Annotated in this window: 228 protein-coding genes, 5 tRNA genes, 1 other RNA gene and 2 pseudogenes (2 of these 236 cut by a window edge); 109 read left to right on the top strand and 127 right to left on the bottom strand. The window is 68.6% G+C overall.

What is annotated here, in order from left to right:
* The 3 genes from R2707_17065 to dnaA form a co-directional block, all read right to left on the bottom strand.
* Positions 1 to 877 carry the 5' portion of a DNA replication/repair protein RecF gene (locus tag R2707_17065; protein ID MEZ5246808.1) on the bottom strand. Its footprint begins 236 nt before the window's first position, so 877 of the gene's 1113 nt are visible here — the first part of the coding sequence; the start codon lies at positions 875 to 877; its stop codon lies beyond the left edge, outside the window.
* Between the two features lie 53 nt (positions 878 to 930).
* Positions 931 to 2034 carry a DNA polymerase III subunit beta gene (dnaN, locus tag R2707_17070; GenBank protein ID MEZ5246809.1) on the bottom strand — a complete coding sequence of 368 codons (1104 nt, stop codon included), beginning with the start codon at positions 2032 to 2034 and terminating at the stop codon, positions 931 to 933.
* A 289-nt stretch (positions 2035 to 2323) separates the two neighbouring features.
* Positions 2324 to 3685 (bottom strand): chromosomal replication initiator protein DnaA, encoded by a 1362-nt coding sequence (dnaA, locus tag R2707_17075; protein ID MEZ5246810.1) that lies wholly within the window; start codon positions 3683 to 3685, stop codon positions 2324 to 2326.
* A 429-nt stretch (positions 3686 to 4114) separates the two neighbouring features.
* Here dnaA and rpmH point away from each other — a divergent pair, with 429 nt between their 5' ends.
* The 7 genes from rpmH to R2707_17110 all read left to right on the top strand — a co-directional run bounded on the left by rpmH (position 4115) and on the right by R2707_17110 (position 9433).
* A complete protein-coding gene (rpmH, locus tag R2707_17080; GenBank protein MEZ5246811.1) occupies positions 4115 to 4249 on the top strand; it encodes a 50S ribosomal protein L34 in 135 nt (44 codons plus the stop codon).
* 343 nt (positions 4250 to 4592) lie between these two features.
* A complete protein-coding gene (gene yidD, locus R2707_17085; protein ID MEZ5246812.1) occupies positions 4593 to 4826 on the top strand; it encodes a membrane protein insertion efficiency factor YidD in 234 nt (77 codons plus the stop codon).
* On the top strand, positions 4827 to 5933 hold the full coding sequence (yidC, locus tag R2707_17090) for a membrane protein insertase YidC (protein ID MEZ5246813.1): 1107 nt from the start codon (positions 4827 to 4829) through the stop codon (positions 5931 to 5933). It abuts the gene before it with no gap.
* Between the two features lie 105 nt (positions 5934 to 6038).
* Complete coding sequence (gene jag, locus R2707_17095; protein ID MEZ5246814.1) at positions 6039 to 6932, top strand: RNA-binding cell elongation regulator Jag/EloR; 894 nt, start codon at positions 6039 to 6041, stop codon at positions 6930 to 6932.
* The gene (locus R2707_17100; protein ID MEZ5246815.1) at positions 6925 to 7548 is read left to right on the top strand and encodes an RsmG family class I SAM-dependent methyltransferase; all 624 of its coding nucleotides are present in this window, start codon (positions 6925 to 6927) and stop codon (positions 7546 to 7548) included. The genes jag and R2707_17100 overlap by 8 nt, the downstream gene beginning before the upstream one ends.
* Before the next feature lie 189 nt (positions 7549 to 7737).
* Positions 7738 to 8538 carry an AAA family ATPase gene (locus tag R2707_17105; protein ID MEZ5246816.1) on the top strand — a complete coding sequence of 267 codons (801 nt, stop codon included), beginning with the start codon at positions 7738 to 7740 and terminating at the stop codon, positions 8536 to 8538.
* Positions 8492 to 9433 carry a ParB/RepB/Spo0J family partition protein gene (locus R2707_17110; protein ID MEZ5246817.1) on the top strand — a complete coding sequence of 314 codons (942 nt, stop codon included), beginning with the start codon at positions 8492 to 8494 and terminating at the stop codon, positions 9431 to 9433. Before R2707_17105 ends, R2707_17110 begins: the two co-directional genes overlap by 47 nt.
* A 19-nt stretch (positions 9434 to 9452) precedes the next feature.
* Here R2707_17110 and R2707_17115 read toward each other — a convergent pair whose 3' ends face one another.
* The 10 genes from R2707_17115 to R2707_17160 all read right to left on the bottom strand — a co-directional run bounded on the left by R2707_17115 (position 9453) and on the right by R2707_17160 (position 19127).
* Positions 9453 to 10472 carry a peptidoglycan-binding protein gene (locus R2707_17115; GenBank protein ID MEZ5246818.1) on the bottom strand — a complete coding sequence of 340 codons (1020 nt, stop codon included), beginning with the start codon at positions 10470 to 10472 and terminating at the stop codon, positions 9453 to 9455.
* Between the two features lie 35 nt (positions 10473 to 10507).
* Positions 10508 to 10834: a thioredoxin gene (gene trxA, locus R2707_17120; protein MEZ5246819.1), complete on the bottom strand. Its 327-nt coding sequence runs from the start codon at positions 10832 to 10834 to the stop codon at positions 10508 to 10510.
* Between the two features lie 85 nt (positions 10835 to 10919).
* Positions 10920 to 11882, bottom strand: a complete 963-nt coding sequence (gene trxB / locus R2707_17125) for a thioredoxin-disulfide reductase (GenBank protein MEZ5246820.1) — start codon at positions 11880 to 11882, stop codon at positions 10920 to 10922.
* Between the two features lie 30 nt (positions 11883 to 11912).
* Positions 11913 to 12311: a hypothetical protein gene (locus R2707_17130; GenBank protein ID MEZ5246821.1), complete on the bottom strand. Its 399-nt coding sequence runs from the start codon at positions 12309 to 12311 to the stop codon at positions 11913 to 11915.
* 43 nt (positions 12312 to 12354) lie between these two features.
* A complete protein-coding gene (locus R2707_17135; GenBank protein ID MEZ5246822.1) occupies positions 12355 to 13383 on the bottom strand; it encodes a hypothetical protein in 1029 nt (342 codons plus the stop codon).
* Positions 13384 to 13385: 2 nt separating this feature from the next.
* Positions 13386 to 13958, bottom strand: coding sequence for a sigma-70 family RNA polymerase sigma factor (locus R2707_17140; GenBank protein ID MEZ5246823.1), 573 nt, complete (start codon positions 13956 to 13958; stop codon positions 13386 to 13388).
* A gap of 32 nt (positions 13959 to 13990) precedes the next feature.
* A complete protein-coding gene (locus tag R2707_17145) occupies positions 13991 to 15520 on the bottom strand; it encodes a serine/threonine-protein kinase (GenBank protein MEZ5246824.1) in 1530 nt (509 codons plus the stop codon).
* 54 nt (positions 15521 to 15574) lie between these two features.
* Positions 15575 to 16423 (bottom strand): DegV family protein, encoded by an 849-nt coding sequence (locus tag R2707_17150; GenBank protein ID MEZ5246825.1) that lies wholly within the window; start codon positions 16421 to 16423, stop codon positions 15575 to 15577.
* Positions 16420 to 18411 carry a DUF6049 family protein gene (locus R2707_17155; GenBank protein MEZ5246826.1) on the bottom strand — a complete coding sequence of 664 codons (1992 nt, stop codon included), beginning with the start codon at positions 18409 to 18411 and terminating at the stop codon, positions 16420 to 16422. The genes R2707_17150 and R2707_17155 overlap by 4 nt, the downstream gene beginning before the upstream one ends.
* Complete coding sequence (locus R2707_17160; GenBank protein ID MEZ5246827.1) at positions 18408 to 19127, bottom strand: GNAT family N-acetyltransferase; 720 nt, start codon at positions 19125 to 19127, stop codon at positions 18408 to 18410. The genes R2707_17155 and R2707_17160 overlap by 4 nt, the downstream gene beginning before the upstream one ends.
* A 28-nt stretch (positions 19128 to 19155) precedes the next feature.
* On the opposite strand from R2707_17160, the gene R2707_17165 reads away from it, so the two are divergent.
* Together R2707_17165 and R2707_17170 are read left to right on the top strand one after the other, a co-directional pair.
* Positions 19156 to 20160, top strand: a complete 1005-nt coding sequence (locus R2707_17165) for a histone deacetylase (GenBank protein ID MEZ5246828.1) — start codon at positions 19156 to 19158, stop codon at positions 20158 to 20160.
* Positions 20157 to 21449 (top strand): CCA tRNA nucleotidyltransferase, encoded by a 1293-nt coding sequence (locus tag R2707_17170; protein ID MEZ5246829.1) that lies wholly within the window; start codon positions 20157 to 20159, stop codon positions 21447 to 21449. Before R2707_17165 ends, R2707_17170 begins: the two co-directional genes overlap by 4 nt.
* A 4-nt stretch (positions 21450 to 21453) precedes the next feature.
* Here R2707_17170 and R2707_17175 read toward each other — a convergent pair whose 3' ends face one another.
* Positions 21454 to 22095 (bottom strand): class I SAM-dependent methyltransferase, encoded by a 642-nt coding sequence (locus tag R2707_17175; protein ID MEZ5246830.1) that lies wholly within the window; start codon positions 22093 to 22095, stop codon positions 21454 to 21456.
* An 88-nt stretch (positions 22096 to 22183) separates the two neighbouring features.
* Between R2707_17175 and R2707_17180 the strand changes: the two genes are divergently transcribed.
* Positions 22184 to 22579: a DUF5318 family protein gene (locus R2707_17180; protein MEZ5246831.1), complete on the top strand. Its 396-nt coding sequence runs from the start codon at positions 22184 to 22186 to the stop codon at positions 22577 to 22579.
* A gap of 97 nt (positions 22580 to 22676) precedes the next feature.
* Complete coding sequence (gene panB / locus R2707_17185; GenBank protein ID MEZ5246832.1) at positions 22677 to 23525, top strand: 3-methyl-2-oxobutanoate hydroxymethyltransferase; 849 nt, start codon at positions 22677 to 22679, stop codon at positions 23523 to 23525.
* A gap of 67 nt (positions 23526 to 23592) precedes the next feature.
* Here panB and R2707_17190 read toward each other — a convergent pair whose 3' ends face one another.
* Both R2707_17190 and R2707_17195 read right to left on the bottom strand, forming a co-directional pair.
* On the bottom strand, positions 23593 to 24387 hold the full coding sequence (locus tag R2707_17190; GenBank protein MEZ5246833.1) for a hypothetical protein: 795 nt from the start codon (positions 24385 to 24387) through the stop codon (positions 23593 to 23595).
* Positions 24388 to 24414: 27 nt separating this feature from the next.
* The gene (locus R2707_17195; GenBank protein ID MEZ5246834.1) at positions 24415 to 25593 is read right to left on the bottom strand and encodes an aminotransferase class V-fold PLP-dependent enzyme; all 1179 of its coding nucleotides are present in this window, start codon (positions 25591 to 25593) and stop codon (positions 24415 to 24417) included.
* 156 nt (positions 25594 to 25749) lie between these two features.
* Here R2707_17195 and rpsF point away from each other — a divergent pair, with 156 nt between their 5' ends.
* The 8 genes and pseudogenes from rpsF to R2707_17235 all read left to right on the top strand — a co-directional run bounded on the left by rpsF (position 25750) and on the right by R2707_17235 (position 31058).
* Positions 25750 to 26100: a 30S ribosomal protein S6 gene (gene rpsF, locus R2707_17200; protein MEZ5246835.1), complete on the top strand. Its 351-nt coding sequence runs from the start codon at positions 25750 to 25752 to the stop codon at positions 26098 to 26100.
* 17 nt (positions 26101 to 26117) lie between these two features.
* On the top strand, positions 26118 to 26573 hold the full coding sequence (gene ssb, locus R2707_17205; protein ID MEZ5246836.1) for a single-stranded DNA-binding protein: 456 nt from the start codon (positions 26118 to 26120) through the stop codon (positions 26571 to 26573).
* A gap of 84 nt (positions 26574 to 26657) precedes the next feature.
* Positions 26658 to 26879 (top strand): annotated as a pseudogene (gene rpsR / locus R2707_17210) (30S ribosomal protein S18).
* Between the two features lie 215 nt (positions 26880 to 27094).
* Positions 27095 to 27535 (top strand): 50S ribosomal protein L9, encoded by a 441-nt coding sequence (gene rplI / locus R2707_17215; protein MEZ5246837.1) that lies wholly within the window; start codon positions 27095 to 27097, stop codon positions 27533 to 27535.
* Positions 27536 to 27743: 208 nt separating this feature from the next.
* On the top strand, positions 27744 to 29093 hold the full coding sequence (gene dnaB, locus R2707_17220) for a replicative DNA helicase (protein MEZ5246838.1): 1350 nt from the start codon (positions 27744 to 27746) through the stop codon (positions 29091 to 29093).
* On the top strand, positions 29093 to 29884 hold the full coding sequence (locus tag R2707_17225; protein MEZ5246839.1) for a mechanosensitive ion channel family protein: 792 nt from the start codon (positions 29093 to 29095) through the stop codon (positions 29882 to 29884). The genes dnaB and R2707_17225 overlap by 1 nt, the downstream gene beginning before the upstream one ends.
* Positions 29885 to 29898: 14 nt before the next feature.
* Positions 29899 to 30609 carry a hypothetical protein gene (locus tag R2707_17230; GenBank protein MEZ5246840.1) on the top strand — a complete coding sequence of 237 codons (711 nt, stop codon included), beginning with the start codon at positions 29899 to 29901 and terminating at the stop codon, positions 30607 to 30609.
* Positions 30610 to 30848: 239 nt separating this feature from the next.
* On the top strand, positions 30849 to 31058 hold the full coding sequence (locus R2707_17235) for a hypothetical protein (protein ID MEZ5246841.1): 210 nt from the start codon (positions 30849 to 30851) through the stop codon (positions 31056 to 31058).
* A 241-nt stretch (positions 31059 to 31299) separates the two neighbouring features.
* On the opposite strand, the gene R2707_17240 is transcribed toward R2707_17235, so the two are convergent.
* On the bottom strand, positions 31300 to 32121 hold the full coding sequence (locus R2707_17240; GenBank protein MEZ5246842.1) for an enoyl-CoA hydratase-related protein: 822 nt from the start codon (positions 32119 to 32121) through the stop codon (positions 31300 to 31302).
* 69 nt (positions 32122 to 32190) lie between these two features.
* Between R2707_17240 and R2707_17245 the strand changes: the two genes are divergently transcribed.
* The gene (locus tag R2707_17245) at positions 32191 to 33951 is read left to right on the top strand and encodes a hypothetical protein (GenBank protein MEZ5246843.1); all 1761 of its coding nucleotides are present in this window, start codon (positions 32191 to 32193) and stop codon (positions 33949 to 33951) included.
* Here the strand turns inward: R2707_17245 and R2707_17250 are convergent.
* Complete coding sequence (locus R2707_17250) at positions 33942 to 34403, bottom strand: MaoC family dehydratase (protein ID MEZ5246844.1); 462 nt, start codon at positions 34401 to 34403, stop codon at positions 33942 to 33944. The two genes, R2707_17245 and R2707_17250, sit on opposite strands and share 10 nt — an antisense overlap.
* A 17-nt stretch (positions 34404 to 34420) precedes the next feature.
* Positions 34421 to 35428 (bottom strand): hydroxyacid dehydrogenase, encoded by a 1008-nt coding sequence (locus tag R2707_17255; protein MEZ5246845.1) that lies wholly within the window; start codon positions 35426 to 35428, stop codon positions 34421 to 34423.
* 56 nt (positions 35429 to 35484) lie between these two features.
* On the opposite strand from R2707_17255, the gene R2707_17260 reads away from it, so the two are divergent.
* Positions 35485 to 36150, top strand: a complete 666-nt coding sequence (locus R2707_17260) for an enoyl-CoA hydratase/isomerase family protein (GenBank protein MEZ5246846.1) — start codon at positions 35485 to 35487, stop codon at positions 36148 to 36150.
* 9 nt (positions 36151 to 36159) lie between these two features.
* Here the strand turns inward: R2707_17260 and R2707_17265 are convergent, their stop codons facing one another.
* Entirely contained in the window at positions 36160 to 37365 is a 1206-nt protein-coding gene (locus R2707_17265; GenBank protein ID MEZ5246847.1) for an acyl-CoA dehydrogenase family protein, read from the bottom strand.
* Between the two features lie 58 nt (positions 37366 to 37423).
* Here R2707_17265 and R2707_17270 point away from each other — a divergent pair, with 58 nt between their 5' ends.
* Together R2707_17270 and R2707_17275 are read left to right on the top strand one after the other, a co-directional pair.
* Positions 37424 to 38098, top strand: a complete 675-nt coding sequence (locus R2707_17270) for a DsbA family protein (protein ID MEZ5246848.1) — start codon at positions 37424 to 37426, stop codon at positions 38096 to 38098.
* Positions 38095 to 38898: a maleylpyruvate isomerase family mycothiol-dependent enzyme gene (locus R2707_17275; GenBank protein MEZ5246849.1), complete on the top strand. Its 804-nt coding sequence runs from the start codon at positions 38095 to 38097 to the stop codon at positions 38896 to 38898. The genes R2707_17270 and R2707_17275 overlap by 4 nt, the downstream gene beginning before the upstream one ends.
* Before the next feature lie 18 nt (positions 38899 to 38916).
* Here the strand turns inward: R2707_17275 and R2707_17280 are convergent, their stop codons facing one another.
* Positions 38917 to 41184 carry an arylsulfatase gene (locus R2707_17280; GenBank protein MEZ5246850.1) on the bottom strand — a complete coding sequence of 756 codons (2268 nt, stop codon included), beginning with the start codon at positions 41182 to 41184 and terminating at the stop codon, positions 38917 to 38919.
* A 20-nt stretch (positions 41185 to 41204) separates the two neighbouring features.
* Entirely contained in the window at positions 41205 to 42458 is a 1254-nt protein-coding gene (locus tag R2707_17285) for a DUF2254 domain-containing protein (GenBank protein MEZ5246851.1), read from the bottom strand.
* A gap of 23 nt (positions 42459 to 42481) precedes the next feature.
* Here R2707_17285 and R2707_17290 point away from each other — a divergent pair, with 23 nt between their 5' ends.
* Positions 42482 to 43558 (top strand): LLM class F420-dependent oxidoreductase, encoded by a 1077-nt coding sequence (locus tag R2707_17290; GenBank protein MEZ5246852.1) that lies wholly within the window; start codon positions 42482 to 42484, stop codon positions 43556 to 43558.
* 15 nt (positions 43559 to 43573) lie between these two features.
* Here R2707_17290 and R2707_17295 read toward each other — a convergent pair whose 3' ends face one another.
* The 7 genes from R2707_17295 to R2707_17325 all read right to left on the bottom strand — a co-directional run bounded on the left by R2707_17295 (position 43574) and on the right by R2707_17325 (position 50781).
* On the bottom strand, positions 43574 to 44071 hold the full coding sequence (locus R2707_17295) for an SRPBCC family protein (GenBank protein ID MEZ5246853.1): 498 nt from the start codon (positions 44069 to 44071) through the stop codon (positions 43574 to 43576).
* Positions 44072 to 44080: 9 nt separating this feature from the next.
* A complete protein-coding gene (locus R2707_17300) occupies positions 44081 to 44665 on the bottom strand; it encodes a Fe-Mn family superoxide dismutase (GenBank protein ID MEZ5246854.1) in 585 nt (194 codons plus the stop codon).
* 105 nt (positions 44666 to 44770) lie between these two features.
* A complete protein-coding gene (locus tag R2707_17305) occupies positions 44771 to 45640 on the bottom strand; it encodes a hypothetical protein (GenBank protein ID MEZ5246855.1) in 870 nt (289 codons plus the stop codon).
* A gap of 117 nt (positions 45641 to 45757) precedes the next feature.
* Positions 45758 to 47119 (bottom strand): glutamine synthetase family protein, encoded by a 1362-nt coding sequence (locus R2707_17310; protein MEZ5246856.1) that lies wholly within the window; start codon positions 47117 to 47119, stop codon positions 45758 to 45760.
* A complete protein-coding gene (locus R2707_17315; protein ID MEZ5246857.1) occupies positions 47109 to 48278 on the bottom strand; it encodes an iron-containing alcohol dehydrogenase in 1170 nt (389 codons plus the stop codon). Before R2707_17315 ends, R2707_17310 begins: the two co-directional genes overlap by 11 nt.
* Positions 48275 to 49129, bottom strand: coding sequence for a phytanoyl-CoA dioxygenase family protein (locus R2707_17320; GenBank protein MEZ5246858.1), 855 nt, complete (start codon positions 49127 to 49129; stop codon positions 48275 to 48277). The genes R2707_17315 and R2707_17320 overlap by 4 nt, the downstream gene beginning before the upstream one ends.
* 20 nt (positions 49130 to 49149) lie before the next feature.
* On the bottom strand, positions 49150 to 50781 hold the full coding sequence (locus R2707_17325; protein MEZ5246859.1) for an S-layer homology domain-containing protein: 1632 nt from the start codon (positions 50779 to 50781) through the stop codon (positions 49150 to 49152).
* A 72-nt stretch (positions 50782 to 50853) separates the two neighbouring features.
* On the opposite strand from R2707_17325, the gene R2707_17330 reads away from it, so the two are divergent.
* Together R2707_17330 and R2707_17335 are read left to right on the top strand one after the other, a co-directional pair.
* Positions 50854 to 51975: a Zn-dependent alcohol dehydrogenase gene (locus R2707_17330; GenBank protein ID MEZ5246860.1), complete on the top strand. Its 1122-nt coding sequence runs from the start codon at positions 50854 to 50856 to the stop codon at positions 51973 to 51975.
* Positions 51972 to 53183, top strand: coding sequence for a mandelate racemase/muconate lactonizing enzyme family protein (locus R2707_17335; protein MEZ5246861.1), 1212 nt, complete (start codon positions 51972 to 51974; stop codon positions 53181 to 53183). Before R2707_17330 ends, R2707_17335 begins: the two co-directional genes overlap by 4 nt.
* 132 nt (positions 53184 to 53315) lie before the next feature.
* Here the strand turns inward: R2707_17335 and yaaA are convergent, their stop codons facing one another.
* Positions 53316 to 54092, bottom strand: coding sequence for a peroxide stress protein YaaA (yaaA, locus tag R2707_17340; protein ID MEZ5246862.1), 777 nt, complete (start codon positions 54090 to 54092; stop codon positions 53316 to 53318).
* Between the two features lie 53 nt (positions 54093 to 54145).
* Entirely contained in the window at positions 54146 to 55360 is a 1215-nt protein-coding gene (locus tag R2707_17345; GenBank protein ID MEZ5246863.1) for a hypothetical protein, read from the bottom strand.
* Between the two features lie 87 nt (positions 55361 to 55447).
* On the opposite strand from R2707_17345, the gene R2707_17350 reads away from it, so the two are divergent.
* The 5 genes from R2707_17350 to R2707_17370 are packed head-to-tail and all read left to right on the top strand — an operon-like array spanning position 55448 to position 60210.
* A complete protein-coding gene (locus tag R2707_17350) occupies positions 55448 to 56878 on the top strand; it encodes a circularly permuted type 2 ATP-grasp protein (GenBank protein ID MEZ5246864.1) in 1431 nt (476 codons plus the stop codon).
* On the top strand, positions 56878 to 57819 hold the full coding sequence (locus tag R2707_17355; GenBank protein ID MEZ5246865.1) for an alpha-E domain-containing protein: 942 nt from the start codon (positions 56878 to 56880) through the stop codon (positions 57817 to 57819). Before R2707_17350 ends, R2707_17355 begins: the two co-directional genes overlap by 1 nt.
* Before the next feature lie 2 nt (positions 57820 to 57821).
* On the top strand, positions 57822 to 58637 hold the full coding sequence (locus R2707_17360; protein ID MEZ5246866.1) for a transglutaminase family protein: 816 nt from the start codon (positions 57822 to 57824) through the stop codon (positions 58635 to 58637).
* A gap of 14 nt (positions 58638 to 58651) precedes the next feature.
* Entirely contained in the window at positions 58652 to 59377 is a 726-nt protein-coding gene (locus R2707_17365) for a hypothetical protein (protein ID MEZ5246867.1), read from the top strand.
* A 5-nt stretch (positions 59378 to 59382) separates the two neighbouring features.
* Complete coding sequence (locus R2707_17370) at positions 59383 to 60210, top strand: transglutaminase family protein (GenBank protein ID MEZ5246868.1); 828 nt, start codon at positions 59383 to 59385, stop codon at positions 60208 to 60210.
* 21 nt (positions 60211 to 60231) lie between these two features.
* Here the strand turns inward: R2707_17370 and R2707_17375 are convergent, their stop codons facing one another.
* Positions 60232 to 60726: a DUF427 domain-containing protein gene (locus R2707_17375; GenBank protein ID MEZ5246869.1), complete on the bottom strand. Its 495-nt coding sequence runs from the start codon at positions 60724 to 60726 to the stop codon at positions 60232 to 60234.
* A gap of 88 nt (positions 60727 to 60814) precedes the next feature.
* On the opposite strand from R2707_17375, the gene R2707_17380 reads away from it, so the two are divergent.
* Both R2707_17380 and R2707_17385 read left to right on the top strand, forming a co-directional pair.
* On the top strand, positions 60815 to 61339 hold the full coding sequence (locus tag R2707_17380) for a hypothetical protein (protein ID MEZ5246870.1): 525 nt from the start codon (positions 60815 to 60817) through the stop codon (positions 61337 to 61339).
* A 17-nt stretch (positions 61340 to 61356) separates the two neighbouring features.
* Positions 61357 to 62103, top strand: a complete 747-nt coding sequence (locus R2707_17385) for an SDR family NAD(P)-dependent oxidoreductase (GenBank protein MEZ5246871.1) — start codon at positions 61357 to 61359, stop codon at positions 62101 to 62103.
* Between the two features lie 74 nt (positions 62104 to 62177).
* On the opposite strand, the gene R2707_17390 is transcribed toward R2707_17385, so the two are convergent.
* A complete protein-coding gene (locus tag R2707_17390) occupies positions 62178 to 63590 on the bottom strand; it encodes an FAD-binding oxidoreductase (protein MEZ5246872.1) in 1413 nt (470 codons plus the stop codon).
* A 33-nt stretch (positions 63591 to 63623) separates the two neighbouring features.
* On the opposite strand from R2707_17390, the gene ppc reads away from it, so the two are divergent.
* A complete protein-coding gene (gene ppc / locus R2707_17395; GenBank protein ID MEZ5246873.1) occupies positions 63624 to 66335 on the top strand; it encodes a phosphoenolpyruvate carboxylase in 2712 nt (903 codons plus the stop codon).
* A gap of 24 nt (positions 66336 to 66359) precedes the next feature.
* Here the strand turns inward: ppc and R2707_17400 are convergent, their stop codons facing one another.
* From R2707_17400 to R2707_17425, 6 genes are read right to left on the bottom strand one after another with little or no spacing between them, the layout of a single operon-like run.
* Positions 66360 to 67193, bottom strand: a complete 834-nt coding sequence (locus tag R2707_17400; GenBank protein ID MEZ5246874.1) for a TauD/TfdA family dioxygenase — start codon at positions 67191 to 67193, stop codon at positions 66360 to 66362.
* The gene (locus R2707_17405) at positions 67190 to 67711 is read right to left on the bottom strand and encodes a hypothetical protein (protein ID MEZ5246875.1); all 522 of its coding nucleotides are present in this window, start codon (positions 67709 to 67711) and stop codon (positions 67190 to 67192) included. Before R2707_17405 ends, R2707_17400 begins: the two co-directional genes overlap by 4 nt.
* 2 nt (positions 67712 to 67713) lie before the next feature.
* A complete protein-coding gene (locus R2707_17410; protein ID MEZ5246876.1) occupies positions 67714 to 68571 on the bottom strand; it encodes an amidohydrolase family protein in 858 nt (285 codons plus the stop codon).
* On the bottom strand, positions 68568 to 69947 hold the full coding sequence (locus R2707_17415; protein ID MEZ5246877.1) for a hypothetical protein: 1380 nt from the start codon (positions 69945 to 69947) through the stop codon (positions 68568 to 68570). The genes R2707_17410 and R2707_17415 overlap by 4 nt, the downstream gene beginning before the upstream one ends.
* Positions 69948 to 69950: 3 nt before the next feature.
* Complete coding sequence (locus R2707_17420) at positions 69951 to 71129, bottom strand: amidohydrolase family protein (protein MEZ5246878.1); 1179 nt, start codon at positions 71127 to 71129, stop codon at positions 69951 to 69953.
* Between the two features lie 8 nt (positions 71130 to 71137).
* Positions 71138 to 71530: a cupin domain-containing protein gene (locus tag R2707_17425; GenBank protein MEZ5246879.1), complete on the bottom strand. Its 393-nt coding sequence runs from the start codon at positions 71528 to 71530 to the stop codon at positions 71138 to 71140.
* A 67-nt stretch (positions 71531 to 71597) separates the two neighbouring features.
* Here R2707_17425 and R2707_17430 point away from each other — a divergent pair, with 67 nt between their 5' ends.
* Together R2707_17430 and R2707_17435 are read left to right on the top strand one after the other, a co-directional pair.
* Positions 71598 to 72080, top strand: a complete 483-nt coding sequence (locus R2707_17430; GenBank protein MEZ5246880.1) for a MarR family transcriptional regulator — start codon at positions 71598 to 71600, stop codon at positions 72078 to 72080.
* Positions 72081 to 72134: 54 nt separating this feature from the next.
* A complete protein-coding gene (locus tag R2707_17435; GenBank protein MEZ5246881.1) occupies positions 72135 to 73316 on the top strand; it encodes a hypothetical protein in 1182 nt (393 codons plus the stop codon).
* Here R2707_17435 and R2707_17440 read toward each other — a convergent pair.
* The 7 genes from R2707_17440 to sigK are packed head-to-tail and all read right to left on the bottom strand — an operon-like array spanning position 73281 to position 79462.
* Positions 73281 to 74798 (bottom strand): GGDEF domain-containing protein, encoded by a 1518-nt coding sequence (locus R2707_17440; GenBank protein ID MEZ5246882.1) that lies wholly within the window; start codon positions 74796 to 74798, stop codon positions 73281 to 73283. The genes R2707_17435 and R2707_17440 overlap by 36 nt on opposite strands.
* Before the next feature lie 53 nt (positions 74799 to 74851).
* Complete coding sequence (locus R2707_17445) at positions 74852 to 76051, bottom strand: RimK family alpha-L-glutamate ligase (GenBank protein ID MEZ5246883.1); 1200 nt, start codon at positions 76049 to 76051, stop codon at positions 74852 to 74854.
* A complete protein-coding gene (locus R2707_17450) occupies positions 76051 to 77028 on the bottom strand; it encodes a succinylglutamate desuccinylase/aspartoacylase family protein (protein ID MEZ5246884.1) in 978 nt (325 codons plus the stop codon). The genes R2707_17445 and R2707_17450 overlap by 1 nt, the downstream gene beginning before the upstream one ends.
* Positions 77025 to 77474, bottom strand: coding sequence for a RimK/LysX family protein (locus tag R2707_17455; GenBank protein MEZ5246885.1), 450 nt, complete (start codon positions 77472 to 77474; stop codon positions 77025 to 77027). Before R2707_17455 ends, R2707_17450 begins: the two co-directional genes overlap by 4 nt.
* A gap of 58 nt (positions 77475 to 77532) precedes the next feature.
* On the bottom strand, positions 77533 to 78105 hold the full coding sequence (locus tag R2707_17460) for a WHG domain-containing protein (protein ID MEZ5246886.1): 573 nt from the start codon (positions 78103 to 78105) through the stop codon (positions 77533 to 77535).
* A gap of 53 nt (positions 78106 to 78158) precedes the next feature.
* Complete coding sequence (locus R2707_17465) at positions 78159 to 78869, bottom strand: anti-sigma factor (protein MEZ5246887.1); 711 nt, start codon at positions 78867 to 78869, stop codon at positions 78159 to 78161.
* Positions 78866 to 79462 (bottom strand): ECF RNA polymerase sigma factor SigK, encoded by a 597-nt coding sequence (gene sigK / locus R2707_17470; protein ID MEZ5246888.1) that lies wholly within the window; start codon positions 79460 to 79462, stop codon positions 78866 to 78868. The genes R2707_17465 and sigK overlap by 4 nt, the downstream gene beginning before the upstream one ends.
* A gap of 112 nt (positions 79463 to 79574) precedes the next feature.
* Between sigK and R2707_17475 the strand changes: the two genes are divergently transcribed.
* Both R2707_17475 and R2707_17480 read left to right on the top strand, forming a co-directional pair.
* Entirely contained in the window at positions 79575 to 81140 is a 1566-nt protein-coding gene (locus R2707_17475) for a molybdopterin-dependent oxidoreductase (GenBank protein MEZ5246889.1), read from the top strand.
* Between the two features lie 107 nt (positions 81141 to 81247).
* Positions 81248 to 81868: a fasciclin domain-containing protein gene (locus R2707_17480; GenBank protein ID MEZ5246890.1), complete on the top strand. Its 621-nt coding sequence runs from the start codon at positions 81248 to 81250 to the stop codon at positions 81866 to 81868.
* A gap of 102 nt (positions 81869 to 81970) precedes the next feature.
* On the opposite strand, the gene R2707_17485 is transcribed toward R2707_17480, so the two are convergent.
* The gene (locus R2707_17485) at positions 81971 to 82405 is read right to left on the bottom strand and encodes a MarR family transcriptional regulator (protein MEZ5246891.1); all 435 of its coding nucleotides are present in this window, start codon (positions 82403 to 82405) and stop codon (positions 81971 to 81973) included.
* 113 nt (positions 82406 to 82518) lie between these two features.
* Between R2707_17485 and R2707_17490 the strand changes: the two genes are divergently transcribed.
* Entirely contained in the window at positions 82519 to 83562 is a 1044-nt protein-coding gene (locus R2707_17490) for a hypothetical protein (GenBank protein ID MEZ5246892.1), read from the top strand.
* A 57-nt stretch (positions 83563 to 83619) separates the two neighbouring features.
* On the top strand, positions 83620 to 84171 hold the full coding sequence (locus tag R2707_17495; protein MEZ5246893.1) for a DoxX family protein: 552 nt from the start codon (positions 83620 to 83622) through the stop codon (positions 84169 to 84171).
* On the opposite strand, the gene R2707_17500 is transcribed toward R2707_17495, so the two are convergent.
* The 3 genes from R2707_17500 to R2707_17510 are packed head-to-tail and all read right to left on the bottom strand — an operon-like array spanning position 84172 to position 86899.
* Positions 84172 to 85410 carry an NAD(P)-binding domain-containing protein gene (locus R2707_17500; protein MEZ5246894.1) on the bottom strand — a complete coding sequence of 413 codons (1239 nt, stop codon included), beginning with the start codon at positions 85408 to 85410 and terminating at the stop codon, positions 84172 to 84174.
* 42 nt (positions 85411 to 85452) lie between these two features.
* Positions 85453 to 86016, bottom strand: a complete 564-nt coding sequence (locus R2707_17505) for an OsmC family protein (GenBank protein MEZ5246895.1) — start codon at positions 86014 to 86016, stop codon at positions 85453 to 85455.
* A 58-nt stretch (positions 86017 to 86074) separates the two neighbouring features.
* Positions 86075 to 86899, bottom strand: coding sequence for a methyltransferase domain-containing protein (locus R2707_17510; GenBank protein ID MEZ5246896.1), 825 nt, complete (start codon positions 86897 to 86899; stop codon positions 86075 to 86077).
* A 117-nt stretch (positions 86900 to 87016) separates the two neighbouring features.
* Between R2707_17510 and R2707_17515 the strand changes: the two genes are divergently transcribed.
* Positions 87017 to 87781: a hypothetical protein gene (locus R2707_17515; GenBank protein ID MEZ5246897.1), complete on the top strand. Its 765-nt coding sequence runs from the start codon at positions 87017 to 87019 to the stop codon at positions 87779 to 87781.
* A gap of 248 nt (positions 87782 to 88029) precedes the next feature.
* Positions 88030 to 88182 carry a hypothetical protein gene (locus R2707_17520; protein ID MEZ5246898.1) on the top strand — a complete coding sequence of 51 codons (153 nt, stop codon included), beginning with the start codon at positions 88030 to 88032 and terminating at the stop codon, positions 88180 to 88182.
* Positions 88183 to 88322: 140 nt separating this feature from the next.
* Here R2707_17520 and R2707_17525 read toward each other — a convergent pair whose 3' ends face one another.
* Together R2707_17525 and R2707_17530 are read right to left on the bottom strand one after the other, a co-directional pair.
* Positions 88323 to 89045, bottom strand: a complete 723-nt coding sequence (locus R2707_17525; GenBank protein MEZ5246899.1) for a DUF2071 domain-containing protein — start codon at positions 89043 to 89045, stop codon at positions 88323 to 88325.
* 10 nt (positions 89046 to 89055) lie between these two features.
* Positions 89056 to 90270 (bottom strand): serpin family protein, encoded by a 1215-nt coding sequence (locus R2707_17530; GenBank protein ID MEZ5246900.1) that lies wholly within the window; start codon positions 90268 to 90270, stop codon positions 89056 to 89058.
* 233 nt (positions 90271 to 90503) lie between these two features.
* On the opposite strand from R2707_17530, the gene R2707_17535 reads away from it, so the two are divergent.
* Complete coding sequence (locus tag R2707_17535) at positions 90504 to 91508, top strand: DUF222 domain-containing protein (protein ID MEZ5246901.1); 1005 nt, start codon at positions 90504 to 90506, stop codon at positions 91506 to 91508.
* A gap of 6 nt (positions 91509 to 91514) precedes the next feature.
* Here the strand turns inward: R2707_17535 and R2707_17540 are convergent, their stop codons facing one another.
* Positions 91515 to 92462 (bottom strand): WYL domain-containing protein, encoded by a 948-nt coding sequence (locus R2707_17540; protein ID MEZ5246902.1) that lies wholly within the window; start codon positions 92460 to 92462, stop codon positions 91515 to 91517.
* 64 nt (positions 92463 to 92526) lie between these two features.
* Here R2707_17540 and R2707_17545 point away from each other — a divergent pair, with 64 nt between their 5' ends.
* Positions 92527 to 93168 carry a TIGR03086 family metal-binding protein gene (locus R2707_17545; protein MEZ5246903.1) on the top strand — a complete coding sequence of 214 codons (642 nt, stop codon included), beginning with the start codon at positions 92527 to 92529 and terminating at the stop codon, positions 93166 to 93168.
* Positions 93169 to 93185: 17 nt separating this feature from the next.
* Here the strand turns inward: R2707_17545 and R2707_17550 are convergent, their stop codons facing one another.
* Together R2707_17550 and R2707_17555 are read right to left on the bottom strand one after the other, a co-directional pair.
* A complete protein-coding gene (locus R2707_17550; GenBank protein ID MEZ5246904.1) occupies positions 93186 to 93758 on the bottom strand; it encodes a TetR/AcrR family transcriptional regulator in 573 nt (190 codons plus the stop codon).
* Entirely contained in the window at positions 93755 to 95539 is a 1785-nt protein-coding gene (locus tag R2707_17555) for an FAD-dependent monooxygenase (protein ID MEZ5246905.1), read from the bottom strand. The genes R2707_17550 and R2707_17555 overlap by 4 nt, the downstream gene beginning before the upstream one ends.
* Positions 95540 to 95629: 90 nt before the next feature.
* On the opposite strand from R2707_17555, the gene R2707_17560 reads away from it, so the two are divergent.
* Genes R2707_17560 through R2707_17585 form a run of 6 tightly spaced genes read left to right on the top strand, consistent with a single transcriptional unit; the run spans position 95630 to position 101787 of the window.
* A complete protein-coding gene (locus tag R2707_17560) occupies positions 95630 to 96253 on the top strand; it encodes a carboxymuconolactone decarboxylase family protein (protein MEZ5246906.1) in 624 nt (207 codons plus the stop codon).
* The gene (locus R2707_17565) at positions 96250 to 97107 is read left to right on the top strand and encodes a fumarylacetoacetate hydrolase family protein (protein MEZ5246907.1); all 858 of its coding nucleotides are present in this window, start codon (positions 96250 to 96252) and stop codon (positions 97105 to 97107) included. Before R2707_17560 ends, R2707_17565 begins: the two co-directional genes overlap by 4 nt.
* 25 nt (positions 97108 to 97132) lie before the next feature.
* On the top strand, positions 97133 to 97693 hold the full coding sequence (locus R2707_17570; GenBank protein MEZ5246908.1) for a VOC family protein: 561 nt from the start codon (positions 97133 to 97135) through the stop codon (positions 97691 to 97693).
* A 2-nt stretch (positions 97694 to 97695) separates the two neighbouring features.
* Complete coding sequence (locus tag R2707_17575) at positions 97696 to 98475, top strand: SDR family oxidoreductase (GenBank protein ID MEZ5246909.1); 780 nt, start codon at positions 97696 to 97698, stop codon at positions 98473 to 98475.
* Positions 98475 to 100190, top strand: a complete 1716-nt coding sequence (locus tag R2707_17580; protein MEZ5246910.1) for an FAD-dependent monooxygenase — start codon at positions 98475 to 98477, stop codon at positions 100188 to 100190. Before R2707_17575 ends, R2707_17580 begins: the two co-directional genes overlap by 1 nt.
* Positions 100159 to 101787 (top strand): sulfatase-like hydrolase/transferase, encoded by a 1629-nt coding sequence (locus tag R2707_17585; GenBank protein MEZ5246911.1) that lies wholly within the window; start codon positions 100159 to 100161, stop codon positions 101785 to 101787. Before R2707_17580 ends, R2707_17585 begins: the two co-directional genes overlap by 32 nt.
* Before the next feature lie 451 nt (positions 101788 to 102238).
* Here the strand turns inward: R2707_17585 and R2707_17590 are convergent, their stop codons facing one another.
* The 5 genes from R2707_17590 to R2707_17610 all read right to left on the bottom strand — a co-directional run bounded on the left by R2707_17590 (position 102239) and on the right by R2707_17610 (position 105484).
* Positions 102239 to 103360, bottom strand: a complete 1122-nt coding sequence (locus tag R2707_17590; protein ID MEZ5246912.1) for a hypothetical protein — start codon at positions 103358 to 103360, stop codon at positions 102239 to 102241.
* Positions 103361 to 103483: 123 nt separating this feature from the next.
* Positions 103484 to 103816 (bottom strand): hypothetical protein, encoded by a 333-nt coding sequence (locus tag R2707_17595; GenBank protein MEZ5246913.1) that lies wholly within the window; start codon positions 103814 to 103816, stop codon positions 103484 to 103486.
* Between the two features lie 121 nt (positions 103817 to 103937).
* A tRNA-Gly gene (locus R2707_17600) sits at positions 103938 to 104008 on the bottom strand.
* A 22-nt stretch (positions 104009 to 104030) separates the two neighbouring features.
* Entirely contained in the window at positions 104031 to 104510 is a 480-nt protein-coding gene (locus R2707_17605) for a hypothetical protein (GenBank protein MEZ5246914.1), read from the bottom strand.
* Positions 104486 to 105484 (bottom strand): PAS domain S-box protein, encoded by a 999-nt coding sequence (locus tag R2707_17610; protein ID MEZ5246915.1) that lies wholly within the window; start codon positions 105482 to 105484, stop codon positions 104486 to 104488. The genes R2707_17605 and R2707_17610 overlap by 25 nt, the downstream gene beginning before the upstream one ends.
* Before the next feature lie 147 nt (positions 105485 to 105631).
* Here R2707_17610 and R2707_17615 point away from each other — a divergent pair, with 147 nt between their 5' ends.
* Complete coding sequence (locus tag R2707_17615) at positions 105632 to 106069, top strand: hypothetical protein (protein MEZ5246916.1); 438 nt, start codon at positions 105632 to 105634, stop codon at positions 106067 to 106069.
* 10 nt (positions 106070 to 106079) lie between these two features.
* On the opposite strand, the gene R2707_17620 is transcribed toward R2707_17615, so the two are convergent.
* From R2707_17620 to R2707_17630, 3 genes are read right to left on the bottom strand one after another with little or no spacing between them, the layout of a single operon-like run.
* Positions 106080 to 106733 (bottom strand): response regulator transcription factor, encoded by a 654-nt coding sequence (locus tag R2707_17620; protein MEZ5246917.1) that lies wholly within the window; start codon positions 106731 to 106733, stop codon positions 106080 to 106082.
* Positions 106734 to 106737: 4 nt separating this feature from the next.
* Positions 106738 to 107640: a universal stress protein gene (locus R2707_17625; protein MEZ5246918.1), complete on the bottom strand. Its 903-nt coding sequence runs from the start codon at positions 107638 to 107640 to the stop codon at positions 106738 to 106740.
* On the bottom strand, positions 107637 to 108071 hold the full coding sequence (locus R2707_17630) for a pyridoxamine 5'-phosphate oxidase family protein (GenBank protein MEZ5246919.1): 435 nt from the start codon (positions 108069 to 108071) through the stop codon (positions 107637 to 107639). The genes R2707_17625 and R2707_17630 overlap by 4 nt, the downstream gene beginning before the upstream one ends.
* A 98-nt stretch (positions 108072 to 108169) precedes the next feature.
* Here R2707_17630 and R2707_17635 point away from each other — a divergent pair, with 98 nt between their 5' ends.
* The gene (locus R2707_17635) at positions 108170 to 108895 is read left to right on the top strand and encodes a thymidine kinase (GenBank protein ID MEZ5246920.1); all 726 of its coding nucleotides are present in this window, start codon (positions 108170 to 108172) and stop codon (positions 108893 to 108895) included.
* A complete protein-coding gene (dcd, locus tag R2707_17640; GenBank protein MEZ5246921.1) occupies positions 108892 to 109458 on the top strand; it encodes a dCTP deaminase in 567 nt (188 codons plus the stop codon). The genes R2707_17635 and dcd overlap by 4 nt, the downstream gene beginning before the upstream one ends.
* Positions 109459 to 109496: 38 nt before the next feature.
* On the opposite strand, the gene R2707_17645 is transcribed toward dcd, so the two are convergent.
* The 6 genes and pseudogenes from R2707_17645 to R2707_17670 form a co-directional block, all read right to left on the bottom strand.
* Positions 109497 to 109781 carry a cell division protein CrgA gene (locus R2707_17645; protein MEZ5246922.1) on the bottom strand — a complete coding sequence of 95 codons (285 nt, stop codon included), beginning with the start codon at positions 109779 to 109781 and terminating at the stop codon, positions 109497 to 109499.
* A gap of 109 nt (positions 109782 to 109890) precedes the next feature.
* Positions 109891 to 110142 (bottom strand): hypothetical protein, encoded by a 252-nt coding sequence (locus tag R2707_17650; GenBank protein ID MEZ5246923.1) that lies wholly within the window; start codon positions 110140 to 110142, stop codon positions 109891 to 109893.
* Between the two features lie 10 nt (positions 110143 to 110152).
* The gene (locus tag R2707_17655) at positions 110153 to 111292 is read right to left on the bottom strand and encodes a hypothetical protein (protein ID MEZ5246924.1); all 1140 of its coding nucleotides are present in this window, start codon (positions 111290 to 111292) and stop codon (positions 110153 to 110155) included.
* 16 nt (positions 111293 to 111308) lie between these two features.
* Positions 111309 to 111944: a hypothetical protein gene (locus R2707_17660; protein ID MEZ5246925.1), complete on the bottom strand. Its 636-nt coding sequence runs from the start codon at positions 111942 to 111944 to the stop codon at positions 111309 to 111311.
* Complete coding sequence (locus R2707_17665) at positions 111941 to 112639, bottom strand: MOSC N-terminal beta barrel domain-containing protein (protein ID MEZ5246926.1); 699 nt, start codon at positions 112637 to 112639, stop codon at positions 111941 to 111943. The genes R2707_17660 and R2707_17665 overlap by 4 nt, the downstream gene beginning before the upstream one ends.
* Positions 112640 to 112962: 323 nt before the next feature.
* Positions 112963 to 113340: pseudogene (locus R2707_17670) on the bottom strand (thrombospondin type 3 repeat-containing protein).
* Positions 113341 to 113991: 651 nt separating this feature from the next.
* Between R2707_17670 and R2707_17675 the strand changes: the two are divergent.
* Both R2707_17675 and R2707_17680 read left to right on the top strand, forming a co-directional pair.
* Entirely contained in the window at positions 113992 to 114792 is an 801-nt protein-coding gene (locus R2707_17675) for an adenylate/guanylate cyclase domain-containing protein (protein ID MEZ5246927.1), read from the top strand.
* A gap of 68 nt (positions 114793 to 114860) precedes the next feature.
* Entirely contained in the window at positions 114861 to 115199 is a 339-nt protein-coding gene (locus tag R2707_17680) for a YchJ family metal-binding protein (GenBank protein ID MEZ5246928.1), read from the top strand.
* Positions 115200 to 115207: 8 nt separating this feature from the next.
* Here R2707_17680 and R2707_17685 read toward each other — a convergent pair whose 3' ends face one another.
* Positions 115208 to 115609, bottom strand: a complete 402-nt coding sequence (locus R2707_17685; GenBank protein MEZ5246929.1) for a CBS domain-containing protein — start codon at positions 115607 to 115609, stop codon at positions 115208 to 115210.
* Positions 115610 to 115721: 112 nt separating this feature from the next.
* On the opposite strand from R2707_17685, the gene R2707_17690 reads away from it, so the two are divergent.
* From R2707_17690 to R2707_17700, 3 genes are read left to right on the top strand one after another with little or no spacing between them, the layout of a single operon-like run.
* Positions 115722 to 117419, top strand: a complete 1698-nt coding sequence (locus R2707_17690) for an NAD(P)/FAD-dependent oxidoreductase (GenBank protein ID MEZ5246930.1) — start codon at positions 115722 to 115724, stop codon at positions 117417 to 117419.
* 41 nt (positions 117420 to 117460) lie between these two features.
* Positions 117461 to 117943 (top strand): pyridoxamine 5'-phosphate oxidase family protein, encoded by a 483-nt coding sequence (locus tag R2707_17695; protein MEZ5246931.1) that lies wholly within the window; start codon positions 117461 to 117463, stop codon positions 117941 to 117943.
* Between the two features lie 52 nt (positions 117944 to 117995).
* Complete coding sequence (locus R2707_17700) at positions 117996 to 119405, top strand: MBL fold metallo-hydrolase (protein ID MEZ5246932.1); 1410 nt, start codon at positions 117996 to 117998, stop codon at positions 119403 to 119405.
* Positions 119406 to 119426: 21 nt separating this feature from the next.
* Here R2707_17700 and R2707_17705 read toward each other — a convergent pair whose 3' ends face one another.
* From R2707_17705 to R2707_17715, 3 genes are all read right to left on the bottom strand, one after another.
* Positions 119427 to 119708, bottom strand: coding sequence for a hypothetical protein (locus R2707_17705; GenBank protein ID MEZ5246933.1), 282 nt, complete (start codon positions 119706 to 119708; stop codon positions 119427 to 119429).
* Between the two features lie 49 nt (positions 119709 to 119757).
* The gene (locus tag R2707_17710; protein ID MEZ5246934.1) at positions 119758 to 120474 is read right to left on the bottom strand and encodes a hypothetical protein; all 717 of its coding nucleotides are present in this window, start codon (positions 120472 to 120474) and stop codon (positions 119758 to 119760) included.
* Positions 120475 to 120498: 24 nt separating this feature from the next.
* Positions 120499 to 120575 (bottom strand) — tRNA-Ala (locus tag R2707_17715).
* 170 nt (positions 120576 to 120745) lie between these two features.
* Between R2707_17715 and R2707_17720 the strand changes: the two genes are divergently transcribed.
* The 3 genes from R2707_17720 (at position 120746) to R2707_17730 (ending at position 123952) form a co-directional block, all read left to right on the top strand.
* Positions 120746 to 121168, top strand: coding sequence for a septum formation family protein (locus tag R2707_17720; protein ID MEZ5246935.1), 423 nt, complete (start codon positions 120746 to 120748; stop codon positions 121166 to 121168).
* Between the two features lie 135 nt (positions 121169 to 121303).
* Positions 121304 to 122512, top strand: coding sequence for a hypothetical protein (locus R2707_17725; protein MEZ5246936.1), 1209 nt, complete (start codon positions 121304 to 121306; stop codon positions 122510 to 122512).
* A gap of 96 nt (positions 122513 to 122608) precedes the next feature.
* Positions 122609 to 123952: an acyl-CoA dehydrogenase family protein gene (locus R2707_17730; GenBank protein ID MEZ5246937.1), complete on the top strand. Its 1344-nt coding sequence runs from the start codon at positions 122609 to 122611 to the stop codon at positions 123950 to 123952.
* On the opposite strand, the gene R2707_17735 is transcribed toward R2707_17730, so the two are convergent.
* The 10 genes from R2707_17735 to R2707_17780 all read right to left on the bottom strand — a co-directional run bounded on the left by R2707_17735 (position 123933) and on the right by R2707_17780 (position 134747).
* Positions 123933 to 124820 (bottom strand): phytanoyl-CoA dioxygenase family protein, encoded by an 888-nt coding sequence (locus R2707_17735; protein ID MEZ5246938.1) that lies wholly within the window; start codon positions 124818 to 124820, stop codon positions 123933 to 123935. The genes R2707_17730 and R2707_17735 overlap by 20 nt on opposite strands.
* An 18-nt stretch (positions 124821 to 124838) precedes the next feature.
* Entirely contained in the window at positions 124839 to 125876 is a 1038-nt protein-coding gene (locus R2707_17740) for a hypothetical protein (protein ID MEZ5246939.1), read from the bottom strand.
* A gap of 29 nt (positions 125877 to 125905) precedes the next feature.
* The gene (locus tag R2707_17745) at positions 125906 to 126535 is read right to left on the bottom strand and encodes an acyltransferase (protein MEZ5246940.1); all 630 of its coding nucleotides are present in this window, start codon (positions 126533 to 126535) and stop codon (positions 125906 to 125908) included.
* A 54-nt stretch (positions 126536 to 126589) separates the two neighbouring features.
* Entirely contained in the window at positions 126590 to 126787 is a 198-nt protein-coding gene (locus R2707_17750) for a ferredoxin (GenBank protein MEZ5246941.1), read from the bottom strand.
* A 4-nt stretch (positions 126788 to 126791) separates the two neighbouring features.
* Positions 126792 to 128009, bottom strand: a complete 1218-nt coding sequence (locus R2707_17755) for a cytochrome P450 (protein ID MEZ5246942.1) — start codon at positions 128007 to 128009, stop codon at positions 126792 to 126794.
* Between the two features lie 74 nt (positions 128010 to 128083).
* Positions 128084 to 128917, bottom strand: coding sequence for an SDR family NAD(P)-dependent oxidoreductase (locus R2707_17760; GenBank protein ID MEZ5246943.1), 834 nt, complete (start codon positions 128915 to 128917; stop codon positions 128084 to 128086).
* A gap of 26 nt (positions 128918 to 128943) precedes the next feature.
* Entirely contained in the window at positions 128944 to 129537 is a 594-nt protein-coding gene (locus R2707_17765) for a hypothetical protein (protein ID MEZ5246944.1), read from the bottom strand.
* On the bottom strand, positions 129534 to 130160 hold the full coding sequence (locus R2707_17770; GenBank protein MEZ5246945.1) for a hypothetical protein: 627 nt from the start codon (positions 130158 to 130160) through the stop codon (positions 129534 to 129536). Before R2707_17770 ends, R2707_17765 begins: the two co-directional genes overlap by 4 nt.
* Complete coding sequence (locus tag R2707_17775) at positions 130161 to 131741, bottom strand: peptide chain release factor 3 (GenBank protein ID MEZ5246946.1); 1581 nt, start codon at positions 131739 to 131741, stop codon at positions 130161 to 130163.
* Between the two features lie 9 nt (positions 131742 to 131750).
* Positions 131751 to 134747: a BTAD domain-containing putative transcriptional regulator gene (locus tag R2707_17780; protein MEZ5246947.1), complete on the bottom strand. Its 2997-nt coding sequence runs from the start codon at positions 134745 to 134747 to the stop codon at positions 131751 to 131753.
* Between the two features lie 88 nt (positions 134748 to 134835).
* On the opposite strand from R2707_17780, the gene R2707_17785 reads away from it, so the two are divergent.
* Entirely contained in the window at positions 134836 to 136431 is a 1596-nt protein-coding gene (locus tag R2707_17785; protein MEZ5246948.1) for a hypothetical protein, read from the top strand.
* A 21-nt stretch (positions 136432 to 136452) separates the two neighbouring features.
* On the opposite strand, the gene R2707_17790 is transcribed toward R2707_17785, so the two are convergent.
* From R2707_17790 to serB, 4 genes are all read right to left on the bottom strand, one after another.
* Positions 136453 to 137499, bottom strand: coding sequence for a polyprenyl synthetase family protein (locus tag R2707_17790; protein MEZ5246949.1), 1047 nt, complete (start codon positions 137497 to 137499; stop codon positions 136453 to 136455).
* The gene (gene xseB / locus R2707_17795; protein MEZ5246950.1) at positions 137496 to 137762 is read right to left on the bottom strand and encodes an exodeoxyribonuclease VII small subunit; all 267 of its coding nucleotides are present in this window, start codon (positions 137760 to 137762) and stop codon (positions 137496 to 137498) included. The genes R2707_17790 and xseB overlap by 4 nt, the downstream gene beginning before the upstream one ends.
* Positions 137759 to 139090 (bottom strand): exodeoxyribonuclease VII large subunit, encoded by a 1332-nt coding sequence (gene xseA / locus R2707_17800; GenBank protein ID MEZ5246951.1) that lies wholly within the window; start codon positions 139088 to 139090, stop codon positions 137759 to 137761. The genes xseB and xseA overlap by 4 nt, the downstream gene beginning before the upstream one ends.
* Positions 139091 to 139167: 77 nt before the next feature.
* Entirely contained in the window at positions 139168 to 140370 is a 1203-nt protein-coding gene (serB, locus tag R2707_17805; protein MEZ5246952.1) for a phosphoserine phosphatase SerB, read from the bottom strand.
* Positions 140371 to 140581: 211 nt separating this feature from the next.
* Between serB and R2707_17810 the strand changes: the two genes are divergently transcribed.
* Positions 140582 to 141748 carry a DUF222 domain-containing protein gene (locus tag R2707_17810; protein ID MEZ5246953.1) on the top strand — a complete coding sequence of 389 codons (1167 nt, stop codon included), beginning with the start codon at positions 140582 to 140584 and terminating at the stop codon, positions 141746 to 141748.
* Between the two features lie 31 nt (positions 141749 to 141779).
* Positions 141780 to 142511 (top strand): hypothetical protein, encoded by a 732-nt coding sequence (locus R2707_17815; GenBank protein ID MEZ5246954.1) that lies wholly within the window; start codon positions 141780 to 141782, stop codon positions 142509 to 142511.
* A 5-nt stretch (positions 142512 to 142516) separates the two neighbouring features.
* Here the strand turns inward: R2707_17815 and R2707_17820 are convergent, their stop codons facing one another.
* Entirely contained in the window at positions 142517 to 144382 is a 1866-nt protein-coding gene (locus tag R2707_17820) for an ABC transporter ATP-binding protein (protein ID MEZ5246955.1), read from the bottom strand.
* A gap of 58 nt (positions 144383 to 144440) precedes the next feature.
* Between R2707_17820 and R2707_17825 the strand changes: the two genes are divergently transcribed.
* From R2707_17825 to R2707_17840, 4 genes are read left to right on the top strand one after another with little or no spacing between them, the layout of a single operon-like run.
* Complete coding sequence (locus tag R2707_17825; GenBank protein MEZ5246956.1) at positions 144441 to 146786, top strand: CocE/NonD family hydrolase; 2346 nt, start codon at positions 144441 to 144443, stop codon at positions 146784 to 146786.
* Between the two features lie 51 nt (positions 146787 to 146837).
* Positions 146838 to 148253 (top strand): nicotinate phosphoribosyltransferase, encoded by a 1416-nt coding sequence (locus R2707_17830; protein ID MEZ5246957.1) that lies wholly within the window; start codon positions 146838 to 146840, stop codon positions 148251 to 148253.
* A complete protein-coding gene (locus R2707_17835) occupies positions 148250 to 148825 on the top strand; it encodes an isochorismatase family protein (GenBank protein ID MEZ5246958.1) in 576 nt (191 codons plus the stop codon). The genes R2707_17830 and R2707_17835 overlap by 4 nt, the downstream gene beginning before the upstream one ends.
* On the top strand, positions 148822 to 149385 hold the full coding sequence (locus tag R2707_17840; GenBank protein ID MEZ5246959.1) for a hypothetical protein: 564 nt from the start codon (positions 148822 to 148824) through the stop codon (positions 149383 to 149385). The genes R2707_17835 and R2707_17840 overlap by 4 nt, the downstream gene beginning before the upstream one ends.
* A 26-nt stretch (positions 149386 to 149411) precedes the next feature.
* Here R2707_17840 and R2707_17845 read toward each other — a convergent pair whose 3' ends face one another.
* Complete coding sequence (locus tag R2707_17845; GenBank protein ID MEZ5246960.1) at positions 149412 to 150068, bottom strand: hypothetical protein; 657 nt, start codon at positions 150066 to 150068, stop codon at positions 149412 to 149414.
* Between the two features lie 248 nt (positions 150069 to 150316).
* Here R2707_17845 and R2707_17850 point away from each other — a divergent pair, with 248 nt between their 5' ends.
* Entirely contained in the window at positions 150317 to 150754 is a 438-nt protein-coding gene (locus R2707_17850; GenBank protein MEZ5246961.1) for a MarR family winged helix-turn-helix transcriptional regulator, read from the top strand.
* 27 nt (positions 150755 to 150781) lie between these two features.
* Entirely contained in the window at positions 150782 to 152167 is a 1386-nt protein-coding gene (locus R2707_17855; protein MEZ5246962.1) for a pyridoxal-dependent decarboxylase, read from the top strand.
* On the opposite strand, the gene R2707_17860 is transcribed toward R2707_17855, so the two are convergent.
* Genes R2707_17860 through hisE form a run of 3 tightly spaced genes read right to left on the bottom strand, consistent with a single transcriptional unit; the run spans position 152168 to position 153787 of the window.
* The gene (locus tag R2707_17860) at positions 152168 to 152662 is read right to left on the bottom strand and encodes an SRPBCC family protein (GenBank protein ID MEZ5246963.1); all 495 of its coding nucleotides are present in this window, start codon (positions 152660 to 152662) and stop codon (positions 152168 to 152170) included.
* A gap of 4 nt (positions 152663 to 152666) precedes the next feature.
* Positions 152667 to 153512 carry an ATP phosphoribosyltransferase gene (gene hisG / locus R2707_17865; GenBank protein MEZ5246964.1) on the bottom strand — a complete coding sequence of 282 codons (846 nt, stop codon included), beginning with the start codon at positions 153510 to 153512 and terminating at the stop codon, positions 152667 to 152669.
* Complete coding sequence (hisE, locus tag R2707_17870) at positions 153509 to 153787, bottom strand: phosphoribosyl-ATP diphosphatase (protein MEZ5246965.1); 279 nt, start codon at positions 153785 to 153787, stop codon at positions 153509 to 153511. Before hisE ends, hisG begins: the two co-directional genes overlap by 4 nt.
* 132 nt (positions 153788 to 153919) lie before the next feature.
* On the opposite strand from hisE, the gene R2707_17875 reads away from it, so the two are divergent.
* Genes R2707_17875 through R2707_17885 form a run of 3 tightly spaced genes read left to right on the top strand, consistent with a single transcriptional unit; the run spans position 153920 to position 156477 of the window.
* Positions 153920 to 154681: a DUF5995 family protein gene (locus R2707_17875; protein ID MEZ5246966.1), complete on the top strand. Its 762-nt coding sequence runs from the start codon at positions 153920 to 153922 to the stop codon at positions 154679 to 154681.
* Positions 154678 to 155094 (top strand): DUF2809 domain-containing protein, encoded by a 417-nt coding sequence (locus R2707_17880; protein ID MEZ5246967.1) that lies wholly within the window; start codon positions 154678 to 154680, stop codon positions 155092 to 155094. The genes R2707_17875 and R2707_17880 overlap by 4 nt, the downstream gene beginning before the upstream one ends.
* Before the next feature lie 30 nt (positions 155095 to 155124).
* Positions 155125 to 156477, top strand: coding sequence for an ABC transporter substrate-binding protein (locus R2707_17885; protein ID MEZ5246968.1), 1353 nt, complete (start codon positions 155125 to 155127; stop codon positions 156475 to 156477).
* On the opposite strand, the gene R2707_17890 is transcribed toward R2707_17885, so the two are convergent.
* Complete coding sequence (locus R2707_17890; protein MEZ5246969.1) at positions 156474 to 157109, bottom strand: LysE family translocator; 636 nt, start codon at positions 157107 to 157109, stop codon at positions 156474 to 156476. The two genes, R2707_17885 and R2707_17890, sit on opposite strands and share 4 nt — an antisense overlap.
* Before the next feature lie 35 nt (positions 157110 to 157144).
* On the opposite strand from R2707_17890, the gene R2707_17895 reads away from it, so the two are divergent.
* Complete coding sequence (locus R2707_17895) at positions 157145 to 158020, top strand: acyl-CoA thioesterase II (protein ID MEZ5246970.1); 876 nt, start codon at positions 157145 to 157147, stop codon at positions 158018 to 158020.
* A gap of 17 nt (positions 158021 to 158037) precedes the next feature.
* Here the strand turns inward: R2707_17895 and R2707_17900 are convergent, their stop codons facing one another.
* The 5 genes from R2707_17900 to R2707_17920 all read right to left on the bottom strand — a co-directional run bounded on the left by R2707_17900 (position 158038) and on the right by R2707_17920 (position 163383).
* A complete protein-coding gene (locus tag R2707_17900) occupies positions 158038 to 158313 on the bottom strand; it encodes a hypothetical protein (GenBank protein MEZ5246971.1) in 276 nt (91 codons plus the stop codon).
* Between the two features lie 106 nt (positions 158314 to 158419).
* Complete coding sequence (locus R2707_17905; GenBank protein MEZ5246972.1) at positions 158420 to 159955, bottom strand: alkaline phosphatase D family protein; 1536 nt, start codon at positions 159953 to 159955, stop codon at positions 158420 to 158422.
* Between the two features lie 119 nt (positions 159956 to 160074).
* Positions 160075 to 162357, bottom strand: coding sequence for an arylsulfatase (locus R2707_17910; protein ID MEZ5246973.1), 2283 nt, complete (start codon positions 162355 to 162357; stop codon positions 160075 to 160077).
* Positions 162350 to 162871: a DinB family protein gene (locus R2707_17915; protein ID MEZ5246974.1), complete on the bottom strand. Its 522-nt coding sequence runs from the start codon at positions 162869 to 162871 to the stop codon at positions 162350 to 162352. The genes R2707_17910 and R2707_17915 overlap by 8 nt, the downstream gene beginning before the upstream one ends.
* A gap of 17 nt (positions 162872 to 162888) precedes the next feature.
* A complete protein-coding gene (locus R2707_17920) occupies positions 162889 to 163383 on the bottom strand; it encodes a hypothetical protein (protein MEZ5246975.1) in 495 nt (164 codons plus the stop codon).
* 381 nt (positions 163384 to 163764) lie between these two features.
* On the opposite strand from R2707_17920, the gene R2707_17925 reads away from it, so the two are divergent.
* Positions 163765 to 163887 carry a hypothetical protein gene (locus R2707_17925; protein ID MEZ5246976.1) on the top strand — a complete coding sequence of 41 codons (123 nt, stop codon included), beginning with the start codon at positions 163765 to 163767 and terminating at the stop codon, positions 163885 to 163887.
* 70 nt (positions 163888 to 163957) lie between these two features.
* Here R2707_17925 and R2707_17930 read toward each other — a convergent pair.
* The 3 genes from R2707_17930 to R2707_17940 form a co-directional block, all read right to left on the bottom strand.
* Positions 163958 to 164047, bottom strand: a tRNA-Ser gene (locus R2707_17930).
* 71 nt (positions 164048 to 164118) lie between these two features.
* Positions 164119 to 164592 (bottom strand): tRNA adenosine(34) deaminase TadA, encoded by a 474-nt coding sequence (gene tadA / locus R2707_17935; protein ID MEZ5246977.1) that lies wholly within the window; start codon positions 164590 to 164592, stop codon positions 164119 to 164121.
* Positions 164593 to 164615: 23 nt separating this feature from the next.
* Complete coding sequence (locus tag R2707_17940) at positions 164616 to 165044, bottom strand: hypothetical protein (GenBank protein ID MEZ5246978.1); 429 nt, start codon at positions 165042 to 165044, stop codon at positions 164616 to 164618.
* Positions 165045 to 165130: 86 nt separating this feature from the next.
* Here R2707_17940 and R2707_17945 point away from each other — a divergent pair, with 86 nt between their 5' ends.
* Genes R2707_17945 through R2707_17955 form a run of 3 tightly spaced genes read left to right on the top strand, consistent with a single transcriptional unit; the run spans position 165131 to position 167191 of the window.
* Positions 165131 to 165961: a helix-turn-helix transcriptional regulator gene (locus R2707_17945; GenBank protein MEZ5246979.1), complete on the top strand. Its 831-nt coding sequence runs from the start codon at positions 165131 to 165133 to the stop codon at positions 165959 to 165961.
* The gene (locus tag R2707_17950; GenBank protein MEZ5246980.1) at positions 165958 to 166353 is read left to right on the top strand and encodes a nuclear transport factor 2 family protein; all 396 of its coding nucleotides are present in this window, start codon (positions 165958 to 165960) and stop codon (positions 166351 to 166353) included. The genes R2707_17945 and R2707_17950 overlap by 4 nt, the downstream gene beginning before the upstream one ends.
* Positions 166354 to 166372: 19 nt before the next feature.
* A complete protein-coding gene (locus R2707_17955) occupies positions 166373 to 167191 on the top strand; it encodes a peroxiredoxin family protein (GenBank protein ID MEZ5246981.1) in 819 nt (272 codons plus the stop codon).
* A gap of 39 nt (positions 167192 to 167230) precedes the next feature.
* Here the strand turns inward: R2707_17955 and R2707_17960 are convergent, their stop codons facing one another.
* Genes R2707_17960 through lspA form a run of 3 tightly spaced genes read right to left on the bottom strand, consistent with a single transcriptional unit; the run spans position 167231 to position 169214 of the window.
* Positions 167231 to 167980 (bottom strand): molybdopterin-dependent oxidoreductase, encoded by a 750-nt coding sequence (locus R2707_17960; GenBank protein MEZ5246982.1) that lies wholly within the window; start codon positions 167978 to 167980, stop codon positions 167231 to 167233.
* Positions 167973 to 168686 (bottom strand): cytochrome b/b6 domain-containing protein, encoded by a 714-nt coding sequence (locus R2707_17965; protein ID MEZ5246983.1) that lies wholly within the window; start codon positions 168684 to 168686, stop codon positions 167973 to 167975. Before R2707_17965 ends, R2707_17960 begins: the two co-directional genes overlap by 8 nt.
* A gap of 12 nt (positions 168687 to 168698) precedes the next feature.
* Positions 168699 to 169214 carry a signal peptidase II gene (lspA, locus tag R2707_17970; protein MEZ5246984.1) on the bottom strand — a complete coding sequence of 172 codons (516 nt, stop codon included), beginning with the start codon at positions 169212 to 169214 and terminating at the stop codon, positions 168699 to 168701.
* Positions 169215 to 169274: 60 nt separating this feature from the next.
* Between lspA and R2707_17975 the strand changes: the two genes are divergently transcribed.
* A complete protein-coding gene (locus tag R2707_17975; GenBank protein ID MEZ5246985.1) occupies positions 169275 to 169844 on the top strand; it encodes an NADPH-dependent FMN reductase in 570 nt (189 codons plus the stop codon).
* Between the two features lie 61 nt (positions 169845 to 169905).
* Here R2707_17975 and R2707_17980 read toward each other — a convergent pair whose 3' ends face one another.
* Both R2707_17980 and R2707_17985 read right to left on the bottom strand, forming a co-directional pair.
* Positions 169906 to 172257: an S-layer homology domain-containing protein gene (locus R2707_17980; GenBank protein ID MEZ5246986.1), complete on the bottom strand. Its 2352-nt coding sequence runs from the start codon at positions 172255 to 172257 to the stop codon at positions 169906 to 169908.
* Positions 172258 to 172386: 129 nt separating this feature from the next.
* Positions 172387 to 172474: transfer RNA gene (locus tag R2707_17985), tRNA-Ser, on the bottom strand.
* A 75-nt stretch (positions 172475 to 172549) separates the two neighbouring features.
* Here R2707_17985 and ffs point away from each other — a divergent pair.
* The 4 genes from ffs to recR all read left to right on the top strand — a co-directional run bounded on the left by ffs (position 172550) and on the right by recR (position 175607).
* An RNA gene (gene ffs / locus R2707_17990) (signal recognition particle sRNA small type) lies at positions 172550 to 172648 on the top strand.
* A 72-nt stretch (positions 172649 to 172720) separates the two neighbouring features.
* A complete protein-coding gene (gene dnaX / locus R2707_17995) occupies positions 172721 to 174625 on the top strand; it encodes a DNA polymerase III subunit gamma/tau (GenBank protein MEZ5246987.1) in 1905 nt (634 codons plus the stop codon).
* Positions 174622 to 174987: a YbaB/EbfC family nucleoid-associated protein gene (locus R2707_18000; protein MEZ5246988.1), complete on the top strand. Its 366-nt coding sequence runs from the start codon at positions 174622 to 174624 to the stop codon at positions 174985 to 174987. Before dnaX ends, R2707_18000 begins: the two co-directional genes overlap by 4 nt.
* A complete protein-coding gene (gene recR / locus R2707_18005) occupies positions 174984 to 175607 on the top strand; it encodes a recombination mediator RecR (protein MEZ5246989.1) in 624 nt (207 codons plus the stop codon). Before R2707_18000 ends, recR begins: the two co-directional genes overlap by 4 nt.
* A 266-nt stretch (positions 175608 to 175873) precedes the next feature.
* Here recR and R2707_18010 read toward each other — a convergent pair whose 3' ends face one another.
* Positions 175874 to 176503 carry a hypothetical protein gene (locus R2707_18010; GenBank protein MEZ5246990.1) on the bottom strand — a complete coding sequence of 210 codons (630 nt, stop codon included), beginning with the start codon at positions 176501 to 176503 and terminating at the stop codon, positions 175874 to 175876.
* A gap of 67 nt (positions 176504 to 176570) precedes the next feature.
* Between R2707_18010 and mce the strand changes: the two genes are divergently transcribed.
* Entirely contained in the window at positions 176571 to 176972 is a 402-nt protein-coding gene (gene mce, locus R2707_18015) for a methylmalonyl-CoA epimerase (protein MEZ5246991.1), read from the top strand.
* An 84-nt stretch (positions 176973 to 177056) separates the two neighbouring features.
* Here mce and hrpB read toward each other — a convergent pair whose 3' ends face one another.
* A complete protein-coding gene (gene hrpB / locus R2707_18020) occupies positions 177057 to 179396 on the bottom strand; it encodes an ATP-dependent helicase HrpB (protein ID MEZ5246992.1) in 2340 nt (779 codons plus the stop codon).
* A gap of 49 nt (positions 179397 to 179445) precedes the next feature.
* Between hrpB and R2707_18025 the strand changes: the two genes are divergently transcribed.
* Both R2707_18025 and R2707_18030 read left to right on the top strand, forming a co-directional pair.
* A complete protein-coding gene (locus tag R2707_18025; GenBank protein MEZ5246993.1) occupies positions 179446 to 180321 on the top strand; it encodes a 5'-3' exonuclease H3TH domain-containing protein in 876 nt (291 codons plus the stop codon).
* A gap of 1 nt (position 180322) precedes the next feature.
* Entirely contained in the window at positions 180323 to 180946 is a 624-nt protein-coding gene (locus R2707_18030) for an HD domain-containing protein (protein ID MEZ5246994.1), read from the top strand.
* Positions 180947 to 180957: 11 nt separating this feature from the next.
* Here the strand turns inward: R2707_18030 and rraA are convergent, their stop codons facing one another.
* Positions 180958 to 181446: a ribonuclease E activity regulator RraA gene (gene rraA / locus R2707_18035; GenBank protein MEZ5246995.1), complete on the bottom strand. Its 489-nt coding sequence runs from the start codon at positions 181444 to 181446 to the stop codon at positions 180958 to 180960.
* A gap of 55 nt (positions 181447 to 181501) precedes the next feature.
* On the opposite strand from rraA, the gene R2707_18040 reads away from it, so the two are divergent.
* Positions 181502 to 183199 (top strand): hypothetical protein, encoded by a 1698-nt coding sequence (locus R2707_18040; protein ID MEZ5246996.1) that lies wholly within the window; start codon positions 181502 to 181504, stop codon positions 183197 to 183199.
* A 114-nt stretch (positions 183200 to 183313) separates the two neighbouring features.
* Here the strand turns inward: R2707_18040 and R2707_18045 are convergent, their stop codons facing one another.
* Positions 183314 to 184390, bottom strand: a complete 1077-nt coding sequence (locus R2707_18045) for an ATP-dependent DNA ligase (GenBank protein MEZ5246997.1) — start codon at positions 184388 to 184390, stop codon at positions 183314 to 183316.
* A 60-nt stretch (positions 184391 to 184450) separates the two neighbouring features.
* Between R2707_18045 and R2707_18050 the strand changes: the two genes are divergently transcribed.
* Positions 184451 to 185587, top strand: coding sequence for an alpha/beta fold hydrolase (locus tag R2707_18050; protein MEZ5246998.1), 1137 nt, complete (start codon positions 184451 to 184453; stop codon positions 185585 to 185587).
* A gap of 31 nt (positions 185588 to 185618) precedes the next feature.
* On the opposite strand, the gene R2707_18055 is transcribed toward R2707_18050, so the two are convergent.
* The 4 genes from R2707_18055 to R2707_18070 form a co-directional block, all read right to left on the bottom strand.
* Positions 185619 to 186269: a pyridoxamine 5'-phosphate oxidase family protein gene (locus R2707_18055; GenBank protein MEZ5246999.1), complete on the bottom strand. Its 651-nt coding sequence runs from the start codon at positions 186267 to 186269 to the stop codon at positions 185619 to 185621.
* A 119-nt stretch (positions 186270 to 186388) separates the two neighbouring features.
* Positions 186389 to 187714 carry a carotenoid oxygenase family protein gene (locus tag R2707_18060; protein ID MEZ5247000.1) on the bottom strand — a complete coding sequence of 442 codons (1326 nt, stop codon included), beginning with the start codon at positions 187712 to 187714 and terminating at the stop codon, positions 186389 to 186391.
* Positions 187715 to 187777: 63 nt separating this feature from the next.
* Positions 187778 to 189583 (bottom strand): hypothetical protein, encoded by a 1806-nt coding sequence (locus R2707_18065; protein ID MEZ5247001.1) that lies wholly within the window; start codon positions 189581 to 189583, stop codon positions 187778 to 187780.
* A gap of 5 nt (positions 189584 to 189588) precedes the next feature.
* Positions 189589 to 190179: a TIGR00730 family Rossman fold protein gene (locus tag R2707_18070; protein ID MEZ5247002.1), complete on the bottom strand. Its 591-nt coding sequence runs from the start codon at positions 190177 to 190179 to the stop codon at positions 189589 to 189591.
* Positions 190180 to 190256: 77 nt separating this feature from the next.
* Here R2707_18070 and R2707_18075 point away from each other — a divergent pair, with 77 nt between their 5' ends.
* The 3 genes from R2707_18075 to R2707_18085 are packed head-to-tail and all read left to right on the top strand — an operon-like array spanning position 190257 to position 192717.
* Entirely contained in the window at positions 190257 to 191813 is a 1557-nt protein-coding gene (locus tag R2707_18075; protein MEZ5247003.1) for an acyl-CoA carboxylase subunit beta, read from the top strand.
* Positions 191813 to 191980 carry a hypothetical protein gene (locus R2707_18080; GenBank protein ID MEZ5247004.1) on the top strand — a complete coding sequence of 56 codons (168 nt, stop codon included), beginning with the start codon at positions 191813 to 191815 and terminating at the stop codon, positions 191978 to 191980. Before R2707_18075 ends, R2707_18080 begins: the two co-directional genes overlap by 1 nt.
* Positions 191977 to 192717 carry a 2-phosphosulfolactate phosphatase gene (locus tag R2707_18085; protein ID MEZ5247005.1) on the top strand — a complete coding sequence of 247 codons (741 nt, stop codon included), beginning with the start codon at positions 191977 to 191979 and terminating at the stop codon, positions 192715 to 192717. Before R2707_18080 ends, R2707_18085 begins: the two co-directional genes overlap by 4 nt.
* A 4-nt stretch (positions 192718 to 192721) precedes the next feature.
* Here the strand turns inward: R2707_18085 and pheA are convergent, their stop codons facing one another.
* Complete coding sequence (gene pheA, locus R2707_18090; GenBank protein MEZ5247006.1) at positions 192722 to 193660, bottom strand: prephenate dehydratase; 939 nt, start codon at positions 193658 to 193660, stop codon at positions 192722 to 192724.
* Between the two features lie 100 nt (positions 193661 to 193760).
* Here pheA and R2707_18095 point away from each other — a divergent pair, with 100 nt between their 5' ends.
* Genes R2707_18095 through R2707_18105 form a run of 3 tightly spaced genes read left to right on the top strand, consistent with a single transcriptional unit; the run spans position 193761 to position 196242 of the window.
* Positions 193761 to 194750 carry a fatty acid desaturase gene (locus R2707_18095; GenBank protein MEZ5247007.1) on the top strand — a complete coding sequence of 330 codons (990 nt, stop codon included), beginning with the start codon at positions 193761 to 193763 and terminating at the stop codon, positions 194748 to 194750.
* Between the two features lie 5 nt (positions 194751 to 194755).
* Positions 194756 to 195532: a PaaX family transcriptional regulator C-terminal domain-containing protein gene (locus R2707_18100; protein MEZ5247008.1), complete on the top strand. Its 777-nt coding sequence runs from the start codon at positions 194756 to 194758 to the stop codon at positions 195530 to 195532.
* Complete coding sequence (locus R2707_18105) at positions 195529 to 196242, top strand: MBL fold metallo-hydrolase (protein ID MEZ5247009.1); 714 nt, start codon at positions 195529 to 195531, stop codon at positions 196240 to 196242. Before R2707_18100 ends, R2707_18105 begins: the two co-directional genes overlap by 4 nt.
* A gap of 3 nt (positions 196243 to 196245) precedes the next feature.
* Here R2707_18105 and R2707_18110 read toward each other — a convergent pair whose 3' ends face one another.
* Both R2707_18110 and R2707_18115 read right to left on the bottom strand, forming a co-directional pair.
* Entirely contained in the window at positions 196246 to 196995 is a 750-nt protein-coding gene (locus R2707_18110) for a hypothetical protein (GenBank protein MEZ5247010.1), read from the bottom strand.
* Positions 196996 to 197035: 40 nt separating this feature from the next.
* On the bottom strand, positions 197036 to 197665 hold the full coding sequence (locus tag R2707_18115) for a hypothetical protein (protein MEZ5247011.1): 630 nt from the start codon (positions 197663 to 197665) through the stop codon (positions 197036 to 197038).
* Between the two features lie 132 nt (positions 197666 to 197797).
* Between R2707_18115 and R2707_18120 the strand changes: the two genes are divergently transcribed.
* Genes R2707_18120 through R2707_18135 form a run of 4 tightly spaced genes read left to right on the top strand, consistent with a single transcriptional unit; the run spans position 197798 to position 204466 of the window.
* A complete protein-coding gene (locus R2707_18120; protein ID MEZ5247012.1) occupies positions 197798 to 198928 on the top strand; it encodes a hypothetical protein in 1131 nt (376 codons plus the stop codon).
* Positions 198929 to 198946: 18 nt separating this feature from the next.
* Complete coding sequence (locus R2707_18125; GenBank protein ID MEZ5247013.1) at positions 198947 to 201514, top strand: EAL domain-containing protein; 2568 nt, start codon at positions 198947 to 198949, stop codon at positions 201512 to 201514.
* A 37-nt stretch (positions 201515 to 201551) separates the two neighbouring features.
* A complete protein-coding gene (locus tag R2707_18130) occupies positions 201552 to 204146 on the top strand; it encodes an acyltransferase family protein (GenBank protein MEZ5247014.1) in 2595 nt (864 codons plus the stop codon).
* A complete protein-coding gene (locus R2707_18135) occupies positions 204101 to 204466 on the top strand; it encodes a DUF2304 domain-containing protein (protein MEZ5247015.1) in 366 nt (121 codons plus the stop codon). Before R2707_18130 ends, R2707_18135 begins: the two co-directional genes overlap by 46 nt.
* 42 nt (positions 204467 to 204508) lie before the next feature.
* Here the strand turns inward: R2707_18135 and R2707_18140 are convergent, their stop codons facing one another.
* From R2707_18140 to R2707_18155, 4 genes are read right to left on the bottom strand one after another with little or no spacing between them, the layout of a single operon-like run.
* Positions 204509 to 205240 (bottom strand): methyltransferase domain-containing protein, encoded by a 732-nt coding sequence (locus tag R2707_18140; GenBank protein MEZ5247016.1) that lies wholly within the window; start codon positions 205238 to 205240, stop codon positions 204509 to 204511.
* Positions 205237 to 206055 carry a polysaccharide deacetylase family protein gene (locus R2707_18145; GenBank protein MEZ5247017.1) on the bottom strand — a complete coding sequence of 273 codons (819 nt, stop codon included), beginning with the start codon at positions 206053 to 206055 and terminating at the stop codon, positions 205237 to 205239. Before R2707_18145 ends, R2707_18140 begins: the two co-directional genes overlap by 4 nt.
* Entirely contained in the window at positions 206052 to 207467 is a 1416-nt protein-coding gene (locus R2707_18150) for a glycosyltransferase family 39 protein (GenBank protein ID MEZ5247018.1), read from the bottom strand. The genes R2707_18145 and R2707_18150 overlap by 4 nt, the downstream gene beginning before the upstream one ends.
* Positions 207464 to 208774: a glycosyltransferase family 39 protein gene (locus R2707_18155; protein ID MEZ5247019.1), complete on the bottom strand. Its 1311-nt coding sequence runs from the start codon at positions 208772 to 208774 to the stop codon at positions 207464 to 207466. Before R2707_18155 ends, R2707_18150 begins: the two co-directional genes overlap by 4 nt.
* Positions 208775 to 208839: 65 nt before the next feature.
* Here R2707_18155 and R2707_18160 point away from each other — a divergent pair, with 65 nt between their 5' ends.
* The gene (locus tag R2707_18160; GenBank protein ID MEZ5247020.1) at positions 208840 to 210246 is read left to right on the top strand and encodes an MBL fold metallo-hydrolase; all 1407 of its coding nucleotides are present in this window, start codon (positions 208840 to 208842) and stop codon (positions 210244 to 210246) included.
* 7 nt (positions 210247 to 210253) lie between these two features.
* Here the strand turns inward: R2707_18160 and R2707_18165 are convergent, their stop codons facing one another.
* Complete coding sequence (locus R2707_18165) at positions 210254 to 211408, bottom strand: hypothetical protein (GenBank protein MEZ5247021.1); 1155 nt, start codon at positions 211406 to 211408, stop codon at positions 210254 to 210256.
* Between the two features lie 47 nt (positions 211409 to 211455).
* Between R2707_18165 and R2707_18170 the strand changes: the two genes are divergently transcribed.
* Positions 211456 to 212340 carry a 5'/3'-nucleotidase SurE gene (locus tag R2707_18170; GenBank protein MEZ5247022.1) on the top strand — a complete coding sequence of 295 codons (885 nt, stop codon included), beginning with the start codon at positions 211456 to 211458 and terminating at the stop codon, positions 212338 to 212340.
* Between the two features lie 49 nt (positions 212341 to 212389).
* On the opposite strand, the gene R2707_18175 is transcribed toward R2707_18170, so the two are convergent.
* Positions 212390 to 213403, bottom strand: coding sequence for a hypothetical protein (locus R2707_18175; GenBank protein MEZ5247023.1), 1014 nt, complete (start codon positions 213401 to 213403; stop codon positions 212390 to 212392).
* A gap of 43 nt (positions 213404 to 213446) precedes the next feature.
* Here R2707_18175 and R2707_18180 point away from each other — a divergent pair, with 43 nt between their 5' ends.
* On the top strand, positions 213447 to 214751 hold the full coding sequence (locus R2707_18180) for an alkyl sulfatase dimerization domain-containing protein (protein ID MEZ5247024.1): 1305 nt from the start codon (positions 213447 to 213449) through the stop codon (positions 214749 to 214751).
* Here the strand turns inward: R2707_18180 and R2707_18185 are convergent.
* Together R2707_18185 and R2707_18190 are read right to left on the bottom strand one after the other, a co-directional pair.
* On the bottom strand, positions 214737 to 215228 hold the full coding sequence (locus R2707_18185; GenBank protein MEZ5247025.1) for a hypothetical protein: 492 nt from the start codon (positions 215226 to 215228) through the stop codon (positions 214737 to 214739). The genes R2707_18180 and R2707_18185 overlap by 15 nt on opposite strands.
* A gap of 207 nt (positions 215229 to 215435) precedes the next feature.
* Positions 215436 to 215519 (bottom strand) — tRNA-Leu (locus R2707_18190).
* A 123-nt stretch (positions 215520 to 215642) separates the two neighbouring features.
* Between R2707_18190 and R2707_18195 the strand changes: the two genes are divergently transcribed.
* The 6 genes from R2707_18195 to pknB all read left to right on the top strand — a co-directional run bounded on the left by R2707_18195 (position 215643) and on the right by pknB (position 223068).
* On the top strand, positions 215643 to 216296 hold the full coding sequence (locus R2707_18195) for a DUF3662 and FHA domain-containing protein (protein ID MEZ5247026.1): 654 nt from the start codon (positions 215643 to 215645) through the stop codon (positions 216294 to 216296).
* Positions 216297 to 216357: 61 nt separating this feature from the next.
* Positions 216358 to 216867 (top strand): FHA domain-containing protein, encoded by a 510-nt coding sequence (locus R2707_18200; protein ID MEZ5247027.1) that lies wholly within the window; start codon positions 216358 to 216360, stop codon positions 216865 to 216867.
* Positions 216864 to 218057, top strand: a complete 1194-nt coding sequence (locus R2707_18205; GenBank protein ID MEZ5247028.1) for a Stp1/IreP family PP2C-type Ser/Thr phosphatase — start codon at positions 216864 to 216866, stop codon at positions 218055 to 218057. The genes R2707_18200 and R2707_18205 overlap by 4 nt, the downstream gene beginning before the upstream one ends.
* Positions 218054 to 219373, top strand: coding sequence for an FtsW/RodA/SpoVE family cell cycle protein (locus R2707_18210; GenBank protein ID MEZ5247029.1), 1320 nt, complete (start codon positions 218054 to 218056; stop codon positions 219371 to 219373). The genes R2707_18205 and R2707_18210 overlap by 4 nt, the downstream gene beginning before the upstream one ends.
* On the top strand, positions 219370 to 220917 hold the full coding sequence (locus R2707_18215) for a penicillin-binding protein 2 (GenBank protein ID MEZ5247030.1): 1548 nt from the start codon (positions 219370 to 219372) through the stop codon (positions 220915 to 220917). Before R2707_18210 ends, R2707_18215 begins: the two co-directional genes overlap by 4 nt.
* 78 nt (positions 220918 to 220995) lie before the next feature.
* The gene (gene pknB / locus R2707_18220) at positions 220996 to 223068 is read left to right on the top strand and encodes a Stk1 family PASTA domain-containing Ser/Thr kinase (protein MEZ5247031.1); all 2073 of its coding nucleotides are present in this window, start codon (positions 220996 to 220998) and stop codon (positions 223066 to 223068) included.
* A gap of 6 nt (positions 223069 to 223074) precedes the next feature.
* Here the strand turns inward: pknB and R2707_18225 are convergent, their stop codons facing one another.
* Together R2707_18225 and R2707_18230 are read right to left on the bottom strand one after the other, a co-directional pair.
* Positions 223075 to 223674: an aminodeoxychorismate/anthranilate synthase component II gene (locus R2707_18225; GenBank protein MEZ5247032.1), complete on the bottom strand. Its 600-nt coding sequence runs from the start codon at positions 223672 to 223674 to the stop codon at positions 223075 to 223077.
* Between the two features lie 117 nt (positions 223675 to 223791).
* Complete coding sequence (locus tag R2707_18230) at positions 223792 to 226059, bottom strand: heterodisulfide reductase-related iron-sulfur binding cluster (GenBank protein MEZ5247033.1); 2268 nt, start codon at positions 226057 to 226059, stop codon at positions 223792 to 223794.
* Between the two features lie 115 nt (positions 226060 to 226174).
* On the opposite strand from R2707_18230, the gene R2707_18235 reads away from it, so the two are divergent.
* Both R2707_18235 and R2707_18240 read left to right on the top strand, forming a co-directional pair.
* A complete protein-coding gene (locus R2707_18235) occupies positions 226175 to 226678 on the top strand; it encodes a winged helix-turn-helix domain-containing protein (GenBank protein MEZ5247034.1) in 504 nt (167 codons plus the stop codon).
* A gap of 269 nt (positions 226679 to 226947) precedes the next feature.
* Positions 226948 to 227491 carry the 5' portion of an ammonium transporter gene (locus R2707_18240; protein ID MEZ5247035.1) on the top strand. Its footprint extends 776 nt past the window's final position, so only the first 544 of its 1320 coding nucleotides appear in the window; it begins with the start codon at positions 226948 to 226950; its stop codon lies off the right edge, out of view.

Genomic DNA, 227491 nt, shown 5'->3' on the forward strand with positions numbered 1-227491 from the left:
CATCGGCGGCCAGTCGCAACGACAGTGCCAACGACCGCTGCTCGCCCTGTGAGGCATGGGTGCGCGCCGGTGACCGGCCGATGCGGAAGAGGATCTCGTCACGGTGGGGCCCGACGGTCGACACGCCCCGTCGCACGTCGAGGTCACGGGACGCGACCAACGCCTCCGCCAGATCGCCCTGCCAGCTCGGTTCGTAGATCGTCTCGACATCGGCGGCCCGACCGGCGACGGCGTCGTAGGCCGCGGCCAACCGCGGCCCCATCTCGGCCAGCAGCGCCTCACGAGCCTCTCGCAGCGCACCTCCGATCGTTGCCAACTTCGCATCCCACACGTCGAGGGTGAAGGCGGCATCACCGTCGAGGCGACCATGAGCCGACCGGAGGAGCGCATTGCGCTGCTTCAGGATCCGTTCCAGATCGGTGCGCAGTGCGTCATTTCGGGGATGGCGGCTGACCAGCGCATCGTCGATCCAACGCCGGCGCATCGCCGGCCCGGACTTCACGAGTTCGAGGTCATCCGGGGAGAACACCGTCACCTGGACCACACCGAGCAGATCCCTGGCCCGCGAGAGTCGCTGACGATTCACCTGGATCCGGTTGCGTCCGATACGGGGGATCTCGACCTCGACCAGCTGTTCCCTTCCGTCGGGCGACTCCACGGTCGCTCGCAGGACGGCGGCGTCGGCGCCATTGCGGATCAGCGCATCGTCGGGTACGCCGCGAAACGAGCCCATCCCCGCGATCCAGCTGATGGCCTCGAGCAGGTTGGTCTTGCCCTGTCCGTTCTCACCGACGATCGCGGTGAGGCCCTCCGACAGCGTGAGGGTTGCCGATTCGTAGGACCGGAAGTTCTGGAGTTCGAGCGTCCGGATCAACACAGAAGGTCAAGCTACTGGTCACGACGTGCGCCGACCTCGCGGTCGTCATCAGGTCAGCTGACGCGCACCGGCATGAGCAGGTAGAGGAAGTTCGGATCCTCGCTCGACTTCAACAGTGCCGGCTTCAGCTCGTCGACCGTCTCGAGGGTGATCTGGTCACCGGGAGCGACCTCGATCCCGTCGATCAGGTACTCCGGGTTGAACGCCACGGTCAGGTCATCACCGCGATAGCTGGCGTCCTCGACGGCCTCGTGGGCCTGACCGACGTCCTGGGTGACAGCGACGAGCTCGAGGCCGTCGGCCGACATCGCCATGCGGATCGGTGTGGATTCCTGCGCCAGCAAGCGAACCCGGCGAACAGCGTCGAGCAGTGTCAGCCGATCGACGGTGAGCTGGTTCGGATGGTTGGTCGGGATCAGACCCCGATAGTTCGGGAACTCGCCCTCGATCAAGCGGGTGGTGACCGACACGGCACCGACCTCGAAGCCGGCGTCGCGTTCGCCGAGGCGGAGTGTGATGCTCTCCGCGTCGCCGACGACGCGGGCGAGCTCCTTCAATGCGCGACTGGGAACGAGCACCTTCTGGCCCTCGCCCAGCACGGAAGTACCGGCGAGATCGCGCACCGACAGGCGATAGGAATCGGTCGACACGAGGCGGAGACCGTCTTCTTCTGCGGCCATGAGCACGCCGGTGAGGATGGGGCGTGCATCATCGGACGACGCAGCCTTCTCGACCTGCTCGATGGCGGCCTTGAACTCGGCCGCATCCAGGGTCACCGCATCGCCGTGGGGCTTCGACAGCTCCGGGAACTCATCGGCCGGGATGATGCGGATGGCGAACTCCGAGGGCGCGGCGACGATGCGAGCGTCGTCGTCCTCGACGGCGATGTCGACGCCGCCGGCACGCACGGAACGAACCACGTCCGATGCGAGCTTCGACGGGAGGACGGCCACACCGTCCTCGGACCCCGAGACCTCGATGGTCACCGAGATGGTCAGGTCGAGATCGCTGCCCGTGATGGTCAGCTGATCACCCGTGAGCTCGAGACGAACACCGGCGAGTACCGGGAGCGCGCCCCCGCGTGTGGTCACCGCTCGACCGGCATCGGCGAGGGCTTTGGCGAGAATGTCTCGCTCGCAACGGAACTTCAGGCCCATGGTGCGGTTACTTCTCCCTGTCGTACGGACTTCTCGTTAATAGCAGTCCATAGGGCTTGTGGATTGTGGATGGTGCCGAGTCTGCCGTGAAACGACGCGGATGTTGCGTCCCCACGGTGTCCCCGCGCGGTCACAGTGTGTGACGCGGGCCGGCCGGCTTGGTGGATGTCGTGGGACTTTGTGCATCGGCGTCCACCCCAGGTGCCCAGGTGGTCCCCAGGGATGTCCCCATCCTGTGTGCGGCCGGGCACGGTCATTTCGGCGAGCACGGTCATTTCGGCGAGCACGGTCACGTCGGATGGTTGAGTCGGTGCTGGAGTTCGGTCACCTTGTCGAAGATCTGCTGGCGCTCACCCATACGGGCTTCGATCTTGCGTACGGCGTGCATCACCGTCGTGTGATCGCGGTTGCCGAATGCCTTGCCGATGTCGGGGAAGGAGAGGTCGGTCATGTTGCGGGTGACGTACATGGCGACCTGGCGGGCGTCGACGAGCGGGCGACGACGCGAGCCACCAGTGATCTGGTCGATGTCGAAGCCGAACATCTCCGCGGTGAGATCGATGATCCGTTCGGCCGTGACCGGTGGCTTCTCGGCACTGGCGATCAGATCGCTGAGGACGAGGGCGGCGAGTTCGCGGTCGAGCGGCTGTTGGGTGAGGCTGGCGTAGGCGGTGACCTTGATGAGGGCGCCCTCGAGCTCACGAATCGAATCGGTGATGTTCTCGGCGATGAAGGCGAAGACGTCGTCGGGAATGTCGATGGTCTTGGACTCGGCCTTGCGGCGCAGGATGGCGAGGCGGGTCTCGAGATCGGGGCGTTGGATGTCGGTGATCAGGCCCCACTTGAAGCGGCTGCGCAGGCGATCCTCGAGGGTCGGGATGGCGTCGGGGGTGCGATCGGACGACAGCACGATCTGCTTGTTGTTCTGGTGCAGTTCGTTGAACGTGTGGAAGAACTCCTCCTGGAGCCCCTCCTTCCCCTCGATGAACTGGATGTCGTCGATCAGCAGGACGTCATTGTCTCGATAACGTCGCTTGAACTCCGGTTGGGTGTTGGTGCGAATCGCTTCGACGAACTCGTTGAGGAACGTCTCCGTGGAGACGTAGCGGACGCGATACGTCGGGTAGTGATCGGCGACATAGTGGGCGATGCCGCGCAGCAGATGGGTCTTGCCCAGCCCCGAATGCCCGTGGATGAAGAGCGGGTTGTAGCTCGCGGCGGGGGTCTCGGCGACCGAGAGCGCCGCCGCATGAGCGAAACGGTTCGATGGGCCGATGACGAAGTGTTCGAACGTGAACTTCTCGTCGCGCATGCCCTCGAGGCCGGCAACGACGGCGGGAACCGGCGGGGGATCGTCCGGGGAGCGCAGATCGGCGGCAGGGACGTCGAATGCCACCTCGTCCCAGTCGGTGTCGATCTCGACCCGGACCGACACGTCGGTGCTGGTCTCCTCGATCGCGTCCTGCACCAGGCCGAGGTAGCGCCCCTCGATCCGTTCCTTCTGCAGCCCGTTGGGGACGACGATGACGAGCTCGCCCTCGTCGAACGCCACCGCCTTCGCGCCACTGAAGGTGGTACGCCAGACGGCGTCGCTCACCTGTGCGCGAATGCTCTCTGCGCAGGTGGTCCAAAGACCATCGGCGTCGCCCATCTCTTCCACGTGCAATTGTGTCTCCACAGCCGCGTCCACAGGTGTGGACGACCCTCCGTACTCCGCTCCGGGCAAAGGCGGTGGTGCGTGGAAAAAACCCACTCACCACATCCGCACTCCGACCGGCGTGGGCGGGCAACATACCAAGGTTGTGGATACCCGCAAGCCGGAGACCGAGGTTGTCGTGAAAGGCCAGTTCAGAACCCGTTTTCCACAATCGAATTACATGGGTGGAACATCAAATGACACGAATGTCGTTCAGGGGAACCCCGTCGGGAACACCCACTCTGCCCTCTCTCAGGTTGAAGGCCCTGGTTGTTGACCTCCGCCGAGGGCCATACCGTGACGGGTTGACGTCATCGGTTCCCCACAATCGGAACCGTCATTCCCGCGGCGCCGACTCCTGCCCGCGGTACTCGGAGGATCACAATGAAGCGGCCGTATCAGCCCAACGTGCGCAAGCGGGCAAAGAAGCATGGTTTCCGCTCGCGCATGAGCACCCGCGGAGGACGCGCCGTTCTCCGGTCCCGTCGCTTGAGGGGTCGCGCCCGCCTGTCGGCATGATCGACCGGCTCGTCGGCCGGGACGACTTCGCACGGCTTCGTGCCGAAGGAGTCCGCCACGGTCGAGGGCCGATCCGACTGGTCTCGAGGATCGATCCCACTGCGCTGAACGCACGTATCGCGTTCGCAATCCCACGCTCAGTGGGAAATGCAGTGGTTCGGAACCGGATTCGTCGCCGCGTGAGAGCCGTGCTGCAGGATCTTCACCGTGAAGACCCGGTGTTCCCGGCTCGAGGCGACCACCTGATTCGGGTGACGGCTCCGATCGACGACTGGTCACACACGACACTGCGCCACACCATGAGCACGCTCCTCACCCCCGAATCCCAGACCGGCGAGCCACGTTGAGTTCGCCGGTCGCGCGCGTACTTCGGGCTGGTGTGCGTGGCTATCAGCGCGTCTTCGCCGGCCGGCCGTCGCCGTGCCGACATGTGCCGTCCTGTTCCAACTACGCGATCGAGGCCCTGGACGGCCACGGCGCGGTGCGTGGCAGTTGGCTTGCCACCAAACGACTGTGCCGGTGTCACCCGTGGGGAACCCACGGCTACGACCCCGTGCCCGCCACCCGGGAGTCCTAGATGTTTGACCTGATCGCGTCCGTTCTCGCCTTCTTCTACGAGCACGTCTTCGAGAGCTATGGGGTGTCGATCATCCTGTTGACCCTCGCCGTGATGATCGTGGCGACGCCGCTCACGCTCAAGAGCACGAAGTCGATGCTGCAGATGCAGCGGCTGCAGCCCGAGCTCAAGGCCATCCAGAACCGGTACAAGGACGACCGGCAGAAGATGAACGAAGAGCTGATGGCGTTCTACCAGGAGAACGGCATCAACCCCCTCGGCGGCTGTCTCCCGATGCTGATCCAGCTGCCCATCTTCCTGGTGCTGTTCCGCGTCGTGCAGGGCGTGACCCGGCGGGCCACCGACATCGGTAGTCAGATGGGTTGGACAGCCGGACGCATCGGCGGTGGAGGGGACCTCGACCTTCACGTGATCCCGCGGATCGAACGCACGTTCGACCCCGAGAATCTCCATCACGACAGTGAGATGTATCTGAATCTGAGCGCGACGAACGAGATGAAGTCGTTCGGTCTGGATCTGTCCCGTTCTGCCCAGGAGGTCCTCAGCGACAACTTCGTCACGGCACTCCCCTATCTGGCCTTGATCGCCATCGTGTTGTTCAGCAGTCTCTATCAGCAGCGCCAGATCCAGGGGCGCAACACGGGTGCTCAGATCAACCCCCAGCAGCAGATGATCATGAAGATCCTGCCCTTCATGCTGCCGGTCTTCAGCTTCACGATGCCGGCCGCCCTGGTGATCTACTTCGTGGTCTCGAACCTGTACCGGATCGGTCAGCAGGCCTACATCACCCAATCGCTGTACAAGGGTGACGAGAGCCCCGGTGCCTTGCTGGCGAAGCAACGGGCCGCCGACAAGGCCGCCGGCAAGAGCGGCACCGATCGCGGTGGCGGGCGAGTGACTCCGAAGAAGGGTGAGCCCACACCGAAGCGTGGTGAGGCGAAGGCGACGCCCAAGCAGAAGGCCACGCCCAAGCAGAAGGCGTCGGGTCAGAAGAGCGCGAAGGCATCGGGGGCCGGCCGAACCGGCAAGGCCCCGAGCCGTCAGTCCCGTAGCGGTGGACGAACCACCGACCCAGGGGCACCGCAACACAAAAAGCGCAAGAAGTAGTCGGCGACCGCTGCGCCACCGTGCTGTCGGGGTTCTCCCGACAGCGCTGCTGTGGCCACCGGAACGTGTGTCGCTCTACCAGCGCCCGCATGAGAGGAGACAACGATGGAATGGGTGGAAAGCACCGGTCCTTCGATCGATGAAGCCAAGGAACGAGCCCTCGACAAGCTCGGCGTCCACGAAGACGACGCCGAGTTCGAGGTGATCTCGGATGTGACGACCGGCCTGTTCGGCCGTGTGAAGGAAGAGGCCCGAGTGCGTGCCCGGGTTGCCCCGGCGACGCCTCGCGCCAAGGAAGAACGGCGTCGTGGTCGCAGCCGAAACGGACGCAGTTCCCAAAAGGGGAGCGGCGGTCGAGGAAACCAGAAGCAATCCGGTGAGACCGATCACGCCTCCTCGGGAGCAAGCCGCAACAAGGGCGGCAACAAGCAGACGACGACCGAGAACACCCGTTCTGGTCGAGAGAACGCCAACTCACGTGGCGAGAAGAGAGAGACGACCATGAGCGACGACGAAGCCACCATGCCGCTTCCCCAGCAGGCGGACCTCGCCGAGGAGTTCGTGTCGGGCCTCGCGCAGCGATTCGGCACCACAGTGACGTTCGCTCGCGAAGACATCGATGACGAAGAGATCCGGATCACGGTGTCCGGCGACGATCTCGGTCGGATGATCGGCCGACGGGGGACCACGGCCGGCGCGATCGACGAACTGGTGCGAACGGTGCTGCAGCGACAGGCGGGCAGCAGTCGCAACGGGCGAATCCGTGTCGACGTCGGTGGTGTCCGCGCCCGTCGGGCAGAGGCACTCGTCAAGTTCTCGCGTGCGCAGGCCGAAGCGGTGCGCAGCTCCGGCAAGGCGCGTTCGCTCGAGCCGATGTCGGCGGCGGATCGCAAGATCGTGCACGATGCACTCACCGACGAAGAGGGCGTCGAAACCCGCTCCGAAGGCGAGGATTCCCAGCGCCGGGTCGTCATCGTCCCCGCCGGGGCCGGTGACTGAGCCCGACTGGGCCGCCCTCGACGCTGCCTGGCGCCCGGCCCGTCGGGCCGGCGTGCTGGGGAGCGCCACAACTGAAGCACTGATTGCGCACGCGGCCGGGTATCTCCCGGCCGCGTGTCGCGTTGACGACGAGTTCACCGGGGTCGATCTCGGAACGGGAGCGGGGGTCCCCGGCGTGGTGCTCGCTGCCCTACGGCCGTCGTCGTCATGGGTCCTCGTCGATGCCAACGAGCGCCGGTGTGAGTACGCGGCTGCGGCGGTCCGCGCGCTCGGCATGTCGGGGCGGGTCGTCGTCCGTCACGCTCGCGTCGAGGACGTGGCCCATGATCCTCTCCACCGAGGTGCGTACGATCTCGTGGTGGCTCGATCGTTCGGACCTCCGGGAGATCTCGCCGAGTGCGCACTGCCCTTGATGCACCCCGATGGTCGACTCGGCGTCTCGGTGGTCGAGGAAACACTCGCGCAGTGGCGGTCGGCCGCCCCGCGGCTCGGTGTGGTCGTGACCGATGGAATGGGCCCCGACGGTTCGCACTACCTCTGGGCAACTGCGCCCACAGTGCTTCCGTCGAAGTGGCCTCGTCGATCAGCGGCTCGGCGACGTCGCCCCCTGTTCTGAGTCATCGCGATGTGTTTCACGTGAAACACCCGTGCCAGGCAGACCGGAACGCCGACGACTGTTTCACGTGAAACACCGGGAGTTTTCCACAAGGGTGCTTGACCCACCTCCACGCAGCGGCGAGGATGACAGGGCTGCATCCTCCGCGTTGACGGAAACGATCCAGTTCCAACGAAGGGAGAGTGCCTCGTGGCATTCGTGCAAGAGGACGCGAGCCCCGCGTCCGGTCCCCGCATCTTCGCGGTGGCGAATCAAAAGGGTGGTGTGGGCAAGACCACCACGACCGTGAACCTGGGTGCCTGTTTCGCAGAGCTCGGACAACGGGTGCTGGTCGTCGACCTGGATCCCCAGGCGAACGCGAGCACCGGGCTCGGCCTCAATCCGCGACAACTCGACTACTCCCTCTACGATGTGCTGCTCCAGGACGTGCCGATGGAAGATGTCATCGAGCCCGTCTCGGTGAAGGGTCTCTATGTCGCTCCGGCCAGTCTCGATCTCGCCGGAGCAGAGATCGAGTTGGTCCCTGCGCTGAACCGTGAGCGCAAGCTCAAGGAGGCCATCGACTCGGTGGCCGACGACTACGACATCGTCTTGATCGACTGTCCCCCATCGCTCGGGTTGTTGACCATCAACGGGCTGACCGCCGCCAATGAGGTGATGGTGCCGATCCAGACCGAGTACTACGCCCTCGAGGGACTCGGACAACTCATCCGCAATGTCGACCTCGTGACCCGAAATCTCAATCCGACACTGGACTTGAGCACCATCGTGCTTGTGATGTTCGATGCCCGTACGAAGCTGTCGAGCCAGGTCGCCGATGAAGTTCGGGCGCACTTCGGCGACAAGGTGTGCCGGCAGGTGATCCCTCGGACGGTTCGGCTCAGCGAAGCGCCCTCGTTCGGACAGCCGATCACCGCATTCGACCCGATGTCCCGCGGCGCGATTGCGTATCGCGAACTCGCAAAGGAGATTCTCGGTGACAAAGCGTAGTGGTTTGGGCAAGGGCCTCAGTTCACTGATACCCGCCGACGTCACCACAGAGGGCGCCGTGTATCGGGAGATCGATGTCAATGATGTCGTACCGAATCGCTATCAGCCACGCGAGCACTTCGACGAGGAGACTCTGGCTGCGCTGACGGCCTCCGTGGCCGAAGTCGGTGTGATTCAACCGATCGTGGTGCGTGAGAACGACGATGGTGGCTTCGAGCTGATCGCGGGGGAGCGACGTTGGCGCGCGGCCAAGCGGGCGAACCTCCCCGCGATCCCGGCTCTGGTACGTGGGGCCGATGACCTGTCGAGTCTCGAAACAGCCGTGGTCGAGAACCTGCATCGTCAGGATCTCAACGCGCTCGAGGAAGCTGCTGCGTATCAGCAGCTCATCGAGGACTTCTCGCTGACGCAGGACGAGGTGGCGACTCGCGTTGGTCGGAGCCGCTCTGCGGTGGCCAACACCATTCGGTTGCTGCAGCTGCCGCCGACCGTGCAGCGCCTCGTGATCGAGAGTCAGATCAGTGCCGGACACGCCCGAGCGCTGCTGTCGACACCGGATCGTGCCGAGCAGGAGCGGATCGCGAAGCAGATCGTGACCGAGGGGTTGACGGTACGCCAGGTCGAGGATCTGCTCAAGGGCGACGATGTCGAGCCCGAGGTCGCGGACGAACCACCGGTTGCTGCTGTAGGGGACGATGCTCCGGTGGCAGGAGAGCCGCCGATGCTGGCCGAACCAGCCGTGCTGGAGCTCGAGGAGCTGCTGGCGGCCCGGTTGTCCACAAGGGTGTCGGTCAAGCTGGGGAAAGGTCCGGGCAAGCTCGTGGTGGATTTCGCCGATCTCGACGATCTCGAGCGCATCTACCGGGTGATCACCCCTCCGGGTACCGTCGTCTGACCCTCCGAACGGGTGTGGATCAGTCTGTGGACAAGTCGTCGTCTGCGGTGATCGCGCACCAGGTGGTCACGGCAGTACGGAGCGCCTCGGTGACGGCGGCCGCCTGTTCCACCACGAGCGGCGCCGGCCCGAGGCGACACCATACGGCAGGCATGCGGGTCTCTCGCAGGATGGGCAGTCGCATGCCCGTCGCCGTCGCGCCATTGTCGAGGATTCCTCGCAAGGCTGCAGCGCACTGGTTGGCCAGGGACCGTCCACCGTGTGAGGTGAAACCCTCGATCTCGAAGTAGGAGATCTGCTGGCCCTCGTCGGCGAGGGTCAGACCGACATAGGCGCTGCCGTTCCACGCGTTGGCCGCCCGTGCCTGATCCGACAGGTCGGGCTGGTGCAAGGTGATGACCTCGGCACCATCGAGGCGCAGTCGACGAGCGAGTCCATCGACGATGGCGGGAAGTCCGCCGGCCTCGCCGATCACGAGCCGTTGCCCGGCGACGCCGGTGTGATCGCGAAGCCGCTCACGGTCGCGCACTTCCGCGACGGTCTTCTCACCGGAACGTCGACCGGAAAGGCGGTCGAACGCGGCCACGGTCTCCCGACCGACCACGCCATCGGCGGTGAGGCCCTGGTTGTGTTGGAAGTCCCGTACCGCCCGTTCCGTGTCGGGCCCGAAGATCCCGTCGAGCCAGCCGGCGTCGAAGCCGAGGCTGCCCAACCGCTGTTGGAGGTCGGTGACGTCGTCGCCGCGCGTCATGGGCGAGCGCAGGTAGAGCATGCGGTCCCCCAGTCGATAGTCGGCATCGACGAGGGCGGCCCAGGTCTGGCGCGCGCAGATCCCGTCGTCGACGAGGCGACGCGAGGCCTGGAACTCGCGCAGGGCCTTCTCGGTGTGGTCGTCGAAGCATTCGGGATCGCCGGTGTCGCGAAATCCTGCCGCGGCCATCCGGCGATGCAGATCACGCACCGCGGGTCCGGTGTCGCCGTGGCGCAGCGGGAGACCGGTGGGTTCAGATCTCGGCGGCGACATGGCATCCCCAGGCATCCGCCCGAGGATACTGCCCGATCACCGCGCCGGAGCTACAGGTAGTCGGCGAGATCGTCGAGCAGGGCTTGCTTGGGCTTGGCCCCGATGATGCGCTTGGCCTCTTGGCCGTCCTTGAACAGGATCATCGTCGGAATGCTCATGACCTCGAACCGCCGGGCGATGTCGGAGGCCTCGTCGACGTTGAGTTTGGCGATCTTGAGTGACTCGCCCTTCTCCTCGGCGATCTCCTCGAGGATGGGGGCGATCATCTTGCAGGGCCCGCACCACTCGGCCCAGAAGTCGACCAGTACCGGGGCGGACGAGCCACCGATCTCCTCGTCGAATGTGCTGTCCGACAGCGTGGTGATAGCTCCAGCCATGATGTGGTCCTTTCTGATGACCTGAGACAGGAAACGCCACTCGTGTGGTGGCTATTCCACCGGCGCGCCGCGTCGGGTGTTGACCCTAGCCGTGTTGTTCCTCGAGCCAGCGCTCCGCGTCGATCGCGGCCATACAGCCGGAGCCCGCCGCGGTGATGGCCTGGCGGTACACATCGTCTTGCACGTCGCCGCACGCGAAGACGCCCTCGACATCGGTGTAGGAGGAGTCGGGTCGGGTGATGAGGTAGCCGTTGTCCTTCATCGCCAACTGGCCGGCGAACAGGTCGGTGTTGGGCTTGTGACCGATGGCGACGAACACCCCACCGAACTGAACATCGTTCACTTCATCGGTGTGAACATTGCGGAGTCGAAGCCCGGACAACTGTCCGTCGCCGAGATACGCCTCGACCACGGTGTTCCACATGACCTCGATCTTGGGATTGTCGAAGGCCCGCTGCTGCATGATCTTCGAGGCTCGGAACTCGTCGCGGCGGTGGATGATGGTCACCTTGCTTCCGAAACGGCTCAGGAACGTCGCCTCTTCGATGGCGGAATCGCCACCGCCGACCACCGCGATCTCCTGGTCACGGAAGAAGAACCCGTCACAGGTCGCACACGTCGAGAGGCCGTGTCCGATCAGTGCGTTCTCGTCGGGAAGCCCGAGCATGAGCGACTGTGCGCCGGTCGAGACGATCACGGAGTGGGCGAGATGGGTCGGCTCTGGGGTGCTCGGATCGCCGACCCACACCTTGAAGGGACGCTCGGAGAAGTCGACCCGGGAAACCTTGACGGTCTGGATCTCCGCGCCGAACCGCAGCGCCTGGTTGCGGAAGTTCTGCATCAGTTCCGGCCCCATGACACCGTCGGGGAAGCCCGGGAAGTTCTCGACCTCGGTCGTGAGCATCAGCTGGCCACCGGGCTGATCGCTCGTGCTGCTCGGCTCACCCTCGAGTACGAGCGGTGCGAGATTTGCTCGGGCCGTGTAGATCGCTGCGGTCAGCCCGGCCGGCCCGGAGCCGATGATGATGACGTCACGAATATCGCTCATGGAATTCCTCGCATGCCGGAATCGGTGGGTTCAGGAAAAGATTGCGTAGCAGGCGATGACCACGATCGCGAGCAGGTCAACCACGGCAGCGATCGTGAAATTCCGTGTCGTGGTCGTCTTGCGGCTCGCCCAGAGCCCGAGGCCGAGGGTCGAGAGGAGCCCACCGATGAACAGGTGGGCGGCCCAGGTGGCGTCGCCGACGCCGGCACCGATGGGCAGGTAGGCGTCGGCCATGCGGACGGCCAGCACCACGGTGAAGATCACGGCGGCGACCCCGAACACCATCGCCACCAGTCCGAAGACGATTCCGCGCAGCGCACGGACCGCGTTGTCGGTCCCGACCGAGCGGGCCCGGTCGACATAGCCGATGATCGTGTCGGTCGCTCCGACGATCCAATCGTCCTGGGCGGTGCGCGTTTCGTCGGCCATGTCGACGGATCCTAACCGCCGCCGCCCATGGCCGCATCAGCCGTCAGCCGAGGCGGGCGCTGGTGACGGTGCAGGTGGCCTGATCGACGACGAGGAGTTCGCCGCTGCCGTCGGCCCGCAGGAACACGCCGACCGTGGTCGGCGCGCCGGCCACGATCGCCGACGCATAGTCCGCCGCGAGCACGGTGTCGCCGGCGAAGTAGTCGACGATCACGTCGACGATCCCGGCGCACGGGATCGTCGCCAGCCCATCGAAGCGTCCGAAGGCATCGGCCAGGAACGCCTCGGGATCGACCACACCACCGACGTCGGTTGGAAGCACCGGGCCGGTCGTGGTGGTGGGATCCGCCGTGCTGCGCTCGGCGGTCCAGTCCTCGCTGACGGCGCTCGACAGCGTCGCGGTGCTGAGGAACTCGCCGAGGTCGTCGACCAGCGGATCGAACCCGGCGACCTCGACGAAGAGGGCGGTACTGGCGGCGTCGTAGAACGGCCGTTGGGCCTCGTCGTCGGGCGGCACCTCCGCCGCCTCGCTGATGTCCGAGCCGGCCGCATCGGCATCATCGGTGGCGTCGTCGCCGGCGGCCGCGGGGCTGTCGTCGAGGGCGAAGGCCTCGGTGGCCATGTCGGCCGCGGTGCCGTCGCCGGCTTCCATGTCGCCGTCGAAGGAGTCGTCGGCATCGGCAACCGTGGCCGCGGTGTCGCTGTCGGTGCCGCGGTCGAGTGCCCGCAGTGCCGGCACGGCGAGCGCCAACGCGACCACGGCCGCGGCTGCCACCGCGAGACGGGATGGCCAGATCGAGCGTCGTGACGTGGCGGCCGAGAGGTCGGTCACGTTGCTTGCGGTGGCGCTCGCCGCGAGTGCGGCGCCGATCATGCCGTCGGCCTCGGCCGCCGTGAGCGGCGAAACCGCGGATCCGACGAGTGTTCGCGCATCGTGCAGCGCGGCGAGGCGCGCTCGGAGTGCGGGCTCCGCGGCGAGCCGGTCGTCGAGACGCGCCTGTTCGTCGATGGTGAGTTCACCATCGAGATGGGACGAGAGGAGCTCGTCGTCGGTGTGCGGATCTTCGGGCATGGCTACGGAGTCTGACGTCGGTCGAGGGGTGGTTGGTTCCCGGAGATCGCGTCGGCGAGGCGACCTCGCCCGCGAGCGATCCGCGAGCGCACGGTTCCCGGTGCGACGCCGAGCACCTCGGCGATCTCGGCATAGTCGAGACCGGCCACGTCGCGAAGGATGACGGCGGTGCGGAACTCCTCGGGGAGGTCGGCGAGCCCACGGTCGACATCGAGTCGGGCCGCCACGGTCTCCGCGGGATCGCGGGGCGCCGAAGCGCCGATCGATGCGTGCTCGGTGGTCTCGAACTCAGGCAGTCCCGGCTCCGGGCGGCGACCACGGCGGCGCAACTCGTCGAGACAGGCGTTGGTCGCCACGCGATAGGCCCAGGTCGAGAACTTCGCCCGGCCGTCGAAACGAGGCAGCCCCTTCACGATGGCGATGAGCGCCTCCTGGGTGGCATCCATCGCGTCTGCGTCGTTGCCCGCGAGCCGACGACAGACCGCATGGATGCGGTCCTGATGCAACCGCAACAGCTGGTCGAGGGCCTTGCGGTCCCCTCGCTGTGCGGCGCTGATCAGCGTTTGTTCGTCCACGGGAGCGATGCGCGGACCCTAGCCGAGCCGTCTCATCGGATCGTGACCTCTGCGACGGTCATCATGATCGGGGTCTCTCCCCGGCCGAGGTCGGTCAACCAGACGAGCACGGTGTCGCCGCGGGCGCCGACCGGGATCTCGGCCGTCGATCCGAGACTCGTGCCCAGACCCTCCGGAGCCCCGAAATCGGCGATCGAGTCGGCGTCGGCGGCCGTGATGCCGGTCGCCACGTGGATCTCGACGGCCCAATCGTCGGCCCCGTCGGTGTGGATGGTGACCGTCTCGACGTCGCTGACCTGCACGAGGGTCAGGAGCAGGCCGACCCCCGACTTCGCACCGAGGTCGCGGGTTGCGTAGCGCTCGGTCGGCCAACCCGTCGCGAGGTCGCGGTCGATGGCGAGCACGGCCCGATCGTTGTGTTCTCCCGGTGTCCCGGTGCCCTCGGGATCGAAGGCGACCACCGATCGCACCGCCAGCCCGAGCAGATCACCGTCGTCGGTTCCGTCGGCGCGGGCGGGATCGACCGGTGGGGTCGTGGTCCCGCCTCCGACCGACGACACGAGCGTCCAGCCGAGCGCGGCGATGGCGATGACGATGCCCGCACCGACGAGGCGGGGCCAGCGCCGCCGCCGTGGTCGCACCCGCGTGGGCGATCGTCGTGCCGGCGCGAGGGCCACGGTGGGTGGGCCGCTGCTCGGGATCGCCGCAGTGCGGTTCGCCGTGGGGTTCGTGGGGCGGCTCGGAGGCGGTGACAGCGTGGAGCCGTTGCGGAGCGCGGCGGCGAACTCGGTCATTCCCGGCCAACGGTCTTCGGGCTCGCGTTCGAGACCGCGCATCACGGTGGCGCTCAGCGCCGGTGGCAGATGGGGATGCGTGTCGCGCAGGTCGGGAGGATCCTCCTCGAGCCGCGCCAGCGCGGTCGGGAGATCACCGTCTCGCGACCAGGGCGGCGTTCCGGCGAGCGATTCGTAGAGGACGGCGGCGAGGGCGAAGAGGTCGGTGCGACCGTCGACCTCTCGTCCGCGGACCTGTTCGGGCGCCAGGTACTTGGCGGTTCCGAGCACGATGCCGGTGGCGGTACGGTCGCCGGCGTTGGCGGTGGCGATGCCGAAATCCGTCAGCTTCGGAGTGCCGCCGACGGTGAGGAGGATGTTGGCCGGTTTCACGTCGCGGTGTACGAGCCGGTGGGTGTGCAGCGCGGCCAAGCCGTCGGCGATCGAGGCACCGATCTCGATCACCTCGGTCGGCGTGAGCGAACCCTGGTCGAGGCGCTGCCGCAGGTCAGGGCCGTCGACCCACTCGAGCACGATGCCGGGTTGGTCGCGGATCGAGTCGTAGACCGCGACGAGGTTGGGGTGGTTGACGGTCGCCGCGGTGCGTGCCTCGTCGACGAAGCGGGCCCGAAAGTCGTGGTCGGCGGCGAGGTGGTCGTGGAGGATCTTCACCGCGACTCGACGCCGGAGGAACTCGTCGTCGGTCTCCCACACCGTCGCCGTGGCACCGGCGGCGCGGCGCGCGATGATCCGGTACCGACCGTCGAGCAGCAGTCCCGCGTCGATCATTCCCACCACGCGGAAGCTAGTGGTTCGCCGCTGCGCCGCATTCGCGGCCCGTGCTCACGCCGGTGTCTGGAAGGCGATGCCCATCACGCGGGGCCCACCGTGGGTCCCGATGACCGGCCCGATCTTCTCGATACGGATCTGATCGAGGTCGACGACGTCGGAGATCATCGCGAGGAAGTCGTCGATGTCGGGGGCATCGCCGTGCATGACGGCGAGGTTCTCGACAGGCCCGACCTCGATGAGCTTGTCGCGCAACCATCCCAGCGCCTTCTTGCGGGTGCGCTGCTTGCCGGCCTCCTCCACCTCACCGCTCGAGAGGTCGAGGATCGGCTTGATCGAGAGCATCGAGCCGAGCAGGGCCTGGGCGCCGCCGATGCGTCCACCCTTCTTGAGGTTGTCGAGGGTGTCGAGGGTGCCGAACACCTGGGTGCGGTCGCTGAGGCCCTCGACGGCGGCGACGATCTCGTCCGTGGTGGCGCCGTCGACTCCCATCTGGGCTGCCGCGATGACGATCGAACCGAGTCCGGCGGTGATGGAACGGCTGTCGACGACCCGGATGTCGGCGTCGGGCAGCTCGCTCGCGAGGTTGTCGGCCGCGGTCTGGGCCGACTGCATGGTGGCCGACAGTGCGGCCGAGAGGTTGATGCACACCACGCCGGTGGCGCCGGCGTCGAGCTGGCGTCGAAACGCGGCGTCGAACTTGCCGGGAGCAGGGGCCGCAGTCTCGGGCAATGCGTCGGACGCTTCGAGGAGCCGGTAGAAGTCGCTGACGCTCAGTTCCTCGCGGTCGATGTATTCCTTGTCGCCGAAGCGGATCGAGAGTGGGACGACCTCGATCCCGTAGTGGGCGACCTCGTCGCCACGTAGATCACAGGCACTGTCGGTGACGATGCGGACGGTCACGATGCTCCCTCGGTCGGCGCCGCTTCCGGTACACGATCTTCGGTCGGCGACTCGGCGGAGACCGTAGCAGCGACTCGGTTGCGTCGGACGCGAAGCACGGTGCGGATCCACCAGGCGGCGAGCACGACGAGCGCGACGATGGAGATGACGAGCCCCAGTCCGGAGATGGCGGTGGAGCGGATGTCGACGGTGCCGGAGCCGAGTTCGACGAACCCGCCCGGTGAGACGATCGTCGCGGTGACCCGGGCATCGCCCGACGCAAGGGTCTCGACCGGGATGGTGACGATGGTCTCTCCGGGAGCGAGCGTGAGCTCGAGCCGTTCACCGTCGGGGAACCGGATCTTCTCCGCGGTGAGCAGCAACTCGACGTTGAGCGGGAGGGATTGGCGGTTGACGATCGTCAGGGGGAGATCGGTTCGACGGTCCGTGAGCGTGATCCGCTCGCTCGCAGGGATCTCGATCCCCGACGTGAGCTCGAGCACGGCGTCGTCGACGCGATCCACATAGGCGGTGGCCCGGTCGGCATCGAGGTCGGACGACACGGCGGCCTGCAGCGTGGCGACGAACGGGTCGAGCAGTTCGATGTCGGGATCGAGCATCCGAGCGACCGTGGCGATCCCGAGCGTGGCCGCTTCGAGATCGGCGGCGAGTGCGGTCACGTCGGGTGGATCGGTCGGTACCAGGTCGCCGCGCAGGGTTTCGCCGGCGACCTGCGCCAGATCGTGCTGGGTGAGCTCGTCGATGTCGGTCACCCGCAGACGTCGGCGCGAGTCGATCCCTTCGAGCATGCGTATGAGGGCCTCGGCATCGATCCGATCGATGTCGAGCAGCACGCCGACGTCGGTCGTGGCCTCCTCGGCCAGCACCGCGAGTTCGGCGATGGCGCGATACGCGGCCAGTTCGGGGTCCTCGTCGGCGAGGGTTTCGTGGAGGTCCTCGTCGTAGCGCAGCGCGGTGATGGCGACGCCGTTCGCGTCGAGCAGCTGGAACGGCCGGGTCGGTTCGACGGCCAGGGTTCGGTCGCTCAGCTGCGCGTCGTCGACGAGCACGGCGGTCGCCCCGGCCGAGCGCAGCAGGGTGAGCGTGTCGGGCCCGGCGTCGGGATCGAGCCGTACGACCCCCGTCGGGGGTGCACCGGTGAGTCGTTCGACGACATCGTTGCCGATCGCGTACTGCGAGATGACCTGATCGGACTCCCCGGCGACCCGCCAGGCCTCCTCGTCGATGTCGACCCAGGGACCGCGGATGAGCGGCCGGCCGCCGATGGTCGCGAGCAGGTCGTCGAGGACGGCCGGGTGGGCCGTGGCGAGCGCGTCGAGCGTCTCCGGGCGGATCTCGGTGGTCACGGCGAGGTCGGGGTGTGCAACGAGCGGTGCCGCCGCGGTCAGGACGGTGTCGGTGTCGACGATCGTCCGAAGATCCGGCTGCAGGGCGACGGGGCTGATCACCTGTGCGGTGAACGCGATCCGTACACGGTGGGGTCCGGTGACGGTGGGAGCGACGTCGTCCACGACGAGCAGGCTCGTCGACAGCTCGTCGAGGACCCGGTCGTCCTCGTCGAGGAGGCGGACGACGAACGGAAGGGCACCGACATTGCTGCGCAGGGACTCGCCGATGGCGTCGTCGTCGAGGGTCACCGTCCGGATGCCGTCGGGTCCCGCGGTCATCGTGGCCTGCTCGCGGCAGTCACCGTCGAGCGTGCATTCGAAGTTCGCGATCCGTCCGCCGCTCGACGGCGGATCGCGATGGTGGTCGCGCACGTCGGCCCGGGTGAGGACGGGGTCGTCGTAGATGGTGAAGCGCAACCGGGCGGTCTCGGGCGCGCCGCTGACCCGGATGACGATCTCGGCGGGCTCGTCGTCGACGAACAGGGTCTGGGCCTCGAGGTCGATCCGGGCGGTGTTCTGGGCAGCAGCCGGAGTCGCGACGACCGAGCTCGCGGCGAGGAGTCCGAGAAGCACGAGGCCCGGGGCCGGCGAACGTCTCATCGAACGGTGCGGGCCATCACGGTCAGATGATGAGCGGCAGGGCGGAACCCGAGGTGTTCGTAGAGCGCGAGGGCCCGGGCGTTGGCCTCCTGCGTGTTGACCCACGCGATGGTGGCCCCCCGGCGGCGCATCCAGTGGAGGGCGTCGTTGACCAGCGCGCTGCCCAGGCCCGAGCCCTGACATGCGGGGTCGACGGCGAGGCGCTGGAGGAATCCCTGCGTCGCGGCGCGGCCGGCGACGGCGTAGCCGACGATGCCGTGGTCACGGATGACGCGCATGCGGCTCACGGGAGTGGCGTCCATCGCATCGGTCAGACCGTCGTCGTCGAGACGCCAGAAGTCGTCGAAGGTGCGGGCGTCGAGGTCGAGCACCTCGGCCCGGTCGGCGCGCGTTCCGCGCTCGATGCGCGGTCCGGCGCGCCACGGCCGCCGACTGCGCACGGGGGGCAGGCGCCGCAGATCGTGGTTGAGCAGGTGGAGGTGCTCGCGCTCCTCGAATCCGTCGCGCAGGAACGCCGCGCGCTCGGGTGGGGCGAGCGCCGCGGTCACGATCTCGTCGAAGCCGAGCGAGTCGAGCTCGGCGCGGGCCTTCGCCAGCGCGCCGACCGTCAGCGTGTGGGCGGGACTCAAAGGGACGAGATAGGCCAGATCGCCATCGGCGCGCCATCGTCCCGCTCGGAAGCGGGCACCGTCGATCGAGAGTGACTGGAGGGCCATGGTTGGTCGCCAGGCTACGCTCCGCGGCGTGCTGCTGGTCGTTACCGACGAACGGTGTGCCGACCACATGGCCGGCACGAACCATCCCGAACGACCCGATCGGCTCCGTGCCGCGATCGACGGCGTGGTCCAATCGGGTCGACGTGAGGCGGTGCAACTGATGTCGCCGCGGCCCGCCGCCGATTCCGACCTGGCGTTGGTGCACACCGGCGGGCTGATCGAACACGTCCGCCGGGTCGACGCCGGCGGCGGTGGACGACTCGATCCCGACACGGTGATGAACAACTCCAGTCTCGGCGCGGCGCTCCTGGCCGCCGGGTCGGTCGTGACCGCGGCCGAGGAGTTGGCATCGCAGCCCGGTCTTCGTGCGGCCTACAGCATCGTGCGGCCGCCCGGACACCACGCGACCGCGGCCCGGTCGATGGGGTTCTGTCTGTTCAACTCGGTGGCGGTGGCGGCGGCAACGAGGGCGGCGCTGGGCGAACGGGTCGCGATCGTCGACATCGACGCCCACCACGGCAACGGCACCCAGGACATCTTCTACGAACGTGACGACGTGCTGTTCGCGTCGATCCACCAGTCGCCGCTCTACCCCGGATCGGGGGCGTTGACCGAGCGTGGTGCCGGCGCCGGCATCGGCACCACGATCAATCTGCCGCTGCCGCCGGGGGCGACCGGCGACATCGCCCGCGCCGGCATCGCCGACGTGATCGCGCCCTCGATCGAGGCGTTCGCCCCCGACTGGATCTTCATCTCCGCCGGCTACGACGGCCATCGCGACGATCCGATCACCAACCTCGGCTACACCTCGGGCGACATCGCCGACATGGTCGCCGATGTGCAGTCGATGGCGCCTGCCGGTCGGTGTGTGGTCCTGCTCGAGGGCGGCTACGACCTCGACGCGGTGCGCGACAGCAGTGCCGCCGTGACCGCCGCGTTGCTCGGTGAACGACATCGTCCGGAGCCTGCAACGAGCGGCGGCCCCGGCGCCGAGGTGGTGGAGGCGGCTCGTCGTCTCCACCACGACACATGAGTGAGCTCCCACCCGGCCTCGATGCCGTCATCGAGCGGGCCGGCCCACTGACCCGGCGATTCGTCGATGCGGGCCATCGCCTCTACTTCGTCGGTGGTGTGGTTCGCGACCATCTGCTGGAGCGATCCCGATCCGAGAACGACCTGGACGCGACCACCGATGCCCGGCCGCCTCGGATCAAGGCGCTGGTCGCCGATGTGGCCGAGGCCGTGTGGACCCAGGGCGAACGGTTCGGCACGATCGGCTGCACGGTCGACGGTCAGGTCTACGAGATCACCACCCATCGTGCGGAGTCCTACGAACACGACTCCCGCAAGCCGACGGTGGTGTTCGGCGACCGCATCGACGACGACCTCGCCCGGCGCGACTTCACCGTGAACGCGATGGCGGTCGACCTCGCCGACGGCACCCTCGTGGATCCCCACGGCGGTCGCGCCGATCTCGCCGCGGGCGTACTGCGCACCCCGCTCGACCCCGAGGTGTCGTTCTCCGAGGACCCGTTGCGCATGCTGCGCGCGGCCCGATTCCACGCCGGCTACGACCTGACGCCGACGCCCGAGCTCACCGCCGCCATCACGACCCTGCTCGACCGGATGGAGATCGTCTCCGTCGAACGGATCCGCGACGAACTCCAGAAGCTGCTCCTCCTCGATGATCCCGGGCCCGGGTTTCGGCTGCTGGCCGAGACGGGGTTGTTGGCCCGCGTCCTGCCGACACTGGGCGAGCTGTCACCGGCCGAGGCCGAGGACCGTGGTCATTGCGCCGGCGCGGTGCGCGCCGATGCCGCAGCTCGTTGGGCAGCCCTGCTGGCACCGGAGGGCATCACCGCGTCGGTGCCGGGCTCGCTGAGGTTCTCGGGGGCGCTCACTCGCGATGTGATCTGGTTCGCGTCGGGGGGCGACTGGGTGTCCGACCCGGGCGGTCGCCCGCCCGAACCGCCCCGGATCCGACGTGATGCGGCGATGGTGCCGAGCGAACGTGCACTGGGCGAACTCCTCGACTGGGTCGCGGCACTGAGAACGACCAGGGGTCTGCCCAGCGACGACATCGAGCGCTATCGGGAGGCCCATCGGGCGCTCCTGGCCGACGAGCCCGATCTGGCCGACCCGGCCCCGTTGCTCACCGGTGAAGCCGTGTGCGCCGTGCTCGGCATCGAGCCCGGTCGCGAGGTCGGGGTGGCGATGACGTGGTTGCGCGAGCTCCGGCTCGACGAGGGTCCGGTCGACGCCCCGACGGCGGTCCGGCGCCTGCAGGCGTGGTGGCCGAATCGGCCGGACGCTCGGTCCTGACGGCTCACACCCCGAGCTTGCGGGCCCGCACGACCAGGGTGGCGGGTACGAGGGCCTCGTCGCGTCGCTCGAGCAGCTGATCGACGGCGAAGTTGGTCCGCGTCAGCGAGGTCACGATGCTCTCCGCGGTGTGGATCCACCGATCGCCGATCGGGTCGGGCGAGTCCCACGGCGTGGTCGTGCGGTTCGGGTCGACCGGGTCGGCGGCGAGGGAGGCCGGGTGGGGAAGCGAGACGACGAAGTGACCGCTCGGCCGGATCACACGATGGACCTGACGAAAGACCCGGTTCAGGTCCTGCACGAAGGACAGCGACGTGACGGCGATCGCCAGGTCGACATGGTCGGCGGCCAGGAAGGCGAGCTCGGCCGGTTGGGCCTGGTGGAACTCGATGGTCACGTCGTGTGTCGACGCCAGGGTCCGGGCGGCGCCGAGTTGGCTGACGTCGTGATCGATCGCGATGACGCGCGCGCCGCGGCGGGCGAGCCCGACGGCGGTGTGGCCCTGGCCACAGCCGAGGTCGAGGATGCGACGACCGGCGACGTCGCCCACGAGACGGCGTTCGACGTCGGCCCCGACCCCGGGACCGAAGTCGACCGATTCCAGCGACCGGGCGGCATCGGGGAGGCGGTGATCGTGCAGCGACATGAGTGGAGTCTTGCCGCCATGCACGGGGTTGGTGCGGACGGGTACCCTCCAACCCTGTGGAACAGCCCGCTCGCGTGGAGACCAGACGGTGAAGCTCGGACTCACCGAGGCCGCTCGCGCCAACGCGGTCCGGACCGGCGCGGGCATCGACTATCGCCTCGCCCGCGAGGCGACGCTGGCCGCCTGGCGTGAGGGCGACCTCTCGACGGGCCAGGTGTGCGATGCCCAGCGGGAGCTGCGTCGCAACGCCGAGTTCTGTGGCGTCGACCTCGCGTCCCCGTGTCCGGTGTGCGAGGCCGACGACCTGGTCGAGGTCACCTATGTCTTCGGTCCCCGACTCCCGAAGCACGGTCGATGTGTGACCAGCGACAAGGAGATGGCCCGCATCGCTGCTCGCAAGTCGACCAGCCAGGGCTATGTCGTCGAGGTTTGCACCACCTGCGGGTGGAACCATCTGCTCCGGTCACGCTCGTTCGGCGGCTGATCGCCGCCCGCGGCCCCTTGCCGGAGACCCGAGGCGTCGGTATCGTTGAGAACACCGCCGGCAGCCTCGTGCGCTGGACGGGAAAGGAGAGTCAGACATGGGCAAACTCACCGCCCCTGCGATTGCCGCCCACAAGACGCGCGACGGCAAGGATCCGCTGGTCATGGTCACGGCCTACGACGCGCCCGGCGCCCGTATGGCCAGTGAGGCCGGCGCCGATCTGATCCTGGTGGGCGACAGCCTCGCCATGGTCGTGCTCGGCTACGACGACACCCTCCAGGTGTCGATCGACGACATGTGCCACCACACCGCCGCGGTGGCGCGGGCCAAGCCCGACTGCCACATCGTCGGCGACATGCCGTGGATGAGTTACCACGTCTCTCCGCAGGAAACCGTCCAGAACGCCGCTGCCCTGATGAGGGCCGGCGCCCATTCGGTGAAGCTCGAGGGCGGACGCAAGCGTCTGCCGATGATCGAGCAGATCATCGACGCCGAGATCCCGGTGATGGGCCACATCGGTCTCACCCCCCAGTCGATCCACGCCATGGGTGGTTTCAAGGTCCAGGGCAAGCAGGCCGAACACGCCCGCAAGCTCGTCCAGGCCGCCAAGTCGCTCGCCCACGCCGGCTGTTTCGCCATCGTGCTCGAGGGGGTGCCCGCCCGTGTTGCCGAGATGGTGACCGCGGCGGTCGACATCCCGACGATCGGGATCGGGGCCGGAGCCCGGTGCGACGGGCAGGTGCTCGTCTACCACGACCTCCTCGGCATCGAGGACCGCTTCGTGCCGAAGTTCGTGCGGCGCTACGCCGACATCAAGGGCCAGTCGGTCGAGGCCATCCGGGCCTACGCAGCCGACGTGCGATCGGGTGCCTTCCCGAACGACGCCGAGAGCTACCACATGGCCGACGAAGAGGCCGCCGAACTCCACCTCTACGGCGCCGGCTGACGGCAATGCGTCGCATTGCGGCCGACGCGTCGCGTTGCGTCGAGTTGGGCTGTGCCGAACTCCCGGTCTAGCGAGCGAGTTCGTCCACGTTCCACCAGGGGGACATGGCGAACTCGATCGAGCGGGTGAACGCGACCATGCTGCGCGGGACCGGGTGGACGAACGCGCCCCACGGTGTCTCGTCGGTGATCTCGGCCGTTTGCGGGTCGATCGACACCATGGTGGCGTCGGCCAGGCCGGCGTCGTAGAACGTGCGGTCGCACACGCCGTTGCGCCAGTAGATGTAGTCGTTGGCCGTCACCCACTCCCGATCGGACCGAGCCGACGGCGCGTCGGCCGGCAACGTGACGGTGCAGCGCAGCTCGTGGGCCGCGTCGGCGCCGGCGAACATCGACAATCGGTCGCCGGTGGCCGTGTATCCGGCGTGGCCCTTCACGGTGAAGCCGTCGACCGGGTCGAGCGTTCCCTTCTCGCACTCGGCGTCGACGACGAGGTAGCGGGGTATCCCGTCGGCGTCGCGCACATAGGTCGACCACTCGGCCCTGATGCCACTGGCCAGACCCGACACCCGATACATGTTGACGGTCAGGCAGATGTACGGATCGTCACCCTCGATGCAGCGAATGGGGGCGAGTGGCAGCGGGACGGCGATGTGGTGTGCGAACGCCTCCACCCGGTCTTCTCGCACGGCGAAGTTGAGGTAGATCGGCGGCGGATCGTTCTCGACGGTGAAGCGAACGAGCGGCTTGGCCCGTCCGATGGCGACCATGAACGCGTCCTTCATCAACAGCTGGGAGTACAGGAAGCGTTTGGCCGCCGACAGCCGGCGGCGTTTCCACTTGGAGACCGGTACGGGCTTCATCGAGAGGAAGTCTCGCGCGTCGTCGGGTCAGCGCCAGCGGAGCGCGTCGATCAGCGCGTCGATCTCGTCGTGGGTGTTGTAGATGTGCAGCGAGGCCCGCACCAGGGGTGGGAGATCGCGTGCGGTTGCGTCGATCAGAGCGCTCCCGGGTCCGACGACGCTGACGTTGATGCCCTGGTCGCGCAGCGCGTGCTTCACCTCGTCGGCCTGGCGTTCGCCCAGCGAGAAGGTCACGATGCCGCACTTCTCCCGACCGAGATCGTGCACCGCCGCGTCGGGCACCTCCTCGGTGAGTCGTTCCCGCAGCGCCGAGGCGACCTCTGCGATGCGCTCGCGCGTGGGGTCGAGGCCCCATGCGAGCGCATCGTCGACCGCTGCGCCCAGACCCAGGAACCCGGCCCAGCTCTTCTCCCACGTCTCGAAACGTGACGCGTCCGGCTTGAGCTCGTAGGTGGTCGGACTCGTCCAGGTCGCGCCGTCGTGGTCGATCGTGATCGGATGGATCGTTTCGAGCAGGGATTGCCGCACCCAGAGAAAGCCGGTTCCGCGCGGCCCCCGCAGGAACTTGCGGCCCGTGGCGGTGAGCGCATCGCAGCCGATGTCGTCGACGTCGAGCGGCAGCTGACCGGCCGACTGGCAGGCGTCGAGCAGGTAGGGGATGCCGTGGGCGTTGGCCACCCGCCCGATCGCGGCGGCCGGGTTGACCAGGCCACCGTTGGTGGGGACGTGGTTGACCGAGATCAGCCGGACGCGCTCGTCGACCATGCGTTCGAGGGCGTCGACGTCGAACTCGCCGTCTTCGTTGTTCGGTACGACCTCGACGGAGATGCCGGTCCGGCGGGCGAGGTGCAGATAGGCCACATAGTTGGCGCCGTACTCGGACTGTGTGGTGAGGAGCCGGTCGCCCTCGCGCCAGGGGAGCGAGTAGACGAACAGGTCGAGGCCGGCGGTGTTGCTGGTCATCAACGCGATCTCTGCGGGTGTGGCGTTGATCAGCCGGGCGATCGAGTCGTAGACACCCTGGATCCGGTCGGCCTCCGCCTCCTGGGCCTCGTAGCCCCCGATCCGCGCCTCGAGTTCGAGATGCTCGATCTGGGTGCGGAGGGTACGTGCGGCGGGCAGGGCGGCGCCGGCGTTGTTGAAGTGGACGAGGTCCCGACACCCCGGGGTCTCGGCACGGGCGCGGGCGACATCGATCGGGGGCATGCCCGTAGACTATTTGCCGGGGCGACGGCCGGTCGGGTGTCATACCCCCTTCGTAGGGTGCAGTCATGCGCTCGGCCGATAGCCTCCTCGCGACAACCGAAACAACCCCTGCCCCGGGAAGGGGCCCCGCTGTGCGGGTCCAGAGGAGGTGAGCTCGTGGCTATTTTGCGAGCCTATGAATTGATGATCATCATCGACATCGATGTCCCTGAAAACGACATCTCGAAGGTGATTGCTCGTACCGAAGGTCTGATCACCGATGAAGGTGGCCGGATTGCGAAGACCGATCACTGGGGTCGTCGCCGCTTCGCCTACGAGATCAACCACAAGACCGAAGGCAACTATGTCGTGTGGGAGATCGTGACCGAAACGGCCGGACTCCCCACCACCGAGCGCCAGCTCCGTCTCGCGGACGACATCGTCCGCCACAAGCTGTTCCGTCTCCCCGAGAAGGAAGCCGCGAAGCGCGGCCTCTTCGGTGAGACGGCGCCGGCTGCCGCCGGCTGATCGGAAGAGGTACCGACATGGCATTCGACAACACCATCACCGTGGTGGGCAACGTGACCCGCGACCCCGAGCTGCGGTTCACCCAGGGCGGCATGGCCGTCGCGAACTTCGGCATCGCCTGGAACAAGAAGAAGGCCGACGGCGAGGAAGAGGTTTCCTTCTTCAACGTCAGCTGCTTCCGCCAGCTTGCCGAGAACGTCGCGGAGTCGATCACGAAGGGCTCGCGCGTCGTCGTCTACGGCATGCTCCAGCAGCGCAGTTGGGACACCCCCGACGGAGATCGCCGCTCGGCCGTCGAGATCATCGCCGACGATGTCGCCCCCAGCCTCAAGTGGGCATCGGCCGACATCCGCCGCAACGAGTTCCGCGGCGACGGAGGCGGTCAGGGCGGTGGCGGTGGCGGCTCAGCCCCCTCGCGACCGGCCCCCAACGAGGCGCCGCCTGCATACGACATGGACGAGGAGCCGTTCTAGCCCGCCGGCAGAACGAGCCCACAACAGATTCGAAGAACGGAAAACACCACAATGGCCAAGGTCAAGAAGCGCGGCGCCAAGAGCATGAAAGATGCCGGTCGTCGCGGCAAGAAGAAGGTTTCCATCCTCTCCCAGGAGAAGATCGACTACGTCGACTGGAAAGACGCCAACCTGTTGCGTCGTTTCATGTCCGAGCGTGCCAAGATCCGTGCCCGCCGTGTCAACGGCAACGACACGCAGCAGCAAAAGCTCGTCGCCGATGCGATCAAGGTCGCTCGCGAGATGGCACTGATTCCCTACGCCAGCCGGGTCACGACGCAGCGCAGCAATCGCGATCGCGGTGAGCGTGGCGGGCGTGCCGATGGTCCGGCGCCGCGTCCGAGCGGTCCGCCGCCGGGTGGCGACGATGCATCCGAGGATCGCGACGACGTGCTCGACACCACCGAGATCGAAGGCGTCACCATCGATGGTGATCAGGCGACGCTCGCCGATGCGATGAGCGAGGAGGCAGACTCGTGAAGGTGATCCTGCGTCAAGATGTCGACGGACTCGGCCGCAAAGGCGACGTCTGCGACGTCACCGACGGGCATTTCCGCAACCTTTTGAGTCCCAAGGGTCTCGCCATGAAGGCGACCAAGGGTGCCGAAGCACAGGGTGAGGCGATGCGTCGCGCCGCGAGCATGCGCAACGCAGCGAGCCGGGCCGATGCAGAAGAGGTCGCCACCACGCTGGTACCCACCGTCATCACCATCTCGGCGAAGGCCGGCGACGGTGGCCGGCTGTTCGGTTCTGTCGGCGCTGCCGAGATCGTCGAGGCCGTCGAGGCCCAGACGGGCATCGTCGTCGATCGAAGGTCCCTCAACCTCGAGCACCCGCTCAAGGATCTGGGTCAGTCCATGGTGATGTGCAAGCTCCACCCCGAGGTCGAGTTCCCCATCACCGTCGACATCATCGAAGAGTGAGTGCCCGGCCACCCCGGCGACGGGGTGGCCGCGCGCACAATCCCCAGCGCTCCACAGGGTCGTCCACAGCGTGCCGCATCTGTGTACAAGCTTTGTCCACAGCTATCGCGCCTGATTTCCCCGGGAATACCGAGGATTCCCCCTGGTTCCACACAGGGGTCGGAGGCCACCATCGTCCGTCGGCGTCGGAAGTGGATGTGAAATGGTCATGAGCGAGATCGACACCGGGCGCACGGCGAGAGTGCCACCGCACAACCTCGAAGCCGAGGAGTCGTTGCTCGGCGCGATGCTGTTGTCGCGCGATGCAATCGCCGACGCGGTGGAAGTCACCACGGTCGAGCAGTTCTACCGGCCCGCGCACGCCCACGTGTTCGACGCCATCTCGACCCTCTACGCCGCCGGCGATCCGGTGGATCCGGTCACCGTGGCCGAGGAACTCGATCGCGGTGGAGTGCTCGAGACCATCGGCGGACTCGACGGACTCATCAGTCTCCAGCTCAACACGCCGGCCACCTCCAACGCGGGGAAGTACGCCAGCATCATCCAGGAGCGCTACACGCTGCGACGCCTCATCGAGGTCGCCGGCGAGATCGCGGAGATCGGCTACGGCCGACCCGACGACGTGACCAAGGCGGTCGACCAGGCCGAGAACATGATGTTCCAGGTGGCCCAGGGCCGAGTGGCCGACACGATGGGGGAGATCCGCGACCTCCTCGATGCCACGCTCGATCGCCTCGAACAGCTCTATGAGGCGGGCGAGGGCATCACCGGCACGCCGACGGGCTTCGTCGATCTCGATGCGCTGTTGTCGGGGCTCCAGCCCAATGCGCTGATCATCGTCGGTGCCCGCCCCGCCATGGGCAAGACCGCGTTCGCGCTCAACATGGCGGCCCATGCCGCCGTCCGCGAGAACCGTCCGACCCTGATCTTCAGCCTGGAGATGGGCCATCTCGAGCTCACCCAGCGCCTGCTGTGCTCGGAGGCCAACGTCGACGCGAAGAACATGCGCGACGGCAACCTCAAGGAGGACGACTGGACCCGCATCTCCAACGGCATCGGTCGGCTGGCCGAGTCGCCGTTGTGGATCGACGACAATCCCAACCTCACGATCATGGAGATCCGGGCCAAGGCACGCCGGCTGAAGAGCCGCACCGGCGACCTGGGCATGATCGTGGTGGACTACCTCCAGCTCATGACCGGCCGGGCCGGGGCCGAGAGTCGTCAGGTCGAGGTCGCCGAGATCAGTCGCGGTCTGAAGATCCTCGCTCGTGAGTTGCAGTGCCCCGTCGTGGGTCTGTCGCAGCTCTCGAGAAATCTCGAGATGCGACAGGACAAGCGCCCGATGCTCGCCGATCTTCGCGAGTCGGGCTCGATCGAACAGGACGCCGACGTCGTGATGTTCCTCTATCGCGACGAGGTGTACCACCCGGGCAGTGAGAACGAGGGCATGGCCGAAGTGATCGTGGCCAAGCATCGCAACGGCCCGACCGGCACCATCAATCTCGGGTTCCTCCCGAGGTTCACCGCGTTCAAGAATCTCACCCGCCGCGAGGTCTGATGCTGCTCGCGATCACGGTCGAGGAGTGGATCACCGCCGGCAGCGTGGCGGCGGGGTCTGTCGTCTTGATGGTGGTGCTCGGCCGCGTCCTCATGTCGTTCCTGAACCGACGCTTGGCGCAGCCGTCGCTGTCGGTGACGCTCGTCGTGCGGATGCTGCGTTGGGCGGTCCTGCTGTTCGGGTTCATCTACGCCGCGAGCGTGGTCGGTGTCGAGATCGGCCCGCTCATCGGCGCACTCGGCCTCGGCGGTCTGGCCATCGCGCTCGCGCTTCAGCCGGTGTTGCAGAACCTCTTCGCCGGGGTGGTGCTGCAAACCGAACGTCCGCTCGAGGTGGGTGAAGAGATCAAGACCAACGGCTACGAGGGAACGGTGATCGACGTGACCGGTCGAGCACTCGTCCTGCAGACCTTCGACGGCGAGCTCGTGACCATCCCCAACTCCCAGGTGCTCGACGCGCCGATCCTGAATCAGACCCGGAACACGAGCCGGCGATCCCGGATGACCGTCGGGGTGGCCTACGCCAGCGATCTGACCGATGCTGCCGAAGTGTTGCTCGATGCCGTGTCGAGCGTCGACGGTGTCATGTCGGAGCCGCCACCGACCGCCGCGGCGGTCGAGTTCGCCGATTCGTCGGTGAACTTCGAGCTCGCGTTCTGGCATTCCGGGGTGGAATCCTCCGAACGCGCGACCCGTGCCGGTGTGGTGACGGCGGTCCACAGTGCCCTCGCCGACGCCGGGATCTCCATTCCCTTCCCCCAACGAGACGTGCATCTGCCCGGATCGGGCTGAGCTAACGTCGAGGGATGCGTCCGGTCGTCCTCGTCGTAGTCGGTCTGGTGATGGGCGTGCTCGCGGTTCTCGGCGTCGCCGCGGTGCTGTTGAGCGACGACGCAAACGACGCCCAGCCGGCGCCCGTCGAGTTGTCGTTTCCCGCCGTCGAGCACGATCCCGAGGCTGCCGAGGATCTCGTCGTGGCGTGGAATCGTTGGCGTACCGCCACGTTCGTGAGTTCCGGTACATGGACCCGGACGCTCGACGGCGCCGGAGATCCGCTGACCGGCGACACCTACATCGCGCAGGAGCCGCCTCGTCGGGTGGTCGTGCGGTTGGGAGCGGTCATCGAATCCATCGACGGCTCGCTCGTCACCTGCGACAACCCGTCGGAACCGGTCATCGTGCCGGGGTGTTCGGAGGTGAACGGCGGGTTGACCTACGACGAACGACTCCAGGCCGAGATGTCGCTCGTTCTCAACTATGTGATCGGGGACCAGCGCATCTACGACGTGGCGGTGGTCGACGACTGTTTCCGGGTCGAACTCATTCCCGCCGCGCTGCGTTCGCCGTGGGGGCGGGCGGCCGAGTTCTGTTTCGACGAGGTCTCGGGCGCGCTGGCATCGAGCCGGGTCCGTCGTCAGAGCGCCGTCGACGAGGAGATCACCTTCTCCATCCGCACCGATGTCGACGACGACGACTTCCTGTCGGCATCGTCGGAAGGGTCGCCGTCGGGGGACTGAAACCATCGTGAAGAGGGGGTGGAGGCTGAACGAGTGCGCCAGCACCCTGGAAGGAAGCGCTGGTGGCGATGCGTTGGAGGGAGTGTTCAACCCCCACCCGTCCTCTTCGTGGCGACCGGGGGCGAATCCGGCGGCCACTGTGTGTATCGGAGCCGGATCCCGTGACTTGACCGACTCGGGTGAGGACGGGCCGAATGGCCCGGTTGGCAGGTCACCGAGGTCCGCACCAACATGGCGGAATGTTCCTTGGTGATGACCTTCTGCCGTGGTTGGTGTTGGCGATCGGTGGGGCGATGGCGGTCGGCAATCTCGCTGCGCTGGTCCGCCCGCCGGACGCGGCACACCACGAGGAGGATCTCGAGCGGGCTCCCGTGGCGCGCAGCATCGTCTTCATCGTGATCGGCGCCATCGCGGCGATCTGGGCCCTCGGCAGCCTCATCGCCGGCTAGCGGACACCCTGCGGGATGTGGTCCGCAGCTTGCCTGCGGGATGTGGTCCGCAGCTTGCCTGCGGGATGTGAATGTCGAGAGGGGGCGGAGGCTGAACGAGTGCGCCAGCACCCTGGAAAAGCGCTGGTGGCGATGCGTTGGAGGGAGTGTTCAACCCCCACCCGTCTCTCATGTGCCCGGCAGGGGCGAATCTGCCGGACGCTTGTATCTTCGGCGCGCCCGGGGGGCTCCTTGAGCCGATTCACCAGTTCGGTGGTCGTCGTTCGTTGAGGGCGGTGGCGCCCTCGCGGTAGTCGGGTTCGCGCATCATCTGTTCGAGGCGTCGCTGGGCGTCGCGTACGGAGGCGGCGGGATTGTCGTGGGTCGAGTCGTCGGCGAGTTGTCGTCGGGTCGCGATGAGTGAGTTGGGGCTCACCGTGGCGATCAGGTTCCGGGCGTAGTCGAGCGCGGCGGGCAGCACCTCGTCGCGGGGCAGCGCCTGGTTGGCGAGCCCGATCTCGGCGGCCTCGCGGCCGAGGACGATGCGCGACGTGAGCAGGATGTCGGTGGCGCGGCCGTGGCCGATCAGGCGCGGCAGGATCCACGACAGTCCGTACTCGGCGGGGAGTCCGAGCTTGCCGTGGGCGCTCGTGAGCTTGGCGTCGTCGGCGACGAAGCGGACGTCGCACCAGCAGGCGAGCGCGAGGCCGACGCCGGCGGCGGCGCCGTTGATCGCTGCGACGGTGACGGTGTCGAGGCCGAGGAAGTAGGCGAAGTCGGCGTCGTATTCCGGACGGATTCCGTAGCCGGGCATGGCCAGATCGTCGGGCGTGCCGGGGTCGTAGGACCCCCGTTCCGCGTGGGCGGCGAGCGCCTTGGCGTCGCCGCCGGGGCAGAATGTCGCGCCGGCCGGGTCGCCGGTGATGACGATGACGCGCACATCGGGGTCGTTCTGGCCGACCTCGAGGAGGTGACGAACCTCGGTGTGCATCCGACCGGTCCACGCGTTGTGCGATGTGGGCCGGGACATCGTCAGCGTGGCGACACCGTCGGCAGTGTCCCATCGGGTTGTGGTGAGATCCATGTCCGGACCCTAGACAGCGGGGAACCGGCGCGGTCGCCGGATGGGCAACCCTCGGTAGTCTTGGTCGCCGTGCCGGTCAGACAGAAGCATCGAGTTCTCGCGGTGGTGCTGGCCGTGCTCGTGTCCGGGGTTTCGTGGGCATCGCCGGCGTCGGGTCAGTCGGCGCCGGACCCGACTGCGGCGCCGGCGTTGACCGTGGCGTCGTCGGCGACGTATCGGGTCGATGTGGAGGCGCGACGGATCGAGGTCGAGTTCGGCTACGAGTTCGAGAACCTCACTGCGGCGACGGCTTTTCCGGGGTTCTTCGAGTCGGTGCCGGTCGACGCGGTCGATGTCGTTGCTCGTGACGGTTCGGGTGAACTGGTCGCCGGTGCGACCGGGGACGCGGAGGGCTTCGCCACATGGCTCGTGGGCTTCCGCACCCCCCTCGAACCCGGTGACTCGCTCACCATGAGGTTGACCTGGGCGATCGAGTCCGGTGCGTCGCTCCCCGGCCCGATCGTCGAGCCGGCCGCCGTCGCGTTCGACGTCTATGCGCCGGGCCCCGAGGGGGCTTCGTGGAGTGCGCCCGAGGTGGTCGTCCCCGAAGGGTTCGCCGCGGTCTCCTCGGCTGCACCGACGCAGCCCTACGAGATCGTTCGGGTCGAGTATCTCGATGCCGAGCGGTTCACCTCGACCGTGTCGGTGCTGCCTCCCGACATCACCATCTCGGACTGGCAGGACGACGGTGTGTGGGGTGCGGCCGTGTTGGATCGGGCCGAGGCGGCTCTCGGCTCGCTCGAGACCTGGTTCGGTCCGCGTACCCGCCCGTTCGAAGTGCGGCGGTCGTTTGCGTCCGATGACCATCCCGACGTCTCCCCGAACGCCGTCGATCTCGCCCTCAACGACGCGGAGTCGATCGACCACCAGCTGGCGCATGTCTGGATGGCCGATGTGCCGGTCGACGAGGCATGGTTCGTCGAGGGGCTCGCGGCGGCGTTCGCCGGTGATCAGCCGAATCCGGCCGGGCCGGCCGACATCGTGCCGGTCGTCGTCGCCGAGATCGGCGCCGCCGGTGTGCGGACGATCCTCGACGACCTCCGGGCGAATGCCATCACCTATCCCGGGGTCGTGCCCGAGGAACAACCCCTTCCTCCCGACTGGCGCACGCTGCTGGACCACTTCGAGCGGGTCGCCGGCGCCGGCGGCATCGATGAGCTCTTCCGATCCGCGGTGGTCGACCCGGCCGACGTCTCCCTGCTCGATCAACGCGCCGCGACCCGGGTGGACTACAACGCGCTGGTCTTTCGCGCCGGCGGGTGGACACTGCCCCCGTATCTCCGGTTGGCCATGGCCCGCTGGGATTTCGAGACCTTCCGCGCCGAACAGGGGCCGGTGAGCGATGTGATCGTTCGTCGTGACGGCCTCCTCGCGTGGGGAGAGTCGCTCGAACTCGCGCCGCGCGATGATGCGAAGGCGATCTTCGAGGCGGCGCAGGACGACATGTCCGAGGTCACGGCCCTGCTCGACGAACAGGAGCGGGCGTTGGAGGCCTACGACGAGGCCGAGCGTCTCGTCAACGGTGATCGGGGACTACTCGCCGCGATCGGCCTGCTCGGCAACGACGTCGAGGCGGATCTCGCGTCGTTGCGCGACGCGTGGGCCGAGGGCGACTACGCGAGGGTCGAGCGCGACGGTCACGAGTTGGCCGGCCTGGTCGAGGGCGCGGTTGGCGATGGCACGATTCGTCTGCTGGTCCCTGCGATCGGCCTGCTCGTCGTGTGGCAGGTGCTCCGGTTGTTGCGCCGCCGCTTCCTGTGGAGGAGCGGGCCGGCGGCGGGTCAGCCCTGATAGAGGATCTGCGAGGTGTAGACGAGCGAGGGCTTCTCGTTGCCCTTGACGTGGGTCGCGGATTCGAAGCTGAGCAGGGTGCCGGCCCGGTGGGCTTGCGCACCGATGAGGCGGGATCGGGCGTGGACCGTCGATCCGGCCGGAACCGGTGAGAGGAAGCGGGCGCCACCGCAGCCGAAGTTGACGGCGTTCTTGACACCCGAGAGTTCCACGGGGACCGAGATGAGCATCGGCATCAGGCTCATCGTGAGGTAGCCGTGGGCGATCGGCCCGCCGAAGGGGCTCTCCTTGATGCAGCGCTCGACGTCGACGTGGATCCACTGACGATCGCCGGTGAGTTCGGCGAAGTCGTTGATCATCTCCTGGGTGACGACGATCTCCTTGCCCCAGTCGCCGTAGTCCTCGCTGGCGTGGGCGTTGATGGCGTCGATGTCGTCGAAGGGGATGCTCATTGGTGGTTCTCCTGCTCTCAAGCGATCCGGTCGATCATGTCACGAGTGATCCGGTTTCGTTGGGGTCGGCCCGCCACGAAACGCTCGACCTCGTCACACACCCAATCGCTCATCCGGGCGAGTTCGGTTCCCTGCGAACCGGCGAGGTGTGGGGTGTAGACGGCATTGGGCAGCGACCGCAGCGGATGGTCGTCGGGGAGGGGCTCGATCGGGTCGGTCACGTCGATGATGGCGAACAGCCGGCCGGATTCGAGCTCGGTGGTGAGTGCATCGAGATCGAGGCAGTGCCCGCGCGACGTGTTGATGACGGTGGCGCCGTCGGGCAGCGCGGCGAGGTGCTCGGCCGAGATGAGATTGTGGGTCGCCGGGAGCGCCGGGGCATGGATCGACAGCACGTCGGCCCGGCGGCACAGGGTGAGCAGGTCGTCGACCTTGGTCGCATCCAGCGCCTCGATCGTCGCATCGTCCACGAACGGGTCGTAGACCTCGGCCCGCAGGTGGGGGAAGGGCTGCAGCAGCTCCGCGACCCGTCGCCCGATCAGCGAGGCGGACACGATGCCGATGGTCTTGTCCCAGTTGCCGTGGGGTGCGGACCCCTCCGGCGGCGTCCACGCCGGCCGACCCGCCTGGGCGTCGATGGCAGGGAAGACCCGCTTGTTGGCGAGCAGGATCATGGCCAGGGTGTATTCGGCCACCGGCTCGGCGTTGGCCCCGGCGCCGGAGGTGACCACGAGGTCGCGGTCCCAGATCTCGTCGATGGCGTACCACTTCACCGTCCCCGCCGCGTAGGCGAACATGCGGAGCTTCGGAGCCCGCGACAGCGTCGCGGCGTCGAACAGCGGGGTTCCCCAATGTCCGACGATGATCTCGGCGTCGGCGAGGAGGGCATCGGCTCTCGGGTCGTCCCACGACGACAGCGGGGTGCGGTCGAGGATGCGGCCGGCGCGGTCGAGTCGATCCAGGGTGGCCTCGTCGAACGGTCGGAGGCCGTCCATGTGGGCGATCACGATCGCGGGACGGTTCATGGGGCTGGATCTTCGCCCTCGCTCGGCCGGTTCGCAACCGCGGGTATGGTCCGGCCATGAGCGAACCCACTCTCACGCAGGACGGCGAACTCTTCGTCGTGAACTTCGGCGACGATCTCAACACCACCGACCACGCCTGGGTCGCGGGCATGAACGCCGTCCTCGACGAGGTCGAGGCGGCCGGCGGCCCGAAGGTGCTCGTCACCACGGGGGCCGGCAAGCACTATTCGAACGGACTCGACGTCGAATGGATGGCCGGCAAGGGATCCGACGAGATCGTCGCCTACGTGAACTCCGTCGAGAAGGTGCTCGGTCGGATCCTGACGTTCCCGGCGCCGACGGTGGCCGCGATCAACGGTCACGCCTTCGGAGCGGGGGCCTTCGCGCTGATCGCGCACGACCATGCCGTCATGCGTGACGATCGAGGATTCGTGTGCTGGCCGGAAGTCCACCTCGGCATGGGTTTCAGCCCGGGACTCCTCGCCATGATCCGCAACCTGCTCCCACCGGGGCTCGCCCGGGACACCATCGTCACCGGCCGTCGCTACGGCGCTGCCGATGCCGTGGCCGCGGGCCTCGTCGACCGGGCGGTGCCGCTCGACGAGCTCCTGACGGCAGCCGCTGATCTCGGACTGCCGCACGCGGCGACGGCCGAAGGATCGATCGCCCAGATCAAGAAGCAGCTGCACCGAGACGTGATGGCCGCGCTCGGTACCGGTTGAGCACGGCGGCTAGTTCTTGGGAACCTTGCTCCAGGCGATTTCCTTGTCGACACGGGGTTCGCCGGGCAGGCCGAGCATCTGCTCGCCCATGATGTTGCGCAGCACCTCGGAGGTGCCGCCCTCGATCGAGTTGGCCCGGGCCCGGAGGAACGCGTAGCCGAGGCCGTTCGACGCGCCGTCGAGATCGACGACACCGGGACGACGGAACGTGTAGTCGAAGCCGACCTGACCCTCCATGCCCTGCAGCGTGAGCGCCCAGCTGTAGATGTCCTTGTTGAGCTCGGCGCCGGCGAGCTTGGCAACGGAACCCTCGGGTCCGGGCTGGCCCTTCTTCGCGGCCTGGATGGCCCGCATGTTGGTGAGTCGGAGCGTCTCGGCGCGGATCCACAGCTGCATGAGCTCGTCGCGCTGGGCCGGACCCTTGCGGTCGTCGGGGGTTCGCTCGTAGAGGTGGACCAGGTGGCCGATCGGGCCGCTGCCCATCTTCGGGGCACCACCGCCCCCACCGCCGCCGATCGCGGTGCGCTCGTTCATGAGGGTGGTCAGCGCGGCGCGCCACCCCTCGCCCCGTGCCCCGATCCGACAGTCGTCGGGCACGCGCACATCGGTCATGTAGACCTCGTTGAACTCGGCCTCGCCGGTGATCTGGCGCAGCGGCCGCACCTCGACGCCTTCGGCGTGCATGTCGAGGGCGAAGTAGGTCATGCCCTTGTGCTTGGGCATGTCGGGGTCGGTGCGGGTGACGAGCATGCCCCAGTCGGCGATGTGGGCGAGCGTGTTCCACACCTTCTGACCGTTGATGATCCATTCGTCGCCGTCCTCGACGGCCTTGGTGCCGAGACCGGCGAAGTCGGAGCCGGCTCCGGGCTCGGAGAACAGCTGGCACCACTTCTCCTCACCGGTGAACATCGGGCGCAGGAAGCGGTCGTGTTGCTCGTCGCTGCCGTGGGTGAGGATCGTGGGGCCGGCGAGGGCGATGAAGAACTGCGACGGGTCCATCGGCTTGCCGCCGGCTTCGCCCAGACGGCGGTTGACATCACGCTGGAGCTGGGGTCGCACGCTCAGACCGCCCTTGCCCACCGGGTAGTGCACCCAGGCGAGGCCGGCGTCGTACTGATGACCGCGGAACTCCTCATAGGACTCGACCGTCGGGTCGTGCGCCGCGAGGAGGGCGTCGAGGGCGTCGTTGACCATCTGGAGTTCTGCGTCGCTCATAAGTGTCAGTCTGCCTGACAGTTTCTCTCGGGGGCAACCTCCGACTACGGTCCGAGAGATGCAGATCGCCTTTCACTTCGATGTGATGTGTCCGTGGGCGTATCAGACGTCCAAGTGGATCCGCACGGTGCGCGAGGCCCAGCCCGTCGACGACCCCCTCGAGATCGACTGGCGCTTCTTCTCCCTCGAGGAGATCAACCGCGAGGAGGGCAAGAAGCACCCGTGGGAGCGCGACTGGTCCTACGGATGGGGGATGCTGCGGGTCGCGGCGATGCTGCGCCGCACGTCGATGGACGACTGCGACCGGTTCTACGAGGCCGCCGGTCGGGCGCTGCACGAGGACGGACGCAAGCCGCACCGTCCCGAGGTCGCCGAGGAGATCTGCGAGGAGATCGGTGTCGATCCCGCGGTGGTGCAGGCCGCGATCGCCGACGCCACCACCCATGACGACGTGAAGGCCGACCACGACGCGATCGTGAACTCCGGCGGTTTCGGCGTGCCGACGATCATCTTCCCCGGCGACCGGCAGGTCTACGGGCCCGTGGTCGCCCCGGCGCCGACCGGGCAGGCTGCGCTCGATCTGTGGGACCTCACCGTCGCCTATGCGAAGGTCCCACATCTCTACGAGCTGAAGACGCCCAAGACCGACGCCGACATGGTCCACATCGCCAACGTTTTCCAACCGTACTTCGAAGCCCGTGAATGGGAGAGCAGGGAGAAGCCCGCACGATGACCTACGAACTCACCGACTATGTCGCTGCCCATCGCCAGCTGTTCGCCCATTACGACGACCTCTGCGCCCGCCTGTCGGCCGACGAGATGGCCACCCGGTCGCTGTGCCCCGACTGGGACGTGCGCGCGGTGATCGCCCACACGATGGGGGTCGAGGTCGTGCTCACCGGATGGGCGCCCTCGGCCGAGGTGCCGCCGCCGTTCGAGAAGATGGGTGAGTTCGCCGAGGCCGTCGAGGGGCTCGACAACGCCGACTTCGCGGCTCGCGTCGGCGAGGTCACCGCCGCCCGGCTGGCCGAGCTCGAACAGCTCGATCCGGCCGTGCTCGACGAGCCGTCGTTCACTCCCGCCGGCATCGCGACCTATCGACGGTTCCTCCAGGTCCGGGTGTTCGACCTGTGGGTGCACGCCCGCGACATCGCGATCCCGCTGGGGGAGTCCCTCGACGACACCGGCGACGCGGCGGAGATGACCCTGCAGGAGATCGACGACTCGATCGGCTACATCGTCGGCAAGAAGATCGGTCTCCCCGAGGGCATGTCCATCGTGTTCCGGATTCGTCCCCGCGGTGGTGAGCAGGGCGTGGATCGCGACATCGCCGTGAAGGTCGACGGTCGCGCCACCCGTGTGGCGTCGGTCGATGATCCCGACGTGGTCGTCACCACCGATATCGGGACCTTCGTGATGCTGGCCGCCGGCCGGATCGACCCGCAGGCCCAGATCGACGCCGGCACGATCACCTGGTCCGGTGAGAGCGAATGGGGCGAACGCGCCGCCCGGAACCTGGCCTACACGGGCTGACCGCCTCGCCCCGGTCGCCTACTGCCTCGACATCTCCGCACGCATCTCGGCTTCGAGCGATTCGGCATCCTGGCGCGACAGCAGCTGGATCTCGACCTCACGGAGCCGACCTCCGTAGGGGAAGTCGCCGGTGTACTCACGGCTGACCGGTGAGCCCATGTCTCGACCCACGCTGGCGCCCACCGACGAGATCGTCCCCATCATCCAGGGAATCTCACCGCCACCGGCGGGCACACCGTCGATCGACAGTCGGGCGAGGGCCTTTCGTCCGGCCACCCGGATGAACTCGACGCCGAGCTCACGGGCGTCGGCGGGCACCGACACCTCGGACCGCACGATCGTGTGGGCATCGAACGCGTTGTAGTCGAGCACCAGCAGGCCGTCCTTCACGAAGACGGCGATCCCCGAGTTCTCGGTGCCGACCGCGAAGAGCACGCCGTCGGCGACCCCGTCGACCCGGCCGGTGAGCTGCCAGCTGCGTCCACCCATCGGTGCGCCCGCCTGCATCGGCAGCATCGACATCGGCGGCTTGTAGAGGTAACGCATGCTGGCCGGGTGCGGTGAGTGGTCGCGGAAGCGGGCGCCGAACAGCTCGAGCATGCGGTCGTCGAGGGGGAGGACCCCGTGTTCGTCGGCCTGCTGGAACCAGAGATCGACCATCTCCCGGACCTTCTCGGGCATCTCGGCGGCGAGGTCGTTGCACTCCGACGGGTCGACGTCGACGTGGTAGAGCTCCCACACGTCGTCGTCGAAGGGGACGTTCTGGGTGTGGCGGGTGACGGCCTTCCAGCCGTCGTGCCACAGGCCGCGATGGCCGCCCATCTCGAAGTACTGGATCTGCTTGGCCGTCGGGGCGTCGGCATCGGCGAACGAGTAGGTCATCGGCACGCCGCTCACCGGGATCTGCTCGAGGCCGTTGCGGGTGGCCGGCGCTTCGACCCCGATCAGCTCGTAGATCGTCGCCGCGATGTCGTTGACATGGTGGAACTGGCGGCGCAGGCCGCCGGCGTCGGTCACGCCGGCCGGCCAGTGCACGATCAGCGGCACGTGCACGCCACCCTCGTGGGTGTTCTGCTTGTACCACTTGAACGGGGTGTTGCCGACCTGGGCCCAGCCCCATGGATAGTTGGTGTGGGAGTGGGGTCCGCCGATCTCGTCGAGGTGGGAGATCGCTTCGTCGGGTGTCTCGAGGATGCCGTTGAAGAACTTCATCTCGTGGAGGACACCGAAGGGGCCGCCCTCCTGGGACGCGCCGTTGTCGCCCAGCACCATGATGACGGTGTTGTCGAGCTCGCCCATGTCGCGGAGGTCGTCGACGAGACGTCCGATCTGATCGTCGGTGTGGTCGAGGAAGGCGGCGAAGGCTTCCTGGAGGCGGCAGGCGAGTTTGCGCTGGTTCTCCGGCAGGTCGTCCCACGCGTCGACGCCGGGGTTGCGGGGTGCGAGCCGGGTGTCGGGGGTGGTGACGCCCAGTTCGATCTGGCGCTCGTACCACCGCTGACGGATGACGTCCCAACCCTCGTCGTACTTCCCCCGGTACTTGGCCAGGTACTCCTCAGGGGCTTGGTGGGGCGCGTGGGTCGCCCCGAAGGCGACATAGAGGAAGAAGGGCTTGTCCGGACGCACCGACTTGGTGTCGTGGACGAAGCCGATCGCCCGGTCGATCAGGTCTTCGCTGACGTGGTAGCCGTCGTCCGACTGCCCTGGATTCGACCGTGCCGGCGGTTCGATGTGGTGGTTGTCGTAGGTGAGCGACGGGCTGAATTGGTCGGTCTCGCCGTCGAGGAAGCCGTAGAACCGGTCGAATCCCCGTTGCAGGGGCCACTGGTCGAAGGGGCCTGCGGCCGAGCACTGCTCCATCGGGGCGAGGTGCCACTTGCCGACGGCGAGGGTCGCGTAGCCCTCGTCGTGGAGCACTTCGGCAACGGTGGCGGCGTGGTTCGAGATGTGGCCGGTCATCGACGGGAAGCCGGTGTTGAAGTTCGACACGGCCCGCATGCCGACGGTGTGGTGGTTGCGACCGGTGAGCAGCGCGGCACGGGTGGGTGAGCACAGTGGGGTCACGTGGAAGTTCGTGTAGCGCAACCCGCCGCCGGCGAGGGCATCGATGTGGGGGGTGTCGATGTCGGAGCCGTAGCAGCCGAACTGGGAGAACCCGAGGTCGTCGAGCAGGATCACGACCACGTTGGGAGCGCTGTCACCAGGATGGGGCGACACCTCGAAGTCGGGTTCGGACTCCGCGACCGTCGTGCCGATGGTGCCGTTCCAGTCCCCGTATGTCCTCATGGGCAGAGACACTACGAGTGTCAACTATTGTCTGCAAGACTGACAGAAGATTCGGCGACGACCCGTCCGATCATCTCGCGGATGGGCGTGGTCGGGCCGGCAAGGCCCCGTCGGTTCGTCTCCGACTCGAGCTGCTGGAGCATCCGCAGGAGCGTGATGGCCACGAGTGGCTCGTCCTGGCTGTGGCGGCGAATGGGTTCGATCGCCGCCTCGAGATGATCACGATGATCGACGCGCCGGGTGACCAGGTGACGACCGTCGGACTCGACGACCGCGGGGGCGACGGGGTACTGCCAGAGGGCCAGGAGGACGGCGCCGATGTGGACGACCATGTCGTTGGCCGTGTTGGGATCGTTGACACCGGGGGAGAGCGCCCGCAACGCGATGTCGACCATTTGGAGGATTCCGAAGCCGACGTCGGACTGCATGGTGCGGGTGTCGCCGATGGCGAAGTCGTCCTTCATCAGCCGGAGGCAGGCGTCGTCGTCTGGCGGGGGCGAGACCCACGCGAGCGGTGCGTGGGTGGGCACGAAGTCGCCGACGGCCACCGGCAGGTGGATGGTCGTCCCCCGAGGAACCCGCCGCAGCAGGGAGGCGGTGTCGATCTGTTGGATCCAGCCGGTGTGGTGCGACTCGACTGCCACGGCATCGCCTGGCGGTTCGAGAGCGGTCGTGGTCAGCGGGACCGTCCCGTCGGTCGCCGTGTTGGACTCGAGGGTCCCCGCCCGATGGATGAGGGCGATCGTCTCCCCGGAGATGCTCGATGCCACCGATCCGACCCGCAGCTTGTCGGTCAGGTGATCGACCGACCGCACCACAGCGATCAGCGAGACGATGCCCAGGATGACCGCCAGGATCACCGACGCGTGGGGCGTCAGCTCGTTGCCCTCTCCGATACTGCGCGTCTCCCGCAGGATGAGCAGGCAGTAGACGGTCGTACCGAGCACGACGCCGATCACCCGCTGCTGGGTCGTGTCGCCGATCCAGTTCCGCACGGTACGCGGCGAGAACTGGTTGCTCGCGAGCTGGACCGCGAGCATGGTCATCGACAGCAACAAGGTGATGGACGAGATCAAGCCGCCGGCGATCGCAGTGAGGATGGCGCGACCGCTCCCCACCGTTGTCTGCAGGGTCCGGGGGAGGTCGGCATCGGCCAGGGCACCGTCGATCGCCAACATCGCCTGCGCGAGGACGACGGCGACGAGGGTGAACACGACCGGCACGAAGAGCAGTCGGTGGCGGATCTGCTCGATCACCTGGCGGATTCGGACCATGCGAGAGGGTACCGCCGAGCGGGGTGGCAACGAGATGGAGGGGCGGGCATGCTTGGCCCATGAAGCTCTCGATGACCCTGAACTACTCCGGCGACCCGCGCGCCGCCGCGGAAGAAGCCGCGCAACTCGAACGGGCCGGCGTCGACGTCGGCTGGGTCGCGGAGCTCTACAGCTTCGATGCCGTGTCGATTCTCGGCTATCTCGCGGCCAAGACCGAGACGATGGAGCTCGGTTCGGCCATCCTGCCGATCTACTCGCGAACCCCCACGCTGACCGCCATGACGGCGGCCGGACTCGACGCCGTGTCCGACGGGCGCTTCATCCTCGGCATCGGCGCGTCGGGTCCGCAGGTGATCGAGGGATGGCACGGTGTCGTCTACGACAACCCCATCGGGCGACAGCGTGAGCTGATCGAGATCTGCCGAAAGGTGTGGCGCCGCGAGGTCGTGGTCCACGACGGGCCCAACTACCACCTGCCGCTTCCCGAGGATCAGGGCACGGGTCTCGGCAAGCCGCTGAAGCTGATCAATCACCCCAAGCGGGCCGACATCCCGATCTACATCGCCTCGCTCGGCCCGAAGAACGTCGAGGTGACCGCCGAGGTCGCCGACGGTTGGATCCCCGTCTTCTTCCATCCCGACAAGGCCGAACAGGTCTGGGGCGACGACCTCGCCAAGGGCCTCGCGAAGCGCGACCCGTCGTTGCCGCCGCTCAACATCGTCGCCGGCGGAACCGTCGCCATCGTGGACGACGAGGACAAGGCGCAGCAGATCCGCGACGGTGGCCGGTTCATGACCGCCCTCTACGTCGGTGGCATGGGCGCCAAGGGCAAGAACTTCTACAACAACATCTTCCAGAAGTACGGCTACGAGGAAGAGGCCGAGAAGATCCAGGACCTCTACCTCGCCGGCCGCAAGGAAGAAGCCATGGCCGCAGTGCCCCAGGACTTCCTCGACGCCACCGCCATGGTCGGATCCGAGGGCCAGGTACGCGAGCGCATCGAGGCCTACCAGGCCGCCGGTGTCACCCATCTCCAGATCACGCCGGCCGGCGGCGACCGCCTCGGCCTGGTCGAGAAGATCAAGAACTGGATCAGCTAGACGACGTTGCCGCGCTCAGTCGGCCGCTCGCCCTGCGGCGATGTGGGGTCCGAGGTTGTCGAGCGCGGCGCCGAGGTTCTTGTTCATCTGTCCCGTTGCCCCCTTGAGAAGTAGGGACAACGGGAACTTGCCCTCGATCCCCATCTTGTAGGTGACCGAGCTGCGTCCGTCGCCGAGGTCGGCGATGGTCACCAGCTCGGTCATCGACTTCAGGCCTGGGACGGTGGCCGAGAGCACCACGAAGCCCCAGCGTTCGCCGGGTTCCCAGACGTTGAACTCCTCGTCGACGGCCACGCGCGCATTGATGAAGACGCGACGGTTCGACCCGACTCCCTCGTGGAGATCACCGAAGCGCTCGACGCGGATGATCGAGGTGAACCATTCGGGCCAGCGTTCGTGATCGGCCAACGCGGCGAACACTTCGTCGGGGGTCGCGTCGATCTCTCGGGTCGCGCTGGCCTGGAACGGGGCGGCGTGGATCCACTCCGGCGGCTTCTTCGTCAGCTGCCCCATGGGGCAGCGTCAGGCCGCGAAGTTGGCGGCGACGAACTCCCAGTTGATGAGGCTCGCGATGAAGGTGTCGACGTAGGCCGGCCGGGCGTTCTGGTAGTCGAGGTAGTAGGCGTGTTCCCACACGTCGATGGTGAGCAGCGCCGTCTGGCCATGGGCCAGGGGCGTGTCGGCGTCGTCGGTCTTGACGATCGCGAGGCCATCGCCCTCGCGGACGAGCCAGGTCCAGCCGGAACCGAAGTTGCCGACCGAATCGGCCTTGAACTGCTCCTTGAACGCATCGATCGAACCAAAGCTCGACTCGATCGCGGCGGCGAGGTCACCGGTGGGGTCGCCGCCACCGTCGGGCGACATGCAGTTCCAGTAGAAGGTGTGGTTCCACACCTGTGCGGCGTTGTTGAACAGACCGCCGGGGCTCGCGCTCTTGATGATCTCCTCGAGCGACTTGTCGGCGTTGTCGGTGCCCTCGATCAGACCGTTGAGGTTGTTGACGTAGGCGGCGTGGTGCTTGCCGTAGTGGAACGAGATCGTGCGTGCGCTGATGTGCGGCTCGAGTGCATCGTCGGCGTACGGAAGCGGGGGAAGTTCGATGGCCATCAGGGCTCCTCGGGATGCGGGAATATTGTGACAATACCTTGTCATAATTCCGACGCCTACACCCGGCGAGAAAGTACGGGTGTCTGACCCCAGAAAGTATGGGGGTCAGAGCTGGGTGTGGCGCCAGGTGTCGAGCACGTCGGCGAGGGCTGCGGGGTCGGCGGTGGTCGGCGCCTGGACGAGGATCATCGCATCGTCGTCGAGGTCGCTCACCCACAGGTCGGTCGTGCCGTCGGAGCCGAGGAGCCACAGGCGCAGGCCGACCTCGGGCGAGAACAGGTCGATCGCGGCTTCGCGGTTCCAGCGTTCGCGGGCCGCGGCGAGATAGGCGTCACCGGCGGTCGACCCGCCGGATGCGATCAGCCAGACCTCTCCCAGCGTCGACGCACCGGGTGTTGATCCCGCAGTCCGCTGGAGCGTGCGTGCCGCGAAGGGTTGGGTCGCCTCGAGCTGGTCGGCGTCGAGGACGCCGTCGAAGGTGAGGATCTCGGGGGGATCGAGCGGGGCGAGCACGAACTCGTCGGGGAAGTCGGCGAGGAGTTCGGCCACCCGGGCGATGTCGTCGGCGTAGTCGAGCGATTCGTCGAGCAGGAGCCCGGACACCAGATCGACCGGCGGTGGCGTGTCCCACGGGGACAGGGCCTCGGCGACCTCGCGGGGGACGCCGGGCAGGAACCCGCTGGTCGGTCGCGCGCCGCCAACGAGCGAGGGCGGTCGTTCCGAGGTCGTCGGGAGTGGGACGGCACTCGTCGTCGACACGGGCGGCGGCAGAGCGGTTGCCGACGGCGCCGTATCCGGACGGGTCAACACGAAGGCCGTTCCGGCGGCGAGTAGGGCGATCGCGAACAGCGCGGTGCCGACCTTTCGCAGCTCGTTGTTCAAGGAATCGCTCCACCGGGGCTTCGCCGCCGGTGGGGGCGCAGCGACCTCGTCGAAGGTCGACTTGCCGCAGATCGAACAGGTGTTGGACTGCACCAGGGCCCGACAATGGGGGCAGGTTTGAAGACCGTCGAGACTCACGACATTCCGATCGGCGTTCTTGCCGCCGACTGTGAGGAATTTTCGGTCCCGGCGGGTCCGACCGGGCCGCCGTCAGATGCGCTCGAAGTAGCGCCGCATCTCCCAATCGGTCACCGCGGCGTCGGCGGCGGCGATCTCCTGGGCCAGATGGTGGCCGTAGTGCTCGACGACCTCGTCGCCGAGCATGCGGCGGGCCGCGTCGCTGGCGACGAAACGGGCGTGGGCCTCGTGCAGGGTGATCGGCACCGACGCGGCCGAGGCCGAATCGGCGCCGACCGAGTAGGCATCGCCGCGGAACTCCGCCGGCGGTTCGATCCGGTTGCGGATGCCGTCGAGCCCGCTGGCGATCGCGGCGGCGTAGGCGAGATACGGGTTGACGTCGGCGCCGGGGATTCGGTTCTCGATCCGCAGACCGCCACCGCGTCCGACGATGCGGAACCCGGCCGTGCGATTGTCCGTCGACCACGCGATGCGGGTCGGGGCCCACGACTGGCTCTGGTAGCGCTTGTAGCTGTTGATGGTCGGCGCGTAGCAGACCATGAGGTCGGCGGCGTGGTGCATCCACCCGCCCAAGAACCAGCGGAAGACGTCGCTGTGGTGGTCCGGCGACTCGCCGACGAACGCGTTCTGGTCGCCGTCCCAGAGTGACAGGTGGATGTGGCACGAGCTGCCCGGCTGGGCGGCATCGGGCTTGGCCATGAACGTGACGCTCACGCCCTGGGCGTCGGCGAGTTCCTTCATGGCCTGCTTCATCACCACGTGGCGGTCGGCCATCGTGAGGGCGTCGGCGTAGCGGACGTTGAGCTCGTGCTGGCCGATCGCCGCCTCACCCTTGGAGTTCTCGACCGGGATCTCGCTGTCGCGCAGGGCTCGGCGGGCTGCGCCCACATAGTCCTCGACCCGAGAGGCCTGGAGCAGGTGGTAGTCCTCGACATACCACCCGGCCGACTCGAGATCCCGGTAGCCCTTCTGATGGGCCGCCCGGTAGGTGTCGCGGAAGAGGAAGAACTCGAGCTCGGACGCGGCCGCGGCACTGAAACCCGCTTCGCCCAACTGGTCGAGTTGGCGGCGAAGGATCGAGCGCGGCGCCACCGCGACGGGGTCGTGCGTGACGTTGTCGATCACGTCACACAGCACGAATGCGGTGCCGTCGGTCCATCCGGCGCGGCGCAGGGTGCCCATGTCGGGGACCAGGTGGAAGTCGCCGTAGCCCGTCGACCAGTTGCTGTAGGCGAAGCCCTCGACCGGCTCCATCTCCATGTCGACGGTGAGCAGGTAATCGCAGGCGTGCGTGCCGTCGTCGACACAGCTGTCGAGGAAGAAGTCGGCGTCGAAGCGTTTGCCCATCGTCCGGCCGTAGTGGTCGGTGAACCCGACGACCACCGAGTCGATGGTGCCGTCGCTCACCTCCAAGCGGAGCTGTTCAAGCTGCATGGAGCACTCCTGTGCACGCCGCGGTGAAGACGGCCTCGGCGAACGGTCGATCGAACGGGACCGGGTTGCCCCCCGCCGACGGATCCTCGACGGCGGCCGCGGCGATGGTTTCCATCGCGGCCGGGTCGACCCCCAGGTCGACGAGCGTGTGGGGCACGTCCATGGCGGTCCGGATGGCGAGGATGTGGGCGAGGAAGCCCTCGAACCCACCGGCGACCCCGCAGGAGGCGGCGAGTCGCGCGATGGTCGCCTCGATCGCGGCCCGGTTCGCGTCGAGGACGTAGGGCATCACCACGGCGTTGGTCATGCCGTGGTGGGTGTCGAAGCGCGCCCCGATCGGGTGCGAGAGCGCGTGCATGGCGCCCAGGCCCTTCTGGAAGGCGACCGCGCCCATCGCCGCGGCGACCAGCATCTGCCCGCGGCTCTCGATGTTGCCCGGGTCGTCGACGACCACCGGCAGGTGTTCGAGCACCAGGCGGCATCCCTCCATGCCGATGCCCTGCGACATCGGATGGAACGTCGGCGCGCAGATCGCTTCGAGTGAATGCGAGAGCGCGTCGAGTCCGGTGCCCACGGTGAGCGTCCGGGGCAGGCCCACGGTGAGTTCGGGATCACAGATCACCGCCCGGGGCAGCATCGCCGGATGGAACACGATGACCTTGCGGTGGGTCGCCTCGTCGATGACCACGCCGGCGCGGCCGACCTCACTGCCCGTCCCGGCAGTGGTCGGCACGGTGATGACCGGCGCGATCCCCGCGGCGTCGGCGCGAGTCCAGTTGTCGCCGACGTCCTCGAAGTCCCACATGGGCCGGGTCTGGCCGGCCATGAACGCGATGACCTTGCCGACGTCGAGCGCCGAACCGCCACCGACGGCGACGACCCCGTCGTGGTCACCGGCCCGGTACGCGGCGACGCCGGCATCGACGTCGCGGCCCACCGGATTGGGCTTGAGGTCGTGGAAGGTCGCGTGAACGAGCGGCTCGAGCGCGGCGCGGACCGTTTCGATGAGCGGGAGCGCGGCGAGCCCGGGATCGGTGACGATCAGGGGCCGGCCGATGCCGGCTGCCCGGCAGGCATCGCCGAGTTCGGCGACACGACCGGCGCCGAAGCGGATCGGTGTCGGATAGCCCCAGTCGGCGGGGGACGAGGGCGCGCTCACAACTCCCCGCTGGCCAGCAGGTCGGTGGGGTGGCGCACGTCGAGCACACCGAGATAGCCGCCGCCCGTGGCGATCGCGTCGTGGGCCTTGTAGCCGATGAGCTCCTGGGCCCGCAGCGGCAGGTCGCGAACGACGTCGGGCGGTGTCGCGAGCGTGTTGTTCTCCTCGGTTCGCAGCCATCCGACGACGAAGCTGGTGTGGAAGCCGCGTCGCCATTCCGTCGCCGTCGAGTTCGTCCCGCCGGCGTGGAACGTCGAGCCGAGATAGATCACCGCCGCTCCGGCGGGCATCTCGGCGATCGCGAGCTCGTCGTCGGTCGGGTACCGATCGGCGGGCCAGTGGTTGCTGCCGGGCGCCAGTCGTGTCGCGCCGTTCTCTGCGGTGAAGGGGGTGAGGGCGACGAGCGAGGCCACCTGGATCTCCGGGTGTGGGGTGGGGAGATAGTTCCAGACGTCGTGATCACGATGGATGTACTGCTGCTCGGCGCCGGGTCCGCGTTGGAGCAGATGTCCGATGTTGAGCTGCCATTCCGCGCAGCTCGGGCCGAGCACGCGCGCGTTGATCGCCTCGTAGAGCGGGTGCAGCAGCACCTCGTCGACATAGGTGCGCGAGTGCGACGCCAGCCCGGTCAGGTGCTTGACGTTGGGGCCGAAGAAGTCGGCGATGAACGGGTTGACGAACCGGCGCACCGAGGGATCGTCGGCATCGACGAGCGGGCCGACCTCGGCATTGAGTGCGGCCACGGTCGCCTCGTCGAGGAAGTCGGCGATGACGACGGCCCCCGACTCGTGGAGCGCGGCGCAGATCTCGTCGGGATCGTCGTCGCGGTGCAGCACCGGAAGCTGTGGCATGCGCCGACGTTAGAGCCCGGTCAGTCCAGCGTCGATCCGCTCACGATCGGCGGGCCGCTACCCAGGTAGAAGACCCCCGGATACCCCGCGGTCTCGAAGCCGAGGCTGTCGTTGCGGGCGAGCGTCGAGTCGGTGATGACGAGATGGCCGGTGCGGTTGTTGCTCACGTAGAACACACCGCCGCCGCCCTCGTTGGCCACGTTGTCCTCGATCACGGTGTCGATCAGCGTCAGCGTGTAGGTGTTGCCGTCGTTGGCGATCGCTCCGCCGTTGCCGCCTCCCGGCGTTCCGGGCCGCTGGGGGTTGGCCCCCCACCCGGTGGCCGAGTTGTGGGTCAGCAGGCTGTTGATGAACGTCATCGACACGCCGATGCTCCCGATCGCTCCACCGTTGGAGCAGTCGTTGGCCTGGGCCTCGGCCCCGCCGAAGGTGCTGTTCGTGATGTAGACGGGCAGCGTGTCGTACTGGCTGAACACCCGCACGGCGCCGCCCGCGACATCGGGCCCGGTGCTCGCGCAGGTGTTGGAGAAGAAGCGCGAGTTGACGATCTTGAAGCGACCGCCCCGCACCCAGATGGCGCCGCCCCCGCCGCCGAGATCGATGCCCTGGCCGGTGGCATCGCCGTCGACGAAGGTGAGGTTCTGCACGGTGAGGCGTGGGTGGTCCTGGTTCTGGCAGTGCGGTGTGGTCCACACCTGGGCCTGGTCACAGGTGTTCATGTAGAGGATGCGACGCTCGCCACGCCCGCTCAGGGTCACGAGCCCGCCGCCATCGATCACGATCTCCGGGCCGGTGTCGTTGAACACCGTCGCGGTGGCGAGCATCTCGATAGTGATGGGGTCGGGTCCGCAGTCGAACGTGATGACGCCGCCCCGGGCCACCGCGGCGACGACCGCGGCCGAGGTGCAGCTCGCCGGCGAGCCGTTGCCGATCACGACGTCGGGCGACGAGGTGTCGATCGCAGCCGCGGCGGCCGGCACCGGTGCGGTGCCGGCCGGGTTGCCGGCGATCGGGAGTGGTCGCGGCGGTGGGACGAGTTCGTCGAGGTGCAGGGCGCGCATGAGGAAGGTGGCCATTTCGGCGCGGGTGACGGGGCGGTGGGGGCTGTAGGTGGTGGGGCTGGTGCCGGTGGTGATGCCGGCGTGGCGGAGGCGTTCGATGTCGTCTCGGAAGGTGCCGGTGGTGTCGGTGAAGCCTGATGGTTGGGTGGCGGGTGGGAGGTGGAGGGCGCGGTTGAGGAAGGCGGCCATTTGGCCGCGGGTGACGGGGTCGTTGGTGCTGTAGGTGGTGGGGCTGGTGCCGGTGGTGATGCCGGCGTGGCGGAGGCGTTCGATGTCGTCTCGGAAGGTGCCGGTGGTGTCGGTGAAGCCTGATGGTTGGGTGGCGGGTGGGAGGTGGAGGGCGCGGTTGAGGAAGGCGGCCATTTGGCCGCGGGTGACGGGTTCGTCGGGGCAGTAGCGGGTGGGGGCGCAGCCGGTGGTGATGCCTTCGGCGCGGATGGCTTCGATGGCGCCTTCGTGGATGTTGGTGTCGTCGTCGGTGAAATGGCCGCCGGGGGGTGGGGTGTCGGCGGCGGCTGATGGGCCGATCGCGGTCAGCGACGCGGCGAGCGTGAATGCCACGAGGAGGGGGACGGAACGGGAACGAATCATGCGACTCTCTTCATCGACCGACCGCGTCGGCATCTTGACAGCCGTGGCGAGGCGATGGGGTACGTTGCCGTGATGGGTACTGCCAACCGGGTGAAGGCCGCCGTCTGTCGTGAGTTCGGAGCCCCGCTCTCGATCGAGGAGATCACGGTCGCTCCGCCCGGACCCGGTCAGGTGAAGGTCGACGTCGAGGCCTGCGCCATCTGTCATTCCGACATCCATTTCATCGACGGCGCGTGGGGTGGCCACCTTCCTGCCGTCTACGGCCACGAAGCCGCGGGGACGGTCTCGGCGGTCGGCGCCGGGGTCGACACGGTGGCCGTCGGCGATCGCGTGGTCATCTCGCTTATCCGTAGCTGCGGCTCGTGCCCCGGTTGTGCGAAGGGCATGCCGGTCACCTGCACCGGACGGTTCACGATCGACCGCTCTCGCCCGCTCACCGACGCGGCCGGCGAATCGCTGGTGCACGGGTTGAAGACCGGCGCGTTCGCCGAGGAGGCACTCGTCGACGCCTCACAGGTCGTGACCATCCCCGACTCGATCCCGATCGCCAGCGCCGCGCTTCTGGGGTGCGGGGTGATCACGGGGTTCGGCGCCGTCACCAACACGGCCAGGATCGAAGCCGGCAGCGACGTGGTCGTGATCGGCTGTGGCGGGGTCGGGCTCAATGCGGTCCAGGGTGCGGTCATCGCCGGTGCCGGGCAGGTCATCGCCCTCGATGTGGCCGACGACAAGCTCGCCGCCGCCCGTGAGTTCGGGGCCACGGCGGCGGTCTCGGTGACGGCCGATGATGTCGTCGAGCAGGTCAGGGCCCTCACCGGAGGCGCCGGTGCCGACTATGTGTTCGTGACCGTCGGTGCGAAGCCGGCCATCGAACAGGCCTTCTCGTTGGTGGCTCCCGGTGGTGCGGTCGTACTCGTCGGGATGACCGCCACCGGCGTGATGATCGAGGTCGACGCCACCGACATCGCCGGCAACAGCCAGCGGGTACTCGGTTCGAAGATGGGGGCCGGACGGCTTCCGATCGACATCCCGTTGCTCGTGTCGCTCTACGAGGACGGACGCCTCAAGCTCGACGAACTGGTCACCAGGACCTACCCCATCGAGGAGATCAACGAGGCCATCGACGCGGTCAAACGGGGTGAAGCCCGCCGCAACGTGATCGTGTTCGATCGTGCGTCGAGGGTGCAGTCGTGAAGATCGCCTCGTTCGAGACCTTCGTGGTGGCCAACCCGCCGCCCTCGATGGGTGGGCGCTACTTCATCTTCGTGAAGCTGGTGACCGACGACGGCATCGTCGGCTACGGCGAGGTCTACACGGCCACCTTCAGCCCCGATGTGGTCGCCCGGATGACCGAGGACGTGTGCGAGCGCCACATCGTCGGCAACGATCCGCACCACATCGAACGGATGTGGCGCAACGTCTACGGCTCGGGCTACACGCTGCGGCCCGACATCTCCCTCGGCTCGGTGATGAGCGGCATCGAGACCGCACTGTGGGACATCGTCGGCAAGGCCCACGGCGTGCCGGTCTACGAGTTGCTCGGTGGCCGGGTCCACGACCGATTGCGCGCCTACACCTATCTCTATCCGACACCCGACGAAGCTGCGGACGTCAACGAGGCGGCGGCCGTCTACGTCGATCCCGACATCGCCGCGCAGCGCGCCGTCGAGGAAGTGGAAGGCCTCGGCTTCACCGCGGTGAAGTTCGACCCGGCTGGTCCCTACACGGTCTACGACGGCCACATGCCGCCGTTGGAGGCGATCGAGCGCAGCGTGCGGTTCTGCGCGGCGATCCGCGAGGCGGTCGGCACCAGGGCCGATCTCCTGTTCGGCACCCACGGACAGTTCACCGCGGCGGGTGCGATCCGCCTGGCCCGGGCCCTGGAGCCGTTCGATCCGCTGTGGTTCGAAGAGCCCGTGCCGCCGGAGAACGTGGAGGAGATGGCCCGCGTCGCCCGCCAGACGACGATCCCGATCGCCACCGGCGAGCGACTCACCACGAAGTACGAGTTCGCCCGGGTGGTCGAAGCCCAGGCCGCGGCGATCCTGCAACCGGCGCTCGGGCGGTGCGGCGGCATCCTCGAGGCCAAGAAGATCGCGGCCATCGCGGAGACGCACTACGTCCAGATGGCCCCGCACCTCTACTGCGGACCGATCGAGGCGTTGGCCAACATCCAGTTCGCCACCTGCACCCCCAACTTCCTCCTCCTCGAAGCCATCCGCGACTTCCGCGGCTTTCACAACGAGTTGCTCACGACCCCGATCGAGCTGGTCGACGGCTACGTCGTGCCTCCCACCGAACCCGGCATCGGCGCCGCGCTGAACGAGGACTTCGCCCGGGCCCATCCGTGGACGGGCACCGCCCTGCACCTCGAGATGCAGCAGACCCCCGAAGTCCCCTGACCCGCCCACTCCTCAGCCCACCACTCCTCAGCCCACCACCGCATCTGTGCCGACTATCCCCCTGCGAGACGAGGGGTTACTCGGCACAGATGGCCGGTCGGTCGGTCGGTCGGGGGGGGGGGTCGGCGCGGGTCAGTGGTGGCGGACGAACACCGGTCGGTCGGCCTGCGACCGTTCGGCGTCGTAGCGGTAGCCGTCTTCGGCGAACTCGAGCAGAGCGCGGGGCGACTTGATGCGATTGCGGATGATCCAGCCGCTCATCGACCCGCGGGCCCGCTTGGCGAAGAAGCTGATGATCTTGGGTTCGCCGCCGTCTTTGGAGTCGAGGAAGACCGGGCTGACCAGCCGGGCCTCGAGCTTCTCGGTGTTGACGGCCCCGAAGTACTCGTTGGACGCCAGGTTGATCAGCGCATCCGAACCCGGGCTCTCGGCCAGGTCGGCGTTGAGCTGCTCGGTGATCGTGTCGCCCCAGAAGGTGTAGAGGTCCTTGCCTCGGCTCGTCGTCACCGTCGATCCCATCTCGAGCCGGTAGGGCTGCATCAGGTCGAGGGGTCGGAGCACGCCGTAGAGCCCGGAGAGGATGCGCAGGACCTTCTGGGCCTGCGTGAAGTCGCGTTCGGTGAAGGTGCTGGCCTCCATGCCCATGTAGACGTCGCCGCTGAACGCCAGCACTGCAGGACGGGCGTTGGCCGGGGTGAACGGCGTCTCCCAGTCGAGGAAGCGCTCGTGGTTGAGTTCGCCGAGCGACTCGGAGATGCCCATCATCTTCGAGAGCTCGGCGGGGGACTTCTTCGCCATCACGGCGACGAGCTCCCGGGAGCGGTCGAGCATCCTCGGCTCGGAGTGTTTCCTCGTGGCCGGCTTGGATTCGTAGTCGAGCGACTTCGCGGGAGAGACGACGATCAGCACGCTTCAGTTCTACCAGCGGATCACCGGTCAGCCGATGGCCGGCTCGCGCCGGGTCATCCGGTGGTGAGGTCGACGGTGGACGGGTCGCCGTTGCCGGGTCCCGCGTCGTGGATGTCGCAGCTGGACGCGAAGCCGGCGATGTCGGCCCATGGGCCGTCGACTTCCACGGCGGCCACTTGGGCGGCACCGGCAATGACGGCGCGGTCGGTCGAGGCCGCCACCAGCTGCTCGAGTTGCGCCTGGTCGGCCGGGATCGCGGTCACCTCGAGACCGTGGACGGACATCACCCCGGCGTCCGATGTGGGGGCCTGCACATCGATGCGGGTGACGGTGAGGTCGTGTTCGGCGAGGCGTGCGCCCAGCTCGTCGAGCCCGAACGGGCGGGCGAGGCTCAACGACACCCGGGCCCGAGCCGCGGGAGTGGTCCCGGCGTGGCGACCGATCACCGTGAACCAGAAGCCGCGGTTCTGACTCTCGAGGGCCGCACACGCAGACCGGTCGAGGGTCACCGGTTCGCGGGCGTCCTGATCACAGGCGGTCGGCAGACGATCCGGCGCCGGTTCGCCGGGTTCGCGATGACGGCGGATCACGTTGACGTCGGATTGGGGCGGCAGCGGCGGCAGGGCGCCCTCCCAGGGCGAGAACGACACGGACACCTCGCGCAGACGGATGCCCGTGTCGAGGTCAAGGTCGAGCGCGGTGACCGCACCGTCCGACACCTCCACCCCGATCTCGATGTCGCCGGCGCAGTCCACGAGCGATCGCCGGGCGACGAACTCGTCGATGGTGGCGAGGAAGGTCGTGCCGTCGACCACGACCGGGGCCGCGCCCTCGTCGGGGTCCTGGGCGGCGACCAGATCGTGCACGGCGACCAACGAGGCGAGACTCGGGACGGCCCAGATGTCGACCACCCCACCGAGCTCGTCGAACTGCGGATCGTCGTAGGTGACCGTGCCCCAGGTGGCGACGTCGAAGCGCGTCCACGATTGCTGGAGATCGGGGAGCATGACCCCGCGACGGGTGACCTCGCCGTCGCGCTCGTGCCACATCACCTCGCCGTTCTCGGCCAGTGCGCCGGCCGAGAGGCTGCGATCCCACCAGCCGTCGTACACGACGGTCCAGGTCTGTCCGACTTCCTGCGTGATGGCCATCTCGATCTCCATCACGAGACCCCCGGAGAGTTCGCCGCCGGTGGCGGTGGACGCGTCGTCGCTGCACGCTGACGCGAGGAGGAGCAGCGCGACCGGGAGCGCCGAAGGGAGTCGCATCACCCGACCGTAGACGCCGGTACCCGTTCGTTACCGCTCTGTTTCGGGCTCGACGGCCGGTGTCGGAAATGGCGTAGGTTCGTCGCGGTGGATGTTCGCCCCGGCTACTTCGACGAGATGTACGGCGATGGCTCCACGCTGCGTGCGCCGTATCGGCAGTATCACGACTGGTTCTCCCAGGAGGAGCCGCGGCGGCTCCTCAAGAAATCGGCCGATGCCGAGGCGCTCTTTCGTCGCACCGGCATCACGTTCAACGTCTACGGCGGCGACGAGGGCGACGAGCGGCTGATCCCGTTCGACATCGTGCCCCGGATCATCGCGGCGCGTGAGTGGGCCCGCTTGGAGCGGGGAATCGAGCAGCGGGTCCGCGCCATCAATGCGTTCCTCCACGACATCTACCATCGCCAGGAGATCCTCCGCGCCGGCCGCATTCCCGTCGAAGTGATCGCGAACAACGACGCCTTCCTGCCCGAGATGATCGGGTTCACACCGCCGGGCGGCGTCTACACCCACATCGTGGGGATCGATCTGGTCCGCACCGCCGACGACGACTTCTACGTGCTCGAGGACAACGCCCGCACCCCGTCGGGCGTGTCGTACATGCTCGAGAACCGCGAGACGATGCTCCAGATGTTCCCGGAGCTCTTCACGAAGAGCCGGGTCCGGCCGGTCAGCGACTATCCCCGCGATCTTCGCAACTCGTTGTCGGAGTGTGCGCCGTCGGCGGCGAGCAACGGACGACCGGTGGTCGCCGTGCTCACGCCGGGCATCCACAACTCCGCCTACTTCGAGCATGCGTTCCTCGCCGATCAGATGGGTGTGGAACTGGTGGAGGGCCACGATCTCTCGGTGGTCGACGGGCGGATCGCGATGCGTACGACCGAAGGCCCCGAAGCGATCGACGTGCTCTACCGGCGCATCGACGACGACTTCCTCGACCCTCTCACCTTCCGTCCCGATTCTCGGCTCGGTGTGCCAGGGGCGATGGACGTCTACCGGGGTGGCGGGATCACGATCGCCAACGCACCGGGAACCGGCATCGCCGACGACAAGGCGATCTACTCCTACATGCCGGAGATCATCGACTTCTACACCGGTGAGAAGCCCATCCTGCGCAACGTTCCGACATGGCGCTGTTCCGAGCCCGACTCGCTCGCCTACGTGCTCGAACACCTCGACGAACTGGTCGTGAAGGAAGTCCACGGTTCGGGGGGCTACGGCATGCTCGTCGGGCCGGCGGCGAGCAAGCGGGAGATCGCGAAGTTCGCCCGCAAGCTCAAGGCGAAACCCGCCGTCTACATTGCCCAGCCGACCCTCGCACTCTCGACCGTTCCGATCCTCACGCGCGCCGGACTCGCCCCCCGCCACGTCGACCTCCGCCCGTTCGCGCTCGTCTCACCCGGCCAGATCCGCATCACCCCGGGTGGTCTCACCCGCGTGGCGATGAAGCGCGGCTCGCTCGTCGTGAACTCCAGCCAGGGCGGCGGCACCAAGGACACCTGGGTGATGGAGGACTGATGCTCGGACGCACCGCCGGTGGCCTTTACTGGATGTTCCGCCATCTCGAACGCAGCGAGAACACGGCGCGCCTCATCGAGGCCGGTATGCGGATCGCGTTGACGCGATCCGACGATGTCGAGAAGGAATGGGAGTCGGTCGTCACCACGGCCGGCCAGCGATCCGCCTATCTGGAGAAGCACGACCGGTTCGAGCAGTCGACCGTCATCGATTTCCTCCTCCGCGACCGCTCCAACCCGTCGAGCGTCCGCTCCGTCGTCGAGGCGGCCCGGTCCAACGCCCGCGAAGTCCGTACCGCCCTGACCCGTGAGGTCTGGGAGGCGACGAACGACACGTGGCTGACCGTGCGCGACACGCTGGCCCGGCCGGTGCTCGACCGGGAGCTGCCCCAGGTCCTCGGGGTGATCCGCCAGGAGAGCGCGATCGTGCGGGGGGCGCTGCACGGCACGATGTTGCGCAACGACATCTACAACTTCGCCCGGATCGGGACCTTCATGGAACGGGCCGACAACACGGCGCGGATCCTCGACGTGAAGTACTACGTGTTGTTGCCGTCGGCGTCCTATGTGGGGACATCGCTCGACAACGTGCAGTGGGAGACGATCCTGCGTTCGGTGTCCGCCCAGCGGGCCTACCGGTGGCGCAGCGCCGGCGACGCGAGCGCGATCGGGATCGCCGAGTTCCTGATCCTCGACCAGCAGATGCCCCGCTCGTTGGTGTTCTGCTACCGCAAGATCGACGAGAACCTCGGCTATCTCGCGTCGGAGTACGGCGGTCACCACCGCTGCCACGAGCTGTCGCACGACCTGCGACTCCGGCTCACCGGACGGGGAATCGAGTCGATCTTCGAGGACGGGCTCCACGAGTTCCTCCGCGACTGCATCCAGGCGACCAACACGTTGGGTCACGCCATCGAACGCGACTACCGGTTCTCGGCCTAGCCATGCGCATCACGATCTCGCACACGACCACCTACCGCTACGGGTCGCCCGTTCGCTACGGCCTCCAGGAGCTGCGCCTGCACCCCCGCAACGAGCCGACGCAGCACGTGGTGCGGTGGAGCACATCCGTCGCGGGCGGTACCCACGAGCTCTTCTTCGACGACCACTACGGCAACCGGGTCGAGCTGGTCAGCATCGACGCGGGCGCATCGGAGACCATCGTGACGGCCCGGGGCGAGGTGGAGACCCTCGACACCAGCGGCATCGCCGCTCGCCACTTCGGTCACACGCCCCTGTGGTTCTACCTGCGGGCCACGCCGCGGACGATGCCGGGCAAGGGCGTCCAGCGGATCGCCGATGCCGTTCGCGACGAGGCCGACGACGTCACCCGCCTGCACGCGCTGTCCGCCGCGATCCGTGATGCGGTCGTCTACCAGCCGGGTGGCTCCCACGTGGCGTCGACGGCCGAGGACGTGCTCGATGCCGGGTCCGGGGTCTGTCAGGACCACGCGCACGTCTTCATCGCCGCCGCCCGCGTGCTCGGCTACAGCGCCCGCTACGTCAGTGGCTATCTGTTGATGGACGACACGGTCGAGCAGGATGCCACCCACGCGTGGGCCGAGGTGTGGATCGACGGACTCGGCTGGGTCGGATTCGACGTCTCGAATGGCATTTCACCCGACGACCGCTACGTTCGCATCGCCACCGGTCTCGAGTACCGGGCCGCGGCGCCGATTTCCGGCGTCACCTACGGCGCCGGTGAAGAATCGCTCGAGGTGGCGCTCCAGGTGCAACAGGGACGGGGGGGACAACAATGACGTACTGCGTTGGCGTGCAGCTCGACCGCGGACTGGTCTTCATGTCCGATACCCGCACCAATTCCGGTGTCGACAACGTCTCGGTCTTTCGGAAGATGCATCAATGGTCGGTGCCGGGTGAACGGGTCATCACCGTGCTGACCGCCGGAAATCTCGGGACGACACAGTCGGTCGTCAGCCTGCTCGACGAGCGCACCAAGGTGCCCGAGGATCGTCGGCCCTCGATCCTGGAGGTGCCGACGATGTTCCAGGTCGCGGAGTTGATCGGTGGACTGGTACGCGACACCATCGCCCGTCACCTCGACGGCGGCCAGCAGGCCGAGGCCAAGTTCAACGCGACCCTGATCGTCGGGGGCCAGATCGCAGGGATGCCACCTCGCCTGTTCCTGGTCTATCCGGAGGGCAACTTCATCGAGGCGAGCGCCGACACCCCGTTCATGCAGATCGGGGAGACGAAGTACGGGCGTCCGATCCTGCTGCGGGCCTATGACTCCTCGATGTCGTTCGAGGACGCGGCGAAGCTGCTGTTGGTGTCGTTCGACTCGACCATCAAGGCGAACCTCTCGGTCGGCGCCCCGCTCGATCTGTCGTACTACGAGACCGATTCGCTCGACCCGCAGCCGATCCTGCGGATCAACGGATCCGACGAGTACTTCTCGTCCATCTCCGAGAGCTGGGGTGACGCGCTGAAGCGAGCCTTCCAGTCGCTGCCCGACTTCGACTTCGGCAAGTACTGCTGAGCGCGATGAGCGCCCCCGTTGCCTTCGAGTCGTCCGAGCGTCGTCTCGTCAGTGCCCACATCGAGGCGACCGTGGTCGATCCCTCGACCCAGGCCCTCGCGATCGCGGTCGCCGACGGCTACACGCGAGAAGAATCGCTGATCGCCACCCTCGACGGTGTCCCGATCACGGTCGAGGAGGTGGCCGGCGCGCACGGCGGGCGGGTGCACCTGTTGCGCGATGTCGGGGTCGGTCGGCTCGTTGTCCACTATGAGGCGCGCGTCAGCGGAGAGCTCGCGCCGCCGCCGGTCGACGACGAGCAGTGGCTGCGCTACCTGCGACCGAGCCGGTACTGCGAGTCCGATCGGATGGGAGCATTCGCCCGGTCCGAGTTCGGCGGGTTGACGGCCGCGGGGCTCGTCTCGGTGATTCCCGACTGGGTTGCGGGTCGTGTGCGTTATGTGCCCGGAGTGTCGCGTCCCACCGACGGTGCGATCGCGACGATGATGGCCGGCGAGGGGGTCTGTCGCGACTTCGCCCACCTGACCGCCGCGCTCCTGCGCGCCAACGACGTCGCCGCTCGCGTCGTCTCGGTCTACGCGCCCGGTCTCTTCCCCATGGACTTCCATGCGGTCACCGAAGCCCTCGTCGACGGCCGGTGGGTCGTCATCGATCCGACCCGGTTGGCACCGCGACAGTCCCTCGTGCGGATCGCGACCGGTGCCGACGCGGCCGATACGGCCTTCCTGACCACCGTGGGCGGTCGGGTCGACCTGACCGGCATCGAGGTCACCGCCGTCGCCGACCCGGAGTTGCCCATCGACGACCTCGGTCGCCACGAGCCGCTGCGCTGAACGGCGTAGTTCCGGCGCCGCCTACCAGCCGTCCATTCCGGCGGAGCCCTTGAACGGTCCGGTCACCTTCGATGTCACCCAGCCGCCGTAGAAGGTGCCGGGTTGGGGCGTCACCTTCTCACCGCCGACCGAGCAGTCGACCAGGGCCGGATAGAACGAGATGTGGCCGGCGAGCGCCTCGTAGGGATGTGTGGGATCGAAGTACGCCCACGCCGCCCGCTCGACCCGCAGCGGGCCCACTTCGACGTCGAAATACGACGCCGAGCCCTTCCACTCACAGTAGGTCGTCCCCGCCAGCGGCCTGAGTGACCGGGTGTAGACGTCGTCGGGCGGGAGATACACCGTCGGCGGATGGTACGTCTCGAGGATGCGCAGTGCCGACGTGGTGTCGGCGATCAGGGTGCCGTTGAGCCACACCTGGACGCGACCGTCCAGCGGCTCGAGGCGCGGTGGGCGCGGGTAATCCCATGCGGACTCCTGGCCCGCCGCCGGTTCGATGCGTCGAGGGATGGACACATGGGATCTACGGAGTGCGCCGGCCGTTCGGATGCACCGCGCCGGCATCGGCGCACGCGGCCGTCGTCGATGGACAAGACTGGGTGCCATGAATCGCGCCCGTATCGGTCAACTCCTCTTGGTGTTCGGGATCGTGCTGGTCGGGGCCGGTGTCGTCGGATTGCTGAACGGCGGCGACGACTCCTCCGTCGCTGCCGGCCCTGTCACGACCCTGCCCTCGACGACCCTGCCCCCGACGACCCTGCCCCCGACGACTGCTGCGGTCGAGTCGGCGGCGGAGTTCTTCGTCGTGTTCAAGAGCGCATTCGACGAGGGCGACGTGGCGACACTCGTCCAACGTCTGAACGAGGCCACCCTGGAGCGCTACGGGGCCGACCAGTGCCAGACCTATGTGGCGTCGGTCGTCGGCAACGGGTTCGACGCGATGTTGACGTCCACCGGCGACGTCGCCGCGTGGGACTACGTCACCGACGGGGTCACCACCACGCTCACCGACGTGATCGCGGCCGACATCGAACGGGTGGTCAACGGCCAGACGGTGCCGCAGACCACCCACTGGCAGCTGGTCGACGGGCGCTACACCTGGTTCACCGATTGCGGTGCACCGCGCTGACGGAGCATCATCCTGCGATGCCTTCTCACACTCTGTCCGGTCGACGTGTCCTGGTGATCGGTGCATCGTCGGGAATCGGTGCCGCGACCGCGAAGGCGGTCGTCGCCGCAGGAGGTGATGTCACGGTCTCGGCCCGTCGGGAGGAGCTTCTTCGCGAGCTCGTCGACGAGATGGGTGCGGGGCACATCGCGGTGGGTGACGCGGCGGTCCGCGCCGATGCCGAACGCGTCGCGGCCTCGGCGGCCGAGGCCATGGGTGGCATCGACCTCATGATCTATGTCGCCGGCTACGGGCCGTTGCAGAAGATCGCCGAGTGCGATGTCGACGTGTGGACCGACGTCTACCGCGTCAATGTCGGCGGGGCGAACCTCGCCGCGGGCGCGGCGCTGGCGCACATGGATCGCAACGGTGTCTGCGCCTTCGTGTCGTCGCGCACGGTCGAGGACGCCAATCCGTTCTTCGGGGCCTACTCCGCGTCCAAGGCCGCACTCGACCAGTGCATCCGCGTGTGGCGTCTGGAACACCCCGCTCGGCGCTTCGTCCGCATCGTGATGGGCAACACCGGTCCGACCGACTTCGCCAACAACATGGGCGACATGGCGCTGCTCGGCGAGGCACTCGAGGAGTGGGGCCGCCACGGCATCCCCGGAGGGCTGATGGACGTCGACGATGTCGGCACCGCCATGGCCGATGCCCTCGCCCTCGTCCTCGATCACCCCGAGATCGACGCGTCCGAACTCAAGTTCGACGCCCGCCCGGTCTGAGAAAGTACGCCGGGGTCAGACACCCATACCTTCTGGTGTTCGACCCCGGCGAAGCTTCAGAAGACGGCGAGGCTTCAGAAGACCTTGCCGGGGTTGAGGATGCCGTTGGGATCGAACGCGGCCTTGATGCGACGCATCAGGGCGAGCTTGGCGGGATCCTCGAGGTGCAGCATGTGGTCGCGCTTGGCGAGGCCGATCCCGTGCTCGGCCGAGATGGTGCCCCCGAGATCCATCCCGGCCGCGAGGATCGCGGTCATCAGTGCCGATCGCTTCTCGTCGTCACCCTGGAACACCGAGAGGTGGACGTTGCCGTCGCCGGCGTGGCCCGCACCGGCCACCCAGGCGCCGTGCGATGCGGCGAGTGCGCCGACGGTGTCGAGGTACGCCGGAATCGACGAGCGGGGAACGACCACGTCGATGATGTCGTCGGCACCGTGCTCCTTGGCGACCCAGAAGGCCTTCTCCCGGGCTTCGAGCACCTGGCTTCCGGCGGCCGCCGGGAGCACATAGACGTCCATCGCGCCGGCGTCGCCGACGATGGCGCCGGCCTCCTCGATGTCGGCCTGTAGGCGATCCTCGTCTGCACTCTCGAGCACGATCAGCAGGTAGGCGAGGGCGTTCTCCTTGATCTCGTCGGGCATGCCGAGGTCGAGGCCGAGCGATTCGGACGTCGCGCTCATCGCCATCGCGTCGACGTACTCGAGCATGAGCGGGACGAGCCCCGCGTGGAGAATCGTCGGCACCGCTCCGGTGACCTCCGCCAGGGTCGCGAAGGGTGCCAGCAGGGTCGACTTGTGGGCCAGTCTCGGAACGACCTTGAGGGTCACCTCGGTGACGACTGCGAGTGTCCCCTCGGAACCGATGACGAGCTGTCCGATGTCGTAGCCGCTCGTGAACTTCACGAACTTGCCACCGCTGCGGATGATCTCACCGGTGGGTAGCACGGCTTCCATCCCGAGGACCTGATGGCGGGTGACGCCGTACTTCACGGCCCGCATGCCGCCCGCGTTGGTGGCGACGTTGCCGCCGAGCGATGCCGACTCCTCTCCGGGCAGGATCGGGTAGACGAGCCCGTGCGGGGCGAGCGCCTCGTCGAGTTGGCCGAGGGTGACACCGGGCTGGACGACGGCGACGTGGTTCGCCGTGTCGACCTCGAGGATGGCCGCCATCCGTTCCAGCGAAAGGAGGATTCCGTCGGCATCGGGGATCGCCGCGCCCGAGAGTCCGGTGCCGGCGCCCCGACACGTCACCGGCACCCGGAGCTCGTTGGCCAGCGTGAGGATCCGGCTGACCTCCTCGGTGCTCGTCGGCTTGACGACGACGGCGGGCATGACGGCATCGACGTTGATGCATTCGTCGTGGCTGTAGTCCTCGCCGATGGCATCGCCGATCAGCATCTGATCGGCGGAGAGGGCGAGGCGTTCGCACAGTTCCTTGATCTTGGTTTCCGGCTCGTGAAGTTGCGGGTCCGATGGTGCAGAGGCCATGCGAGACCATACGACGTGTGCGACAGTGCGGTCATGGCCGAACTCGAACCGGAACTCGACGCCCTCGATGCCGTGCTGCGCGCCGACATCCGTCGACTCGGCGCCCAGCTCGGCGAGGCGCTCGTCCGGCAACACGGGCAGCGACTGCTGGACCGTGTCGAACAGGTGCGGGCCATCGCCCGTGAGCTCCGTCGTGAGCAGGCGTCGACCACCGAGTTGGTCGCGGCCCTCGCCGACGTCGAGCTCATCGATGCGATCCATCTCGTGCGGGCGTTCACCGTCTACTTCCATCTGGCCAACACCGCCGAGCAGGTGCACCGGGTCGACGAGCTGAAATCGGCGAGGTCCCAGGATCGCCGGTTCCCCGAAACGGTCGCTCGGCTTCGTGCCCTCGGCCACCCCGACGGCGAGATCCTCGATGCCGCGGACTCGCTCGATCTCCGCCCGGTGTTCACCGCGCATCCCACCGAGGCGTCGCGCCGGTCCATCCTCGACAAGCTGGCCGAGATCGCGATGCTCATCGAGCAGCGGGCCGACGCCCGCGACGGCGACACCGAGCGGCGCCGGATCGACCGACGGGTCGACGAACTCGTCGATGCCATCTGGTTGACCGACGAACTCCGCCGGGCCCAGCCGTCACCGGAGGACGAGGCCCGGTCGATTCTCTACTTCGTCGGCGAGATGGTGGTCGACGGCCTGCCCGAGCTCCTCGCCGACGTCGATGCCGCCCTCGAGGATCTCGGCGGTGGGCTGGGCGACAGCGTGCCGGTGCGGTTCGGCTCGTGGGTCGGCGGCGACCGCGACGGAAACCCCAACGTCACTCCGGCGACGACGGTCGACGTGCTCGAGTTCCAGCGGTCACGCGCCCTGCGGATTCTGATCGCCGAGATCGAGGGGCTCTCGGCGGAACTGTCGGTCGGCACGGCTGTGACCCACGTGTCGCCGGAGCTGCTCGCCCGCCTCGACGACGACCATCTTCGGTTTCCGTCGGTCACCGCCCGCTTCCGCACGCTCAGTGCCGGTGAGCCCTACCGTCAGCGCTGTGCCGTCATCCACGAACGGCTGTTGCGCACCGTCGGCGACAGCGCCGGGCCCTACGCCTACGACCGTCCGGAGGAGCTGCTCGCCGATCTCGACGAGGTGGCGACGTCGCTCGCCGATCACGGCGGAGCCCTACTGGCGAGAGGTCGGGTGGCCCGGGTGCGGCGCCTCGTCTCGACGATCGGCTTCCATCTCGCGACGCTCGACATCCGCCAGCACGCGTTGGTGCACCACGAGGCCCTGACCGAACTGTTCGCCGATCTCGGGGTGGACTACGCCGCCCTCGACCGCTCGGCCCGCAGCGCGCTGCTGGCCGACGAGCTCGCCGGGCGACGTCCGCTCGCTCCGCCGTCGGGCACGCGGTCGGCGACCCTGGAGCTCTTCTCGGTGATTCGCGACGGGCTCGACCGGGGCGGCCCCGACGTGATGAAGAGCTACATCATCTCGATGACGCAGGGCGTCGACGACGTTCTCGCCCCCGCGGTGCTCGCCCGCGAGGTCGGTTTGGTCGACATCCCGGCCGGGGTCGCCCGCGTCGGGTTCGTGCCCCTGTTCGAGACCATCGACGATCTCCGCTCCATCGGCACCGTCCTGCGGGACCTGCTCGCGGTTCCCGCCTATCGGCGTCTCGTCGAGCTCCGCGGCGACGTGCAGGAGGTGATGGTCGGCTACTCGGATTCGAACAAGGACGGCGGCATCACCACGTCGCAATGGGAGATCCACAAGGCGCTGCGGGAGATCGCCGCCGTCTCCGAGGAGACGGGAATCCGGATCATGGTCTTCCATGGTCGCGGTGGCACCGTCGGTCGGGGTGGCGGCCCGACCAATTCGGCGATCCTCGGCCAGCCGGCCGGCTCCGTGAACGGCGCGATGAAGATCACCGAGCAGGGCGAGGTGATCGCCGACAAGTACGGGTTGCCCCGCCTCGCCCAACGCAACCTCGATCTCGCGCTCTCAGCGGTGCTCGAAGCGACGGTCGCGCACCGGGTGCCGCGCAACGACCCGGCCACGGTCGCGGAATGGAACGCGGTGATGGAGCTGATGTCGGGAGCGGCCTTCGCCGCCTATCGCGAGTTCCTCGAACGACCGGGTCTCGTCGAGTACTTCACGACCTCGACCCCGGTCGAGGAGTTGGCGGCGATGAACATCGGCTCGCGTCCGTCACGGCGCACGACGACCGGGGCGGGCCTCGACGGGCTTCGGGCGATCCCGTGGGTCTTCGGTTGGACCCAGTCCCGCCAGATCATCCCCGGCTGGTACGGCGTCGGAACCGCGCTCGCCGCGGCCCGCGCCGCAGGGCATGGCGACACGCTCGCGGCGATGTTCGCCGAGTGGCAGTTCTTCGGCACGTTCCTGTCCAACGTGGAGATGACCCTGGCCAAGACCGACCTCGCGATCGCTCGCAACTATGTCGACCGTCTCGTCGACCCGTCGCTGCACCACCTCTTCGACGCAGTGGTCGAGGAGCACGATCGCACCGTCGCCGAACTCACCGCGCTGACCGGTGGCGACCTGCTGGCCGATCTCCCGGTCCTGAAGCGCACCCTCGCCGTTCGTGACGTCTACCTCGACCCCATCAATCTCCTGCAGGTCGAACTGCTGGCCCGCAGCCGAGCCGCCGACCCGGCCGACGCCGATCGCCTCCAGCGCGCCCTGCTGTTGACCGTCAACGGTGTCGCCGCCGGCCTGAGAAACACCGGCTGAAGCAGTGCCGGTGTCAGACACCCGCTACAGATCGGGCCCCTGCGGAGCTTCGCCGGTGATCGTCAGCCGGTGCATGACCCGACGGGACGTGTAGTCCGGCACCGCGTAGTGCTGCACGGCCCGGTTGTCCCACATCGCGAGGTCGCCTTCGGACCAGCGGTGGCGGCACTGGAGCGCCGGTGAGCTGATGTGGGCGTAGAGCATCGGGAGCAGCGCCGCCGACTCCGACGCGGTCAGCCCGTCGATCTTCGTCGTGAAGTTGCCGTTGACGAACAGGGCGGTGCGGCCCGTTTCGGGATGGACGCGGGCGATCGGGTGGTGCACCGGCGGGTACGCGGCCTGCATGGCACCGAGGTCGGCGTCGCTGTTGCCGTCGGCGATGGCCCGGGTGAGCGTTTTCGTCAGGTCGTGGGTGGCGGTCAGTCCCGAGAGCAGCGTCTGCATGGCGGGCGACAGCGCGTCCCACGCCGCGTACATGTCGGCGAAGCAGGTGTCGCCGCCCATCGGCGGAAGGAGCACCGACTGCAGGATCGTGTAGGACGGCGGGCAGGCGACATAGGTGTTGTCGGTGTGCCAGGCGTCGGCGCCCTCACCCTTCGGGGCGTTCTGATCGAGGACGGTCATCTCGGGATGGTCCGGGTGTTTCGGCCCGAATGCGGCGACATCGATCTCGCCCATCCGGCGGGCGAACGCGAGATGGTCGGCGGGCTCGAGGTTCTGGTCGGCGAAGAAGAGGACCCTGTGCTCCGCGATGGCCGTACGGATCGCATCCAGGTCGGCGTCGGTCGCGTCGGCGAGCGAGAGGCCGGTCACGCGGGCCCCGAGCCCCGGCGTCACGCGATCGATCGAGAGGCTCACGGGTACTCACCGATGCTGCGGAGGTGGGCCTCGACACCCTCGGCCACCGCGGCGCCGAGGGCGGCGTCGACCGCATCGGCGACCTCGGCCCCGCCGGCATGGCGCAACATGTCGGGCAGGCGGTGTCGGAGCTGACCGAGCGTCCACGGGACGACGGGACCGTGGGCCACGGTGTCGTAGAAGACGAGAGTGTTGGTTCCCGCCGCCTTGTCGACGTAGTGGTAGTGCGGTTCGTCGACGAACATGTCGAAGCGGACGAACTCGTGGTCGTCGGCGACGCTCACGACGTGGATCGACACGCCCTCGTCGGTGAACCCGCCCTCGGGCGACGCGGCCTCGAGCTCGGCGAGATGCTCGGAGTCGGCGTAGATCTTCTCGAGTGCCTGCGGGTCGACCTTGCGGTACTCGATGCCCACCCGCAGCGGACCCATGTCGAGCCAGTCGGTGCTGGCGGGGTCGGGCGGTGCCGGTGGGATGTCGTAGGTCGTGCCGACCCTCGACGCGGCGGGGTTGGTCATGTTCAGCCTCCTACTCGGGCGGGGATGCGGGTGAAGATGCGACGAGCGTTGCCCTGACGAAGAGCTTCCTTGGTCGCGGCGGCCACGTCGAGTGCGTCGAGCTGCGACTGCACGTGGAGATGGCCGGTGAGCGGATACCCGGTCCCGAACAGGACCTTGTCGGCGCCGGCGCCTCGCACGAAGTCGAGGAACTCGTCGCTCCATCGCCGCGGAGGGTGCGTGGCGGTGCCGATGCACACGTTGTGGTGGGTGGTGGCCATCCCGATCGTCTCGGTCAACCAGGGGATGCCGAGGTGGGAGAGGACGAACTCGACGGAGGGGAACCGGGTGGCGGGTCCAGCGATCGCGTGAGGGTGCCCGAGTTCGTGGACGCGGTGGCCGCCGGATCGCCCGGCCTGCACGACGAACGGCACCCCGTGGGTCGCGGCGAGCTCGTAGTAGGGATCGAACACGGCGTCGTCGAACGTGTGGTCCCGGCTGTGCGTGTGGTTGTGCAGCCCGACGCACCAGGCCGAGTGGAGCGCCTCGTCGGCGGCGGCGATGTCGCCGGGACGGTCGGGGTCGACACTGAACATCCCGACGAAGCGCCCCGGGTGGGCGGCCGCGAGCTGATGGATCTCGGTGGGCCGCAGCGCGTAGTGGGCGAACTCGTCGAGCGCGGCCCCGGCGGGAAGGTCGCACACGGGCATGACCAGCGTGGCGACGGCGGCCTGGTTCATCCGGGCGACCATCCCGGCGGCATCGACGAAGGCGTCGGCGTCTCGGGCCCCCAGCTTGATGGTGAGTCCGTCCTGCTCGATCACCTGTTGCCACAGTGGTGCACGGTCGGGCGTGAACGCGTTGCACCAGTAGTCGATCACCGCAGGTCCTCGAAGCGGATGAGCTTGGCGACCGAACCGAAGCCGGTGAGCGTGTCGAGTTCCCCGGGGGCGACGATCTCGACGCCGATCTTGACGCCGACGACCTGGTGGAGGCGCTCGGCCGCGGCATCGCGCACCGACGCGAACTCGGCCTCCGGTCGGTCGCTCACGACGAGGACGGTCATCTCGTCGCGGTTGGCGACCCGGGTGGCCCGCACGAAGTAGTCGTCGGTCACCCCGTCGACGGCAGTGACGATCTCGCCGAGCGCCTCGGGCCAGACGTTGACACCTCGGAGCTTCACCATGTTGTCGCCCCGGCCGGCGAACGGCGCCATCTTGCGCAACCAGCTACCGCACGCACATCGCCCCGCGGGCAGCAGGGTCGAGAGGTCCATGATGTTGTAGCGGAACTGGGGGCTACCGGTCTTGTAGATCTCGGTGATGCAGACGGAGCCCTGCTCACCCTCGGGGAGCGGCTCGCCGGTCTCGACGTCGACGATCTGCACGACGAAGGCGTCTTCGAAGATGTGCATGCCGCCGCCCGCCGGACATTCGATCGCCACCCACTGGACCTCGTGGAAGCCGTAGCTGTCGTAAACGGGGAGACCGAAGGTGTCGTGGAGCCGCTGCTTGTCGCCGATGTTGGGCAGGGCCGTGAGCTTGAGGTCGGTCGCCGGATCGAGGCCCATCTCGCGGGCCGTGTCGGCGAGATGCAGGAGATAGTCGCCGGTGGTGAGTATCGCCTTGGCCTCGTACTGCACGGCCAACTCGATCTGCTTGCGGGTCGGGGTGACGTTGCCCGTGCCGGTGGTGAGCACGACACAGTTGAGCCAGCGGTAGAGCGCCTCGTCCATGGCGTGGGCGCCGTTGTGGGTCGAGTACGCCCACGCGTTGATCACCACGTCACCCGGCTGGATGCCCTGCATGTGCAGCGCCCGGGCCATGAGGATGGCACCGGCCTCGCGGTCCCATGCGGTGTACAGCGTGGGTCGTGACGCGCCGGTGGTGCCACCCGACATGTAGACCCGCATCGGCTGGTCGAGCGCCTGGTCGACGGTCACACCCTGGTAGTCGCCGTAGGGCGGGTCGTTCTCGATCGACTGTCGGATGTCGTCGACCGTGTACGACGGGAACCGGTGGAGGTCGTCGATGGACGCGATGTCGTCGGGGCCGACCCCGGCCGCGTCCCATCGACGCCGGAAGAACGGTACCTCGTAGGCGGTCCGGGCCCGGGCCTTGAGCCGCTCGAGCTGCTTCGCCGCGATCGTGTCGGGATCGTCGAGATACGCGCTGGTGAGGTATTCCGGCGGCGGAGGGAGCTGGGCGGTGAGGGCCGCATAGTCCACGGCCTCGTGCGGCCGTCGGAACCCGCTCATCGGCTAGGCCGATTCCAGCTCGGTGGCCTCGTGGAACTCCGTCGGCAGCATCTCGTCGGGGAAGCGGTAGAGGTCGACGGCGTTGTCCCACATGATCTTGCGCTTGCTCTCCTCGCTGATCAGATCGGGTTCGAGGTCGAGGAAGTGCTGGACCGTGCCGGGGTACTTCGAGTCGGGGTGGGGGAAGTCGCTCTCCCAGACGATGCGGTCGTCGCCGAGCCAGCGGATGACATCGGCCACGAACGGATCTTCGCACTCGGTGCTGATCCAGCAGTTGCGTTTGAAGTACTCGGTGGCGTTCATGGTGAGTTCGGGGAACTCCCAGGCGCCGGCCATCTCGAGGTGCTCGTCGATGCGGTGCAACCAGCTGGGGAGCCAGCCGCAGCCGGCCTCCATGTAGGCGGTGCGCAAGCGGGGGAAGCGCTCGAACACACCGTTGACGATCATCGACAGGCACGCGTTCTGGGCCTCGTGGGCGTGCACGACGGTGTGCCATTCGGTGAACGTGTCGAAGCGGTCGACGCCCTCGGTCTGGGCGTTGAGGCCCATGAACTCGTGGGTGGCGAACGCACAGTCGAGTTCCTGGAGCAGCTCGTAGATCGGGTCGTAGTAGCGGTCGCCGAGGTTGCGGTGGTTCGTGTAGCCGGGGCGGGTCCAGAAGCAGCGAATGCCCAGCTCGTCGTGGGCGTACTGGATCTCCTCGACGGCACGGCCCACGTCGTTGAGGGGCACCGGGCCGCTGGTGATCACGCGACCGTCGGAGCTCTCGCGCATGTCGGCCCCCCAGCGGTTGTAGGCGCGGGCCATCGCGGCCTGGAGCTCGGGGTCGATGCCGCTGAGCCACATGTCGTACTCGGGGCCGTAGATGACGCAGAAGTCGATCCCGTCGACGGCGAGGGCGTTCGCCACGCGATCGCCGGTGAACCCCTCGAGCACGATGTCGCCGTACTGCTCGATCATGTCCTCGGTGGTCCACCCGATCGCCTTCTGGAACTGGCCGTAGAGCGAGGTCGTGTGCTGACTCCAGCGCCCGTCGACGGTGACCGGGTTGTAGGTGTCGAGCCCGGCCGGCGCCTTGCGGTCGAGTCGGTGCCGGTACTTCTCGGGCAGATAGGTCTGCCAGAGGTCGGCCGGGTAGATGACGTGGGCGTCGGCGTCGAACACCTTGAATCCGTGGCGCATGGTTGCTCCTAGCTCTGGGCGTTGAAGTCGGTTGCGGCATCGGCGGCCCGGACGACGAGGAAGCGCACGCCCTCGTCGCCGACCGTGAAGCCGTAGAGATGATCGGCGGGAATCACGACGGTGTCGCCGGCGCCGAGGACCGTGCCGTCGCTGACGTGGAGACTGCCCTCAAGGATCGTCATGTGTTCGCTGATGTCGTGGGTGTGGGGTGGGACCTCGAAGCCGGGCGGCATCTCGGAGATGTGGCTGTGGAAACCGTGTTGGCCCGTGGTGAGGCGGCTACGGCGGGCGCCGACATCATCGGCCTCGGCGGCAAGGGCGGCGACCTCGGCCTTCTGATCCGCCTTCGTCTCCCACTCGAGTGAAGCCAGGTGGCGAACGATCGGTCCCGCTGTGGTCATGTCGGTGTCCCCATGCGGCAAGGATTGTCTATATACAGACATTCTGCAAGTAGACTATTCTGCGCGCATGACCGCCGATCTGCCGGACTACGTCCTCGACCCGTCGCCGCTGGCGCTGTTCACCCGTCTGCAGCGGGTCGGCCTGCATCTCGAGCGGCTCCAGGGGGAGTCCATGGCCGAGATCGACATGACGTTCGCCGACTACACGTTGTTGGCGACGCTGCACCGTGAGCCGACTCCGCACGCGTTGCCCGTGAGCCGGCTCGCGGAGCTGGTGCTCCGTCCGATGGGCAGCATCACACAGGTCGTCGACCGTCTGGAGCGCAGTGGGTTCGTGGCCCGACGACTCGATCCCGACGACCGCCGCCGTGTCCTGATCGAGCTCACCGATGCCGGCGTCGACATCGCGGCGCGCGGCGACAAGGCCTACCGGGTGGCCCGTGAGCGGGTGCTGGCCTCGCTGCCCGCCGCCGATGTCGGCCGGATCGACGAGGCTGTCACCGTGATGCTCCTCGCCCTCGAAACCGACCAAGAACGTATGGGTGTCTGACCCCAGAAGGTATGGGTGTCTGACCCCAGAAGGTATGGAGTTAGCGTCGGGGGTGTGGAGTCGGCCGCCGATCAGATCGCTGCGCTGTGCGAGCGGGTGCTGCGCCAGAATTGGCGCGAGGGGGAACAGGACGGGCGCTCCTACGGGTTCAGTTCGCCCTCCCCGGGCCGCTACGACTGGCAGTGGTACTGGGACTCGTGCTTCCACGCCATCATCTGGCGTCGGCTCGATCCGGCGAGGTCCCGACTCGAGCTCGAGACGCTGCTCGACTCGTCGGTCGACGGCTTCATCGGCCACATCACGTTCCTCGGCCGTCCGCTCAACCTCGAGCGGGCCATCCGCTACAACGTCGCCACCCGTCACGCCCCCAACACGAGCACCATCCAGCCGCCGCTGTTGGCGTGGGCGTGGTCGATCGCAGTGGGTGACCCGGCGGTCGAGCCGCGCATCGTCGAGCACCACGAATGGCTTCGGGCCCATCGCGACCTCGGGGGCGACAACCTCCTGTGGTTGATCCAGCCCGACGAGTCGGGCCTCGACGCCTCGCCCAAGTTCGACCACGTCTGGGGATGGCGGGCGCAGGGTCGGCGGCTGTTCCCGACGCTGATCCACGGCAACCGGCGCCGCGGCTTCGACGCCCACCGCATCGAGGCCGACGGGCGTCCCGTGGTCTGCGAGGTCGTCACCAACGTGTTGTGGTCGCTCTCGGAACAGGCGATGGGCAACCCGTCGCCGACGCCGGCGCTCGTCGACCGCCTCTGGAACGAGGATCTCGGCCGCTTCCTGGACGACGTCCGTCATCCGGTGCGCGACGTGTCGCCCGGCGATGTGCCGTTCACCTGGGACACCCTCGCCCCGCTCGCGCTGCCCGATCTCCCCGAAGCGATCGGGCACCGGCTGGTCCGCGAGACCCTGCTCGCGCCGGGGTTCTGGGACGGGGTACCCCTCCCGTCGGTGGCGCTCGACGATCCGGCTCACACCACCCGTGATCACTACTGGGGGCTGCGCCGCTACTGGCGGGGCCCTTCGTGGGTCAATGCGGCGTGGTTCGTGTGGATGGGACTGCGCCGACTCGGCTACGAGTCCGAGGCCGACGACCTGCGGGATCGCCTCGTCGCCGTGGTGCTGCGGGAAGGCCTGCGCGAGTACTACGACGCCCGGACCGGTGCAGGCATGGGGGCCGTCGACTTCGGGTGGTCCTCACTCGTGTGGGAGATGGTGGACCCGCACGGGTGAACTCCGGTCGGACCCCTCGATGTGGATCGAGCCTCGCCCGTTCGCCTTCGCGGTGTAGAGGGCGTCGTCGGCGATCGCCATGAGGCCCTCCAACGTGCTGTCGCCGCGGTCGACCGCGATGCCCATCGTCGCATCGACCGTCAGGTTGCCGATCGGCAGCGCGTAGTTGTCGCGAATCGCCGCGCCCAGACGTTCGGCGGCCCGAACCGCCTCGTCCACGTCTCGCACGGTCATCACCGCGACGAACTCGTCGCCGCCGTGACGCACCAGGAGGTCGCGATCGCGCACGGCGTCGCGGAGTCGGCGAGCGACGATCTTGAGCACCTCGTCACCGACGAGGTGACCGTGGGTGTCGTTGATCTCCTTGAAGCGGTCGAGGTCGATGACGACGACGGCCCGCAGCCGCCGGCCGCGCCGGGCCGCGTCGCCGATCTGTGTGATGCCGGTCTCGAGGGCACGGCGGTTGCCCAGTCCCGTCAGGGGATCGTTGCGGGCCTGGTCGGTCAGGGACCGGGTGAGCCGGTCGTTCTCGGCCAGGAGCGCGATCACCCGAAGTGACAGCGCGGCCAGCAGAATCACGGCGCCCACGAGCCGCCCCGTCCCCGGGTCGGTCGTGATGATCGCCGTCGCGGCCAGACCGAGCGGGAGCACCGTCAGGAGGGCGTGCCATCGCACGTTGCGTCGCCGGGGGGTCAGTTCGTCGTCGGTCGTGGCGAGCGCCCCGAATGCGAGGATGCCGATACCGAGGGTCCACAGGTAGTCCCACCACGACCCGAAACGCAGCGTCCCCTCGTAGAAGAAGCGGATGTGGAACACGCCGGCTGCGCTCGCGATCGCCCCGCCGATGCCGAGGAACCACAGTGCGATGCGACCGCGGCCCGCCGTGTGCGGGATGATCACGAGCACGCTGGTGCTGAGCGCGATGGTGCTGACCGCGAAGCTGAGATGGAGCACCCGAGCGATGCTCGTCGGGCCGTCGGCCGACCACAGCGGGTCGATCGTCCACGGCCACACGGCGATCACGAGAGCGGTGGTCACCCACAACGAGTCGGCGGCGGTGCGCAACGACGCCATCCCCGGCAGTGCCGGCGCACTGAGCGCGATGACCGCCGCCCAGAATCCGAGCGAGGCAATGACGCCGAAGTCGAGCGCGATGCTGAGCGACCCGTCGGTGCCCTCCGGATCGATCGCGAACAGCAATGTCGTCGTGGCGAAGCTCATGACGACCAGGATCCACGCGACGCGGTGGGCGCCCCGACCGTTGCGGGCGCACGAGACCGACACCGCCATGACGATGAGGGCGAGGGCGATGAACGACAGGTGTGAGATCGCGTCGTCGGTCTCCTGTCCCAGCGGCAGGGCGTACAGCACCGCCGTCCCGATCATGATCGCGCCCGTCAACACGAGGATCAGTCGCCGCGTCCGGCTTCCCTCGTGGGCAAGGAGATCGAGCGTGTCGGCACGCCAACCGGCGACGGTCATCGCTCCCTATCGGCGAATCGGCTCACGATCGTAGGACTGCCTCTCGACCTCGGTCAGTCGGTTGTGTCGAGCGGGATCGGCTCGTCGGGCAGCGGCTTGACCCGCGGCCGGCGACGGGTACGTTCGGGAATCATGTCGCGCATCGCCTCGAGCTTGCCGAAACACAACAGCCGATCGTCGGCTTCGAGTTCGCGGTCCTGACGCGGGTTGGGGATGACGGTGGTTCCGCGGCTGAGCGTCAGGATCTGGATGTCGCGTTCTCGCAGGCCGCTCGCGGCAATCGTGGTGCCCACGAGCCCGGCCCCCTCCCGCACGTGCAGCTCGGCAACCCCGTAGCCGGTGCTGACGGTGAGGCGCTGACGCACGTCGAGCTCCGGGAAGTCGACCTGGTTGGCGACATAGTCGACGATCGCGCCGGCGATGTCGAGCGATGTGGCGGTCTCGATGCCTTCGAGACCGGGCGAGGAGTTGACCTCCATGACCAGGGGCCCGTCGTCGCTCTCGAGCATGTCGACGCCGGCGACCCGCAGGCCCATGATCTGGGCCGCCTGCACAGCGGTGCGCTCGTACTCGGGATCGAGTTGCACCGCTTCGGTCGTACCGCCCCTGTGCACGTTCGATCGGAACTCGTCGCCCTGCGCTCGCCGTCGCATCGCCGCCACCACTCGGTCGCCGACGACGAGGGCCCGGATGTCGGTGCCCTTGCTCTCGGCGATGAACCGCTGCAGGAGCACGTTGTTCTCGGTGGACTGGAGGGTCTCGATGACCGCCGCGGCGACGCGATTGTCCGGTGCCAGGATCACGCCGATCCCCTGGGTGCCTTCCAGGAGCTTGATCACCACGGGAGCACCGCCGAGTCGTTCGATGGCCGACTCGACATCGCCCCGGTTGCGAACGAAGGTCGTGGCCGGGATGCCGATGTCGTGGCGCGAGAGGATCTGCGTGGCGCGGAGCTTGTCGCGAGAGTTCGCGATGCCGTTCGCGGTGTTGGGCGTGTAGACGTCCATCTGTTCGAATTGGCGGACGAGGGCGGTGCCGAAGAAGGTGACCGACGCGCCGATTCTGGGGATGATGGCGTCGTAGTCCGACAGCGGTTTGCCCCGGTACTGGAGATCGGGCTCCGAGCGGGAGAGATCGATCGCGAACTGGAGTGTGTCGAGGACGCGGACGGTGTGGCCGCGTTCCTCGGCCGCGGTGCGGAGTCGGAGCGTGCTGTAGGCGCGTGGCGCGCGGGACAGTATTGCGAGCTTCATCAGATGATCCCGGGTTCGATGGACGGGCTGCCGACGTGGACGAGTGCGTCACCTCGGTGGACGACGGGTGACTCGTTGCGGCCGATCACGTACCCCCCCTTGACCGCTCGAAGAATACGCTGGTTGTTGCCGATCGCGTCGGCGATCGCGCCGATCGGCTGGCGGGTCTCGACCTCGTCGCCCAGATTGACCTCGAGACGGACGAGCCCGCTCTGGGGACTCCGGATCCAGCTCGATCCGCTGAGGACGATGCTTGCCGGGGTCGGCTGGGAGAGGACCGCCGCATCGATCATGGCGAGGTGGGCGAGGACCCGCCGCACGCCCCGGACACCGATGTCGATCGCGTCGCGGTCGAAGCGCCAGGCCTCACCGGCCTCGTAGAGAAGGGCGGTCGCGCCGGTCGCGCAGGCGGCCTCGCGCAATGACCCGTCGCGGAGCCGGGAGTGCAGCGAGAACGGCGCGCCGAACACCTCGGCGAGCTCCTTGGTCGTCGGATCGGCGAGGTCGGCCCGGATCTGGGGCACGTTGCGCCGGTGGTCGGATCCCGTGTGGAGATCGATCCCGACATCGCAGTGCCGCACGATCTCGGTCATGAACGTGTCGGCGAATCGAGCGGCCAGCGAGCCGCGCTTGGAGCCGGGGAACGACCGGTTGAGATCACGACGATCGGGCATGTAGCGGTCGCCGCTCGCGAAGCCGGCGACGTTGAGCACCGGCACGGCGAGCAGGGTGCCGTTGAGCGAGGTCGGTTGCAGCCCGCCGAGCACCTGCCGGATGATCTCGACTCCGCAGACCTCGTCGCCGTGGACCGCTGCGCTGAGCCAGACCGTGGGCCCCGGGTTCGCGCCATGGAAGGCGACGACGGGGATCGACATCCAGCCACCCGACGGCAGCTTCGCGGGGCGGAGTTCCATCTCGGTCCTGGTGCCGGGTTCGATCGTCTGGCCGGCGATGACGCGGTTGCCCCATTCGGTCATCGGCCACCGCCGTAGTAGGACCGGCTGGGGTCGACCAGGAAACGCCGCCGCAGGGCGGCGCGTCCGATCAGCATGCGAAAGCCCATCTCGTCGCGATTGGTGAGGGTGAGATCGATCGTGAACCGCTGCCCGAGCACCTCGAGCGTCGTCTCGATCACCGGCCGGCTCTGGACGGTGCCGTTGGAACTGCGGATGCGACGGTGCTCGACGATCGGAGCGATCACCGTGAGGGCGTTGCGCGACGACCGCTGGTCGGGATGGACCTCGAAGCGGGCCCAGAGGGTGTCACCCTCGACGAATTCCTCGAGGCGGAACGCGTGGAGGGCCGAGGTGCGTGCGCCGGTGTCGATCTTGGCCTTGATGCGCGAGACGCCGCAGTCGGGAAGTGCGACCCATTCGCGCCAGCCGAGGACGGCCCGGTGGGTGCTCGGATGGTTGCGGCTCATGCGCACCCCACTTCGGTGGTCGGCCACCCGGCGGGTCGGGCGAATGGGAAGACGGAGGTCATGGCGCCACCAGGCCGGCTTCGAGGCCGGCGACGAGGAAGTCGACAAGAGCCCGGAAGCTCTCGTCGTGGTCGTGGGGGTGCACGAACGATTCCGTGGATTCGAGGGTCACGAAGCCGTGGATGGCGCTGCGCACGATGCGGGCACCGTGGACGGCTCGGTCGCCCTCGAGCCCGAAGCCCTCGAGGATCCGGGCGATGACCCTGACGATCTCGGCCTGCGGACCCGCCGGTCCGTCGACGGTCGATGTCGCCGGGAGCAGGATGCTCGCGTACTGCCCGGAGTGTTGACAGGCGAAGCGCCGGTAGGCATGAGCCACCTCTGCGAGCGCGACCGCACCCGACCGCCCGACCGCGGCGTCGCGCAGCAGCTCGGCGAGGTTCTCGCTGGCTCGTGTCGACAACTCCTGTCGGAGCCCGTCGAGGCCGTCGACATGGTTGTACAGCGCCGAGGTGCGGACCCCGAGGTCGCCGGCGACCTTGCCGAGGGCCAGTCCCTGCAGCCCGCTGTCGTCGACGAACCGTGTGGCGGACCGGATGACGTCGTCGAGGTCGATGCGTTGCCGGGCCACGGTGCGAACCTAGCGCACGAATGGACTGGAGTTCACACCTGTATGAATCTGATTCACGTCGAGTAGAGCACGGGTGTCGTCGGTTGGTCCGAGCCGGTCGAGGGTTCGATGGTGACACCGAAGCCGTTGCCCTCGAGATCGTCGACGTCGAGCACGGCCCGCACCGCTCCCGAGTCGTCGGGTCGGAAGAGGCCGGCGGGAGCGACACCTTCGTCGAGAAGGAACCAGAGTGCGTAGGCCTGGTCGGCGGCGAGCGCAGGAAGATCCCGACCGAGCAGCGCGACCTGGTCGCGGTCGGCCGACCAGACCACCTGCAACGCGACCTCGTCGCCGCTGAGTGATGCAACGATCGCATCGGGAGCAGCGAGCACCGCTTCGAGCGGGTCGCCCGGGTCCGAGCGGAGCGTGAGCGACGCGATGCCGACGATCGCGATCAGTGCGGCCGCGACCGCGGCGAGGGCAGCGGCACGGCGCGGTGCTCGGCTCCGGGCTTCGCGCCGTTCAGCGAGCGCATCGACGCGTGGCGCGACGATCGGCGGGAGCTGCCGCGTGGTCGCGATGTCGGCCATGACGCGCCCCTTGAGCGCGGTCGGTGGCTCGACGGCTGCGGCCGATGCCAGCAGTTGGGCCGTCTCGCGGTAGCCGATGACATCGGCCCGACAGATGTCGCAGAGCGGGTAGTGGGCCTCGAAGGCGGCGCGTTCGTCGGAATCGAGGGCGTCGAGGGCGTACGCGCCGGCGAGATGGTGGAAGTCGGATGTCATGTGGTCACTCCCAGCGTGTCACGGAGTCGGATGAGGCCGTCGCGGATGCGTGTCTTCACGGTCCCCTCGGGAACGTCGAGCAACACCGCGACCTCCCGGTAGGTGTTGCCGCCGTAGTAGGCGAGGACGACGGCTTCGCGTTGTGTCTCGCTCAGCGAGGCCAGCGCCTTTGCGACGCGTTGGCCTTCGAGTTCGTCGCCGACCGTCTCGCTCACGGAGTCGAATGCCGCGATCTCACGCCGACCGTCGATGTCCTCTCGGCGGCGTCGCGACTCCTCGGAGCGCACTCGATCCACGGCGCGACGGTGCGCGATCGTGGCAGCCCAACCCCTGGCGGATCCGCGCGTTGCCTCGTAGCGGGGGGCGAGCCGCCAGATCTCGAGGAACACCTCCTGCGTGATCTCCTCGGCCATGGCCGGATCGCGCACGACCTTGCGCACGACACCGTGCACCATCGACGCGGTGAGGTCGTAGAAACGGCCGAACGCGGCTTCGTCGCCCCGCCCCGCCCGTAGGAGCTCCTCGCCGGCCGCGTCGGTCGTCGCCGGGGGCTCCGACCCGGCCGATGACCGGATCACGCGGAAGGGGTTCACGTCGTTCATTGTGGTTCGTTCGGAGCCGTTGCGCGCCCGGATTGGTGAGCGGGCGGTTCGGCGGTCCAATCCGGCAGACCTCCGGCTCCGAACCCGGGTCATGGACCCATCGATGCAGCACGCCCCCATCTACCGGCGGCCCGGCCCCGGAGGTGTCGCCCGGGCGGCGCTCGGTGGTCTGGTCAGCGCATCCGCCGGTCTCGGCGCGGCCGAGGTGGTCGCCGGCCTGGGAGCATCGCTTCGATCGCCGGTGCTCGACGTCGGTGACCGAGTCGTCGACCGTGTCCCCGTCTGGGCGAAGGATCTTGCCATCGACTGGTTCGGGACCAACGACAAGATCGCGTTGCTGGTGGGAATCGCGGCGATCCTCGCGATCTACGCGGCGCTCGTCGGCGTGGTGGGTCTGCGTCGCGACCTCCGTCTGGGGCTGGCCGGTGTCGGCCTGTTCGGGCTGCTCGGCGCGCTGGCATCGCTGGGTGCGCGCACCGGGGCGACGGCGACGTCGGTGCTGCCCAGCCTCGTGGGGGCGGTGGTGGCGGCCGCGGCCCTGTGGTGGCTCGGCCGATCGCGCCCCGACGTGGGTGATGTCCCCCCGGCGCCCGGTCGCCGGCACCCGAGCGAGCGTCGCCGCTTCCTCGCCGAGACCGGCGTCCTCGCCGGCGCCGCTGCGCTGCTCGTCGCCACCGGCCGCAGGCTCGAGGCCCGGTTCAGCGCCGCAGACTCGCGAGCGGCGATCCGGCTCCCCGTGCCCGATGTCGCCGAGGCGCCGGTCCCGGCCGGCGCGCAGGCCGACGGCGCGGCGTCGCTGTTCACGCCCAACGCCTCCTTCTACCGCATCGACACGGCGCTCACCGTTCCCCAGGTTCCGGCCGAAGGCTGGGAGTTGCGGGTCGGCGGCATGGTGGATCGGCCGCTGCGGCTCTCCTTCGACGACCTGCTCGGTCGTCGGGTCGAGGAACACGACATCACCCTCACCTGCGTGAGCAACACGATCGGCGGCGAGCTCGTCGGTACCGCGCGATGGATGGGGGTGCGCCTCGACGATCTGTTGGCAGAGGCCGGTGTCGCCGCTGGTGCCGACCAGGTCGTGGGTCGCTCGGTCGACGGCTACACGTGCGGGTTTCCCGTCGCCGCACTCGACGGCCGGGACGCGATGGTCGCCTTCGGCATGAACGGCGAGCCGTTGCCGCTCGAACACGGCTTCCCGGCCCGGCTGATCGTGCCCGGCATCTACGGCTACGCGTCGGCGACGAAGTGGCTCACCGAGATCGAGCTGACCACGTTCGACGACTTCGATCACTACTGGGTGCCCCGCGGCTACGCCGCGCTGGCGCCGATCAAGCTGCAGAGTCGGATCGATCGCCCGCGGGGCCTCGACCGGATTCCGGCCGGCCCCTTCGTCATCGGTGGTGTCGCCTGGGCCCAGACCATCGGTGTCGCCGATGTCGAGCTGCGGATCGACGAGGGCGATTGGCAGCCGACCGAGCTCGCCACCGAAGTCAACGACACGACCTGGCGGCAGTGGTCGTTCCGATGGGACGCATCCCCCGGACGTCACTCGATCCAGGTCCGGGCGATCGACCGAAACGGAGCAATCCAGACCGCCGACCGCTCCGAACCCCTTCCGAACGGAGCGTCGGGCCACCACACCGTCGTCGTCCTCGTCGACGAGGCCTGAGCACCGTTCTCCACCCCGAATCCCCTCCCAACAGAAAGAGCATCCCCATGCGTACTCCCACGGCATCCCTTCGAAACCGACGTCGAACCCCTCTCCGGGTCGGCGCGGTGATCGCGGCGAGCGGACTCCTCTTCGCCGCCTGCGGCGACGACACCGCCGGCGTCGACCCCGTCGATTCCGTCCAGCCGAGTGACTCCGGCGACATGAGCAGCGATATGAGCAGCGACATGAGCAGCGACATGAGCGAGATGCTCGGCGCGTTCGGACCTGCGTGCGCGGCGGTGCCGGCCGAGGGCGATGGTTCGTTCGCCGGTATGGCCGACGACACGGCTGCGACGGCTGCGTCGAACAATCCGTTGCTGTCGACGTTGGTGAGTGCGGTGGTCGAGGCCGATCTGGTCGACACGCTCAACAGTGATGGTCCGTTCACGATCTTCGCTCCGACCAACGACGCCTTCGCCGCCATCCCGGCCGAGGATCTCGATGCGGTGCTCGCCGACGTCGATCTCCTGACCGACATCCTCACGTTCCACGTGATCGCCGGTGAGCAGCTGAGCTCGGCCGATCTGGTCGCCGCCGGTTCGGCCACCACGGTGAACGGTGCCGAGCTGACCTTCGCCGCCGACGGCGACGCGGTCATGGTCAATGGTGTGGCGACGACCATCTGCCAGGACGTCACCACCGCCAACGCCACGGTCCACATCATCGATGCGGTGCTGCTCCCCTGAGCTGACCCACCCACATCCGATCCCCCAACCCCGTCGTCGGGGCGTGCGGGCGAGCCCCTTCCTTCCAGGGGCTCGCCCGTTTCGCGTCCGGCGTCGACCTGCTCAGGCGTCGGCGCCGCGCAGCGCGGCGACGATCTCGCTGACCACCGCGGTGTGGTGCGCATCGCCGAGCGGCCGGAGTCGGTCCAGTCGGGTCGAGCGGCTGGCCTCCGCCTTCGACTCACCGAGTGCGGTGAGGGCGACGGTGACGGCGCGACGATCGACACCGTCGCGCGCTCGGGTCACCAGTCCGTCGCGCTCGAGGCGGTCGACGCGGGCACTGACCGTCGCCTTTCCCGCCGACCGGACGTCGGCGATCTGACCGATTCTCATCGGGCCGGTCGTGGCGAGCAGCCGCAGCATCTGGACGTCTTCGGCGCTTCCGATCCCGAGCTGGGCCGCGATGATCCGGTCCTGGCGGTTCAACTCGGTCTGCAGCTGCGCGATCGCAGTGTCGAGGTCGGTGTGCGACGTGGTGGCGGTTTCGGGAAGGGCCATGTCCGAAGAGTACGCCCCATTGACAGTCAAGAGGCAAAACAGTCAACAAATTTGACTAACGTGCCATCGGGTCGTAGGGTGGAAGCAGTGGACACCCCACACGAAAGGAACCGATGCCAACGCCGACGACCCCGCACGACTTCGTCCCCCACCTCGACTCGAGGGATCGCCTCTCACTGATCTACGCGAGCCCCGGCCCCTACGTGTCCGTCTACCTCCAGACTCGCCCGCTCCTGCGCGAGGCCGAGCACGACACCACCACGCGGTGGCAGGTGCTCCGCACTCAGCTCGTCGCCGATGAGGCACCGACGCGCGCGCTGGAGGCGATCGACGCCCGCCTCGCCCTGCCGCAACCGACCGAAACGGCAGCAATCGGCATCATCGCCGCCGCCGACGGCAGCACCGTCGTCGATCATGCCCTCGAACCGCCCCGCCAGGACCTCGCCACGGTCGACACCCTTCCCTACGCCGCGCCGATGATCGAATGGGATCAGCGCCGCGTACCCCACCTCGTGGTCGTGGTCGATGGCAACGGTGCCGACGTCGTGTCGTTCCACCCCGATCACCGCACCGAGACGGAGGCGATCGACGGCGTCGACGACGTGCTGGCCGACGCCGTGCAGGAGCGCGTCTCGAGCCTTCAGTCCCGCCTCGTCGTCGTCAGTGGCGAGCCCGGTCGGGCCCAGATGCTCGCCGACGCGCTCGTCCCGCGGGTCGGACCCGCGTGCAATGTCGTCCTCGAGCTCGACGAAGGAGTAGATGCACTCGCGGCCGCGACCGTCCGTCAGGTCTCCGACTCCGTTGCCACGCGCACCGTCGGCCTCCTCCGGGAGTTCCGCTTCCTGGCCACCCACGACGCGGCTGTCGACGGCATGGAGGAGACGCTCGACGCGCTCCGGAGCCGACGACCGGGCGTGCTCTTGATCCACGACGACCCTGCCGACGAACGTCGGGTGTGGTTGGGCGACACGCCGACCGACCTCCACGTCGCCCCTGCCCTCGGTCGCAGCGAGTCTGCACGCTTCGTCGACGCCGCGATCCGGGCGGCCATCACGGCCGGGATGCGGGTGCATGTCATTCCCACCACCGGGCGCAACGGGCCCGACGACGGCGCCGCCCACCTCCACCGTGGAACACCGGCGGTCGAACCGGTCTGAGCAACGCATGCGCCTGCCCATGACCCCTAGACTCGCGCTGCCACAAGGGGGGTGCACATGTTGCTTGCAGATTTCGCGCCGGACTATCCGTTCTGGGCCGAGCGGGTCAGTCTCGGCGTCGGCCTGATCCGGGTGCTCGTCGGGGTCACACTGGCCGCCCACGGCTATGCCAAGTTCTTCAAGGGCGGTCGCATCGCCGGCACCGGACGCTGGTTCGACTCGATGGGCATGCGGCCCGGCAAGTTCCACGCCTATCTGGCGGCATCGACCGAGGTCGGTGCCGGTCTGCTCTTCGCCGTCGGACTCCTCACCCCGCTGGCCGCGGCCGCGATGGTGGCCCTCATGGTCGTCGCCGGCTGGACCGTGCACCGCGACAAGGGCTTCTTCATCGTCGGTGAGGGCTGGGAGTACAACTTCATTCTCGCGGTCGTCGCGGTCGGCATCGCCACGACCGGGCCCGGCCAGTACTCGCTCGACTACCAGTTCGGTTTGACCGATCCCGACTTCGACGGCATCACCGGTCTGCTTATCGCCGCGGTCGGCGGTGTGGGAGCGGCCGTCGCACAACTCGCGATCTTCTACCGCCCCCCTGCTCCGAGCACCGACTGATCAGCGAGGGACGGCCACGGCCACCCCGTCGAGGTGGGCGCGGATCTCCGCGTGCAGTTCCGTCGCGTCGCGGCCTACTCCGTCGATGAACGACGAGTTCCTGCGTCGGTTGAAGACGGTGCCGAGCACGAACAGACCGGCCTGGTCGGTCACACCTTCGGTATGACGCAACCCGCCCTTGGCATCGAGCAACTCGACCGGCAAATACGGGTAGTCCGGTCGGAATCCCGTGGCCCACACGACGGTGCGGAACCGGTCGGCGGGCAGCGCGAGGACGGGTTCGTCGACGAGCGTGCGGTCGGGTCGGCTCGGTGCAGCCAGCTCGCGCGAGATTCCGGCGACGGCGGCATGTTGGTCGCATCGATCGAGCAGCCGATCCTGCTTCAGGTCGGCGCTGTGGACGACGTTGGCGAGCGAGCCCGAGAACTGCAGCGCCGTGCCGGCGATGCCGGCCAGACGCCCGACGATCTGCACTCCGGCGCTACGGAGTTCGTTGAGTCCGAGATCTCTCCCCTCGGGTGAACCGACGAGTTGTAGCGAGGGAGTCCGGCGTGCCTTGCGCGGGTCCTCGACCTCGGAGATGCGCTCGTCGAGGACGCCGATCCGCTCGAGCCACCAGTGGATGTCCATGCCTCGGTATCGGCGCGGCAGCCGGACGTGGTTGCTCACGGCGAGGGTCACCTCGTGACCCGCCCGGGCGAGCTCGTCGGCGATCTGGGAGCCCGACGCCGACGCACCGACGACGAGGACCGGCCCCTCGACCTCGCTGGGGTTGCGATAGTGGATCGGCGCCAGGTGACGGGTCCCGGTCGGGAAGTCGGCGGCGAAGGCCGGGATGTGGGGCGTGCCGCAGGCGCCGGTTGCGATCACGACGGCGGCGCTCGTGATCTCGCCGGTGCTTGTCCGTAGTCGGAACCGATCGCGGGCATGGGTGATGCACTCCACCGAGGCTTCGTGGTGAACGGGTGCACCGAACGATGACCGGTACGACTCGAGGTGGTCAGCGACCTCGCGGGCGGTCATGTAGCCGTCTGGGTCGGCCCCCGAATAGGTGAACCCGGGCAGCCGGCTCATCCAGTTGGGGGTGAGAAGGCGAAGCGAGTCCCAGCGTTCGGTCCGCCATGCATTCGCCGTACCGCCGCGCTCGAGGACGACATGGTCGACCCCGTCGGCGGTGAGGCAGTGGCTCATGGCGAGGCCGGCTTGACCGGCCCCGATGATGGTGACGTCCGTGTGCATGGGACTCGCTTCCCTTCGTCGTGTGGTGCCGTGGGCGACGGATCAGACGACCTCGACGGTCACGGCCGTCGGGTTGGTGAAGATGTCGAAGACGGCTGAACGCTTCTGGCTCTGGGCGACGATCGCCTCGACCGTCGCGTCCTCGGTGTCGGCGTCGATGTCGTAGGCGACCCGCACGGCGGAGAAGCCGTTGCGCACATCGGGATCGATGCCGAGGATGCCCTGCATGTCCATGTCGGCCTCCACCGTGGCGGCGACCTTGTGGAGCTTGACGCCCCAGTTCTGGGCGATCGACGCGATGCCGGCGGTGAGACAGCCGGCCAGCGCCATCATCGCCAACTCGGGCGGGGTGGCGCCCTCGTCGGATGCGCCGAACAGGCTCGGGTGATCGGTGACGACGGTGTGGGGGCGGGCGTGGGCCTGTTCCTCGCCGAGGCCGAAGAAGCCGTCGACCGTTGTGGTCGCCTGGTTGCCGTCGACCCACTGGCTCGTGGCCCGGAAGGTGAACTTGGCGGCCGGCGGGGCGCCAGTCAGCACCTCACGGGCGTGGAGCAGGTGCTCGACGTCGACGCCGTTGATCTGGTTGCTGGGTTCGGTGATGGTCATTGGATTGCTGCTTTCTGTCTGTGGTTGGTTGGTTGGTTGATTGGTTGGGTGATCCCGGTCAGGCGGCCTTGCGACCGATGACGTGGGTGAGCTCGTTGACGACGCGGTACGAGCCGTCGGCGGCCCGGAACGGGTCGACTGTCGCCATGAGGAGCGCACGCAGCGCCTCCTCCCCGAGGAGGTCGAGGGCGGGCTTCATCAGCCCGGGCGATCGCAGGCACCTCCACATCGCCTCGGTGTCGGGTATCTCGTGCAGGGCCTGGGTGGCGCCCCGCTCGACCATCTCGAAGCCGGCATCGGCGAACATCGTCTCGGCCACACCGGGCGCACCGATCGAGGCCAGGCCGATCATCTCGTCCTTGGTGGAAGCGGTGGCGCCGCCGAGGGTGATGAACATGTCGCGGAAGTCCAGCTTGTCGCCGGGACCCCAGAAGGTCACGGCGATCATCCCGCCGGGCTTCAGCACCCGGTTGGCTTCGGCCATCGCGACCTCGCAGCCGCCCCAGATGCCGTTGAAACTGGTGACGACGTCGAACCCCGCATCGTCGTAGGGAAGGGCGAACATCGAGCCGGCGTCGAAGCGGCCGCCGGGCGTTCGGCGCCGGGCGATATCGAGGAGCTCGAGCGAGGCGTCCAGGCCGGTGACGTTCGCCCCCCGCCGAGCGGCACGGGCGGTGGCGTAGCCGGACCCACAGGCGAGGTCGAAGAGCTCCGTGCCCGGCCCAACGCCGATGGTGGCGAAGACGTGTTCGGTGGCGTCACGGCTGTAGGGCTCGAAGAGGTAGGCCCAGTCGAGGGCGGCATGACCCCAGGCGGCGCCGGCGTCGCGCCAGCCGTCGTCGGGGGCCGTGGTCGTGTGCTGCTGTGTGCCGGTGCTCGTCATGTGGCCCATGGTGCGGCCCCGGAACCGGTGAGTCTTGAAGAATCCCTGGAGAGAGTCTGAAGACCATCTCCAGCCGGTCTCCAAGACCCGTTTCCGCTGTTCAGGCACGGTGGCGCCATGAGATGCATCACCACTCCCCGGCATTCCCGGATCACCATCGACCCGGCCTTCAACGGTCCCGCCAACTCGGGGCATGGCGGCGTGTGCGGCGGACGTTTCGCCGAGCTCGTCGACGGAGCGCGAGCGTCGGTTCGCTTCGAGTCACCAATCCCTCTTGACGAACCACTGGCTGCCACCCGTGTCGGCTCGACGGTCAGGGTCGTCGGTTCTGCCGGCCCGGTCGCCAGTGTGCGGACGCTGGCGGAGCCACTGCGGACCGGTCCCTTTGGTCGTCTGTCGCGGGCCGACGTTGCCGCGGCCGAAGCCGGTTGGCTCGATGGTCGCGACGGCGACCACGTCGCCCCGACCTGTTTCGCATGCGGCCCTGAGCGGGGCGACGGTACCGGTCTCGGCCTGCGTCCCGGGCCGGTGCCCGAGTCGTCGATCCTCGCGACCTCGTGGCTTCCGGGAGTCGGATGCGAGGTTCCCCACTGGATGGTCTGGGCCGCGCTCGACTGCCCGACCGGCCTTCCCGCCCTGGCTGCGGTGGGGCTCGATCAGGCGGTGGTCACCGCCGAGCTCTCGGTCGAGATCCGTGACCGGGTCCGTGGCGACGGTGACTACCAACTCGTGTCCCGGCGAACCGGTGGAGCGGGCCGCAAGCATTTCACCGAGGCCGCCCTCGTGGACGAGCGAGGACGGCTGGCCGCAGTGGCGACGGCGCTCTGGGTGACCGTCCCCATCCACGTGATGCAGCCGCATCGGGTTCTCGGTGCCGAGTAGCAACGGTTCGACACCGTTCACCAAGAGGTCGTCGTGGGGGCCAATGGTGTGAGAGGCAATGGTGTGACGGGCAATGGCGAGAGCGATCCGTTGTTGCGGGTAGAGGGTCTGAGGACCGGTTTCGCCACCGATCGCGGGCGTTTGCGAGCCGTCGACGGCGTCTCGTTCGACCTTCGCTCCGGGGAGACGCTCGGCTCGCTCGCAACGGTTCGATCGACGGCGGCCGGGTCGAGTTCGCCGGCCGTGGCGTGCACAACCTCTCCCGGGCCGATGCCCGCCACTTCTGGGGGACCCAGATGGCGATGGTCTTCCAGGATCCGATGACCTCGTTGAATCCCGTGAAGAGGATCGGCACCCACCTGACGGAGGCCATCCGGTTCCATCTCGGGGCCGACAGGTGATCGCGATCGCCCTTGCGTGCAATCCGATGCTGTTGATCGTCGATGAACCGACGACCGCGCTCGACGTGACGGTGCAGAAGCAGATCCTCGACGCTCGCCCAACTCGTCGATCGGCTCGAACCCGCTGATCCCGCGACCGCTCAGGCGGTCGGGACCCGACGGGGTACGCCGATGCGCACCTCTACGCCCGGCGACCAGTGGCAGATCGGGTCACCGGTCGGCGCCGGAAGCCCGCCCGCCGTCAGCAGTTCGTCGTCGAGTTCGAGGACCTCGGCCCGGTGCAGGGGCCACGGCGAGTGTTCGGCGAGTGCGGCGCGCAGGCCCCGCTGGGTCATGCTGTAGAGGCGCCACCTCGCGGTGATGTGGTGTTCGAGCTCGCTGATCTCATCCGGTTCACAGGGCTCGCCGATCCGCACCTTCACCCGTGAACTGGCACCGCGGGGTCCGGGCCATCGGCGGCGACTGGTGTAGGTCACGGTGTCGCCCACTCGTTCGAGCGACATCGCCGACCAGTGGTACGGGAGGCGGTAGACTGTCCGCGCCGTGACCACGGCGGCGAGGCGGGCGGCATCGAGCGACAGGAACCAGACCCCACGGGTGCCGTCGGGTGCGATGACGTAGGTGCGGACGTTGGTCTCCCAGAAGTGGGAGATCCACGGGAGCGCCGGGCCACGCGGGGGTCGCACCTCCATCTCGAACGGCACGAGGGCCACCCAGGCTCGGCCGTCGAAGGTGTCGACCGTCAGGCCCTCGGGCAGGAGCCGCTGGACGACGTCGGGGTCGTAGGACCAGTGCAGGAAGGTCAGTTGGTCCCAGCGGTGGATCATCGACGCATGTCGGACCTCGACCGGGCACGGCTCCATGCGCTCGAGACTAGGTGGTCGGGTCGAGCAGACGCCCCACGAAGAGAATCGCACCCGTGTCCTGGTGGACGATCGCCCAGGTGAACGGATGGTCGGCGACGACAGTGAGATCGGCGGGCGGCGGTCCGGAGTCGGCGAAGCCGAGTGCGGTTGCCGCCGCGGCCTCGGTGCCCTTCTCGTCGACGACGACCTTGGCGCCGTGGAGCGCCCCGGTGATGGCGATGTCGGGGGCGATGCCCTCGAAGGGGGCGCCGGCGCAGAAGTCGAGGGGGCAGAGCCACTCGAACAGGTCGGTGGGCGGAAGGGTCTGCTCCCACTTGGGCATGGTGAGGTCGACGAGGCCCTCGACCGCCGTCTCGCGGAGGTTCGCGAACGACTCGGCGTCGAGTGACGCCTCGACCGCTTCGAGTCCATCGGTCTCGTGGGGAACGATCAGCCACATCGCGAGCTCGTCGCCCTCGTAGGGGAGCTCGACCGCGTCGGCGGCATCGAGCCGGACGAACCGGCGGGTGGTCGGATCATGGTCGTGCATGAACGGCGTCGTCACCTCGGATCCGTCGGCCGTCGTGAACTCGTCGTCGGTGGTGAGCTCGGCCAGGAACGGCTGGGCCCAGTCGGCCTTCAGGTAGACGGTGTTGACGAGGACGAGCCGCTGACCTTGCACGAACCCCTCGTCGACGATGGTCGGGATCAGGCCCCTCGTGGTGTCGGACACCCACCCGTTGATGGTGTCGGCGGCCGCGGCACCGTCGGTGGTGTCGACTGGCTGGATCGTCGCCCCGTAGTCGCCCGCCGCGGTGTCGAGGAAGGCCGGGAGGGGTGAGAACTGTTCATCGGGGAACAGCCGGTTTGCGACCTCGAGGGTCGTCGGCTCGACCGACGAGGCGGAGAGACGGAGATCGACCGCGTTGGCGGCCGCGTCGTTGCCGGCGGCAGGGAACCCGAAGATCCGATCGAGGACTGCGCCGGTGTCGGGCGATGCGCCGGCCCGGGCGAGGCTGAAGGCCGTGCCGATGCTGACGGGGCTCGACACCGCGTTGCCCTCGAGACTCCGGTGGAATCCCCAACCCGCGGCGTTGACGCCCGCCACCCACTCCTCGGCGGGGGCCACCGGGTCGACCGGCAGGCGGTCGGCGGTGGGTGTCGCGGTGTCCGATGTGCCACAGGCGACCCCCAGCAGCGCGAACGCGAGCAGGAGGGAGGACAGCTTCCACGGATTGGCCATGTTGGTCCGACGACGCGGCCGGCCAGCTGGTTCCCGCCACGCGTCCGCGGACGCGTCGATCGCCCTGTTGTGGACCGCCTTGCCTGTCGCCCCCCTCGCTGCGTGTCACACCCCCTCTCTACGCTGGGTCGAGCGGAGCTCGACCAACCCACTTCGCCACGCGGTACCGAAGGTCATCTCGAATGGCATCTCTGGGCGGTCCATCACGACGACTCGTTGTCTGGAGCCCGCTCATGCCCGTCGCCCCATCGCCGACAGAAGACACCCGATCGCTCGCCGATCGGTTCCGATCACTCACCGATGTCTGGAGTCGCAGCCTGGTTCGCATCGTGGACCTGGCCGCGGCGTTCGCGGACTCGACCGAATGGGTGGTGGCCGGGTCACCGACCGCCGCGCACCATCTCGCGGCGATCGCCGACGTCGACGTGGCGACGGTGCGCGAATGGATCCGGATCGGCCGGCAACTGCGCACCCTGCCCGCGTCCGCGGATGCGTTCGCGTCGGGCGTCATCTCCTACTCGAAGCTGCGGACCCTCTCCCGGGTCGCCACCCCCGACAACGAGCGAGAGCTGCTGGAGATCGCGTGCGACGTCGCTGCCGGTGAGCTCGGCCGTGCCTTGGCGGCATGGATGGGCCGAAACTGCGATCCCGAGGATCTCGATGCCCACCAGCAGCGCCGGCGCGCCATCCGCGAGCGGGTGGAACCCGACGGCATGACGACAGTGACGATGAACCTCCCGCCGCTCGTCGCAGGTGCGTGGTCGGCTGCGCTCGACACGCTCGTGATGCGCAACCCACCTCGCCCGGGCCACGCGTCCGCGGACGCGTGGCCGACCCTGGCGCAGCAGAAGGTCGACGCACTCCACACGCTGCTCACCCAGGGCGGCTCGGGATCGATCGTCGAGGTCGTACTCCATGTTCGGGGCGATGGCTGCACGCTCGACGACGGCACACCGATCCCCGGGTCGGTCGTCGAACGGATCGCTCCCGACTCGTTCCTTCGGGCGCTGATCCACGATGCCGAGTCCCGCCCCGTCAACGCGTCCGGCCGGCAACGCCATCCGACGACCCGTCAGAAGCGGGTCGTCACCGCGCGCGAGCCCGCGTGCCGAGACTGCGGACGTACCGACCTCCTCGTGTTCGACCACGTCCCGAGCTACCAGGAGTCGCAGCACACGCTCGTCGAGGAGCTGGAGGTCCGGTGTTCGCCGTGCCATCGGCGCCGACACGCCTCGTGACCGGCTTCAGCGGTACCGGTCGACCAGCGCGGCACCGATCGAGGCCAGCTGGTCCCGCACACCCGCAGGGCCGGTCACCTCGAGCCATTCGACCAGCCCCGCGAGCTCGCCGGCGAGCGCGTACTCGTTGTGGCCACGGATCACGACCTCGATGCGGCCGTCGCTCGTGGAACCACCCACCTCGAGGCGACCGCCGAGCATCATCCGGAGCAGGCCGATCCCCTCTGGGGAGCATGTCGCCCGGATCTCGAGGGGTGTTCGCTTGCGATCGACCTCGTCGGCGATCTCGCGCCAGCTCTCGGCAAGGTCGAAGTCGTCGGGTCGGTGCACGGGATCGCCGGTCGGATCGACCGACGACACGCGGTCGACACGGAAGGTCCGTCGGCCGGCGTCGGTGTTGGCGACGAGGTACCACGTCGGACCCTTGGCGACGATGCCCAGGGGATGGAGGGTTCGCTCGGTTTCGTTGCCCGTGCGATCGACGTAGCCGAGGCGCACCTGAACGCCGCGGATCACTGCGTCCTGGAGCTCGTCGAGGAAGCGGGGTGGTCGATGCTCGATCGGACCGGACCCCCAACGTTGGGAGTCCACCACCATCGACGCCGCGGCTGCTTCGGCCTCCACCCGGAACGGCTCGGGCAGGGCCTGCACGAGCTTGCGGAGCGCGGCTTTCACCGTCGGCGTTGCCGCCGAGGCCGGACCGGCGACCAGGAACAGGGCGCGGGCCTCGCTCGCGGTCAACCCCGACAGGTCGGTGCGGGCGCCGCCCACGAGGCGCCAGCCGCCGCCGCGTCCCTGTACGGAGTACACGGGCACCCCGGCCATGGCCAGCGCTTCGAGGTCGCGGCGCGCCGTGCGCTCGGAGACCTCCATCTCCCGCGCGACCTCTGCCGCGGTCACCTGCTCGCGCTGCTGCAGCAGGAGGAGGATGGCCACCAGCCGGTCGGTCCGCACTCGGCGATACTTTCACAGCAAACCGGTCATGGTCTGACCGGTTTACCGTGACAAGGATGGCGACATGACTTCACCGATCAACTCGACCACCCATGACCACACCGACCCCCGTCCGATTCTCGACCGTGCGGTTGCCACCTGCGGGTCCGTCGTCGCCGGCGTCCGGCCCGACCAGCTCACCGCCCCCACCCCGTGTTCGGAGATGGACGTGCGCGCCATGATCACGCACCTCGTCGGCGTGCTCGACCGGATCGCCGCGCTCGGGCGGGGCGAGGACCCGTTCGCGGTCACCGAGACGCCTGCACCCGACGACGGTTGGTCCGCCGCATGGACGAGCGCGGCCCGCCGCGCTGCGGAGGCGTGGCGCGACGACGCCGTGCTCGAACAGCCCATGGCGCTGCCGTGGATCCAGGGCACCGGCGCCGACATCCTGGCGTCCTACCTTTCCGAGCTGACGGTCCACACGTGGGACCTCGCCACCGCAACCGGCCAACAACCCGAATGGGACGACACCGTCGTCGCCGCAGCGCTGGCCGCGCGTGACATCCTCCCCGCCGAGAACCGCCTCGCGCTCTTCGAGGAGATCTCCATGGCGATGGGGCTCGACGAGGTCGCGGTGCCGTTCGCCGAGGCCGTCACGCTCCCCGACGATGCCCCGGCCATCGACCGCCTCGTCGCGTGGAACGGCCGCGATCCCCGCCGCTGAACCGGGCGTTCGGGCACTCAGGGAACGAAGAGCCGAGCGACGAAGTCGGCGTGGCGCCCGATCACTTCCGGGTCCATCGGGCTTCGACCGCTGAGCCGCTCGTTCTCGGGGGCGAGCGCGAAGAACAACGAGCTCGCCCCGACGAGCGCGTAGTGCAGATGGGGCGCGAACTCCTCGCCGTCGGCCAGCGGGGCGATCTGGGCATGCCAGGGACGCACGTGCGTGTCGACGAGCCAGCGCATGCGGTCGCCGTCGGATCGACCGGCGTCGACCATGAAGTGACAGAGCTGTGGGCGTTCCGCGGAGAACCGGACGTAGGAGCGAACCGCCGAACGGATGCCTTCGTCGCCTGCGTCGGGGTCGACCGGCGGCACGTGTGCGGCGAGATCCGCGAACAGCTGGTCGGCGGCGGCACGCCACAGGTCGACCTTCGCCGCGAAGTGGTAGGTGAGCAGGCCCTGGGTGACATCGGCGCGCGCGGCGATGTCGCGAGTTCCGGCGCCGTCGTAGCCGTTCTCGGCGAACGCGTCGATCGCGGCATCGACGATTCGTCGCCGCGTCGTCTCCCGCTGTTCGGCCCGAGTGGTCACCATGAGGATCCTATGGGGGCTTCGTGGTCGGCCGACCCGGTGCCGGCGGGCACGGAGCGGTCGAGGATCTGCGCCATCACAGCACGGAGCGTGTCGGTCGGATCGGGCGGGAGTGAGGTGCTGCGCCAGGCGACGATCCGGTCCGGTCGCACGAGCAGCGCACCGGCGTCGTCCACGCTGCGCCGGCGGGCCCAGTCGCCGTAGGCGTCGTTGAACTCGTGGCCGAGCGACACCGTCACCGGCGCGATGTCGACGCCGAACTCGCGACCCACCGCGATCGCCGCGTCAGCCCAGGCGGAACCGGACGCGCCGGTCAACAGCGTGAACCGGTCGTAGCCACACACGTCGAGGGTCGAGATCTCGTGCTCGTCTCGGGTCAGCCACACGTGGGGCAGCGGACAGCCGGGGTCCGTGGCCGGCTCATAGTGGAGCTCGGGGTCGCGGGTCGGCGCCGACACGCGACCGTCCGGCACGATCGCGGCGGACGCGTAGCGCTGCCCCATCTCGACGCCGTGGGCGTTGAACTGGCCGTCCATCAGCTCGAGTGCGTGCAGCACGCCGCGACGGTCGGACGCGCCGTCGGGGCCGAACAGGTGGGCCAGACGTTCGTCGATCTGGGAGTCGGTCATCCCGGGGCCGAGCCCGACGGCGGCGAACCACTCGGTCATCTCGTCGACACTCTGGTTGGCGCGGTCGACGATCTGGCGGCCGACCGGCTGCCGCTCGGCGTCGTAGGAGTCGAGAAGGCCGTCGCCCGCCCGGCCGCGTAGGACGAGGGCCAGCTTCCACGCGAGGTTGTAGGCGTCCTGCATCGACGTGTTCGAGCCGAGGCCGTTCGCCGGCGGGTGACGGTGCGCAGCGTCGCCGGCGATCAGTAGGCGCCCGCGTCGGTAGGTGGCCGCGACGACATGGTTGAACTCCCAGGGGCTCACCCGCTTTATCGAGAACGACACGTCGGCGTCGCCGATCGCGGCGCGAACGCTGTCGATCACCGCCGACTCGTCGAGGTCGTTCTGCGCAAGTCCCGGGCGGAGGAAGATGGTGCTCCACTCGTGGAAGGGCTCGACGCAGGTCCAGACACCGATGAAGTCGTCGCTCTCCGGTGTCACCGTGACGAACAGCGCGCCCGGACGGTGGGCGGTGTAGCGCTCGAGGTCGGCCTCGATCCAGACGGTCACGGCGTGGCCCTTCCCGGCTCGGCCCTCGAACTCGAACCCGCCGTCGCGTCCGACCACGGTTCGGGCCCCATCACAGCCGATGACGTAGCGGGCGTCGACGGCGAACTCGGGGCCGCCGTCGCGCGGTCGCACGATCGACCTGACGCGGCTGCCGTCGGCCGACGGGGTGACGGAGACGACCTCGTGGTGGTGGCGGATGTCGGCGCCGAGCTCGACGGCGCGAGCGAGCAGGATCGGCTCGAGCACGTGTTGGCCGACGTTGCACATCGCCGTCGGGCTCGCCGACCGATAGTCGCCGATGCGATCGTCGCCGGCGCCCCAGGTCATCTTCCGGGACAGCTCCCGCCCGGCGAACGCCGTCGCGAACACCTGCGTGCCCATCTGGTGGTGCGGCAATGCTCGCGCCTGTACGGCGTCCTCGATGCCGAGGTCGCGGAGGATCTCGACCGCCCGCTGGTTCGTGATGTGTGCTCGTGGGGCGTCGGCGGTGCCGTACTTGGTGAGCGTGACGGCGTCGACGTCCAGGCGCGCGAGCAGCGCCGCCATGGTGAGGCCCGCCGGGCCTGCGCCGACCACGAGCACGTCGGTTTCGATTCGTTCCATGGGTCGTTCCCCGCTTTCGCTGTTCAGTTGACAAGCCAATCTGCCTGCGCCTATGTTGCCTTGTCAAGTGACCAGTAGAAAGGACGTCCGATGCCGAGTCGCATCGCACCACCACCGGCCGGCGAGCTCGACGCCCACGCGCCGATCTTCGAGGCGTACGAGCAGATCCTCGGCTTCGTCCCCGAGACGTCGAGGACGATGGCTCGCGTGCCGGGCCTGCTCGAGAGCTACGCCGCCCTGGCCGTGACCGTTCTCGGGAGCGGTCTGATCTCGGAGCAGCTGGCCCAACTCGTCGCGAACGTGACCAGCGCGGCGTCGGGCTGCCGGTACTGCCAGGCCCACACGATCGCCCACGCCGAGCGCCTCGGGACATCACCCGAGCGTCTCGCCGACCTGTGGTCGTTCGAGACCAGCGAACGGTTCGACGACGCCGAACGAGCGGCGCTGCGCCTCGCCTTCCATGCCGGCCAGCATCCCAACCAGGTCGCCGACGCCGATGTCGAGGCGTGTCGTCGCCACTTCGACGACGACCAGATCGCGGCCATCCTCGCCGTCTGTGCCCTGTTCGGTTTCCTCAACCGTTGGAACGACAGCCTCGCCACCGAACTCGAGCCACCGGCTCTCGACGCGGCCGACCGCCACCTCGCGTCACAGGGGTGGAGCGCCGGCAAGCACGCACCGGCTGCGTCGGCGGTGATGGGCGGGGGATCATGAGTTTCGTGCTCGCCAACGTCGACGGTCGTGCCGCACTGGTCCACGGTGAACACTGGTACGACCTCGAATCCGTGTCGAACGGCGACCTCGGTCCCGACCCGATGACGGTACTCGGCTTCCCCGAACGGCTGGCCGAGTTGGCCGCCACGGTCGATGCCCACGAGCCGGGTGGTCGCCTCGACCCCGCCCGCCTCGGTCCGCCGGTTCCCCGACCACGCAACGTGTACGCGATCGGTCTCAACTACCAGGCGCACGCCGAGGAGGGATCGATGGAGGTGCCGGTCAACCCGCTGGTGTTCACCAAGTTCCCCTCGTGCCTCGTCGGCCCGACCGCCGACATCGAGATGCGCAGCGACCTCGTCGACTACGAGGGCGAGCTCGTCGTGGTGATCGGCCGCGGTGGTCGAGACATCGACCCGTCGGACGCGTGGGACCATGTCGTCGGCCTGACGGTCGGCCAGGACATCTCCGACCGGGCGGTCCAGTTCGCGGCGACACCGCCGCACTTCGATCTGGGCAAGTCGTTCGACACGTTCGGGCCGATCGGACCGGTCATGGTCTCGCCCGACACGGTCGATCGCGATCGGCTGCGGATCGTCACCGAGGTCGACGGCGAGGTCCGCCAGAACGCCACGATCGACGAGATGATCTTCGATGTCCCGACCCTCGTGTCGTACCTGTCGCGGGTGACGACGCTCTCGACCGGCGACCTGATCTTCACCGGTACGCCCGACGGGATCGGCGCCGCCCGGGGGGAGTTCCTCGCCGACGGTGCCGTCGTCACCACCCGCATCGACGGTATCGGCACGCTCACCAACCGTTGCGTCCGTATCAGCGACCACCACGTCTGCTGACCGCTGAAAGAGAGGACCCACCCTCATGTCCGACACCCCCACCCGGCTCTCGCTGAGCCACGCGACGGTCGCCGTCCGCAACCTCGACGCCATGCTCGACTTCTACTGCGATGTGCTCGGCTTCGTCGTCACCAATCGCGGTGCGGTCGGCGATGGCGAGATGGCGTTCATCTCCCAGGACCCGGGTGAGCACCACCAGCTCGTCTTCGTGTCGGGGATGCCCCAGCCCGACCACCAGTTCGTGATGACCGACCACATGGCGTTCCGGACGGGCGACCTCGACGACCTGCGCGCGATCGGCGCCGAGCTCGACGCCGCTGGCGTCGAGGGCGTGATCCCGATCGATCACGGCAATGCCTGGTCGCTCTACTTCAACGACCCCGAAGGCAACGGCCTCGAGTGCTTCGTCGACAGTCCGTTCCACGTGGCGCAGCCCTTCGCCGATCAACTCGATCTGTCGGCCGACGATGCCACGGTCGAGTCGACCACCCGCACTCGGATCGAGGGAGACCGCGAGTTCCAGCCGCTCGACGACTGGAAGGCGGCCTTCCGGGCCCGCCTCGACGGCCGGCGAGCGGAGGGGTAGCGATGGACCTCGGAATCGCCGGGCGACGCGCCGTCCTGCTGGGGTCGAGTCGCGGCCTCGGTCGCGCATGTGCGGAGAGCATCGCCCGAGAGGGCGTCCACGTCGTTGTCAACGGACGGAACGCGGCCGACGTCGACACCGCCGTCGCCGAGTTGCGCGCCGCGTACGACGTCGACGTGACCGGCGTGGTCGGCGACTCGTCGACCGCCGAGGTGCACGACGCCCTGCTCGCGGTCTGCGCCGAGCCCGACATCGTGCTGCTCAACGGTGAGGGCCCGCCTCCGACGCCGTTCTCGCGCCTGACCGACGAGCAACTCGGCGGTGCATTCCGCCAGGCAGTCGTCGGGCCGGTCGCGTTGCTGCAGCGGGTCGTGCCGGGCATGGTCGAGCGCGGCTTCGGCCGGGTCGTCGCCGTCAGCTCCGCGATGGTGAAGACCCCGAAACCGTTGATGAGCCTCTCGCACGGCACCCGGCTCGGGCTCGCCGGCATTCTCAAGGGGCTCTCGAAGGAGGTCGTGGCGCACAACGTGACGGTCAACCAGCTGCTCCCCGAGCGGTTCGACACCGGACGCCAGCAACAGATGGCCGAGTTGGTGATGGCGCTCAGGGGGATCTCCTTCGACGAGGCCCGCGCCGAACAGATCGCGTCGATCAAGGCCGGTCGCCTCGGCCGCCCATCGGAGTTCGGTGACGCCTTTGCCTTCCTCTGCTCCGCGCAGGCGGGCTACCTGTCGGGTCAGAGCCTCCAGCTCGACGGCGGCAGCTACGACGGGCTGTTCTGATGGCCGACACCGAAACGACCGTTGATGTCGACGTCGACGTCCTGATCGTGGGGGCCGGGCCGGTGGGGATGCTCGGCGGCATCCTCGCGTCCCGCCACGGGCTCACGGCGCTCGTGGTCGAGCGCCGTGACGGTCCGCAGACGGCGCCGGCGGCGCACGTCGTCAACGCTCGGACCTACGAGATCTGTCGCCAGGCCGGGCTCGACATGGAGCGGATCCATGCCGCCGGCAAGGACCGCGCCGACGCCGGCCACGTGAACTTCGTGACCCGCCTCACCGGCGACCTGATCGGCCGGCTGCCGTTCGAACGACAGGGCGACGCGTGTCTCGACTACACACCCACGCCGTTGCGCAACCTGTCGCAGCACCGGTTCGAGCCGATCCTCGCCGATGAGCTGCGGGCCGCGCCCGGCACAGAGCTCCGGTACGGCCACCGGTGGGAGCACTCCGAGGAGGGCGACGAGGTGGTCCTCTCGGAGGTGACCGACCTGTCGAGCGGTGCGGCGCTCCGTGTCCGCAGTCGGTTCGTCGTCGGATGTGACGGGGCGGGCAGTCGGGTCCGAAAGCAGCTCGGGATCGAGCTGCAGGGGCCTCCGCTCCTGCAGTGCTACGTGATGATCCACTTCGGCGCGAACCTGCGGGCCCTGACCGCCGAGCGGCCCGCCGTGCTCCACTTCGTGCTCGATCCGACGGCGAGTGGCGTGTTCGTCGCGCACGACGTCGAGTCCGACTGGGTGTTCATGCACGCGATCGACCCGGCCTCGGAATCGGTCGACGACTACGACGACGAGCGCTGCCGTGACATCGTCGACCGGGCGGCCGGGGCGGCGCTCGACGGTGAGATCCTCGGGGTCGGCACCTGGTGGATGAGCTCGCAGACGGCCGAGTCGATGGGTGCGGGCCGGGTGTTCCTGGCCGGTGACGCCGCGCACCGCTTCCCGCCGACCGGCGGGCTCGGCCTCAACTCGGGCGTGCAGGACGTCCACGGTCTGATGTGGCGGATCGCCGCGGTCGTCGACGGACGCGCGTCGACCCGCCTGCTCGACAGCTACGCCGACGAGCGTCTCCCCGTCGCCCGCGACAACGCCCACCAGTCGCTCACCAACGCGTCCAAGCTGTTCGAGCTGTCGGCGGCTCTCGGCACCGACGTCGAGCCCACCAGCGAGCGGATGCACGCGTCGCTCGCCGATCCGGTGCTCGCCGACCGGATCGCCGCCGCCGTGGAGCTCCAGCGCGAGCACTTCGACCTGTTGGGCCTGCAGCTCGGCTACGTCTACGCCGAGGGCGCCGTCGTTCCCGACGGCACCCTGCCCGACCCGGGCTCGCCCAGCGAGTACGAGCCCACGGCCCGCCCGGGCGCCCGGCTGCCCCATGCCTGGCTCGACCGGGTCGGTGGCACTTCCACGCTCGACCTGGTTCCGGTCGATCGGCCGATCCTCGTCTCCTTCGGTCGCCACGAGCAGTGGGCGGCAGCGCTCGACGGGGCGCCGGTCCTGCTCGTGCGGGTGGGCATCGACACGCCACCGCTCGACGAGTGGCGAACGCGATGCGAGGTCGGCGTCGACGGCGCGCTCCTCGTCCGACCCGATCAACACGTCGCCTGGCGAGCGGAGGGTGTCGGCGAAGCGAGTGCACTCGGCCGAGCGCTCGAAGTGATCGCCGGTCGGGTCACCGAGGACCGCGATGACGAACGCACCGATCCCGTTGACGGGTGACGTGACCCGTCCCGAGGACCGGCTCGTCCGCCGGCCGAACGTGCTGTTCGTGATCTGCGACCAGCTCCGGGCCGATCACCTCGGCTTCGCCGGCAACCGAGTGGTGCAGACCCCGAACATCGACGCCCTCGCCGCTCGCGGCACGGTGTTCGATCGGGCCTACGTCAACAACCCGGTGTGCATGCCGAACCGCTCGACGCTGATGACCGGGCGCATGCCGTCGGCCCACCGGGTGGTGTTCAACGACCGGTCGTTGCCGATCAACGCGACGACCTTCGTCGGCCGCCTGCGCGACGAGGGGTGGCGCACGACCCTGATCGGCAAGTCGCACCTCCAACACGGCGAGAGCAAGGACTCGGTGCTCGACCTCGGCATCCCGGGTGCGTGGTCGCCCTTCGCCGACGGCTGGGACACGCTCGAACACCCCGAGCGGTACCTCGACGGTGAGCCGCCCGAGATCACCGACTTCTACGGTTTCGACCGCGCCGAGTTCACGGTCGGCCATGGCCTCTTCTCCGCGGGGCACGACTTCCGATGGGCCGTCGAGCGCGGCGCCGACCCGGACATCCTGCGAGCGGGGCTCGACCCGGCGGCCCCGTCGCCCGGACGGTCACCGCTGTGGTGGCAGATCCAGGCGGCGCCGATCCCCGACGAGGCGTCGTCCACGTCGTTCGTCACCGAGCGCACGATCGACGCGATCGAGCAGGCGGAGGCGGCCGGCGAACCATGGATGGTCTGGTGCTCGTTTCCCGACCCACACCATCCGATGGCACCACCCGAACCGTGGTTCTCCCGCCATCACCCCGACGAGATCGACCTGCCGGCCACGTTCGACGATCCCGGCGACGACTGGCCCGCCCACCTGCGGCGGTTCCGCGGGTTCTCGGTCGACAACGACGGGCGTCGCCCCTGGGTGTTGCCCTTCGGACCGACGCCCGAGATCCTGCGGGCAGCCACCGCCGCGACCTACGGCATGATCGAGGCGATCGACCACGGCGTCGGCCGGATCCTTGCCACCATCGACCGGCTCGGCGCCGACGACGACACGATCATCGTGTTCACGAGCGATCACGGTGACATGGGCGGCGACCACGGCCTCCTGCTGAAGGGCTCGATGCACTTCGAGGGCTGCATCCGCACGCCGCTCGTCATCGTCGACCCGCGTCGGCCCGCCGGGCGCACCGCGAGCCTCGCCGCCAGCGTCGATGTGCCCTCCACGCTGCTCGATCTCTGCGGCGTCGACCCCTTCCACGGAATGCAGGGCACCTCGCTCGCCCCTGTGCTCGCCGACCCGTCGGCCAGCGTGCGGGACGCCGTCCTGATCGAAGATGACTTCCCGCTCAACCCGATCGTCGGGACCTTCCCGCTCCGGACGCGCACCGTCGTCACTGCCACACACCGCTACACGCGCGATTCCGACGGGTTCGAGATGCTCTACGACCTCGACGTCGACCCCGGCGAGCTCACCAATCTCGCGGTCGACCGCCGGGATCCGGCGGCGCGCCGCGAGGCCCTCGAGGCGATCGTCGACGAAATGACGCGGGCCGACGATCTCACCCGTCTCGAGCCCGTCGGGATGATGCCTCCGCAGGGTTGAACGGCCCGATCGGCGCCACGTAGAGAGCCGTGAACAGGTCCTGCGACCCGGGCGACGGTCGTGAACCGACGAGGTGGTGTCCGATCGGCGAGTCCTGCGCCGGTGATCTCGCCCATCTGGTCTCGGTGGGACCGGGCCACGAGACCGTGTCGCCTACCGGTCGAGGAGAACCGTCTGCGCGGAGCAAGCCCTCTGAACAGGCCTTTCGTGGAGAGCGGGTGACGAGAATCGAACTCGCGTATTCAGCTTGGGAAGCTGCCCGGCCGGCTTGGCGCGATCGGCGGCTGACCAGCGTTTTCCCTGGTAGGTGGTGGTTTTCGGGGGATTGCGGTCGAACCTCTGAACCCCGCTCGCGCCCCCTGTTCCCCGATGTTCTAGGCACGTTGTAGGCACGAAGCTTGCACTACCAGTCGGCGAGGCTTGGTGTAGGTGCGCCCGGTTCTCGCCCGTTTCAGTCTGTGACGTCTGAAATGATCTTGGTGTCGACGCGTTCGCTTGTCCCGTCGGATATCCGCTGTGTGGCCGTAACGCTGCGGAAGTATCCGGACGCGTAGTCGTACTGGCCGAGGATGAGGTTCTCGATCTCGAATGACTCCGCAGCGTCTTCTATTTCAGTGTCGGTGGCTGTGGCCGGGAACGCCTGGCGGAGACTCTCCATGAGGATTGGGATGAAGGCCTCGGCGTCAGGCACGACGCGCACCTGAATTGCGACGCAGCCGTCATCGTCGACAAGGTCGAGGATCTCGATCGTCGTGGTTGCGGGGAAGGGTTCGCCGCCGAGGGTGTTGGGAAGCAGATCGCGGAACTCCAGAACCTCATCGACTGCGAGCTCGATCCCCTCCAATGAGTGAAGCACCTGAGGCTCCTCAGCGAAGATCTGTGTGAGGGCCTCGTCAGGCATGCCTGCGAAGAGCTGCCGGGTCTGTTCGAGGGCGAGATCCTCCGCCGGGATGATCTCGCCCAGGATGTCTATGGTGTCGAGCGCTGCCTGACGAACTTCGTCAGGATTCGTGACACCCAGCCACGCACGCTCCCCTCCAATTCGGTAACGGATTCGTTGGGGAGGCACCTCGGCGAGTAGCGGTGCGGCTTCGTCGAGAAGCTCCGCCGGAATCCCGAGATCGTCAAGCAGCGTTGGCTCTGCCGCCCAAAGAAAAGTCCATCCATCGCCGTCATCGTCTTCGACGGTGAGCTGCACCGGGGTCCTGCTGAGGCCGTCTGGTAGCTCCCGACGAGAGTCTTCGCGGCCGATCCGTAGCTCGAGCGTCCTCGCAACACCATCCGACCACGGGGGCGACGGAATCAGTGTGGTCGTCGATCGGGGCGCGGCGGTGCAGAGCGTCACAGCGTCGACTTCATCAGTCGGGTCGGTGCTCGCATCACTCGCACCGTCGTCATCGGTTCCTGGCTCCGGAGAAGCGCTATCAGTCGAGGTGTCCTCGCCGGAGAGTGTTGTTGTCGATGTCGACGCGGAAGTGGGCAATGGCGTTGCTTCAACGTCGTCGCTTCCGCAAGCGCCGGCCATGAGCAGTGTGACGAGGATGGCTCCTGCTGTGCGAGTCGAGGCATGCATGGCGACCATTATGGTCCGTTGGGGTGTTTGCACAGCTCAGGGTGTCCTGCTGTTCACTGCGTCAGGCTGGCCCTGTTGATCGGCGACTGCTCCGTTGCAGAGCCGATGAGCTTCATCGCCTGGTCAACGTCCGATGCGCATGGCGTTGTCGTGGCTGATGCCGTTGTCCTGGGTGAGCTTGTACACCGTCGATGCGGCGAGTGCTCGGCTGTGCAGGAACCCTCCCGTGACGCTCCTGCCTTGGGTTGGTCCGAGGCCAGCGGTCAGGCCATGGGCCGATTGGTGCTGATCGAGGCAGCCGATTGCGTTGTCCCATGCTCGGATGCGATCGCCCTTCATGGGCCGTTGGCCGATCACGTCGGTGACACGCTCGGGTCGGTTACGTCGAAGTTGGTGGGTGCGGATCCTCCGGTCGTCGGTCAGTTGCGAGTCGACGTCGTGTAGCTGGCTCTCCATCTCGGGTCGCCGAGCGTTGAGTCGGCCTGCGTCTGCGAGGTCGATCCGCAGCTCGTGGAGTCGGTCGCTCTCGTCCAGCGAATCGGGCCCGAAACCCCTGAATAGCAGGGTTGCTGTAGAGAGCGGGTGACGAGAATCGAACTCGCGTATTCAGCTTGGGAAGCTGATGTTCTACCATTGAACTACACCCGCGGAGACCGCTGATCGTAGCGGCTCAGGCGGGGATCGGACAGGCGGCGAGGCGGTAGGTGTCGAGGCGGCGCCGCAGCGTGTGGACCAGCAGCGCGATGGCGAGGAGTCCGACGACGGGTTGTACCGGGGCCCACCAGCTCAGGGCGCCGGAGGTACCGACGAGGGCGACGACGGCCTGGTTGCAGACGGGGCAGCCGACGGCGAGGAATGAGACGAACCCGCCCCAGACCGTGCGGGTCTGGTCCTGCTCGTCGCGAACGGTTGCCTGTTCGGGGCGGATCGCGAGGATGGTCCCGATGAGCGCGGCGGTCACGGCGAGGACCACGTAGTCGATGCCACGGGGATCGACGGGGCGGCCGAAGAGCGACGTGTTGACGAGATCGGAAGGGATCGCGATGGCGAGCGCGGCGAGCAGCGTGAAGGGGATCGCCCGCAGCCAGGTGACGGGAGGGAGTGCTCGGATCTGATCGAGCACGGTCAGGCCTCGATGGGCGAGCGCCACTCGACGGTCGTACCGCCGTCGGGGTGGGCGGCGACCCAGAAGCTGCCGCGGGTCATTCGAGCCCGCTCGGCGAGGTTGGTGTGACCGCTCTGACGCGACGGTTGTTCGGGCATGCCGATGCCGTCATCGCTGACCACGACGGTGACGGCGCCGTCCCGGACGGTCACCTCCACGGATGCCGCTGATGCCTCCGCGTGGCGGGCGACATTGGTGAGACTCTCGCGGGCGACGGCGAGGATGTGTTCGTGCAGCTCGTCGGGCACCCGGTCGACCGGACCGTGGAACGCCACTGATGGCTCGAATCCGAGCGAGGGAATCAGGCTCGTGGCGATCTCGACGACGCGGACCCGGAGGTCGTTCGCCTGCTTGTCGTTGCGGATGTCGAAGATCAGCGCGCGGATCGAACGGATGACGTCGTCGAGGGTGTTGACGCCGGCTTCGATTCTCGCCGCCTGTTCGGGGTCGCGGATGGTGGCCCCGGCGGCCTGGAGGCTCATCCCGAGCGCGAAGAGCTCCTGGATGACCGTGTCGTGCATGTCCTTGGCGATGCGCTCGTGGTCTTCGGCGAGGATGCGCCGGCGGGCCGAATCGATCTGGCGTTCCTCGGCCGCGGCGAGATCGGTGACGTCACGAACGGCGGCGATGACGAGATCGGCACCGAACGGCGACAGCGAGATCTGGACCGGGAACGCCGTCCCGTCGGCTCGCTTGGCCTCGAGGCGGAGCCCGGCACCCATCGTGCGCCGCTGGGGGCGCTCGTGAAATCCCTCGCGGAGCGCCTTGTGGCCGCCCGCGTACGGATCGGGCATGAGATCATCGACCGAGAGGCCGACCATCCCTTCGGCGTAGCCGAACATCCGCTCGGCCTCGAGATTGGCGAGCCGGATGCTGCCGGTCGCTTCGACGAGCAGCATCCCGTCGGGGATGCTCTCCCAGATTCCCCGGGCGTCGAGGCCTTCGAACGACTCGGTCACGGCTCCACCGTAGCCATGCTCGCCGAGATGTGCCGCGGGACGTTCGACCCTTTGCGGTCGCCGATTCCGCGCGGAAAGTGGGCAAATCCACGAGAGGAGCGGTCCGTGTCGCAATCAACAGTTTCGAGAGCATCCCGATGGAGTCCGGTGTCGTGGCGTCGCCATCCCGATCTCGAACCGACGCCGTGGCGTTCCACCGGGCACCGCCCCCGGGTGCTGATCGAGCATCACGATTCGTCGATCGGTGTCGCGGTGAGCAACCTGCTCGCCGCCGAGGACTACGACGTGAGTACCTGTGGAGGCCCGAACGATCACCGAGGCCACCAGTGCCCGTTGACATCCGGGGCCGACTGCCCCCGTGCCGAGGATGCCGACGTCGTGTTCTTCGGACTCGACATCTCCGACGAGGACGACCGTGAGGTCCTGCGAGCCTGGCGCTCACGTCATGCCGACATTCCGGTGATCGTGGAGATGCCGAAGGCGCGGATCGCCCTGTATGCCGAGGAGCTCGAGGGATGCGTCGCAATCCCGCAGCCGATGACGCGAGAGACGTTGCTCGCCGCCGTCGACCGCGTGCTTCGCTGAGCCGGCCGGCTCAGAGGTACTTGCGCTTCTGACGTTCTTCGAGGCGGGCGGCCAGCGCGGCCGCCTCGGTGCGGCGGACCATCCCGAGCTTGGCGAGCACGCTCGACACGTAGTTCTTCACCGTCTTCTCGGCGATGTAGAGCTCCTCGCCGATCTGGCGATTCGAGTAACCCTCACCGATGAGGTCGAAGACACGGCGTTCCTTGTCGGTCAGTTCCTCGAGCGCGCCGACCTCGGTGGACCGCAGTCGCTGCATCGCCATGCGGGTCTCGGCGGCGTCGAGCAGCTGTGCACCGCCAGCCACCTTGCGGATCGAGTCGATGAGGTCGTTGCCGCGGATCTGCTTCAGCACGTAGCCGGCCGCACCGGCGAGCGCGGCGTCGACCAGGGCGGCGTCGTCCTCGAACGAGGTGAGGATCAGGCACTGGGTGCCGGGGTGGGTGCTGCGGATCTCGCGGCAGGCGGCGATCCCGTTGCCGTCGTCGTCGCCGAGGCGCACATCGAGCACGGCGATGTCGGGTGCCGTCGCCGCGACCGTCTTGAGCATCTCGTGGGCGGTGGCGGCCTGACCGACGACCTCCATGTCGTCTTGTGCGTTGACGAGCTCGGCAACGCCGTGACGCACGATCTCGTGATCGTCGAGCAGCGCGACTCTGATCGGCACGGCCTCAGCCCGGGATCACTGCGGTCGGGCAGTGGGGCCGGTGGACGAGGGCTGTGGTGGTCGAGCCGAGGAAGAAGTGGCTGAGGCCGGTGCGTCCGCGCTGGCCGAGCACCAGGAGGTCAGCGGTCTCGGATTGGGTGAGCAGCACCCAGCGGGGGTCGCCCTCGGCGATCTCACGGATCACGCGGGAGCCGTCGACGCCGAGTTCGCCACAGACCCGGTCGGCCGCCTCGTTGACCGTCGCCTGGGCGGCGGCGCGTAGCGCCTTGAGGTCGAATCGGTTGACGCCGTAGAGGATCGGCCCGTCGACGGGTGTCTGCCAGGCCGAGATGGCGCTGATCGTCGCGTCGGCCGGGGCGTTCTCGATCGCCCATCGCAAGGCGGCGAGGGAGCTGTCGGAACCATCGACCCCGACCACGATGCGTTCGCTGGGACCAGCGGGGACCAACTCATCGTGGTGGGGGACGATGACGAGGGGTACGGGCGTGTGGTCGGCGCAGTGGCGAGCCACCGATCCGATCACGTTGGCCCGCACGGGCCCTCTGCCCCGTGTGCCGACGACCAACAGCTCGGCATCACGGGCGGCCTCCACGAGCACCGAGCCGGCATCGCCATGCTCGACGATCGGGGCTTCGTGGGGAATGTCGTCGCCGAGGTCGGCGACGAGCTTGTCGGCGGCTTCCTGCGCCGCGGCTGCCATCTCGTTGGCGGGTGGGGCCATGCCCGGCCCGAAGGGGCTCGGTGCCCAGACGGAGATCGGGTAGTCCCACGAGTGGACGGGTCGCACCGGGCCGAACTGATCGGTGCGGGCGGCGGCCCATTCGAGCGCGGCCTGCGATGCGTCGCTGCCGTCGACCCCGACGATGATGCCGTGGCGGTCGGTCGTGTTCGTGTCGTTCGTGGTCATTGGGGCACCTCCGTGGGCGATGTACCGATGCTACGACCGGTGACCTCGTCGGGGGCGATGCGAAGGACCCGTTCCTTGGCGCCATCGGCCCAGGGCGAGGTGTCGATCTCGCTGTCGTGCAGGACATCGAGGAGTCCTCGGGCTTCGTGGGCGGTGCCGTGGACCACCACCGACCATCCGGTCTGGGAATCGCCGTCGAGCTCGTCGATCTCGAACGCCACCCGTCCGCCCATGATCGCTGCGGCGAGCTTCGTGCCCTCGGCTGTGCGGATGACGATTTCGCCGTCTTCGATGACGTAGTTGACCGGGAAGATGTCGGGCTGGGATCCGACGGCCACGGCCATCCGACCCACGCGATGCGCGTGCAGCCGTTCCCAGCACACCGCCTCGGAGAGGGACGTGAGAGGAGAAGTGTCGCGAGAACCGGCCATGCTCCGATCATTGACACCCGAGTCGGAACGCGGCAAGGACCAACGTCCCGAATCCCGCCGGTGTCGGGATGCCCGCTCTTGTGTAGGGTCGCCGTCCGATGGCCGAACTGCGATTCACCTTCGGGACGATGGGGTCGGGAAAGTCGACCCAGGCCCTGCAGATCCACCACAATCTGCGCGCCCGCGGGCTCCACACGATCCTCACCACGCAGCTCGACCGGTCCGAGGGTCGGGTGTCGAGCCGTCTCGGCGTCTCGGCCGATGCCGAGGTCGTGGAGCCCCACACCGACCTGTTCGAACTGGTCCGTCGGCGCATGGCGCGACAGGGAAGTGTCGACGCGGTCATCTCCGACGAGGCGCAGTTCTACACGCCGACGCAGTGTGAGCAGCTCGCTCGGGTCGTCGACGAATTGGCAGTCGATGTGTATGCCTTCGGGTTGCTCACCAGCTTCCAGGGTGAACTGTTCCCGGGAACGGCGAGAATGCTCGAGCTCGCCGACCAGCGCATCGAGATCCAGGTCGAGGCCCGCTGCTGGTGCGGAGCCCGGGCCACCCACAACGCCCGCTTCGTCGACGGCCGCCAGGTCGTCTCGGGCCAGTTGAAGGTCGTGGGCGACACGTCCGGACCGACGTCGGGTGAGGTCACCTACGACCTCTTGTGCCGGTCGCACTGGATCGACGGCGCTCGCAAGGCCCGCGGGTCCCAGCTCGAGTTGCTCGGTGTCGACGATGCGCGATCCGATACCGATGATTTCGACCACAGCGGACCCGTCGAGGTCGATCCCGATGCCGTTCCCACACCTCTGAAAGCCAGCCGACGTTGATCCTCTCCGACCGCTCCATTCGCGAACAGCTCGATGCCGGCCGCATCGTGATCGACCCGCTCGACCCCAAGGGGCTCCAGCCGTCGTCGGTGGACCTGCGTCTCGATCGCTGGTTCCGGGTCTTTCGCAATCACATGATGAGTCACATCGACGTCAAGGCGAACCTCGAGGAGCTCACCCAGCTGGTCGAGGTGGGGGAGGACGAGCCGTTCATTCTGCACCCTGGGGAGTTCGTGCTCGGGAGCACCCTCGAGCGGATCGCCGTGCCCGACGACCTCGTCGCCCGGATCGAGGGCAAGTCGTCGCTCGGGCGGCTCGGTCTGCTCATCCACTCGACCGCCGGCTTCGTCGATGCGGGGTTCGACGGTCAGCTCACCCTCGAGCTGAGCAATGTCGCCAACCTGCCCATCACGCTCTATCCCCAGATGAAGATCGGGCAGATCTCGTTCCAGCAGATGACCACCCCGGCCGACGTTCCCTACGGTTCCGGTGAGCTGCGCTCGAAGTACAAGCATCAGCAGGGGCCGATGCCGAGTCGCTACTGGGAGAACTTCGACGAATAGGTCGGCGCTTTCCCCAGACCTGTGGACAACCTGAGGGTTCAGCGATACTGGGTGGCGGTGATGATGCCGCCGAGGATCATGCCGAGTCCGAGCAGCAGGATCGCGTTCGACGTGTCCCAGATCGAGCCGACATAGTTCAGCAGGATCGTCGCCACACCGAGGCCGAGAAGCCCGAACATGAGCACCGGTACCCATGGGGGGCTGGGAGGGAGATCTCCGCCGCCGGTGTGGGAGAACGTCTCGGGGGTGTAGCCGTCGGGGTGCGTGCCCTTCGGGGTGACCCGGCCGCCCGAGACGCGACGCTTGCTTGGCTTCTGCGACATGCCATGACTCTAGAGGGTGGACGGTTTCGTTCGACGGCCGGCGACCCAGGACGGAAATGACACCTGTGTGATTATCCCCCGGTTTGTCCACAGGCTGTGGATGAAACGCTCACTCGATCGGGGCGACGAGATCCATGTCCTCGAGGCAGTGCCGGGGCGCCTGTGGGTCCTCGTCGGGAGCGATCGTCATGCGGACCTCGGCACCGCAGATGCTGCACCGGTACGCGATCTTGACCTTGCGGAGCTCACCTGCGGGCGGGGGCTCGGGGACGGGCTGGGCCAGACCCCGCAGCATCGCCAGTCCGACCCGCATGATGAGGTAGCCGACCAGCACCGCGATGACGACGTTGACGACATTCACGACGGCAAGCCTACGGGCAGCGCAGCAGCGTGGCGGCGGCGCCCCCCGGACCGTGGGCGACGGCGACGAGCAGATCACCGGGGTCTGCGGCCGAACCGGCGGCGAACGAGATGCCATCAGCCACGAGGCGCAGCTCCTCCGCGGCGCCGGCATCGCCCACACCGAGGCTGCCGCCGGCCCGGTTGACGAGGGCCGGGGCGATGCCGAGGCGGGTGATCGCGAGCAGGACGGCTGCTGCGGTCGGCTCGCCGATCTCCCAGCGGGTGATGTCCGACCTGGTCAGCCTGCCGATCGCACGATCGACAGCCGACGAGATCGCGCCGGTGGGATCGAGTGGGCTGCCGGCCGAGCGACCGACGCCGATGATCTCGGCGCCGACCGGCTCGCGGGTCAGCACGATCGCGGTGACGCCGTCGGCCGGCGGCGCGAACGAGAAGCCCGTCACGGCCCCGTCGGGATCGAAGCTCGGCGGCATTGCCGACGGATCGCCCGGTTGCTCCCTCGGTTCGTCGTGCGTGATGGGGGTGCCTCGTTGGACCGCGACCCGTTCGCCGGGACGCGCGTCGATCGCGGTCACCGATGGAGAAGACAGGATGGCCCGACGTTCGAAGCTGGCTGCGGCCCACTCGTCCTGGGCCGCGCGGGAGATCCCCGCAGCGGCCGCGGCCCGATCGGCCGCCGCGGGGGCGGGCAAGAGGCCTCCCTCGTGTTCGACGCGCGATGCCGGGCCGTCGCCCCAGGGTCGGCCGTAGGTACGGGCCAGCGCCGACGCGCCCGGCGGCACGGTGGATGCGCTGCACACGCCGAGGACCATGGCCGTGTCGATCGTCCCCGCGGCGATGGCGGCTGCGGCTGCGTGAAGGGCCGCGGTGCCGCTCGTCTCGGCGCGGTCGACGACCATGCCGCTCACGTGGTCGGGCCACCCCGCCGCCAGGATCGCCGCCCGCGCCATGTTGGCCCCCTGCGCCCCGACGGGTTCCGCGCAACCCACGAACACCTCATCGACCGAGAAAGTATGGGTGTCTGACCCCCATACTTTCTCGGCGGCGTTCATGAGCGTTGCGGCGAGGTCCACCGGATGCCAGCCGGCGAGGGCGCCGTCGACGCGAGTGAACGGGGTGCGGATCGCCGTGGCGACGTGGACGGGCATCGGCGAAGTCTGGCCGTTACCCGAGGTCGAGGAAACAGCGGAGGCCGACCGAGTCGGGGAGCCGGCCGGCGCACGTGCGGGCATAGTCGAGATAGGCGCTGTCGAGTGGGGCCGAGGTGTAGAGCTCGTCGCAGGCCTGGTTGTTGCCGCGTTCGCAGGCGTCCCAGAGCAGGTCGAGCGTGGGGTCGTCGCCGTAGGTGTCGATCGGATCGCCGCTCGTGTCGCCGCCGTCTGTCCCGCCGGCGCCCTCGATGCAATCGGCGGCGGCGGACACCGGATCATCGTCGGCCATCCTGTCGATCACGCAGATCGCCTGGGCTTCGGTGATCGCCGTACCCGCCTCGGCCGATGCGTCGATCACGCTCTGCACGAAGGCGGGCACGCTCGCGAGGTCCTCGACGCAGGTGACCGCGATGGCGAGGAGTTCCGCGTCCTCGTCGCCGGTGACCGTCCCATCGACGATGGCGAGCGGCTCGATGCCGGTGGCGATGAGTTCCTCGAGGATGCAGCGCTGTTCGTCGTCGGTGAGGTCGGCATCGATGAGGGTGCCGATGGCCTCGGCCTGTTCGGGGGTCGCTTCGGGCCCCGCGTCGTCGCCGCAGGCGCCGGCGATGACGACGAGGGCAGCGGCGATGCAGAGGGTCCGGATCACGAGCGCACCTCGTCGCCGATGCCGATCGTGCCGGGCCGGGAGACGACCGCCCCGATCGAGAGCGTCGAGTTCCGCTCGGCGTTGACGGTGCGCAGCACGTCGAGGTCCCGATCGAGGTCGGGTTGGGGTCGGGTGACGATCACGCAACGGCTGATCGGTTTGGTGACTGTGAGGCGACACGACCCGATCGTGATGTCGGCACCGACGAGGTCGTCCTCACCCGACCCGTCGACGACGAGATTGGCCCGGAATCGGCGCACGTCCCAGTCGCCGAGCGAGTCTCGACTGACCAGCGACACGCGGCTGCGGGAACTGTCGTGCCACGCGTCCCCCGGGCCCTGCCAGCTCACCCAGTCCGTGTCGTTCTCGAAGTCGAGCGGGTTCTCGTAGGTCCCGCCCTCGGCGCCGGCGGCCGAGGCCAGGGTCACGGGGCGGTCGAGCCATTCGGAGAAGTCGTCGCTGGTGCGCAGCTGGTCACCGGATTCGATGGTGACCACGGGAGCGCCGTCGACGATGCGCGCCGAACCGAACAGGAGCCGGGGTTCGCGCCGGGCGGTCAGCACGTTGCCCGTGGCATCGTCGACCAGACCCCATCCCCGGTCGTGGACGATGCCGGTCTCGCCGACATCGGCCGACTCGAGTCGTTCGCCGCCGACGGACTTGATGGGATATCGCCAGATCTCCAGAACTCGCACCCGGCGACGGTAGCGCCGTCGCCGGGCGACGTTGCCTCGGGTGGGGGCGAGTGCCCCCACCCGAGGAGTCCTCAGTCCTTCAGGCCTCGCTTGATGGTGGTCATGCCGAGACCCATCATGATGAGCGCGAGGGCCGCAGCGATCGCGGGTGCCTCGTCGAAGCCGGTGACCGCCAGCTGTTGGGCGCCCTGGACCTGTGTGGCCACGGTCGTCGTCGGCGCGGCGGTCGTGGGCGTGGCGGTCGTGGTCACGGCGGCGACGTCACCGTTGTCGTCGCACTCGGTGCCGAAGCCGTCGCCGTCGGCGTCGACCTGGTCCGGGTTGGCGATGAGCACGCAGTTGTCCACGTCGTCGTTCACGCCGTCGCCATCGTCGTCGTCGTCACATTCGTCGCCGGCACCGTCATCGTCGGTGTCGAGCTGGTCGGCGTTGGCCGCCGACGGGCAGTTGTCGTCGGCATTGCTCACGCCGTCACCGTCGGTGTCGTCGGCGCAGGCATCGCCGATGCCGTCATCGTCGGTGTCGAGCTGGTCGGCGTTGGCCGTGTTCGGGCAGTTGTCGTCGGCATTGTCGACCTGGTCGCCGTCGATGTCGGGGTCGCACGCGTTGCCGATGTCGTCACCGTCGGTGTCGAGCTGGGTCGGATTGGCCGTGTTGACGCAGTTGTCGGCGTCGTCCTTGATGCCGTCACCGTCGGTGTCGGGAATCGGCGGCACCACGGCGATCTGGATGGGATCACCGAAGGGTGTGAAGGTCGCATCCAGTGCCGAGATGGTGATCGCGCACGGGTAGTTGCCGGGCCAGACACAGGTGGTGTCGTTGATCCCGATACCGGTGTTGATCCACGGATAGTCGATCACGTAGTCGGTGCCGTCGACGGGAGCGTTCACCAGCTTGACGTTGGCGATCTCCGGGAGACCCCAGCAGTCGTCGGCGCCGCGGGTGGCCTGATCGGCCGCCGGGATCGGCGTCCCATTGGCGAGTGCGTTGCCACACGCGGTGACGGCGAGCAGGGCGGCACCGTCGTAGCCGCCGGCACCGTCGATGGTCACCCTGATGACGCTGCCACCGACGACGTTGGTCGTACCGGTCGCGCTCACGGTCGGTGCTGCGCTGGCCACCCCGATGCTCGCAAGGAGCATCGCCGTCACCATCGACAGGGTCACCGCAAGACGAGTCCGGCGTGACCGGACACGATTCGTGTTCATTGTTCTCCCCCCAAGGAGTGCAGATCCGGATCATCCGGATCTCATTTCACCACTGGGGAGAGTTTGCTCGCCACATAGAGTGGCTGTCAATGGTGATGTGCACGTCGGTGAGAGCGGCGTCGTCGGGTCACCTACACTCCTGCCGTGATCGGTCGTTGGGTGACACACGCCCTCATCTACCTCTCGGCCTGCTCGACGATCTCCCTGGTCTGGGTGCTGCTGACCGCGGGGACGGTCGACGACCTCAAGGACTACGGCCGGACCCCCGGTGATGCGTTGACCCTGAGCTTCTGGCCCGTCTGGTTCTGGCTCCTGTGGGGAACGGCCGTCGCCATGCACCTCGCCGTCGTCGTCGGGCGGCTGGTCCCCCGGCGCCGCCGCTCGGGTCCCCGGGGCGCGGTGAAGCGCGCGGGCAAGCGGCACGTGGTCGCCATGTTCACCGACCTGTCGGGGAGCACCCAGACCAACGAGCGTCTCGGCGACGAGGCGTGGGCGGCGCTCGTCAGGGACCATCGCCGCACGGTTCGTGAGCTGATGGCGGTCTACGGCGGCAAGGAGGTGAGCACCCAGGGCGACGGGTTCTTCGTCCGGTTCCACGATCCGGGATCCGCTCTCGAATGCGCGACCGCGTTGCAACTGCGCTGCCGTGACGAACGCGCCAAGGGCGCACCCCTGCCTCCGGTGCGCATCGGCATCCACCAGGGGAAGGCCGTCCACGGCGACGACGACGTGCTCGGTCAGGTCGTCAACACCGCCGCCCGGCTGCTCGAGGTCGCCGCACCCGACGAGATCGTGGTCACCGAACCGGTCGCCGACGGCGCCGACCCGGCGATCCTGGTGGATCGCGGCCTCGTGACGCTGAAGGGGATCGCGCAGCCGCGGCATCTGCTCTCGGTGCGGTGGGACATCGATGCCTCGCCGGACACCGCCCGGCGCGACGAATGACCACGTCGACCGACGGGCCGATGTGTCCGTGTGGAAGCGGTCGTTCGTTCGCCGAATGCTGCGGTCCGGTGCTCGATGGCTCCCGTCCGGCAGCGACCGCCGAAGCGTTGATGCGATCCCGCTTCACGGCGTTCGCGGTCGGCGACGTCGACCATCTCGAAAGGTCGTGGGCGCCCGAGACTCGACCGTCGGAGATCCGCGTCGACCCGGCCCGGCGGTGGACGCGCCTCGAGATCCTGTCGGTGGTCGACGGTCGCGAGTTGGCGGCGACCGGCGTGGTCGAGTTCCGCGCGCACTACGACGTCGATGGCGTCACGGGTCGACTGCACGAGCGGAGTACCTTCCGTCGCGAGCACGGACGCTGGGTCTATGTCGCCGGGGCACTCGACGGAGCCGCCGGCGACTGACGTGACGGTCAGGCGACGGTGTCGACCAGCGGGCCGAGCAGGTCGCGGATCGAGGTGATGCCGAGGGCACCATCGGCGCGGCGCACCAGGAGGTGCCGCACACCGGCCGTCCGCATCGTCTCGGCCGCATCGGCGATCGTCGTGGTCGATGCCACCTCGATCACGTCGCGGGTCATCACGTCGACGGCCCATGCGTCGACGTCGAACGCGATCGCGTGCACGATGTCGCGCTCGGTGAGGATCGCCACCTCACCGTTGTGATCCTCGATCACCAGGGCACCGACGTCGTTGCGCGACATGTGCCGGGCCAGGGTCTCGAGATCGGCGGACGGGCTCGCCGTCTCCATGTCGAATGCCGTCACTGCGGCCACGGGACTCAGGGCGTCGATCTTGCTCGCGTGCTCTGACATGAGGCGACACTAGGACCGGCGCGCCCCGCCGTGGGAGGGTCGTAGGTCCTGTCCCGCCAAAGGGTGCGTCGCGCTACGGTCGCGCCGGCCGACGACGAAGGACACGCGCCGTATGGAGACCACCAGCGAGGAATGGGACGCGATCGTCGTCGGCTCCGGACCAGGGGGGCTCACCACGGCCGCCTGTCTGGGGTCCAGCGGCCGGCGGGTCCTCGTGCTCGAACGCCACGACGTCGCCGGCGGTAACACCCAGGTTTTCCGGCGCCACCACGGCGACGACTGGTACGAGTTCGATGTCGGCGTCCACTACATCGGCGAATGCGGACCGGGCGGCCTGTTCACCAACATCTTCCACGCGCTGGGCGTCGGTGATCGGATGCGCTTCCGTCAGCTCGACCCCGACGGGTTCGACACGCTGCACTTCCCCGACTTCGAGTTCCGCGTCCCGGCCGGGTGGGAGGAGTACGAGCGGCGCCTGATCGAGCGGTTCCCGGCCGACCGGGCCGGCATCGAGCGCGCCATGCACGTCCTGCGGACCGTGGCGGAGGAGAGCCGCCTGATGTTCGGCGAGGACCGCGAGACGTTCGACCGGTGGGCGTTCCGCCCCCTTTCGGAGCTCTTCGAGGAAGCGGAGCTGTCGCAGGAGGCGTGCGCCGTGCTCGATCACTGGTCGGGTCTCTATGCCGGCGGTCCCAAGCAGAGCGCGGTGATCATGCACGCCCGGATGATCGGCCACTACATGGGCGGCGCCTACTACCCCGAGGGCGGTGGGCAGATGATCGCGGCCCGTCTGGTCCAGGCGGTCGAGGCGACCGGGGGTGAGGTGCGAACGCTGTCGCCGGTGCGCCGGATCGTCGTCGACGACGGTGTCGCCACCGGGGTGGTGCTCGACAACGGCGACGTGCTCCGGGCGCCGATCATCGTGGGCAACGGCGACTATCGCCGCATGGTGACCGATCTCGTCGGGCCCGAACATCTCGCCCCGGCCACCACCGCGTGGGCCGAGGAAGCGCAGATGACGCTCGGGCTGGTCTGTGTCTACGTCGTGGTCGACAAGGAGATGGACGGACCCAACACGAACTACTTCGTGTTCCCCGACTATCGCACCGACGAGCTCTACGAGACCCTCGACGGTGGTGAGTTGCCCGACGGCGACGTTCCCTTCGCCTACGTGGCCATGGCCTCCCGGAAGGACCCGGGCAATCTCGAGCTGTGCCCACCCGGTCAGACCAACTTCCAGATCATGACCCTCGCCCCCCGGGGCTACGACTACTGGGGCGTCGATGAAGGGCCGGCCGCCGGCGGTGCGTACCGGCGGAACGAGACCTATCGGGCCCGCAAGCAGGAGCTGACCGACCTGCTGCTCGACGCGGCCGAGAAGGTCCTCGGGCCGTTCCGCGACGAGATCGTCCATTGTGAAATGGCGACGACGCTCAGCCACGAGCGCTACACCCACAGTTCGGGCGGCACGAGTTATGGCTACATGCACTCGCCCGAGCAGAGCGGCGTGAACCGGCCCCAGTACCGCACCGAGATCGACGGCCTCTGGGTGGTCGGGGCCAACACCGCCGGCGGCCACGGGATCGCCGGCGCCATGAGCGGCGGCGTGTTCTGCGCGAGCGACATCCTCGGCCGCCCGCTCATCGCCGAGATGTTCCTCGGCGAGCAGCTGATCGACCCGGCGACGATCCCCGCCGATCCCGATGGGTTCGACCCGCTCGAGTACTGCCGGGGCGAGAAGCTGCGGGCCCGCCGTGCCGATGTCGCCGCCGCCCAGCGCGAGAAGCGGCTGACGCGTCACCGGCGCTGACGTGTCCGGCGGAGGACCGCGGCGACGTGGCAGGGTCTGGCATGGATCGACTCGATGTCATCGGACCCGCCTTCCTCGAGATGGCGCATCGCATCGTGTGGTGCACGGTCGCCACCGCTGACCCGGGGGGCGGCCCCCGCACCAGGATCCTGCACCCGATCTGGGAGTGGGACGGCGAACGGCTCACCGGCTGGGTCGCCACCGGGCCGACCCCGGTCAAGACTCGTGGCCTGGCGGCCGATCGGCGCGTCTCGTTGACGTACTGGGACCCGACCCAGGACACCTGCACGGCCGAGTGCCATGCCGAGTGGATCGCCGACGAGGAACGCGAGGCGCTGTGGCGCCGGTTCGCCGACGGGCCCGACCCCGTCGGCTACGACCCGGCCATCATCCCGCCGTGGGCCGACGGCCCCGGCTCGCCGGCATTCTCCGGCTGGAAGCTCGATCCGTACCGTCTGCGGGTGATGCCCGGGTCGGCGATGCTCGACGGTCAGGGTCTCCTGGTGTGGCGGAGCAACGACTGAACGGGACGTTCGGCACTGAGCCCCAGGCCCGCGCGGGCAGACCATCGCCACCATGAGCAACCGGCCGACATCGCCCACCCTGCAGTTCCTCGGAGCGACCGGCACCGTGACCGGCAGCCGGTTCCTGGTCGACGCGCCCGACCGGCGCATCCTGGTCGACTGCGGTCTCTTCCAGGGCCTGAAGGCCGATCGGCTCCGCAACTGGGGCCCGTTCCCGGTCGACCGCGCGACGATCGACGAGGTGGTCATCACCCACGCCCACATCGACCACAGCGGCTATCTCCCGCGGCTCGTGAGCTACGGGTTCCACGGCCGGGTGACATGTACCGCCGAGAGCGCGGCGTTGATCGAGATCCTCCTGCGTGACAGCGGACGGCTCCAGGAGGAGCAGGCCGCCTACGCGAACCGCGTCGGTTCCAGCAAACACGACCCCGCGCTTCCCCTCTACACCCAGGCCGACGCCGAGGCCGCGTGCGAGCTCCTGTCGCCGGTGCCGATGGGCTCGACGGTGGCCCTCGGCGAGCACGCCGAATGCACCCTCGACCCGGCCGGTCACATCCTCGGCTCCTCGACGGTGCATCTCTCGTTGCACGCGGCCGATGGGCAGGTGACGCGCCTGCGCTTCAGCGGCGACCTCGGACGACCGGATCATCCGCTGCTACGCCCTCCGGCGCCGGTCGGGGCCGCCGACGTCATCATCGTCGAGTCGACCTACGGCGACCGTGCACATCCCGACGACGAGGGCGAGATCGCCCGGTTCGCGGAAGTGATCCGCAACACCGCCGGCCGCGGCGGCACCATCGTGATCCCGGCGTTCGCCGTTGATCGCACCGAGGTGGTGCTGCACGCGTTGGAGAAGCTCGAGACCGCCGGCGAGATCCCCGATCTGCCGATCTTCGTCGACAGCCCGATGGCGCTGTCCGTGCTCGACGTCTATCGCGAGGCGATCGAGTCCGGCTCGCTCGAACTGCGCCCGGGGGTCGAGGCGCTGGGCGCATTCGACACGGGCCGCATCACGGAGTGTCGGAGCACGCAGGAATCGAAGGCACTTGCCGAGCTCACCTACCCGTCGATCATCATCTCGGCCTCCGGGATGGCATCGGGGGGTCGGGTGCTGCACCACCTGGCCCGGCTCCTGCCCGACCGCCGCAACGCCGTCGTGCTCACGGGCTTCCAGGCCGAGGGCACCCGCGGCGATCGGCTCGAACGCGGTGAACGGGCGATCAAGATCTTCGGCCGGTATGTGCCGGTTCGGGCCGAGGTCGAGGTGCTCGACGGCTTCTCGGTCCATGCCGACGCCGACGAACTCATCGACTGGCTGGGCACCGCCGAGTCGGAACCGGACTGCTGCTATGTGGTCCACGGGTCGACGTCGGCGAGCGCAGCGCTCGTGGAGCGGATCTCGTCGGAACTCGACTGGGTCGCCGTCGCGCCGAAGCCCCTCGAGAAGGTGATTCTCTGAGCCGGCGGATGTCGGAACCACTCAGCGTCGGAAGCGCCGTTGCTGACTGTCGCTGTGGGTTGTGCGCACCCACGGCTGGTCACGGTCTCCCGCGACGTCGTCCAGCTGCGGGTCGTCGACGTTCGGCGCGGCCTTGCGGTGGCGGTGGCCGGGGGCATGGACGGGGTCGGGACGGGACCGTCGCCGGAATCGCTTCCATGCAGCCCCGGCCGCTGCGGCGCCCGCACTGATGACGATGACTGGCCGAGGGATCGATGATGGTTTCCATGTGGCCATGGCTGCATCATCCGCCGTGATGGCCATCGGGACGAGGGTCGAACGTCCCACCGCGGTCGGGGCGTGATCCGACGGTTCAGGCCGTCAGCGAACGAGCCAGCAGATCCACGGGAATGAAGTCGACCCGACTGCGGGTCCAGGGCTGACCCGACTCCGGGTCGTAGTCCGGCGGGAGTCGGATGCCGTCGGGCACGGCGGCATCCAGTCCGGCGGCGGTGGCCGTGAGCACACACCGTCGCGCGTGGTCGGCGTGACCGATCACGCCGGCGAACCCGATGCCGACACCGGCCTCGCGTGCCAGGCGCAGTCCCTTGTCGATCACGCCGGCGGTGCTCAGGTAGACGATCGAGCCGTCGCTCGCCTGGTCGGGTTCGACCGAGATGGCATCGGTGATCCCGAGATCGTGCAGCACCCGGGCAACTTCCCACTGGGCGACGACCGGCACCGGATGGTCGGCCACGAATGCCGCAGCAGCGTGGGCCAGCGCTTCGTTCACCGGCCCCGGTTCCAGCTCGGTCATCGGGGGGATCTCGCCGGCTTGGATGGGCGCACGGTGCGTAGCGAGGCGGTAGCCGAAGGCCAGAACCCACAAGCTGTCGACCCGATCGGCAACGATGCGGGGCGCGCGGTACGAGAGAAGATCCGAGCCGGCGATGTCGCCGCCGGTCCGCTCGACGAGCCGGTCGATGGTGTCGTCGGCGATCGCGGCGGTGATCCTGGCCGCGATGTCGGCATCTCCGAACTCGTCGCCGAGTCGGTGCTGCAACGCCCGGCGGGATCGGTCGTCAGTCACGTCGGCGAACCTCGCGGGCGAATGTGGTGGAGCTGATGGGAATCGAACCCACGACCCCCTGCTTGCAAAGCAGGTGCTCTAGCCAACTGAGCTACAGCCCCGGAGACATGGAGGCTAGCGCCGCGAAGAGTGGCCGTGGTCGGGGATCCATCAATTCCGGCGGTTCACGACCGAACGTTGTGGGAGGGTGCGTCGCGACGGAGCGGCGAGGACGGCGAGCACGTCGCCCCTGCACACACACCCCTGCACACACAAAGGAACTCCCAAGATCATGAAACTCACTCGAATCGTCCTGCTGGGCCTCGTGTTCGCCCTGTTCGCCGGTGGTTGTGGTGACGAAGGCAATGTCTTCTCGCTCAAGGTCGGCGACTGTTTCACCTCGGTCGAGGCGACGGAAATCTCTGACGTCCCGCTCGTCGACTGTTCCGAGCCGCACGAGCACGAGGTCTTCGCCGTCTGGAACATCGGCGACACGCTGCCCTCGCAGGACTCGATGAACCAGGGCTGTATCGATCGCTTCGAAGAGGCCATCGGCCTGCCCTTCGAGGAGTCGGCGATCTACGCGTTCGCGATCACGCCCACCACGGAGAGCTTCGACGCCGGTGACCGTGAGGTCATCTGCTACAGCGCGGAACCCGACGAGGACGGCGAAGTGGCACAGGTCACCGGCTCCGTGCTCGGCTCCAACCGCTGACGATCGGCTCGACCCCGGGTCCGGTGACCGGGCCCGGGGGGACCACCCGTCGAAGCTCACGACGGACCGCTCGACGGGATCGCCGGTCATGAGACGAACCACGAGTGGCGAGACGCGTGGCGCGAGACTTCCTCCATGACGGAGATGTCCGAGCCTTCCCGCCGCCTGGCCGACGCGTTCGACGGTCTCCTCGATGAGCTGCGTTCGGCGGCGGAGCGTGTCCGCGCCCACCCGTTCTATGCCGACGAGGCCAACCGGGCCGGGGGTTACGCGTTCCTCGTGCATCTGCTGCTCTCCCGCCTCGAGGAAGAGGTGATCCACGATGCCGCCTTCCCGACCTTCCGGGTGCTCGACCCGCGGACACGGGAGGGCGCCGACAATCCTGATCAGCGCTACCTGATCTCCCGCATCGACGGCGGGGAGACCTACCGGATCTGGGGGCGGATGGGCGCGGAGCGCCGCGTCGAGCTCCAGATCTACGCGGGTGCGCCCTACGACTTCGGCAGCGGAGGCCGATCGGCTGGGTTCCTCGCCCACGAAGATCTGGTGGTGGCACCGGACGGGACCTTCGAAGTGATCGCTTCGCCCGAACCACGGCCCGGCAACTGGATCGAGAACCCGGCCGACGCGACGAGGATCCTGGTCCGACAGGTGTACGGCGCCTGGACCGACGCCGGCATGGGCGAGATCCACATCGACCGCATGGGCCACGAGGGCGATCTCCGACCGCGGCTCGAACCCGCCGAACTGGCCGACCGCCTGGCCACCGCCGCCCGGGAGGTGGGCCGCCATGTCGACATCTGGCCGGAGATGGTGCGCAACCTCAACGTGGAGGCCATGCCGCCCAACACCATCGGCGTGCCGATGGATCCCGGCGCGTCGGGCGGCGTCGCCGGGCGTTTCATGGCGTTCGGGCACTGGGAGTTGGGCGACGACGACGCCCTCGTGATCACAACGTGGCCGGCCAGCGGAAACTACCAGGGGATCCAGTTGGCCGACCTCTGGTGGTCGTCGCTCGAGTACGCCAACCGCCAGACCAGCCTTACCGGCGATCAGGCCCGGCCGGGGTCGGATGGTTCGTTCACCTTCGTCGTGGCGCACCGTGACCCGGGTGTGGCCAACTGGCTCGACACGACGGGTCTCCCGCGGGGGTCGATCGTGCTGCGCTTCGACGGAACGATCGAAACCGCGTTCGACCCCCAGGAGCGGCCCGTGGCGCGTCTCGTGCGGTGGGACGAGCTGGACGAGGTGCTCGGACCCGATGTCCCTCGTGTCACGGCGGCCGAACGACAGTCCGACATCGCGGCGAGGCGCCGGCACGTCCAAGTCCGATTCGGTACGTGATCGACCGGCGGACTGGCGCCGATTGCATCCGTTCGTGGCGGCGCCGGGACCTCCTGCGATGGTCGGCCTCGTCGAGAAAGTGGCAGTATCGCTGCCATGGACTCTCGTGCGCTCAAGACCAATTCGATGGACGACTTCGACCTGCGGATGTCGGAGGAGAGTCGTCCGTTCTTCAACCAGGTCGTCGAGTTCCTCGAGACGGTCGTCGAGCCGATGCAGCGAGAGTTCGCGAAGGCCGGTGAGGGTCGCGCCGACCGCTGGTCCTACACCGATCGCCAGCTCGAACTGCTCGAAGGTGCCAAGGACGAGGCCAAGGCCCGGGGGCTGTGGAACTTCTTCCTGCCCGACACCGGCCAGGGTCTGTCGAACCTCGACTATGCGTATCTCGCGGTCGAGCTGGGCAAGTACCCGCTGGGGTCCGAGTCGCTGAACTGCTCGGCGCCCGACACCGGCAACATGGAAGTGATCGAGCGTGTCGGCACCCCGGAGCAGAAGGAGCAGTGGCTCGAGCCGCTGCTGCGGGGCGAGATCCGCAGCTGCTTCGGCATGACCGAACCGGGTGTGGCGTCGTCCGACGCGAAGAACGTCCGTACCCAGGCGGTGCGTGACGGCGACGAATACATCATCAACGGCGAGAAGTACTACATCTCCGGGGCCGGCGATCCCCGCTGCAAGATCATGATCCTGATGTGTCAGACGAGCCCCGACGGGCCGCCGCATCGTCGCCAGTCGCAGATCCTCGTCCCCATGGACACGCCCGGTCTCGAGATCCTCGGCCCGATGCACGTCTTCGGGCAGGACGACGCTCCCCACGGCCACATGCACATCCGCCTCACCGACGTGCGGGTACCGGCGTCCAACATCTTGTGGGACGAAGGCGAGGGCTTCGCTATCTCCCAGCTGCGTCTCGGCCCGGGCCGCATCCACCACTGCATGCGTGGCATCGGTGCGGCCGAGAAGGCGCTCGATCTCATGTGTCGCCGTGGCCTCACCCGCGAGGCGTTCGGCAAGCCGATCGCCAAGCTCGGCGGCAACACCGAGATCATCGGGCGGGCCCGCGCCGAGATCGAAGCCATGCGGATGATGGTGCTGCGAGCGGCCAAGGCAATGGACACGCTCGGGAACCAGGAAGCTCGTATCTGGATCTCCGCCATCAAGGCGATGGTGCCCGAGCGGGTCTGCAAGATCATCGACCAGGCGATCCAGATGCACGGCGCCACCGGCGTCTCGCAGTGGACACCGTTGGCAGGGATGTACGCCAGCCAGCGCACGATCCGTCTCGCCGACGGACCCGACGAGGTCCACTGGATGGTCGTCGGTCGCGCCGAGCTGTCCAGCTACGACGGTCTCGAGATCCCGCTCAACCCGACCTCACACGCCGACCCGGCGTTCACCGCGATGTGGGACGACGACGCGACCTTCAGCTTCTCGGGCCCCTGATCCGTCGCGGCTGTGGCGGGTGTCTGACACCGCTGTGGCGGGTGTCTGACACCGGTGTGGCGGGCCAGAGGAGGGGGTTGGTGTCGCGGTCGGCGAGGGTGCCGGGTTCGGCACCGCCGAGCCAGGTCTCGAGGTCGAACCGCTGCTCGGGGCGGTTCGGGGTGGTGACGCGAGCGCCGTCGGCGAACCAGATGATCGTCATGACGGGGCGCATCCGATCGGTCGGGTTCGGGCCGGCCGAGTGGATGGTCCAGCCCCGGTGAAAGGTCGCGTCGCCGGCCCGGAGCGGACCGTAGGTGGTCGTGGGCCGACGGCCCTCGTCGATCGATCGTTGGATGGCATCATCGCTCGCGTCGGAGATCTCGCCCGCGTCGATGTCGCCGTCGCGGTGCGAGCCGTCGATGAACGTCATCGAACCCACCGCGGGGTCGAGGTCGACGAGCGGCATCCACATCGTCACCACGTCGTCGGTGTCGAGCGGCCAGTAGTTCTGGTCCTGGTGCCACGGGGTACGGCCGCCCCCGGGCTCCTTGAAGAGCGCTTGGTCGTGATAGAGCCGAACGCCCTCGACGCCCATGAGCTGGGCAGCGACCCCGGCGAAACGGGGTGAGTCGACGAAGCCCCGGGTGGGTTCGTGGATCGAGCGCAGCGCCATCGCCTGCAGGAACGCCCTGCCGTAGGTGTCCCGTTCGTCGAGCGGCGCCGGTGCGGGATGCCAGCGATCGACGCCGGCTCGGATCTCGGGGAGGTAGGCGGCGCACTCCTGCGCCGATGCCAGCCCGCGGACACAGCAGTGCCCGTCGACCGTGAACCCGTCGATCGTCGAGGGGTCGAGCACGAACGGCTGATCGAGCGACGGGAGCGACACGGGGTCGGATTGCCCGTGTCAGGGGGCCAGGGGACGTCCGAACGGCAGCGATTCCTGCCAGCTCGACAGGAAGCCCTCCGCCTCGAAGCAGGCGGCGAGGAAGGGACCGTCGTCGTGCATCTTGAACTCGGCGGTCATGTCGCCGATGTCTTCGTTGATGCCCGCGAGGATCTCGGCCTCGGTCCGATTCGGGTCGCCCCACAGCGCCAGGGTCGAGCCGGCCAGCGCGACGAAGTCGGCCGGCACCGCGACCCCAGCGCCTCGCAGCACGGCGAGGGCCCGGGCGGTGAGCGGGACTCGGCCCGAGGCGACGACCGCGCTCGCCTCACCGATCTGGGCGGCGACCTCGTGGTCGACGACCCCCATCTTCGATCCGACGAACCACACTTGCGCACCGGAACCGAAGATCGACATCGGATGGCCGACCTCGCCGAGTTCCTCGACCATGTCGGCGCCCTTGGCCGCCCAACCGTCGATCAGGTCCTGCGCGGCGAACCCGGCCGGGTTGGTGACGGTGCCGGTCGCGGTCGCGATCGACGTGACGAGGCCGCCCCGCTCGATGGCGGCTGCCGCGAGCGCGCCCCCGCTGCGATCGAACCCCTCGATGGCGATGGTCTTGCCGCTGAGGCCCGAGGCCGCGTGATGCGCGGTGACTGCAGCGCTGAGACCTTCGCACCGGTCGGCGAACGACGGAGATCCGTCGGCCAACCGGTCCGTGTCGCGTTGGTCGTCGGCGCGCAGCGGCGCCAGGTCGGCTTCGTCGACGCCCTTCGCCGCATCCGGGAGATAGGTGCCGGCGGCGACCAGTTCGGCGGCCTCGGCCACGAAGGCGGCGACCGCGGCGTCGCGGTCGGCCCATTCCGCGCTGATCCCCCCCGAAGCGCCGCCGCGCTTCATGCCGAGCACCGCGTAGGTGTAGGTCTGCGATCGGGCGAGATCCTGCGCCCCGCCCTGGAGGACCTTGCGGGCCCATCGAACGGGGCCGGACGACGCCTCGGCATCGTCGAGATCGATCGCCACGAAGGCGTCCGTCGAGCTGAACTTGTGGATGCGCACGGCTCGGATCGTAGGCGACGACGCGGCGTTCAGTGCTGGTCGTGCAGGATCTTGATGACCTTCGCCGGGATGCCGGCGGCGACGCCGTGGTCGGGAACGTCGCGATGGACCACTGCGCCGGCGGCGACGACCGCGTGGCGGCCGATGGTCACGCCGGGAAGAACGACGGCACCGTGGCCTAGCCAGCTGCCGCTGCCGATCCGTACCGGACGGGCATCGCCGATCTGCCGGCCGATCGGGATGTCGGGGTCGTCCATCCCGTGGTTCGCGTCGGTCACGAACACGTCCTGGCCGAACCACACGTCGTCGCCGATCTCGATCGACTGGTGCGCAGTGATACCGGTGCGCAGACCGATCACGCAGCGGTCGCCGATCACGAGGGCACGGGGAGGAACGAGATGTTCGGATCCGGGGTAGCCGGCGCTCAACGTCGCCCAGGGAGCGACGAGCGTTCCCTCGCCGATGTGGATGCCGCGCTCGCCGAAGAGCGCGGCGGGCGGAAACGCGATGATGCTCCCGGCCCCGATGTGGCCGAATCGCTCGCTGCGGGCGGAGTCGGGATGGATCGCACCGCGTGACTGCACGAAGCGCCACGCCCGGTGCACGCCTTCCCCGGTGGCCCGGCGAACCCGTCGTCGTACACCGAGGGAGAGGGCCACGGGGCGGAGCTTAGAGCGCGCTGCTCCGGATCGCCCTGCTCCGCGACGCAGGGTTCAGTCGTCGATGATCTCGATGGCGAACTCGGGGCAGTTGTCGGCCGCGAGCCGCGCCTTCTCCTCGAGTTCGGCCGGCACGACGCCGTCGACCAGCAGGATCGCGTAGCCCTCGTCGTCGGTGTCGAACAGTTCGGGAGCGAGCATGTAGCAGCGGTTGTGGCCCTGGCAGGCGTCGCGGTCGTACGTGATCTTCACGGGATCAACTCTCTTCCACTGGGTTCAGGCGGATCGGCATCGAGCGGGGACCGCGGACCTGGCCGGTGGACCAGGTGACGGCATCGGGATCGGCCAGCTCGAAGTCGGGGAACGCGTCCATCCATTCCTCGAGCGCCACACGCATCTCCATGCGGGCGAGGTTGGAGCCGACGCAGCGATGGATGCCGAGACCGAACGCAGTGTGGCGGTTGCGCTGACGATCGATGATGAACTTGTCGGCGTTCTCGAACGCGTCGGGATCGCGGTTGGCGGCCGGGAACGGCAGGAGGGCCCAGTCGCCCTCCTTCATGGGGCAGCCGCCGATCTCGACGTCTTCGGCAACGAGGCGGGCCATCGTGACGGGAGCGTAGAACCGCAGGAACTCCTCGAGCGCGAACGGGCGGACGTCGGGGTCCTGGATCCAACGGTCGCGGTCGGCGGGGTTCTGGGCCATGTGCCAGATACTCGAGCCGATGCCGGACCATGTGGTGTCGATACCGGCGATGATGAGCAGCGCGATGGTGCCGCGGACGTGCTCGTCGAGAAGGGGCATCCCTTCGATGTCGCCGGTGCACAGATAGCTGATCAGGTCGTCGCCGAGGTTCTCGCGCCGCTCCTTGACCTTGGTGTCGAGGTAGTAGTCGAGCGTGTCTTCCCACGACTCGACGGAGTTCTGGCCGGGCTCCTCCAGGATGCGGTGGATGAACACGCGGAAGCGATCGCCGTCCTCACGGGGCAGGGCCAGCATGTCGGCGATCACCCGGACGGGGATGTGCTGGGCGTACTCGGTTGCCGCATCGACCTCGTCGAGACCCTTGGACTTGATGTCGGCGATCAGATCTCGGCAGGTCTCGCGGGCGTTGGGCTCCCAGCTGTCGATGGCCTTCGGGGAGAAGAACTCGAGCAGGAACTTCCGGGCGATCGCGTGGAACGGCGGGTCGGACGTGATCGGCGGGGCATAGCCCATCGGCCGGGGGACCTCGGGGCGCCAATCGGTGACGATCACACCCTGGGAGGTGAAGTGTTCGGTGTCCTTGGCGATCGTCGCCACATCCTCGTGCCTGGTCGGCAGCCAGGCGCCGCCGAACCGTTCGGTGTGGGCGACGGGACAAGTCTCACGCAGTTCGTCCCAGATCTGTGGCGCGGCCGCGGCATAGTCGGGATGCGTGTGGTCGAAGTCGGTGGCCCAGTCGGCGACCGGCGGGCGAGGAATATCAGGCATGGGTACTCCGGAGGCGAATTACGGCGTAAGCCTACCCCGCCAGCGTCGGCAGAATCGGCCCGGAAATGACCCCGTCAGCCGAGGAGTCCCTCATAGGGGTCGGAGGGGTGACGGCCGGCCCGGAGGTCGTCGAATCGCCGCTCGGCCGCGGGCAGCGTGAGTTCGTGGGTGAGGACCCAGAACTCGTCGTTCACGACGGCGTCGTGGACGCGATCGGCGACCGTGGTCGTCGGGATGCCCATCAGCGAGATGATCTCCCGGAGCGGCGCCATGGTGGCGGCCGATTCGGGCGCCATCTCGACGCCGTCGGTGCGGTTGCGTTCGCTCTCGAAGATCTTCGTGTCGACCAGGTTCGGGCACAGGACGCTGACACCGACCCCCTGCGGATGGATCTCCCGCCACAGCGCTTCGCTCATGCCGACGACGGCGTGTTTCGTCGCACAGTAGAGCCCGAGGGCCGGGTTGGTCACCAGGCCCGCCTCGCTGGCGGTGTTGACGACATGGCCGGCGCCCTGTTCGAGGAAATAGGGGACGAACGCGGTGACGCCGTGGGCGACGCCGAGGATGTTGACGTCGACGGCCCATCGCCAGTCGGCCGGTGTGGTCGCCGCCATCGGTCCGCCCGGGGCGACGCCGGCGTTGTTGCAGACGACGTGGGCGGCGCCGAAGACGGACAGTGCCTGGTCGCGCAGCGCCTCGACGGCGGCGGGGTCGCGCACGTCGGTGAGCACGCCGAGCACGGCGGCTCCGTCGGATTCGAGCCGTGTCGCTTCGCGGGCGAGCGTCTCCTCCTCGATGTCGGCCATCACGACCGACATCCCCGCGGCGACGAATCGCTCGGTGAGCGCCAGGCCGATGCCTCCGGCCGCTCCGGTGACGACCGCAGTGCGGCCCGCGAGATCCTGCATGTCTGCCTCCTGGTCAGAGGCGAACGTTAGGTCGCCGGACGGTTCCTCCACGAAAACCACGCCGCCAGCGCGAGGATGAATCCCAGTACGCCGACGAAGATGAACGCCTCGGGGAAGATCGACGATCGGGGATCGCCCAGCTGGGCGCGGATCTCGGCGGTCGACGGTGCACCGGTGTCGTTCGGCGCATACGGGGTGGCGTCGAAACCGATCTCGCCGGCATCGTCGAGCAGGCGCGTGCCGGTGCAGGTGTTGGTCTCGTAGAAGCCGTCCTCGAGGTCGAGGCTGCCGTCACGGGTGGCGAAGACGAGAGAGATCCCGTCGCCGTCGAGGTGATCGGCGCAGGTGTCGTCGGCCGGGGTCGCGATGCCTTGGAGGCGATTCACATCGCCCTTGAACACGTCGCTGACCTGGAGGACGACGACTGCGACGGGTTCCCCCTCGCGGGCCGGGTAGGTGCGGACGACCTGACCGATGAACACGGCGTCGGCGTTGTCGAATGCGGTGGCGTCGTCGACCTCTCCACACGAGCAGGCACCTGCTGGTGAGGCGGCGGCGACCATCGTTGCCGACGTGATGATCGCGACGACGAACGCGAACGAGACAACTCGGCGCATCATGACTCCCTGCTCTTCTTGGCGATACGTGAGGCGACGAACGCCCCGATGATGCCCACGGCGATGAACCCGATCACGAACACGCCGCCCCCGGTGAAGGGTTCGGCGATCTCCTCGGCGGCCGACGTCGGCCGTAGGACGGTGGTCGTGGTGGTCGGTGCGTCGGCGATCGGAGCAACGGCTTCGAGCGGTGGCTCGGCATCGAGCGGCCCGAGCGCGGCCTCTCGATGGCCGCCGCAGGTTGCGGCCTCGAGGTCGCCGATCGGATAGCCGGGCCGGGTCTCGGACCCGTCGATGACATCGGCGAAGACGAAGTAGGTGGTGCCGGCGACGAACTCGGACCCACAGTGATCCTCATCGGAGGGATCGGCGGCGGCCGGCGAGTACAGCAGCTCGGTCTGGCGCGCGTCGCCCTTGTAGACGCGGGCCACATCGAAGGTCCACACGACCAGGTCGTCGTCGATCGCCTCGGATGCGGTCAGCGTGGCCTCGAAGACCACGTCGGCCGCGTCGACGCGCTCCTGCTCCGAGGAGTCGACGCAGGAACAGGCGCCGGCGGTCGGCGTCGACCACACGAACACGGCCGAAAGGACGACCGCGGCCATCAGCAGTCGGGCGAGGCGCACTCAGGTGCCTTCGGCGATGAGCTTGTCGAGACGGAGTTCGGGCTGATCGACCTCGAGCCGTTGCAGCCAGTAGGGGCTCTCGAACAGGGCGAGGAGTTCGCCGTCGGAGCGGTGGGCGACGGTGACGCCGCTCATTCCCCGCAGCTTGTCGGCCGACTCCTCGTCGGTCACCCGGGCGACCGACCACGTGCACGGCACCATCTCGACGGGAGCGCCGAACTCGTTCTCGAGACGGTGGAGCGCGACCTCGAACTGGAGGGGCCCGACCGCGGCGAGGATCGGCGCCTGGTCGCCCACGTCGGGTTCGCGCAGCACCTGCACCACACCTTCCTCGTCGAGCTGGTTGATGCCGCTGCGGAACTGCTTCGACCTCGAGGTGTCGAGCGTGCGGACCACGCGGAAGTGGGCCGGCGCGAACGCGGGCATCTCCGGCCAGACCACCGGCTCGTCGACCCAGACGGCGTCGCCCACACGGAAGTCGTTGGCGTTGACGAGCCCGACGACGTCGCCCGGCCAGGCCTCGTCGACGGTCTCACGGTCCTGGCCGCTGACCGACTGGGCGTATTTCGTGGCGAACGGCTTGCCGGTGGGGCCGTGGGTGACGACCATGCCCCGCTCGAAGTGACCCGAACAGACCCGCATGAAGGCCACGCGGTCGCGATGGTTCTTGTCGGTGTTGGCCTGGACCTTGAAGACGAGGCCGGAGAACGGTGCCTCGAGGGCGCGGGGGTTGCCGTCGCGGTCCCGCTGGGGGCTCGGCGACGGGACCAGGTCGACCATCGCGTCGAGGATCAGGCGGACACCGAAGTTGGTGAGCGCCGAACCGAAGAACACCGGGGACAGTTCGCCGGCCTCGAAGCGCTTCTGGTCGAACTCGCGGCCGATGGTCTCGAGCAGCTCGATGCCCTCGGTGGCCTGGAGCCACAGCTCGCCCTCTTCCTCGGCGGCCCGCTCGGCCGAGACGATCTCCTCGGGAGCCTCCGTCGCCCCCCGCGCGGTGCGGGTGTAGCGCACGAACTCGTCGGTGCTGCGGTTGATGACGCCGCGGAACTTCTCGCCGTCGCCCACCGGCCAACTGATCGGCACGGGTTCGAGGACGAGCTGTTCCTCGATCTCGTCGAGCAGCGCCAGGGGATCGAGGCTCGGCCGGTCCCACTTGTTGATGAAGGTGACGATCGGGATCTCGCGCTCTCGACAGACTTCGAAGAGCTTGCGGGTCTGGGCCTCGATGCCCTTCGAACCGTCGAGCACCATGATCGCCGCATCGGTCGCGGCGAGTACCCGGTACGTGTCTTCGGAGAAGTCGCGGTGACCGGGGGTGTCGAGCAGGTTGAGGACGTGGTTGCGGTACGGGAACTGCAGCACCGTCGACGTGATCGAGATGCCCCGCTGCTGTTCGAGTTCCATCCAGTCGGAGGTGGCCGATCGGCGGTCGCCCTTGGCCTTGACCGATCCGGCCCCGCTGCTCAGCGCGCCGCCGTAGAGCAGGAACTTCTCGGTGAGGGTGGTCTTGCCCGCGTCGGGGTGCGAGATGATCGCGAAGGTGCGGCGACGCGCGGCTTCGGAGCGGGGATCGGCCATGGGCCCAGGCTACGTGGCGAGACGTGGCGTACGGCTCTGACCGAGGGGCATCCCGATCGTCGCCTCGCCTCGTTCGAGCACCGCCCGGGCCGAGGTGTGGTCGCCGATGGCCTCGTAGGCGTCGGCCAGGGCCAGGTAGCTGCGCTCGTTCCAGCGGTCGACGTCGAGCGCAGGGCGGGCGACCGCGATCGCCTCGTTCGGTCGGCGGGAGGCCACGAGCAGCTCGGCGGCCCGACACGACGCCCGGACGAACCGGCTGCGGAGATGGATGCGTTCGAGGTCGAGGAGCTCGAGGTCGAGGTCCTCGGCGAGGTCGCCCCGCCACAGGTCGAGGGCCTCGAGCATGAGGGGCAGGGCCGCGTTCGGCCGGCCCTCCCGTTCGGCCGCGTCCGCCGCGTCGAGCAGCTCGCGGAATCGCCAGAGATCGACGTCGAGAGTCGGTGAGAGGGCCACGCTCGATCCGTCGATCCGGATGAACCAGGTGGCATCGCCGGGTGGGCGACGCGGCTCGAGCACGCCGTGGAGATAGCTGAGCGTCGTCCGCAGGTTCTTGGCCGCCCGGTCCATGGCGACATCGGGCCACAATGCCCCCGCGAGCTGCTCTCGGGTCGTGTTCGGCCGCATTACGAGGGCGACGAGGAGGGCACGGACCCGTTCCCGGCGCCAGTTGGGGTCGGCGGTCGGCGAGCCGTCGACGAGTGTCGTGCACTGACCCAGCAGGCGGACCGCCAGGTTCGAGTCCGGGGGCGTCGGCGTGGCGGCGAGCACCTCGCGGGCGACGGCACCGAGCGCGGCGTCGTCGAGCCACGAGCGCAGTGCGGTCCGGGCCGGGTCGCCCCAGTGCTCGCCGAGCCAGGCCGCGAGCCGCCGGCCCTCGTGGCGACCGGCGGCGACGCCACGTACGGCGAACTCGACGGCCCACGTGACGGGGAGGTTGGCCGCGATGAACCCCGGCTCCGGCCATTCCATCGACGCGAGGAGTTCGTCGTCCCCCTCTTCGCGGGACCGGCTGAACGCCCGGGCGAGCTCCCGCGCGGTGCGCAGTGCGGGCCCGACCTCGTAGGTGTCCCAGAAGGGGCGGGACTCGGGGCACAGGACGTAGGGCAGCGCCAGGGTGTTGCGCAGCATCTGCTCCGCCACCCCCTGGCCGAAAGGGACGAACTCGAGGATGGCCCGGAGTTGTCGGGCCGCGTCGGCCTCGTGCCCCTCGACGAGCCGGATCAGGGCCTCGACCGCGCCGACCTGGCCGGTGATGATCGGGCTCGGCTGCTCGCCGACAGCGCCGCCGGCGATGGCGAGCCCGGCGTGGGCTCCTTCGACATCACCGGCGAACGCGCACATGCAGGCCGACCACGCCCCGGCGATGAACCGATCCCGGGCGCCGTGCCGGTTGGTCATGCCGACGGGCGGCTGGGCGATGGCCTGTTCGGGTCGCCCCGCCCACCACAGACACTGCGACTCGGTCACCAGCGCGCCGGGGATCGGGATGGGGAGCGACTCGAGGTCGCGGGGCACCCGGTCGAGGGCCTCCTGGGGTCGACCCAGGTTGAAGAGGGCGTGGGCGATCAGGTGGTCGCGGGTGATCCGCCAGATCGGCGGGAGGGTCGATGCGGGCACGGCTTCGAGCGCCGCGAGTTGGAGGTCGGGCCGTCCGATCGACAGGGCGCGCCACGCATCGCCGAAGCCGAGGAACGGCAGGGCCGGCGGATGGTGCCCGGCGAGCGACCGCGCCCGGTCCACGACCGCCTCGAGCCGATCGGGATCACCGATGATGCGGGCCGCGTAGCCGAGCTGCATCAGCGCCGTCAGCTCCAGGTCGGGATCACCGGCCGTCTCGAAGCTGCGGGCGGCGCGGTCGAGGAGGTCCCAGGCTCGAGACGACGTGGGATCGTGCTCGCGCTCGATCAAGCCGTCGATCAGGACGACGATCGGCTCGTCGACCCGGTCGGCGGGAACGAGGATCCGCCAGCGCTGCAACTGCTCGGCTCGCAGACCCCCGTCGACGCCGTCTCGCACCGCGGCGGCCAGGCTCGCGGCGACGTCGTCCCAGTCGTCGACGAGACGGGCGAGGTCGATGGCCGGGTCGATGGCGCCCCGGGCCCGGTGCACGGCCGCTGCCGCGAGCGCGATGCGGCGCCGTTCGCCGGGGTCGAGCTCGTCGACGAGCAGCTCGGCCCACAGATCGTGGAGCTGGGCCCGGTCGCCGTCCCATCGCACGAGCGGGAGGTCGTCGACCAGCTCGGTGAGCGGTTGGTCGGCGACAGCCCGGGCGATCTCGTCGTCGCCCCCCCGGACCAGGGCGAACGCGGCGAGCGCCCGTCGCCGTTCGGGTGCGATCGCTCGCAGCGCCTCCTCCTCGAGATAGCGGCGCGAGCGGGCCTCGGATCCCGTGGCCGCGAGCTCGATGAACGCGGGCCAGCCCTCGGCGCCTTCGAGCACCTCGACGTCGATACTGCGCCGGTTGGCGAAGTCGATCTGCTCGGCCGGCGTCATCAGCAGGTCGTCCTGGGTCAGCTCCAGCAGCTGACCGGCCGCATCGAGGCGGGCGGTGTCGATGCCGGGTCGCCGACGCCCGGCGAGCAGGACGTGGCCGTTGGCGGGGAGTCGTTCGAGCAGCTCCTCGACGACATCATGGTCGTCGATCACGTGGGTGTCGTCGAGTGCGATGCAGACGTGGAGCGGCGACCGGGCCAGCACCAGCTCGGTGATCGTGGCGAGTGGGTCGGCGTCGGCTCGCGGCTCGACACCGAGGGCGGCCGCAGTGGCGGCCAGCAGTTCGGCGCCGAGCCGGGACGGCACCCGATCGGCCGGAGTGCACGAGTGGAGCACGTCGAGATGGTCGATGGTCGCGTCGATCGCCTGGCGGACGACCGTCGTCTTGCCCGCCCCGCCGCCTCCGACGACCAGCGTCAGGCGGCGCTCGAATCGCCCTTCCAGCCGGTCGACCAGCCGTCGGCGCTCGATCAACGGCCGCTGCACCGATGCGGGGTTGCGCTCGAGGACCATGTCCGGACAGTAGCGATGTCGCGTCAGCGCGATGTCAGCGACCGGTTCGCTGACGCTTCGCTGGCGGCCTGTCCCTACCTTCGTCGTCATGCGCCGCCGACCCAGAACCACCGCCCTCCGTCTCGCCCTCGTGGTCGCCGTTGCCGTGGCCTTCGGCGGGCCGTTCTCCGCCGTCGCCGTCGCCCAGGACTCCACCGACCCGTGGACGGTCGCCCTCGACTGGGATCAGATCGCCGTCCTCGTCGCCGATGTGCAGCGCGACAGCATTCCGGTGGGAGAGCTGGAGCCGCAGGCCGTCTTCGGCGGCGAGGTCGCCGGCGACGGAGGGGTGACGACCGAGATGACGATCGGGCAGAAGCGCTATCTGTTCCCGGGCGCTGCGGTCACGTCGGGTCTGGCGGCCCTGTTGGAGCTCGACGACCTCCCCGACGGGGTGACGATCCACTCGGCCGGCCTCGAGAACTACTTCTCCACCTCGTCGACCACCAACGTCGTGGTCGCGACGGTGCCCCGCGGCACCCTCGACTGCGGACCGAACGAATACGCCGAGCTGGCGGTGTTCGAGCTCTACCCGGGCACCTCGACGGTCGCGGCGAACCCGGCGATCCCGAACGATCCCGGGGTCGGGGCGAGCAGCGCCTACTCGGTCGTCTGTGCCGACGGAGAGACGACACCCTTCTTCGGAATCGCCAACAAGGGTGCGCTCCAGCAGTTCGCCCCGGGTGTCGGGATCGTCGAGGTGAACCTCGAGGACCGCGACGCCTACGTCTTCGTCTCTCCCCGCGACGTCGATCTGCGGGTGGCCCAGAGCGCCGCGGCCGATCTCACGGTTCCCGAGGTCGCCGTGGTCACCGCGCCCGACGGTCGCTACGGCCCGTCCGAGCCGGTCGATCCGGCGACGGTGCCGACGGACCCGTCGGAGTACGAGGAGGGTGCCCAGGCGTTCCTCATCGGACTCCTCGAGGCGCTGAGCGGCGGCTCTACGGAAGCCGAGCCGTTGGGAGCGAACCCGATCGAGGCGTCCGACACCCCGGCCGGGGTCCCCGCCGACGACCTGACCGGGGTCCCCACCGACGACGCTGCCGGTGACGAGGCCGGCGGCCCGGTCGAGGTCGCCGTCGACCTGAACAGTCCCGACGGGGAACCGGCCGACGGCTTTGCGTGGGAGTACGTGCTCATCGGCGCGGTCGTGATCCTGGGCGTGACCTTCTACTACTTCCGCTGGACCCAGAAGAAGAAGGAGGACACGACGCCGGCAGCTCCGGCGAATCTCGCCTACGGCCCGGGCGACAGTCACGATCCCGAGAAGGCCCGCGCCTACATGATCGCGGTCGCCGAGGGGGCGGCCGTGGCCGGCGCCGACACCGACGGAACGAGGGTGACGGTCCGTCCCGCCGACTTCTTCCGCCACGACGAACACGGGCGTCGTGTCCCTGGCGAGATCCGTCGGTACGTCGTGGACGCGCTGGGCATCGACGATTCCGCGACCGCCACGGCGACGGCGATCGAGTTCGGGGAGCTGATACCCAACCTCTCGCTCCCTCGACCCGCCCGTGACCGCGACGACATCACCATGGAGATCGACCGGGAGACCGGCGAGGTGTTCGTCACCCGTCACGGGCCGTCGTCTCCGGAGGCGGTCGAGCCGATCACGATCGAGGACCGGGGCGGTTTCGTGAACTGAGCGCGCGGATCGCCGGAGGGCTCAGACGTCGCGCTCGACCACGTAGTCGGCCAGCACGCGCAGGGCGTCGCGGCTGCCGTGGTGGTCGGGCAGGCCGTCGATCGCGTCGAGCGCCTCGGCCAACAGCCGTTCCGTCTCCGCTTCCGACGCGGCGACGGCGCCGGTGTCGACCATGACCTGCTGGATGGCCGCGATGTCGTCGGGGTCGATGCGGGAGCCGACCTTGTCGAGCACCGCGCGTTGGGCCGGTGATGCCGCCTCGCGGGCGAGGGCCAGCAGCACGGTCGGCTTTCCCTCGGCCAGATCGTCGCCCACCGGCTTGCCGGTGCGTTCGCTGTCGCCGAAGGCCCCGAGCATGTCGTCGCGCAGCTGGAAGGCGATCCCGAGGGGCATGCCGTGGGCGGCGAGCGCATCGGCGAGGTCGGCCCGCCCGGCGAGGGCGGCGCCCAGCTGCAGCGGCCGCACGATCGTGTAGCCGGCGGTCTTGTTGCGCATGATGGTGCGGGCGCTCTCGGCGGAGACCTCGCCGGTGACGGTGCCGAGCACGTCGAGGTACTGGCCCATGTTGAGCTCGGTACGCAGCGCATCCCACACGGCGCGGACCTCCGGCGTGGTGTTACCGATGCACCGGTCGGCCATGACCATCGCGATGTCGCCCACGAGGATCGCCGCCGCTTCACCGAATCGGCGGCCTTCTCCCTGCCACCGGCCGGCCTCGTGGCGACGGATGTAGCGGGCCCAGGTGGTGGGTGACCCGCGGCGGGTGGGTGAGCCGTCCATCACGTCGTCGTGGACGAGGGCAAAGGCGTGGAGGAGTTCGAGGGCGCAGGCGCCGTGCAGCATGGCGTCGGCATCGGGGTCGCCGCCGGCTGTCACCCAGCCCCAGTGGCAGTAGGCGGGCCGGATGCGCTTGCCGCCGCTCGCCACGAAGTCCTCGAGATCGCCCAGGGGGACGTCGAGCGCCGGGTCGAGTTGGCGCCATGTCGCCCGTTCCCGAGCGAAGACGTCGGCGAGGGCGCGGTCGACGCGCGTCGCGATGTCGAGTAGCTGCGCGGGCGCGTCGCTCACTCGCCGTCCAGGTCGAGGGTGATGTCGTCGTCGCCGGGCGGCGGGATGGCGGCGTCGAGCGAGGCGACGACCTTCTCGACCTGCACCCGGGCCGCCCCGATCCGATCCCGGCACAGCGTGATCAGCGTCGATGCCCGTTCGACTCGTGACGCGAGGACGTCGACATCGAGGTCGTCGTCCTCGAGATCGTCGAGGATCGACTCCAGCTCGGCCATCGCGTCGGCATAGCCGATGTCGGAACGGCCGTTCTCTGCGTCGCTCATGCTGACTGCTCCCCGGATCGTTCGATGTCGTTGATGGTACTTGTGACCGTTCCGTCGACGACCCGCGTGGTGAGCACCGAGCCGTGCGCGAGATCGGCGACCGATCGGACGACGGCGCCGTCGGCGGTGCGGGTGATCGACCAGCCGCGGGCGAGGGCGACGGCGGGATCGAGGGCCCGTACCCGGGCCTCGACGACCTCGATGCGGTCCTCGGCGCGCCGCAGTGCGTGGCGCCGGGCGACATCGATCCGGGCCACCGCCAGATCGAGTTGGGCCCGGGCCCGTTGGTCGGCCCGGCGGGCTGCGCGCGACAAGCGCCGGGAGTCGTGGGCGAGGCGGGCATCGGCCCGGTCGGTGGCCCCCAGGCCGGCGGCGATCACCCCGCGGCGAGCGACGTCGACGCGGTGCTCGGCCCGCTCGATCGCTCGGCGGCCCCCGCTGACGACCTCGCGTTCGCACTCGGCCAGCCGGCCGAGCCACTCGGCGACCCGGGCGACGACGAGCTGGGCGGCGGCGGTGGGAGTGGTGGTGGCGGTGTGGGCGACCTCGTCGGCGACACTGCGGTCGATGTCGTGCCCCACGCCGGTGATCACCGGAACGCCGGTGGCGGCGATCGCTCGGGCGACGATCTCGTGGTCGAAGGTCGCGAGGTCGGTCTTCGATCCGCCACCCCGCGCGACGATGATCACGTCGACGCCGGCCCCGGCCGCGGCGACGATGGCTGCGGCGACGCCGTGCTCGGCCCCCTGACCCTGCACCGGCGTGTCGACCTCGACGAGCGTGAACGCGAGCTCGCTCCGCTCGAAGACCGTGGTGATGTCGGCATGGGCAGCGCTGCCGATCGAGGTGACGATCCCGACGCGCAGCGGGACCGCGGGTACGGCGTGGCGGGCGTTGGCCCGCAGCAGTCCGTCGGCCGACAGGGCGGCCATGAGCGCGTCCCGTTCGGCGGCCAGGCGACCCAGCGTGTAGGTGGGGTCGATGGCCGACATGCGGAACTGGATCCGCCCCTGCGGCGGGTAGTAGTCGACGACGCCCTGGATGCGGATGCGCACCCCGTCGCTCATGCGGATGGGGTCGCCGTGGCGCTTCAGGAGGCGGTTGACCCGGTCGCGATTGTCGCGGAAGAGGACGACGGGCACCGTGGCGACCGGGGCAGCGCCGGGCGAGTCGGCCGGCTCGGTGAGATCGAAGTAGACGTGGCCGTTGCGCGAGCGGTTGATGCCGCTGATCTCACCCTCGACCCAGACGCCGTAGGGCATCGCCACTTCGAGCGCGGCCCGCACCACGATGCCGAGTTCGCTGACCGTCAGAGTCTGGTCGTCCACGCCGTGCACCGTACTGCCTGCCGGTGACACGCCGATCAGCCCGGCCGGGTCGGCGGGTGGTGCGCCCGGCCCGGATCTCAGTCGATGCCGTCGAGCTGGTCGGCCTCTTCGACATCTTCGCGGCGGACCCCGAGCACGAACAGGATGGCGTCGAGGTAGGGCACCGTCAGTGCGGTGTCGGCCACTTCCTCGACCACCGGTTTGGCGTTGAAGGCGATGCCGAGACCAGCGGTCGACAGCATGTCGAGGTCGTTGGCGCCGTCGCCGACGGCGACCGTCTGCGACAGGGGCACGTGACCGGCCGCGGCGATCTCGCGAAGGATGGTCGCCTTGCGCTCACGGTCGATGATGGGCCCGACGAGCTCACCGGTGATCTTGCCGTCGACGATCTCGAGCTCGTTGGCGTAGGCGTGGTGGATGTCGAGTTCCTCGGCGAGTCGGTCGGTGAAGGCGGTGAACCCGCCGCTCACGATGGCGACGGTGTAGCCGAGCCGGTGCAGTGTCCGCACGAAGGTGCGCGCCCCCGGGGTGAGGCGGAGGTTGGCCCAGGCGCGCTCGATGGCGCCGTCGTCGAGGCCGCCCAGGAGGCGGACGCGCATGCGCAGTGACGACTCGAAGTCGATACCGCCCTCCATCGCGTCGCGCGTGATCCGCTGGACCTGTTCGAGGCAGCCGGCCTCGGCGGCGAGCAACTCGATCACTTCGTCCTGGATGAGGGTGGAATCGACGTCGAGCACGACGAGGCGCTTGGCCCGTCGACCGAGTCCTTCGCGCTGGATGGCGACGTCGATACCCGGGTTGGCCGCCGCCGCACCGAGGAGGTTGTTGCGGAGCTTGTCGTCGTCGCCATCGCGGACGACGAGCTCGTAGCTCATCACCGGATAGCGGGAGAGGCGGATGATGCGATCGATGTTGGCCCCCGCGTCGGCGATCGCCTTGGTGGCGGCGCCGATCTCGAGCGGGGTCAGTTCCTGGCCGAGGAGGGTGACGACATGGCCGCGGACCTTGGGCGTGGGCGTGGACGACACGACGTCGAAGTCGATCTCCATGCCCTGGTCCCACCCGAACAACAGCACGTCACGGAGCAGGTCGCGGCCCTCCGGGACCATCACGGCGACGCCGAGGGTCAGCTGGCCGCGGATCACGATCTGCTCGATGTCCTGCACCTGTGCGCCGGCATCGGCCAGCACCCCCATGAGTCCGGCGGTCACGCCGGCATGGTCGGGCCCGGTGACGCGGATCAGAACGGTCTGGTGGTCCGACGGCGGCTCGGTGGTCACCCACTCAGGGTAGGCACGTCGCCCGCCTCTGCTGCGGCATCGGGCCGGTTTTCGGCTCGTCGGCGATGGCTGTGGCGCGATCGCGCGGTACGCAGGGCCCATTCCCGAGATCACCCTGAGGATCTACTGAGAACCGGTGATTGGTGGTCAGATGATGAGAAATCAGGTGGAATGGGTTGTTGAGCGAACACATGTTCGGTAATGTGGTGGAATGTTCTCGGCGATCCACACGATCCTGACGGAGGTGACGACACGGGATCGCACGCGTCAGGAGCTCGAAACCCTGGTCGGCGAGCTGGCCCGGGTCGAGGCACACGCCATCGAGCGCCGCTTGGCGGCCACAGCGGCGATCGATGCGCTCGCCGATGGCGGGATCGACGGCGCCGATGTCACCCGGACGAAGGGTCGGCGATCCACGCGAGACGCGAAGAAGGCGGCGAAGACCGCCCGGGCGCTCAGCGAGATGCCGAAGACGCGGGCGGCGCTGGCCCGAGGCGAGATCACCGAAGCCCACGCCGATGCGGCGGCGGACGCGGCCGAACGGCTTTCGCCGGCCGAAGCCGATGCACTGGCCGGCGATGCGGCGAGCCGACCGGCCGACCTGTTCGGCAGGCAGGCTCGGTCGTGGGCATCGGCCCGAGAGCGTGAAGAGAACAGAGCCGACCGCCAGGCGCGGCTGCGAGCGGCGCGAGAGGTGTCCACCTGGACCGATGCCAACGGCATGTGGTGCCTGTTCGGCCGGTTCGATCCCGAGACCGGCCAGGAACTGACGAAGGCGCTCGGTCGGGTGACCGACCGGCTGTGGCGCGACGACGGTGGCCGCGACGGTCGACCCGACGAGATCCGCACGCCGGAACAGCGCCGCGCCGATGCCGTGCACGAGCTGATGGTCCGCCCTGTGGCGGCGGGCCATGGGAGGCGACCCCACCCGAAGCATCTGGTCGGGGTGCGGGTCGACGCCCGCCGTTGCACGAGCGACAACCCCAGCGGCGTGGCCGAGTTCATCGACGGCACCCCGCTGCCGCAATCCACACTCGAGCGGATCGCCTGTGGGGCGGAGTTCGTCGGGATGGTGTTCGGCGGCGATGGCGAGACGTTGTGGCAAGGCCGTCGCCAACGGTTGGCCACCGAGGCGCAATGGGCCAACCTCATCGCTCGCGATGGTGGCTGCTTTTGTTGCGGGGCCGATCCGGTCAACTGCGAGGCGCATCACATCGTGGCGTGGGAACCGCCGAGGCGGGGTCCGACCGACATCGACAACCTGGTGCTCACGTGCCGGCGCACCCACCATCTCGTCCACGATCACGGGTACCGGATTCTCCGGATCGACGGGAAGTGGACCCTCGCCCCGCCGAGTGAGCAGCAGTGGGCGGCCTGATTCCGGACGACCGACCTGACAGGCTGAATCCATGGGACATACCTCCAACATCGCCCGCCAATCGGTGGTCCTCGCCATGGTCGTGGGCTTGTTCGCGGCCGCCTGTGGATCGGCGGACGACGTCGACGTGGCGGGGCCCGGCGACGCCGCCTCGACGACGGTGATCACCACCACGACCGCACCGGCAAGCACCGTCGCCCCCGACACGGGCCCGTCGAGCACGACCACGGCCGCGGGGCCGACGAGCACGAGCAGCACGACACCCGTCGACCCGCCGACCACACCGACGGCTCCGCCGGAGGATCCGACCGGCGAGTGTTCGGCCGCCGGACTCACCGCGCCGCCCACCCCGGCCGACCTGAGCGCCGCAGCCGCGGTCACCTTCCGAGCGATCGTCGACGCCGCGGTCGCCTGCGACTACGCCGGCCTCGCCCTCGCCGCCGGCGACGAGATCACGCTCTCGTTCGGTGGCCCGTTCGAGGTTGCCCCCTACCTCGAGGAGGGCGACCGACGCGACGGGCTCCTCCGCATCCTGGTCGGGCTGCTCGCCATGCCCCCCGGTTACCAGGACGAGTTCGACACCTGGGTGTGGCCCACCTTCTGGGAGGACGACGGGCCGGCGACCGCCGAGGAGCAGGCCGCGATCGAGGCGATCTACGGCGCGCCTTTCGAGGAGCTGCTGGTCGAGGACCTGGGCTATCTCTGGTACCGGGTGGGCATCGACGCGAACGGCGACTGGCTGTACTTCGTCGCCGGGGACTAGACGGCCTACCCGTGGTCGGCGCGGACCAGGGTCTCGTAGAGCTCGCCGTAGAGGCCACCCGAGATGCGGAGTTCCTCGTGGGTGCCGGTCTCGACGACCCGGCCGTCGTCGAGGACGACGATCAGGTCGGCATCGGTGATGGTCGACAAACGATGGGCGATCACGAGCGACGTCCGACCTTCGAGCGCGTTGGCCAGGGCTTCCTGCACCTGGGCCTCGTTCTCCGAATCGAGGTGCGAGGTGGCCTCGTCGAGCACCACGATGGCCGGGTTCTTGAGCAGCATGCGGGCGATGGCCAGGCGCTGCTTCTCGCCACCCGAGAGCCGGTAGCCACGCTCGCCGACGATGGTGTCGTACGACTCGGGCAGGGCGTCGATCACGTGGTGGATACGAGCCGCCTTGCAGGCCTCACGGACCTGCTCGTCGGTCGCGTCGGGGCGGGCGTAGCGGAGGTTGGCGATGACGGTGTCGTGGAACAGGTGCGGATCCTGGCTGACGACGCCGATGGCGCTCCGGAGTGAGTCCTGGGTGAGGCTCCGGACGTCGTGCCCGTCGACGAGGATCGCGCCGTCGGTCACGTCGTAGAGGCGGGGGACCAGCGAGGTGAGGGTGGTCTTGCCCGCGCCCGACGGGCCGACGATGGCGACCATCTGGCCGGGCGCGATCCGCAAGTCGACATCGCGCAGCACATCGTCGGCCGATGCCGTCGACTCGTTGCCGCCGAGCGATTCGGGGGTGCCGGGGGCAGGGTCCGGGTAGCGGAAGCGGACGTGCTCGAAGGTGACGGCGCCGGTCGGGTCGAGGAGTTCGACCGCGTCGGGTGCATCGGTGATCGAGTTGGGGGCGTCGAGGACCTCGAAGACCCGTTCGAACGACACGAACGCCGTCATGATGTCGACGCGGGCGTTGGAGAGACTCGTGAGCGGCATGTAGATGCGCACCGTGTAGAGCCCGAGGGCCACGAGGGTGCCGGGGGTGATGGAGCGGTCGATGACCAGGTGACCGCCGAGCCAGTAGACGAGGGCGGTGCCGATCGCCCCGACCAGGGTGAGTGCCACCATGAAGACCCGGCTGTACATGGCGCTGCGGACGCCGATGTCGCGCACCCGTCCCGCCCGCTCACTGAAATCGCCGGCCTCGGCGTCGTGACGGCCGAACAGCTTGACCAACAACGCACCGGCGACGTTGAAGCGTTCCGTCATCGTGTTGTTCATCGACGCGTTGACGTTCATGCCCTCGCGGGTGATGTCCTGCAGGCCGGCGCCGACCCGGCGAGCCGGGAGCACGAAGACGGGCAGGATCACGATGGCGAGCAGCGTGAGCCGCCACTCGAGGAGGAGCATCGCGATCAGGGTGCCGCCCAGCGTGATGACGTTGCCGACGACGGTGCCGAGGGTGCCGGTGAAGGCCCGCTGGGCGCCGATGACGTCGTTGTTGAGCCGGCTGATGAGCGTGCCCGTCTGGGTGCGCGTGAAGAACGACAGCGGCATGCGTTGCACGTGGTCGAACAGACGGACCCGCAGGTCGAAGATGAGGCCTTCGCCGATGCGCGAGCTGAGCCACCGCTCCACGAGCGACAGGGCCGCCTCGCCGACGGCCGCGATCACCATGACGAGGAAGAGGGTGTTGAGGTAGCCGCCGTTGTCGTCGGCGATCGCCACGTCGAACACGGCCCGGATCAGCAGGGGTGGCAACAGTCCGAGGAACGTCGACACCACGATGGTGACGAGGAACAGGGTGATGTGCGCCCGGTACGGCCGGGCGAAGCCGTAGACGCGCCGACGGGTCGCGCGATTGATCTTCTTGCCGTCGAGACCCGACCGGTCGGCCGACATGGAGTGCATGATCTGGAACGGGCTCGGCGCGGTCATGGCCGCGAGCCTACGGGCGCGTTCGACGCGGCCCCATCCTCACTGATAGTGGTATCGCATGCGTGGACGGTTGATGTTCGGTGCGTTGCTCGTCATGGCCCTGCTGGCCGCGGTGCCTGCAGTCGGAACCGCGGCCGGAACCGCGGCCGGTGAGGTGCCCGGCGAGAGCACGACGACGAATCCGTGGTTGCGACCGCCGAACTTCGAGACGGTCGGTGGCCTCGGCCAGATCTCCATCACCGAGGCCGAACCGGGCGACCTCGTCCAGCTGGGACGATGGACCTTCTACGACGACCAGATCGGTATCGAGTTCGCCGGCAGCACCCTGGTCGACGATGCGGGAAGCGCGATGTTCCGCCGCCTGGAGGCCGGCCTCTACCTCGTCGCGACCGGCAAGCGGGTCAACTGGCAGGTCGAGGTCGGCGACCCGGCCGATTCCACACCGGAGCAGGCGTTCTATGACGAGCAGGTGATCGACGAGGGATTCACCTACATCGAGACCCGCGACGGCACGACGCTGTCGGCCTATGTCGTCCTGCCCGGGCCGATCGAGGACGGTCCGTATCCGACGGTCATCGAGTACAGCGGCTACAACCCGTCGGATCCCTACAGCGGTCTCGGCGGTCTCGCCGGTGGGCTCGACCCCACGCCCCTGTGCGGTTCGTTCCCGACCCTGTGCAAGGCGCCGGCACAGCCCGGGTCGCTGCTCGCCGGCCTGTTCGGGTACGCAACCGTCGGGGTCAACGTGCGCGGCACCGGCTGCTCGGGCGGGGCCTACGACTTCTTCGAGGCCATGCAGGTGCTCGACGGCTACGACGTCGTCGAGGCCGTCGCCGCGCAGCCGTGGGTCCAGGACAACGAGGTCGGCATGGTCGGCCTCTCCTATCCGGGCATCTCGCAGCTCTTCGTGGCGGGCGCCAACCCGCCGAGTCTGGCCGCCATCACGCCCTTGAGCGTGTACGGCGACACCGCCACCGGGATCCTCGCCCCGGGCGGGTTGCTCAACACCGGCTTCGCGACCTCGTGGGCCGACCAGGTCCTGCGCAACGCCGAGCCGTTCGGCACCGGATGGGTGCGTCGGGCGATCGACGAGGGCGACACCCAGTGCGAGCAGAACCAGCAACTGCGACTCCAGAACGTCGACGCGACGGCGAAGGCGCGGGCCAACCCGTACTACACCGACGCGGTGGCGGGACCGCTCGACATCCGGAACTTCGCCGGCGACATCGAGGCCGCGGTCTTCATGACGTCGGGATTCCAGGACGAACAGACCGGCCCGAGCTTCGGCGATCTGCTGGGCGAGTTCGACTCGGCCGAATCGGTGCACCAGATCGTCTACAACGGCTTGCACGCCGACGGTTTCGCACCCCAGATCCTCTCGGAGTGGGCCGCCTTCCTCGACCTGTACGTGACCAAGGAAGTGCCGGCGAACGATCCGGCGCTCACCCTGCTGACGCCGGTGCTCACCCAGGGCATCTTCGGCGGCACCATTCCCTTCCCGAGCAGTCGGTGGGGCGACGTGTCGACCCACGCCGAGGCAGTGGCCCGATGGGAATCGGAGGACCCGATCCGGATCCTGATGGAGAACGGTGCGGGCGGCGCGCCGTACCTCCCGATCGCCGCGTGGGATCACTCCACCACGCAGTGGCCGCCCTCGGGAACCGAGGTGCAGCGCTCGTTCTTCCTGGCCGACGGTCGGCTCGTCGACGAGGGCGCCGACGCGCCGGGAACCGGTGTGACGATCCAGCCGAATCCGGCCGTGAGTCAGACCCATTGGTGGGTCGGCGGCGACATCTGGTCCAACCCGACGGTGCGGTGGACGCCGCAGGTCGCAGGGGAGAACGCCCGTTTCCAGACGGAGCCGCTCGAGGAGGACCTCGTCCTGGCGGGCACGGGCAGCGTCGACCTGTGGATCCGTTCCGACGCCGACAACGCCGAGCTCGAGGTGCTGCTCAGCGAGATCCGCCCCGACGGCCAGGAGGTTCGGGTCCAGGTCGGCCAACTCGAATGGGCGTATCGCGGCCTCGATGCATCGTCGACGGAGCTGCAACCGATCCAGTACGGCCGCGAGGACGACTATGCCCTGCTCGAGCCGGACGTCTGGTCGTTCGGTCGGATCCAGGTCCCCTCGTTCGCGCATGCGTTCCGGGCCGGCTCCGCGATCCGCATCACGATCAACACCCCGGGCGGGGACACGGCCCGGTGGGAGTTCGAGCTCGACGGACCGGGGGCCGAAGCCACCCACGTGATCGGGACGGGTGAGGGCCATCAGTCGTCGGTGGCCCTGCCGGTGGTCGCCGATCTCGCCGCTCCCACACCGTTGCCGGCGTGTGGTTCGTTGCGCGGCCAGCCCTGCCGCACCGCCCCGCCGATCGAGAACCGGGTGGTCGACGCCGAGTCCTGACCTGGCACCTGCGTCGCGGGGCGGCAGGGCACACCGCTAGCGTGGAGCCGAATGGAACGGCCGACCAGCGCTCTGCTCACGGACCACTACGAGCTGACGATGGTCGCGTCCGCGCTGCGGTCGGGGATCTCCACGCGACGTTCGGTGTTCGAGGTCTTCGCCCGACGGCTGCCGACGGGTCGCGCCTACGGCGTGATGGCGGGGATCGACCGGCTCCTCGACGCCGTCGAACGGTTCCGTTTCGACGATGACACGGTCGGCCATCTGATCGAGCGGGGGGTTGTCGAGGAAGGCCCGATGGCCGACTGGTTGCGGGCCTACCGCTTCACCGGCGACATCACCGGCTATGCCGAGGGTGAGCTCTTCTTCCCCTACAGCCCCGTGCTCACGGTCGCCGGTTCGTTCGCCGAATGCGTCGTGCTCGAGACCGTCATGCTCTCGGTGCTGAATCACGATTGTGCCGTCGCGTCGGCGGCCGCCCGGATGGCCGACGCGGCCGGCGGGCGCATGCTGATCGAAGGCGGTTCGCGCCGTACCGACCCCGAGGCGGCGGTTGCCGCGGCCCGCGCGTCCCATGTGGGTGGCTTCGACACGACGTCCAATCTCGAGGCCGGTCGCCGGCACGGGATCCCCACCGGTGGAACAACCGCCCACGCCTTCGTGCTCGCCCACGACACCGAGGAAGCGGCGTTCGCGGCGCAGCGCGATGCACTGGGTGTTGCGAGTACTTATCTGGTCGACACCTTCGACGTGCTCGAGGGCATTCGCCGCGCCGTGGCGGTCGTCGGCACCGACATCGGCGGCGTCCGCATCGACTCCGGCGAGCTGCTGGCCGACAGCCGTGCCGCCCGCGCCCTGCTCGACGGTCTCGGCGCGACCGGTTGTCGCATCGTCGTGTCGAGCGATCTCGACGAGTTCCGAGTCGCCGAACTCGAAGCGGCCGGTGCGCCGATCGACGCGTATCTGGTCGGCACCAGCCTCGTCACCGGGTCGGGTCATCCGACCGCCCAGATGGTCTACAAGCTGGTGTCGATCGCCGACGACGACGATCCGGCCGCGCCGCTGCGTGCCGTCGGCAAGCTGTCGCCCGGCAAGCGCACGATCGGCGGTCGCAAGGACGTGCATCGCACCTTCGACTTCGACGGTCGCTACGACAGCGAGGTGCTGTCCGTCCTCCCCGTCGAGCTGCCCGACGATTCGATGTCGCCGCAGGTTCCGCTCGTGCTCGACGGTGAGGTCGTCGCCGATCTGACCGACCCGGGCGAAGCACGGGCCCGGTGCTTCGAGCGGCGGAGCCATCTCCGGCCCGAGGACCGCACGCCGTGGCCGGCCACCACCCCCGCGATTCCGACCGTGTGGGAAGGCGTCGAGGCGCCCCTGTCGGCCGCGGTCGTCAACACATCGGTCGCCGGTTCGACCCTGGCCGGTGCTCACCCACCCCATCACAACGGAGGGATCCCACAATGACTCGAGCGTTGATCGTCGTCGATGTGCAGAACGACTTCTGCGAGGGAGGTTCGCTCGCGGTCGAGGGCGGTGGCGATGTCGCTCGCTCGATCAGCGCGCTGGTCGGCACCGACCGGGCCGGCGGCGACTACGACGTGGTGGTGGCGACCAAGGACTGGCATGTCGATCCCGGTGAGCACTTCGCCGATCCGGCGATCGGGCCGAACTTCGTCGACACGTGGCCGGTGCACTGTGTGGCCGAGAGCGACGGTGCCGCCTTCCACCCCGACCTCGATGTCGCCGTCGACGAGATCTTCCTCAAGGGTCGTCGCACAGCCAGCTACACCGGGTTCGACGGTGGCGCGATCGCCGACGAGTCCGTCCACCTCGGCGAATGGCTCCGAGCGCGCGGCGTCACCGACGTCGACGTGGTCGGACTCGCCACCGACCACTGTGTGCGGGCCACCGCGCTCGACGCCGTCGAGGCCGGGTTCGCCACGCGGGTGTTGCTCGACCACTGTGCCGGTGTTGCGCCCGAGACCACCGCGGACGCGCTCGCCGAGATGACCGGCGCCGGGATCGCCCTCGTATGAGTGGTGCCGTCGACCCCGGGTGGGGTCAGGCGGTCAGGAAGGTTCCGCTGGCGTTGCTCCCGACGCGGGGTATGAGGATGGCCGCCGGTTCGACCGACAGCCTGACCGTCATGCGTCTGTTGTGGCTGACCTTCACCGCCGCGATGGTGCTCCTGGGTGTGGTGGTCGTGGTGATCGACCGGGTGGCTCCGGGCGGCGGCGTCGACGGTCGAGGCGTGGGCGCGGTCGTGGTGGGCCTCGGGGTGATCGCCCAACTCGTCGCGGCGAAGGTCGTCAACGACATCGCGGGGTCGACCATTCCGGAGGTCCGGGCGGCGGCGCAGCGGGCGTTCTTCCTGCGGGTCGCATTGGCCGAGCCCGCAGCACTGCTCGGCTTCCTCGGGTTCGTGGTCAGCGGCAACGCGGCGGTCTACGGCGCCGGCTTCGTCGTCGGCATGGCAGGCATGTTCGACGCCGCCCCGACGCGGGCGTGGCTCGACCGTGGGCAACAACAGCTTCGGGCCGCAGGGTCCGACGTCGAACTGCTCGCCGCGCTGGTGGGCGGCGGACTCACTCGCTGACGTGCGCTTCCCTCACAGGGCGGGGATCAGCACCAGTGGAAGTCGTGGATGCCGATCCATTGGAACGCGGTCCAGTTCGAGTTGTCCTGGTGGCGGATCTCCAGCCGGGTGATCGGCTGATCGAAGACGACGCCGACGTTGCCGGTGGCGGAACTCGTCGACGAGGTGCCCCGCACGGTGTTGGCGGTGACCTGGACCTGGGCGCCGCCGACGTTCATGGCCGCGGGGTCGATCGTGCCGCCGCCGTTGGAACCGATGACGCGGACGGTGTCCTCCCAGCTGAATGTCGCCCGGTCGACGTCGACGAGCGAGAAGCTGGGACACACGGGCACGGAGAACTGGAAGATCAGGTCGACGTACTGGCCGTTGCGGGCGTTCTCCATGGCGGTGATCACCGGATTGTCGAGCCCGTTGAGCACACTGTTCCAGGCGACACCGGTGTAGCCGGGCTGCTGGCGCCCCCACGGGTCGAGCACCGAGAACGTGATGGTCACCGAGTTGTCGTCGGACAGGAAGCTGCTCGGCAGGGGGCTGCCGGCGAAGCGGGAGAAGTCGACCTGGCGGGACGGGCTGAGGCAGCTGCCGGCGGCGGCGGCCACCGACTCGAGCGACAGGACGGAGGGCGCGACCCAGATGCCGGCGGACGCGACGGCGCCCGCCTTGAGCATCGATCGTCGACTCACCGGGGGGAGACTGCGACGCGAAGAGAGAGGGGTGTCCTGCTCCATCTCTTCTGAATTCGGCCCGGAGATCGGCGAACTGAGCCGCTCCGGACAAATCGTCCACACGGCCCATGGGAGCGTCGACGCCTGGGAACCGACCCTTCATGGGTCGTTCGGCCCATTGTCGGCCGACGGCACGGTGCGGGCACTGCCCGCAGTATCCATGATAACTCCGTGATTGCGCATGCATATGGGGGTAGGGTCTCGCGATGGACCTCTCAACCTCCCCCGACCAGGAACTCGTGCTCGCCGTTGCCGACAGTTGGGATCGTCTGCTCGCGCGGCTCGAGAGCGGCCTCTCGCACGTCACCGGCATCACGTTCGCCGAGTACCGCCTGCTCCGGGCGATCGCTCGGTCTCCCCAGCAGCGAGCGAGCCGCGTCGACCTGGCCGAACGGGTGGGGCTCTCGCCCTCAGGGGTCACACGGGCCCTGCAACCACTCGAGAAGCTCGGCTTCGTCGAGACACAGCGCGGTGAACGAGACGCCCGCCTCGCCCTCGCCGGCCTCACCCCCCACGGGGAGACCCTGGTGCGCGACGCTTCCGCGGTCGTCGACGACGTGGCCGCCTCGATCCTCGACCAGGCCCCCGATGTCGCTGCGTCTCGCCAGACGCTCGTCGCCCTGTTGGCCGACCTGGCTTCCTGACCGGGCCTGGCTCGCCGAGCAACGCTGATGGACACGACTCGACGTGACGAGAAACTCCGCCTCCTGGCCGATGCCGCGGCCCGGGCGGCCACCTATGTCGCCGCCGACGCCGCGACCTTTCCGAGCCCGCACGACGTGGCCGCGCTCGACGGGCTCACCGCGGACCTGCCGGACGAGCCCACCGACCCGTCGGCGGTGATCGCCGAACTCGACCGACTCGGATCGCCGGCCACCGTCCGCAGCACCGGCGGCCGGTACTTCGGGTTCGTCAACGGCGGCACCGAGCCGGAGGCCCTCGCGGCCAACGTGCTCGCGGCGGCCTGGGATCAGAACGCCGCACTCCCGATCATGTCGCCGGCCGCGGCCCGCTTCGACGAGATCGCGGCGAGGTGGATCGTCGAGATCCTCGGTCTTCCCGCCTCGGCGACCGGCGGCTTCTGCGCAGGAGCTGCGGTGGCCAACCTCACGTGCGTGGTCGCCGCGCGCGACGCACTCCTGGCCGCGCAGGGATGGGACGTCGGTGAGCGGGGCCTGATCGGCGCACCTCCGATCCAGCTCGTGGCGTCCGAGGAGATCCACATCGCGGTGCTGAAGGCGTTGCGTGTGGCCGGGCTCGGCACCGGGGCCATCACGATGGTGCCGACCGACGAGTCCGGGCGGGTCCGTGTCGACGCGATGCCGCCCCTCGATCCTTTCGCCCTGGTGCTCGTGCAGGCCGGCAACGTCAACACCGGCCACAGCGACCCGTTCGCTCCGATCGCGGAGCTCACCGGCGCAGCGCAGGGTTGGCTGCACGTCGACGGCGCCTTCGGCCTGTGGGCCGCGGCCTCGCCGACGCATCGACGACTGGTCGACGGTGTCGACGGGGCCGACTCGTGGGCGGTCGATGCCCACAAGTGGTTGAACGTCCCCTACGACTCGGCGATCGCGATCTGTCGGCGCGGGGAGGACCTGCGTCGCGCGATGGCGATGAACGCGGCGTATCTCCCGGCCGACGCCGAGCGGGCGTCGATGCACCTCGGCCTGCAGATGTCGCAGCGGGCCCGGGCCGTGGAGGCGTGGGCGGTGCTCGCAACCAAGGGACGCCGTGGAGTGGCCGACATGGTCGACCACACCTGCGCGCTGGCGGCGCGCATGGCCGATGCGCTCGGGGCGGCCGGCGCCGAAGTACTCGCGCCGCAGGCCCTCAATCAGACGCTGGTGGCGTTCGGCGACGACACGACGACGGCGGCCGTCATCGCCGCGGTCCAGGCCGATCGCACCGCGTGGGCCGGCAGCACGACCTGGAAGGGCCGACTCGCCATGCGGATCAGCTGCTCCGACACACTCGCCTCCGTGGACGACGTCGACGCCGCCGTCGCCGCGATCATCCGCAGCTGGCGTTCCGTACAGCCCGCGACGGGGACGGTGTGATCAGGCCTCGGCCAGGTTCTTGATGCCCTCGACGGTGGCTTCCATGTTGACGCGCCACTCGTCGAGCCGGTGCTCGACGATCTGCTCCTCGCGGTCGGGCCGGGCCTCGAGCATCGGGGTGAGCCCGGACGGTCCGAGTCCCATCTGCGCGGTGAACGTGAGCGTCGTGGTGTCGCCGTGTGGATCGAGCGTGAACCGCCACTTCGACAGCGTCGCGTCGGGTCCGCCGGGGTCCCATCCGAAGGCCCGTTGCGGTTCGCAGACCGACACGCAGCACCGCACCGTCCACCGGCCAACGACCGGATGCTCGTTGGTGCCGTCGAACAGGGCACCGACCTCGGGTCCGGTGAAGGGCTCGACCCACTCGCCGCCCTGGAACTCCGTCGAGAAGCGGGCGGGGAGGTCGATGTCGGTGATCAACGGCCAGAGCACCGCCGGCGGTGCGGCGACCTCGGTCGACACCGAGACGATGGGCAGGTCGGAATAGCGGGCCATGTGGTCACTCCAGGATGGCGTTGGTCGGGAGGGCCACGATGCCGGTGGCGCCGAGTTCGCGGAGATCACCGAGGCGGGCCCACAGCTGGTCGTGCTGCACCACGAGATGCACGGCGACGAGATCGTCGCGTCCGGCGAGGGGGAGCAGGGTCGGGGCGGCCAGGCCGGGGAAGATCGTGCCGAGCTGGTCGACCTGCTCGGGCGGGATGTGCAACACGAGGTACTGATGGCTCGTCGCGGCGCGGGCTGCCTCCATCCGCAGGAGCAGGCCGGCCACCTCGGGGGACTCGGTCGTGCCGGGGTGGGCGAACACGGCCTGGCACGCCGCGGCGACCTCGATCGCGTGGAGCGAGTTGCGGCGGAGACTGTTGCCGGTCTCGCGGAGGTCGACGATCGCGTCGGCCAACCCCCGGGCGCAGATGCCCTCCAGGGAACCGCCCATGGCGACGACCTCGATGTCGACGCCCTTCGACGCGAACCACCGCCGTGTCCAGTTCGGCAGATGTGTGGCGACGGTGCGTCCCGAGAGATCGGCGACGGAGGTGTAGGGCGCGTCGGTGCGGCACGCGACGACGAGGTCGGAGCGGGAGAAGCCGAGGTCGATCGCCGGCCAGTCCTCGATCTCGTTCTCGAGCGCGGTGTCGGTGGAGATGAACGCGGCATCGAGTCGTCCGGCCCGCAGCCAGGCGGCAGCGTCTCGCGGGCGCATCTCGATGAACTCGATGTCCTCCACCACGAGGGCGGCGTTCTCGGTGCCGAGTTGGCGCAGGTTGTAGCCCGCGTGACGGAGCAGGTCGAACACACGGTCGCGCAGACGACCCTTCGACGGCACGGCGACGCGGGCGCTCACGATCGTCGAGCCTCGAGTACCGCGAAGACGTCGCTGAGGGGGACGTCGACCGCGACGAGACCGACCATCAAGTGGTAGATCAGGTCGGCGGCCTCCTGTGCGGTCAGGGCCGGGTCGTTGGTGGGGCGACCGAGTTCGAGACAGACCTCGAACGCCTCCTCCATGATCTTGCGCTGGGCGAGTTCGGGATCGGCGAGGAGTTGCGCGGTGTAGGACTCGTCCGGATTCGCGGTGCGACGCGATCGGAGGACCTCTTCGAGTTCGGCGAGAATCACTCCTCCACCCTACGGCCGACCACCTGCGCCCCGCTCGGGCACCTCGCCACCGGGGAGGAGCGCATCCGATCGGGCCGGATGTGCGCGGACCGTCGCTCCGGGCTCGACCGTCGGGGGATACCGTCCGGCGTGATGACCGATGCACCCACGATCGTGACGATCGACCAGGCGATCGACGCGCTCGATGCCGAGATCGAGCGGTGTCTCACCCTGAACGACCCCTGCGGCTACTTCGCGGTCGTCTACCGCGCCGTGACGGCTCGGGTGCGCGACGGCATCGCCGCCGGAGAGTTCGCCGACGGGGCTCGCATGGAGCGCTTCGACGTGCTCTTCGCCCGGCGCTACCTCGACGCCGCGGCGGGGTGGCAGGCCGGCACCGAGGTCCCGGCGGTGTGGCGCGTTGCGTTCGAGACCGGGAGCAGCCGCCGACACCTGGCCGCGCAGCATCTCCTGCTCGGCATCAACGCCCACATCAACCTCGACCTCGGCATCGCGGCGGCGTTGGCCACCGAGCCCGGCGACATCGACTCGCTCCGCGACGACTTCGAGCGGATCAACGACGTCCTCGCCGAACTGGTCGACCGGATGCAGCGGGCGATCTCGTCGGTCTCGTTCAGCGCACGCGCGATCGACGTCGTCGGCCTCCGCTTGGACGAGGCGCTCGTCACGTTCAGCCTGCGCCACGCCCGCGCCGCTGCCTGGGAGTTCGCCTCGGTCCTCAGCAGCCAGCCGCCCTCGGGTCGCGCTGCGCTCGAAGCCCAGCGCGATCGTGAGATGACCGAGCTGGCGCACCGCATCGCACGGCCGGGCTGGCCCCTGCGGTGGGTCGTGTCGATCGCGCGATTCCGCGAACGTCACGACCTCGCGCGGGTGGTGGCCGAGATGGCGACATGATCCGCCCGGTGCGGCCGATCGGGGCGCGCGGACCGGTGCTCGCGGCACTGGGGATCGTCGTGGCTGCCGGCCTCGCCACCCGTCGGGTCGACGCGATGCCCGGACTGATCGAGGACCATGCCGGCGATGTCCTGTGGGCGACCGCGGTGGTGCTCGCACTCGGTGTGCTCGTGCCGAGCCGTCGGCCGCTCGAGTCGGCGATCGGCGGTTATGCGATCGCGACGGCCGTCGAGGCGTCGCAGCTCTGGAATCCGGCATGGCTCGACGATCTCCGGTCCAACGACCTCGCCGCCCTGGTGCTGGGCCGAGGTTTCCTCTGGGTCGATCTCCTCCGGTACGCCGCAGGTTGTGTGCTCGGTATGGCGTTGCTCACGCTCGTCCATCGCTCGACGGCGGTGCCACCCCCCGCCTAGGTTTCCTCGATGGGGACACGAGGAATTCGCATGATGGTTGCGCTCGTCGCGACGATGGCTCTGGTCGGGGCATCGTGCGGCGACGATCAGGGTTCGATCGGCGCAGACGATCCGAGCCCGACCGACACGGTCGCTGCCGACGACTCGACCCCACCCGACGACGAGCCCGCCTCGACGACCACCGAGGCACCGGTGGAGCTCACCGCCAGCGCTCGCGGGGTCACCGAGAACTCGATCAAGGTGGGAATCGTCCTGTTCGATCTCGACGCGATTCTCGAGCTCGGTGTCGATGTCGGCTACGGCGACCACACCCAGCACTACCAGGTCGTCATCGACGAGATGAACGACTCGGGCGGCATCCTCGGTCGCCGGATCGAGCCGGTGTACGAGCTGGTCTCGCCGGTCGATCCGGCCGCTGCGGACCGAGTCTGCGCCGAGCTGATCGAGGACGAGGAGGTCTTCGCCGTACTCGGCACGACGCGTCCCCCCGAGAACGTGCTCTGCTACACCGAGTTCGGCGAGACGCCGTTCATCGGGGCGCCGAGCGGTGATCTCACCGACGAGGTGTTCGATCGCTCGGCCGTCCCCTTCATCTATCCGGGCCGTGTTCCGAGTCGAACCGATGGCGCCATCGTCGCCGCGCTGGAACTCGACGGCGCCATCGAGGGTGGGGTGCTCGCCGTACACGGCGCCGACGAGAACCGCGTCGCCTCGCTCGCGGCTGAGCTGGAGTCCCGGGGTGCGGTTCGCGTCGTCCAGAGCGTCGAACTCGCCGACGAAGCCGATCAGACGGCGCTGGCGTCCGAACTCGACCGCACGATCGAACGCTTCAAAGCCGACGAGGTGACGGGCGTGGTCAATCTCGGGGACAATGTCGCCTTCTTGGCGGCGTTCAACCGTGCCGGCTTCGGCATTCCCGTGTGGACGGCGTCGCCCGACGTGCTCGCCGACTTCATCTACGACCAGGGAGCGACCGACGAAGAGATCCGCAACGTGCGGCTGGTGCTGTCCGAGACCGGTGGTGATCTGTACGAAGCAGGCCACGGGCCGACGACCGAGTGCGTCGACCGTTGGAACACGGCACGGCCCGATGAACCCGCGCTCGCGAATCCGGGCGAGGACGACCTCACCAACCTCGGCCAGGTGGTTCTGGCGTGTGCCGCCCTCGACATCTTCGACCTCGCCGCGACCGCTGCCGGGGCCGACCTCACCGTCGAGAGCTTCACGGCCGCGCTCGACGACATCGGGTCGTTCGAGACCGCTGGGAGCCGGGCTGCCTCGGTGAGCTCGACGAAGTGGGACACCAGCGATTCCGCGAAGCTGTTCCGCTGGTCCGACGCCGACGGTGGTTTGGTCGGTGCCGAAGACCTGGAGCTGGGCTAGGCCGACCGGCCGGCCAGCGCGGTGGTGAGGCCGAGACTCAGATAGACGACGCCGGCGGTCGTCTCGCTGCGTCGCGCGAGGCGGGGCGAACGCCGGAGACGGGAACCGATCCAGCTCCCGGCGAGGGCGTAGGCGCCATCGGTCACGAGTCCGAGGGCGATGAAGAGCAGGCCGAGGGCGATCACCTGGGCGGTGGTGTTGCCGGCATCGACATCGACGAACTGCGGAACGAAGGCCAGGAAGAAGACGGCGGTCTTCGGGTTCAAGATGTTGAGCACCACGCCGTCGGTGAACACCCGTCGTGGCGAACGGTGCAGCGATTCGGGAGTTGCATCGACGAGCATCCGGCGGTGACGCAGGGTCGTGATGCCGAGATACACGAGGTAGGCCGCGCCGGCGAGCTTGATCACGGTGAACGCGGTCGCCGACGCGACGATCAGGGCGGACAGCCCGAGCACGGCCGCCGCGATGTGCACGAGCGTTCCCACGTGGATGCCGATCACCGAGACCAGACCCGCCCGCCGTCCCTGGCTGGCGCTGCGGGCGACGATGTAGAGCACCGCCGGGCCCGGAATCAGCAGCAGGGCCAGCGCGGCTCCGGAGAACACGAGGGCGGTGGTCGCGTCGGGCACGGCGCGATCCTACGTCGGAGATACGGTGCTCGTTCATGGGAAAGGCCCTCGACCATCTCCTCGACATCCTCGATCTCGAACGAATCGACGCCGACATCTTTCGGGGACAGAACGAGACCAGCGACTGGTTCCGCCTCTTCGGTGGGCAGGTGGCGGCCCAGGCGCTCTGCGCGGCCCAGCGCACGGTCGAGGAGCACCGGGTCCACAGCCTGCACGGCTACTTCCTTCGCGGGGGCGATCCGAAGACGCCGGTGACCTACACCGTCGATCGGATCCGCGACGGCCGCTCGTTCACCACACGGCGGGTCGTCGCCCTCCAGAACGGCAAGGCGATCTTCAACACCTCGATCTCGTTTCACGTCGCCGAGGAGGGCTACGAGCATCAGGACCCGATGCCTGTGGTGGACGACCCCGAGACCCTGCCCACGTGGGCCGATCGGGCCGAGCAGCTGAAGGGGAAGATCCCCGAGGAACGTCGCGAGTGGCTGTTGCGCGAGCGTTCGATCGAGACCCGTTCCGGCCTGCCCCACAGCATGTTCTCGGGAGAGCCGAGCACCGAACCGAATCCGGTGTGGATCAGAGCCAACGGCGAGGTGCCCGACGATCCCGACATCCACGCCCAGCTCGTCACCTACGCGTCCGACATCGCCTTCGTCGACAACATGTATCGGCCCCACCGGCGCCGCGATGCACCGGGGGTGATGCTGGCGAGCCTCGACCACGCGCTCTGGTTCCATCGTCCGGTGAAGCTCGACGACTGGCTGCTCTTCCATCAGGACAGCCCCAGCGCATTCGGTGCCCGCGGATTCGCCCGCGGTGCCATCTTCGATCGGGCCGGCACCCACCTGGCCTCGGTGGCGCAGGAGGGCGTCATGCGCGAGCTCGATCCCGACAGGTCCTCCAGGGGCTGAGTCACCGCCGGCCTTGGTCAGCCGTCGAGGTGTCGATCCCAGCCGATCCAGCCGTTGCCCGAGCCGTGGCACGTGCAGCTGCAGCGGAAGCCGGGAGCCTGGGCTGGATGACCGGGCTCGGGCCACCAGCCGGCGCAGGCTTCGTGGTCGTAGACCCGCGGCTGCCCGGCGATCTCGGCGCTGCCTTCGCAGCCGGAACCGAGCACGGGGGCGTCACCCTGCTCCTCGATGCGGCACGGAGGGGCATCCCCGGTCTGCAGAAGGTCGGCGCTGGGACGCGACTCGAACACCATTGGTCGTGTTTCCGTTCTCCCAACCCGGCCGGGCGGAACCATACGCTCAGTGTCGGGTTCGGGCAACCGCAACCCGACGAACCCCGACACCGGCGCGCGAGCGGAGCTATGCGGGCACCACGCCCCCACCGCGGGGGACCAACCAGGACGTCGCGGTTCGGACCGGGGAACCGGCGACGCTGACGTCGTCGACGTGGCGGTAGTCGGCCCGCCATTCGTCGGTCGTCACCGTGTGTTTCACCCAGCCCCGCTTCGCATTGTCGGCCCACTTGATGTGGGCGTTCTCCGCGGTGATCAGCGGGAGCAACGCTCCGAGCAGATCGTTGCCCGAGGAGGAGATCGATGTGCCGACGAACTCGGCTCCCATCGGGGCCGACCCCGGATCGTCGTAGTCGGTCAGGACGTCGGACACCCCGCTCGCGTGGATGTCGCCGGTGAGGATGATGTTGTCGTGGGGTCGGCGGGTCCGCATCGTCTCGAGGACCTGGTCGCGGGCGTGGACGTAGCCGTCCCACTGATCGAGGTTGTAGAGCTCCTGCGGGCCGGGGATGAGGTCCATCTTCGAAAAGACGACCTGTTGCGCGAGAACCGACCAGTCGGCCTTCGAGCGGGAGATCCCACGATGGAGCCACTGGCGCTGCCCTCGGCCGAGCATCTCGCGGGACTCGTCCTCGACCGGGTCGCAGGCGGGTCCGACCTCGCCGCACTGGTCGGCGCGGAACTGGCGCGTGTCGAGCACGAAGAAATCGGCGAGTCGACCCCAGGGAATCTGACGGTGGATGGAGAAGTCCGCACCACGTGGTGCGCGGCGACGGAACGGCATGTGCTCCCAATACGCCTTGTAGGCGGCCGCCCGGCGGGCCCTGAACGCCGCCGGATCCGGCGTCGAGCTGCCCACCTCGGGGACGAGGCCCGCGTGATTGTTCTCCACTTCGTGGTCGTCCCACGTGAACAGCCACGGTGCGGCTTCGTGCGCGGCCATCAACGATGGGTCGCTCTTGTAGAGGGCGTATCGGTTGCGGTACTCGTCGAGCGTGATCGACTCCGGGAGCGGGTCAGTTCGTACCCCTCCGCCGGGCGACTCGTAGATGTAGTCGCCGACATGGACCACCAGATCGGGCTGGGCGTCCACGAGATCGTCGTAGGCGGTGTAGAAGCCGGCGTTGTAGCGCTGGCAGGAGACGAGACCGAACACCAGGTCTGCCGGTCGGGCGTCGGCGCGCGGCGTGGTGCGGGTGCGCCCGACGGGGGTTACGTGGCTGCCCACGCGGAATCGATACCAGTACTCGCGGTCGGGTCGGAGCCCCCGCACGTCGACGTGCACGGAGTGACCGTGTCGCTTCTGGGCTCGGCTCCATCCCCTGCGGACGACATGGGCCATCGACGCGTCGGAGGCGACCTCCCACTCGACGAGGTACGTGTCGTCGGGCATCCCGCCGCCCTCGGTCGGGCTCGGCGCGAGCCGGGTCCAGATCACGACGCCGTTGGCGAGCGGGTCTCCGGAGGCGATGCCCAGGGTGAAGGGGTAGTCGGCGATGGCGGGACGGGTGCGTGCCGCGGTCGTGTCGGCCCGGCTGAGCAGGACCGCCCCAGCGGCAGCACCGGCGACGAACGTGCGGCGGGTCATCCGGCTCTCGGTCATGTCTGCTCCTCCGGTCGGCCGAGGGTGTCGCCGATCGATCGACACCGCGATGAGTTCGGCGTTTCGGAAGCTTCGCGCGAACTCACGATCATGCGCACGAGTCGGCCGGCGGACCCGGGTCACTGGTGACGCATCACCCGCTCGAACTCTGCGGCGAAGTCGAGTGGGGGCGGCGCGCCGACATCGGCTCGGAGTCCGGCGAACGACGCCGGGGCCTTGGCCGGCGGGACGAAGTCGTTGCTGACCGGGAACGGTCGGGCGTAGCCGACGGTGAGGAACGACCCGTCGGGACTGAACGTGGCCGGGGGCGTGCCCGACGTCCCCGAGGCGATCACGAGGTCGTCGGCGCGGAGTTCGACATCGAACCGCCCGCCGGCGGGCCGCAGCGAGACGGTCAGCGAGCGGCTGCCCGGCGGAACCTGCCCGACGACTCGCGCGGTGTCGCCGTCGAACGACAGCACCCAGCGGAGCTCACCCCCGTGCAGGTAGTACGCCCAACCGCAGAGATGGTCGCCCTGCTCACAGAGGACCCCCGATTCGTCGCCGGTGAGGCCCTCGGAGAACAGCGCGGTGAACCGGCCGCCCATCATGAGCATCGGCGCGTGGGTCTCGTGGACCTTGTCGCCGGGGAGAAGGTGGTGCTCGGTCGTGAACACCATCCAGTGGAGGTGGAGGTGAGGGAACTTGTTGTCGCGTGAGTCGTCGATCGGCAGGACCTGGTTGGCCGCGGCTTCGACGTCCCAGAGGGCCACGAGTTCGGCCAGCTTGTCGGGAAGCTCGGCGGCCAGATCGACCGATTCGCTGAAGTCGCTCTCGGTGTCGAACAGATGCCACTTGTCGGCCGCGAAGTCCGCGCTTCCGGTCACGTTGTCGCGCTCGGCTGCCGTGAGCTGGTTGACGTGGTTGGTCACCGCCTTCCAGCCGTCGGCATAGATCGCTCGGCTGCCCCAGCACTCGTAGTACTGCCGGGTCCGAGGATCCGGTGCGCGCGGGTCGAGAAGCGCCCGTCGGATCGACACACCGTCGATCGACATCTGCTCGACACCCCGGCGAACGCGGGGAGCGTCGATGCCGAGCAGGTCGAGGATCGTGGGGAGCACGTCGACCGCGTGCACGTACTGGTCGCGCAGTCCGCCGCCGGATCCGAGACCTCCCGGCCACGAGACGATCAGGGGATCGCGCACTCCACCCTCGAAGGTGTAGCGCTTCCACCGTCGAAACGGGGTGTTGCCGGCGAGGGCCCAACCCCAGGGGTAATGGCCGCTCGAATCGAACCCGCCGAGGTCGTCGATGTGGGCGAGTTCGTCGTCGATGTCGTCGGGATCGTCGGAGATGTAGTGGCGGAGCTGGTTCCACGATCCGTTGGGGCCGCCCTCGGCCGACGCGCCGTTGTCCGACACGAGCAACACGATGGTGTTGTCGGTCTGGCCCGCGGCATCGATCTCGTCGAGCACCCGGCCGATGTGATGGTCGGCATGGGCGACGAACGCGGCGAAGACCTCCATCATCCGGGCGTAGAGCCGCTGACGTTGGGGGTCGATGTCGTCCCACGCCTCGACCCAGTCGGGCCGGGCCGACAGCGTTGCGTCCCTCGGTACGACACCCAGGGCCTTCTGACGGGCGAACGTCTCGGTGCGCCACACGTCCCACCCCCGGTCGAATCGCCCCGCGAAGCGCTCGATCCACTCGGGCGGAACCTGGTGGGGGGCATGGGGCGAGCCGGTCGCGTACCAGAGGAGGAACGGCCGGTCGGTGTTGGTGTTCCGGAGCTCACGCAGTTGGGCGATGGCCTCGTCGGCGAGATCGGCGTCGAGGTGGTAGCCCTCCTCCGGCGTACGAGGCGGTTCGACGTGTTGCTGATCTCGGACGAGGTTGGGTGTCCACTGATTGGTCTCGCCGTTGAGGAAGCCGTAGTAGCGCTGGAATCCGACCCCGGTCGGCCACATGTCGTAGGGGCCGGTGGCGCGTTGGTCGCGCGGCACGAGATGCCACTTGCCGATCGCGGTCGTCGCGTAGCCGTGGTCGGCGAGGATCTCGGCGAGCGTGCCTGCCGACTCGGGGAAGACACCGGTGTAGCCCGGGAAGTTGACGGGGAGATCGGGCAGCATGCCCATCCCGACACGGTGGTGGTTGCGCCCGGTCAACAAACACGCCCGGGTCGGCGAGCAGACCGCGGTTGTGTGGAAGTTGGTGAACCGCAGACCCCGCTCGGCGAGTCGGTCGATGTTGGGAGTGTCGAGGTCGGATCCGTAGCAGCCGAGCTGGGCGAATCCGAGATCGTCGAGCACGATCACGACGACGTTGGGTGCACCGGCGGGGTACGGGGGCGCGGCGCGCGGGGCCCGGCTGTCGGTCAGGGCCAGATTGACGATCGTTTCGTCAGCCGGTGCGTTCTCAGCCAAGGGTGTCCCCGTCGATCGATTCGCGGATGAGATCGGCGTGGCCGCAGTGACGGGCGTACTCCTCGATCATGTGGACCAGGATCCACCGGAGGCTCCAGTGTTCACCGGAGGGGTGGGTGCGGCTACTGAGGTCGTCGAGGGATGCGGCCCGGGTGACCCGCGCCCGCGCATCGGCGACGGCCTCCTCGAACACGGCGACGAGCTGCTCGCGAGACCAGCTCTGGGCCAGTGTCATCTCGGCGTCGTGATCAGCCGCGAAGTCGAGCGATGCCCACGGTTCGGGCATGGCATCGCCGTCGAAACGCTCCCGGAACCAGACCGCCTCGACGAACGCCATGTGGCCGATCAGTCGTGACAACGAGAGCGTCGACGGCGGGAGCGACGCCCGGAGTTGTGTTGCCGACAGGCCATGGGCTCGGTCGAGGAGCGCGGCGCGGTAGAAGTCGAGGAACGCGTTCAGGGTGGTGCGTTCGTCGGCCTGGCGCGGAATCGGTGGCGGTTCCGGACGGTGCATTCGGCCACGCTAGATCCTCAGCGCGACAGAGGGCTCTCCTCGTACTCCTCGAGCAGGCGAACGAGGACGTCGAGCAACTCGCGGAGCGCCGCCTTCACCACCCGGCGACCGAAGAGGACGGTCTCAGGTGATCGGCGGTGTGCGGTGGGCGGCTGATAGGTGGCGCGGAGGCAGATCTCGGTGGTCGCACCCGGGCCCCGTCGAACCAGCGGCCGGATGTCGAGGCGGATGGCCGTGTTCACGAGGAGCCGCTTGGCTGCGTTGCCCTCCCAGGTGAACTCCAGTACCGCATGCTGTGGGCCGACGTCGAGCGGGCCGGCGTTGAGCGAGATCGGATGACCGCGGTCGAACCCGAGGACCGCATCGTCGGCCGCTTCCTGGATCTCGGCCGATCGAGCGACCGCAGCACCGGCGACGTGGGCGAGGATCTCGTCGCCGTGGCGCTCCAGGAGCCACGCCACATCGGCGAAGTTCCGGCGGACGAAGGCGGTGTGTTCGATCGTGCGAAGCATGGGAATGGCCGGGGGGCGCGCCGGCCGGACTCAGAACTCTTCGGTCGGACTGCCCGACCGCTGCGATCGGCGCCAGAAGTAGACGGCGCCCGCGATCGCGGCGACCACGGCGGCGAAACGGGCCACGTTCGCGTTCACCGGCCGCCCTTTGCGGTGGATGCGGTGCAAGGGCCCACGGTCGGGGACATCGGCGTGGCGCGCTTTCTCATCGAGGGTGTGAAGTGCGTTCACTTTACGCGCAGTCGGTTTCGTCGCGAGGGGGAATCTCCCGAGCACGACGAGGGAACCGAAGGGTGCGGTCATCGTCTCCTGGGGGATCGAGCATCCTCGTGTGGGAGAGTGGTGTCCGGCCGGCAATCCGTCGCCCGGAGAGAGGCCACCATGGCCGGCAAAGACAAGGGTGGGCGGAGCGCGAAGACTCCTGCCGCCAAGACCGCCAAAGAGAAGCGCAAGTCCAAGAAGGACAAGAAGGCCGGAAAGGACAACTCCGGCCTGATGCCCTAGCGCGGCCGGCATTCCGTCGCCCGACGCGAAACCGCCGCCTACCGGGCAGTACCCGGTAGACGGCGGTTCGTGGCGGAAGGTATGGGATTTGAACCCATGGTGACCCGAAGGCCACAACGGCTTTCGAGGCCGCCCCATTCGTCCGCTCTGGCAACCTTCCGGGACCGAGGCTAGCGGGGAGCAACCGACGCCGACACGTATTGACCGCATCATGCGGCGAATCCCGCGGCGTCAGCTCACCGCGCCCCGGTCTCGCCGGTCGGCGAAGAAGTCGGTCAGCAGGCGGGCGCATTCGTCGGCGCGGACTCCGTGGGTCGTGACGAACTCGTGATTGAGGCGCGGGTCGCTGCCGAGGCTGTAGAGCGAACCGCACGCGCCGGCCTTCATGTCGGCGGCGCCGAAGACGACGCGGCCCACGCGGGCTTGCTGCAGTGCGCCGGCGCACATCGGGCACGGCTCGAGGGTGACGACGACGGTCGCATCGGTCAGCCGCCACGAGCCGATGGCCTCGGCGGCGTCGCGAACGGCGAGGAGCTCGGCATGGGCCGTCGGGTCGTTCGTCGCCTCGCGTTCGTTGTGTCGGCGGGCGACGACGCGGCCGTCGACGACGACCACGGCGCCGACCGGAACGTCGCCGTGGCCGGTGGCCAGCGCCGCCTCCTCGAGGGCGAGGCCCATCAGTTCGTGGTCGTCGAGATCGCTCACCCGGGGGAGCGTATCGGGGTGCTTCAGACGGTGGCCGCGCCGAGCGGCCGCCGGACTGCCGTCGACCGTGAACGGAACCAGTACTGGGCGGTGCCGAAGTCGGCGACCATCACCGCGATGACCACCGCAACCAGGTCCCCCGTCGGCGTGAGGATCCCCGTCGTCACGACGACGACCGTGCCGAGGACCCATCCGGCATCGGCCAGCGAGACCAGCAGTGAGTCGCGCCGGAGTCGCCCCGCGTCGGCTCGTGCCGTCGCGAACACGATCGCGGCGAAGGCGACGAGACCGGCGCCGAGGACGCGGGTGAGGGCCACGTGGTCGATGCCGAGTGTGCGTGAGACCCACGAGCCGGCGATGAGCGCCGTCGTTCCGCTGACGATCGAGAACATGGCGTTGGCTTGCAGTGTGCGCCGCAGTCGGCGAAGCGGGAGTGTCGGTGTGTCGTTCATGCGCTGAGGGTCGCGCCCCTCGGGGATGATGGCGATGACGCAACAGGTAATCGTCCCGGTGACCTGAGCATCCCTACGATGACGCCATGCCGCGCAGTGCTGTGCCCGTGATCACGTTCGGAGACGAACTCCGTCGATGGCGGGAGGCTCGGCGCCACAGCCAGCTGGCGCTCTCGGCCGCGGCCGACGTGTCGCAGCGTCACCTCAGCTTCCTGGAAACCGGGAAGTCCAAGCCCAGCCGCGAGATGGTGCTGCATCTCGGCCGTTCGCTCGACCTCTCGCTACGCGACCAGAACGCGCTGCTCGCGTCGGCCGGGTTCGCTCCCGAGTATGTCGAGCGCGGGCTCGACGACCCCGACCTCGACGAGGTCCGGCACACGCTCGACGCGGTACTGGCGGCACACGGCCACATCCCCGTGTATGTCGTCGATCGTGGTTGGGACCTGGTGATGGCCAATCCGGCGTCGCTGGGGCTGGCCGCGCTCGCGGAGGTCGATCCGCCGATCGAGGTGTCGCGCAACGTGATGCGCACCTGCTTCCATCCTGACGGCATCCGTTCGAAGGTCCACGAGTGGGAGCGGTTCGCCACGGTGCTGCTGCACCGCCTCGAACGCGAGATCATCGACCGACCCTTCGACAGTCGCCTCACCGATCTGCTCGCCGAAGCCCGCACGTACCCCGGTGTCGCCGACCTGCCGGGGCGTCCTCCGTTGCCGACCGGCAACGACCTGATGCTGCCCACGCAGCTCGAGACGCCGGCGGGAACGCTGCGCCTGATCTCGATGATCGCGACGATCGGCGCACCGTTCGACATCACGCTCGAGGAGCTGCGCATCGAATCACTGCTCCCGGCCGACCGTTTCACCGAGTCGGTGTTGCGAGCGGCGCTTCCGTCCAACCCCGAGGTTTCCGAATGAACCCTGAACCACCGCCCGACGTGCCCGAGGTGCTGCGGCACTATCTGCGCATGTGGAACGAGCGTGATCCGGCCGAGATCCGGGCCCACCTCGACCGCTGTGTCGGCGACGACTGCTGGTGGGTCGACCCGGTGCACCAACACACCGGACGCGATGGGCTGGAGGCGAACGTCCGCGAGTTCAGAGCCACGTACCCCGATGCCGACCTCGGGCTGGGCAGCAATGTCGACAGTCACAACGGGCGCCACCGCTACGAGTGGTACATCACGTCGTCACCCGGCGAGCTGTTGATCCGCGGGCTCGATGTGGTGACCGTCGACGACGACTCGGGGCTGATCAACCGGGTCGACGGGTTCTTCGGTGCGTTGGACCGTTCCGGTCCAGGAAGCTGACCGGGGCGAGCGAGACGACATGGCACGTATGACAGGTCTCGAGAACGACTGGCAGGCGAAGGTCAAGCGGGTGTTCATCGTCCCACTCCTGGTCGGCAACATCGCCGTGGTCGTCGCCGGCCTCGTGACCGGGTGGTGGGGCGTGGCTGTCACCGCGGCCGGCCAGTTCCTGCTCTTCGGTCTCGTCGGTCTGAAGCGATGGCGAAACGTCAATGCAGCCCCCGCCATCGTCGTCGGTGCGGTGGGCGTCGTGATCGCGCTGACGCAAGGTGTCGGCGCGGTCGTGCTGGCGCTGGCGTGTTTCGCCCTGCTCCTCGTCTACGTCTTCTGGTACTCGCGGAACGGTCGCACGCCCAGCGCCGCGCTCGCGATCGGCTCGCCGTTCCCCGAGCTGCAATTCACCGATCTGGCCGGTGCGTCGGTGAGCTCGATGTCGTGGGCCGGTCGCGCGACCGTGTTGCTCTTCTATCGCGGCAACTGGTGTCCGCTCTGCAACGTGCAGGTGAAGGAGTTGGCCGAGGGGTATCGAGACATCGAGGCGCTCGGTGCCCGCGTCGTCCTGGTCAGCCCGCAGCCGGCTGAGGAGTCAGCGAAACTCGCGGCCCGTTTCGATGCGCCGATGAGCTTCCTCGTCGACGTCGACAATACCGCGGCTCGTCTGCTCGGTATCCAACATCCCGGCGGCGCCCCGCTGGGTGTCGTCGGCGAGGGCGAGTCCGTGCTCCCCACCGCGATCGTGCTCGATGCGGAAGGGGTGGTCCGCTTCTCCCACGAGACCGACAACTATCGATTCCGTCCCGATCCGGCACTCTTCCTCGACGCCCTTCGTGCGCTGTAGCGGGTGTCTGACACCGGTGTGGCGGGGGTCTGACACCCGCTACAGGCCGGCGTACCAGTCGTAGCCGCGCTCGCCCCAGTAGTCGGCCGCCTGTGCGGTGCGGAAGTGGATCCGGCCGATGCGCTTGATCTGTTTGATGCCGTACTTCAGTGGCGTGGCGAGTCGGAGCGGCGCCCCGTTGCGCAGGCTGATCGGGACACCAAGGTTCTCGTGGGCGAGCAGCGTCTGGTCGTGGCGCATGGTCTCGATGTCGACGCTGACGTAGTACCCGCGGTCGGGTGTCTCGAGGTAGACGTCGGTGATCTCGTCGGGGAGCTGGTCGTCGTAGCGGGCCATGAAGTCGGCGAACCGGGGTCCACCCCAGTTGGTGATCTGGGCCCAGCCCTCGATGCACTTGTGTTCGATCGTCATCTCGTGCTGCGGCAGGGCTTTGATGTCGTCGAGTGTGTGGGTGCCCAGCGGCGCGCCGTCGGGGCCGAAGACCTCGAGGCGCCATGTCTCGAGGTCGATCTCGTCGCGCAGGCCGATGGTGCCGTTGACCCGAAGGACCGATGCCGAGTCGCGCGAGAAGGTACGGGCCAGGTGGTCGTCGCGAAACAGCGACGACCAGATCGACTCGTTCAACTCGTGGCCGTTGCGCAGCACCTGGGGGATGTTGTCGACCTCCGGCTGGTCCTGGATCCACCGCCATCCGCGGTAGCCGGCGAAGCTGGCCGCTCCGCCGACGAGCAACGACCGCCGTGACCGGCGCCGGTACTCCTCCTCGGTGAGTTCGGGCTTCTCAGGCATCGGTGGTCTCGCGCTCCTCGACCTCGTAGCCGGTGACCATGCTCATGAAGTTCCGCCGGCCGGCACGGACGACCTGGAGGATGTGGACGACGAAGAAGAGGACGAATGCAATCGTCACGCTGAAGTGGATGACCCGGGCCGATGTGTAACCGCCGAGGATCCACGTGAGGAACGAGAGCTGTGTCGGTTTGAAGATCGCGAAGCCGGAGAGGATCGCCAGGGCCCCCAGGAGCAGCACCAGGGAGTAGACGAAGCGCTGGGCCTCGTTGTAGCGGCCGCGCACGGCCGGTGGCTCCTTGCGGAGATGGAGATCGTGCAGCACCGTGTGGGTCACGTCTCGAGCCACGGCTCTGACGTGTTGACGGGTCGGGAAGATCTCCCGCCATTCACCCGTCCGCCAGATGTAGACGGCATAGGCAAGCCCGTTGAGGGTGAAGAGCCAGGCGAAGTTGAAGTGGAACGCCAGACCACGGGCGAGTCGGCGATTGAGATCGAGCGTGTCGTAGAAGGAGTCGGGGAAGAACCCGAACCACTCCCAGCCGAAGATGCCGAATGCATAGACGTCCTCGGCCTTGTAGATGCGCAGGCCGCTGTAGATCATGATCACGATCAGTGGGAAGTTGATCCAGTGCATCCAACGGTTGCCGCGGCGGTGCTTGAGCACCGCGACCCGCTCGGGGGCGGTCGTTCGCTGAACGTTTGTCACGGTGACTGAACGTCAGGGCGCGGTCATTGGTTCCCGAGGTTCGTCCTCGGTCTTCGTGGCCCGTCGGCTGTGTACCAGTTCGTCGATGACGAACACGATGCACCCGCAGACGACGAACATGTCGGCCACGTTGAACACGGCGTACCAGGTGACGTCGATGAAGTCGACGACCTTGCCGGACAGGAACCCCTCGTCGGCGCGGAACACGCGATCGAGCAGGTTGCCGAGCGCGCCGCCGAGGATCGCGGCGTAGAGCCAGGTCCGGATCGGCCGCGCCTCGCGCCAGATCTGCACCGCGATGAAGATCGACAGGGCGATCACCAACAGGCCGACGAGGTTGCCGCTCCCGCTGCCGGTGCTGAACGAGAACCCGCTGTTGAACGCCAGGTCGAACTCGAGGGTCGGCACGATCTCGATCCGGCTGCCGTCGGACAGGCGGTTGAGCGCCCACTCCTTGGTGATCTGGTCGAGTGCGATGCAGCCGACGACGATGAGTGCGGCAGAGGCCAGCCGGCGCCCGTGAGACATGGCCGTCAACGTACCGGCCGCCGCGGAATCTTCGGCCCGCGACCGACGTTGGGACGACTCATGAGCACTGCCCACCCTCCACCGTTGTCGATCGCCGCCGTGATCGGCAGCCTTCGTTCCGCCTCGTTCAACCGCGCCGTGTTCGACGCCGCGGTCGACCTCGCGCCCGCGGGCGTGTCGCTCGTCGAGGCACCGATCGTCGATGTTGCGCTGTTCAATCAGGACCTGGAGGGCGACGGCGAGCCCGACGCGGTCGTCTCGCTCAGGAAGGCCGTTGCCGCGGCCGAGGCCCTGATCATCTTCACCCCCGAGTTCAACCGCTCGATGCCGGGCGTCACGAAGAACGTCGTCGACTGGCTGTCGCGTCCCAGCGACGATGCGGCGATCGCGGGGAAGCTGGTCGGGATCGTCGCAGCCAGCCCCGGTCGCGGCGACGCGCCCGGATCCAGGAGCCAGCTCACGGTTGCGGTGACCGGCGCGGGAGGCGTGGTGCACGATCCGACGCTCGGGATCGCCTCGATCTCGCGAGCGCTGTCCGATGGTGTGCTCACCGACGACGCGGTGCTCGCCGCGGTCGGCGAGTGGTTGCGCGGGTTCGTGGCGGCCGCGCGGGGTCGGCGGTCGGCCTGACGCGAACGGGCCCGCAGCGCCGAAGCGCTGCGGGCCCGCATGTCGCGTGGTCGTTCCCCGATCAGCTGGGGAAGGCGGCCTTGGTGCGCCAGAGCCGGCCGATGAAGGCGGCCATCTGCTCGCGGGTGACGAAGTCACTCGGCGCATAGGTGGTGCCGGTGGTGCCGGTGGTGATGCCGAGGCCGTAGATGCACGGGATGTCGTTCTTGGCGAACGAGGTGGCGCTGACATCGGTGAACGGGGTCGTGCCACCGGAGCACTCGTCACCGGTGAGCTCGCGGTAGAGGCGGGCCATGAAGGACGCCATCTGCTCGCGGGTCACGGAATCGGCGGGCGAGTACTGGGTCGCCGAGGTGCCGGTGGTGATGCCGAGGCCGTAGATGCACGGGACGTCGTCCTTGGCGAACGAGGTGGCGCTGACGTCGGTGAACGGCGTCGAGTCGCTCGGGCACACCCGGTACTGATCCTCGACCCAGTAGAGGTCGCCGGTCTCGTTGTCGGGCGTGGTCCACGCCAGACGACCGTCGGCCATGAGGATCGCGTCGATGTGGTCGGCGAAGCTCTCGGCGCCGTCGGTCGTCGTGGCGGCGAGGGGGTTCGACAGCTGGGCGACGGAGATCTGCTCGACCCACGTCGTGCCGTTCCAGGCCGAGGCGCCCACGTGACCGGCGTAGTTGCCGTCCTGCCAGATGATGACCGGCATGCCGGCCCGGTCGAAGAGGACACGTGCGGTTTCGGACCAGCCGAGTTCGGCGATCAGTCGATCGGTCAGGATCTCCTCGAAGTCCCAGCTCGAACCGTCGAACACGCCGTAGGAGGTGTGGCCGTTGTCGTCGTCCTGGATGACGATCACGAGATCGCCGTCGGGGTCGATGTTGAGGCCGGGTCGGCCGTCTGCCCCCGTGTAGGTCTCCGCATCGGAGAGCGAACGCGTGCCGAGAACCAAGGAGTCGGTCCAGGTGCCGCCGCTGCGGCGGGCGAGGCGCTGCTCGTCATTGCCGCTGTCGGCGTAGGCGATCGCGGGCTGTCCTTCGAACAGGATCGCGTCGATCTCATCGCCGACGTCGGTGCTGGTACCGTCGCCGTCGCTGTCGACCAGCGCATCACTCCACGTTCCGCCGGCGCGTTGTGCGAAGCGGACGGTGTCGCCGTTCTGGTAGGCGATCGCGGGGTTGCCGTTCGCGAGGACGATCAGCGAGAGCGCGTCGCCGACGGTGCCGCTGGCGTCGACCGTGACCGTGGTCCAGGTGTTGCCGCTGCGCTGCGAGAACTCGAGCGTCTGAGCCGCCGGGTCGCGGTAGGCGATGGCCGGTTCGCCGTCAGGCATGACGACGATGTCGATCGCGTTCCCGTAGTCGCCGCTCGTCCAGCTGTCGATGACGGTGCGGTCCCACGTGCCGTCGGCGGCCCGTTCGGACACGACCGCCGATCCGTCGCCGTTGTCGTCGTTGTGCAGGACATGCGCGACGACGGGGCGTCCGTCGTCGAGCAGTGCGGCGGCCGAGGCGTCGCCCGACTGGGTGGCGTTGCCGTCGCCGGTCGCGTCGATGACCTGGGCCATGCCGCGGATCTTGTTGGCGGTTTCGGCCCGGAAGACGCCGTCACCGGTGTCGTCGTCGGCCTGGATCTGGATCTGGTACTGGGTGCCGGCGGTCAGTTCGAGCGCGAGGGCGCGATGGCCGTCGACCGAGCAGGTGAGGGGCGTGAGGCTTCCGAGGCTGCTCCCGGTGAAGACGGTGAAGCTGAACTCCTCGCTCGACTTGAGCTCGAGCATCCATGGCCCCGTGGTGGTGGGTGTGAACGAGAGCCAGCCGGTGTCGGTCGTCGTGGCGACGCCGCACGCGTCGGGCTCGGAGGCCTGGGTTCCCTCACTTCCGTCGAAGGAGAACCCGCGCACGGCGCTCGGCGCCCCTGCTCGGAAGGTGACCGCGTCGCGGTCGGCGAAGTCGTCCGCCACCGGGAAGGCGCGGACCACGCCCACGCCGCCGCTGCCGCGATCGCTGCTGCTGTTGTGCCCGAGCTGGACGTGGATCACGTCGTCCTTGGCCATGGTCTCGGGGCCGTCGACCGTGTCGTAGCTGCCGTCCTCGTCGTCGTTGCACTCGCCGATGGAGTTGTCGACGGCGTCGGAGTAGCCGACCTCGGTGTCGAAGTTCGAGCCGGTCGCGTAGACCAGATAGTCGCCGGCGGCCGGCGCGGTGAATTCCCACCAGGCGGTCGGGCCGTCGTCACAGAGGTCCTCGCCGACCTCGGTGGTGGCGTCGCGGAGATCGGCGCGTTGCTCGATCCCTTCGAGGATCGTGGTGGCGTCGTCGAAGTCGTCGTTGGCCGGTGCGGCCGCGGCTGCGGGCGACACCATCGTCGTGCTGATGGCCAGCACGACTGCTGCGGCCTTCGCTCGGGTCAATCTCATGGAATCTCCTGTTGCTGTGGCGCGGCCGTTCGGCCTTGGCCAGGAGACCTATCGGTCCGCGATGTCCCTCGCTGAAGGGATTGCCACGCAACAGCGCCCCGATCGGGCGACCGGGGCGCTGTGGTGTGCTGGCGGAGGGTATGGGATTTGAACCCATGGAGGCTTGCACCTCACACGCTTTCCAAGCGTGCCCATTCGGCCGCTCTGGCAACCCTCCTGGTGGATCCCCGCGGTGTGGGTTCCGGCCCAGAAGGGTAGCGTGATTCCTGCAACGCCCGTTTCGGGGTGTGGCGGTCGGGTCCTGTGCAACGGGCACCCGTGAACCGAGTCAGGGCCGGAAGGCAGCAGCTCTCAGCGGAGCTGCCTGTGTGCCGCAGATCGCCTGGCCGCCACTCCCGGGAACGGGCGTCGTCGTGCGACGGCCGTCGGCAAGCAACGGGCGTCGTCGCGCCTAGAGTCGGGTGTGCATGGCTTACCAGTCGCTCTACCGCCGATATCGCCCGCAGAAGTTCTCAGAGATCCGCGGTCAGCAGCACATCGTCACGGCGTTGAAGAACGCGGTGGCGAAGGGCGAGGTGGGCCACGCCTACCTGTTCCACGGCCCGCGGGGACGGGGAAGACGACCTCTGCCCGGGTGCTCGCGAAGGCGTTGAACTGCACCAATCTGGGCGACGATTCCGAGCCGTGCGGCGAGTGTGAGAGTTGTGTGGCGATCGAGGAGGGTCGTTCGTTCGATCTCCACGAACTCGACGCTGCGTCCAACAACGGCGTCGAGGACATGCGTGACCTCCTGGCCAAGGTCAACCTGGGCACCCCGGGCAACGTCAAGGTCTACATCCTCGACGAGGTCCACATGCTCACGCGCGGCGCCGAGAACGCGCTGCTGAAGACCCTCGAGGAACCGCCCGATCACGTCATCTGGGTGTTGGCGACCACTGAACCGCACAAGGTGGTGCAGACGATCCGCAGCCGCTGCCAGGTGTTCGAGCTGGGACTCCTGGGGGCCGAGGAGATGGCCGCCCACGTGCGCTGGATCATCGACGATGCCGGGCTCGATGTCGACGAGGCCGCGGTCGATCATGTCGTGTCGGTCGGTGGTGGTTCGGCCCGAGACACGCTCAGCGCGCTGGATCGGGTGGTCGCGGCAGGCGGGGTCGTCGAGATCGACCAGTCGACCGATCGCCTCTTGTTCGCGCTGGCCGATCGTGACGCCACGGTCGCGCTCGCATCGGTCGGCGACGCGTTGGGCCGCGGCAGGGATCCCCGCACCATCGGCGAGGGTGTGCTCGCCGGTCTGCGCGACGCGTTCCTCACGGCGATGGGTTCGCCGCCACCGCGGCTCACCCCCACCGAAGCGCTGCGGGCCGAAGAGATCTCGGGGCGAATGACGCCGGCCGCGATGACCCGCTCGCTCGAGGTGTTGGGCACCGCACTCGTCGACATGCGCCAGGCACCCGACCCGCGTGTCGATCTCGAGGTCGCCCTCGTCCGGTTGTGCCGTGCCGACGCCGATCGCTCCGTCGACTCGCTGGTCGAGCGGATCGATCAGCTCGAGGCCCGTCTGAACGGTGGGGCAGTCGCGACGGCGGTGGCGTCGGTGGGCCCGCCGGTCGTGCCGGCCGAGCCTGCCGCCCCGCCGGCGCCTGCCGAGCCGGTGCGGGCAGCGCCTCCGGTCGACACCTCGACCGCGTTGGCGCCTCCGCCCAGCCTCGCCTCGGCGGGTGCGCCCGAGCCGGCCGTGTCGAGACCCGACGGGCCCGCCGCCGCGGCCCGGGCTGCTCTGGCGCAGAAACTCGGCCGCCCCGCTCCCCCCATCGAGCCGGTCACCCTGGATCCGGACCCGGTGCCGCCGCCTCCTCCGGTGGGTGGGGTGCCCGACGCTCCGGCTGCCTCTTCGGAGTCTGCGCCGGCCAACGGTGGGCCGGAGTCGGGGTCCGGACTCGCCGCCCTTCGTCCCGAGTCGCCCCGCGAGGTGGTCGGTCTCGCCGCGGAGCACCTCGGCATCGACAAGGACGTGGTCGTGGCTCGGGCCAACGAACTCCTCGGGCCGGCCGACGGTTCACGCTCCGTCGAGCAGTTGTCGTATCTCTGGCAGGAGCTCGTCGCGGAGTTCGGTACGAGCGCGACCGCGCCGCTGATCGCCGCCGTACCCGACCTTCCGCCCGACCCGGATCCCCGGCCGCGGGTGGCCGACAGCGGCCCGCCCGACTCCGAGCCCGACCCGGGGATCGATCCCGATCCCGGCCTCGAGGAGATCGACCTCGACGACCTCGTCGATGCGCCGGCCCACACCGAGCAGTTCATCGAGAAGGTGACCGAGGCATTCCCGGGCGCCGAACTCCACATCCCCGAGGAGCACGTCGAATGACCGACACCCCAGACCACAATCCGCTTGCCGGCGGCATGCCCGATCTCGGCGGCCTGCTCGAGTCGGCGCAGCAGATGATGGCCAACGCCCAGGCGGCGGCGTCCCGAATCGTCGAGGGTGCCTCCGGCGGCGGTCTCGTGAAGGTGGAGGTCGACGGCCACTTCGACTTCCACTCCATCTCCATCGATCCGTCTGCGGTCGACCCCGACGATGTCGCACTCCTCGAGGACCTCGTGCTGGCTGCGTTGAGAGATGCGTCGGCCCAGCTGCAGTCCGGTCAGCAGGGAGCCCTCGGGGGCATGGACCTGGGTGGATTCGATCTCGGCGGGCTGGGCGGGTTGCTCGGCGGCGGAGATCAGTGAGCTACTCGGCCACGGTCCAGGAGCTCATCGACCAGCTGGGTCGGCTTCCCGGGATCGGCCCGAAATCAGCGCAGCGCGTCGCCTTCTACCTGTTGAAGGCGCCGCCCGAGGAGGCATTGCGTCTCTCGAGGGCCATCGTCGACGCGAAGGAACGCGTCTCGTTCTGTGCGCGCTGCTTCAACCTCTCCGAGGGCGGCGACGAGTGTGCGATCTGTCGTGACCCTCGTCGGGAGGAGCGCATGCTGTGCGTGGTCGAGGACAGCCAGGACATCGTGGCCATCGAGCGGACCCAGGAGTTCCGGGGCCGCTATCACGTGCTCCAGGGCGCGTTCAGCCCGATCGACGGTGTCGGGGTCGAGCAGCTCCGCGTCAAGGAGCTGATGACCCGGGTCGGGCAGGAGGACATCGAGGAGGTCATCGTCGCGACCAATCCCAACCTCGAGGGCGAGGCGACCGCGTCGCTGCTGGTCAAGTACCTCAAGCCGATGGGGGTGCGGGTGACTCGCATCGCCAGTGGACTCCCGGTCGGCGGCGATCTCGAATACGCCGATGAGTTGACGCTCGGGCGTGCGCTCGAGGGCCGCCAGGTCCTCGATGCCGGCACCGCTGCCGACGTCTGACGTCTCCGGAAAAAGGATCGAGGCGCCGTCTCGTGCCTGCCGGGCGCGGGCGGTATGGATAGACCGGCAGATCCGAGACGACGCCTCGAACTCCACGAAGGTGGGGGGAGGATGGGTTGGTATCCGATCCCGTTTCCGTGTTGCGGTTACATTACGATATTGACATCGAGATGACAAGCAACTTCTGAAGATTTCTTTTCGTCATCGACGACATGGGTCCGAGATGTGGCGGGGCGCGGCAATCCGAGGCGGTATGGCGCCGTGCTTCAGGCGGACTGGCGCTGTTCGGGGACCCCGTCGGCCGACGCGCGGTCGTCGGCCCAGTGCACGTCGCTGTCGGGATCCTCGACGGTCAGGGCGAGCTCGGCGCTCTGGCTCACGCCCACCCGGGAGACCGACGCCTGGATGTCGGTCATCGCGGCCTTGAGTCGATCGTGGACGTCGCGCTCGGCGGCGAGCAGCCGGTCGAGACGCTGCTGCGCCTCGTTGATCACCTGGGTCGAGCGCTCGCGGGCGTTCTTCTCGGCCGTCGCCAGGATCTCCTCGACCTGTTCCTTTGCCGCTTCGAGGCGTTCGGCCGCGGCCTTCTCGCCCTCGGCGATCGTCTTCGCGGCGACTGCTGCGGCATCGCCGGTGATCCGCTGGGCATCGCCCTCGGCGGCCGCGCGCACGGCGTCGGCGTCCTTGGTGGCCGAGGCGATGAGGTCCTCGCCCGACTTCACCGCCTGTTCGAGCACCGCGCCGACCGATTCCGACACGCTCTTCACGCCCTCGCGCTCGAGGGCGCGCATCCGTTCGGCGGCTCTGCGAAGGAGGTCGCGGACCGCGTCGGGGTCGAAACCGGCGTCGGTCGTGCCGAACTCTGCGCGTTCGAGGTCCTCGGGCGTCACATCCACAGTGCGAGTATTCCACCACGCAGCGCGTCGGTGGTGGCAGACGACCACGCGCCCTACGATTCGGCCCATGCAGCTCACCGAAATCGATCACATCGCCATCGCCGTCAAGGATCTCGAGGCCGCGATCGCCTACTACGGCGAGGCCTTCGGTGCCGAGGTGCACCACCGCGAAGTCGTGGAGTCCGACGGCGTCGAGGAGGCGCTCATCAAGGTGGCCGACAGCTACATCCAGCTCACCGCCGCCACCAACGACGACTCGCCCATCGCCAAGTTCCTCGAGAAGCGGGGCGAAGGTCTGCACCACGTCGGCTATCGGGTCGACGACTGCGCCGCGGCCCTCGCACAGATGGTCGAGGCCGGCGCCACACCGATCGACCAGGCCCCGCGCCCGGGCTCGCGGGGCACCACCGTCGCCTTCGTGCACCCCAAGGGCAGCTTCGGCACCCTCATCGAACTCGTCCAGGAGTAGCCCTACCTTCTTGGGGCATACCTTCTGGGGTCAGACACCCATACCTTCTCGAGAAAGTATGGGTGTCTGACCCCAGATACTTTCTCAGAGGGTGATCATGCCGGTGGGGGTGAGGATCGTGGCGGTGAGTGACCGGGCGCCTCGGGTGATGTCGACGGGCACCGCGTACTCGGTGAGCCGGCTCGCGATGGCCGGATCGGGATGGGCGAGGTCGAGTGCCATCAGTTCGCATCCCACTGCAGAGGCGGTCGCGGGCGAGTCGCCCGGCCACTCGATGAGGAACGGCAGCACGCCATCGCCCTCGGTCGGGGGTGCGGTCAGGCGCCAGCGCAGCACTCGCCCGTCGGGTGTGGTGCGCTGCATCGAGAACGCATCGCCCGGATCCACGCCGCGGCTGCGGGCCCAGTCGATCCAGAGATCGATGTCGGGGACACCGGCCGCCCAGGCGACGAGCGCCGGTTCGTGGATGTCGTCGAGGCCGAACGGACGCGGACCGGGAGGGTCTTGCTGGCTCGGGTCCGGCCCGATGATCTCCAGATAGGCGGATCCACCCAGGCCGAGCAGGACGTTGCGCGAACCCAAGCCGTCGTGGCTCCCGCCGACGGTGGGCTCGACTCCCCACGTTTCCCGGATCTGCTCAACGGTCGCGTCGAGGTCGGGGGTTGCGTAGACGAGATGGTCGACGATCGCCTCGAGCCGTGCGGCTCGATTGATCGTGGGGTCCTTGGGTCGACCGCCGAGATCCACGGCCACCAACCCGCGGGCGTCGGCCAGCGCGTCCTGACGAGACAGCTTTGCCTGGCGTCCGTCGGCCAGCAGGAACCGTCCCCGCAACCCGCTCCGGGCCCGGCCGACCCTGTCCGGGAATCCGAGTGACAGCACCGCGCCCATGTCGCCCAGGTCGATCGGCGTCTCGACGATGCCCTGTCGTCGCGCCAGGTCGTGGGCCCGGTCGCGCACCTGGCGGATGGCGCGGCCGTCGGCATCGGGATGGTGGCGGTCGCGATCGAGGACGAGCAAGAGCCGTTCCTCGAGATCGGCCGGCAGATCGGCGGGGCGACCGCGCAGTACGTCGCGGTCCTCGAGCAGCGCCGCGAGGACGCACGACAGCCACGGATGGCGGGACTCGACCACCATGCGTGCCAGTCGTGGGTGGGCCGGCACGCGGGCCATCCACAGGCCACGTTCGGTGGGGTGTCCGTCGGCGTCGAGCGCGCCCAGCCGACGAAGGAGTGCGACGCCGTCGGCCCAGCTCTGCACGGGTGGCTGATCGAGGAACGGCACGTCGGCCGGGTCGGTGATGCCTCGTTGCGCCAGGTCGAGCACGAGGTCCGACAGCTCCACCTCGGTGATCGCCGGCGCAAGGAAGGGAGCGCGGCTGCCGTGCTCGAGCTTCGACCACAGTCGGATCGCCACGCCCGGGCCAGTCCGTCCCGCACGGCCGGCTCGCTGATCGGCCGATGCACGCGACGTCGAGACCGTGTGGAGCGCGGTCATTCCGGTGCGGGAATCGTGGCGCGGCACGCGGGCGAGGCCGCTGTCGACCACCGAGCCGATGCCCTCGACCGTCAGGCTCGTCTCGGCGAGGTCGGTCGCCAGCACGATCCGACGCATCGCTCGGGGAACGAGCGCCGCGTCCTGCTCGGCCGATGGGAGCGAACCGTGCAGTGGCATCACGGCCGGCCCGTCGGGACCCAGGCGGCCGACGAGCTCGCGTTCGGCGCCGCGGATCTCGCCGACACCGGGCAGGAAGACGAGCACGTCGTCGTGGCCCCGCAGCGCCTCGTCGACCGCTCGGACCACCGCCGGCACCAGCGGGTCCCGCCGCTTCCGGGGCCGCCACTTGATCTCGATCGGGTGGGTACGGCCCGCCGACGAGATCACCGGCGCCGGCTCCCCGGTTCCCAGCAGCGCGGCCACAGCGTCGCCGTCGATCGTCGCCGACATGACCAGCAGCCGGGCCCGCAGGTCGTGGTGCCGTCGCGAATGGAGGGCGAGAGCCAGTCCCGTGTCGCCGGGCAACGAGCGCTCGTGGAACTCGTCGAAGATCACCAGTCCGGTACCGACGAGGGCCGGGTCGTTGACCAGCCGGGCGGTCAGCACGCCCTCGGTCACGACCTCGATGCGGGTCGACGGACCGATCCGGCGATCGTCCCGGGTCACCCATCCGACGGTCTCGCCCGGTTGCTCGCCGATGAGCGACGCCATACGTCGCGCCGCCGCTCGGGCGGCGACCCGTCGCGGTTCCAACAGCACGATCTTGCCGCTTCCCAACCAGGGCTCGTCGAGGAGCCGCAGCGGAACGATCGTGGTCTTGCCCGCCCCCGGTTCGGCCTGGAGCACCGCGTGGCCGGCTCCGGCGAGCGCGGCCCGGACTTCGTCGACGACCTCCTCCACGGGTAGGTCGGTGGGTGGCAAGGACATGGCCAGCATCATGGCGCGTCGCCGGAGCGGTTGTGCGAGGCTGCGGCTCGTGAAGGTTCATCTCGTCGACGGCACCTATGAGCTGTTTCGGTTCCACTACGCGCCGTCGAACAAGGACCCACGTCTCGGCGCGCAGCGCGGTGTGCTCAACACCGTGCTCGATCTCGTGGCCGGAGGCGCCACCCACATCGGCATCGCGACCGACCAGGTGATCGAGTCGTTCCGCAACGATCTCTACGAGGGTTACAAGGACGGCAGCGGCGTGGAGCCCGATCTGCTCGCCCAGTTCCCCGAGGTCGAGGAACTGCTCGAGCTGGCCGGCTTCGCCGTGTGGCCGCAGGTCACCCACGAAGCGGACGACGGCATGGCGGCGGGTGCGGCGATGGCCGCCGCTGACCCCCGGGTCGAGCAGGTGATCATCTGCACCCCCGACAAGGACCTGGCGCAGTGCGTGACCGCCGACGGGCGGGTGGTGCAGCTCGATCGCCGCCGCGAGATGGTCTACGACCGAGCCGGCGTCATCGAGAAGTACGGCGTGCCCCCCGAGTCGATCCCCGACTATCTGGGCGTCGTGGGCGACACGGCCGACGGCTTTCCCGGGTTGCCGGGCTGGGGAGCGAAGTCGGCGGCCAAGATCCTGACCCGTTTCGGGCACATCGACCGGGTCCCGTTCGACATCGCCGAATGGGATGGCGTCGACGTCCGCGGTGCGGCCAAGTTGGCGGCGACACTGCGCGACCACTTCGAAGATGCCCTGCTCTTCCGGCGCATCGCGACCGTCGACCTCGATGCGCCGGTCAGTGCGTCGGTCGACGACATGCTGTGGAAGGGTCCGACTGCCGGATTCGACGAGCGATGTGCTGAGATCGGCGCCGAACGGGTCGCCGCGCGGGCCCACGAACTCTTCCGGACCCACGAGCGCTGAGATGGATCCCGACAAGGCAGTGAAAATGGCCGCCGAGGTCGACCCGGACCTGGCCGCCCGGCTCCGCTTCATCTACGAGATCGACCGGCTGAAGTCGGTCCTTCGCCGCAACCTGCTGTCCGATGCGTCCCGCAACGAGAACAGCGCAGAACACTCGTGGCATCTCGCGATGGTCGCGATGGCGATGGCGCCCCATGCTGCGGAGCCCGTCGACATCGAACGGGTGATCCGGATCCTCCTGGTCCACGACATCGTCGAGGTCGACGCCGGCGACGTCGACATCTACGACGTGGAGGCCCGCAAGGCCAAAGAGGTCGAGGAGGTCGAGGCGGCCGACCGGATCTTCGGGCTGCTGCCCGAACCGGAGGCTTCGGAGTTGCGGTCGCTGTGGGACGAGTACGAGGCGCGGGCGACGCCGGAGGCTCGCTTCGCCTACGCCTGCGACCGGCTGCAGCCCCTGATGCTCAACCTCGGCACGGGTGGTGCGACCTGGCACGCCCGCGGGGTGACCTCGTCGCAGGTCAAGGCGATCAACGGCGCGCTGGCCGACGGTCTCGCCGGCGTGTGGCCGGTGGCGGAGCGACTCATCGACGAGTCGGTCGCCGACGGTTCGCTCGATCCCTGAGCGCTCGGCGTCTACACGCTCAGGTCGCGCTCGGCGACGAGGACGCCGTCGAGGTCGGCGACGATCCAGTCTCCCGGCCGGATCGTCGCACCGCAGAAGGTCACGACGACGTCGCGGTCGCCGAGGCCGCGCTTCTCGGTCTTGCGGGGGTTCGTCCCGAGGGCGTGGACGGCGAGGTCGGTCTCGGCGAGGATCGCGGCGTCGCGCACGGCCCCGTAGACGAGGATGCCCGACCATCCGTTGGCGCTCGCCGTTGCCGCCAGCTGGTCGCCGACCACGGCGCGGCGGCGTGAACCGCCGGCGTCGATGACCAGAACCTTTCCGGTGCCATCCTCGGCCACTGCCTCGCGGACCAGGGAGTTGTCCTCGAAGATCTTGAGCGTGACTGCGGTGCCGGCCATCCGGTCACGACCGCCGAGTGATCGGAACACGTCGTCGAGCACTGTCAGTTCGTCGTCATGGTCATCGCAGAGATCGGCGGTTGCCGGCAGGTCGTCCATGGCTCCATCTTGGCAGTCGGCTGCGGAGACCATCGATCCGTGGAAAACTCGGCCCATGCGGGTCTTCGTCGTGCGTCTGCTGGTGGTGGCGGTGCTCGCCTCCGCCTGCGGCGACGGCGGCACCGATGGGGCGACCGATGGGGTGGCCGAGGAACCGCCCACGACCGCGACGGTGACCGTGTCGACGACACCGGAGTCGACCTCGCCCCCGGTCCCGACGAGCCTGCCCGACGCGGTGACCTTCGAGCCGGGCGGCGATCGTACGCTCGCCGTGGCGGAGTTCCTGAGCTATCAGTGGTCGACGCTGGAGCTCTGGCGTGACGGGTGGGTGGAGATCGCCGCGGTCGCCACCGGTCCGCCGGTGCCGGATCGCGATTCCGACATCGGGCGGCTCTTCTCCGACCAGGTCCACGACGCCATCGACGCCGCGGGGGCGACCGACATGGTCGGGGCCTACGCGGCGGTCACATCAGCGGGGCTCGCCGGTGAGGTGCTCGCCGTGCTCGCCGCCCACCCCGAGGCGGAGGACGCGATCTTCGGCCCCGGCACCCTCACCATGAGCGCCTCCGTGACGGACGACGGGCGCGAATGGACGACCCGCTCGATCCCGGTTCTTGCCCTCGGGCAGCGGGTGGCGTCGGCGTCGGACGGCGACCGCATCGGCCTTCTGCTGGCAGGCGGCGACACCCACGAGGTCCGGTTGGCGATCACGCCCGATCTCGATCATTGGTCGGTCGCGTCGCTGGTCGTCCCGTTTGCGGCCGGCCAGGGCGACTACGACGTCGTCGCGATCCCGGGCGGCGGGTGGCTGGTGATCGCCAAGGACTACGAGACCCCTGCCCGGCCGACGGCGTGGGTCGTGTCGGACGGGGCCGAGGTGATCGACGCGGTGCTCCCCGGCGACGTGGACTGCTGTTCCTTCGAGGCGACGGCGGCCGGACTGTTCGCCCACGAGGGGAACTTCGGGACGCCGTCGTCGGCGTGGTTCTCCGCGAACGGCATCGACTGGGAGCCCCGCACCGTGCCGAACGGGCAGCGCATCACCGGCGCCGCGTCCGTGGTCGACGGCTTGGTGGTCTCGGTCCGCGACGACGATGCGGCGACGACCACCCAGTGGCGGGGGACCCCGGACGGGCGCGACTGGACCGCGACGGAGCTCCCTGCGGAGATCGAATGGGAGCTGTCGGTGATCGACCAGCACCACGAAGGGATTGCTCAGTTCGTGGCCGTGCCCGGCTGGGGTGAACGGGGTTACCAGCCGCCCGTACCCGCTGCGTCCTTCACCGTGGACCACGGTGGATTCCGTTTCGACGCCACGATCGGCGCGACCACGGACCGCACGTTCACGGTGACGGTGACCGACCTGGCCGACGGGGAAGTGGTGTTCGACGAGTCCGGTCCTATCGCCGGGCTGCTTCCGGCATGGGCCCGAACCACTGGTACCGACCTCGAACTGCTCGATGCCGACGGCGCGGTGGTCGTGTCGATCCCGCTCCCGCCCTTCGAGGAGGCCTATCAGGCGGCGTTGGCCGAAGTGGAAGCCGCCGAAGCGGCGGCCGGCGACCCCGTCGACCAGGCCTTCCTCGACAACAGCTATCTGCTCTACTCCCTCGACGGAGTGGCGTGGTCGTCGATGGTCATCGACCGGGAGGGCACGTCGACGCCCTGGCTGGCCTCGTCGATCAACGGCAACCGGGCGCTCATGGCCAACGACGACGGCACCTATCGGGTCCTCGAGCTGGTCGCCCGTTGACTCGTCCATGGGACGACGCAGGTGGACAGGGATGCGATGGCTTCATGCGACGGCCGCCGACCGCTGTGTTTCGATGCGGCCGATGCGCGGGCCGACCCGTCGACGAGTGGTCGCTCACCCTTCGGCGGCGAGGACCGCACTGATGCCGATCGGTGCCGCGGTCTCGAGCTGGTCGTAGGTGCACGACTCGGGGTCGCGGTCGGGCCGCCAGCGCACGAAGCGGGTCGTGCCCCGGAAGCGGCCGTTGAGCACCGCCTCGTACTTCACCTCGGCCACGAGTTCGCAGGTCATCGGTACCCACGCGGCGGTGTCGCGACCCTGGCTCCAGCGATTCGGTGTGCCGGGCATGAGACCGTCCTCGTGGGCCTCGGGGTTCATCCACTCCGACCATGGGTGTTCGCTCGGATCGTCGAGGACGTAGGGCGCCAGCGTCTCCACCAGCTCGGCCCGCAGGTTCGCCGTGAAGCTCGATGCGACACCCATGTGCTGGAGGCGGCCGGCGTCGTCGTGGAGGCCGACCAACATCGACCCGACACCGTCGCCGTCCTTGTGGAGGCGGTAGCCCGCAACGACGACATCGGCGGTGCGCGTGTGCTTCACCTTGAACTGCGTCCGCTTGTTCGGCATGTAGATGCCGTCACGGGGCTTGGCGATGAGGCCGTCGAGTCCGGCGCCCTCGAAGGTGACGTACCACTCGTGGGCGATCGTGCGATCGAGGGTCGAGGGGACGAGATGGATCGGCGCTTCGAACGCGGCGCCGAGCGCCTCGAGGATCCGGCGGCGGTCGCGGAACGGTTCGTCGGTGAGGTCGGTGTCGTTGACCGCGAGCACGTCGAACGCGACGAACTCGGCCGGGGTCTCCTCGGCGAGGCGATTGACCCGCGACTCGGCCGGGTGGATGCGCTGCTGCAATGCGTCGAACCCGAGATGGTCGTCGACGGTGATGATGATCTCGCCGTCGACCACACAGCGCTCGGGAAGACAGGCCTTGAGCGGCTCGATCAGCTCGGGGAAGTACCGGGTGAGGGGCTTTTCGTTGCGTGACCCGAGGTACACCTCGTCGCCGTCGCGAAAGACGATGCAGCGGAACCCGTCCCACTTCGGCTCGAAGGCGAGGTCGCCGATCTCGGGGATGCCGTCGATCGCCTTGGCCAGCATCGGCTTCACGGGCGGCGCCACCGGGAGGTCCATCCCGGCCAGACTAGGGCCCCGGGGCTTGCTCCCGCAGCGGACGCGGGCGAGGCTGCGGGGATGAGCGACGACATCCGCCCCTTCACCATCGACGTCCCGGACGCCGCGATCGACGATCTGCGTGATCGCCTGGCCCGCGCCCGCTGGCCCGAGAAGGAACCGGTCGACGACTGGAGTCAGGGCATTCCCCTCGCCTACACGCAGGAGCTCTGCGACTACTGGGCGACCGACTACGACTGGCGCCGGTTCGAGTCGTCGCTCAACGCCTACGACAACTTCCTCACGGAGATCGACGGTCTCGACATCCACTTCATCCATGTGCGCTCGCCCCACGAGAACGCGACGCCCATGATCCTCACGCACGGCTGGCCCGGATCCGTGGCCGAGTTCATGGGGGTCATCGAGCCGCTCACGAACCCGACCGAGCATGGTGGCACCGCCGACGATGCGTTCCATCTCGTGATCCCGTCGCTGCCCGGCTACGGCTGGAGCGGCAAGCCGACGTCGACCGGCAAGGGTGTGGCCTGGATCGCGACCGCATGGAACACCCTGATGGTTCGGCTCGGCTACGACTCCTATGTCGCCCAGGGCGGCGACTGGGGTGGTGCCGTCACGACCTACATCGGTATGCAGAACCTGGGCAACGCCCGGGCGATCCACACCAACATGCCGGTCGCCGGGCCGACGCCCGAGTCGCTCGCCGATCCGACCCCGCAGGAGGCCTCGGCGCTCGAGGGTCTCGGCCACTACGACCGGTGGGATTCGGGCTACTCGAAGCAGCAGTCGACCCGTCCGCAGTCGCTCGGCTACGGCCTCGTCGACTCGGCCACCGGCCAGTGCGCCTGGATCGCCGAGAAGATGTGGGCGTGGACCGACAACGACGGCCACCCCGAGTCGGCCCTGTCGAAGGACCAGATCCTCGACAACATCTCGATCTACTGGTTCACCGCATCGGGTGCGTCGTCGGCTCGCCTCTACTGGGAGAGCTTCGCCGACTTCGGTAGCGGCGGGGTGGAGATCCCGACCGGGTGCTCGATCTACCCCAAGGAGATCATCCGCTGCTCGCGCCGCTGGGCCGAGCAGCGCTACACGAACATCCAGTACTGGAACGAGCTCGACAAGGGCGGCCACTTCGCCGCCTGGGAACAGCCCGACATCTTCGTCGGCGAGATGCGCGCCGCCTTTTCCGTTCTGTGAGCTTGAACGCCGCTCAGAGCGGCGTTCAAGCTCACAGAACGCGGGATTGGAGGGTGGTGTAGGCGTCGGGGACGGGGTTGGTGCCGGTGAGGTCGGCGGCCGGGTACGGGGTGCCGAAACGGGTCTCGACCGGGATCACGCCGGCCCACCACGGACCCGCCATGTCGTCGGGCTCGTCGATCGGGTCGCCGGCGCGCACCTTGGCCGACGCCTCGGCCAGCGGCATCTCGAGCACGAGCGTCTTGCGTTCGTCGACGTCGCTCACGTCGCGGCCGAGGTCCCAGTTCTCGACGACATGATCGGTGATGATCTTCAGCGCCCGGAGCTTCGCCGCCTTGTCGGTGATCTTCGTGGCCCGGCCCCGCACCACGACCGAGCGGTAGTTCATCGAGTTGTGGAACGGGGTGCGGGCCATCACGAGCCCGTCGACTTGGGTCACCGTGGCGCAGATCTCGTGGCCGTCGCCCGTGCCGAGCAGATGGTTGGCCGCCGCGCCGTGGAGGTAGAGCGTGGTGTCGTCGCGGCCGTAGGCCATCGGCAACACGAGGGGACCGTCGGGCGTCTGCACGCCCACGTGGGCGATCAGCCCGGCGTCGAGGATCTCCCTGATCCGTTCGTCCTCGTAGACCGCGCGGTTGGCGCCGCGGCGCACGGTCGTTCGGGGTGATGCAGGATCGGCCATCGCCGGAGAGTACTTCGGTGCTGTCCGGGGGCAGCCCGACTTATTGCAACCTCCGGCGCCAGCGAGCCGCGGCGATCGCCGTCGCCGGGACCTCCTGCAGCACCCTGCTCAGCGATGCATCAGGGGTTGGGCACCCAGTTGCCGTGGAAGCCGTAGGGCACGCGCTGGGGCAGGTGCACGATGGCTTGCGGCTCGCCGCTGAAGTCCTGCGCGGCGAGGATGACCACGTCGGCGGTGTCGGTGTTGGCGTCGTGGACGTAGCTCATGCACCAACCGTCGTCCTCGGCGGCGTCGGGAGAGCGGGGCACGAACACCATCTCCTGGGTTGACCGACCCGGGCCGAAGTCGTGCAGCTCGACGGTGTTGGTCCGCAGGTCTCGTTTGAACGCCGGGCCCTCCTCGCCCACGAAGCCGACCGAGTAGCCGTAGCGGGCGTCCTTACCGACTCTGCGCTCGTCGACGCGAGGGAACTCCTGGTTGCGGTCGTCGAGCAGTTCCTCGCTGACCGTCCCCTTCGCGGGATCGAGGATCCACCGGGTGAGCGTCGGGGGGCCCTCCGCCGGACCGTTGGTCACCGAGTCGAACATGCGCTCGTGACGACAGACGTCGAGCTGGATCGTGCCGTCGGCCCGGTCGAAGGAGTTCATCGGATGGAAGACGAAGCACGGGTCGAGCTCGCACCAGGTGACGGCCTCGGCCGGCGCGTCGAAGGGCAGCACTCCGATCCGACAGACCTCGTCGGGCTGCCACCGGTAGGGGAGACCGGCGCCGGCCATCGCCGCGTCGAGGTCGAAGTGGACGGGGAAGTCGAGGATCAGCACGGCACTCTCGGTGATCGAGCAGTCGTGCACCATGGGGCTGTGCCCGGTCGGCACGTCGACGGTGCGACGGACGCGGCCGTCGGCGCCGACGACGACATAGCGGACGAAGTCCCAGCCGAAGAAGTACGTGACCGCGTGGAGTTCTCCCGTGTCGGGATGCCGTTTGGGGTGGGCGGTGAAGGTCCCCTCGAGCGTTCCCTCGAAGTTGTTCGACGCCACGGTCTCGAGCTCATGGGTCAGCTCGACCGGATAGCTGAACCCCTCGACGATCGCGAACGTGGTGCCGGCGTGACCGATCACGTTGGTGTTGGCCGTGCCGTCGCCGCCCTCGTGGCGAGGACCGGGCATGCGAGGGCGTCCCAGCGCATCGGCCACGTGGTCGCTGTTGACGTAGCGATTGCGGTACCACTGGGCCTTGCCGTCGCGGAGTTCGAGGCCGTGGACCATCCCGCTGCCGGTGAACCAGTGGTCGGTCGGCGAGGGGTCGGTCACCGGGTTGGGCCCGATCCGCAGGAGTCGACCGTCGAGTTCGCTCGGGATCGTGCCGGTGACCGCGAGGTCGAGTGCCGTGAGCTCCTCACGGACGGGTGCGTAGTTGCCTTGGAAGAAGTCGACCGTCGTCATGGCCCCAGTGTCGCCGAGGGGTACTCGACCCCGCATCCACCTCAGGAAGGATTCGACCTGCGTTCAGGGAACCTCGATCGTCGTCTCGAACGTCGCCGGCCAGTTGTCGAGATCGCCCGCGTAGTCCACCTCGATCCGGTAGGGGCCGGGGTCGAGCGCGCCGAGGTCGAAGGTGGCCACGCCACGCGGCGACGTGGTGGTGTCGATTGCCTCGAGTGGGCCGGGCGCGAGGAAGAGGTTGGCCCGGCCACCGCCGACGAACTCGAGTGAGATCGTCGTCGTCCCGACCGAGTCGGGCGGGATGCCGACCGTGGCCCGCAGCTCGTAGGCGCTGCCGGCGATGACGGGGATGGTCGGGCCGTCGATGAAGACGATCTCGTCCGGCTCGGCGTCGATCGTGATCCAGTTCCGACCGTCGCCGTTGCCGAGCGACACCCGACCCATCGGTTCGCCGTAGGCCGCCCAGCCGGTCAGCCCCTCGACGAAGTCACCGTTGGCGATCCTGTCCGTCGGGTCGTCGCCATCGGTGTAGCCGATCTCGGCGATACGCAGCTGCGCGGACCCGGGGGTGGTGTCCTCGACATTGGTCCGTACGAGCACGATCGCTTCGGTCACGCCGGCGGGAACGGTGCCGGTCACCGAGATGGTGGAGAGAGCACCGGCTTGCGAGCGCAGCGTCGCCGTCACCGGTGCCGCCTCGACCGGCGCGCCGTCGTCGGCGGTGAGCGTGACGGTGATGTTGCCCGCGTCGTCGGCCGATCCCTCGATGACCGTGCGGCTGCCGTCGTAGCGGACGATGGCACTCGTCAGCGCGGCCGGGTCGTCGTCGGGGAGCGCGAGTTCGGGTTGATCGACCCATGACTGGAAGGAGATGTGTTGTGGCGTCGACCCGTGGTCGCGTTCGAGCGTGGCGACGTTCTCCATGAGGAAGTCCATCCAGCGTCGGCTGCTGGTTTCGGTGCCGCCGTTGTAGAGCACGCCGAACGGGACGCCCCTGGCGTCGGCGACCGCCTCGATCCCGACGGCGATCTCGGGCCACGATTCGTAGTACCAGTTGGGATCGATGTGGAGGAAGGCGAACGACTCACCGGCACGCTCCTCGTACGTGTCGAGCCAGATCTCCATGTCCTCGGGTGTCGTTGTCGGTGATGCCCAGATCGGCTCGATGGTGCCCACGGGGACATCGGGGAAGATGGCCCGCATCTGCCGCATGTAGTCGATGACCTCGTCGACGATCCGTTCGACGGTGTAGTTGCAGGCGTCCGGACCTTGGAGCTTGTGAGCGAAGTGATACGGCTCCTCGATCGCCACGACGGCGATCGTGCCGCCCAGATCGTGGATCCGCTGCGCCATCTCGAGGTCGTACGGGCCCTCGAAGGATTCGGTGTGGGCGCACTCGGCCGGGTCCGGTGGTTGCAGTGGTTCCGTTTCGAACATCAGGGGGATGCCGTGGTCGTCGAGGTAGCCGATCATCACCCGCAACTGTTCGTCCGACAGGAAGTGGCGGACCTGCCAGGCGTGGACGCGAAAGACATCGACGCGTGCGCGCGCCTCTGCCCACCGGGCCTGTCCGGCCTCGGTGAAGAGGTCGTCGAAGTCGGCCATGCCGGGCGGCAGTGGCAGGTTCGCTCCCGCGGGCATCGGTGGCGTCACGTTCAACGTCACCATCGGGTCGCGGGCGAGCACCTCGTCGATGTCGTACGCCGGGGCCGGCGGCGGATCCGGCGCGGTCGTCGCGCCGGGCGCGGGCGCCGATGTGGTCGTCGGCACGGCGATGGGATCGGTGCTCTCGGCGGAGCTGCCGCAGGCACCCGCGAGCACCGCCCCGGCGACGATCACCGCCGCGAGCGATCGGGACGGAAGGCGCATGGACATCAGATCTCGCCGTCGCCGATCCATTTCGGGACATAGGTGAGGTCCTGCGCCTCGAGCGCATCGAGGAGCGCGGCGGGTGATTCCTCCGCGAGGAGGACGTCGCGGTTGGCGGGCTTCAGGATCTCCTTGTCGACCATCGAGTCGAGCAGGTGGAGCAGCGGCTGCCAGAACCCACCGACATCGAGCACCCCGACCGGCTTCTTCAGCAGACCGATCTGGTTCCAGGTCAGGGTCTCGGCGAGCTCCTCGAGTGTGCCGAATCCCCCGGGCAGGGCGATGAACGCGTCGGCCAGGTCGTACATGCGGGCCTTGCGCACATGCATCGTGTCGACCTCTTCGAGCACGGTGAGATCGGTGTGGCCGACCTCGCGGGAGAAGAGATTCCTCGGGATGACTCCGGTGACGCGGCCGCCATGCTCCATCACGGTGTCGGCGATCAGTCCCATGAGTCCGACCGCACCGCCGCCGTAGACGAGCTCGAGGTCACGTTCGACGAGGAGTCGCCCGAGCTCGACGGTGGCCTCGGTGATCGCAGGGTCGGCGCCGGGCGACGAGGCGCAGAAGACACAGACACGGGAGAAGTCGGACATCCCGAGACCGTAGCGAGTGCAGGAGTCCGAGCTGCCCGTTTCGGGTGTCAGGCCGGTCCGCAGGTAGATTGCGGCCCGTGGTTGATCACTCCATGAAGGCCAAGCTCGAAGACCTGCGCGAACGCAAGCAACAGGCGATCCACGCCGGCTCCGAACGTTCCGTTCAGCGTCAGCACGACAAGGGCAAGATGCTCGCCCGCGAGCGGATCGAGTATCTGCTCGACGAGGGTTCGTTCAACGAACTCGACATGCTCGCGCGTCATCGCGCGGCGGAGGGGGTGCTCGACGAGCGGCCTTACACCGACGGTGTCATCACCGGGTGGGGAACCGTCGACGGCCGGAAGGTCTTCGTCTTCTCGCAGGACTTCACCGTCATGGGCGGCGCCCTCGGCGAGGTCTTCGCGGAGAAGCTCCACAAGGTGATGGATCTCGCGCTCGCGACGGGCGCGCCGATGATCGGACTCAACGACGGCGCCGGTGCCCGCATCCAGGAAGGCGTCGTCTCGCTCGACGGCTACGGCGGCATCTTCTATCGCAACGTCCAGTCGTCGGGTGTCATCCCGCAGATCTCGGTGATCCTCGGCCCGTGTGCCGGCGGTGCGGTCTACAGCCCGGCCATGACCGACTTCATCTTCATGGTGCGCGAGAAGTCGCACATGTTCATCACCGGCCCCGATGTGGTCAAGACGGTGACGGGCGAAGAGGTGACCCTCGAGGAGCTCGGCGGTGCCGGCTCCCACAGCAGCAAGTCCGGCGTCGCCACCTTCGTGTCGGACTCCGAGGAAGAGGTGCTCGACGAGGTCAAGTACCTCCTGAGCTTCCTGCCGTCCAACAATCTCGAGCAGACCCCGAGGATGGAGTCGGCCGACGACCCCGATCGGCTCTGTCCCGAGCTCGACGAGATCCTTCCCGAGAGCCCCAACGTCCCCTACGACATGAAGAAGGTCATCGCCGCGGTGGTCGACGACGGCGACTTCATGGAGTACCACTCGGCGTGGGGCAAGAGCATCACCTGCTGCTTCGCCCGGGTCGACGGTCGTGCCGTCGGTGTGGTCGGCAACCAGCCGATGATGCTCGCCGGTGTGCTCGACATCGAGTCGGCCGAGAAGGCCGCCCGCTTCGTGCGGACCTGCGACGCGTTCAACATCCCGCTGCTCACCTTCGTCGACGTCCCGGGGTTCCTCCCCGGTGTCGACCAGGAGTACGGCGGCATCATCCGTCACGGCGCCAAGCTGCTCTACGCCTACTGCGAGGCGACCGTTCCCCGCATCCAGATCATCACCCGCAAGGCCTACGGCGGCGCCTACGTGGTCATGGACTCCAAGTCGGTCGGTTCCGACCTGGCGTTCGCATGGCCGACCGCGGAGCTCGCAGTGATGGGTTCGCAGGGCGCGGTGGAGATCATCCACCGCCGCGAGTTGGCCGATGCGGCCGATCCGGTCGCTCGCCGGGCCGAGCTCATCGACGACTACACCGAGCGTCTGGCCAATCCCTACATCGCCGCCGAACGCGGCTATGTCGCCGACGTGATCGAGCCGTCGGAAACGCGACGCAAGATCGTCGCGGGCCTCCGCTTGCTCGAGAGCAAGCGCGAGGAGATGCCGCAGCGCAAGCACGGGAACGTGCCGCTGTAATGGACGTCACCCCGGCGCCGACCGACGAGGAGATGGCGGCGATCCTGGCCGCCTACGAGGCGCTGTGGCCCCGCCCCGACGAGGCGACCACTCCCGACGATCTGCCTCGTTGGCGCTTCGCCGGCCGCTGGTGGTCGGCCCGCCCGCGCTACGGCGGCTGGACGTGAACCCCGCGGACCCGGAGCAGTTCCGGGTTCGCTTCGATTGGGGTCCGATGGGGCTCCGCACCATCGCTCCCGAGGTCGACGTCGTCGTGATCGTCGACGTGTTGTCGTTCACGACCTGTGTCGACGTCGCCCTCGGGCGGGGTGCCGAGGTCTTTCCCTACAAGATGAACGACGGTACCGCGGCCGACTACGCCGAATCGGTCGGGGCCGAGCTCGCGGGACCGCGCGACGGTGCGTCCCGGTTCTCCCTGTCGCCGAGCTCGATGGCCGACGTCCCCGCGGGGACGCGTATCGTGCTGCCCTCGCCCAACGGCGCGGCGCTCGCGTTCGGGGCGGTCGAGGCCGGTGCCGCAGAGGTCGTCGTCGCGTGCGTCCGCAACGGCGCGGCGGTCGGGAGCGTGTTCGCCGACGAGGACCTGACCGTCGGTGTCGTCGCCGCGGGGGAGCGCTGGAACGGATCCACCGGTCCGCTGCGGGTGGCGGTCGAGGACCTGCTCGGCGCCGGGGCGGTCCTGTCGATGTTCGACCGTCTCGATCTCAGCCCGGAAGCCCGGGTTGCGGCGGCGGCCTGGCACGACGCCGAGGGCGACTTGCTGGATCGACTCCGCGAGTGTCACTCGGGTCGTGAACTCATCGATCGGGGCTGGCCCGACGACGTGACGTTGGCGGCGCAGGCCCATGTGAGCGATCTCGTGCCGGTGTTGTGCGAGGGCCGCTTCGTCGCCCGCGCCGAGTGACCCCTCAGCGGATCTGCCGGCGGAGGTCGTCGAGCCATTGATCGGCCTCGGCGACGCCCGCCCGGGCCGACTCCTGCTCCTCGACCGTGCCGTAGGCCGACGGGTAGGACCCGAGGAACTTCACCCGTCCGTGTTTCATCTGGATGTTGCGCAGGGCGTCGCCGACGACCTGGTCGGCGATGTGGCCTTCGCAGTCGATGAGGAAGCAGTAGTCGCCGAGCCCCTTGCGGGTCGGCCGGCTCTCGAGCTTGGTCAGGTTGATGTTGCGGGCCGCGAACTCCGAGAGGATGGCGACCAGCGACCCGGGCTCGTCGGCTCGCTGGTAGATGACGATCGAGGTCTTGTCGTGGCCGGTCGGTGGGGTGACCCCGTCACGGCTGACCAGCACGAACCGGGTCTGGTTCTCGGGGTGGTCCTCGATGTCGGCCGCCAGGATCTCGAGGCCGTAGACCTCGGCCGAACGCTGCGGGGCGATCGCCGCCGTGTCGGTGCGGCCGGACTCCGACAACTCGCGGGCGGCGTCGGCGGTGGAGTTGGTCGCCTCGATGGCCGCCTTGCTCAGGGTGTCGGCGAGGTAGCGCCGGCACTGGGCATAGGCGACGGGCATCGAGCGGACGTGGGTGATGTCGTCGAGACCGACGCCGGGATTCACGAGGAGGTTGAGGTTCACGTTCATGACCACCTCGCGCTGGATCAGCAGATCGGCGTCGAACGCGAGCGTGTCGATGGTTGCGTTGACCGCTCCTTCGATCATGTTCTCGATCGCGGCGAAGCCGTAGTCGACCGCCGCACTCTCGACCGCACGGAGGACCTCGACGATGCTGCCGAACCGCACGAGATCCAGCGCGGCCAGGTCGGGCTCGCTGAGTAGCGCCTGCTCGGTGAACGTTCCGACCGGGCCCAGGTAGGCGATCGTCGGCGTCGAGGAGGTGGAAGCGTTCACGACCACGGAGGATAGAGCCGACGGAGCGAGCCTCCCGTGTATTACACAATAGACGACACGTGTTGCTCTGTTTGTAATGTTCCGTGGCTAGGATGGAGCCATGACGACGACCATGTCGCACGACGAACTGGTGGCGGCCTTCACCGGCGGTCTCGCGCCCGTCGACCGGGTCAGCCCCTTCGAGGGATCCGACCGGCTCCGGCCCGACGGCCGACCCCGACCCGAGTTCCGGGCCGAACTCCGCCGGATCCCGAATGTGCGCAACGCGTTCCTCGTGGCGGTCGCGCTCGTCTATCCATTCGTCGCGATCGGCGCCGCGGTGGCGCTCGACCATCCGGTGGCGTGGGTGATCGCCTTCTTCGTGATGGGGGCGTACTTCCAGCGGGCCCTGACCCTGTTCCACGAGGCCGCCCACCGGTTGCTCTTCAGCAACCGGCGACTCAACGACCTCGTCGGCGAGAAGCTGATCGGGTGGATCGCGTTCGGGACCGGTGAGGCCAACTACCGACTCGCCCACTCCCAACACCATCGCGACGAGTTCGGCGAGCGTGAGCCCGACTTCGCCCTCTACGCCCGCTACCCGATCCCACGGGCATCGCTGCGGCGGAAACTGCTGCGCGACGCGCTCGGCGTGTCGGGATGGAAGAACGTCAAACCATCGCTCGTGGGCCTCGCCCGCAAGGGACGACGGGTGCGGGCGTTGCGCTTCCTGGGCGGGCAGGCACTCGTCTTCGTGGTCTTCGCCGTCCTCGGTCACCCTTGGCTGTTCCTGTTCCTCTGGCTGCTGCCCTGGCTCACCTACTGGCGAGTCGCCAACCGCCTCCGCGCACTGGCCGAGCACGCGGGGATGACCCGCTCCGACGACCGCCGCCTGACCACCCACCACATCCGCCAGGGGTTCCTCTCGAAACACGTGTTCTTGTCGCAGTCCATCGGCTACCACCTCGCCCACCATGTCGACTCGGGCATCCCGATGGCCAACCTCCCGAAGCTCCAGCAGGCGCTCGAGGAGGACGGCTATGTCACCGATGCGATCACCCATCGCGGCTACTGGGCCTTCTGGCGGACTCTCACCCGACCGGACGACTGACCTTCGTGGCCGACCTCTCCGCGCGCAGCATCGTTGCGTCCACCCTGCTCGGAACGATCCCGCCGCGGCTCCCCGGCCGGTTGCTCGTGGCCTTCGCGGAGGAGTTCGGTGTCAATCCGGGCACGACGCGGGTGGCGCTCAGCCGTATGGTCGATCGGGGCGAACTGCACCGGGAGACCGACGGGCACTACGTGCTCGCCGGCCCGTTGCTCGAGCGCCAAGTCCGCCAGGAGGCCGGGCTCGCGCCCCGCGTGCGCCCCTGGTCGGGTGCCTGGGAGGTCCACGTCGTGCTGGGCGGCGCACGAGATGCAGGCGAGCGGGCCGGTTTGCGGCAGGCAGCCGCACACCTGGGCCTCCGGGAACGGCGTGAAGGGGTGTGGCTGCGCCCCGACAACCTCGATCCCGAGCGACTTCCGTCGGCTCGCGAAGTGGTCGCGACCCAGACCGAACGCTACCTGGCGACCCCGGCCGGCGACCCCGCTGCGCTCGTCGTCGAGCTCTTCGATCTCGAGCCGTGGGCAACCGAGGCGCGCAAACACATTCGGCGCATGTCGGCGATGAGCGACCGGCTCGATGCCGGGAGTCCCGGATCGTTGGCCGACGGCTTCGCGGTCGCCGCCCACTCGCTGCGACACCTCGTGGCCGATCCCTTGCTCCCGGTCGAGCTCCACCCGCCCGAGTGGCCGGCCACGGCACTGCGCCGGAGCTACGACGAGTACGACCGGACCTATCGACGCCACCTGTCGGCCTTCTTTCGCAGTCGATCTAGATTGGCCGGATGAGCAACCGCTTCTACTTCCGTCAGCTGCTCTCGGGCCGCGACTTCGCCACCGGCGATCCGATGGCCGCCCAGATGGTCAATTTCGTCTACGCGATCGGTGACCGGGAGACCGGCGAGGCGCTCCTCGTCGATCCGGCCTACGACGTCAACGGTCTCGTCGACACCATCGAGGCCGACGGCATGCGGTGCGCGGGCGTGCTCGCCACCCACTACCACCCCGATCACGTCGGCGGCTCCATGATGGGCATGAAGCTCGAAGGTGTCGCCGAGTTGATGGAACGGGTCGAGGTTCCGATCCACGTGCAAGCGGCCGAGGCCGAGTTCGTCCAGAAGGTGACCGGGCTGTCCGACGCCGCCCTCGTCCGGCACCGCAGCGGCGACAAGGTGTCGGTGGGAGCCGTGGAGATCGAGCTGATCCACACGCCGGGACACACGCCGGGGAGTCAGTGCTTCCTGGTCGACGGTCGCCTCGTCGCCGGCGACACCCTCTTCCTCGACGGGTGTGGCCGCACCGACCTACCGGGCGCTGATCCCGCCGAGATGTACGAGAGCCTCACCCAGCGGCTCGCGCGGGTCCCCGACGAGGCGGTGCTCTATCCAGGCCACCAGTACTCGATCGAGTCGTCGGCGACGATGGGCATCACCCGCGAACGCAACATGGTGTTCCGGCCGAAGAGCCGGGAGCAGTGGCTGGCGGTCTTCGGGGGCTGAGTCTCAGCCCGCCGCCTCCTGCTGCCACATGTGCATGCAGTTGTCGCAGCTGTAGAACTCGGTCTGGCTGAAACGGTCGAAGAGGTCGCGATGGGCGAGGCCCATGCACTTCGGGCAGGTCGCGGTGGGGCGGCCTTCGTCGCGCAGGTCGATCTCCGGTCCGGTCGGGTTGCGGATCGACGCCGACTCGAACACGCCCGTGTCGGGGACGGTCGCGTCATCGGGTACGTCCGATGTCGTCGGGGCCTCGCTCGTGAGCGGCACCATCGAGAGCCGGCTCAGGGGCCGCCGCGTGGCCGGAGCGGGTTCCGGGGGGGCGACCTGCGCCTGCCGAACCGTCGGAGCGACCTCCGCGACGAGCGTGTGGCGGGATCGACGACCGAACGGCCAGCGGGAGGGTTCCGGCTCCGACTCGTCGTAGAGGTCCGACACCTCGTGGGCGTCGCCGAGCTGGCCCCTGATGGTCGCCAGTGCCTTGGCCGGATCGGCCACTGACGCGCCGAGTGTGTCGCGTTCGAACTCGCGGAGATCGAGGACGCCGTCCTTGTCGAGTACGAAGTCATCGACCCGTTCCGCGTCGGTCGTCGTGCGTTCGATCGCGGCATTGCGCAGCCGATGAGCCAAGGGTTCGTTCGTCTGATCCCGCTTCTCCACCACGTTCTCCTCCGCGTCTTCCTCCACCGCGCTGCCGTCGACGACATGGTTCGTCGTCACGTTCGCCTCGGTCGGGTGGGCCGCACCCGCAATGGTCACGCTAGGAAGCGCGTCCCCCGCGGGGCATGAGTCGATCGACCTATTTCCGGGCGAGTTCGGCCAGCTCGGAGGCCGTCCACCCCTCGGCGACGCCGGGCGCGGCCAGCAGCGCGTCGACGATCTCGTCGACGGGGCTGCTGTGCACCTCCAGCAGCCCCCGCAGGATCGTGCCGACATAGGCAGCCGAGGGCGGGTTGGTGCGTCGATCCGTCAGCGGAGCAGACGACGTGAACGTCACGACAGGGATGTCGTGCGCCGATTCGAGGCGGAGGACCCCGCCGTAGGCACCGCCGCCGAGCGCTGTCACCATTCCCGGGGTCAGCGAGTCGACCTGAATCGGTGCCGACGCGCGCCGGTTCTCCTGGGCGACGACGTCGTCGAACTGCCCCTTGGTGATCAGGTAGCGCCGCCCGGGGGCGGGGACACCTCCGTCGTGATCGAGGAATGCGACGCCACCACCTCCCCACTTCGCGCTGTCGCCGAGGAAGCGGACCCCCGTGGGGAACCAGCAGGCCTCGCTGTCCCGCGGCGGCCGGGGATCGCGTGCTCCGGGTTCGGATCGTGTCGCCCCGCGGGCGCGGCCGCCCGTCAGGTAGGCCTCGAATCGGGCCGCCAGGCAGTTCGAGCCGTAGGCGGCGTACCAGATGAGGTCATCGTCGGACTGCGCCACGGGTCAGAAGGCTAGGGGCGGCCTGCGATCGGCCCGACGACCCTGGTCCCCAGACCTCAAGACCGCCCGACGGAGGCCGATTGTGCTGGTGGAGCCGCGCTCGCGGACCACTCGCACCCCAGAGGACCACGCATGACGGAGCATCACGAATCGACCTCGGCACCGACTGCTCGCGAACAGGAGCTCGAGCTGGAGGTCGCTCGACTGAAGGCCGAACTCGAGACGCTGCGGGGCGATGACCCGACCGCGGTCACCTCGCGATTCCTGACGATGGCGGCCGAGACCGTCGACCGTGCCGTCGCCGACGCTCGCCGCGAGGCCGACGAGATCGTCGAGGAGATCAGCGCCGAGGCCGAGGCCCGCCGCGACGAGGCGACTCGCGTTGCCGCCGAAGCCGAGGCCATGGCCGAGCAGCTGCTCGCCGACGCCGACCGTGCCCAGGAGGCGGTCGAGGAGGCGACCGAGAAGGCCGCCGCCATCACCGCGGAAGCCGAACGCGAAGCCGAGGCGATCGTCGCCGCGGAACGCGAGAAGATCGCCCTGGAAGTCGAAGCCGTTGCAGAGATTCGTCTCGCGCTCGACGAAGAACGCGCCGCCCTCGACGGCTACCACGAGTCGCTGCGACGCCGCGTGGAGGAGCTCGCGAACTCGATGGTGTCGTTCATGCACACCGAGCTTCCCGCCGGCGACCTCAAGGTTCTGGGTGAGGGTGAGGGTGAGGGTGACGGCGAGGGCGAGCACGAGCACTCGGGCTTCGATGCCGACGACGATCCCCTCGACACCCCGGCGCCCGTCGCCGAGGAACCGGTCGCAGCGGTGACCGATCCCTGGCTCGAGATGCTCGAAGGCGCCATCCCCGAAGAGGACCGAATCGTGGACGTACCCGAGACCGCCGTCGATGAGGTACCCGTGGGCCCGCTCTCCGTCTTCGGTGGCGTGCCGGTGATCGAGACCGTGTCCGACGAGACCGTGTCCGAGGAGAAGCGCCCCAGCGGCGGCCTGTTCTCACGGATCCGTTCGCGGGAAACCACCGTCGTCGGTTTCGACGACCTCGCCGCCGATGACGAGACCGACGAAGAGACCGATGACGTCGGTCTCTTCGGATCGCTCGGCCCCCGTCTCATCGAGCAGACCCGGCCGGACACCCTGGCCGAGGCGCTCGAGACCGAGGACATCGACGATCAGGCGTTCCGGCAGTTCCTCGACGGCGACGACGCCCCCGATCCGAGTCGCGACTGGTTGCTGCGGCCTGAGCAGAGCTGACGGCCATTGTTCAGCGCGATGCTCCGGGGACACCCGGCTGATTCGACGTCCGACGTCGACGCGCTGATCGAGCAGTGGACGCACGACAAGACGGCGGTTCGTGACCGCACGTTGGAACTGATCCGCGTCGCCCATTTCGTGATGGGCCCGTTGGTCGTGGCCGGTCTGGTTCTCTCGCGGCCGGCCGGGCACGTGATGGTGGCGTCGGCCATCTATCTGCTCGGGATGGTCGCCGTCCTGCTCGTCGCCGACCGGCGGCACCAGGCCGCGATGCTGGGGGCATTCGATCTGCTCCTCATCAGCTATGTCAGCGCGTCGGACCCCGCGGCGTGGGTCGCGCTGCTGGTGCCGATGGTCTCCGCGGTCACCATCGGCTGGTTGGTGTCGCCCCGTGCGAGTTGGATCCTGTGCGGGATCGGGTGCGGCGGCATGTCCATCGCAGCGTTCATCGCCCACCCGCCGGGCGGCGTCTACGCCATTGCGGTGATGGTCGCCACCACCGCGTCGATGAACTCCAACAACCTGAAGATCCTGGGCGAAGGTCGCGACAGTCTCCTGCGGGTGGCCGACCTGGTCGATTCGCTGCCGGTCATCGTGTGGGAAGCGGAGATGGCGACCTTCGATCTCACGCGGGCCGTCGGCCGCGTCGAGGACCTCCTGGGATTCGCGGTCACCGACTGGCGAAGCCTGCCGGTCGCGCAGCGGGTTCACCCTGCGGACCTCCACCGGTATGTCGCCGATCTCGCTGCCATCGATGGGCCGGCGGTTCGTGAGGTCCGCCTGCGTTGTGCGGACGGTTCGTCACTTCGGGTGCGAGAGGTCGTGCGGTCGGTCGAAGTCGCCGATCGTCGCTATCTCCGGGGCGTGATCCTCGACATCGCCGAAGAAGCCGCCGCTCGTGAAGAAGTCGACCGGCTGGCCGCGGTGGTCGCCCACCAGGCCGAGCCACTGCTGGTTCTCGCGCCGAGGTCGACACCCGAAGAGGAACCTGCGGTGTTGCAGGTCAACCCTGCCTTCGCCGCACTCGCCGGGATCGGTGCTGCCGATGCGGTGGGGAGAACCCTGACCGGGATCGCGCCGTGGCTGCCGGTGACGATTCGCGCCGATCTCGACGACGTCCATCTGACCGGACGCGTGGCCGATCGTGACGACGTCGACATTGCGACCCCCGAGGGCATTCGCACCTTCGACTACGAGATGGTCGCACTTCCCGACGGTGCCATCGGCGTGCAGTTCACCGACGTCACCGATCGGAGGCGAGCGACGGAGCTGATCCGTCATCAGGCGTTCCACGACCACCTGACCGGGTTGCCGAATCGCTCCCTGCTCTTCGATCGGCTCACCCAGGCACTGGCGGTCCTACAGCGCGATGGCACCAGCGTCGGGCTGCTCCTGTTGGATCTCAACCAGTTCAAGGAGATCAACGACACGCTGGGCCACGGCCACGGCGACGAACTCCTCACGACGATCGGGAGTCGGCTGAGCAACCTCATGCGCGAGGTCGACACCGTTGCCCGACTCGGCGGTGACGAGTTCGCCGTCGTCATCGGCGGTGCGACCGAGGCGGATCTGTTCGAGGTCGCGCACAGGGTCGCGGACGCCGTCAAGCAACCGGTGCGACTCGGTGGCATCGGCGTCGAAGTCACCGCCTCGATCGGTGGGGTGATCGCGCCGACGCACGGCACCGACGCCGAGGTCCTCCTCCAACGGGCCGACATCGCGATGTACGACTCGAAGCGCTCGGGGGTGCCGTACCGGCTCTACGCCAGAGACGACGACCGACACTCACTCGACCGCCTCACCCTGATGGGTGAGCTTCGCCATCTCCTCGACGGCGGGCTCCGCGTCTGGTTCCAGCCGAAGGTCGACCTGCGCACCGGAACGGTGCGAGAGATGGAAGCACTGGCCCGCTGGGAGCATCCGCGGCTCGGTCTCCTCGGCCCCAACCAGTTCATCGAGTTGTGTGAGGTTTCGGGCCTGGTCGGCGACCTCACGTTCGCGGTGCTCGATCACGCGCTCGAGACGATCCGGGACTGGCCGGGCCAGCGGGTCGCGGTCAACGTGCCGGTGCGCAACCTGTACGACCGGAACCTGCCGCAAGCGGTCGCCGATCGACTCGAGTCGGCCGGTGTCGCCGCCGAGCGGCTCATCCTCGAGATCACCGAGCGCGAGATCATGGAGGACCACCGGGCGATCGTCGACGTGCTCGAGGCCTTCCACGAGCAGGGTGTCCGCATCTCCATCGACGACTTCGGCACCGGCTTCTCGTCGTTGACCCATCTGCGCAAGCTCCCGATCCACGAGATCAAGATCGACCAGTCGTTCGTCTCGGGCATGCTCGACCGCGAGAACGACTACATCATCGCCCGGTCCATCATCGACCTCGCCCACAACCTCGGTCACCGGGTCGTGGCCGAAGGGGTGGAGGACACTGCGACCCTGGAGCTGCTCCGGAGCCTCGGGTGCGACTTCGCGCAGGGCTTCCTGTTCGCACGACCCGGCCCGCCGGAGCGCATCCGCCGCCAGATCGAGAGCGGTCCGGCCCTCGATCACGAGGGCGTACTGGCCTGGAACGTGCATCGCTGACAGCCCGTCACGCGACGAGCCGTAGACTCTGCGGCTGATGGGCGCCGCCACCAACGCACCTGGTTCCGTCGACGTCGGCCGCGTCCGGGGACTCGACGGCCTGCGGGCGATCGCCGCGCTCGCGATCGTCGTGCACCACGTCGGGTTCCAGTCGGCGGCCACCTACCGCCACGAGACGTGGGGCGGCTATCTCGGCCGGCTCGACATCGGTGTGCCGGTCTTCTTCGCGCTCTCGGGCTTCCTGCTCTTCCGCCCGATTGCCGTGTCGGTGCTCGACGACACTGCACTGCGGCCCGCCCTCGAGCACCTGTGGCGCCGAGCGCTTCGCATCTATCCGGCGTTCTGGGTCGCGCTCACGGCGATCGTGCTGTTGACCAGCGAAGGATTCGCCGACGTGACCGGTGCGGTCACGACCTACCTCCTGATCCACATCCATTGGCCGACGCACTCGATCGGCCCGATGCCGCAGGCGTGGAGTCTCGCGACCGAGATCAGCTTCTATGCCGCGCTCCCACTGATGGCCCGCTTCCTGCGCCCCTGGTTGCGCGACCGTGACCGGGCGGCGCGACGCAACGCTCTGCTCGTCTTCATCGCGCTGTGCTATTTCCTGTCGGTCTTCTTCCGGATCTGGGTGCTCAGCCTCGACACTCGGTGGACTCCCTCACAGGTCCTGTGGCTGCCCGGCACGCTCGACTACTTCGCCATCGGCATGGGGTTGGCGGTCGCCCGGGTCGGGTTCGCCGACGGCGAGCCGCTGCGCGACCGTCTCGAGCGGTGGGCCGGTCCCGCCGGGATGTGGTGGATCGCAGCTGCGGTGCTCTTCCAGATCGTCTCCCAACACATGGGTCTCGCCCTCGGCGTCGAGGACGCGTCGTGGCCGCGCGAGATCGGCCGTCAGGCGGTCTACGGCGCGATCGGCTTCTGCCTCCTCTTCCCCCTGATCTTCGGGTCGTCCCGCCGGTCGCTCGTGCGGTCGTTCGTGCGGAGCGGCCCGATGGAGTGGCTCGGCACGATCTCGTACTCCATCTACCTCTGGCACATGGTCTTCGTCGTTCATCCGTGGGAGCCGCTGGCCGACCGGTTCGGGGCCGTCCGCGAGACCGCGCTGTGGGACTACGCCGGAACCGACTTCTGGAGCTATCTCGTCATCGCCATGGTGCCGACGATGGTCGTTTCGGTGCTCAGCTACTACGTGGTCGAAGCGTGGGGGCAGCGCCACCAAGGGCTCGTGCGCCGCCCGGTGCTCGATCCGACTCCGTTGGAATCCGTCGTGATCCGGGCGCGCCACCGATGGATCGCCGCCTCGTTTCGGGCCCAGCTCGGGGTGATCGCGGGCGCGGGCTTCGTGGGCCGGGTCGCGTATGTGGCCTTCGCCAAACACGACCAGACGTTGGCGACCACCGACATCTTCCCGGGCGATCAGTTCTTCTACTCTCGGGCGGCCGACGCGTTGGCCAGGGGCGAGGGGTTCGTCACGCCGTGGCAGGACATCGCCGTCAAGGTCGGGCTCGCGGCGCCGACCGACCCGGCCGCCCATGCGGCCGATCACCCACCCCTCACGACGATCGTTGCCGCGCCCGCGTCGTTCCTACCCGGTGGTCGAGGCGACCACCTCTTCGCGCAGCGTCTCATCATGTGTGGCGTCGGTGCGGCGGTGATCGTGCTGGTGGGTCTGCTCGCCCGGAAGCTCGCGGGTCGAGAGGTGGGCGTCGTCGCCGCCGTCATCGCCGCGGTGTACCCCGGGTTGTGGATCAACGACGGCCTCGTGATGGCGGAGTCGCTCACCGTGCTGTGCATCACGGGGGCGCTCTACTGGGCGGCCCGCTATCGGGAGACACCGTCGCTGCGGCTCGCGGTGGGATTGGGCGCCTGGATCGCGTTCGCCGCCCTCGCCCGGGCCGAGTCGCTCCTCCTGCTGCCGCTCGTGGTCGCCCCGCTCATGTGGATCTCGCATCCCGGCTGGCGCGACCGCATCGGACGGGCGGTGCTCACGGGGGTGGCCACCATCGTCGTCCTGGCGCCTTGGGTGGTACCGAACCTGGTGCGGTTCGAGGAACCCGTGCTGCTGTCGCACGGCGACGGTCTCGTGCTGGTGGGAGCGAACAACGATGCCGTCTACTCCGGCGGGGGTCTCGGCTTCTGGCTGGCGCCGGGCGAGTTCCTCGATGCCACCGGGCGGTTCGACGACACCGACCCGAGTGTCGATTCGCGTGTCGCTCGCGACCAGGCGATCGACTACATCGGCGAACATCTGGGCGATCAGCCCCGGGTGATGGCGGCGCGCCTGGGCCGGATGTGGAGCGTCTACCGTCCGCTGGCGACGGCGCAGCTCAACACGCAGGAAGGTCGCGAGCTCTGGGCGTCGCACCTCTCGATCGGGGCGTTGTACCTTCTCGCACCGCTGGTCGGTATCGGGTTGTGGCGGCTCGGTCGAACGTGGGGACGTTGGATCCTCGTCGCGATGCTGGTGCACGTGTCGCTCGTTGCCGTGCTCTTCTATGGCATCCCGCGCTTTCGGGCCCCGGCCGAGGTGACGTTCGTGGTCGCAGCGGCGATCGGCATCCACTGGCTGGCTAGCCTCGGGACATGTCGACCACCGCGCACCTCGTCTTCGCCAGCGTCCTCGTCCTGACGGTCCTGTTCATCTACTCGCTGGTGCGTCAGCGGGTGTTGAAGAGCAAGTACGCGCTGTTGTGGTCGTTGGTCGCCGTGGCGCTGCTGCCGATCGCCGCGGTCCCGAGCATCGTCGAGTCGGTGTCCGACATGCTCGGCATCGAAACCCCGTCCAACACGATCCTGCTCGCGGCGGTCTCGCTGCTGTTCGCCACCACCGTGCACCTGACCTACGAGCTGTCACGCAACGAGGCCCGGACCCAGGACCTCGCCGAGGAGTTCGCCCTCCTCCGTGCCCGCCTCGACCTCGCCGCCTCCGAAGAAGGTACGGGTGTCTGACCCCAGAAGGTATGTGGGGTCAGACACCTGTACTTTCTCGGATCATGTGGCGCGGCGGGCGGTGACGATGAGGCCGTCGGCGCTGTAGGGGCGGCCGAGGCGGCCGAGCATGCGTTCGAGCCCGAGCACCGAGCGCACGGCGACCGCTTCGAGTCGCGATCGTTGACCGCGATCGCGCACCGTCGGGACGTAGGTGACGCTCCCCGTCGGTGTCCATCCCTCGCGCTGCATGAGCTGGGTGAGGGTCCGCCACGTGAACATCACCACATGGTCGGGATGGTTGACCTCGACCCGGCGGGTGATGTTGGCGACGACGTTGACGAGGCCGTAGGCGTTGGGTGTGGTGACGATCAGGGTGCCGCCCGGGGCACAGAGCAGGGCCATCGCCTCGAGGAACGGACCGGGTGCGCCGAGATGCTCGATCACCTCGCCGGCGAGGACGACGTCGGCCGGCTCGAGGTCGAGAGCGGCGACGGCATCGGGGTCGGTGCAGTCGACGAGATGGGCGACGAACCCGCCGTCGAGGGCGGCCTGGACTCCGGGCCCGTCGAAGTCGAGCCCGACGAGCGAGGTCGCGACCTCGGCGAGGTGGCCGTGGAGCCAGCTCCCGGCCCGACCCTGCTCCTCGCGGAACCCCGCATCGGCGAACCCGACGTGGATGACCCGCTTGCCCCGGCACTGCTCGACGAGCCACGGGATGCGATCGACGATCGATGTGCGGGGCAGCGGGTGGGCCATCTCGTCTTGCCCGTACTCGGGAATCTCGGTGCTCACGTGACGCACTCCGGGGTGAAGGTCGGTAGGTCGCCCAGTTCGTGGACGACATCGATCAGTCGGCGTTCGGTGCCGGCAACGACGCTGCGCACCCTCTGCTTCATGCCCTTGCGGCCCCACCACATCACGCGACTGCCGAGCCGGCCGACCTCGGGGAGGAGCCACCGTTCTTCGTCGGGATCGAAATCGTAGGGGTGGGAGTAGAGCCACGCATGGCTCGGCGAGCGCTTCGCGGCCCAGCGGATGAGCGGCGCCGGTGCAACACGGAGATAGACACCGCCCAGGAGCGGAACCGTCGCCGGACCCAGACCGAAGGTGGGCGACGGGATCTCGATCAGACCGCTCGGCCAGCGGAACGGCTCGTCGGGTGCGCCCGGCCATCCGTAGAGCGGGTTGCGGGCGGGCAGGACGCTCGAGCTGTAGACGAAGCCGAGCTCGGTGAGGATCTCGGGTGCCCAGGCGGACTCGGGAACGAGCGAGAAGATGGGCGCCCGGAAGCCCTGGACGGGCGCCTGGATGGCCTGCGCGAGTCGGTCCATCGCCTCGGCGGTCGCGGTGCGAAAGGTGTTGGCCCCGACGTCGGGCAACGGGGTGTGTGTCGCGCCGTGGAGTCCGAGCTCGTGGCCGCGGGCAGCGACGCGGGCGACGAGGTCGGGGTGGTCGCGCACGACCTCGCCGACGACGAAGACGGTGCCGATGACGCCCCACTTCTCGAGATCGTCGAGGAGTTCGTCGGTCACCGCCGGGAAGCGCAGCTCGGCCGAGTCGTCGGGCCGGTGGTCCTCCAGATCGAGGGTGAAGACGACCGGACTCATGGCTCGACCGGCGTTCGCCGTGCTGCGCGGAACACGCCCTCGGCGCGGAGTCGGTGGAAGATCCAGCTCAGCGCGACTGACGCCAGCACGATCATGGCGACGTCGATCGGCACCCGGTAGCGGGTCAGCCCGAAGGTCACGGCCGACGCGAACATGACCATCGGCCACATGGCCAGCAGGGGTGTGAGCCGTTGCCCTCGTCGACGCAGCAGAAGGGCGCCGATGACGGTGAAGGGGACCAGCGCGTAGTAGATGCCGAGGCCGACGGTGCTCGGCTCTTCCCACCGACCTTCGACGCGATAGTTCATCTGCAGACTGTGGCCGACGCGGAAGACCTCGAGTGACCGACCGACACGGGCCAGGGCGACCTTCGGGTACCGATACCAGTTGTCGACGTAGTACGCGAGTGCCTGTTCGCGGTTGAACCGGTCGCGGACGGTCTCGTCGTAGATCACGCGTTCGGGATCGTCGGCCGTTCGCCACGAGCCGGGCAGCTCCTCTTCGAGGAGGACCTCGAGCCCACGTGCGCCGAAGCAGTTGGCCCAGAACCCGAGCGACGGTCCCGACCAGGCTTCGTCGCAGGCCCCGGCCATGAGCACGGTTCCCGATGCCGACGTGAGCGTCACCGGACGGTCTTCGAAGCGGATGTTGTTGTAGATCAGCCATGGCGACAGCACGATCAGGCCGGCGACCCCGCACAGCACGGTCTGGCGGAGCTTCTCGCGGGTGTCGAGCGTCGCGGCCCACCAGATCAGGGGGATGACCAGGAACGCGTAGAGACTCGTGGCCTCGGCCCGTACCAGCGCGGCGAGTGCGATCGCCACCCCGACCAGGGCGATGTTGCGGCGGCTCGGGCGGCGGATCCACTCGTAGCCGGCCCAGAAAACCAGCACCACGAAGGGCTGGTACATGCCCTCGGAGAGCAACATGATGTCGTTGACCCACATGAGCGGGTGCAGCGCGGCGATCACCGCGGCAACGACACCGGCGACGTTGCCGGCGAGACGCCGGGTGAACAGGCCGATCGCGAGCACCAGCACGAAGCCCCAGAACGTGGCGGCCAACCTGTGGTCGGTCACGCCGTCGAAGCCGAGCTTCGACCAGCCGGCGAGATAGCCGGCGAAGAGAGGCGGGTCTCCGGCCGACTCGAGCCGCACGGTCGCGACACCGCGCTCGATGCTGTCGTAGTACTCGAGCGGGTTGAGATAGCGGCCCGTCTCGGCGAGGACGTTGGCCTGCAGATGGCCGTACTTTGCGTCGCCGGCGAGCGTGTAGCAGAACGGCGACGGGATGTCGCAGGTCGGGCGGTAGACCAACACCGTCCAGATCCGAAACGCCCAGCCGGCCACGGCGATGCCGACGATGAGGCGTGCGGCTCGCGGTGTCGTGCGGATGCGGTCGAGCGGGCTCACGCGTCGACCACCTCCTTCGGTGCGACAGTGGTACTGCGTCGTGCAGGACCGTAGCGGTCGAGCAGTTCGGCCACGGCGACGGCGGCGAGCACCGCGAACACCAGGTCCGCGCCGACGCGATAGCGCGAGATCCCGAACGTCATCGCCGCGGTGAGGATCGACACGCCGGCGACGGCCGCAACCGGCAGCAGGGTCGTCGTCCGGCGCCACACCAGGGCGCCGGCGACCGCGCCGATCATCGCCGCGTAGTGGGCCCACAGGCCGACCGTCGCGTGGGACCGCACCCGCCGCTCGAAGAAGACGTCGAAGTCGATGCCCTGGAGCGGGCGGTAGAGGCCGAGGATCCGGCCCACCCGGGCGGCGACGACCTTGGGTTGCTGGTCGAGGTGGTCGCCGATGTAGGCGCTGGCCTTCGCGTACTTGGCCGCGCCGATCTCGGACTCGTCGGCGCCCTCGGGCCAGGTGGATCCGTCGTCGCACCCTGCCGACCAGTAGCCGAGGTAGGGGCCCGAGTAGGTCTCGTCGCAGTTGCCGAGCTCGAGGACGTAGCCGGGTCCGACGGCGAGATACGTGGGCTCCTCGAACGTGGCCAGGTTGCGGCCCACCCACGGAGCGAGCAGCACCATCGCGAGCCCGGCCGCCATGGCCGTGCGCCGGAACCGGTCGGGCCACGCGAGGCGGGGATGGAACATGACCAGCGGCGTGAGCAGCAGGAAGAACATGAGGAACGGTTCGCTGCGGGTGAGTGAGCCGAGCGAGAGCACCACGGTGAGCTCGAGGATGCGACGCACCGACGGATCGTCGTAGGCCCGGTGGGCGAACACGAGGGCCCAGGCCGCGAGTGGGATGTAGAGCGACTCCGAGAGGATCAGGGCGTCGTTCATCCACAGCGGGGGGTAGAGGGCGACGGCGAGCATCGCGATCGCCGCGGCCCGTAGGTCGACGTAGCGCCGCACCAGCAACCCGACCGGCAGCACAACCGAGGCGGAGACGACCCCGCTGGCAAAGCGGTGCCAGGTCACCGTGTCGAGGCCGAGGAACGACCAGATCGACAGGTAGACGGTGAAGCCGGGCGGGTGGGCGGCGGTCGGGACGATGATGTCGTTGACCTGGTACTCGAACGGGTTGGCGAACCCGTGGCCCTCGGCGAGGAGGTTGGCCGAGAGGTGGTAGTAGAGGTTGTCGTTGAGCGTGCCGACCTCGACGAGGGGGACGACGCCGGTGTACCAGCGATCGAGGACCCACCAGCGCACCAGCACGGCCAACGCGAAGGCGGCGGCCACGAGCAGGGCGAAGGGACTCCGCATCACCTGTCGGACTCTCTCACCCCAGCGCACCGAAGAATCGTACTTGTGGCGTACGGTGGCGACTCATGCGTGTGACAGTGATCGGCCACTCGTGTCTGCGGGCGGAGACCCGCGCCGGAACGATCCTTGTCGACCCCTGGCTGGTCGGCTTGTGCTACTGGCGGTCGTGGTGGCACTTCCCGCCGAGCACCGAGCCGACCGCCGAGCTCCTCGCCCCCGACTACGTCTACCTGACCCATCACCACTTCGATCACTTCCACTATCCGTCGATGCGCAAGCTCGATCGTTCGGCGAAGGTGCTGATCCCGCGGTTCGGTGTCGACGTGATGGCCGACGAGGTGGTGAGCCTCGGCTTCGAACGACCGCAGGAGCTCATCCACGGCCGGGTGCTCGATCTCGGGCAGGGGGTCCGGGTCGCCTCGTACCAGTACGGCTTCGACGACACCGCGTTCGTGATCGCCGAGGACGACCACGTCATCGTCGACGTGAACGACTGCAAGATCCGTGGACGAGCGTTGGACCAGCTGGTCCACGACTTCGGCACCCCGACGCTCGCCTGCAAGAGCCATTCGTTCGCCCAGTCCTATCCGGTGCTCTACGACAGCGCGGACCCGGCCCAGCTCGCTCTCGTGTCCGCACAGACCTACATCGACGACTTCCACGAGGTCATGGGTCGGCTTCGCCCTCGCTCTGCCATCCCGTTCGGTTCGATGGTGGGCTTCCTGCACCCCGACAGTGCCCCGCTCAACGCGCACCTGGTCACCCCCGGCGCGGTGGTCGAGGGCGTCGCGGCCCGGGGCGGCATCGAAGGCACCGAGGTCATCACGATGGCCCCCGGCGACGTGTGGGACAGCGAGACAGGGTTCGAACGCAGTGACTTCGACTGGTACACCGATCGCGACGCTCATCTGGCCGAGCTGACCGAGAAGTACGCACCGAAGATCGCGGCGCAGACCGCGGCCGAGGAGGGTGTGCGCGTCGATTGGGCCGACTTCGAGGCCCACTTCGGCCGGTTCGTTCGCGAGGTCCCGCGGGTCGTCGGGCGTCGGCTCGCCCCGCGCCCGTTCGTGTTCCACGTGCCTTCCGATGTCGACCGGCCCTACTGGTGGGTCTCGTTCGGATCCCGGTCGGTCGGGCGCGCCGCGTCCATGCCCGCTGATGCCTCCGGGCTCACGACGATCCCAGAGGCGGTGTTGCGCGACGCGATCCGCGACCGGGTCGTCCAACTCCTCCACGGCGCGATGCGAATCCACACGTCGCTCGCGCCCGGTGGTGTGCAGAGCGACCTCGGGTTCTGGGGACTCGTGATGATCTGGGAACTCGGCTACCTGCCCTTGCGTCGCAGCGCGCGCGGCCCCCGTCTGTGGATCGCGATGGCCCGCCGCTGGCGAGAGTTCGTCGACATGGCGCCGAGCATCGTCTCGCGCAACCCGGTCGACCATCTCGCGGGAGGATTCGGCGCCGACGTCTGAACGGTGTTCAGGCGCAGCCCTCGCCGCGGCCCAGCTGTGTCTGCAGGCCGGCCTCGTAGCTCGTGACCGTGAGTGTCTCGTGGTCGATCCGGAAGAACATGCCGAGGTGCTGCTCGGTCGGGTCCCTCGGCGTGAAGAGGTAGTCCTCGGTCCCGGAGTACTCGTTCAAGCGGGTCGAGAGCCGGTCGTCGCCGAGTGCATCGCGGAGTTCGTCGACGGAGGTACCCACCCCGATTCCCGACGGCGTGCGATGGGACCCGTCGATGAGGACCGCGCCGACCGATGCCGTGTCGAGCGACTCGCTGGCGGATGAGATCGTGAACCCAAGCCCAGGAGAGAGCCACCCATAGCCGCAGCCCCCGCTGGCTTCGCCCCATTCGACCGCCACAAATGCGTTCCCCGTGGCGTCGGCTACTTCCTGCGGCGACATCCCGGCGCGGAACGCCCCGACTCCGGCGACGCTCACGGGGTCGTCGTCGGCGATCGGTGCCCCGTTGGTCGGGTCACCCGGGACGTACACCGCGGGGCTTTCGGGTGGCCCGGACCACTCGACCGGACCGATGAAGGCCACGCCTTCGACGGCGGAGGCGAAGCCGCTGTCGAGGGGGAAGTCGTCTCCGAGACCGAAGGTCAGAGTGTCGTACAAGGTCGAGTCGAAGGATCCTTCTGGTCGCGGAGCGGTGACCATGAAGACGGCACGCTCACCACGGTCGAGCACCGGCGACCCGGGCGCGTAGTCGAGGGGGCCGCCAATGGGCACCGTGTCGCCGCGGATGAGGAAGCCCGGATCCTGCAGGCCACAGGGGCTATCGGAGATGTTGATCACGAAGAGGACGTTGACACTGAGACTGCGCGACGGTTCTCTTGGATAACCCGGGACAGCGAAGAGATCCGTGGCCGGCGCGCACGGCCGGAGGTCGACGGGCGGTCTGGGGACGACGAAGGCCGACCCGTCAGGCGAACCGGTCGTGGTGGTGGGATCGGTCGTCGGATAGTCGGGCAACGTCGTGGTCGGGGTCCTGGTGGTGGTCGTTGACAGGACCAGGGACGGAGGAGTCGACGACAACTGGTCGGACAGCGCCGGCGAGGGGTCGTCTGTGCACGAGGCCGCGCTCAACCACAGCGAGGCCAGGACCATGAGGAAGCGCCGCCGCGTCGGCATGGTCCTTGAAGCTACTGCCTTCCGTCGCTCCGAACTAGGGTCCCCGCATGCGCCGTTCGTGCTCCGCCCTCCTGCTCACACTCACCCTGGTCCTCGTTGCGGCGTCGTGTGGTGACGACGGCGGGTCCACCGCCGATCCGGCCATCGAGTCCACGACCACCACCGAGGGGGTCACCTCCACAACCGTTCCGGAGGCGCCGGCGACCACGACGACCACCGCAGCACCGACCACCACGACCACCGCCGCTCCCGAGCCGCTGCTCGTGCTGGTGAGCAACGACGACGGTGTCGACGCACCCGGCATCGACGCCGTGGTGGAGATGTTGATCGCTCGGGGCGATGTCGAGGTCGTGGTCGTCGCCCCCGACGGCAACCGCAGTGGCAGCTCCGACACCACCACCGAAGACGGTGAGGTCACCGCCGTCGAGGCGACGACCGCCAGTGGCTACCCGGCAGTCGCCGTGAGCGGATTCCCGGCCGACGCCGTCATCCACGCCCTCGACGTCATGGGGATCGAACCCGACCTCGTCATCAGCGGCATCAACGAGGGCGCCAACATCGGACCGTTCAGCGAGCTCTCGGGCACCGTCGGTGCTGCCCGGACCGGCGCCCGCGCCGGCTACCCGGCCCTGGCCGCGAGCTCGGGTCTCGGCGAGCCGGTCGACTTCCCGGCCGGGGCCGCGGCCGTGTCCGACTGGCTCGACGACAACATCGAGGCGCTGCGCGACGACCCTGCGGCCTTCGTGGAGAGCCTCAACATCCCGAGCTGCGCCGAGGGCGAGGTCCGTGGCGTGCTCGAGGTCCCGACGGCAACCGACTTCGCCGGACGGGACGCGCTGGCTTCGGACTGTCTCAGCGAGGCGACCGACGCCGCCGACGACGTCGACGCCTTCAACTTCGGCTACGCCAGTCTCGCCGTCCTGACCTTCTGAGCCTGAGCCTCCCCGGGCCCGCTCAGTAGGCGTCCATGTCACCGACGCCTCAGTAGGCGTCCATGTCGAGGAACTCGAAGGTGTCGAGGACGATCGCGTCCTGGTCGACCTCGGTGTCGAGGTGGCGGATGATCAGGTTCAACGGTGACGGTTGGAGTCGGCGCGGCGGTCGGATGCCGCGCACAGCGACCGATGCGTTGAACCCGGCGTAGACGGCGAAGCCGGCGCGGTGGAACCGGGTGGCGGTGCGGATGGCCCGGGTGGCGTCGATGGCGGCGTTGCCGCCGGCCATGGGGAACACCTTGAGCACGACGCACGCCGGGATCGGCCCGAGGTGCGAAACCGTGGTGATGAGTGCGACGTCGTCGGCCTGGTGCACGAAGTAGCGGGTCTCGGGGCAGGCGAGTCGCCAGCGCAGGACCTCGGGCGTGTAGTCGGTGGCCCAGCCGGTGACCCGATGTCGATCGACCGTGGCGGCGAACTCCTCGAAGGCCGGCGAGTCGAGCCAGTTGGCGTCGATCTCGGCGTGGGTCATGCGTCGTCGGCCCCGTCCGAGCGGTTGCACCACTCGAACGGGGAGTGGACCGACGAGGCGCCATCCCATGTATTTCACGACAGCACCCGTCGACTTCTCGTTGGTGACGCCGACGACGAACGAGCGCCCGTCGGCCGCGGCCTCCTCGTAGATCTCGAGCCCGATGCGGGTGAAGTGGCGGGCCCGCTGGTGGTCGTGGTGGACGACGGCATTGAGCGACCACGCCCCGTCGGTGTGCTCACCGCCCGGACCGCGGTAGCGGCGGGGCATGTTGGCGTAGTGGGCGACGAGCTTCGTGGTCGGGCCGTCGGCCACCTGCTGGTGCCGTTCCCACGCTCGTCCGAGCGGGTTCTCCCGGTAGGCCCAGCGCAGGTAGTCGCTCGAGACGAATCGGGGGTCGGGGAGTTCACCGTCGAGGAGGGCGGTCGCGGCATCGAGGATCGCGGGGTCGTCGGAACGGCCGTCGATCGTCCAGCCCTCGACACCGTCGTGGACGGTTGCCCCGTCGGGAGGTAGCGGCGTCGTCATCAACGGGACGGTACCGTGCGCTCACCGAGAGCCGGGAGCACGCGTGTCCGAACTGATCGAACTGTCCTCGAGGATCATCGACCGCGGCGTGGCCGACGAGCCGATGAACCGCATCACTTTCGAGCTCTCCGAGATCGCCGACGGCGTGTCGGTCGTCGAGGCGTTCAGTCACATCTGGAGCGTCGACACCGGCGACGGACTGGTCCTCGTCGATGCGAGCGGGTCGCTGTCGGGGACGCGCTGCATCGATGCGATCCGGGCGTGGCGCGAGGATCGGGTTCACACGATCGTGTACACCCACGGCCATGCCGACCATGTCGGCGGCAGCCCGGCGATCTTCGCCGACGCGGTGCAGCGCGGGCATGCGGTGCCCGATGTCGTCGCCCACGAGGCGGTGCACGATCGGTTCCGGCGCTATCGCGACACCGCGGGCTGGAACCTGGCGATCAACTCGCGCCAGTTCGGCGGGACGAAGCTCGACCCGAACTTCATGGGCGTGGGCGACTGGCGCTATCTCCCCGACGACGTGGCCGAGCCGACCATCACGCACGACGACGGGATGGAGCTGACGATCGGCGACACACACTTCGAGCTCCATCACGCCAACGGCGAGACCGACGACCACACCTGGCTCTGGGACCCCGCTCGCAAGGCGGTCTACGTGGGCGACCTGTTCATGTGGAACTTCCCCAACGCCGGCAACCCGCAGAAGGTGCAGCGGTTCGCCGGCGACTGGGCGACGGCCCTGCGCGACATGATGGCGAAGGGTCCGGAGTTAATGCTGCCGGCCCACGGCCTGCCGGTCGAGGGTGCCGACCGGGTTGCCCGGGTGCTGGGCGACGCGGCAGGCGCGCTCGAGTACCTGGTCGAGGAGACGGTGACCCTGATGAACCAGGGCGCCACGCTCGACACCATCGTCAACACGGTGCGGCTGCCCGACCGCTATCGGGAGCTGCCGTATCTCGCCCCGACCTACGACGAGCCCGAGTTCGTGGTGCGCAACATCTATCGGCTCTACGGGGGATGGTGGGACGGTGACCCGTCGACATTGCACCCTGCGCCCAAGGCTGCGCTCGGGGCCGAGGTCGCCGCTCTGGCCGGCGGGGCGACCGCCCTCGCCCGGCGGGCACTCGAGCTCGTGGAATCGGGCGACCTCGCCGTCGCCGCCCATCTCGTGGAGATGGCGACGATGGCCGAACCCGGCAATCGGGAGGTCCACGAGATCCGCACGGAGGTCTATGGCGCCCGCCGCAGCGTCGCCACGTCGCTGATGGCGCGTGGGATCTACAAGAGCGCGGTCAACATGTCGATCGAAGCGCTCGAAGCGGGCGGTTCAGCTGCGCAGTGACGCCACCGGATCGTTGACCGGGCGGAAGTCGTCGCCGGCAATGGTGACGGGTGTGGCGAGGATCACCAGGTCGCCCGAGCTGAGCAGGGCCTGAACCCGGCCGCCTCCGTCGCGCCCGATCTCTTCGACCCGCAGCCACGCACCGTCTCGATGGATCCAGTTGCCGACGCGCACCAGTTCGGGCGGGAGGACCGCGGCCGGGCGAACCCGCACCGGCGGAGTCGGCGGCGCCTGGCGCAGCAGCCGGATCGACGGGACGAGGATGGCCAGTGAGCCGAGCGCACACATGATGCTGACGAGCATGACGGTCTGGTCGCCCTCACCGAGCGCGCCGCTGACCGCCAGGCTGAGACCGGCGCCGAGTACCAGCGCGGCGACGACGACGAGGCCGATCGTGCCGAGGCGATCGTCGTCCTCACTGCGCGGCCCTTCGACCAGTCGACCGCTCTCGGCGTATTCGAGGATCTGCGAGGTCACGTTGCGTGGCCGTCGTTCAACCCAACCCATCTGTTTCCTTGTCGGTGATCGCCCGTGAAACGCCGCTGCGAAAGGGTGGCACACGATCCGCCGCAGCGCCAGTGGTGGCATCGGCAACCGGTGCAGCAGGCCGGGACGGAGCTGGAATCGAGAAACCCCCGAACCTGAGGGTTCGAGGGTTTCCGATGTCATGACACATCACAATCGTGCGCGAGGGGGGACTTGAACCCCCACACCCTTTCGGGCACAGGCACCTGAAGCCTGCGCGTCTGCCAATTCCGCCACTCGCGCGTGGCCGTTCACCGAGATGAACGTCCTCCGAGGCTAGCGCGGTCCCGCGCGAGTTCGCCCACGATCGCGGCCTTCATTGCTGAGCGCATCCGAGTGATTCCGGCACGGCGCTAACCTCCGGGCGTGGGCCTGCGATCAGTGGAACGACGCCTCGAGCGCTTTGTGGAGGGAACGGTCGGCCGGTTCTTCCGTGGCGGCGTGCGTCCGGTCGAGATCGGCCATCGGATCGCTCGCGTGATGGCCGACTCCCGCAGCGTCGGCGTCAAGGGTCAACCGGTGGTCGCGAACCACTTCACGGTGCGACTCGCGCCCGACGACCTGGAGCGGTTCGTCGAGGTGAAGGACTCGCTCGGCCGTGAGCTCTGCGACGCAACGCGAGATCACGCGAGGGAGGAGGGCTGGACCTTCATGGGCCCGGTCCAGGTCGAGATCGAGGCCGACGACACGGTTCGGGCCGGCGCCATCGAGGTGACGGGCCGGATGAAGGAGGCCGACGGTGGCGTCGGGGTGCTCCTCCTGCCGACCGGGCAACAGGTCGTGCTGGGCGAGTTCACCGTCACGATGGGTCGGCTGCCGGAATGCACCATCTCGTTCGACGATCCCAATATCAGCCGGGAGCACGCGCGGATCCGTCCCGACGGTGATGGCTTCGTCCTCACCGACAGCGGCTCCACCAACGGCACGCTGGTCAACGGTGTGCCCATCACATCCCACCGTCTCGCCGACGGCGACCGGATCGGTGTCGGTGCCACGACGATCGAGTTCCGGGCCGGCTGAACCCACCGGGTTGGTGGCGCGTCACTTGTCGGGCGGCGCGCAGCGTTAGTCTCGGCGGACCGTGTCGGACCAGCTCTTCATCGTCCTCCGGGTGTGTCTTCTTGCCCTCGTCTATCTCGTCTTCCTGCGCGTCCTGAGGGCCGTCTGGGTCGAGCTGCGAGCCGAGTCGGCCGTCGCAGCCGGGCCGGCCCCCGGTTCTTCCCCGGCGCCCCGCCCTGCGCCGCCTCGGCGCAGCCCCGCCCCGGCGCCGTCACCGGCGCCGTCGGCGACCACGGCGGCGTCGGGCACCGCCCGCCTCGTCGTCGTCGCCCCCGGCGCGCTCGCCGGGCGGAGCTTCACTCTCGAGGGTGAGACGACGATCGGTCGTGGCGCCGGATGCGGCGTGTCGATCGACGACGCCCACGTCTCGAAGCTGCACGCCCGCCTCTCGCCGGACGGCGGGGGGTGGACGCTCGAGGACCTCGGCTCGACCAACGGCACGGTTCTCGACGGCGAGATGATCACCCGTCCGACCCCGATCCGGCGCGGTGGGCGCATCACCATCGGCGAACTCGTGCTGGAGCTGGCATGACCGAGTTCCGGTGGGGAACGGCCACCGACGTCGGCCGGGTGCGCAGCGCCAACCAGGACCAGCTCCTGACGATGGCGCCCGTGTTCGTCGTGGCCGACGGCATGGGCGGTCACAACGGCGGTGAGGTCGCGGCGGCGATCGCGGTCGACGAGATGGCCAAGGCCGCCGGCGTGGGATCGGTCGACGACCTCATCGAGGCGGTGCAGCGAGCCAACCGCGAGATCGTGGACCGGTCCCGGCTGGATCCCGAGCTCCGCGGCATGGGCACCACGCTCGTCGCCCTCGTCGAGATGGCGACCGACGACGACACCGGGCCGCGGCTGGGCGTCGCCAATGTCGGTGACTCGAGGCTCTACCGAGTCGCCGACGACGGGGTCGAGCAGATCACCGAGGACCACACGCTGGTCGAGGCGCTGGTGCGCGACGGGCGACTGAGCGCCGAGGACGCGTTGACCCACCCGCAACGCAACATCGTGACCCGGGCGCTCGGCATCGACGAGAAGGTGTTGGTCGACACCTGGGAGCTCGCTCCCGTCGAGGGTGATCGTTACCTGCTGTGCAGCGACGGCCTCTTCAACGAGCTCACCCCGAGCGAGATGCACGAGCTGGCCTCGGAGTTCGACGACCCGGCCGATGCCGCGGTGGCGTTGGTGAACGCAGCGTGCGATGCCGGCGGCCGAGACAATGTCACCGTCGTGATCGTCGACGTGGTCGAGACCGACGAGATCGAAGGGGTGCCCGTCGACCGCATCCTCTCGACCCACAAGGCGGTGCCCGACAGCGTGCTGCGCCTCGATCCGCCGGTGCAGACCGGACCGAACGATCCCCATCCCGACGAGATCCTCGTCGACCGCACCGTGACCAAGGCACCCTTCGTGACCTGGCGGCTCGGGGTCTTCGTCGGTGCGGTGCTGCTCGTGCTCGGCGTGCTCGTCGCCTCGGTCGTCGCCTACGCCCGCTCTGCGTATTTCGTCGGCCTCGACGGTGAGGAGGTCGTCATCTATCGCGGTCGTCCCGACGGCGTCCTCTGGTTCGATCCCACCGTCGAGGAACCGGTCGTGCTCACGGTCGCCGAACTCGAACCCGACGACCTCCGCGAGGTGGCCGACGGGGTCGAGTTCGACACGATCGACGAGGCCCGCGCCTACGCCGACGCCCTGCTCCAACGAGCCAGCACCGACGACCCGTGACCGCCGTCGCGCGCCGGCCTGCCGTGCGCCCTCACATCGCCGCCCTGCGGCCCCGTCGCGTCGAACTCGGTCTCATCGCGCTCATCGCGGTCGTCGTGGTCTCCGCCTACGGCCTCGCCAGTCTCGGCGAGTCGGCCTCGGTTCCTGCCGACATCGGACCGTTCCTCGGTTGGATGCTCGGGCTGTTCTTCTTCGTCCACCTGGCTGTCCGCCGTTTCGCCCCGGCCGCGGACCCGGTGCTCCTGCCGATGGCGCTGCTGCTCAACGGCATCGGCTACGTGATGATCGCCCGGTTGGGGGAGGACGTGGGCGGCGGCGGCGACCTCGCCGGCCTCCAGTCGGTGTGGACGGCGGTCGGGATCGGGGCGTTCGTCGCGACGCTGGCCTTCGTGCCGAGGGTGCGCATGCTCGCCCAGTACCGCTACCTCCTCGGCGTCGGCGGCGTCGGCCTGCTCGCCCTCCCGCTCCTGCCGATCGGTGTCGAGATCAACGGTGCCCGGATCTGGGTGAGCATCGGGCCGGTCAACTTCCAGCCCGGGGAGTTCGCCAAGATCGCCCTCGCCCTGTTCTTCGCCTCCTACCTCGTCGACACCGCCGAGCTGATCAAGAACCGGATCGAGCTGCGTGATCTCGCCCCGATCGGCGCGGCATGGGCGGCGTCGATCGGCGTGATGGTGCTCGAGCGCGATCTCGGTTCGTCGATGCTCGTCTTCGCCCTCTTCGTGGTCCTCATGTGGGTGGCGACCGAGCGCACGTTGTTCCTCGGTCTCGGTGCCACCATGTTCATGGCCGGCGGGGTGGTGGCGTTTCGGTTGTTCGGCCACGTCGAGCGCCGCATCGACAGCTGGCTCGACCCCTGGGCCGACCCGCAGGACAGCGGATTCCAGATCATCCAGGCCACCTATTCGATGGCCGAGGGTGGCCTCACCGGCACCGGGCTGGGTCGCGGCGAACCCGACCGGGTGCCGTTCGCCGAAACGGACTTCATCTTCTCCGCCATCGGCGAGGAGCTCGGGCTCGCCGGTACGACGGCGATCCTCATGGCGTTCCTGATCCTGATCGGTTCGGGTCTGCGCATCGCGGTCCGGGCCACCCGCACGTTCGAGAAGCTGCTGGCCGTCGGCCTGACCACCCTGCTCGGCATCCAGGCCTTCATCATCATGGGTGGTGTGGTGCGGCTGATCCCGTTGACCGGCATCACGTTGCCGTTCGTCTCCTACGGCGGGTCGGCGCTCGTGTCGAACTACATCATCCTCGCGCTGTTGATGCGGCTGTCCCACGAGCAGCGCTCCGCGTCGGTTCGGGCCGAGCGATGAACAACCGGATCCGCAATCTCGGGGCCGCCTTCATCGTCCTCTACGCGATCCTGTTCGCCCAGCTCAATCGGGTGCAGTTCGTCGATGCCGAGGACTACAAGGGTCACGAGGGCAACATCCGTCCCCAGCTGCGGGCGTTCGGGCAGGAGCGGGGCGACATCGTCACCGCCGACGGGGTCGTTGTCGCCATGTCGGTGCCGGTCGAGGCCGGCGAGATCGACTACCGGCGCGACTATCCGACCGACGAGCTGTTCGCCCATGTCGTCGGCTTCCAGTCGTTCAACCAGGGTGCGTTCGGCCTCGAGCGGGAGTACAACGACCAGCTCGCCGGGGCCCGCCTCGATCAGCAGTTCGATTCGCTGAAGGATCTGTTCGTCGATCGCGACACGACCGGCACGGTCGTCATGACCCTGCGCGACGACGTCCAGCGGGCCGCTGCGAACGCGCTCGGCGACCGGAAGGGATCGGTCGTCGCGGTCGACCCGGCCACCGGCGAGATCCTGGCGATGTGGACCTACCCGAGCTTCGATCCCAACCTGCTGTCGGGCCTCGACGGGGCCGCCGTCAACGCGGCCTACCAGTCGCTGCTCGCCGATCCCGACGATCCGCTCCTCGCGAAGGCGTTCCGGGAGGTGTTCTTCCCCGGTTCGACGTTCAAGTTGGTGACCGCGGCGGCCGCGCTCGACATCGCCGGTATCACGCTGACCGACCCGGTGTGGCCCGACACCGACCGCTACGAACCACTCCCGTCGGGGTCGGCGATCCGCAACTTCGGTGGTTCGACGTGTGGCGGTGATCTGCGGCTGGCCCTGCAGCGTTCGTGCAACGCGACCTTTGCCGAGATCGGTGCCGAGTGGCTCGGCCCCGACGCCATGATCCGCACCGCCGAGAAGTTCGGATTCAACGCCGACCCGGTGCTCGACCTCCCCGACGCGGCCCGTTCGCAGTTCCCCACCGACTTCGGCGCCTACATCGCCGATCTCGATGCCTACCAGCCCGACGGCAGCGCCGATCTCCGCAACGGCGACACCCCGATCCACGAGAACTCGGCCATTCTCGCCCAGGCGTCGATCGGGCAGAACGACGTGAAGGCGACCCCGCTGCAGATGGCCATGGTGGCGGCGGCGATCGCCAACGGCGGCCAGATGATGGCCCCCCACGTCGTGTCGGAGGTGCGCGATGCGAGCGGCGGTGTCTACGACTCCGTCGAGCCGTCGGTGTGGCGCACCTCGCTGTCGCCGTTCGCCGCCGGCCAACTCCAGGAAGCGATGATCAATGTCGTGCAGAACGGCACGGCGAAGGCGATGCAGATCGCCGGCCTCGACGTGGGCGGCAAGACGGGGACGGCGCAGCTCGGCACGACGCCGGCCAGCTCCCACGCCTGGGTGGTCGGTTTCGCCGGCCCGCCCGGCCAGCCGGCCGAGATCGCGGTGGCCGTGATCGTCGAGGCCCAGCCCGGCGCAAGTGAGCAGACGGGCGGCGCGGTGGCTGCGCCCATCGCCAGAGCTGTGATCGAAGCCGCCTTCGGGCTGGGGGGCGGATAGTTCCATGAACGACCACGAAGCGTTGCGGATCCGGGGCTGCAACGGTCCCGCGCCGTCGCAGAGGTAGAATCTCCCGCTATGTCCGATCAGGGCCCCACCGTCTTCAACGGACGTTACGAACTGCTGCGCCACATCGCTCGCGGCGGGATGGCCGACGTCTATCTCGCCCGTGACGAGCTGCTCGATCGAGAGGTCGCGCTCAAGGTGCTCTTCCCGGAGTTCGCCAACGATCCCAACTTCGTCGAGCGCTTCCGCCGCGAGGCGCAGGCCGCCGCCAACCTCAACCACCCAAACATCGTGGGCATCTACGACTGGGGTCAGGAGCGGGGTACCTACTACATCGTGATGGAGCACGTGTCGGGGCGCAGCATGTCCGACGTGCTCCGCTCGACCGGCCCGCTCCAGCCCGACCGGGCCGCGGAGATCGCCGCCGACGTCGCCTCGGCGTTGTCGACCGCACACCAGGCCGGGCTCGTGCATCGCGACGTGAAGCTCGGCAACATCCTCGTGTCCGATGGCGGCGACGTGAAGGTCGCCGACTTCGGTATCGCCACCGCGCTCGCGGGAGGAACCGATGCCGGCCTCACCCAGCACGGCTCGGTGATGGGGACGGCCACCTACTTCTCTCCGGAGCAGGCGCAGGGCAAGCAGGTCGACGGTCGCAGCGATCTCTACTCGCTCGGTGTCGTGCTCTACGAGATGCTGGCCGGCACCCCGCCCTTCCAGGCCGACACCCCGATCGCCGTCGCCTACAAGCACGTGCAGGAGAAGCCCGAGACGCTGCTCGAGCGCGGTGTCCCGGTGGCGAAATCGCTCAACGCGATCACCATGAAGCTGCTGGCCAAGAATCCGGCCAACCGCTACCCGACGGCCGAGGATCTCCGCAACGATCTTCGTCGTTACCTGTCCGGTGCCCATCAGGTCCCGGGCGGCGCGGCCGGCGGTGCCGCCGCGACCCCGGCCGCGGCCGCTCCGGCCCCCGCGATCGATGCGACGACGGTGGTGCCCACCACGCCGGCGGCATCCCCGGCGATCGTCGGCCCGCCGGTCACTGCGGCGCAGCCGGGGGTCGTTCTCGATCCCAACGCGCTCGCGGCCCAATACGGCAGCGGTGGCTACTACTACGACGACGAGCCGCCCCGAGACGACTGGAAGCGCACCGTCGCCCTCCTCGTCGGTCTCGGTGTGCTGATCTTCATCCTCGGCTTCCTCACCATCGCCTTCGGGCGCCAACTCGGTCTCTTCGGCGACGACGGAGGCGGCTCCGACGATGCCGCGGTCGAGAAGATCGACGTGCCCAACCTCGAGGGGCTCGAACAGCTCGAGGCCGAGGCGCAACTCCGAGACCTGGATCTGGTTCCCGTCGTCACCGAGCGGCGCAACCAGAACGTCGACGCCGGTCTCGTCTTCGACCAGTCACCGCCGGCGGGTCAGAAGCTCGACCCGGGCCAGGAGGTCGAGATCATCGTCAGTACGGGCGAGGCGATCACCGTGCCCTCGGTGATCTCGCTGACCGAGACCGCCGCGATCGCCCTGCTCGCCGAGCGGGGCTACACCGCCGATCCGCAGCCGGAAGCGAGTGTCCAGGAGGTCGGCACGGTCATCAGTCAGAATCCGGTGCCCGGCACGGAGCATCCGCTCGACCAGCCGGTCGTCATCAAGGTCTCGACCGGCCCCGAACAGGTCGTCGTTCCCGACCTGAAGGGCCGAGACGTCGCCCAGGCCTTCAACCAGCTGCAGGACCTCGGGTTCACGATCGCCGACGACACCATCAAGGAAGCGTCCGACACGGTCGACGAGGGCGATGTCACCCGTACCGATCCGGCGGCCGACAGCATCGTGGCGGTGGGAACACCGATCACGATCTATGTGTCGTCGGGCGTCGAACAGGTGTCGGTGCCCTCGGTCATCACCCTGTTCTACGACACGGCCGAGTTGACGCTGCGCAACCAGGGCCTCGTCCCCGTGCCGCAGTTCCGGACGGTGCCGTTCGGCGATCCTCAGGTCGGTCTCGTGATCGAACAGAACCCCGGCAGCTTCACGCTGGTCGACAAGGGATCGGAAGTGGTCATCGTGGTCGGCGAAGCGGGGCCGGAACCGACGACGACCACCACGACGACCACCACGACCACACTGCCCGAAGGCGGATAGTCCGCCTCAGGCGTCGGCGACGATGCCGCAGCGGGTCAGGAAGTTCCGCAGCAGGTCGTGACCGGCGTTGGTCAGCACCGACTCGGGATGGAACTGCACGCCCTCGACATCGAACTCGCGGTGCCGCAGGCCCATGATGAGTCCGTCGTCGGTCTCCGCGGTGATCTCGAGACAGTCGGGGATCGTCGAGCGGTCGACGATCAGCGAGTGGTAGCGGGTTGCTTCGACCGGGTTGGGGAGACCGGCGAACACGCCGATGTCGTGGTGACGCACGAACGAGGTCTTGCCGTGCATCACCTCGGGGGCCCGTATCACGTCGCCGCCGTAGACCTGGCCCATGCACTGCATGCCGAGGCACACCCCGAAGATCGGCACGGTGCCTCGCAACTCCTCGAGGACCGCGAGTGACACACCCGAGTCGTCGGGCGTCCCCGGGCCCGGCGAGATCAGGATCCCGTCGGGGTCGAGTGCGCGGATACCGTCGAGATCGATCTCGTCGTGGCGGTACACGACCGGCGTCGCCCCGAGCTCGCCGAGGTACTGCACGAGGATGTAGACGAACGAGTCGTAGTTGTCGATGACGAGAATCGTCGGCGAGTCACTCACGCCACCGAACCTACCGGTCTTGCTGTCCATGTGGGAGACCGTTTCCTGCCCGTCGACAGCACCCCGCCCCCGAGAAAGTACGCCGGGGTCAGACACCGTTACTTTCTCGGACGGGCGTCAGTCCTCGGATGCGGCCGAGGGCTTGACGGCACCCGACAGCTGGGCGAGCTCGGCCTGCTGGGCCAGCTCCTCTTCGGCTCGCTTGGTCTCGCCGGTCTCGATGGCACCGAGCACGTGGATGGCGATGTCGGCCACACGGACCTCGTCCTCTTCCTTGCCCGCGGCCTTCACACCGTCGTCCATCATCACGTAGCAGAACGGACAGGCCGTCGCGACCCGGGTGGCCCCGGTCTCGACGAGTTCCCTGGCCCGGACGTCGTTGACCTTCTCGCCGACGGTCTCCTCCATCCACATGCGGGCCCCGCCGGCGCCGCAACACATGCCCTTGGTGCCGTTGCGTTCGGCTTCGACGATCTCGATGCCACCGAGCTTGCCGAGCACCTTGCGGGGGGCCATGTAGACGTCGTTGTGGCGACCGAGGTAGCAGCTGTCGTGGTAGACGACGCGCTCCTCGAGCTCGGCGCCGTCGAGATCGAGGCGACCCTGGTCGACCAGCCATTCGAGGAACTGCGAGTGGTGCACGACCTCGTAGTGACCACCCAGCTGCGGGTACTCGTTGGCCAGCGTGTTGAAACAGTGGGGGCACTGGGTGACGATCTTCTTGACGCCCATGGTGTTGAGCGTCTCGATGTTCTGGCTCGCGAGCATCTGGAAGAGGTACTCGTTGCCCGAGCGGCGGGCGGAGTCGCCCGTGCAGTTCTCGGCCGGGCCGAGGATGGCGAAGTCGACGTCGGCGCGCTGCATGAGCTTGGCCATCGCCTGGGTGACCTTCTTGTTCTTGTCGTCGAACGAGCCGGCGCAGCCGACCCAGTAGAGGTACTCGGCCTCGATCGGATCGGAGCCGTCGATGATGTTGATGCCGTCCATGCCGTTGGCCCAGTCGGCCCGTTCGCTCTGGCTCATGCCCCACGGGTTGGCCGAGTTCTCCATCGAACGGAACGCGTTGCCGAGCTCCGACGGGAAGTCGGACTCCATCAGCGTGAGGTAGCGCCGCATGTCGAGGATCTTGTCGAGGATCTCGATGTTGACGGGGCAGATCTCGTCGCACGCCTTGCACGAGGTGCAGGCCCACAGCTCGTCCTGCGTGATGCGGTCGAACATCCAGTTGGCCGGAACGGTGATGTCGCCGTCGACCCCGATCGGGGGTGACACGGCCGGATCGCCGGTGCGGGCCATGACCTCGCCGGTCTTCAGCACGATCTCGCGCGGGTCGAGCGGCTTGCCGGTGGCGTGCGCGGGGCACACCGACGTGCACCGACCGCACATGGTGCAGGCGTCGGTGTCGAGCAGCTGCTTCCAGGTGAAGTCCTCGATGACGGAGGCGCCGAAGGTCTCGAGCTCGGTTTCGCCCGAGACGAGGTTGGGCATCGGCTTCATCGCGCCCTTCGGACGGTCCTTGTCCTTCAGATACATGTTGAGCGGCGAGGTGAACATGTGGCGCAGCATCGTGGTGGGGAGGATCACCAGGAACGCGATGAAGCTGAGCACGTGGGCGATCCACCAGGCCTGGTGCCAACCGGCGACGTTGTCCCAGCCGTCGACCAGGTCGGCGAGCGGGTAGCCGATGAAGCTCCACTTCTCGAACTCGGGCAGGCCCTGCTCGGCGATACGGAACATCTCGGCGCCGAAGCCGGTGACGGCGATGGCGAAGAACACGCCCAGGATCACCGCGTGTTCGGGCTTGCTCTTGATGCGGATGCGGTAGGGACGCCAGCTCCACGGGCCGTAGCGGCGGACGATGGCCCACACGATGCCCACCAGGAAGACGAGACCGGCCGCGTCGCCGACCATGGCGTAGGCCCGATAGACGTCGCCGTGGAGGAACTTGATGCTCTCCGGGACCTGATGGTTGACCTCGAGCACCGTGGTGACCGCGAGCAGCACCAGGAAGCCGAAATAGATCATCGAGTGCATGATCCCGGCGCCCGGTTCGCGCAGCAGGGTCTGCATGTAGACGCCGGCGCGGAAGTCCTTGGCGCGCTTCGGCGCGTTCTTCAGGGTGGTGCGGCGGTTGTCGGGGCGGCCTCGTTCCCAGTTCTTCACCCGCATCGCGAACATGTAGGCGCCATAGACGAGCAGCAGCGGGATCACCGTGTAGAAGGTGAGCTTCAGCCCGGTCGGCACGTTCTCGAAGACCTCGCGCTGCACTGCACTCTCGTCGTGCCAGTTGGTGATGCTCGGGATGACGCCCGAGGTGGCGGTGAAGAGTGCGATCCCGGCACCGAGAGCGATGACGAGATGATGGGGCTTGAGGCGCGAATTCATGGCGTGGCAAAGATACCTCTCTCTCCGGAGCGGGTGCGCATCCAGGAGAATCGATCAGGCCCACGGTTCATCTCGGCGAAACAATGGCGAAATCCATGGCTGTCAGCGTGGGGTCATGGACATCACGCTGATTCGATGGCCTGCCGAGGCTGACCGTCTCCCGGAGTTGCGCGGTGCCCGTGTGCCGCGACTGCTGCTGGTCGACGAGGGTGCGCCCCCGCCGGTCGTCGCCGACGAGTACGAGGACTGGATCCGGGTGCCTGCCCCGGAGGAGGACCTGCGGGCACGCGTCGAGGGACTCTCCCGGCGCGCCGCCGCTGCGGGAGAGGGTGCGCCCGAGATCGACGAGTACGGGGTCGTGCGGTTCAATGGCGCGCACACGGCGGTCCCGCCTGTGGAGGCACGCCTCGCCGAGCTCCTGATCGCCCGGTTCGGGGCGGTCGTCGGCCGGCCCGAACTCTCCGAGGCAGGGTGGCCCGGCGGGCACGCGAGCCGCAACGCGCTCGACGTGCATGTGCTCCGCCTGCGTCGCCGACTCGCCGAGGCCGGACTGTCGATCCGGACCGTTCGGGCCCGTGGCTACCTCCTGGAGCCGGCCGTCGCGGCAGCCACCGGCTGAAAGAATTGGTTCAGGTTTCTGACTCTTCCCGGCAACGCGACGGTGCGCAACGGGTAACAGAAGCCGAACAATCCGGAAATCTGCGGCTTCTACGTTCCTTTCCATCGCCGTAAGGAAGGGACAATCTCATGCGGACGAAGTACGGAAAGAGAGCACTGCTCAAGAGGGGAAAGCTCGGGGTCGCTGTTGGCGCCGGGACGCTCTTGTGGACGACGCTCTTCTTGATAGGACCGGCCGGAGCTCAGGAGGCTGAGGTCACGCTTGCCGACGTGGAGGCTGCCAATGCCACCACGCAGGCGATCATGGACAACCTCTGGCTCGTGGTCGCCGGTGCGCTGGTGTTCTTGATGCAGGCGGGGTTCGGCTTCGTGGAAGCCGGTCTCACCCGAGCCAAGAACATCGCCAACATCATGGCGAAGAACCTCGCTGACATGGCGATCGGCGCCACGGCGTTCTTCATCATCGGCTGGTCGATCGCCTACGGGACGAGCGACAGTCGCTTGTGGGGTGGTCTCAACGACTTCTTCTTCAAGGATTCGGGAGATCCGGCCGTTCTGTTCGACCTGTCGGCCGGGCTCACCCCGGCCACGAACTTCTTCTTCCAGGTGGTCTTCGCGGCCACGGCCAGCACCATCGTTTCCGGTGCAATGGCGGAACGGACGAAGTTCACGGGCTACCTGATCTTCTCGGCCTTCATGACCGGCCTCATCTACCCGGTCGTCGTGCACTGGACCTGGGGCACCGGCATGATCGCCCAGATCAACATCGGTGACCACGTCTACTCCGACTTCGCCGGCTCGACCATCGTCCACC

It is taken from the genome of Acidimicrobiales bacterium (assembly GCA_041394245.1).
Lineage (GTDB): Bacteria > Actinomycetota > Acidimicrobiia > Acidimicrobiales > Aldehydirespiratoraceae > JAJRXC01.

Bases quoted from the DNA above. Each gene is read 5' to 3' on its own strand.
- dnaN (MEZ5246809.1), bottom strand. From the start codon at position 2,034: ATGGGCCTGAAGTTCCGTTGCGAGCGAGACATTCTCGCCAAAGCCCTC.
- dnaA (MEZ5246810.1), bottom strand. From the start codon at position 3,685: ATGGGCGACGCCGATGGTCTTTGGACCACCTGCGCAGAGAGCATTCGC.
- rpmH (MEZ5246811.1), top strand. From the start codon at position 4,115: ATGAAGCGGCCGTATCAGCCCAACGTGCGCAAGCGGGCAAAGAAGCAT.
- yidC (MEZ5246813.1), top strand. From the start codon at position 4,827: ATGTTTGACCTGATCGCGTCCGTTCTCGCCTTCTTCTACGAGCACGTC.
- jag (MEZ5246814.1), top strand. From the start codon at position 6,039: ATGGAATGGGTGGAAAGCACCGGTCCTTCGATCGATGAAGCCAAGGAA.
- R2707_17115 (MEZ5246818.1), bottom strand. From the start codon at position 10,472: ATGCCTGGGGATGCCATGTCGCCGCCGAGATCTGAACCCACCGGTCTC.
- trxA (MEZ5246819.1), bottom strand. From the start codon at position 10,834: ATGGCTGGAGCTATCACCACGCTGTCGGACAGCACATTCGACGAGGAG.
- trxB (MEZ5246820.1), bottom strand. From the start codon at position 11,882: ATGAGCGATATTCGTGACGTCATCATCATCGGCTCCGGGCCGGCCGGG.
- R2707_17130 (MEZ5246821.1), bottom strand. From the start codon at position 12,311: ATGGCCGACGAAACGCGCACCGCCCAGGACGATTGGATCGTCGGAGCG.
- R2707_17135 (MEZ5246822.1), bottom strand. From the start codon at position 13,383: ATGCCCGAAGATCCGCACACCGACGACGAGCTCCTCTCGTCCCATCTC.
- R2707_17145 (MEZ5246824.1), bottom strand. From the start codon at position 15,520: ATGATCGACGCGGGACTGCTGCTCGACGGTCGGTACCGGATCATCGCG.
- R2707_17155 (MEZ5246826.1), bottom strand. From the start codon at position 18,411: ATGAGACGTTCGCCGGCCCCGGGCCTCGTGCTTCTCGGACTCCTCGCC.
- R2707_17160 (MEZ5246827.1), bottom strand. From the start codon at position 19,127: ATGGCCCTCCAGTCACTCTCGATCGACGGTGCCCGCTTCCGAGCGGGA.
- R2707_17170 (MEZ5246829.1), top strand. From the start codon at position 20,157: ATGAGTGAGCTCCCACCCGGCCTCGATGCCGTCATCGAGCGGGCCGGC.
- R2707_17175 (MEZ5246830.1), bottom strand. From the start codon at position 22,095: ATGTCGCTGCACGATCACCGCCTCCCCGATGCCGCCCGGTCGCTGGAA.
- panB (MEZ5246832.1), top strand. From the start codon at position 22,677: ATGGGCAAACTCACCGCCCCTGCGATTGCCGCCCACAAGACGCGCGAC.
- R2707_17190 (MEZ5246833.1), bottom strand. From the start codon at position 24,387: ATGAAGCCCGTACCGGTCTCCAAGTGGAAACGCCGCCGGCTGTCGGCG.
- R2707_17195 (MEZ5246834.1), bottom strand. From the start codon at position 25,593: ATGCCCCCGATCGATGTCGCCCGCGCCCGTGCCGAGACCCCGGGGTGT.
- ssb (MEZ5246836.1), top strand. From the start codon at position 26,118: ATGGCATTCGACAACACCATCACCGTGGTGGGCAACGTGACCCGCGAC.
- dnaB (MEZ5246838.1), top strand. From the start codon at position 27,744: ATGAGCGAGATCGACACCGGGCGCACGGCGAGAGTGCCACCGCACAAC.
- R2707_17225 (MEZ5246839.1), top strand. From the start codon at position 29,093: ATGCTGCTCGCGATCACGGTCGAGGAGTGGATCACCGCCGGCAGCGTG.
- R2707_17230 (MEZ5246840.1), top strand. From the start codon at position 29,899: ATGCGTCCGGTCGTCCTCGTCGTAGTCGGTCTGGTGATGGGCGTGCTC.
- R2707_17235 (MEZ5246841.1), top strand. From the start codon at position 30,849: ATGTTCCTTGGTGATGACCTTCTGCCGTGGTTGGTGTTGGCGATCGGT.
- R2707_17240 (MEZ5246842.1), bottom strand. From the start codon at position 32,121: ATGGATCTCACCACAACCCGATGGGACACTGCCGACGGTGTCGCCACG.
- R2707_17250 (MEZ5246844.1), bottom strand. From the start codon at position 34,403: ATGAGCATCCCCTTCGACGACATCGACGCCATCAACGCCCACGCCAGC.
- R2707_17255 (MEZ5246845.1), bottom strand. From the start codon at position 35,428: ATGAACCGTCCCGCGATCGTGATCGCCCACATGGACGGCCTCCGACCG.
- R2707_17260 (MEZ5246846.1), top strand. From the start codon at position 35,485: ATGAGCGAACCCACTCTCACGCAGGACGGCGAACTCTTCGTCGTGAAC.
- R2707_17265 (MEZ5246847.1), bottom strand. From the start codon at position 37,365: ATGAGCGACGCAGAACTCCAGATGGTCAACGACGCCCTCGACGCCCTC.
- R2707_17270 (MEZ5246848.1), top strand. From the start codon at position 37,424: ATGCAGATCGCCTTTCACTTCGATGTGATGTGTCCGTGGGCGTATCAG.
- R2707_17275 (MEZ5246849.1), top strand. From the start codon at position 38,095: ATGACCTACGAACTCACCGACTATGTCGCTGCCCATCGCCAGCTGTTC.
- R2707_17280 (MEZ5246850.1), bottom strand. From the start codon at position 41,184: ATGAGGACATACGGGGACTGGAACGGCACCATCGGCACGACGGTCGCG.
- R2707_17285 (MEZ5246851.1), bottom strand. From the start codon at position 42,458: ATGGTCCGAATCCGCCAGGTGATCGAGCAGATCCGCCACCGACTGCTC.
- R2707_17295 (MEZ5246853.1), bottom strand. From the start codon at position 44,071: ATGGGGCAGCTGACGAAGAAGCCGCCGGAGTGGATCCACGCCGCCCCG.
- R2707_17300 (MEZ5246854.1), bottom strand. From the start codon at position 44,665: ATGGCCATCGAACTTCCCCCGCTTCCGTACGCCGACGATGCACTCGAG.
- R2707_17310 (MEZ5246856.1), bottom strand. From the start codon at position 47,119: ATGCAGCTTGAACAGCTCCGCTTGGAGGTGAGCGACGGCACCATCGAC.
- R2707_17320 (MEZ5246858.1), bottom strand. From the start codon at position 49,129: ATGCCACAGCTTCCGGTGCTGCACCGCGACGACGATCCCGACGAGATC.
- R2707_17325 (MEZ5246859.1), bottom strand. From the start codon at position 50,781: ATGATTCGTTCCCGTTCCGTCCCCCTCCTCGTGGCATTCACGCTCGCC.
- R2707_17330 (MEZ5246860.1), top strand. From the start codon at position 50,854: ATGGGTACTGCCAACCGGGTGAAGGCCGCCGTCTGTCGTGAGTTCGGA.
- R2707_17345 (MEZ5246863.1), bottom strand. From the start codon at position 55,360: ATGCGACTCCCTTCGGCGCTCCCGGTCGCGCTGCTCCTCCTCGCGTCA.
- R2707_17355 (MEZ5246865.1), top strand. From the start codon at position 56,878: ATGCTCGGACGCACCGCCGGTGGCCTTTACTGGATGTTCCGCCATCTC.
- R2707_17360 (MEZ5246866.1), top strand. From the start codon at position 57,822: ATGCGCATCACGATCTCGCACACGACCACCTACCGCTACGGGTCGCCC.
- R2707_17370 (MEZ5246868.1), top strand. From the start codon at position 59,383: ATGAGCGCCCCCGTTGCCTTCGAGTCGTCCGAGCGTCGTCTCGTCAGT.
- R2707_17380 (MEZ5246870.1), top strand. From the start codon at position 60,815: ATGAATCGCGCCCGTATCGGTCAACTCCTCTTGGTGTTCGGGATCGTG.
- R2707_17385 (MEZ5246871.1), top strand. From the start codon at position 61,357: ATGCCTTCTCACACTCTGTCCGGTCGACGTGTCCTGGTGATCGGTGCA.
- R2707_17390 (MEZ5246872.1), bottom strand. From the start codon at position 63,590: ATGGCCTCTGCACCATCGGACCCGCAACTTCACGAGCCGGAAACCAAG.
- ppc (MEZ5246873.1), top strand. From the start codon at position 63,624: ATGGCCGAACTCGAACCGGAACTCGACGCCCTCGATGCCGTGCTGCGC.
- R2707_17405 (MEZ5246875.1), bottom strand. From the start codon at position 67,711: ATGACCAACCCCGCCGCGTCGAGGGTCGGCACGACCTACGACATCCCA.
- R2707_17415 (MEZ5246877.1), bottom strand. From the start codon at position 69,947: ATGAGCGGGTTCCGACGGCCGCACGAGGCCGTGGACTATGCGGCCCTC.
- R2707_17420 (MEZ5246878.1), bottom strand. From the start codon at position 71,129: ATGCGCCACGGATTCAAGGTGTTCGACGCCGACGCCCACGTCATCTAC.
- R2707_17425 (MEZ5246879.1), bottom strand. From the start codon at position 71,530: ATGACCACAGCGGGACCGATCGTTCGCCACCTGGCTTCACTCGAGTGG.
- R2707_17430 (MEZ5246880.1), top strand. From the start codon at position 71,598: ATGACCGCCGATCTGCCGGACTACGTCCTCGACCCGTCGCCGCTGGCG.
- R2707_17440 (MEZ5246882.1), bottom strand. From the start codon at position 74,798: ATGACCGTCGCCGGTTGGCGTGCCGACACGCTCGATCTCCTTGCCCAC.
- R2707_17445 (MEZ5246883.1), bottom strand. From the start codon at position 76,051: ATGAAGCTCGCAATACTGTCCCGCGCGCCACGCGCCTACAGCACGCTC.
- R2707_17450 (MEZ5246884.1), bottom strand. From the start codon at position 77,028: ATGACCGAATGGGGCAACCGCGTCATCGCCGGCCAGACGATCGAACCC.
- R2707_17455 (MEZ5246885.1), bottom strand. From the start codon at position 77,474: ATGAGCCGCAACCATCCGAGCACCCACCGGGCCGTCCTCGGCTGGCGC.
- R2707_17465 (MEZ5246887.1), bottom strand. From the start codon at position 78,869: ATGACATCCGACTTCCACCATCTCGCCGGCGCGTACGCCCTCGACGCC.
- R2707_17475 (MEZ5246889.1), top strand. From the start codon at position 79,575: ATGCAGCACGCCCCCATCTACCGGCGGCCCGGCCCCGGAGGTGTCGCC.
- R2707_17485 (MEZ5246891.1), bottom strand. From the start codon at position 82,405: ATGGCCCTTCCCGAAACCGCCACCACGTCGCACACCGACCTCGACACT.
- R2707_17490 (MEZ5246892.1), top strand. From the start codon at position 82,519: ATGCCAACGCCGACGACCCCGCACGACTTCGTCCCCCACCTCGACTCG.
- R2707_17495 (MEZ5246893.1), top strand. From the start codon at position 83,620: ATGTTGCTTGCAGATTTCGCGCCGGACTATCCGTTCTGGGCCGAGCGG.
- R2707_17500 (MEZ5246894.1), bottom strand. From the start codon at position 85,410: ATGCACACGGACGTCACCATCATCGGGGCCGGTCAAGCCGGCCTCGCC.
- R2707_17505 (MEZ5246895.1), bottom strand. From the start codon at position 86,016: ATGACCATCACCGAACCCAGCAACCAGATCAACGGCGTCGACGTCGAG.
- R2707_17510 (MEZ5246896.1), bottom strand. From the start codon at position 86,899: ATGACGAGCACCGGCACACAGCAGCACACGACCACGGCCCCCGACGAC.
- R2707_17515 (MEZ5246897.1), top strand. From the start codon at position 87,017: ATGAGATGCATCACCACTCCCCGGCATTCCCGGATCACCATCGACCCG.
- R2707_17525 (MEZ5246899.1), bottom strand. From the start codon at position 89,045: ATGGAGCCGTGCCCGGTCGAGGTCCGACATGCGTCGATGATCCACCGC.
- R2707_17530 (MEZ5246900.1), bottom strand. From the start codon at position 90,270: ATGGCCAATCCGTGGAAGCTGTCCTCCCTCCTGCTCGCGTTCGCGCTG.
- R2707_17535 (MEZ5246901.1), top strand. From the start codon at position 90,504: ATGCCCGTCGCCCCATCGCCGACAGAAGACACCCGATCGCTCGCCGAT.
- R2707_17545 (MEZ5246903.1), top strand. From the start codon at position 92,527: ATGACTTCACCGATCAACTCGACCACCCATGACCACACCGACCCCCGT.
- R2707_17555 (MEZ5246905.1), bottom strand. From the start codon at position 95,539: ATGGAACGAATCGAAACCGACGTGCTCGTGGTCGGCGCAGGCCCGGCG.
- R2707_17560 (MEZ5246906.1), top strand. From the start codon at position 95,630: ATGCCGAGTCGCATCGCACCACCACCGGCCGGCGAGCTCGACGCCCAC.
- R2707_17565 (MEZ5246907.1), top strand. From the start codon at position 96,250: ATGAGTTTCGTGCTCGCCAACGTCGACGGTCGTGCCGCACTGGTCCAC.
- R2707_17570 (MEZ5246908.1), top strand. From the start codon at position 97,133: ATGTCCGACACCCCCACCCGGCTCTCGCTGAGCCACGCGACGGTCGCC.
- R2707_17575 (MEZ5246909.1), top strand. From the start codon at position 97,696: ATGGACCTCGGAATCGCCGGGCGACGCGCCGTCCTGCTGGGGTCGAGT.
- R2707_17580 (MEZ5246910.1), top strand. From the start codon at position 98,475: ATGGCCGACACCGAAACGACCGTTGATGTCGACGTCGACGTCCTGATC.
- R2707_17585 (MEZ5246911.1), top strand. From the start codon at position 100,159: ATGACGAACGCACCGATCCCGTTGACGGGTGACGTGACCCGTCCCGAG.
- R2707_17590 (MEZ5246912.1), bottom strand. From the start codon at position 103,360: ATGCATGCCTCGACTCGCACAGCAGGAGCCATCCTCGTCACACTGCTC.
- R2707_17595 (MEZ5246913.1), bottom strand. From the start codon at position 103,816: ATGGAGAGCCAGCTACACGACGTCGACTCGCAACTGACCGACGACCGG.
- R2707_17625 (MEZ5246918.1), bottom strand. From the start codon at position 107,640: ATGACCACGAACGACACGAACACGACCGACCGCCACGGCATCATCGTC.
- R2707_17630 (MEZ5246919.1), bottom strand. From the start codon at position 108,071: ATGGCCGGTTCTCGCGACACTTCTCCTCTCACGTCCCTCTCCGAGGCG.
- R2707_17635 (MEZ5246920.1), top strand. From the start codon at position 108,170: ATGGCCGAACTGCGATTCACCTTCGGGACGATGGGGTCGGGAAAGTCG.
- R2707_17645 (MEZ5246922.1), bottom strand. From the start codon at position 109,781: ATGTCGCAGAAGCCAAGCAAGCGTCGCGTCTCGGGCGGCCGGGTCACC.
- R2707_17655 (MEZ5246924.1), bottom strand. From the start codon at position 111,292: ATGCCCGTCCACGTCGCCACGGCGATCCGCACCCCGTTCACTCGCGTC.
- R2707_17685 (MEZ5246929.1), bottom strand. From the start codon at position 115,609: ATGTCAGAGCACGCGAGCAAGATCGACGCCCTGAGTCCCGTGGCCGCA.
- R2707_17690 (MEZ5246930.1), top strand. From the start codon at position 115,722: ATGGAGACCACCAGCGAGGAATGGGACGCGATCGTCGTCGGCTCCGGA.
- R2707_17695 (MEZ5246931.1), top strand. From the start codon at position 117,461: ATGGATCGACTCGATGTCATCGGACCCGCCTTCCTCGAGATGGCGCAT.
- R2707_17700 (MEZ5246932.1), top strand. From the start codon at position 117,996: ATGAGCAACCGGCCGACATCGCCCACCCTGCAGTTCCTCGGAGCGACC.
- R2707_17705 (MEZ5246933.1), bottom strand. From the start codon at position 119,708: ATGGCCATCACGGCGGATGATGCAGCCATGGCCACATGGAAACCATCA.
- R2707_17720 (MEZ5246935.1), top strand. From the start codon at position 120,746: ATGAAACTCACTCGAATCGTCCTGCTGGGCCTCGTGTTCGCCCTGTTC.
- R2707_17725 (MEZ5246936.1), top strand. From the start codon at position 121,304: ATGACGGAGATGTCCGAGCCTTCCCGCCGCCTGGCCGACGCGTTCGAC.
- R2707_17730 (MEZ5246937.1), top strand. From the start codon at position 122,609: ATGGACTCTCGTGCGCTCAAGACCAATTCGATGGACGACTTCGACCTG.
- R2707_17755 (MEZ5246942.1), bottom strand. From the start codon at position 128,009: ATGCCTGATATTCCTCGCCCGCCGGTCGCCGACTGGGCCACCGACTTC.
- R2707_17760 (MEZ5246943.1), bottom strand. From the start codon at position 128,917: ATGCAGGATCTCGCGGGCCGCACTGCGGTCGTCACCGGAGCGGCCGGA.
- R2707_17765 (MEZ5246944.1), bottom strand. From the start codon at position 129,537: ATGATGCGCCGAGTTGTCTCGTTCGCGTTCGTCGTCGCGATCATCACG.
- R2707_17775 (MEZ5246946.1), bottom strand. From the start codon at position 131,741: ATGGCCGATCCCCGCTCCGAAGCCGCGCGTCGCCGCACCTTCGCGATC.
- R2707_17780 (MEZ5246947.1), bottom strand. From the start codon at position 134,747: ATGGTCCTCGAGCGCAACCCCGCATCGGTGCAGCGGCCGTTGATCGAG.
- R2707_17785 (MEZ5246948.1), top strand. From the start codon at position 134,836: ATGCGCCGCCGACCCAGAACCACCGCCCTCCGTCTCGCCCTCGTGGTC.
- xseB (MEZ5246950.1), bottom strand. From the start codon at position 137,762: ATGAGCGACGCAGAGAACGGCCGTTCCGACATCGGCTATGCCGACGCG.
- R2707_17810 (MEZ5246953.1), top strand. From the start codon at position 140,582: ATGTTCTCGGCGATCCACACGATCCTGACGGAGGTGACGACACGGGAT.
- R2707_17815 (MEZ5246954.1), top strand. From the start codon at position 141,780: ATGGGACATACCTCCAACATCGCCCGCCAATCGGTGGTCCTCGCCATG.
- R2707_17820 (MEZ5246955.1), bottom strand. From the start codon at position 144,382: ATGACCGCGCCGAGCCCGTTCCAGATCATGCACTCCATGTCGGCCGAC.
- R2707_17825 (MEZ5246956.1), top strand. From the start codon at position 144,441: ATGCGTGGACGGTTGATGTTCGGTGCGTTGCTCGTCATGGCCCTGCTG.
- R2707_17830 (MEZ5246957.1), top strand. From the start codon at position 146,838: ATGGAACGGCCGACCAGCGCTCTGCTCACGGACCACTACGAGCTGACG.
- R2707_17835 (MEZ5246958.1), top strand. From the start codon at position 148,250: ATGACTCGAGCGTTGATCGTCGTCGATGTGCAGAACGACTTCTGCGAG.
- R2707_17840 (MEZ5246959.1), top strand. From the start codon at position 148,822: ATGAGTGGTGCCGTCGACCCCGGGTGGGGTCAGGCGGTCAGGAAGGTT.
- R2707_17850 (MEZ5246961.1), top strand. From the start codon at position 150,317: ATGGACCTCTCAACCTCCCCCGACCAGGAACTCGTGCTCGCCGTTGCC.
- R2707_17855 (MEZ5246962.1), top strand. From the start codon at position 150,782: ATGGACACGACTCGACGTGACGAGAAACTCCGCCTCCTGGCCGATGCC.
- R2707_17860 (MEZ5246963.1), bottom strand. From the start codon at position 152,662: ATGGCCCGCTATTCCGACCTGCCCATCGTCTCGGTGTCGACCGAGGTC.
- R2707_17875 (MEZ5246966.1), top strand. From the start codon at position 153,920: ATGACCGATGCACCCACGATCGTGACGATCGACCAGGCGATCGACGCG.
- R2707_17880 (MEZ5246967.1), top strand. From the start codon at position 154,678: ATGATCCGCCCGGTGCGGCCGATCGGGGCGCGCGGACCGGTGCTCGCG.
- R2707_17885 (MEZ5246968.1), top strand. From the start codon at position 155,125: ATGATGGTTGCGCTCGTCGCGACGATGGCTCTGGTCGGGGCATCGTGC.
- R2707_17895 (MEZ5246970.1), top strand. From the start codon at position 157,145: ATGGGAAAGGCCCTCGACCATCTCCTCGACATCCTCGATCTCGAACGA.
- R2707_17900 (MEZ5246971.1), bottom strand. From the start codon at position 158,313: ATGGTGTTCGAGTCGCGTCCCAGCGCCGACCTTCTGCAGACCGGGGAT.
- R2707_17905 (MEZ5246972.1), bottom strand. From the start codon at position 159,955: ATGACCGAGAGCCGGATGACCCGCCGCACGTTCGTCGCCGGTGCTGCC.
- R2707_17915 (MEZ5246974.1), bottom strand. From the start codon at position 162,871: ATGCACCGTCCGGAACCGCCACCGATTCCGCGCCAGGCCGACGAACGC.
- R2707_17920 (MEZ5246975.1), bottom strand. From the start codon at position 163,383: ATGCTTCGCACGATCGAACACACCGCCTTCGTCCGCCGGAACTTCGCC.
- R2707_17925 (MEZ5246976.1), top strand. From the start codon at position 163,765: ATGGCCGGCAAAGACAAGGGTGGGCGGAGCGCGAAGACTCCTGCCGCC.
- R2707_17940 (MEZ5246978.1), bottom strand. From the start codon at position 165,044: ATGAACGACACACCGACACTCCCGCTTCGCCGACTGCGGCGCACACTG.
- R2707_17945 (MEZ5246979.1), top strand. From the start codon at position 165,131: ATGCCGCGCAGTGCTGTGCCCGTGATCACGTTCGGAGACGAACTCCGT.
- R2707_17950 (MEZ5246980.1), top strand. From the start codon at position 165,958: ATGAACCCTGAACCACCGCCCGACGTGCCCGAGGTGCTGCGGCACTAT.
- R2707_17955 (MEZ5246981.1), top strand. From the start codon at position 166,373: ATGGCACGTATGACAGGTCTCGAGAACGACTGGCAGGCGAAGGTCAAG.
- R2707_17960 (MEZ5246982.1), bottom strand. From the start codon at position 167,980: ATGCCTGAGAAGCCCGAACTCACCGAGGAGGAGTACCGGCGCCGGTCA.
- lspA (MEZ5246984.1), bottom strand. From the start codon at position 169,214: ATGTCTCACGGGCGCCGGCTGGCCTCTGCCGCACTCATCGTCGTCGGC.
- R2707_17975 (MEZ5246985.1), top strand. From the start codon at position 169,275: ATGAGCACTGCCCACCCTCCACCGTTGTCGATCGCCGCCGTGATCGGC.
- R2707_17980 (MEZ5246986.1), bottom strand. From the start codon at position 172,257: ATGAGATTGACCCGAGCGAAGGCCGCAGCAGTCGTGCTGGCCATCAGC.
- R2707_18000 (MEZ5246988.1), top strand. From the start codon at position 174,622: ATGACCGACACCCCAGACCACAATCCGCTTGCCGGCGGCATGCCCGAT.
- mce (MEZ5246991.1), top strand. From the start codon at position 176,571: ATGCAGCTCACCGAAATCGATCACATCGCCATCGCCGTCAAGGATCTC.
- hrpB (MEZ5246992.1), bottom strand. From the start codon at position 179,396: ATGTCCTTGCCACCCACCGACCTACCCGTGGAGGAGGTCGTCGACGAA.
- R2707_18030 (MEZ5246994.1), top strand. From the start codon at position 180,323: ATGGATCCCGACAAGGCAGTGAAAATGGCCGCCGAGGTCGACCCGGAC.
- rraA (MEZ5246995.1), bottom strand. From the start codon at position 181,446: ATGGACGACCTGCCGGCAACCGCCGATCTCTGCGATGACCATGACGAC.
- R2707_18040 (MEZ5246996.1), top strand. From the start codon at position 181,502: ATGCGGGTCTTCGTCGTGCGTCTGCTGGTGGTGGCGGTGCTCGCCTCC.
- R2707_18045 (MEZ5246997.1), bottom strand. From the start codon at position 184,390: ATGGACCTCCCGGTGGCGCCGCCCGTGAAGCCGATGCTGGCCAAGGCG.
- R2707_18050 (MEZ5246998.1), top strand. From the start codon at position 184,451: ATGAGCGACGACATCCGCCCCTTCACCATCGACGTCCCGGACGCCGCG.
- R2707_18055 (MEZ5246999.1), bottom strand. From the start codon at position 186,269: ATGGCCGATCCTGCATCACCCCGAACGACCGTGCGCCGCGGCGCCAAC.
- R2707_18060 (MEZ5247000.1), bottom strand. From the start codon at position 187,714: ATGACGACGGTCGACTTCTTCCAAGGCAACTACGCACCCGTCCGTGAG.
- R2707_18065 (MEZ5247001.1), bottom strand. From the start codon at position 189,583: ATGCGCCTTCCGTCCCGATCGCTCGCGGCGGTGATCGTCGCCGGGGCG.
- R2707_18070 (MEZ5247002.1), bottom strand. From the start codon at position 190,179: ATGTCCGACTTCTCCCGTGTCTGTGTCTTCTGCGCCTCGTCGCCCGGC.
- R2707_18080 (MEZ5247004.1), top strand. From the start codon at position 191,813: ATGGACGTCACCCCGGCGCCGACCGACGAGGAGATGGCGGCGATCCTG.
- R2707_18095 (MEZ5247007.1), top strand. From the start codon at position 193,761: ATGACGACGACCATGTCGCACGACGAACTGGTGGCGGCCTTCACCGGC.
- R2707_18105 (MEZ5247009.1), top strand. From the start codon at position 195,529: ATGAGCAACCGCTTCTACTTCCGTCAGCTGCTCTCGGGCCGCGACTTC.
- R2707_18120 (MEZ5247012.1), top strand. From the start codon at position 197,798: ATGACGGAGCATCACGAATCGACCTCGGCACCGACTGCTCGCGAACAG.
- R2707_18125 (MEZ5247013.1), top strand. From the start codon at position 198,947: ATGCTCCGGGGACACCCGGCTGATTCGACGTCCGACGTCGACGCGCTG.
- R2707_18130 (MEZ5247014.1), top strand. From the start codon at position 201,552: ATGGGCGCCGCCACCAACGCACCTGGTTCCGTCGACGTCGGCCGCGTC.
- R2707_18135 (MEZ5247015.1), top strand. From the start codon at position 204,101: ATGTCGACCACCGCGCACCTCGTCTTCGCCAGCGTCCTCGTCCTGACG.
- R2707_18145 (MEZ5247017.1), bottom strand. From the start codon at position 206,055: ATGAGTCCGGTCGTCTTCACCCTCGATCTGGAGGACCACCGGCCCGAC.
- R2707_18155 (MEZ5247019.1), bottom strand. From the start codon at position 208,774: ATGCGGAGTCCCTTCGCCCTGCTCGTGGCCGCCGCCTTCGCGTTGGCC.
- R2707_18160 (MEZ5247020.1), top strand. From the start codon at position 208,840: ATGCGTGTGACAGTGATCGGCCACTCGTGTCTGCGGGCGGAGACCCGC.
- R2707_18165 (MEZ5247021.1), bottom strand. From the start codon at position 211,408: ATGCCGACGCGGCGGCGCTTCCTCATGGTCCTGGCCTCGCTGTGGTTG.
- R2707_18170 (MEZ5247022.1), top strand. From the start codon at position 211,456: ATGCGCCGTTCGTGCTCCGCCCTCCTGCTCACACTCACCCTGGTCCTC.
- R2707_18175 (MEZ5247023.1), bottom strand. From the start codon at position 213,403: ATGACGACGCCGCTACCTCCCGACGGGGCAACCGTCCACGACGGTGTC.
- R2707_18205 (MEZ5247028.1), top strand. From the start codon at position 216,864: ATGACCGAGTTCCGGTGGGGAACGGCCACCGACGTCGGCCGGGTGCGC.
- R2707_18215 (MEZ5247030.1), top strand. From the start codon at position 219,370: ATGAACAACCGGATCCGCAATCTCGGGGCCGCCTTCATCGTCCTCTAC.
- pknB (MEZ5247031.1), top strand. From the start codon at position 220,996: ATGTCCGATCAGGGCCCCACCGTCTTCAACGGACGTTACGAACTGCTG.
- R2707_18230 (MEZ5247033.1), bottom strand. From the start codon at position 226,059: ATGAATTCGCGCCTCAAGCCCCATCATCTCGTCATCGCTCTCGGTGCC.
- R2707_18235 (MEZ5247034.1), top strand. From the start codon at position 226,175: ATGGACATCACGCTGATTCGATGGCCTGCCGAGGCTGACCGTCTCCCG.